The organism is Francisella opportunistica, from assembly GCF_003347135.1.
Classification (GTDB): domain Bacteria; phylum Pseudomonadota; class Gammaproteobacteria; order Francisellales; family Francisellaceae; genus Francisella; species Francisella opportunistica.
The window spans coordinates 461,372-692,057 of sequence record NZ_CP022377.1 but is presented as its reverse complement, the minus strand read 5'-3'; the positions used below and the strand labels follow the sequence as shown (position 1 = coordinate 692,057).

Sequence of the window (230,686 nt, the reverse complement as noted above, 5' to 3'; positions counted from 1 at the left end):
ACGAGCAAAATACTTGTACATACAAATCTAAAATTGCTGGCAAAGCACATATGTGTGGTCATGATGCTCACTGTGCTATGGTTATCGTAGCTGCTCAGCAATTTGTCGCAAATAAAGACAAACTTAATGTAAACATTAGATTTATATTTCAACCATCTGAAGAAGCTTTACCAGGTGGTGCTCCAGCGATGATTGCAGATGGTGCATTAGATGAAGTTAATGAAATATATGGCATCCATGTATTACCAGCAATTGATGAAGGTACTATGCAAATATCTACTCCTGTCGCTCTAGCTGGTGTAGATCAATTCCAAATAAACTTTCACGGTACAGGAGGACATGCTAGCACTCCCATGAAAGCTAATGATCCAATTATCATGGCTTGTCAATTTGTTAACCAAGTACAGACAATTGTATCTAGAAACGCTAATAGCTTTGACCCACTAGTTGTCTCTGTAACAGCTATAGAAGCTGGTTGTGCATTTAATGTAATCCCTGCACAGGCAAGCTTAAAAGGAGCTATTCGTTACCTAAGTTCCCAAGCCAAAGAAATTGCCAAAAAACGTCTACATGAAATCGCTAATGGTATAGCTGCTACATACCAAGCAAAAGTACAAGTCAATTATATCGATGGTTACCCAGAAACTAGAAATGACGCTATAGCTAGTGCTAGAGCAATCACTAGTGCAAAAAGGGCCTTAGGCAATAACAATGTTATCGAGTCTAACTATCCATGGATGGCCTCAGAAGACTTTTCTTATTTTGCCAAGAAAATACCTGCTTGTTATGCCTTTTTAGGAGTTAGAAATCAAACAAGAGGCTTCACAGCAATGGTACATGAACCTACTTTTGATTTAAGTAATGAGGCTATGCTAAATGGGGTTAAGTATTATGTTAGCCTTATCTCATCTTTTGAAAAAGAAAGCTAAAATAATTAGATTTTAATTAACTCCAGCAATTCAGATAAGTTTACTTTTATCCAGTTATATCAAAAACTTTAACATCTATAGATAAATTCTCGCTACCGCCACCACGATATATAGTCCCAGCAGTAGGTGTCGCATCGATATAGTGACGCCCACAAGCAATACGCACATGGTCACTATTAACCTCACAACCATTAGTTGGATCATACCCGATCCAACCAATCCAAGGAATATAAACTTCAACCCAAGCATGTGTAGCATCACTCATAACAGTATTGCTGTAATTACCACCATTAAATATATAGCCAGAACGGTAGCGAGCCGGTATACCTAAAAGTCGCGCTAGACAAATAAATAGGTTTGAAAAATCCTGACAAACTCCTTGCCTTGTGGCATATACATCATATGCTGTAGTTGCAAAGTTAGTTGAACCAGAAACATATTTATATTCATAAAATATCGTTTTGTTAATATCATCAAGAATAGCCATAACATTACTATCATTTCTTTTGACAAATGAAATAGCATAATCCATCAACTCTTCAAGTTGTGTTTGCGGCAGCTCAACTGATAGTAGGTATGGTGTCATCATCTGTCTTTGCCACGGCATCCATGTAATCGGCATTGTTGCACGATTATTTATCGACTTTTTACGAATATAATGGTTTGTACTGACAGCAACTTTTGCTTCCATCTTTATTGTAAATTCAGTGTATGGTTCTCTAGTTTTTAAAAACATCACGTCATTACCAAACACATCAACATACTCTTCCTTATCACATGCTACAGAAATATCTAAACTATGACTAAATAACTTTTGTTTAGCATCAATAACAGGCTTCATCTTGATAAGATGTTTACTAAGGTTTACAGTATTTTGATAAGTATATTTAGTTTCATGAACAATATGTAAAACCCGCTCTAAAAACTCAACACCCATTTTAATAACTGGTGCTGAAAAAGGTTTTTCTACAAACTTATGACCACCATAATTACTACTTTTTTTATCACTATTCCATACAACTCGACCATGAGAAGCTACTACCATTTTTCCAGCTTCTAGCCGACGCCAAGAATTACTGTTACCCTTGATATTAGAAAATATCATATATGTTCTAAGACTATCATCGTTTAAACCTGTAGTGACTTTAATATCACCAATAACTAGGTTACACAAATTGATTGGTGGAAAAAATCTTGAATAGTAAATAGAATTAAAATCATTAATATCCTGGTAAACTATAGTAATCTCACCATTTGAGATAATTAAATTTGCTTGCCCTACCTCATTAACTTTTTTCAACAACTCATGAACAATAAATAAATTATCATCATCTAAGTCGCGTATTTGTTTTCTTCTTAGTTGTGATAAAAACCAACATAAAATATACTCTGAGTCTGTTTTACCAACTGGCTCATAATCAGTGACTGTAAGTTTTAAAATATTTTCATAGCCATGATTTAAATCACCATTATGGACCAAAGTCCACTCTTTGCCAGCATACGGCTTTACAAATGGTTGTAAGTTTAGATTTGTTTTATCAAATAAACTATGACTATAAATATGACCGATGAAGCTACTTGAAATAAAATTTGAATTATCTTTAAACAAAGATCTTAACACATCTACACTTTCAACATGACTTTCTTTTAAGATTGTTGCGGCATTATGTTCTGAATGATACCAACCAATACCCCACATAAAGTCTCGAATGGTATCAGAAGTTACATTATCATTGATTAAACCAACTTGTGGAGAAATTGGACAATCTGAAGATATTGCTAAGATGTTACTAAACATTTAGAAAATTCCCTTTTTTAATTATGTTTTTCTAACATTGCTATGTAGAAATTAACATCAGAAATAAAGAACTCTTTTGAAATAAGTGTTGTAAGCTCAGCTAATGAGCCTATGATATAGGTTATAACTTGATGATTATTTTCTAACAATGATTCTGTAGGATTATTTTGTAAGTATTTTATAATTTGTGCTACTTTAGCTCTAGACTGCATCCCAATACCTGATGAGTGATAGGACATTTTCTTTAATATCGCTAAACAATCATTTAAGCAAAAAGCAACTGTTCTAGGATAATCATCGGCTTTTAATAAAAAATCAGCAACATCTTTTCTATTGACATCTAAATCAGCTTTTCGCATAAAAGCATCTTTTGACATCGTGTCTAACAACATTTCTTGCCAATATTGAGATTCATCCATACTTTCTCTATTCGTAGTAAGATTAATATGCCTATGATGATGAATATCTCCTAATCTAAGTGTAAAGTCAACTCTCTCAATCAGCATACCTAGTTTCATAAAATTATAGGTATCATTTCTCAAGATAAAATTGTGATAAAAACCAATCCATAGAAAACAAAATTTAATAATTTTTTTACAAAAAGCGTCTAAGTTGGTAATCGAGAACCTATGTGTTTCAGCTGCATTTATCCATAGCCATAGTTCATTTATCTCTTCCCACATATCTGCAGCAATTAGATCTCTAATTATCCTTGCATTTTCACGAGCTGATGACAGTGATGAATAAATTGATGATAGATTTTCTCTATCCCAGATTAAAAATTCTTGAATCTTTCTAGCGTTAGATTTTGCATTGTAGCCATATTTTTTGATAAATGCCTCTTCACAGCCTAATACCACGATTAATGGATACCAAATATCTTCGGCATTACCGTATATTTCAAGCTCAACATTATATGCCACGTCAATAGCATTTGTCAGCATTTGCACTCTTTCTATATTTCTACTTAGCCAAAAACAATTTTCTGCTGTACGAGATATCATTATTTTTCTCTCCCTAAAACCCAAGTGTCTTTTGAACCACCACCTTGACTAGAGTTAACAACATATGAACCATCTTTCAATGCTACTCTTGCAAGACCTCCTGGCAGTATCCAAGTATTTTTACCAGTAACTAAGAATGCTCTTAAATCTACTCTTCTAGGTACTATCCTACCATCTACAAATGTAGGGCTTGTTGATAGCTCCACCAATGGTTGTGCAATATACGCTCTTGGTTTAGCTTTTATTTTAGCTGCAAACTCCTGTATTTCATCTGCACTGGCTTGTGGCCCGATCAACATCCCATAACCACCTGAACCATTTGCCTCTTTAACAACTAATTTATCAAGATTATTTAGCACATAATTTCTATCATTTTCTTCACTGCAGAAATAGGTTTTTACCTGAGCTAATATTGGTTTTTCATTGAGATAATATTCTATCATCTTGTGAACATATGGATAGATCGCTTTATCATCTGCGATACCGTTACCTACTGCATTTGCTAGAACCACATTACCAGCTTTGTATGCTTGGATAATACCTGAAACACCGAGCATACTCTCTGGGTTAAAAAATTGTGGATCTAAGAACTTATCATCTATTCTTCTATAAACCACAGTAACAAGCTTAGGACCTTTTGTAGTTTTTAGATAAACATGTTTGTTATGTACAAACAAATCTGAACCTTGGACTAATTCACAGCCCATCTTACGCGCTAAATAACTATGTTCAAAATATGCTGAATTATACTGACCTGGTGTTAAGACTACACTTAGACCTTTTTTACCATCAACTGTTGGAGAAATACTTGACAAGGCCTTTCTTAATTCCGTAGAATAATCTACTACTTTTTTAATATTTGTATTAGTAAATGCTTCAGGAATCACTTTCATTAAAGAATTACGATTCTCTAATACATACGAAACTCCGGAAGGTGTCCTGACATTATCTTCTAACACCATAAAACCACTTTCATCTTTAATAAGGTCAAGTCCAGCAATATGACAATATACCCCATGTGGTGGCTTTATCCATCTCATTTGCGGTAGATATTCTTCTGATGACTCTATAAGCTCTTTAGGGATTATGCCATCTTGGAGTATTTTTTGCTCAGCATAAATGTCATTTAAAAAAGCATTTAATGCTTTCAATCTTTGTTTCAAGCCTCTTTCTAATTTATGCCATTCATCTTCTGAAATAATTCTTGGAATTAAATCAAAAGGAAATATCTTCTCAGTACCCTGGCTATCACTATAAACTGTAAATGTAATACCACTTTTTAGAAATGAGGCATCGACAAACTTCTGTTTCTCATACAATGTTTCTAAATTTAATTCATCTATAGCTTTGATAGCTTGGCGAACATCCTCTCGTACTTTGCCATCAGCTGTGAAGATTTCATCATAAACATTTGCATAAGGAACATAGCCATTAAAAACACTATTACGCGACATAAAAACACCTTGAAATAAAAATACTTTCACAAAAAATTATAGCACAACAACTATTTAGTTATAGTATTTAAAAATATTATGATTGCGTTTTTATAAGATAATGATAATTGCAAAAAAACCTAGAATTTTCGAGAGTGTAATCTAAAAGATAGATAAAGCCATTTCTTGAAATTTATCAAATATATTTTGCTCTCTCAAGTTCACCCAAAGCTTTAATGTTTTTTAATCAGTCTCTCACTTCTAGATACTACCTTTGTTCTTGTAGTCATTCTTGCTAAATTATGCCTAGTGTCACTATTATCTCTCTCAATAGCAACAGTATCAGATTTACCAATGATATGCCTTTTATTTGGTAATACTTTTGCAAAAGCATCCCAGTCATGAGTATAAAACAATCAATTCTTTAAATGCTGTACCTTTTATAAAGGCTTCTGAAAGTAGCAGTATCACGATTGCCTGTACCCCAAGCGATAGTCTTGCTTGTTCTTCTATCATATGCTTTGATAAGTCAACATTTGTTTTTTTGTTTTTTTGAGTTGATGAAATGTAGCATTTCATCAACTTTAATTCAAAGAGATCAGCTGAGTTTATATACAATTACTGATTATCACCGGTTAAAATTATTTCATAACTATCAGTGTTTCCCAAGCTTGAATTTTTTTCTATTGAATTATTTTTTATTTTTGCTGATTTGGTTAGTTTTTTTCTTTCTTTAATTATTTCTAATAAATTTTTTATTTTTTGAGCTATCTCACTTTCGCGTTTATTTTTCAAATCATCAAGCTGTTGTGTTAGGTGATTATTTTCGTTAATCCATATTGCCATTAACTGCACTCTTTCATTATCCAGTACCATTTGTAAAGCCATCATTTCATGTAAGTCTCTTTCAAAATTATTTAATATTTCCATCATTTTTATTTCAATAATGTCCCTTTCTTTCAGTATTTTTTCAGAACTTTCTTTTTCGTTTACTAGTTTTTCTTCTAAAACATTTTTTTCTTCTAGCTTATTTTTAAAACTATTTAATATTTCCATCAATTCTGTTTCTAACTTATTTCTTATCTCTAAGGCTTCTACCGAATTATATTTATCTAGTACTGTCTCAAACACACTTACTCTTTTGAATATTTTTAGCAAACTACTTCCAATTTCTATCAACTGTTCATCTAACTCATTCTTTTTTACTAATTGTTCTGGTGAATCTTTGAGTATTTCTACTAGCAAATCTCTTTCCTCTACCATCTTTTTTAAATTATCAATTTTTGTTTTTATTTCTGAATCAATATATACTGGTGGATTATTTATAGTTAATTTTATTTTTAGTTCTTTTTGGTCATTCTCGTTTGAAAGTATAGATAGTTCATCTAATATTTGACTATAATCACCTGATTGTTGTGCTTTTAGATGGAATTTATCTATTAGACTTATTATATCATCCGTTTCATTTTTATCAGTTGAACAACATAATATGTCATCTGTATAATATATCCCACTCAAATCCATAATTTCACTATTATTTGATTTAAAAGGCTCATGAAAAATAATTCTACTGTAATTTAGATCTAATGCGTCAATTGTTTTACTTTCACATAACGAACATGATAAGACGTCGTGAAAGCTTTCATCTTTATTTGTATGTGTGTTGTAGTTATTATAATCTGGGCCTTCTTGAATTATTATGCTTGTGCCATCTCCATAAGCAAAGATAAAAGAAAAAAATATAAATAAAGTAAAAGTTATTATTCCTTTCATTATTCTAATCTGTAGCTTTATTTTAATATATTTTATAATTTTATTATGCAGTGTACGAATATAAATTTTGGTAAATAAAAAAATAAACACAAGATATTCAAAAAAAAAGAAACAAAAAATCATCCAAGTCAAATAAAAGTGCTAGCTAGAGAAATAAATTTTAGAAAAGCAGCGCACATTTTATCAAACCTAGAAAAAACTTTTCTAAAATGTCTTTCTTTATATACGTGATATACGTGCCAGTCAATATTACAGTTATTTCTGTATAGCTAACTACATATAAAAATGTCATGCTGAATTTATTTCAGCATCTCACTATAAGTATTGATTTTATTGAGATCCTGAAACGAGTTCAGGATTGTAAGTCAGTATCTAAGACATAAGTCATAAGATCATTCCAGATACCTTTATCTGCCTAATCTTTATAACTATTATGAATAGCTCTGTCACATCCGTAGATATCTGGCATATAAAGCCATTGCATTCCTGTTTTTAAAAAATAGTAATTAACTTCTAAGTTTAGGCTCATCGCTTGTGTGTAATTTTTTATGAGCTTAAAAAGGAATAATGTAGTGGACCTGTTAGGCTAAGATATATAACATTCCTTACCACCTCATTTAAACATTTAGCCTCAGAAACTATATCATAATTTTGTTTGATGCCATATGTTAAGTTTTACTAATCCTTATCAAAAATTAAAGTATTCTACTCCAATTTAATTTTGACTTAAAGCTTAACTACCATCTCTTTATTAGTTCTATGATAACCACCTTTTCTAAGATAGATAAACATTCCTGACAAACCGACCACACCACAAATTATACCAACAAAAGCAGGACCTAAGAAATTATAAGCTGTCATTGTTATAATTGTTGTACTAGCCAAAGGAGCAACCCCACCAACTATTGCAAAAGCAAGATTATAGCTAAGTCCTACACCTGATAATCTAACATCTGTAGGAAAAAGATCACAAAGTAAAAATATAAATGTAGCGGCAACTAATGCATAGCAAAACATAATTACAATTGAAGTAATAATTATAGAAGAGACACTGCCAATACTACTCATCAAGTAAAATACTGGTAAAGCACAAACTACAATAAGTCCTGCTCCTAGGGTAAACATTTTTGCAATACCAACCTTATCCGATATAAAGCCAAATATAAAAGTAAAACAAGTAAGTGTTAAAACACTTGGCATTAGAATTAAAGAGATTTGTCCAGAGTTATAACCAGGTAAAATATCTTCAACAAACTTATGAATATAAAGAGTAAGCATTACCCCGCCAAACGCTACTATAATAGCCATACAAATTCCTGCAAATAAGTTTGCTCCGTAAGTTGACACTAAAGAACCAAAAGAATTTCTTTTTTGCTTATCAATATTCTCAAATTCTGGAGTTTCATGAAGGTTTCTACGCACATAATAGCCAACAAAACCTAAAAGCCCACCAATGATAAAACCAGCTCGCCAAGCAAAATCACCAAAAATATACTCAAGGATAAAACCAACAAAATCAGAAAATAGAAATCCTCCTGTTACAAATGTAAATAAAATTGCTGTAGCAAAACCTATTTTACCTTTGACAGATTCATAAACTATCACATACGCACCCGGTAATTCACCACCTAAAGCTATCCCTTGCATTATACGCAAAACCACAAATGTAAAGCTGGCAAACAATCCCCATTGAGCATAGCTAGGCATTAATCCCATACATAAAGAACAACCACCCATAAGTAGTATTGTAAATAACAAAAGTCGCCTACGCCCTATCAAATCACCAATAATACCAAGAATAGTTCCTGCAAATGGCCTAACAAGATAAGCTATTGAAAATATCAGAACTGTTAAAAAAGCTTTGATTGTTGGGTTAGTAATTTGTGCAAAAAATGTTGCTGAAATTTCTTTAGAAAAAATCATATATAAAACAAAGTCATAAAACTCAAGGATTGCACCAATTCCGGCAAGTAATATTACATTTCTACTATCTTTATCGTACATATCTATAACTGATGTTGTTAATTAACATTTAGCAAATCATACAGGGTTTTATTTTTGTTTAGAAGAAATATTTACAAAAGAATTATATTTTTTAATAGCTATCTAAACTAACTATCTCAAGGTGTTGCATTTGTGTTTGAAGAAACATTTCACCAACTGATCTAAATTTCAAGGGAATATCAGTTACATAAAATCTATATTGTGGATTAGAGTTAGCTCTATTTAAAAGCTTATTCTCAAAGAGTAACGAATAAAGCATTTTACTAGCTTGTAATGACGGATCTATAAGTTTTACATCTAAAATTTTTGCAATACTTTCTTTGATAATTGGATAATGCGTACAACCTAAAATTAAAGCTTGAATATCCTTATCGCTAAAATAATCAAGATACTCTTTAGCTACTAGCTCTACTATCTGACCATTAACAAAGCCTTCCTCTATCATTGAGACAAATAGACCACATGGATTACTATATACCTCAATATTAGGGTACTTTTTGTGAATCTGTAAAGCATAAGCGTTACTATTAATAGTTGCTGGTGTGGCAATTACACCAACTGCATTTAGATTATCTACCAAGCTTACCCCAGCAGTTATTACGTCTATTACAGGTATAGCTTTAGCAATCTCTTGGACAATATCCTTAGCAATAGCTGAAATTGTATTACAGGCGATAATAATTGCTTTGACTTCTTGCTCAATCAAAAACTTCGCCGTTTGAGCTGCAAATTTTTGGATTGTAGCTCGTGATTTCGTCCCGTATGGTATTCTAGCTATATCACCAAAATATATAATATCTTCATTTGGTAATATGCTCATAAGGTTTTTAACGACAGTCAAACCGCCAATACCTGAATCGAAAACACCTATAGGTCTATTATCAAGCATTATTTTTTCTCAAGTTTTCTAATAATTTTTCGGCGTGAACGAGTAGGCATCTTCTCTAGATATTCTTCTTTTGCTTTGATAAAAGGTATCAAATTTTCTAAAGAAAGAACTGCTTGATTAGCATCATCAGCAATAAAGTTTTCACTTAGTTGCGCATCTTCATTCGCAAAGATAACTATCGTAACTACAGGTACACCTTTTATATAAATCTTTTGTTTGTATAAGAATGTCTGTAAGACTTTTTTCTGCGCAAAAGTCTGTCTGATAGGGTTTTTAATTGTCTTGGCATAGATCTTGTTATTCTGTGAGGTTTTAGATACATTCCATCGCTCAGCCATATTTTCAACCTCAATATAGCCACGGTTATTTTTAACTTCGATAATATATATGCCTTTACGTGATATCGCGATAAAATCAATCTCTCTATTACCTATAGTTGATTTTTCATCAGGTAAAACAACCCTATTAAATAACACAAAGTTATTATCAAGTTTTTTTAACTCATCCAATACAGTAGTCTCGCCCTCTGCACCAGAAATAATAATATCTACAGGATTGTCATCTTTTGTTATTAAGAAAAAAAATATAAATAATATAAATGCTAGAGTAATACCAATCTCTAGCGATTGAGTAACAAATTCAACATTCCCTAAATATAAATCAACTCCTACTATCAAACCACAAAGTATGATAGAGGCATATAAGCTTTTTCTGGCTCTAATCAGGTAGTTTCGCAACCGTGCCCAAGTAAAGCGCAAAAAAAGTCTATCCTTTTTTAGTCTACTTTCTATTGCCATGATTAATAATACTTCTTTTTTAAAAAATCTAATAAAAATTACAAGTTAATAAACCTCTGCTTTATTTCAGCTATCTTGTCTCTAATAGTTGTAGCTTTTTCAAATTCAAGCTCTTTTGCATAAGCTCGCATACGCTTTTCGAGAGCTTTGATGACCTTCGAAGCTTCAGTCATACTTAGTATAGCCGAAACATCGACATCATCAACCTTTAAGCGCAAATTATTTTTATAAGCGCGTTTTTGCATCTCTGGTGAACTATCAAGCATATTATCAATATTCTTGATAATAGTTTTTGGGGTTATATTATGCTTTTGGTTATATTCATCTTGGAGTTTACGTCGGCGCAATGTCTCATCGATTGCCTTCTGCATTGACTTTGTGACAACATCTGCATATAAAATAGCACGGCCATTTTGGTTTCTTGCCACACGCCCGATAGTCTGAATAAGCGACTTCTCTGAACGCAAGAAGCCTTCTTTATCAGCATCAAATATTAACAACACGCCAACTTCTGGCATATCAAGGCCTTCTCTAAGAAGGTTAATCCCAACAAGCACATCAAACACACCATGACGAAGGTCATGAATTATCTGTACTCTTTCGACAGTATCAATATCTGAATGCAGATATCTAACATTAGCCCCATGTTCAGACAAATACTCGGTGAGATTTTCTGCCATTTTTTTAGTGAGTGTAGTTATTAGTACTCTCTCATCTTTAGCAATAGCATTATTAATCTCAGACAAAGCGTCTTCAACTTGTATCGTCACTGGACGGACAAAAACCTCAGGATCTAACAATCCTGTTGGACGAATCACTTGCTCAACTGTATTTTGAGATTTTTCTAATTCATAATTTGCTGGCGTTGCTGATACATAAATCGCCTGCGGTAGCAGTTTCTCAAACTCAGCAAATTTTAATGGCCGATTATCCAACGCTGATGGGAGCCTAAAACCATAGTTTACAAGATTAGCCTTACGCGAGAGATCCCCCTTATACATCCCACCAAACTGAGGCAGTGTTACATGTGATTCATCAACTATCACTAAAGCATTCTCTGGGAGGTAATCAATCAAAGTAGGTGGCGGATCACCTGAAGCTCTTCCAGAAAGCAATCTTGAATAATTCTCTATTCCTGTACAATATCCAAGTTCCTGAATCATCTCAATATCATATTTTGTGCGTTGCTCGATCCTTTGTGCTTCAAGAAGTTTTCCCTCTTCTTCAAAATACTTAACTCTTTCTTTGAGCTCTTTTTTAATCTCTTCTATTACTATTTCTTTACGCTCTTTTGAAGCGACATAGTGAGTGCTTGGAAAAATTGTAGCTCTATGAAGTGATTTAACCTTCCTAGAAGTTAGCGAATCAATTACGCTTATTGCTTCTATCTCATCATCAAAAAACTCTACCCGAATAGCATCTTTCTCAGAGTCTGCTGGGAAGATATCTAAAACCTCTCCGCGCACTCGAAAAATTCCGCGACTAAAATCCATATCATTACGCGAATATTGCATTTCAACAAGTTTGGCTTGTGCTTTCTTAAGTCCTAAATCTTCACCAACTTTGAGATGTAACAGCATTTGCATATATTGCTCAGGGTCACCTAGACCATAAATTGCTGAAACTGTTGCTACAATTATCACATCATTGCGCTCAAGTATCGCTTTGGTTGCAGACAAACGCATCTGCTCAATATGCTCATTTACTGATGAATCTTTTTCTATATAAGTATCCGATGCTGCTACATAAGCTTCTGGCTGATAGTAGTCATAGTATGAGACAAAATACTCAACGGCATTATCAGGAAAATACTGCTTAAATTCAGAATATAGCTGTGCTGCTAAGGTTTTATTATGTGCAAGTATCAAGCATGGCTTTTGTGTTTGTTGGATAACATTTGCCATGGTATAAGTTTTACCAGATCCTGTTACCCCAAGTAAAACTTGATGTTGTAAGCCATTATTCACACCTGTCACCAAAGATTCTATTGCTTTAGGCTGGTCACCTGCTGGAGCATATCTTGTTACTAGATTAAATTTATTTTCTGACATATTTCCCAAATTATTTATACACTCTAAAATTTTATCTAGAGGTCTCTATTTTCTAAAATTTTTGCTTAAATAAAAAGCTATAAATTGCTATTAAGAATAAAACTAAAAACAAAACAGTAAAATTCCATATAGCAAATCTTCTTAAAGTAAGGAGATAATAAACCAAAAGCAAAATTTAACAAAATAAAATGACTTGCATAAAGTGTATAACTGTATTTTTCTCCAAAATAACTAAAAATTTTAGGTATTAGGCAATTTTATACACTGTAGCAAATAAACAAATAACAATAAACAATAAACTATAAGCAATAGACATATAAACAGAAAAGACGGACAGCCATTATTTGTCAAACCTGGTTAACAGTTATCCCTTAGTATATGGTAGGAACTTTCTCGACAAATGATTTACTATTATCAAGGTTATAATATATTACTGTTCTATCTTCCATATTAACTATATAATTTCCTACTCCCGCTTTAGCCATTTCATACACCCACTCCGGATAACTTGTTTTACCTTCTTGATGAATTTTTAAAGCATGTTTGGCATTAAGTTCAGAGTATATAAGGTTGACCTCTAGTTCTTTAAACCATGTAGGAGTTTCCTCCATAATAATGTCGCCTGATTTCAATGTAAATCCAGATTTATAACCATTTGTCCAAGATACAGAGTAATTTTTGACACCAGCATCTTTTAAAGCATCAAATGTTTTAGGAAAAGGCCATTGCTCTTCTAAGGCACACTTTTTAATGCTATCAATTTTGTTATTTACATCCATTTATTTACTCCATTACTAATTGAATTTTTTTACATTAGACCTCTTGCGAAATATAATTTTAATGAATTTAAAATTTTTATTTATAAGTTTTTTAAATATGGTTTTTGCATTTCACAGAAAGCTATTCATAATTTTAATCAAAACTTACGCTATAGTTAATAATATTTGTTAAAATCTCAAGACAATTGCATTATTATTTCTTCTATCCATACAGATGAAATCGAAAAAATAGCCAAAGCTATTAGATCTCATTGGTCGATAGAAAATAAACTCCACTGGTCTTTAGATGTTAGCTTTGTTGAAGATTAGAGTAGAAAATAGTGCTACAAACCTCAGTGTTATAAGGCAAATAGCTCTTAATTTACTCAAAAAAGAAAAATCCTCTAAAGTAGGTATTGAAACCAAAAGAATGAAAGCTGGCTGGGGCAATAAATATCTATAAAAATTAGCGGAAATTTTAAATGCAAATGCCCTGCTTAAAAATATTACTTTTACTGAGAATGACCCCGTTAAGTCCACTGATTAAGTTGCTAATAGTTATAAGATATTATAATCTACACCTAATTTATGAAATATACATTAAAAAGTATTTCAATTTAAATAACAGGTAATATAATTTTATTTTAAATAAAAAAAGGGAAGTTTAAATAAATGAAAAAATTATTATTAGGAGTCACACTAATTACTGGGGTTGTTTTTGCTAATGATGAACTAAAGTTTAATATTAAATTGCCTGATAACACTCAAGAGCAAAATTTGTGTAAATCTAGGTATTATATTTCAGATAATATTAGTTGCCCTCAAAAAGGATCTTGGATAAAAAAAGTTGAAGGGTTGGGAGGAACAGCACGAGATCTTCAAAATGTCTTTACTGCAAATGTTCCTTTAATTTTGACATATAATACAATGCTTGGTGATTTAAAATGTCCTGCATTATCGCTGCATACAAGGGTAGGTGATACTAGTTTATATTTCGTAGTTCAGCAGAAAACGAATTTAAAACTACAAAATAAACAAGATGATAATGTCACAGTAAAATATCATCCACTAATTTCTAATGGTATTAAAACTAAAACTGGGGTTGGTGAGTCAAATAAGAAAGTATTAAAAGGTAAGTTTAACCTTAGGGACCCAAAAGGAAATAATTTAATAGGTGATTATAGAGATATGGTGGTATTGATAAATAAAAATGCTTCGTTTGAGGATACTGTTTTGCATTGGCCTGACCCTGAGAACGACGTTGTATTAAAAGAAATGTTCACTAGCCATACTTCTAAAGATAATTCAATAGTTATTTCTGAACTTTTAGTTAATGAGGATATTCAAAAAGGATTTTTTATAGATAAAATTAATTCGGGTATAAGAAAAATAGTAACTGTACATGTGCTTTTAATTGAAGAAGATTTTGATAGATTTATAAAAGAAATGGAAAACTATAAAATTACAAAAGATAAACTTTTTCTAGAAAATTATGTGATTAATCAAGATGGTATTCAAGCTATTCGTGATAGCTTAGAATTATATAGAAAAGAAATTATCAAGTTAAAAGACAGAATGGCTATAAACAATTTTGAATCGAAACTATCAGCTTCACAATCTGAGCTTGCAATTCAAGCATTGAAAAACTCCTATACATTTGATTTTCTGGATATTGAAGATGGAGCTCAAGAGGAAGAATTAGAAAAAGCATTATGCTTAAATATAGAAAAATTCTTAGCTGAGCTTGGGCCAGGATTTGCTTTTGTAGGTCGCCGACAACATCTAGAAATTGGAAAACAAGATTTTTATATAGATTTAATATTTTATAACTACAAGCTAAAATGTTTTGTTGTTATTCAATTGAAAGATAAAAAGTTTGAGTCTGAACATGCTGATAAAATAAATTTTTGTTTATCAGCTGTAGATGAATCTATAAAACAACCTGATGATAATCCATCAATAGGGCTAATTCTATGTAAAACAAAGGATAATGCAGTTGCAGAATATGCATTAAAAGGTGTAACTAAACCGATCGGAGTATCTGAATATAAATTAAGAAAATAGTTTGTCAGAAAATGTGAGCTACTACAAGTTAAGCTAAAAAAGATAATCCTCTAACTCATATAACAATGCTTGTTGCTCTTCAGTTAGCTCATGATTTGCCCTTAAATCTTCTATTTCCTGATAAATAGCTTCTAAAGTTTTACGAGTTTTACCTTTATGGTCAATCAAAAGCTCATCTGTATCGAGGCTGACAATTTTGTTTAAATAACCTTGAAATTCCATTTGTGCTTTTGCTGGTAATTTTGAGAAATCTAATCTACCAATTATACGCATAGCTCTGTCATAATAAGATTTTGGTAATTGGTTAAGCATTTGTGCCTTTTGCGCGATAGGTAAGCGATGAAATTTAACACAGACTTTCTCATCAGCTATACTCATAAAATCACTTTGATAAATACTTGCATCAATATCAATATTTTCAATTTCTGGATATTTATATTCTAAAACATATTCGACAAAATTAGTAAAAGTTTCAGAATTAAATTTGATAAATTCTTTATTAGCTTTTATTAAAGCTAACCTTTGTTGAGCTAGCTTACCAACAAAACGAGTTTTTGCTGGTAATATTAACGGGATATCGCCCCACTTTTTGTTTAAAGTTAGTCGCCAGTGCTCTGCTTCTAAACTACCAAATTCTTCTATAATCTCACTAAAAAGATAGCTATCTAACCGTAAAAATATTTCTTGATTTTTATAGTGTCGATGTTGCCCTAAGTCCAATACTGCCGACATAAAATTATTCTTCGAGCCAAATATACCACTTATAGCTATAGCTTGTTTATATTTACAATTACCAACTTCTAGACCAACATCGAGTTGTGCTAAGGTATTTTCATCATTTTGCTTATTAAATTTTGCTAACAAAAATTGCCACATCTTTGGATTTGCAACTCTTAGCTTTTTAGCTAATTCTACAGTGACAATCACATCTGTAATAGCATCATGCGCTCTACCTCCACTATAAAGATTATTTACCTCGTTTAAATTTTCCAGTTTCAAAGAAGTTTTTTCTTGTCCATCTTCATCAACAATCTTAGGCCAATTTAGTACTTGATTACAGAATAAATAATAACATGTAACTATCGGAAACAAATCAGCTCTAAAGCAACCATTTTTAAATTGATGATTGTATGGTGGTAGCATATTTTTATAAAATGCAAATCTCAAAAATTCATCATCAAAACCAAGAGTATTATAACCAATACTTATAGTTGCTGGTGTATTGATAATTTTATGAATTTTCCGAATTGCTTGATATTCTGCTATACCAGTATTTGCTTGAGCAATAGAAATATGATGAGTGATTGTTGCCGTAGGTGATGGCGTTGTATCAGGATTTAATTTTACAAAAAAATTAAATCTCTCAATCTCATTAAAGTCTAAATCTGTTCTAATCGCAGCAAACTGTAAAACTTGATCAAAAGAATTATTTATACCACTAGTCTCTAAATCATAAAATAACAAAGTCTGATTACTAAACATCTAAAATACGATTTTTTATTTAAATTATTAGTTTATAATTTTAACATACCTTTAAGTTGATTAATAATTTAGAATAATACAACTAATTATAGAATATCCTTGAAATGCACCGTTGCAACTAGCTATTGTTAAACCAATTATTAAACAGCTTTGACTGCGTTTAAGTCAATTTTTATAATTGACGAGTTTTGAAGATGCCTTTGAATTACAATAAGACGATAGTAGGTACTAGCATTTTTTCATACTTTTTATGCAATGAAAAAAGTATGTCGCTATAGCTTACTTAGTAAGCAGCGAAACCATTATTATAACTATGCAGGCTGTCTAGTTGCTGCAATTACAACCTCACGAATATTTATATTTTGCGGTTGGCTATACATAAATATCGCAGCACGTGCAATATCATCTGCAACTAGTACCCCACCCATAGATTTTTTCCAGCTTTGGTAATCTTCTTTTATTTTTTCAGAAGTAGTATGACTTAGAAGCTCAGTTTCAACTGCACCTGGGCAAATTGTCATGACTCTCACATTATCATCTGCGACCTCTTCACGTACATTCTCACTTATCGAAGAAACTGCAAATTTTGTCCCAACATACGCTGCATGATTTGGGAATGATTTTTTACCAGCAATTGAACTTATATTGATAATTGTTCCTGTTTTCCTAGATCTCATATCAGCTAGTACTGCCTGCATACCATTGAGCAAAGCTAATACGTTTACATCATACATTTTTTGCCACTCAGTTGGATCTTGCGTATCAATTTGGCCAAGTAGCATTAGACCTGCATTATTTACTATACAATCTACAGGTCCATATTGAGCTTCAGCTTGTTTTATTGCGGTTTTTAGTGCTTGTGCATTTGTTACATCAACTTTACGCAACATCGTATTTGGTAGATTTAATTCTTGTATTTTTTCTACTCTTCTACCAATTAGCAACAGTGAATGCCCAGCTTCAGAAAAACGTTTTGCAATTGCTGCACCAATCCCTGAACTTGCTCCTGTGATTACCACTAATGATTTAGGCATTTTGTATCTCCTTTGTTTTTACTTTAATGTGTTTTATTGATTGTAAATTGTAGAGAATACTATTAGACTGATAAATACTAATAATTATAAAACATTGTTATATAATAGTGAACAATATCTATTGGCGTGGTATCTACTCATTTATCCATGTAGCAGAACAACAAAGCTTTACTAAGGCTGCAGACATACTCGGCATTGCAAAATCTAACCTTAGCCAAAATATCAAAAACCTTGAAAACCATTTGAAAGTACAGCTATTATATAGAAGTACTAGACATGTCAGACTAACAGAGATAGGACAAGAGTATTATCAAAATTGCAAAAAAGCTCTCCAAGATTTAGATGTCGCTACCGAACTTACTAGCCAAGTAAGTAATCAGCTTAGTGGAATTATAAAAGTAAATAGCGTCGGTGGAATACTAGGTGAAGAAGTAGTCGCTCCAATCCTGCTACGCTTTCAACAACAAAACCCTAAAGTTAACATTCATTTAGATTTCTCAAGTCATAAAGTCAATCTTTTAGATAGTGATTATGACTTAGTAATACGCATGGGTAACCTTGCAGATTCTAATCTTATAGTTTCATCTTTACGCACTGTTGCTACCAAATATGTTGCTAGTAGTGATTTTATTCAAAAGCATGGACAAATAACTAATCCCAGACAACTCGAAAACCTACCACTAATTTATGGTAGTGTTAAACAATGGTCATTAGTTTCAACTGAAGATAAATATACTCTTCATATTCATAATAATAGTATTCATATCACCAGTGGTAGAGTTATGAAGCAAGCTGCATTAGCAGGGTTAGGAATTACTCGGCTTGTAGATGTTTATGTAGAGTCTGATATCAAAAATGGAAATTTAATCGAAGTCTTACCAGATTATGCCGAAACTACCCAATTATCTATTATTTCGCTACCAGTGAAATACCAACTTAAAAGAATAAGCTCATTGATAAAATACCTAAAACAACATTTTAACCAAATATATCTAGAAATGCTTTCAAACAAAAAATAATTAGCTTTGAAAAATTTACTTACTATAATAATATTGATAAAGCATCTTGTCATAGCGAATTGTTATTTTTTTAAAATTTCTTCTGACTTGCTGCTTAGTATGGTCAACTAACTGTTTATATAGATCATCTTTATGTTTTTTTTGTTGAATAAATAATGTTCTGTAAGTTTTTAGATTAATTAGCAACTCATCAATCAAGACAATTATCTTTTTGTATTCATAATATTTTTTTGTCGTTGGAAACTCATATTTGGCATTTACAAGTGTTTCGTTAAGCTTAATAGTTTGTTCAATTAGTGAAATAAGCTTACGATTTTTGACACTTTTATCAACATCATCTACAAGCTTTTTCAGCTCACCATATAAGCTATACATCTCCTTATTAAAGAGGATTCTATATTTCTGCCCTCGAGTTAAAAAAGTAATCAAAACAATACAAACAGCACCAATAGCTACACAAGTAATCCGTACCAGAAAGAGCTCTTTATCCCAACCAATAAATAAGCCAAAAAACATCACCAAATAAATATGAATAAAGAAAACACTAGTCGCATAATTAAGAAACAATGTATAAATATATAGCGCCAAAGCAATACCACATAATATTGCTACTATAGTGAAATTATTAGGTATATTCTTTTGTACTAACATCAATATTAACGAGCCTGTTGATGTGCCTAAGAGCGAGAATATTATAATCGCCTTTGCTCGAGTATATACAACACTTGTGCTGGTACTAGCTGCAACACTAACTACTGCTATAACAACCCAATATATTCTATCTCTAAATTCACTATCACCACTATAACTAAAAATAGAGTAACAAATAACTAACCCTAATGTCGAGGCGATCAAGACCCTGTAAGCTAGCAGTGTCGTATCGGATAGTTTATCTATAGCTCTATCTTTAAAAAAGATCATAATATGCCTCTTTAATATTCTCTAAACTAATAAACATATCATCTAGTAGCAATAAGAAGCTCTTTAATCTCATGATTATCTTCAAATCCTAAAAGCACATAATTTGAGCTCAGTCTTTTATAACTTAATATAAACTTTGAGGTTAATCTATTAAAGACTATCAAATTATGAGTTAAGTATCTCCAGCCATCTTGAGTACTCTTGCGTAAAAACATTAAACCATGATTTTTTAATGAATTTATATTTTGATACTTTAAATTACTCACACTTACTATATCTGTTTGTGTAAATTTTCCACTCTTTGCTTTATCAAAAGTATTTAGATAATTTCTTATGTATAGACGCATAAACTCACGAACTATTTTTTCGATATCTTCAGACTTCATAATCTTGTAGTTTCTGATAATCAAAATATAAAAAGCTAAGCCTATAAGTATCGCAGTAAATGTAAAACTTAGATGGTTATATTGTGCTAATGGAAATCTAATAAAACATATACAGGTCAGTACTAATACCATTATCGGAAATATTGTAAAGGCCTCGCCAAATCTTCTAACCCAAAACGCTATAAAAACCACAATTACAATTAGTATAAAATCTTTTTCAAAAATATTATGAACATACGGTGAAAGATTAATAACAAATATTGCTGAAATTAAATACATCGCAAAGGCTATATGCTTAGATTGTATACTTCCAAGTAAAATACTCCCACTTAAATTAGCAATAAATAAAATAGACATAATTATCAAATTTTTATCGATATTAAAAAATGAAGTTATCGCTAAAAAAGAAAAAAGTATAATAGCGCATTTTACAGCACCATCTTGAAAAATTTTCATTGGATCTTGATCGATGTATTTCGAATAAACTTCGCTAAAACTAAGCACAAAAAACCAACTTCAAGATATTTAAATCATAGCTAAATTATATTGTAAAACTTAGGTAATTAATATCATTTCAGTAGTTATTTTTTACGATAAAATGTAGTAAAATTTATATGCTAAAAATTACATATTACAGTTTTCTTATTATGATTTATGATTATACTTATGATGTTATAGTTGTCGGTGGAGGTCATGCAGGTGTTGAAGCCGCCTCAGCTGCGGCGCGTATCGGCGCAAAGACACTACTACTAACTCATAATATTGACACTATTGGACAAATGTCATGTAATCCAGCTATCGGAGGCATAGGTAAAGGGCATCTAGTCAAGGAAATAGACGCTATGGGTGGTATTATGGCAAAAGCTATTGACATGGCTGGTATCCAATTCAGAATACTCAACTCACGTAAAGGCCCTGCTGTACGTGCTACAAGAGCACAAGCAGATAGAGTATTGTACAAAAAAGCTATAAATTCTCTTATCAACGATCAACAAAACCTTGATATTTTTCAAGACTCTGTTGATGATTTGGTTGTTGAAAATAATACTGTTTATGGTGCTGTTACAAAGTCAGGTATTACATTTAGAGCTAAAAAGATAGTACTTACTGTTGGGACATTTTTAGGCGGCAAGATACATATTGGTAAAGTCTCTAATGCTGGTGGCAGAGCAGGTGATCAGCCATCAAATGCGCTAGCTGCACGCCTTAGATCGTTACCATTTAGAGTAGATAGACTTAAAACTGGTACGCCTCCGCGTATAGATAGACGCTCAGTAGATTTTAATGTTATGGAAGTACAGCATGGTGATAGCCCTACTCCTTACTTCTCATTTTTCTCAAAAGGTAAGATAGAGCATCCGCAACAAATACCTTGCTACATCACTTATACTAATTCTAAGACACATAAAATTATTACTGATAACCTTGATAAATCAGCTATGTACAGTGGTTTGATAGAGGGTATTGGCCCACGCTATTGCCCTTCTATTGAGGACAAAGTGGTTAGATTTGCAGATAAAGAAAGACATCAAATTTTCGTTGAGCCAGAGGGTTTAAATAGTATCGAGCTATATCCAAATGGTTTATCAACTAGCCTACCTTTTGAGGTTCAATGTAATTATATTTGCTCAATTAAAGGTTTTGAAAAAGCTTTTATAATGCGCCCAGGTTATGCGATTGAATATGATTTCTTTGATCCAAGAGATCTAAAACCAACATTAGAAACAAAGCATATTAAAAACCTTTATTTTGCCGGTCAAATTAATGGTACTACTGGTTATGAAGAAGCTGGTGCTCAAGGTTTAGTAGCTGGTATTAACGCTGCTATTAGCTTAGATACTGACAAATCATGGTACCCAACTCGTGCCGACAGTTATATCGGAGTGTTAATTGATGATCTGATTACTAAAGGTACAAAAGAACCATATAGAATGTTTACCTCTCGCGCAGAATATAGACTGATTCTGCGTGAAGATAATGCTGATTTACGCCTTTCTGATAAAGCTTGTGAACTAGGGCTTTTAAACAAAGAAGACCAACAATACTTCATCAACAAGAAAAATGCTATTGATGAAAATATAGCAATGATGAAAAACTCTTGGATAGGTCCTCAAACACAGAAAGCTCGTGATCTAGAGAAGTTCCTAGATAAAAAAATGACGCGTGAAAGTACTCTTTTTGATTTACTCAAAAGACCAGAAATAGATTACAGCAAATTACAACAAATATCTGAGCTAAATCTAAACTTAGAAGATGAAGCAGTAATTGAACAAATCGAGATTTCAGCAAAATACTCTGGCTACATTGAGCGTCAAAACAAAGATATTGCAAAATCAGCAACTCTTGAGCAGAAAGTTATCCCTGAAGATTTTAATTACTTTCAAGTCAAAGGCCTGTCTAACGAAGTTCTGCAGAAACTGACTGAACAAAAGCCTACTACATTGGGAGAAGCCTCGCGCATACCAGGTATAACACCTGCGGCTATATCATTATTGACTATATATATGAAAAAAACTGGTTTTATAAAATAGGAAAATAGTTATGAAAAGAGGTTCCTTCAAAATAATTATATTAACATGCTTAGTTGCTATGCTTTTTTCCTGTGCTACCAGACAAAAATATATAGATCAGCAAAAAGCATGGATTGGTAAAAGTATTGACGCTTATATGCAAGAGTTTGGTATGCCTCAAAATGTAATCCAAGTATCTCCAAATCCAAACATTGAGACATATGTCTACATCCACAAAGCAATTAATCCTGAGACTCAAGCTTATGCCGGCAACCCTATGAATAGCCTTATAATGGCAAATAGGGACCCTAATTTTGTCCAATTTGGTGCACTAATGTGTACAACTTGGGTATCTATCGATAAAAATACTAAGGTTATTAAAAATATAACTTTCCGCGGTAATTACTGTGCAACTAGTAACTAAATAGGAAAAACTAATGAATATCAAACAAACTTCAACACCTCTAGTTACAGGTCTTGTTTCTGCTTCAATTTGCTTTAGTTTTGGCTTTTTTACAAACGTTTTTAAATACAATGGACTTGAATTCTTTTATGCTTACATAGCTTTTCTAATATTGCTGTGTTATCCAATGAATATAGCTGCGATATATTTCCAAAAAGCTTTCCCTAACCTAAACTCTCACAGTAAGCTAGTCAATAAAATTACCGGTAGCTCTAAGTTTAGATCAGTCAGTGTTTTATTAACTGGCAGTATGGTAATTTTAGTAGCTTTGATAATATTTGATATATCTACTTATGTTTTAGATTTTTTCGACAATATCCCAGCTATTGATAGACTAAGTTACGAAGGCCTGAAGTTTAATAGCAACCTGCCTATATATGTCTCCCTACTTGTAGTATTTATTGCGATTCTTTTATTGTTTATCTTAGCTGATAAAAGAAAACTAAACTTAAATGAAGCTTTAAAAACTACAGCACATGTATCTTTATATTTAGTTACTATCTTAATGCTAATAGTAATATATTCACCGCAAGGAATGTTAGGGATTAAAGACTTTCTTTTAGACTTAAATTACCAAAAGATTATTCAATTGCGTCAAATGTTTGCTTTAGCACTAGTATATGCGATATTAAGTAATTTTATATCTATAGCGTTTTATAAAAATATAATTAATATTGGCGATGATAGTTATAATAAGCTTAAAACAAGTGCTTTTAAGAGTATTTTTTATAATATTATTTTCTCATTTATTATTTGTGTTATTATATATGCTATTTTAGGTAATTATAGAAGCTATTTACAACCGACTGAAGGAATACAAATAACAACTGTTTTCAAAATTATCAAATTCAACTCACCGATGTATTACTTACTCCTTGAAGTAATATTCACAACTCTTAATCTGATTGTTTTTATTGCCTCACTAAAATACATCTTTGAAATTAGTACTAAACTTTATACAAAACTCTTAGTTTTACTTATTCCATTTATCATGACTATTACATTTATAGAGTTTGATATTGCTAATACAGACTTCTCTAAAATGTTTGGACTGCATTTAGTGATTATTTTTATATTTTTATTTGATGTCTTTATAGTCGGTTGGATTTATGATGCTCAAAAACTTAGTTACGAAATACTCAAAAATACTAACACTAAACTTTCACCTCTGTTTAATATTATGCTGAGAATAATAATACCTTTTATTTGCATTCTTGTTACAATTGGTTATATATTCTTACCAATGCCAATAATATGGCAATTTATCGCTACTTTGGCATGTATGATTATCTATATTGTCAAGGGGAGTATTTTTAGCAACATGTTTAACAAGAGAAAGTTTTAAAATGTTTTTTAATAAAAAAATTAATCAAAATGAGCTAAAGAAAATTGCAGCTATTGAAGCTGCAAAAAGTATCGCCACAGAAATCACGCTAGGAGTCGGCACAGGAAGCACCGTAGCATTTTTAATTGAAGAGCTTATAAACTATAGAGATAAAATCAAAACTGTAGTATCAAGTTCAGAAGATTCAACTGGCAAACTTAAAACATTAGGTTTTGATGTAGTTGATCTTAATTACGCTGGCGAGATTGATTTATATATTGATGGTGCTGATGAATGTAATAATCATAAAGAACTTATCAAAGGTGGCGGTGCTGCTTTAACACGTGAGAAAATTTGTGTCGCTGCAGCTAAAAAGTTTATTTGTATAATAGATGAATCTAAAAAAGTTAATACCCTAGGTAACTTCCCTCTTCCAATAGAAGTTATCCCTATGGCACGAAGCTATGTGGCACGTCAAATAGTAAAACTTGGAGGTCAACCAGTATATAGAGAGCAAACACTCACAGATAATGGCAATGTTATCCTAGATGTCTATAATCTAAAAATTGATAACCCTCTAAAATTGGAAACTGAACTAAATCAAATCACTGGTGTTGTTACTAATGGCATCTTTGCTTTAAAACCAGCAGATACTGTAATTATGGCAAAGAAAAATGGTGAGATTGAAATATTTTAACAATCGGTTGCTAATTGCTAAATACTACTTTCCAGCATCAGCTTCATTCTTAGGCTTATAAACTCTGAAAATCAAAGGCATCAGCGCCATCACACCTAAAAAAGCTAAAGCTAAGATAAACTTACCATCAATAAAGTTTTCTTTATTTCCTTGAATTACAGCCTCTTTAAAGTGCACTCCAAACCACACGTAGATAAATGTCACAGGTATCATGCCAATTAAAGTAGTAAAAAAGAAAATACTATTTTTAACTTTTAAGATACCCGCTAATATATTTGGTATAAAAAAAGGTATTGGCAATAACCTTGAAACAAAAAGTATAGTTATAGGATGTTTCTCTACTAATGATTTAAATTTAAAGACAATTTTATACTTTGGATTAGTAGATGTTTCACCCCAATTATACTTTATAAATAAAAAAGCCAACATTGCCCCTATAGTCGCTGCAAATAGACAAACCATAAAACCTAATGACAATCCAAATAAAAGCCCTGCTAGTATCTTTAAAAATGGTTTGACAGGCACAGAAAAAAATACTGTTAAAATATAAATACAAGCATAGCTGAAACAAGCTAATATAATATGCTTATCGACATAAGCACTAGCCTTAATATATGCAAGGTTAAGCTTATCTAAATCAAAATATTTATAACCATTGAAAACTAAAAATAATAAAATCCCAAAACTTAAAAAGGATATTAAAAACAGTCTTTTAATAAGTAAGGGGTTTAGATTTTTCACTTAGATTTTAAAAAAAGAATTTATTTTAGATAATAATTAAGCTAAAGCAGCTTTTGCTTTTTCTACAACAGCAGCAAAAGCATCTTTGTTGTATACTGCTAATTCAGCTAGTGCTTTTCTATCTAACTCAACACCGGCTTTATTTAAACCATTGATTAGTTGACTATAGCTAATATCGTGTTGTCTAGCAGCAGCATTAATACGAACAATCCATAAAGATCTAAATGTTCTTTTCTTAACTTTACGGTCTCTATAAGCATATTGACCTGCTTTAATCACAGCTTGTTTAGCTACTCTATATACTCTAGAACGAGCTCCGTAGTAACCTTTAGCTTGATTTAAAACTTTCTTATGACGTGCGCGTGCTGTTACGCCTCTTTTTACTCTTGACATAATTTAATCTCCACTTTAAAAATTGATAAACAAACCTACGCGTAAGGCATTTGTTGAACTAAACTAGCAGTATCAACTTTAGCTACTTGGTTCATACCTCTTAAATGACGCTTTCTCTTAGTTGTCATTTTAGTGTTGATATGAGCACGGTTTGCACAACGGTGTTTGAAACCACCTTTACCAGTCTTTTTAAAGCGCTTAGCAGCACCACTTTTAGTTTTTAACTTTGGCATATCTAAATACTCCGCATTTTGTATTAATTGTTATATTTATTTACTACTTTTTCTTTGGTCCTAAAACCATGATCATTTGGCGACCTTCCAGTTTAGGTTGGTGTTCCACCACACCGTATTCAGCAGCATCATTTGCCATACGTTGAAGCATTTCCATGCCCAGCTCTTTGTGTGACATTTCTCTACCCCTGAATCTCAATGTGACTTTTACTTTATCGCCTTTTTCAAGGAATTTTATCAGGTTGCGTAGTTTTACCTGATAATCCCCTACATCAGTCACAGGCCTAAGCTTTACTTCTTTTACTTGTGTCTGTTTTTGGTTCTTTTTAGCTTGTGCTTTTTTCTTGCCTTGTTCAAACAAGTATTTACCATAGTCCATCAAACGACAAACAGGTGGGTTAGCGTTTGCTACCATTTCAACCAAATCAACATCGGCCTCTTCAGCCAATGCTAAAGCCTCATTGATAGTTACAACACCTATTTGTTGACCATCAACACCAACTAGACGCACCTCTTTTGCTTTAATTTGCTCATTAATAGGTGCTTTTTTATCCGTTTTAATAATCTTTTTCCTCCGCAGAAATTATTATTCTTTAGCTTGTATTTGCTTATCTAAAAAAGCACAAAAATCATCTACAGACATCTGTCCTAGATCTTCACCATTATGCTTTCTTATTGTAATAATCTTTTGCTCTTGCTCATTTTTACCAAGAATCACAAGGTATGGCACACGCAAAAGAGTATGCTCACGTATTTTAAACCCAATTTTCTCATTTCTCAAGTCTAATTTAGCTCGAACACCACTTTTTTCAAGTGTTGTAAATACTTCATGACAATAGTCATCTTGATTATTGCTGATTCCCATCACAGCTACTTGCACTGGCGCTAGCCATAATGGTAAATTTCCAGCATAGTGCTCAATAAGCATACCAATAAATCTCTCCAAGGAGCCAACAATTGCTCTGTGTAGCATAACTGGCACCTGTTTCTCACCACTTTTATCGATATATGTAGCGCCTAGTCTTTGTGGCATTGAGAAATCTAGTTGTATAGTACCGCATTGCCAACTTCTGCCAATTGCATCTTTTAAATGAAATTCAATCTTAGGACCATAAAATGCGCCTTCACCTGGAAGTAGTTCATAACTAACATTATTTGCATCAAGAGCATTTTTGAGCATCTGCTCAGATTTATCCCAAGTTTCATCATCTCCAATTCTGTTTTCAGGTCTAAGTGCAATCTTGACAGCAAAATCATTAAAACCAAAATCTTTGTATACTTCAAAACACTGCTGTACCATCAAAATCACTTCTTCTTCAATTTGCTCTGGCGTACAGAAAATATGCCCATCATCTTGAGTAAAACTCCTTACTCTTAGTAAACCATGCAACGATCCAGATGGTTCATTTCTGTGTACTATACCAAATTCAGCCATTCTTATAGGTAGATCTCTATAGCTATGCAGTTTTGTATTATATACCTGTACACAAGTAGGACAATTCATCGGTCTGATAGCAAAATCTCTGTTCTCAGATTTTGTTGCAAACATATTCTCAGCATACTTAGATGCATGACCCGACTTTTGCCATAAGCTAAAATCAGCGATAAGTGGCGTTCTAATCTCACTACAACCATATTTATTGTTAGAAGCACGCATATAATCTTCTACTTGACGCCAAATTCTTACACCATTATCATGCCAAAATGCTATTCCTGGAGAATCTTCTTGGAAATGAAATAAATCTAAAACCTTACCAATTTTTCTATGATCGCGCTTTTCAGCCTCTTCGAGCATATTCAAATATTGCTCTAAGTCTTCTTTAGTTGCCCAACATGTACCATAGATTCTAGTCAGCATTTCATTATCAGAATTACCTCTCCAATAAGCACCTGCCAACTTTGTCAATTTAAATGCTTTTAACGCCGATGTATTTGGAATATGAGGGCCTCTACACAAGTCACTAAAATCACCTTGGGTATATATTTTTACTTGTTCATCAGTGATACTATCAATAATTTCGACTTTATAGTTCTCACCTTGAGCCTTAAAAAACTCAATTGCTTCAGCTTTAGAAACTATTTTATAACTAACAGGTGTAGACTTTTTTGCTAGCTCTTTCATTTTCTTTTCTATAGCTGGCAATTCTGCTTCACCTATAGGCTCTTTAAAGGAAAAATCATAATAAAAGCCATTATCAACTACTGGACCTATTGTTACTTCAGTATTCGGATATAGTTCTTTGACAGCATGAGCTAAAAGATGGGCACAAGAATGCCTTAGAATTTCGAGACCTTCTGGATCTTTTGCTGTTATCAACCTTAATTCACAATCATTATTAATCGTATCTTTTGCATCTTTGAGCTGATTGTCAATATACGCAGCTAATGTAATCTTAGCTAAGCTTGGAGATATTGATTTAGCAACATCTAAAGAGTTAACACCCTTTTCAAATTCTCTTATCGAACCATCTGGAAATTTGATATTTATCATTTGTAGTATACTTAATTTTTATATCGTTAATGAAATTTACACACAGCGTATATTATATTGTATGGCTATAACTATGTAAATTATTTATCAAAAATGTTGAAATATTTTAAGCAAATAAATCCATCATTCTGTTTATTAAAAAAATTATATAAAGCTATCAAATAAATTCAATATAAGTGTTCTATAAAAGAATGTTATACGTACTAGTTTTATATGAATTTAGCTATATATCTTAATAATGACAATACCAAAAAAGACTTGATTAGTTGTTTGGTTTATCAAAATCATCATTATACAATACATGCATAGTAGCTAAGCCATTATTAGTATTATAAAGTCCCTGATAGCCATTCATTTTAGCAATACATTTATTATCATATTTTTTATTACATATTTCTAAATAATATTTACAGAAATCTAAAGTTGTCTTGGTATGTGTTTCATACTCTATACCTTTCTTTGGGTTATATATCTTACAGTAGTTAAGAAATTGCTCTACAGCAAAACTAGATAATGATAAAAAAATTAAACTACAAGTTAATAAAGCCCTAGCTAACATAACTTTGGTAGTCTTGAGGAGTTATTAAGCTCTTAAGCTCATCTAAATTAGCTATTTCGATTTCAAATATCCAACCCTTGTCATAACAAGACTGGTTTATAAGTTTTGGATTATCTAATAATTCTTGATTTACTTTTACAACTTTCCCAGATAATGGCGCGTAAATATCAGATGCAGTCTTTACTGATTCTATGACACAAATTTCATCTTCTTTGGCATATTCTTGACCAAACTTAGGTAGATCAACATAGACAATTTCACCAAATTCCTCTTGTGAGTAATCATCTATACCCACTCTTGCAATATAGCCTTTAACCTCAACCCACAGATTAGAATCTGTATATAAATAATTTTGATTTATTTCAGCCATAATTCCTCTTTGATAAAACTCTACCTTTATTTTAGCTAATAGATGATAATAACATAAAAATCCTTTAAAATTAATTTGTAAAACAAAAGTTCATGATGTAAGTATGAGTCTAGAAAACAAAAACATAGTTATAACAGCTGGTGGAACAGGTGGTCATATCTACCCTGCACTAGCTGTTGCTGAATTACTCAAGCAAAATAAAGCCACTGTAACTTGGGTTGGTACCCCTAATAGTATGGAGGCTACAATAGTTCCTGACTATTTTAATATCCAATATATTAAATCATCAGGTGTTAGGAGAAAAGGAATTATAAAAAAGATTACTTTTCCACTAAAGCTTGCTTACAATACCTTAAAATCGCGTAGTCTATTAAAAAAACTTAAGGCAGATCTAGTCATTGGTTTTGGTGGTTATATTTCTGGACCAATATGTCTAGCAGCTGCACACATAAATATCCCTGTGATCATTCATGAGCAAAATGCAAAAATTGGCTTAACAAATCGTATATTAGCTAAAATTGCAACAACGATATGTCTAGCTTTTGAGATCGAAAATCTCCACAAACAGTTTAGTGCTAAACAGTTGGCAAGAACAAAAATTGTTGGCAATCCAGTTCGTAAAGATATTATTGTGCTTAATGATAAAACAAAAAAATACACTGACTCATCAACATTAAAGTTATTGGTTCTAGGTGGTAGCCAAGGTGCCAAAGCAATAAATGAAATTATTCCCAAATTAATTCAAAAAGCGAGCGAGCAAAGCATCAATATAAAAGTCTGGCATCAAACTGGTAAACTATCATTCCAAACGACTAAAGATGCTTATAAAGATATACCTCAAGACCATATCAAAAATATTACTGCTTTTATTGACGATATGGTCGCAGCATACAGTTGGGCTGATTTGGTAATTTGTCGAGCTGGTGCGCTAACTGTATCAGAATCTGCTATTGCTGGGCTACCAGCTATATTTATCCCATTACCATCAGCGGTTGATGATCATCAGTTTTTTAATGCTCAAAATATAGTAAATAATAATGCTGGCTTTTGTTTAAGGCAACAACAGATGACTTTAGAAAATTTACTCGCTATAATAAAACCTCTTAATTACGATAAGTCTAAGCTTGAGCAAATGTCACAGATTGCAAAAAAAACATTGATAAAAAACTCAAGTGAACAAATATTAGATTGTGTAAAAGAAATTTTAAACAACAAGTAAGGATTTGAAATGAACTTTGATATGTCAAAGCTAATGCAACAAGCACAAAAAATGCAAGAACAGATGAAAAAAGCTCAACAAGAGCGTGAAAATATGGAAGTTATTGGCGAATCTGGTGCTGGTCTTGTTACGGTAACAATGACCGGTAAGTATGACGTCAAGTCTGTAAGTATCGATAAATCGCTTATGTCTGAAGATAAAGAGATACTTGAAGATTTAATTGCAGCCGCTGTTAATAGTGCTGTAAAAAAAGTAGAAGAAAACTCAGCAGCATCTACAGATATCCATAAAATGGCAAAAGACGCAGGTATTGATTTACCTAGTGGCATCAACTTTCCTTTTAAATAATGAATAGTAAAATTTTTTCTCCGAAAATTACTGCTGTAATAGAATCTTTACGTAAGCTTCCAACCATTGGTAAAAAATCATCTCAAAGGCTTGCTCTATATCTGCTAGACAAATCACCAGAAACAGCTGTTGCTATTGCTAATTCTCTTTTGGATGCTACTGCAAATATAACAAAATGTAAATATTGCCAAGCACTTAGTGAGAATGAGGTTTGCGATATATGTACTAGTACTAATCGAGATGGCACCAAACTATGCATAATTGAAAGTATGCTTGATATGATTGCTATTGAAGAAGCCGGAATCTACAGAGGTAAGTATTTTGTTCTAAACGGTAGAATTTCTCCATTAGATGGTATAGGCCCGAGTGAATTAAAGCTAGATATTTTAGAACAAATTATCGCCGATAGAGAAATTGATGAAGTAATTCTTGCAATTAGTCCTACTGTAGAAGGTGAAACAACAGCTTATTTTATTTCACAAATGTTAGCTAAAAATATAAAGATCTCACGCATAGGTTTTGGTGTACCATTTGGGGGTGAACTAGAATATTTAGACCAACAAACTTTACTACATGCTTTTAACGCTAGAACTAGAGTTTAATTCCCAACTAGTTAACTATAATTTTTCATTGCCTTTGAAGTAATTAACGAAGATAACAGACAGCTTATTAATATTAGAAGTATTGTACTATTAAGTATATATGTATTAAGAACTCCTATATTAAAACCTATCAATGCTACAGCTAATGCAGCTGCAGCATGGGAATTAGTTAAACCAAATATAATAATTTGATCTTCATTTTTAAAGTTAAATATATTTTTTACCACCTTCGCAACCAACCATTTACTAAATATTGCCACTATAATAAAAGAAAAAGTTAAGGTATAGCTGCCCATTTTAAAAAGAATTTTATAGTTAAAAATCATCCCTATACTTATTAAAAATACTGGAATAAAGAGCGTATTACCAATAAAATATATATCTTGTTTAACTATCTCAATTTTATTTGAGAAATTACTCAAAACTAAGCCAGCAAAGAATGCTCCAATAATAATATCCATCCCTATGCTCTCTGCAAAAATGGCAGACGCAAAAACTATTAATAAAATAAATATATAAATTAAGCTTTTATCATTTGAAAATTTATTTAAAAAAATTCTAAAACCGTAAGGAATAAAAATAAAAATTACTAATATAAATATTATAAAATAAAATGCTAAAGTAAAAAGAACTGACCATATAGCCAAGTCAATAAGTTGATGTTTTATGTTAGTAAAGAATGCTAAGATAAAAAGCACTATAGTGTCCGTGATTATCGTTCCACCCACAACTATTGAAATTATATTTTTTCTGGGAAAATTTGCTACTAGAGGATACGTTATTAATGTATGAGTTGAGAATATAATTGCTGTTAAAATTGCTGATTGAAAACTAAAGTTAAAAAAGTAACTAAATACTATAAATCCCAAAACAAAAGGAATTAAAAAAGTAAGTGCCCCAAAAGTAATAATTTTATTCTTATTAATTTTAAAATCTGTAATATTAAGCTCAAATCCAGCTAAAAACATAATATATATTAAGCCTGTTTTTGCAAATATAGTAACTGCTAAACTTTGATCAAGGATATTAAAACCATAAGGTCCAAATAAAACTCCAGCTATTATTAAACTAATTATATTAGGTAATCTCAAAAACTTAGATAAAATACTTGAAGCAAAAATTATAAATAGTATAACTCCAAAAATATCAACTGGAGATTTTAAAGGAAAAATATCTAATATCATTATCTAAACCTATAGCCCTTATAATATAAATTTATGAATATCAATTACCACAAATATGCTTAATATAAAAATTATTTATTATTAAGTATCCTTTCAATATTTAAACAAACATCTAATTTTCTTACTAAACGGATTAGTAAGTATAGTTCTCGCCTATTTCTAACTACCACTACACAGGCAAGTTTGGCTTGTTTATTATCTACAGACATCATATCAAAACTTCTAATATCGACACCTTCTCTTGCTAAAGTTGCCGTGATCTTTGCTATCGAACCAGGAATATTTTTGAGCGTAACTGCAAGTCTAGCTTTAAAACTAGGATCGTCATCACTATTTGTGAACCAATCAGCTTGGATCTCTTTAGTCTGACCGTCTTTAAGTTTTGTATATAACTCATTACAACTTTTTCTATGAACCTCAACATTGCCTTCCTCATTTACAATACCAACTATTTCATCATTTGGCAGTGGTAAACAACAATCAGCAATACGAGGATCATCACCATATCTAATTTGTAACTTTGATAATGATGATTTTTTATAAGCATTGCGCATGTCATCAAAATGCTTAACAATAAAATCAACAAAATTATTTGGATCAATAAGACCTAAACCCGTATCTAAATAAAAGCGATTTATCGTATCTATTCCTTCATAATTGAATAATGCCCCATCAATAATTTCACTTGGAACTTCTCTGAGTTCAACACCTAAAAGTCTAAGCTCACCTTCAACTATATCCTTACCTCGAATATAATCAATATTACGATATTGCTGTTTCAAAAAGTCTTTGATAGCTGATTTAGCTCTATTGGTCTCAACAAACTTCAACCATGCAGGATTAGGATCTGCAATCGCTGAGGTAATAATCTCAACATTATCGCCTTGCTTTAATCTATAGTTAAGCGGAACAACTTTTCGGTTTACTTTAGCTGAGATACATTTATTACCAATATCAGTATGTATATAATAAGCAAAATCAATACAAGTTGAATTTACAGGCAGTTCAACAATTTCTCCTTGAGGAGTAAATACGAATACATCGTTATTAAAAATATCTGTTTTGACATTTTCTAAAAACTCTACTGAACTAGCAGTATATACATTAATATCAGAAATCTTCTTAAGCCATCTTTGTAGTGCTTTATCAGTTTTCTCACCGATCTTATAGCTCCAATGAGCAGCAATACCATATTCAGCTTGACGATCCATTTGCTCTGTTTTTATTTGAATCTCTAAAGGTATATTGTATGGCCCTAAGACAACTGTATGTAATGAGCGATAGCCATTGGCTTTTGGAGTTGCAATATAATCTTTAAATTTTTGTGGTATTGGCTTATACAATTCATGGACTTTACCTAGAACAATATAGCAATCAATTCTATTAGGAACAATAATCTTATAAGCATACATATCCATGATTTCATCAAAAGTTATACCTTTTTTACGCATCTTGTTATATATACTATACAAAGTTTTCTTACGCGCTTTGATATCTTCTAATGAGACTAACTCAATAAGTTTATCGGCTAATGCCTCTTTTACCTGATAAAAAACCTTTTCTTTATTTTTTTCTACTTTTTTTACTTTTTCTTCTAAAATATGGTAGCGATAGGGATGCATACCCTCAAATGCTAGAGTCTCTAACTGCTCTTTAAGAGTATTGATACCGAGTCTATGAGCAAGCGGTGCAAATACATCTAAAGTTTCCTTAGAAATTCGACGCTTTTTCTCAGGTTTTAATGGTGCTAATGTACGCATATTATGAAGCCTATCAGCTAGCTTAATGAATATTACACGAACATCTTTTGTCACAGATAGTAGCATTTTACGGAAATTTTCTGCTTGTTGTTCTGCTATATTTTTATGCCTTATCTGAGTAAGTTTAGTCACACCTTCAACAAGTTCGGCAACTTTTTCACCAAAAAGATTTGTAATATCCTCAGCACTATATTCAGTATCCTCAACAACATCATGTAATAAAGCTGCGATAATTGTATCAACATCCATCCTAAGCTCAGCAAGTATGCAAGCTACGGCAACAGGATGAGTAAAATAAGGCTCTCCAGAACTTCTAACCTGAGTTTCGTGAGCATCCGCACCAAATATAAATGCTTGAGCAATTTTTAACCTTTCCAGATCAGGAAGGTATTTAGAAATCAATTGATTAAGGTCATAAAAACAAAACATATTTAGCTAAATAGTTTACGATAGGTTAACTAAATGATAAATTGAATCATAGGTCAAAGCAATTTATAACTACTTTGTTTTAAAAGAAATTAGATATTTTCTTGAAATAATTGCCATAAATACTACTAAACTAATATCAATAACAAGTAAGATAGCTGCTAATACAGTATTATATTTTTTCTGCGCAAAAACAGCACCATGACCTGGCTGAGTTAAACTCCCAGGATTATAAATCATACCATATTTTTTAATTATACTTGAGTTTATATCTCTAACGTTAATAACAGGAATCCCTTCTTTTAAGAAATCCACAGCTACAGAATTAACTGTTTTATATTCTGGCGGTAGACTCTTAGTCACTCCTGTAGGAAAACTAGGTAACTTTATAAAATTCTCCTCAGAACTACTAGTTGTAGATTTCTTATCCTTTTGAGATTTTTTATTATCTTTGAAATTATCCATATCTGAAAACTTAATTTGCGGCTGTTTTAGACCTATAGAAGCCATATTACCACCAACATTTATATAAGCTTTAATTTTATCATCACCACCTGCAGCCTCTTTATACATTTTCATACGAGTTGCAATAGAGGTATTTGTAGCATTATCATAAGGAATATTTATAACCTTATAGCCATTTCTCTTGATTGCATCATTAAGCTTTAAGATAGCTCCTGGAGTCATTCCATAACCATTGTCATGCGAACCGCCTAGAGTGATACCTAAGACATCATAATCAAATATATCCTTCTCGACAAGATTACGATATATATCAGGCCAAGTAAAGCCTGGTCTATTTGCACCAAACTGTGATGCCCCAGCAGAGAATATAATTAAAGGCTTAAGTTTTAAAGTTTTAATAGCTGCTAACATCGCTATGTCTAAAGCTGGATATGAACCAGTTGCTTGTATAGCCACTGTATCACCTTCTTTAAGGTCAAGTTCACTTAACCATTCAACAAATATTGCTGCCATATTTGGATTAACTGAAGATCTCTTTGCATAAAGATCTCCAGAATCTGTAGTTATCTCGGTCATTGATAAACCAATCAATCCAGTACAAGAAACATCACCAATTGTCTTACATAGATAACCTTTTGACATAAAATAACGCTGAGTTAATGCAAATGCATCATTAGCTAATTCCGCAGCTTCGAGTTTTTGCGTATAACCTTTTGTTTCAACAACTAAGTTCTTCTCAACTATATATAAAGATATAATCATAAATGCGCTTAAGAACAATATTATATAGCGCGATAAAAATTTACGGTGCCAGTACATCGTTTTCATATTATATTCCTACTATCTCAGGTCCAATTAAAACTATTAGTAACAAACGTATAATGATAGAAGCTATTAATAAAGATCCTATTGTTTCTATAAGCCCCTGCCTATCTATAGATAAAGTTATAAGTCCAGGAATAATATAACCAATTACCTGAACTTGGTTTGAATAAAAACTTGTAGTCAGATATTGAGAAAATAGCATATTACACACTGTACCTAATATAAATGATAAAAGTACTGTAATAGCAATCCTTCGTCTCCCATAGATAATCATAAATTTCGACATAAGTCTGACTATACAAAATATAATTATTGAGATAATAATAGTAACTACAACTCTATCAGGAGCTCCCATTTCTAAAGCAAAGTATCCTGGCACAACCATACCACCTGTAGATAATCCTAGCAATGATACAAAGACTAGACCAACTACAAGACCAATTCCTATCGAGAGCGTTAATGGATCCATATTTTCTCCTGTTTAATCTTAAAACTATAAATTATGCTTCTTTTTATGGCTAGTATCACAAAAATCAACTAATTCCATACCAATATCTTTAATATTACCAACACCAACGAGGATATAAGACTCCGCCGGATTTGTCTCAACTGTTTTCTCCAGTATTTGTATAGGTGTCATCTCTTCACAAACTATAACTTTAGTCATTGGCTTATTTAGTGATTTTGCATATTTTTTATAAAAGGAAGTAAAAACTTCTGTACCAGTGCCTATCAGGACGATTAAATCTTGTTTTTGCCAGCCTAAGGCTGCTTCTGCCATTTGTTTTGAGCGATCTTCTCTATCATCTCTACAATTTACAACTAGTACTTTTTTATCACAGCCTGAATATTTATCACAAAGCTTATCCCAAAGCATTTTTGTTGATACAGGATCATTAGCGGCAAAAGCATTAGCAAAATTTATCTCAGCATTTTTAACATTAAAGTTATACTCTGTCATCGCACCTGGGTCTGGAGTCGCTTCCCACATTCCCTTAAGAGCGATCTTCCTAGGTATTCCTAAATCATCTGTTACTTTTAGTGCTAGAGCAACATTTATCTTAAATTCTGAGTAAACAAATTTATTTATTTCTTCATCAGATATTTTTCCAGCATCTTGTGCTGTAGCTGCTATTAGCTCTGTACCACGGTCTTTACAAGCATATTTAAAAAAATCTAAATGAATATCTTCAGCAGTAAAATATTTAGCTCCGAGAGGAACCGTACCTGCTAATGCTTTTGCGACATCTCTCTCTGTAGGGCCCATAACATCCAAATGGTCAGGGCGAGCATTTGTCAAAACCCCATGTGTAGCTTTAACAAGCTTTAGCTCACATAACGACTGCAAAAGGGGTTGCAGAGCCATACACTCAATAACTATAGCATCAGCTTTAGCTCTTCTTGCCTTAAACATAATCTTAACTTGCTCAGCAATATTGCTAAAACCTATTCTAAATATAGGCACCTCTGAACCATCAACATTGATATATCTCGCTAGAGTTCCGGTAGTCTTAGCTACAGTTCTATAGCCTCCAGCTCTGACTCCAGCTGCAATAAGTCTAGCAACACTTGACTTACCTCGAGTTCCATTGACGTGAATTCTAATTGGAATACTTTTAATACTAATATTATGTACTATGTTTTCTATTATTAGATACACGCATAAAATAGCAAATACGCCTACAATTAACCAAAAATCCAAAGTAGCCACCTTTTACGTAACAAATTACACAATCAATTATATCATTGGGAATGTAATATACAAAGGCATTAAAATTTAATCTAATCAAATATCAGTAAATCTTGTCTCGGGCATATAATAAAGTACAGGTATCATAATAATAGATGCTACTATCAAAAGCCATGCTGGCGTTAGCATACTACCTGATGTAACTACTAATGAAGTAGCTATAAATGGTATAGTTCCACCAAAAAATGAGTTACCTATATTATAACTTAGCCCATTACCACTATAACGATATTTAGTATCAAATAGCTCAGGTGCGGCAGCTCCATAAGCTCCCCATATAGCCATCAATGGAACACTTAAGATAATCATAGCCAACACTAAGTAAAAGACCCCCATACCCATTAACATAAAGCTAGGATAGGCAAATATCAAATATACCCATATTGAAAATTTTATTAAAGGTTTTCTGCCTAGATAATCACTTAATAAGCCCCATAATGGTGCTGAAAAAGAAAAAATTAGACTAAATATCGTAACAACCGCTAAAGAGAAAAATTCTGAATAATGCAGTTCAACGAAATGATTACTTAAGTAAGAAAGTACCAAATAATACATAATATTGGCATAAGCTGATAACGCGACTGCTAGAAGTAGTGGCTTAGTCTGCTTTTTAAACATCTCTCTTACTGGTTTAACAGAGATATCTCCTTGTGCCTCTAACTCCTCGAAAGAATAACTCTCTGGTATAATTAAGCGCATTACCAAAGCCATTAATGCTAATACTAAACCAATAATATAACCTATTCGCCAACCCCATAAATCGAGAATCTCTCGGCTAAATAAACCAAATAGTAGCATTGCAACTAGTGAAGCCAAGAAAACTCCTGTTCCAGATGACATAGTAGCAAAACTAGCGATAAATCCACGGCGATTAGGTTTAGTTGATTCAATCATAAAAACCATCACCCCACCATAAGAGCCTCCGATAGAGAAACCCTGTAGGAGTCGCATTATCACTAATATGATTGGCGCTAAAACCCCAATACTATTGTAAGCTGGCAATATAGCTATCACCAGCATAGGCAGTATCATCATAACGATAGATATTACTAAGGCTTTTTTACGACCAAAACGATCTCCAAAACTTCCCATAACGACACTACCTATAGGCCCCATGAAAAAACCTGCAGCAAAAACCCCAAAAGTCATAAGAATTGCGGTATATTTACTAAAATCAGGGAAAAATATACTTGCTATTACAGGAGTTAAATATGCAAAAAGCATAAAATCATACCACTCAACAATAGTACTTGCTGAAGCAAAAAAAACATGTCTTTTGGAGAAGCGTTTCATTTATTCTAATAAATTAATTGTTCTAAGAACTATACTTTATATATAAACAATCGACTTTGCAAATAATAGATTAACAATTGAATCGGATAATCTATTATTTAATTTTTTAAATAAAACTACTAAATAATTTATTTATTCAAAATTGAAAATTTAAAAACTACAAGTGGTGCGGACGGGGAGACTCGAACTCCCACGGTTGCCCGCTGGAACCTAAATCCAGTGCGTCTACCAATTTCGCCACGTCCGCAATAACTGGGGTGATTGATGGGACTTGAACCCACGACAACCGGAATCACAATCCGGGGCTCTACCAACTGAGCTACAACCACCATTACAAATTGCTATGTCATTGTAATGGCACGTCCGGCAGGATTCGAACCTGCTACCCTCGGCTTAGAAGGCCGATGCTCTATCCAGATGAGCTACGGACGCATCAAAAATGGTCGGAGCAGAGGGATTTGAACCCCCGACCCTCTGGTCCCAAACCAGATGCGCTACCAAACTGCGCTATGCTCCGACAATTTCAAAATCAATGGTGGCCAGAGGCAGAATCGAACTGCCGACACGAGGATTTTCAGTCCTCTGCTCTACCGACTGAGCTATCTGGCCAATGACACGTATTATACCTACACAGATATATTCAAGTCAATACTTTTGTTAAGTATTTTATAACATTTTTTCTTGATAAAAAGTTTTTATCTGCTCACCATCAGCATAAGCATATAATGTTTGTGCTACAGAAGTTGAACCCGAACAGATATTTCCATGCCTATCAATAGCTATAAGTCCAACATAATCGCCCAAACTATCACTTTCTACTATAGATTTATCTACAGCAGTTGATAGAGACATTCCATCTTTAACTCGAGTAGCAACCTTTGCAGCAACTGCTTGATTGATTATATGTTCACCTATTCCTGTACAAGATATTCCCATATACTCATTAGCAAAATTACCTGCAACTGTAGGACTATCACCAACCCTACCAGGGTACTCAAACCCAGCTCCACCTGTTGAGGTTATTGCACAGATTTTTCCTTTTGAGTCTAAAGCCACTACACCTATAGTTCCTGTATATTCTTTTTTGAGCTGTAAATACTCTTGATACCTTTTTTCTGTCATTGGATTATAAGTTGGCAAACCCATCACATCATGAGCAAATGTTGTAGCTTGATCACCTGCAAGTATACTATGATGTTGTTGCATTAGTCTATTTGCCACTTCTATTGGGTTTTTGATATTTTGAATATTAATTACACCAGCAAACTTTTGTTTTTGACTATCTATGATAGATGCTGACATCCGAATTTGTCCATCTTGCTGAACACGTGAACCAGTACCCGCATTAAAAATCTCATTATCTTCTAAAAGTTTAGCTGCAAAAATTGCTGCCTCATTAGCATCATCTATTTCTTTTAGGTAGTTATATGCTTTTTCAACAATTGGTAAAAGTTGCTTATGATAATCCCCAAAAGGAGTATTTTTACCTTCTCTAGCGCCGCAACCACCGTGGATTATAATTTTTTGCATAATAACTCCATTTATGTGTTTAATTCTATCAGATAGATTATAGCCAAATTACTAATAAACTCATACAATTAAGCAACCAGATTAAATGGAAAATATAAACTAAACACTACTAGCATTTGGAATATTAATAATGACAATCAAAAAGAGCAATATAGCTTGAATATTAGAATTCTACTAGGCAAGTATTTAAATCAAACTTTTGACCTTCTAATAACATATGCATACGAATATCAACTAAGCTAATTGGTGCATTGTTACGTGCATTATGTAGTGATGAGTGCTTAAGATGAGAGAAATCTATAATTGTTACCATACCAGAGCCGACAACCTCTATAACATTTTCAGCATTTAATACAGCCGAAGTATCTTCATCAATACCTACACCAACCATATATGGATTGTACGAAAGTGCTGCTAAAAGCCTACCTAGCCTATCTCTTTGAGAGAAATGCTGATCTACTAGAAGTTTATTTGTCAAACCTAAACCAGGAGCTAGATTGACCATATTACATCTAGGCATAAGACCTGCTTGGCCACCAGCTATCATAAAACCAGATATAAACGCAGCACCTGCTGAAGTCCCTGCAACATTGACACCCTTTGCATTTAGTCTACGAATAAGCTGCGCTACTGGTGTTCCACCAAGAGTTGTTGAAAGTAAAAGTTGGTTACCTCCTGTCATAAAGATACCTGTACATTCAGAGAGTATATCTTGGTATTCCTTATTAGTAGTAGCATCAAAGCGAGTTTCTATTTTTAGATTATGTACTTCTTTAACTCCCATTTTTGTAAAGATATCAACATAAATATCCCCTGTATCTGGAAGTTTTGATGCTGTTGGAATAACAGCAATTTTTGCTTCATTGCCACCTGATAATTGGACAAATTTCTCTAGAACTGTAGGGCTTGCGAATTTATCTTCGCCACCTCCGATCGGCATTATATAGCCACGCTGGTCTTTTTTCACTGGCTTAGAAGGCATCTTAAAAATCTCCTTTATAATATTTGAATCATATATACTAATAGCATTTTGCTAAAATAATACTAATTAATTGAAATCATTTCTATAAAAAGGTTTATTTTTAGCATATAAATTGATATACATCTAATTTTATTTACGCTGTTGATAATTGATGGTATGCTATCGCATACATACTTATTTATTTACTTTAAGCTCGTTAAAAAATGAAAAATATCAAAGCTCTAACAATCGGTGGTGCAACACTTGATACAATTATCGAGTATGAAGAAATGTTTACCATGAATATGCAAAAGAAAGATACCACACAATCTTTTATGCTTCTTGAAGAAGGAGCTAAGATTGAGGTAACAGATCAAAAATTCTTTTCTGGTGGTGGTGCTACTAATGCTGCTGTTTCATTCAAAAAACAAGGTATAGATGTCAGCTTTTTTGGTAAAATTGGTAAGGATATAGCCGGTGAACGAGTTACACAAGAGCTAAGAAACCTTGGAATAGATATCTCTAATATAAGGTATTCTAACAAATATGGTACTGCCACATCTTATGTAGTGCCTACTCTAAGTGGTGATAGGACAATTTTTGCTTATCGCGGTGCTAACAAAGATATTCTAAAAGATGATTTACCATCACAAGCAATTATAGAAAGTGACTTTATATATATCACATCACTGAGTAAATCTTCTGCAGCAAGATTACCAGAGATAGTTAAACTAGCAGCAGATAATAATACAAAAGTTGCTATCAATCCTGGCTCTAGTCAGTTAAGTGTTGGTGAAAGTTTTATCAAAGATTCGATGTTTGGTATTGACATTCTTGTCTTAAACTTCCAAGAAGCTCAAAAATTGATGTTATCTCTATTATCTTTAGATGATAAAGTTATTTTAGAATCTAAAGACAGATTAGAAACTCTTCTTGATGAGGGAAAAAACGACTTTTTAAACTCTACTTTTAGACTCAAAGATTTCTTTACAATTTGCTTAGATTTAGGTGTGAGGATAATAGTAGTTACAGATGGTGCTAATGGTGTCTATGCTGCAACTAAGGATAAAATATACTATAGTGAATCGCTACGCATCAAAAATGTCATAAATACATTAGGTGCTGGTGATGCATTCAGTTCAACTTTCTGTGCAAATATTTATAAAGGAAATAATATCGAAGATTCTATAAAGTTTGCTCTAATCAATGCTAGTCATGTAATTCAATCCTCTGATGCAAAATCAGGATTACAAACATCAGAAAGTCTTGAGAAAATAAAATCAAAAATGAATTGTGGTTTAGATAAAAAAATATCTATTATTTCCTGGTAGCAATATATTTACCTTCAAAATACGACTCCACATTCGCAACATAATAATCTATTTCTTGATTATCATAGAAATTAGCTTCAGATTTATGATCATCTGCATGGACTAATACTGTTTGCATACCTAAATGCTTTGCTGGTACTAGATTATGTGATGAATCTTCAAAGAAAATAGCTTTTTCAAAATTAATATCGAATTTATCTCTACCTATTTCAAAATATTTGCTCTTTGGTTTAGAAACCAAGCCTGTATCTTGTATTGTTAAAATACCATCAAAACTTTTATCTAAACCTAGCTGTTTAATGACTCTATAGGTATGAAAATCAGAGGCATTAGTAAAAATATAAGTACGATTATTTTTTCTTAAATCGCTGATATATTTATTTAGCTTTTGGTTCGGTTTAAAATGACTAATCTCAATATTATCGACATAATTTAGAAACTCCCTATAGTCAATATTATGGTAGCGCATCATCCCAAGCATAGTTGAGCCAAACTCATAATACAGCTCATCACGGATTACATTTGCTTTTTCAATGTCTGCAATATTTAGTTTTAGTTTAATATAGTCACTCATTCTTGCCAGCTGGCTATCAAATAAACCATTTTTGTAAGAATAAAGTGTATTATCAAGATCAAAGATGTAGGTTTTCATTTCATTCCTTAAAACTTTCTATAATAAACTAAGCTTTTTAAGCTCATCTTCGACAATACTTGCTGTTTTATCCCAGCTAAATTGTTTTGCTCGTTGTAAGCTTTGTGCTACTTTTTGGCTATATAAAAATTTATCATCAACAATATTTTGCATATTCTCTAGTAGCTCAGCTGGTGAATAAGGATCAAAATACAATCCTGCCTGTGCTGCTATCTCCTGTAAAACTTCTATTTTAGAAGCTAACACAGGCGTACCACACGCCATAGACTCAACTAAAGGTAAACCAAACCCTTCTTCAAAAGAAGGTAGTATCGTCGCTGTTGCTGATTGATAATATTTAGCTAAAAGCTCATCATTAGAATCTAATCCTATAGTTTGTATCTTTGGAAGGCAAATATTATATTTCTGAGCATAATCTCGCAGATTATGATCCATTTCTCCCGAGAATACTAACTTATACTCATCATAATATTGAAAGTCTTTAAATGCCCTAAATATTATCTCAATATTCTTATGAGGACGTCTATTACCAATATATAAAAAATATTTTTGTTTAAGTGTAGTTGGCTTATAATCAAAAGCTAATGATATGCCATTATAAGCAACTGTAATTTTATTACTGTCGATGCCTGACCATGCTAGTATTTGATTTTTTGAAAAGTTTGAAACTGTGATAATTTTGACATTTTCTCTTTTAATGAGCGGCTTTAATATTTTTTCAAAATAGATTTTCTTTATAAAGCTACTCTCATATTTAGATGTAATAGGTATAAGATCATGGATAGTTATAAGTATTGGTTTATTTGCTCTTAAAAATATAGGCAATGGAACATTAGCAGCAAAAGTATAATAGCCTTGAATATCCTTCTTTCTAATCAAAAAACTTAGATAAAACAAATCTTTTAGAGAAAATGGTTTTATATGCTTGGAGGTAGCAATAAAATTCTGTGGTAAATATTTGATTATTTCACAAGCATATCTACCTATTCCATGTTTGCCTTGCCAGCGTGTATCTATTAATAATTTTAGCATAATTAACTTTTAGTAATTCTTTTTTTCTTTGAGTGAGAGTTTAATCTTTTTCGCTTTCAAATAACATTTTGCAACTAGATTAGGAAAGTAGAAAAATAACTTATATGGTAAACTAAGCTTAAATCCTCTACTTATACAATTTAGGTATAAAGTTTTATAAAGCGCTAAAATATCATTCGCTAAAATATTTTTTCGTGCTGCTGCTTCTGAAAAATTATCTACAAGATGTCTTAAAATATTCATATAAATTAAACCACCAAACTGCGAATATTTTTCAATAAAAAAACTTTCGTAATCTGTTATAACACTCTTCAACGCTTGCAAATGCTGTAAAGAGAAATTTAATCTGTTAGTTCCCATAATACCATCATCACGCTGATAATAAAAATAACGTACATTATTATCTTTGACTATGACTTGAGCCTGAGAGTAAATTTTGTAAAAAAAATCTAAATCCTCATATGCTATAAAATTTCTAAAACGATAATTATCTATGAGTTTACGACTAATCAAACTTCCGCATGCCATTGATGATAATTTTTTTGATAAGAAAGCCTTCATTATAGAATTATTGTTATCAAAAATACTTATAATATTAAGGATAATTTTAGCTGCCTTTATTTGCTTATTACATCCAACCGTTGCTGATATAGAGATATCTGCTGAATAGCTAAAAACATGATTATATAATGCTTGAATATAGTCTAAACTAACCCAATCATCACTATCTATAAATGCTATATAATCGCCTTTTGCCATATCTAAAGCACTATTTCTAGCTAATGCCTGCCCGGAATTTTGCTGGTTTAGCAATACAATCCGATTATCTTTAGATTTATATTTTTCACAAATTGATAGACTGCTATCTGTTGATCCATCATTTATAAGTATAATTTCTAAATTTTTATATGTTTGATTAATAACAGATTCTAAACATCTACTTAGATATTCTTGAGTATTGTATATTGGTATGATTATAGATATTAACTGACTCATACTTTACTCTTATATTTTATTTTCAAAAAATAGTTTTTAATCCGGTTATATATTTTAGTATTTCCTGCTAATTGATATAAATAAATTCTTAATAATTTATAACTAAAATGCAAATTAGCTAAAATATAATTTCTGCCATTACTTAAAGCTACTCTTCTATTTTCAAACTCTGACATTACTGAAGCTGAACTGATTCCGCCAGCTAAGAAATAGCAAACTTCCTTGTTTATGTATATATAATTATTATTAAGCTTAATTAGCCGATTAAAAAAATCTAAATCTGCAACGATTTTGTAATTAGTATCAAAGGCTAGCTGTTTTGCTATAGTTTTATCTACATATAAACTCTGATGACATAATGGCATATTTTGATAGACTTTATTAACTATCCTAGGTATCGCAAAATCAGATCTTATACAGTTATCACTAACAACAAAAACATTAGCATAAATATAGGAAATATTACTTTTATCTTTTAGAGCAGAAGCATAAATCTCAAAAATATCATTTGTATAATAATCATCAGAATTTAAGAAACCTATGTAATCTCCAGTTGCTAGTTTTATACCCTTATTCATAGCATCATAGATACCATTATCTGGTTCTGAGATTAATATATCTACTATATCTTTGTAATTCGAAATAATTTCTAGAGTCTTATCAGTTGAACCGCCATCAATAACAATATACTCAATATTTTTATAAGTTTGATCTTTGATACTTTGTAGAGTTCTTTGTATAGTTTTTTCTGAATTATAACAAACAGTAATTACACTAAATTTTATCTTTTGATCAATTTGTGACATTATCTAACCTTTACGCAGCATTGTTTAATTTCTAAAATTATTTTGGTTTTGTAAATACCAATTGTAAGTATTTCTAAGCCCTTGCTCTAAAGAAATAGAGGCTTGCCAACCTAGCTTATTAATTTTACTTACATCAAGTAATTTTCTTGGCGTACCATCAGGTTTTGTTTTATCAAAGATAATATCACCATTAAAACCGACGACCTTAGAGATAAGCTCTGCTAGCTCTTTTATACTACAGTCGATACCTGTGCCGATATTAATATGTGAGCACATTGGATCTGTAAATTTTGCATAAAAATCTCTATCAATACTCATAACATAAATACAGGCACTAGCCATATCATCAACATATAGAAATTCTCTCATCGGTTTACCTGAACCCCATACCTGAACTTGCTTATGGCTGTTTTGTTTAGCATCATGAAACTTTCTAATAAGCGCTGGTACAACATGAGCATTTTGTAAATTAAAATTATCATTAATTCCATACAAGTTAGTTGGCATTACTGAGCGATAATCTCTAGCATATTGTCTATTATAACTTTCACAAAGCTTGATTCCAGCTATTTTAGCAACTGCATATGGCTCATTAGTAGGCTCTAGAGTTCCTGTTAATAACGCATCCTCACTAATCGGTTGCTTAGCTAATTTGGGGTAAATACATGATGAGCCTAAAAACAAAAGTTTTTGAATATTTGCCATATGCGCAGAATGGATAACATTAGCTTCAATCATTAGATTTTCATAAATAAAATCAGCTGGATATTGATTATTAGCATGGATACCACCAACTTTAGCTGCTGCCAGATAAATCTCATCTATTTTTTCACGCTGAAAAAAATCATAAACCTGTTTCTGACTCAACAAATCTAATTCTTTTCTACCTTTTACTACAACTTTTATATTGTTATTATTCTGTAATTGCCGAACTATTGCAGAACCAACCATACCATTATGCCCTGCTACAAATATCTTTTTCATACTAACTCTCTAGAGAAAAACTTACGCTATGACCATTAGCCTGCAAAAACGCCTGTTTTCTTGCCTCTTTGAGATCCTCATCTATCATATCTTTACACATCTGTTGCAATGAGATTTCAGGCTCCCAACCTAGCTCTAACTTAGCTTTTGTAGCATCTCCTAAAAGCGTCTCCACTTCAGCTGGTCTGAAATATCTTGGATCAATTCTTAGTATAATATCTCCTACGCTTAACGCTGGTGCTTTATCACCTGTTATTGATACTACCTTAGCAATCTCATCTAAGCCCTTGCCACTAAATTCTAGCTCTATACCAATCTCTGTTGCACAAAGCTTGATAAACTCGCGCACACTAATTTGTTTACCTGTAGCTATTACAAAATCTCGCGGTTTATCCTGTTGGAGCATCATCCATTGCATACGCACATAGTCTCTAGCATGCCCCCAATCTCTAAGTGCATCGATATTACCCATATATAAACATTTTTCTAAGCCTTGAGCAATATTTGCTAATCCTCGAGTTATCTTACGCGTTACAAATGTTTCTCCTCTTCTTGGCGATTCATGATTAAATAAAATACCATTACAAGCATATATCCCATAAGCCTCACGATAATTAACTGTAATCCAATATGCATACAATTTTGCAACTGCATATGGTGAGCGAGGATGAAATGGAGTTTTTTCTGATTGTGGTATCTGATGTACTAATCCATATAACTCCGAAGTTGATGCTTGATAAAACTTAGTTTTTTTCTCTAGACCTAGCAATCGAATAGCTTCTAGTATCCTTAGTGTTCCTAAGCCATTGACATCTGCAGTATATTCAGGCAACTCAAAACTAACCGCAACATGAGATTGTGCCGCTAAGTTATAAACTTCATCTGGTTGTATTTCTTTTATAATTCTAATTATATTTGTACTATCAGTAAGATCACCATAATGTAATTTAAATCTACGATTTTCAGTATAAGGGTCCTGGTAAATATGATCTATTCTTTGAGTATTAAATAATGAAGATCTTCTTTTTATACCGTGAACTTCATAGCCTTTCTCAAGTAAAAACTCAGCCAAATAACTACCATCTTGGCCTGTGATACCTGTTATGAGTGCTTTTTTCATCTGCCTAAAGTTTCCTTATATAATTGTATATATTTCTTAGCAATAACTTTACTATCAAAATCTCTTAAAACTTTATATCTAGCATTTTTGCATAAAGATACATAGTTATCATTAGCTAAAATCCACTCTATACCATTAGCTAAATCTTGACTATCAAAAGGTTTTGCTAAATATCCATTTTTCTTATGGTCAATCATATCATTATTACCACCAATATCAAAAGCAACAACTGGAGTACCACAAGATAAGCTTTCCATTATCGTATTTGATAAATTTTCTTGTAAACTTGGTACTACCGTCACATCTACTGCACTATATAAGGTAACTAAACTTACGTCATCTGCCAAACTTCCTAAATAGTGTGTTTTAAACCCAAGATTAGGCGCATTTTGTGGTTTAGTACTTCCAAGCACTACCAACTCTATATCTTTAGATTGTTGCATTTTTGTCATACCTTCATTTAACTCTTTGAGGCCTTTTCGTGGATCACTTGTAGCACTCATTGCTCCAAAAAGAACTAACTTTTTACCTGTTGACAGATTCCATAACTCTCTAGCTTTGTCTTTATCAAATGGTTTAAATATATCCGTATCTATCGGATTTGGTAAATTTATATGAATTTTAGTCTTTAAAAGTGTACTGTTTTTAGAGCATTCATTGAGCCAACTACTTAAGCCTATTATTGTGATATCTTTTTTGATATTAAAAGTTTTTTGTTTTCGTTTAAACACCTTTTTGCTAAGATCATTTTGACTACTGCTTCTCAGAACTTTACAGTTACCACATCCTTTTAAAAAACCTTGACACTCTTCATCATAATGACACCCACCTGTAAAAGCCCACATATCATGAAGCGACCAAACTATGGGAGCTTTTATGCGAGCTATATCTTCTATTTTTAACATTCCTCCATTAACCCAGTGCAAATGGATAATATCAGGATTTATTTTGTTTATCTTTGTAGCAATATTATTAAACCCAAACCATGATGAGCTAAATAATGTCTTTGTTCTATTTTTATATTTTCTAACAGGCAAACCATCTATGATAGGACGAAGCTTATTTATATACTTTCTTAATCTACTATTTTCTGTAATAACAGTATAGTCATCACTAGCTTTACTTTGAACTAACATCTGACTATCAATATTAGCATCCAGTAGTGATCTGTGTAATCTATACGCAGCTCTTGCTGCACCACCTTGAATATCTGAGGTATTAACTATTAGGATTTTCATTTCTTAGCTTCTATGTATAGAGAACCCATGCCTTTATATGGTAAACCATCTTTTTTTATATCTAAAAAATAGTTATTAAAATTAACTATACTACTCTCATTGTAGCTTTTAATCTCTATATTTTTAAATCCCAAATCAAATAGTTTTTTACTTAAGGAGTATTTATCATACATCCATTGATGTCTTTCACCTATTGATGTATTTACAAATACTAAATCTCTTAAGTCCTTTGGTACAAGTAAGCGTACTAATTTCAAATAAGAATACAGTAACTTATTTTTTATTTTGTCATATGTAATTTTTCTTCTACTAGGTTTACTCTCTTTTAGAAGATCATCACCTGTTCTTTCTAGAATATAATTTGCAATATACTTATCTTTTGTTTGAGATACTTTTGAAAACATATTGCCCATTCTACCACCACGTTTATTTCTAACAAGTTGATCTAGTAGTTCCACCGTAATCCATTCATAATTTTTCTCATATTTCTTATCTTGAGTTACTAAGTTTAAAATTCTTAAATACTCTTGACAAACATTTTCCAAATCTGGAACAACAAGCCTTATAATTCCATTTTCTTTTAGAACTCTAAAACTTTCTTTTAAAACGAAATCAGCTTGATCTTGATTTAAATGCTCTAAGAAATGGCTGATATATATGACATTGATATAATTAGTTTCAAATGGTAATCCATTTAAGATATTTACCTTCTTAACTCCTTTTGACCTTGCATCAAAATCAATATTTATCCAGTCTTTATGATACTTACTACCACATGCTATATTCAACATTTTCATAATTCTAAACCTTTTTCAAAACTACTAAAACAGATAGACCATTTGGTAACATTTCATTTTTTAATCCTCTACTCAAAAATCTTCCAATCAAACCAGCAAATTTATTTTTAAACTTGTAAAAAAATGAAGTATTGATTATTTTGTTAGCAGATATTGAATTAGCTATTAAAGTAGTTAAATACCAAGACTTATGCACATCTTGAACTTTTTCATGATAGATTGTTTCAATCGTTAGATTATAAATATCTGCTATATATTTAAATGTGGTATCACTCCATCTTGTAACATGATGAGGAGGCATATTAAGGATTACATTTGTAGCATACTTTAAAAAAGAATCTTCGCTTGGGACAGCTATTATTAACCTACCACCCTTTTTTAGAGTTTTAATCTTCGATTCAATAAACTGTTTAGGATTAGATACATGCTCTAGAACTTGAAAACTAACAACTACATCAAACTCATGTGGATGTTTCTCAGCATAATCTTCTATTAATTCATTCTCAACTACTATACCATTCTGCTGAGCCATATTTTTAGCTTGCCTACTAAAATCTAATCCTACATAGTCTTTTGTATCAATATGCTTTGCGAAAGCACCTTTGCCACTACCTACCTCAAGAACCCTATCTGTAGAACTAATGTAATCTTTTGCATAAACATACTCTTCTTTATCGTCCAAATAGTACCATTCAAACTTCTGAAGAGAGTTATAAAACTTTTCATCTCCTGTTGTTAACGGATCATAAAACCTGAGCTTACAGTTATTACATTCGCAAAAGTCTATATCTTGTGAAATTAAATAGCTAAAATCTTCGCCAGTAGCTTTCTTATATAGACCTATTAGACTTTTCTTATCTATTTTTTCTAGCTTTTTAATATTTTCAGTATCACATAATGGGCAGTTCATTTTTTATTACCTATTTTCATTATCTTACGTATCACTCTTACAAAAATATTTCTTTTAAGAAAAATTACTTTAGATGTGTAAATATCAGCCTTTTTATCTGACCTTATATCAGTTGGATGTTTATTTATAATAAGCTCATATCTATGCATGTTACTAAGTCTATTTTCTTGACTTGTATGAGTAGCATCTGCTCCAAAACCTATATTTGATATAAGATTGACTCTTGGTAAAATTGTTAACCTTTGTTTTCTCCAATTTATAAAAGTCCATTGATAGTCCCAACAAGTATTTAACTTTTTAGACTTAACTAGATTAAATATATTTTCCCAGTATTTTCTAATTCTTGAATCATCAAATATATTTTTAATAAAACAAACATTATCAAAATTAGTTAATTCTCTATCATAATCAATCCAACGATCAGCCCAACTAGCCCAACCCCATATATGATTATAGATTGAAAAATAATAGTCTCCATTTCCACGTTGTTTACCATTTTGAAAGTTATTACCACTAATTTGAGCTATTTTTTTATTATCCTTATATCTATCCAACAACTCTTCACAAAACCAAAAAAAGCTCTGACTTGGCAAGCAGTCATCTTCTAAGATAATACCCATTTCTTCATTCTTAAAAAACCAAGTTATTGCATCACTAGGCGCTATTTTGCAGCCCAAGTTTTCATCTCGGAAGAGAGTTTTAACTTCACAATCCCAGTCAATGCTACTCATAATGTAATCACGAACTTTTTGAACTTTTTCTGCTTCTCCACCTTTAGACTTTCTTGCGCCATCTGACGCTACATAAAGTTTTGGTGGTTTTGCTTGTCGGGTAGCTTCAAATACTTGCTTTGTATTATCAAGCCGATTAAATACTAAAAACAATACTGGTGTATTAAGCGGATATGGTGGAATGAATTTTTCTACTATACTCATTTTATTTCCAATTATTTTTTCTGCATTCTTCTATATAATCTCTGAGTTTTCTTTTTGGCTGCCATCCAAGTGATTTTGTTTTGTCACTTATTACTCTAGCACTCATACGATTCCCGAGCCTTTCTGGTAAAATTTCAATATGACTTCCAAACATTTTAGCAACTTCTAAAACACTAAAAGCTTCATCACTACCTATACCATACTCATCTCATAGCCTAATTCACCTACTAATAATAGAGCATCGATAATATCATCAATATGAGTAAAATTTCTTTTTTGAGTTCCAGGTGATACGACAGTAAGAGGCTCACATTTTCTCATTTTCTCTTTTAATAAAGCTACCAATGTTGCATATTTACCAGTGCTTATCTCTCTTGAACCATATACATTATAGAAATAAGTGATTGCATAATTAATGTCAAACCATTTTGCATAATTTTCAACAAGTAATGTATTTGATGATTTACTCCAAGCATATGGACTAGCATTAGAATTATTGCCATCATCACCAAATTTAGTACTACTACCAGCATATATTAGTTTAGAATTATTTTTCCTAACAAATTCTAAAACTGAAAAAGTTCCCAACTTATTAAAATCAATCACTTTTTCGATATCATCAAAGCTTTGCTCTACTCTTGAATATTCACCAAGATGATAAATAATATCCGGTTTGAAGCTGATTAATTTGTCTATATCTTTAGTATTACCTCTGATATAAGTCACATTTTTAATATGGTTTGGTTTACTACCTGTAAAATAGTTATCTAAGCTATAAACTTCGATATTTGTCTTTTCACTAAGCCTTTGACAAAGATGACTACCAATAAAACCTGCTCCACCAGTTACTAATACTTTCTTCATGATTAGAATTAATTATCTCTCCTAAAAATACATCTAGTATAGACCTTATCTATCACATCTGAAAGTACATCATCGAATCTATTGGTAATTATAAGATCTGAGGTTAATTTAAATTCATCAATATTGTGGATATAACACTAAGTCTATAGTGGTGAATTTTTTCGGACAGTATTTAGTCAAAAAATAGATGTCAAATTATCAAAAATATTTTCTATTTTAACTTTACTAAAATACACATCAGCAGGAGTCTTATATTCTAAACTTTGATGATATCTATCAGTATTATAATATTCAAAGTAATCAGTCAGAGCTTCCCTAACTTCAGCTACTGACTCAAATTCTTTTAGGTATATACATTCGTATTTAACACTTCTCCATAGACGCTCAATAAATATATTATCAAAACATCTACCTTTAGCATCCATACTAATTGAGATACCTTTATTTAGCAAGGTATTTATCCAAGCGTTTGAAGTATACTGTGCTCCTTGATCTGTATTGAAAATACCACAGCTACTACTAGCTAAAGCTCTCTTAAGAGTATCAATACAAAATTCTGCTTCTAAACTAATGCTCAACTGCCAATCAATTACATACCTACTATACCAGTCCATTATTGCTACAAGATATATATGCCCATGTTTCATACGAATATATGTTATATCTGAGCACCATACTTGGTTAGGGTAGTAAACACAAATATCATTTAGTAGATATGGATATATAATATGTTCTTGTCTAGATTTTGCGCTTGTGATTGGCTTTGGGTATATAGCTTGTAAACCCATTTTATCCATCAAGTATTTTACTTGATTTCGAGTAACATCGTATCCAAGGTTATTTAGGTATACCATAATCTTTCTAGAGCCTTCATGTGGCCTTGCTGTATAACGCTCATCTATTAGACGCATTAAGTTTTCAGTATGCTCATCTATACCTTTATACTGATAATAATATACTGATCTATTTAAGCCCAAAAGTTGACACTGTCTGACTATTGAGATATCTGGATTATTTGGTTCTATTAACATTTTCTTATCCCTACAACTCAAAATTAGATTTTTTTTTCATCCAGTCAAGCTCCACTTTGAGCCTACCAATTTCTTCGTATAGCTTTGATTTTTCTTTTTCGTCTAATAAATCTTGCTTACCTGGCGGAAGTTTACCTGAAAATAGTTGTTTTATGCTCTCTAAAGCCTGCTTCTTCCAGCTTGTAATCTGGCTAGAGTGAATTTCGTATTTACTACTGATTTGAGCTTGGGTTAATTCACCTTTTATGGCTACAACTGATACCTCATATTTAAATGCAGCACTATGAGATTTTTTCTTCTTCATTTATGTCTCCTTTTCTTATCGAAGACACCTATTTTACCTTCTTAGCTACCTGTCCGAAAAAACCGTACCACTATAGCTATAATGTCCCTAGAAAAAAATACTGGTTTAAAAAGGATTTTTATTCCTAGATGTTAAACTTTAATTAGAAAGACTAGGAAATAGAAAAATGAGTAAAAAGAGAGTAACGTATACAGCTGATTTTAAAGCTAAAGTAATTATAGAATTACTAGAAGGTGATAAGACAGTTAATGAGATAGCGAGTAAATATGACTTACTCCCTAAAAACGTACACAATTGGAAGCAACAATTTTTATCTAATGCTTGTATGGCATTTGATAAAAGCTCTGTAGTTAAAGAATATAAGCAAGAAATAGATGAGCTTAAAAAAGAAAAAGATGCTACGAGTAAAAAACTTGGAGAAGTTATAGTTGAGAGAGATTTTTTGATGGGAAAGCTAAAAAGCTTGGTATCATCAAATGATAGAGTAAAGTCTATAGATACTAAGCTAGATTTATCCTTAAACAATCAGCTTAAACTATTATCCGTATCAAAGACTTTGTACTACTATACTCCAATAGCAAGATTTAGTAGTGCTGCTAATATTAAACTATTGAATACAATAGATTTGATACATACCAAGCATCCGTATTATGGTACAAGAAGATTAGTGAAATTATTAAATAGATTGGGCTTTTTAGTTGGTAGAAAATTAATCAAAAGTGCAATGGAGTTTATGGGTATTAAGGCTTTGTATCCTAATAAGAAAAAGACAACCACTATTAATAAGCAACATAATAAATATCCATATTTACTTAATGCATTTAAGAATGGCTTAAATCAAGTGGTCATAGACAAAGCTAATAAAGTTTGGAGCGCTGACATCACCTATATTAGGTTAGAGAATGGTTATGCATATTTAGCTGCTATAATAGATTGGTATAGTAAGAAGATATTAGCTTGGAAGCTTTCTAATACTATGGATACATTGCTAACAACGAGTGTGTTAAATGAAGCATTATTAAAATATGAAAAACCTGATATTTTTAACTCTGATCAAGGAGTCCAATATACTGCTAAAGAACATATTAAAATACTATCTGATAGAAATATACAGATCTCTATGGATGCTAAAGGAAGATCTATAGATAACATTGTAATTGAAAGATTTTGGAGAACATTAAAATATGAAAACGTTTATCCATCATCTTATAGAACAATGAATGAGGCAAAGCTAGGTATTAAAGAATATATTGAGATTTATAACAACGAAAGAATGCATTCAAGTATTGGATATATGACGCCTGATGAAGCATATTCTGGTATTTTGAAAGTTGCATAATAAGGAAGGAATAAAAATATCTTATAAATTGGTATTGACTAACAGGGACAGTTTATCTTGTTTTAACTTAACTAAATCAAGTTTGGTATTAGGCTTATTTCTTGTACCTTTAGGTAAATTACCTTTTAACCACTCTTGGATACTTCTAACGCTAATATTAAATCTATTTGATAATTTTAAAAAGCTAACACCTTCTGATTTTAGCTTTAATACCTTTTTTATAAAGTGATGTGAATATGCCATAAGAGTAAATAAAAAATAGTATACTACTTTTATACGTGGTTAGCTATATGAGATTTTTTCTTCTTCATTTATGTCTCCTTTTCTTATCGAAGACACCTATTTTACCTTCTTAGCTACCTGTCCGAAAAAACCGTACCACTATATCTTTTGTATGCAATCCTTTTTGAGCTGTTAGAAAAGTTAAAATAGTTGACCAATTTGTTTCTGATATGTAATATTCCATATATGTTAAGTATGTTTTTTTGTTTCACAAAACTATTTAAATATACTTAACTGCTTTATTCAATTTTTTTGTTCATGGAACCTAAGCCAACTATTGTTATTTTCATAATATTATATAATTATTTTCTCGCTTCAACGTATAAAGTTTCCCAAGCTCTATCTTTTAAATCCAAATTGAGCTTCTCATCTTGCGTAGTACCATATTTCATCTTCTTTATATCCCTAAAACCAACATCTTCTAAATATTTTTTTATTTCTTCAAAATCCCACACTGAAAAGTGAAAATAATTCTGTGTCATATTTCTTATCCCACAACATCCAGTCTTATACCTTTTTTGAAATTCTCTCACATCAATATCATTATATTCTTTATTATAGAAATCAACATACTTTTCTAGGTCAGGTACAGTTATGCGAATAATCGAGCTTGGCTTTAATATTCTATAAATTTCTTTTAAAAGTCGTTTAGCATCATCTGGATAAAGGTGTTCTATAGTATGCTCTGTAAAGACACCATCAAATGTATTATCACTACACTTAAGTGGGTATCTAAGATCTAACTTCCATTCTCTTTTCAAACTATTTTTTTTCCAGAATTTAAATCCGTAGAAAAAGTCTGCATTTATATATCCGTCAATATAATTTTCACCAGCACCAAGATTTAAGTAGTTAATGCCATCGTTTAATCGTGGACTATTATTCATAAACTTTCTTCCTAGAAAACTTTTAAATTCAAATAGAAACATGTCTTTCAAATTTACTTTATATTGCATTTTTTACATCCTTGTGTATTGCTATAAAATTTTGATATCCAAAAATTTCATTATCTGATGGATTGTATTCTTTAATTTCTAATAAAGAATTGGGTAAAAGCCTATAAATTCTATACTTCTTAGAAAGTATTTCCCAGAAATCTTTAAAGAACACCCTTGTACTAGTATTAAGCTGTGTAAACTCAAATTGGATAAATTTTACTAGATCGCTTTGAATCATTCTCTTCGAACCTCTTAACACATCTAGTTCATATCCCTCTACATCTATCTTTAATAAGTCTATTCTTTTGATATTATTTTCTTCACAAATTAAATCTACAGTTGTAACATCTACTTGATGAGATATCGTTTTTGAACCATGTACATCGGTAAATACTTTTGAACTTAAACTAGCATGTGAGGAACCGTCTTTGGACTTATAATCATATAACTTTAATATACTTTTTTCAGCAGCTAATGCACAATTAAATAATATTATATCGTTCAAACATGAACATTTTTTAGATAATACTTTAAAAGTTAAGGGGTGAGGCTCAAATGCAAAAATACTGGAGTTGCTTATATTCTCAGCTAAAAATTTTGTGTATTCTCCTTTGTTAGCTCCTATATCAAATACAACAAATTTTTTTTTCCCTATCGCATTTTTTTTTATTATTTTTTGAATAAAACTATTCTCTCCAGATACATTCATATTTTCATAATTATAAATACCTAACCCTCTTATTGAACAATAATATAGAAATTTATTAAGCTTTATAAAGCATCTCCTTGCAAATAATTTTCTATATATAGAATATATTAACCCTAACATCTTCAACTCCTATGTTAAATTTCAACTCTATTGTTAAACATTTTTAATTTTATAGATCCCAAAATCCTCGAAGATCCAATTATTTTTTATAGTCAAATAAATCGTTTTAAGAAACTTTCTAGCAGTCGCAATAATTGCCTTTCCAGCTGATTTCTTTTGCTTTATCTTCTTATAAAAACTTCCCAAATAACTACTATATCTAATAGCTATCAATGTACACTGAACTAACGTAGTCCTCGCAAGCTTATTTCCTCTCTTAGTTATCCTACCTGTTTTCTCTGTCTCATTTGAGTTAGAAACTCTAGGTACTATTCCAAAATAGGAAGCTAATTTATCAGCATTAGCAAAATCATTTACATTGCCAATATGCGATAAAAGTATACTCGCTGATTTATCGCCAATACCTTTTAAACTGTCCCTGTTAGTCAATACCAATTTATAAGATATTTTTATTCCTTCCTTATTATGCAACTTTCAAAATACCAGAATATGCTTCATCAGGCGTCATATATCCAATACTTGAATGCATTCTTTCGTTGTTATAAATCTCAATATATTCTTTAATACCTAGCTTTGCCTCATTCATTGTTCTATAAGATGATGGATAAACGTTTTCATATTTTAATGTTCTCCAAAATCTTTCAATTACAATGTTATCTATAGATCTTCCTTTAGCATCCATAGAGATCTGTATATTTCTATCAGATAGTATTTTAATATGTTCTTTAGCAGTATATTGGACTCCTTGATCAGAGTTAAAAATATCAGGTTTTTCATATTTTAATAATGCTTCATTTAACACACTCGTTGTTAGCAATGTATCCATAGTATTAGAAAGCTTCCAAGCTAATATCTTCTTACTATACCAATCTATTATAGCAGCTAAATATGCATAACCATTCTCTAACCTAATATAGGTGATGTCAGCGCTCCAAACTTTATTAGCTTTGTCTATGACCACTTGATTTAAGCCATTCTTAAATGCATTAAGTAAATATGGATATTTATTATGTTGCTTATTAATAGTGGTTGTCTTTTTCTTATTAGGATACAAAGCCTTAATACCCATAAACTCCATTGCACTTTTGATTAATTTTCTACCAACTAAAAAGCCCAATCTATTTAATAATTTCACTAATCTTCTTGTACCATAATACGGATGCTTGGTATGTATCAAATCTATTGTATTCAATAGTTTAATATTAGCAGCACTACTAAATCTTGCTATTGGAGTATAGTAGTACAAAGTCTTTGATACGGATAATAGTTTAAGCTGATTGTTTAAGGATAAATCTAGCTTAGTATCTATAGACTTTACTCTATCATTTGATGATACCAAGCTTTTTAGCTTTCCCATCAAAAAATCTCTCTCAACTATAACTTCTCCAAGTTTTTTACTCGTAGCATCTTTTTCTTTTTTAAGCTCATCTATTTCTTGCTTATATTCTTTAACTACAGAGCTTTTATCAAATGCCATACAAGCATTAGATAAAAATTGTTGCTTCCAATTGTGTACGTTTTTAGGGAGTAAGTCATATTTACTCGCTATCTCATTAACTGTCTTATCACCTTCTAGTAATTCTATAATTACTTTAGCTTTAAAATCAGCTGTATACGTTACTCTCTTTTTACTCATTTTTCTATTTCCTAGTCTTTCTAATTAAAGTTTAACATCTAGGAATAAAAATCCTTTTTAAACCAGTATTTTTTTCTAGGGACATTATACGGCTTAACCATTCTCCTATACGATGTCATATGCATCATGATGAGGTTCGATGCTAGATCCAAATTAATCTCCTTTACAGAGTCAATATGCTCTAAGTTTAAAATACAATCTAACATCTACCTGCTCCAACAAACTTCATTATAACTATTTATTGGAACTTAAACCGGTGGTTACAAGATTTATCATCTCATCTCCTTTTGATTAAAATAAAAGCTTTTAGTTTCATAAAAAAAACTTTTCTTGTTTTCTCATTAAAGAGATCAAAGAAAAAAGCAGCCAAAAAGTTAGCACCTAAAGTTGCTACCGCTGCACCTTGAATACCATATCTTGGTATTAAAATAACGTTCAAAATAATATTCGCTAAGCATCCATAAGCTGTTCTATAAAAAGATATTTTTTGCATACTTTCAGTTAAAAGCCATCTGTTACTAGCAACTCCAAGAGATACAAATATCCCAGCCCAAATATGAATCATAAGCACACTACCTGCTTGATTATACTCTTGTCCATAGAGCAAATTAACTACCCAATCGCTTAGAAATGTCATAGGAAGTGCAATAGCTATAGCCATCCACACCATCAAATCATAAAGCCTTTGAAGCCTTGTATAGTATAGTTGCTCACTTACCTTTTTTGCATTGATAATAGCAGGGAAAAGTGATGATGATATAACTACTGGTATAAAATACCAAACCGTACTAATCCTTACAGCCGCAGCAAATTGCCCCACCTCTTGTGGTCCAAGCATATGATTTATCATAACCTGATCTATATTCATATATATAGATACTGCTAAACCACTCAAGATCAAAGGCCAACTATCTCTTAATAATGACTTTGCAACAGCAAACTTAAAGCGCCAATTTTTAATATTACCAAACTTTTTAGATTGATAAAAATATATAAATCCTAACGATAAAGTAAAGCTATCTAAGACAACAACTGCAGCAAAATAAATTAGCTCAGCACCACATAAAATAAGTATTATTTTTGTAATTGATGATATTACAAGAGAGATTAAGTTCGCCAACGCTACAAATTTACTCTTTACTTGACTCTGAAAATAAAAATCAAGGATGTTAAAACTCTGCATCATAGTAGATAGTGCCACTACAAAAATTATACTCTTTGTATATAAGCTCTCTTCTGCAAAATAAAGAGCTCCAGATAGTATTATCAGCAAAACAAAAAAGCCTAATAATTTCAAACCAAAAGCGGTTCCCAGAATATTATTTGATTTACTTGAATCCTTCACTAATTCTCTGACAACTATACCATCTAGTCCCAAAGTTGTTAGCACACTAAAAAGTGCGACAAAACTACTAGCATAATTCAAAGCACCAAACTCTTTTGGTCCTAGATATCTAGCAACCCATATCCCTACTAGTAGAGATGCTAACATTCTTGATATATTACCGATAAATAACCATCCAGTATTCAAGAAGTATCTTTTAAATCCTTCTGATAGTTTCAAATTAATGGTCATTTTGTACCACTTCATCATAAACCGACTTATAACTGACAACCATCTTATCTAGACTAAAGATATCATCAAATCTAGCTTTAGCATTAGCTCCATACTCTTGAGCTTTTTGTTCATCTTGCCAAAGCTCTTTGAGCTTTTTAGTTAAATCTTGACTATCATTTGGCTTAGCTACTAATCCTGTTTGCTTATCAATATTTACAAAGGTTGTACCTGTGCCAATCTCACAAGTTATCATTGGTTTTGAATATATACTTGCCTCAAGCAAAACTAATCCAAATGCTTCTGTCCTTATATTTGAAGGTAACACCAAAGCATAACTTAATTTTAGCAATGATAATTTATCCTTGTCGTCTAATGCTCCTAAAAACTTAACATTTTGTAGATTATTTTGCTTAACTTTTTGCTCAAGCAACTCCTTTTGATCGCCATCACCAACTATAACAAGTGGATAATCTTGCTCTTGCATTGCATCAATCAAGACATCTAAACCCTTGTAATATCTCAGGCCACCTATATAAATAAAGAATTTTTCAAAGCCTATATTATTTTCCCAATAGAGATAATTTTCTTTAGCGGATAGAGGTTCAGGATCGGAGCCCGGAATGACAGTGGTGGCTGACTTTAAATCGCGTTCGGGAATGACGGAGGAGGTTGTTGATTCTAGACCAGTATTTGGAGTGACAGCCACACTACTGTCATGCTGAACTTGATTCAGCATCTCACAACTATTACTGACTATCTTATCATGCTTTTGAGATTCTGGATCGCACTTCGACAAGCTCATTGAACTTTCCGTAGGGTTTTTTTCTTCTGTATAAATTCCATAATCCTCTTGATTCAAGCTCATTGGAATAACTTTTTTAGGAGTTTGTATTTCTTTTAGAGTTTCACTAGTCTCAAGGTAGTTTGGTGATGTTGGTAATATATACTTTGCGCCCTTAAGGAATTTTCTCATTAAAGGCTTATATAACATCATCAACCTTTTTTGTTTAATAATATCTGAATGATAAGTGACTATGTAAGATTTATTTGGTCTACAGATAATATGTAACAAATCAGCATACGGATATGGAAAATGATAGTGGATAATATCAACTTGCTTAGTTAATTCTTTGAATTTCTTAATCGCTGAAAATGAGAAAGTTGTCGAAGCAATATTTAAATTTGTTTTAGCAAAATGTAGTGTATACAAACCTTTATGGGGCTGTTGAAAGCTTACCCAATTTGTGTGTTTAAAGCTTAATTCTTTAACGCTGTGCATCTTAGGCCACTATTCTAAAGTTTTTCTTTATGTTTTATTAATATTTCTGATATTTGGATACACGTATCCTAGTTCAAGCACAAATTGAGTGGGTCAAGCACTACAAGTCGCTTAAGATTGAAGCAAATAGATTTCATCAGTTCAGCAAAGTGATTTTTTGAAACTCCTCTATATCTAACACGTTTATCCTGATGAGCAAACACTCTTTCATAAGGTGAACGTATAGCACTAAACCAACTGTCTTGATCATGATTTTTACCAAGCATATTATTCTTCTTTATAGCTTTAAGGTCACAACAGTTATCCCTGGCAGTTTTGTTAGCATATTTTGTACAGTATCCCTTATCAGCATAAATCGCACCACCATCAGGGCAAACATATTTTATACCCTTTGCGTCTGTAACATTGGCAGGTGTCACAGCTACTTTATTAATCAGTCCACTCTGCATATCTACACTAGTATGTTTCTTATAACCATACCAAAATTTATCTTTACCTTTACAGCCTATACGTGCTTGCTTATCTATAGCTACTTTAGGAAGTATTTCATTATTTAACTTTTCATATTTCTCTTTGATAGCTTTATCTCTTTCTTTCCAAAGATTAGCTTTAGCTATTAAGTGACTAGCATCAACAAAACTAAAGACTTCATTGATAAATCCTTGTTGTTTTAATTGCTTTCTTAAATCATTAAAAATTTCCGATATAAAACGAGTACCTATATTCTTTCTAAATTTACAAAATACACTATGATCGGGAGTTTTTTCTAATAATGTAAATTCACAAAACCATTTTGCTGCGTTATTCTCTTGTAGATATTTCTCTAATTCTCTATCGCTAAGATCTTCCATAAATTGTAATAGTAAACATTTAAATAAACGTAGCATTCCATAACCTTTATAAGGGTTATCTTTTTCAAACTTCTTTAATTTCTTAGCAACATTTTTAAAATTCCAAATCGATACAAACTTACGATATATATGATTTCTCGGTACTAAGTCATTAAGACTTATCATCTCTAGTTGATTCATCAGATAAGCATATGAAAATTAATATAACTATATTTTAACAAATATTATTCTATATATGGCTAGTTTTCAACACGCCCTTTATATATAGTTTGATTTTTTTTACCCATAGCGAGTATGTGTATCTCAACCTCGTACTTTTTAGCAATAGCATTCGATAGCTCATGTATAAATTTCTCTATACCGCCATAAGTATATGGATAAAAAGATTTAAAAACATGTAAGATTTTCATTTTCTAGATATTATTCTCTTTTGCATAATTTTGCCATTTAAGCATATCATGACAAATATCATCTATATTTTTTTGCGTCTTAAAGCCTAATTCTCTTTTAGCCTTGGCAACATCTGCAAAACTCGCTGCAATATCACCTGCTCTTCTAGCTACTATCTGGTATGGAATCTCTTTACCTAGCGCTTTTTCATAAGCTTTGACAATCTCTAATACAGAATAGCCATTTCCAGAACCAAGATTATAAGCTCGCCAACCAGGTTTATCTTGTGGGAGCTTTTCTAATGCTAGTATATGACCTATTGCTAAATCTACCACATGAATATAGTCTCTAATACCAGTACCATCTTTAGTTTCATAATCACCACCGAATATGCTTAGTTTAGCTAACTTACCAGCACCTACTTGCGCGACATAAGGCATGAGATTATTAGGGATACCTTGTGGATCCTCACCTATCATACCGCTGCTATGAGCTCCTACCGGATTGAAATATCTAAGACAAGTGATATTGAAATTATTATTAGCATTTTGCAAATCTCGCAAAATATCTTCTAACATCAACTTAGTTGCACCATAAGGATTAGTTGTACTTAGAGGCATATCCTCTGTAAATGGTGGTTTATTGTTCATCCCATATACAGTAGCTGATGAGCTAAACACAAAGTTATAAACTTTATACTCTTGCATTAGCTCAAGTAAATTTAAAGTGCCTTGGATATTATTATGATAATACTCGAGCGGCTTCTCGACACTCTCACCTACAGCTTTAAAGCCGGCAAAATGAATCACTGCATCAATATCATCCTCCTGAAAAACTTTTGCTAGCTTAGTTTTATCTAAAAGATCTATTTGATAAAAACCAAAATCTTTGTTTGTGATTCTTTTAAGTCTATCTACTACAGATAATTTACTATTTGAAAGATTATCAACCACCACAACTTGATAATCTCTATCAAGAAGTTCTACCACTGTATGACTACCTATATAACCTGTACCACCTGTTACTAAGATTTTTTTATTCATAAATATACTCTATATAGTTTTTATCTTTTTTCTCTACAAAATTTAATTGAGACTGTTGTTTAGTTTTTATAAACAACCGCAAAATTTTCATAGCAATAACTCTGATAGTCTCTATAATTATTAATATATCAAATATAAAGCTCCAGCGCCTAATATATACTAGATCTAACTTTAACTTATTTTCTGGTAGAGTTGTATAACTTGTCAAAACTTGCGCATAGCCTGTGATACCTGCCTTCACTTTTGTCCTGTAGAAAAACTCTGGAATTTCTTGGCTAAACTTATCTATCAACTCCTGTCGCTCTGGTCGTGGCCCTACTATCGACATATCGCCTTTTAAGACATTAAAAAACTGCGGTAGCTCGTCTAGCCATATAGGACGAATTATTTTACCGACTTTTGTGATTCTAATATCATTATCAACAGCCCAAATTGCTCCAGTTTGTGATTCAGCGTTTACTTTCATACTGCGGAATTTTATTAAATTAAATCTTTTTCCATTTCTAGTAACTCGCTCTTGAATAAAAAATGGTGAATTTCTGTCTTCTAAATAAATCACCACAGCAGTTAGTAGCATGATCGGCAATGTTAAGATAATAACTACTAAACTAAAAAAGATATCAAAAATTCTTTTGATAATTTTTGCTTCATACGATAAACCAAAATTTTTTACACTCATAGCTAAGCTATCGCCAAGAGGCACTAGTACCGCTCCCCAAATTGATATTTCATATTTTCTTGGGATAAGAACCACTTCAAGGTTATATTTGCTTAGAATTGATAAATCATTATCATCTAATAGCTGCAATGCTTTATCTTAGATAAATGCCTTTTTATAGCTATATGCCACATCAGCTAGGCTCAAACCCTCGTTATCTATACTTAAGTATCCAGCAATTATTTCTCTAGGTAGCTTAACAGCCTCCGCCTTAGCAAAAAGCCACTCTTGCTCTTGTTCTAAACCAATAATTAAGATTTTGCTATAGATAGTATTTCTTATCAACCACCTAAAAATATTACGTGATACAGATAACATCACCAGTTGCAGCAAAAAACCTAAAATAATTAAGCTACGCGGAAATGAGAATCCTCTTAAAAAAAACGCTAGTGATGTTATAATAATTGCAATAGCTAATCCACACAATAAAACTTTTAGAACATTTCTTGATTTAGATACCTTTTCACCATTAGTGTATTCTGCTATAAGAAAAATTAATAAAGATGTTACTGCTATAAAAACCGCCATAAAATTAAAACTACTAAAATTACTAGTATCGTAATTTAATAGATGTAAAGGTATAGAGTAACTTAGTAATACAACTATTACAGATATCCCTAGCTCTATTGTTCTGAGAATGATCGCTAAATTAAATTTTATTGAGTTCATCTCTCATCTTATCAATAGTTTGCTTATAGCTATCAGCATTAAAAATAGCTGAACCGGCAACAAAGGCATTTACCCCGCATGCTGCTATTTCAGCGATATTGTACGGATTTACCCCACCATCTATCTCTAACAAAATATCTCTAGCTGTAGATTTAATCCATTGCGAAACTTCTTTGGCTTTATCAAGCATAGCTGGAATAAACTTTTGCCCACCAAAACCAGGGTTTACTGACATTATTAATACTCTATCAATATGACTCTCAACATACTTCAAACAATCTATACCTGTAGCAGGATTTAAGGCAAGCCCAGCCTGAATACCAAAAGATTTAATCAGCTGTAAACTTCTATCAATATGTTCGCTTGCTTCAGGGTGAAAAACGATACTAGTTGCTCCAACTTTGGCAAAACTCTCAATCAAAGTATCTACTGGTTTAACCATAAGATGAACATCCATACCAGCAGTTATACCATAGTCTCTCAGAGCTTTAAGTACCATAGGTCCGAATGTCAGATTAGGTACATAGTGGTTATCCATAACATCAAAATGAATATTATCAGCGCCAGCTGCTAAAACTGCTTTAACATCATCGCCTAATCTAGCAAGATCTGCAGAGAGTATAGAAGGATTTATTTGAATATGTTTCATAATAACTAGTTTAAATAACTTAATACACTTGAAAATTCTATCATATTGAAAGTAAAATTTGGTTATATAAAATATAAAATTTATGCCGATAGATATTAGCTAAAAAGATTTATTAGCAAGTTTAGCAAGCTTTATTACTTATTATTTTTTGGAGATTAGCGTGACTGGCCATATTAAAAATGCTGTAGAGACATTTCGTTTAGAGATAGAAACATTAGAAAAATTAAAAAATTCTATTGATGGGAGTTTTGAAAAAGCCTGTGAGATTATTCTAAAAAATAGTCGTGATAAAGGCCGCGTAATAATAACAGGTATGGGAAAATCAGGTCATATAGGTAAAAAAATGGCTGCAACACTCGCTAGTACTGGCACGCCTGCCTTCTTCGTACATCCAGGTGAGGCTGGGCATGGTGATTTTGGTATGATTACCAAAAGTGATGTATTAATAGCTATTTCAAACTCTGGAACCTCCTCAGAAATCATGGGATTAATGCCAATGCTAAAATATCTTGATATCCCAATAATTGCTATGACTAGTAATCCAAAATCTATACTTGCTAAAAACAGTGATATTACTCTTAATCTAAATGTTGACAAAGAGGCATGCCCACTTAATCTTGCTCCTACATCAAGCACTACAGCAACTTTAGTATTAGGTGATGCTTTAGCTATTGCATTACTTAAGGCAAAAAACTTCTCAGCAAAAGACTTTGCCTTCTCACATCCTAATGGTGCCTTAGGTAGAAAATTAATTTTAAAAGTTGAGAATATTATGCGTAAAGGTAGTGAGATACCAATAGTTAAACCAACAGATAATATTCGTAAAGCAATATTAGAAATCAGTGATAAAGGAGTTGGGAGTACTTTAATTATCGAAAATAACAAACTTTTAGGTATTTTCACCGATGGTGACTTAAGAAGAATGTTTGAAGCAGAGAGTTTCAATTCTCAGCGAGCTATCTGTGAAGTCATGACAAAAAACCCTAAAACAGTCTCTAAAGAAGAGATGGCGATAACTGCACTCGAAAAAATGGAGAAATTTGAAATTACAAGTTTAGCCGTAATCAATGAAGATCATAATATACTAGGCATAATAACGATGCATGATCTTGTCAAACTTGGACTTAGATAAAAAACACCTAGTAGTTTAAATCATTAGTTGAAAAAAGCTTCGCTGGGCGTAAATCTTTAAGTACTTTTATATTATCTAATAATTATTAGTTTAAATTATACTTATAAGATCTACATCTATTTAGATTAATTAAGAAGTTTTTCCAATAAAGTAAATTTATTAAGGTGATAAATTTTGCTTAGAGAACATTACCCATAGACACACAATGATAACCAGCATCCACATGAACGACTTCTCCTGTTATACCTGTTGCCATATCTGAACATAAAAACGCTACAGTATTACCAACTTCCATAATATCAACATTTTTCTTAAGTGGAGAAACCATAGCATTATAATCAAGCATCTTCTTAAAGTTTGAGATACCAGAAGCTGCAAGAGTTTTGATAGGACCAGCTGATACAGCATTTACTTTGATACCATCTTCACCTAAAGCTAAAGCTGTATATCTAACTGTAGCTTCTAGAGATGCTTTAGCAATACCCATAGTGTTATAACTTGGCATAGCTTTTTCTGCACCGATATAAGTAAGAGCTACCATAGAAGCATTACGGTTCTTCATCATGCTGCGACCTTCTTTAGCTAATGCTGCAAAAGAATACGCACTGATATCGTGAGCAATACTAAAGCCTTCACGAGTTACACAATCAATAAAATTGCCTTCTAACTGGTCACGAGGCGCAAAAGCTATAGAATGAACAATACCATCTAGACCATCCCACACTTTACCAAGCTCTACAAATAAATCTTTGATTTCTTGATCCGAAGTTACATCACAAGGCAAAACTGCTGCAGGATTAAATTCTACACATAATTTTTCTACTCTATCTTTAAACTGACCAACGTAAGTAAAAGCAAGCTCTGCACCTTCTCTATGCATAGCTTTTGCGATACCGTAAGCTATCGACTTATTACTTAAAAGCCCTGTAATTAATATTTTTTTTCCTGCTAGAAAACCCATTTAAACTCTCCTTTATGAATGTTTTATTTTAAATTTAAATCTAAGCAATAGAATTCACTCAACTTGATTATACAGTACAAATATTTCAAAGTAATATATATAATTATAATTAATCATAAAATTAAACACTAGCCTAATTTGGTGAGAGAAATACTCCATGAATTATAAAAATAAAAAAATAGTTCCTATACATAATGGTGAAGTAACCTTTGATCGCGCTAAAGAAACCTGGAATATTATGAAAATAACATCTGAGCTTGTAGAAGGTTATGAGCGTCTAGATAAACTTACTCCAGCTATAAGTATATTTGGATCAGCAAGGTTAAAAGAGAATAACAAATATTACTTAGAAGCAGTTAAAATAGCAGAGAAACTATCTAATCATGGTTTTACAATAATTACAGGTGGCGGGCCTGGTATAATGGAAGCAGGTAATAAAGGAGCATCTTTGGGTAGCTCTTATAGTGTAGGCTTAAATATAACTTTACCACATGAACAAACTCCTAACAAATATCAAGATATTAGCTTACTTTATAGATATTTTTTTACTCGAAAAGCAATGTTTATTAAGCATTCTATGGCTTATATAGTAATGCCCGGAGGTTTTGGTACTATGGATGAACTTTTTGATACTGCAACTCTCGTTCAAACTAAGAAAAAAGCATATATGCCAATTATCCTTTTTGGTAAAGATTTCTGGGAAGGGTTAGTAGACTGGATAAAAACAACAATGTTAGAAAATGATGTCATAGATAAAAATGATCTTAAAATTTTACATCTTGTTGATACTATTGATGAAGTTGTTGAAATTATTCGAGACTACTACCAAAATTCTTATCATGCTAAAGAACACGCAAAAATAGTTTTTTAAAGGTTTTATATATGGATATTAACACTATATCAGCAACTTTGATAAATAATTCTCTACCAATAATTACAGCTTTTAATATTTTAATTCACATTTTCTGTGGTCTAGGAATCGCTAAAGATATTCCTAAAGTTTTAGATAGAAGGCTTACAACTATATTACTACCTAAAAATATATGGATTTTAGTTGGTTTAATATTTGGCATATGGGGACTATTAATATATTGGCTCTTTCACCATTCAACTTTTTCACGAGGGTAAAGCTAAGTCACCAAAAACTTCTTTTCTTAGATTACTAATATCTTTTCTAATGATATCTTCAACAATTTCTTTAGTAAGAGTATGATCAATGTTTTTAATACAGCTTACATTACTCCATTTACTCTCAAAAAATTTATTATCAACAATTTGATCATTCTCTGCCAAGGTAACACGGATAGCCTCATGAAACTTACCTAATTTACCATTCATCAATAATAAAAAATATGCTCCAAGCATTTTTCTAAACTTCACTTTACTAAGCACACGCATAGTTTTATGATGAATAAAAAATGGCGTAATCAAGTGAAGTTTCTCATATAGCTCCTCATCTATTAATGATGAAATACCAGCAGACATTGATACCGCGTAAATTAGATCATAATTACCGGCACTAACCTTGTATTTATTAATAATCCGTTTTAATTTTCTTCTAACAAAAATAGGTCGTCCTAAAGCAACTGTTGTTACCTTAACTTTTATACCATCAACATCAACATTCTCAACGCTATCACCTTTACTATAATAGCCTCTTATAACTAATATATTTAATCTATCTTTATTCATTAAGCTTTTTCAATAAGTTCTATTTGATAACCATCTGGATCTTTTATAAATGCAATAATCTGCGCACCACCTTTTACAGGGCCTGCCTCACGAGTTACAACGCCACCTTTTGCTTTGACATCATCACAAGCCTTATAAACATCCTCTACTTGCATGCACAAATGCCCAAAAGCATTACCATGATCATACTCATGCTTACCCCAGTTATATGTCAGCTCTAGAACTGTATGATTAGAGATATCTCCATAACCTAGAAATGCTAAAGTATATTTATATTCAGTATTATCAATTTTTTTCTGTACCGTCATTCCTAGTACATTCGTATAAAAATCCACAGACTTCTCTAAGTCTTTTACTCGTAACATTACATGAGCAAAGCGCATCTGAACTCCTTGTCAAAAATTTATTTGTTATTGATGAACTATTTTGCTATATTATAGCAGATTTTTAATCCCCTGTTCGCAACTATCCAGGGTTAACAAAACTATAGGAAAATAAATGACTAATTTTCAAATTTTAATATTATCCACACTTATTGATTTTTCAATTTTATTTTTATCTTTCAAGCTTTTTGGTAAAAAAGGAGTTCATGTATTTATAGTCATAAGTGTAATTGCTGCAAATATCCAAGTTAATAAAGGTGTTGCTTATGATATCGCTGGATTTCATATTATTGCAACACTTGGTAATGTTATGTTTGGAGGCATTTTTACCGCTAACGATTTACTTAATGAGAAATATGGTCGACAAGAAGCACGCAAAGCTGTATTAAAGTCAATATTTTTCGGGATATCATTTATGTTTTTTATGTTTATCTCAACATTATCTACTAGTTTGAATGATCCTTTTTACAATGATGCTAATAAAGCACTTAACCTATTTTTCTCTATCGATGGTGGAGCCTTAAAAGCTGTGATTATTGGTAATATGGTATATCTAATATCGCAACTTTTTGATGTACTTATTTACTCAAAAATAAAAAGCTATAGTTCTGATATAAAATGGCTATGGCTGAGAAACACTGGCTCAACTCTAATATCACAAATACTTGATACAACTCTTATTACTTATGGGTTTGCATTTGCTGGGGTTTTACCAATGAATTATGCTTTTGACATAATAATATCAACATTAGTAATAAAATATATTATTGCCTTAATAAATGCACCTTTATTTTACATTTTAGCATTTACAAAGCCTCGAGAAGCATAGCTTAAAGCAACCAATATTTAACTAACTCTTTATTAGCCCTAATTCAACTAAACTATAATAAACACCATCATTATAATTTGTTTTAGTGATTAAATCGGCTTTTTCCTTTAATTGTGGTGAGGCATTTTCCATTGCAACTGCAACATCAACCCTATCAAACATTTCTAGGTCATTATTACCATCACCGAAAGCATAAGTCTCATAGTTTTCCAGACCTAAATACTCAACTACTTTATCAATACCATTAGCTTTTGTATGGCCAGCCAGATAACAATCAACGTAACCATGCTCATTATGTGGTGCGGTGACATAATCATCACCAAGTGTATGCTGCAACGCAACTACATCGACATTTCTACCTAAAACCAAAGCATTATAGATTGTTACATTATATAGGTTATGTGCCGTAATAATTTTGTCTTTATTGACAATAACATTATCATAAAAATAGCTAAGATCATCTGATTCAAGGTTATTTACATAGGCGAACTCACCTTCAAAGAGCCAGTCATGATTATGTTTCTCACAGAATTTTAAAACACTATCTATAGCACTTTGCGGGAAAAGTTTCTCATAGACAAGTTTATCGTCGACTCTTACAACTGAGCCATTAGCAGTAATAAAACCATCCATAGGTAGCTCAAGAACTGCTGATGGAATAAAGCCCTGTGTCCTACCAGTAGCTATGAAAGTTTTATAACCTTGTTTTCTGAGATTTTTTATTGCATGGATATTTTTTTCTGAAACACAAAGTTTGCCTTTGTTTTCATATACTAAAGTACCATCAATATCAAAAAAGAACGCTTTATTTTTCATTTTTCTCCTTAATAATCCAAAATTATTTGCTATTACCTTACAAGTGGAAATCTATTAGTTTAAGTTAATATTCCAAAGTTAAGCGTAACTATAGAACATTATATTTTTAATAAATAAACATCGCATCGCCGTAACTGAAAAATCTATATTTTTGAGCTATGGCATGATGATATGCTTGCATAATTTTGTGTTTATCGGCAAAAGCACTTACAAGCATAATCAAAGTAGACTTTGGTAAATGAAAGTTTGTAATCATTGCATCTACAACATTAAACTTCTTACCAGGATATAAAAAGATATCCGTCTCACCTTGATAAGGTTCAATCTGACCGCTTTGCCCTGCTGTTTCAATTGAACGCACCGAAGTTGTACCTATAGCTATAACTCTACCACCATTTGCTTTTGTTTGCCTGATTTTTTGACAAACATCTATTGGTACAGTTATTACTTCAGCATGCATTTTATGACTCTCGACATTATCAACTTGTACTGGTTTAAAAGTTCCAGAGCCGACATGCAAAGTTATATAAGCAATACCAACACCTTTATCTTTTATTTGTTGCATTAGCTGTTGTGAAAAATGTAAACCAGCTGTAGGCGCTGCAACTGAACCAAGATCTTTAGCATATACAGTTTGGTATCTCTGGGCATCAAATTCTTCATCTTCACGCTTCATATATGGTGGTAATGGAATATGACCAAATTCTTCCATCAGCTGATAAATATCTTTGTCGCCTTGTAATTCAAGTAAATACATTCCACCATCTTTGCCTAAAACTTTTGCTGTCGTATCCTCAACATATATTTCGCTACCAATAGCCGGTGAGCGATTAGCTTTGATATGCGTTTCAAAAACTTTTGGTGTTTTGATCCTTTCTATAAGGTATTCAAGCTTTGCTCCGGTAGTTTTGTTACCATACAAACGCGCTAACATTACTTTACTATTATTAAAAACAAGTAAATCTTTTGGCGTTATAAAATCAATAAAATCAGTAAATCTATAATCTGCTATCTCACCTGTTTGCTTATTTAACTTTAGTAGCCTACTAGCATCGCGATTTTCTAATGGATAGCTAGCAATCAGCTCTTCTGGTAATTTATAATCAAAATCATCCGTTTTCATTTTTTACCTACATTTATACTAAACCATAAAAATCTAGTAGTTCTTGTTTCATGTCTCTCTCAAAATCTTCCATATTATCACCATATTCCAAATACCTATATGGTTTGATATTAAAACCTACCAACTCAGTTTTCTTATGTTTTATAAGTTTTATTCTTTTAGTTTTATCTTCACTTTGCTCAAGTCCCATAGCATAACCAATTTCATGATAAACATTACCATTGATATTTTGCTGCTCATCATCACTTAAATTTGCTATGAGTAGCCCACATTCTTTAATTCCATCTAAAACATCTTTAGGAATATTATTTGCATTTACTTTAGGCTTTCTATCTATCCTTAAAAGTTTTAAATTTATATCATACTCACTATTTATCTTACCTACGACGTTTTGCAAAGAATTATAAGGATTTTCAATCCTACTTTCATAATTAAAAGGCATAGATACAAAAATAGTATGTGTTAGAGTTTTTAAATATTCTGAAAAAATTTTATATATTTCTTTTCCTTTAACATAAATATTTAAAAGATTTTGCTTTAAAACCCAATTTTTATATACCTCTAGTCTTTGGGGTGAACAATTACTTTCTAAAAAAGTCCTAATACCAGCAACTAACACTCCTTTGTTAAGTAGATTATCGTCTTTACAAAAATCAAAACATGAAATAACTCTATCAATAGCGTTTTTAATTTTTTTATCGCTTAGTTTATGTAATTGACTATTTTTATAAGCTTCTTCAAGAATATCATGAGTAGTTTCATAAGGCTCTTTTTGAACCTTTTCATCAATCCAATCTTTATTAAAATCTATTCTCCCTAATTTTCTAATCATTGGATAATAATCTTCAAATTCTCTTATCAGATCTTCATCATTATAAATATAGTGATTTTTATATTTACCTTCGATAATCCTTTTTATATTTTGCTCCTTTGATATAGGAAGCTGCTTATAATTTATATTATTAAAAATAATTGGGGCTGTTTTTTCATAATTCTCATTATTAAATATAATAATAGTAAAACTAACAACCATAGACCCTATTTCTTCTCTTGCTGCTTCCAGCCTGTGATTTCCATCTATTCTGAACAGTGGAGTATGATTATCCCTAATATATAATGTAAAAAACTCAAACTCTTCCGAAGCTCTTGTTGCTTTTACTGATTTGACCTTTTTTATAAATATAGAAACGCTTTCAGAAATATCTAGTTTTGAAGACTTGCTATCTATTAGCTTGGCGTTAAATAGTTCAAAATCTGCTATTTTTAAGGCAAAAGTTAACTCAGGAAAATATCTATTTTCAACCTCTTTTTGTATATACAATTTTAGTTTTTCTAAATGTTGACTATCAGCTTCTCTCTGATATGATTTATCAGGTTCTGAAACTTTTATAAGGTCTTTTATTCTTGCCTCTCCTCTTAGACAAATATTTCCAAGCTTAGAGTTTATTATTCCTTTTAGTTTTATAGCCATATACTACTTCCTAAATCATTTTCTTTTTTAATATTCTCCTCTCGGTCACTGAGCGAAGTCGTAGTGTGAGAGGAGTACTCTGCTACACAGAGGGAGGTGTGTTATTAGCACCCAACTTTTTACAATAATCTTTCAAATATCTCATTACACCATCTAGATTCTTCTTAACATCTATATTTTGTATATATAAAACTTAAAATCTCCTTTTAGCCCAAAGACCCCTGAGTGCTTCGACTACGCTCAGCATATACTACTCAAAGGGTTAATCTTTATTTTTACAATGTGTTTCATTCATACATTCTGCTAGAGCTTGTAAATTTTCAGGGAACTCATTTATAAGAGCCTCCTTTTTAGCTCTGCTCCATTTTTGTATCTGCTTCTCCCTACCAAATGCTTCGTCTATTCTGCTATATTCTTCAAAATAAACTAACTCTACTGGTAGCCGTTTAGCTGTATGTTTTGCGCCCTCTCCATTCATATGCTGATAAAGTCTATATTCAAGGTTATTAGTGCTTCCTGTATAGTAGGAATTATCACTACCTTTTAGAATATACATATAACCTTTCACTTTATTCACTCCAAATGATTTATCTATAAAAAAACAAGTTGGCTGAGCGGAGTCGAAGTCTTGTTTTTTATAATTTAATAAACTACTTTTATATTCGACCCTTCGACTCCGCTCAGGGGTCTTTAATAAAGTTATCTTAGCTTAACGTGGGGTGTGTTCTAAAAGCATACTTTATCACTTAGGTTTACTATCATCTGCCACACCTCCCCTTGCTATGCAAGGTACTCCTCTCACACTACGACTTCGCTCAGTGACCGAGAGGAGAATCATCCCAAAATCATCTTTTCTATCTCTGCTTTTGTAGCTTCTAAATCGGCTATAGCCTCTTGTTGTAACTGCTTTGCCTCTGCTCGTATAGCTGAGATATGTTCTACTATCTCCTGCTGAGATATTTCACCCGCCTTTGCTTGTGCTGGTGTAAGTGGTGGTAGTGGTATTTTCACTTTCATCAAATCACTTGCATAAACATGTGGTTGCCCAGCGCCCTGTTGCAAACTATAAATATCATCTTGCTTTAATTTTAAAATTTCAAAAATATACTTATTAGAAACTAGTTGCTCATCTTTTGACCATAACACAGAGCAGTCAGAGGCAAAAATAGGATAATCGTGATACCAAACATACCCAGAATATGCCCCGCTTGCACTAATTGTTATAACTTCTTGATTATAGTTAAAGTATTTATGATTATATGGACTTGTTTTACCTCCAGCAATAACAGGATATTTTCCATCTTCTATATTACTAGATGTAATACTTTGACCCTTTTTAATGCTACATAAGTCTTTTAAACATACATTATTAAAAATACCACCTTCGACTTTTAAAAAACTATTTTTCATATCTTGCACATCACATCTACCACCACTAACTTCACTAAAATTTGTGGTAAAAATTCTAGCTTGTAGTGAATTATCTTTTTCTGGTAACTCTATACCAAGCTTATCTAGTAAATAACTATCTATACTAGCTAGTAATTCTTTTGCTTTTTGTTCTTTTTGCTGCTTTTGTTGATAGGCTTGTTCATATTTTTGAACTATTTGCTTTTGAATTTCTGGGCTTGGTAATGGGATTAGTATATTTTTTATATCTTCTGTTTGTAATCTTGGTAAGGTATTACCTGTCATTAAATGTTTAGTCTGAGAAACCACTAGGTTAGATTGCAAATAGATATATAGGTATTTATTATTTAGGGAGTCTAAAGCACTTTCTAAAACATGAAACTCTGTTGAACAAAGTCCATCAAAAGTAGCTAAATAAACCTTATTCAAGTAAGGTCTTAATTTAGGAAACAGTATCTGATTTTTTTTAAAAATATTAGCACTACTTATACTTTCCTTTGCTTCTGTTTTAATATAACTCCCTGTATTACTTTCTATATTTTCCAAACCTATATAGATATCACCATCCGAAACTTTATTTGTTATTCTCTTAGAGAATTTTGCAACTCTTTTTAATGACTTACATTCTATTTTTTCTAAAGCATAAATAACATCAAATCTATCTCTATGATAAGAGTGTGGATCAATCCTATTTTGTAATTCAGAATAATCCACCAAAAAAATTCTATTACTATCTACAGAACTATCAAGTTTATATTCTGCCATCTTCAATATCCTTGATAAATTTTGTTAGATGCTGCTGTATTTCATCTAGCTCATTATTACCAGTTTCTTTACCTGTTGCATCATAGCCAATATTTTCAGCTATCGCCATAAATATCGGATAATCAAGATTTTGAGATTTTATTTGCTCTTTTCTCTGCTCCTGATATAGATCTGTTAGCTTTTCTTTGAAATCTGCTAACTTTTGATTATATTCTGCTGAGATTTCTGTTTTCCAATCTTTAAACTCTGATGTTTTTTCTATAGCTTTTTTATCAGTCTCTGCTGTAGTATTTATAAAGCCTGTATGATTTTTTATAACCTCTTTTTTCTCAGCTTCTATAGCTTTACAAGTATTTTCATAATTTTGCGAATCTTTAATATTATTTTGTAAATCTACTTTTAACTGCTTATAAGCTTGGCTTTTTTCTATTGGCCATTTTCTTAAAAAAAGTACCGAACTTTTCACACCTGCGCCATTTGCAGCAAATGCTGTTTGTGGCATAGACACTACAGCTACTAACCTAAACCAGTCTTCTATCTGATCTCTTACATATTGTAATGAGCTATTTGTAAGTATTCCATCAGGTATAACTATCGCGACAAAGCCATTTTCTTTTAAAAACTTATAACACTGCTCTATAAATAGAACCTCTGTGCTTTGTGAGTCCTTTTCTTTGCTTTTTTTAGTTTTTAGATCAAGCCAATCTATTTCTGTATTACCAAAGTCAAAAGTTTTTAGATAATTTTTTTCAGATTTTTTGACCTTACTCCCAAACGGTGGATTTGTAATAATAAAATCCATAGAATTAGCTTTAAATTCTTTGTTTGTCTTTTGCATCTCATCAAAACTAACTAAACCATCACTAGCTATTACATTTGTATGACCATCATCATGGATAATCATATTCATTTTAGCAGTTCTAGCTATTTGCTCATTTATTTCTATACCAAAGAGATTCTTTTCTGCAAAATCATGCCAATAATTATGGTGATATTTTGCATCATTTATATCAGTTTCAAAATCAGGATACTCTTGATCTGCCTGTTTTCTAACTTTATCCAAAGCATGCAGTAAAAATCCACCACTACCACAAGACGTATCTAACACTCTATCAGTATTTTTGATATTTAAGACATCTACAACAAACTTAACTATAGGTCGTGGCGTAAAGTATTGACCAAAATCTCCTCTAAAAAAACTTCCCATAAAAGTTTCAAAAGCTCGACCTTTACTGTCCAAATCAGTTTTATTAAGATTTACACCCTGTAGATAATTTACGATTGTTCTAATTCTAGAATCTGATAGCCTAATGTCATCTTTAAAGACTTCTTTATCAAACTCTTTACCACGATTGTAGATATATCTTACTCGTTCAGCTAAAGCCTTATTTGTACGATAATCCTCAGCTCTCCCTTTTTCTATATCTTCTTTAAGAAGATCTTCTTGTATTACTTGAAAATGATACACCTCCCCTTTTTTACGAGCTTTTTTATTATTGCCCTCAAGGTTATATCTTTCATCCCAAATTTTACAAAATATTAGCTTATCTAACTCATCAAACGCCTCAGAAGGATTTAGCTGACCTCCTGCCCAAAGTGCATTATGCGCTTGCTTAAAGATTCTGGTTAATTCGCCTTCAGAGACGGTTTGAATATCTTTAAACTTTTTATCTTTATAAGCTTTGTATTTGGCGTCTTTACAAACCTCACCTTTTGCATACTTAAATGGTGGTACTCTATCTTCACCAAACTTAGGAATATCTGGTAATGTTTCTTTTAGATTTTTATCTTTATCAAACCTAAAATAATCATTCAAAATACCAGATGTAACCCAAATATATTTAATAGTTCGAGAAATAAATCTTGCATAACTAAAAGCTTGATTTACTGCTTGGCGATATTCTGATTCTGAAACCTCTTGTTTTTTACACTCTACTATTAATTTAGGCTTTTCGTGTGCCTTATCATCATAAACAACCATGTCTACTTCTTTCTTAGTAGAGCCATCCGTTATAACTTCAAATTGATTTATATATTCTGGGCTATAATCATAGTCATACACTAATTTTAAAAAAGTATCTGCCTGTATTCTTTCTTCCGGATTATCTATATTTCTTGATCTATCTTGGAATACATAAGTTATTCTTCTATATTCATCATCCAATCTAATATGATTATCTTCTATACCTTGCTGTAAATACTTTATTTCTTCTTTTAAAATATCAAATTTAGTTTTCTGGTGTTTAACTTCTAAATCATTACTCATATTTATATTTTCTCTTTATGATTATAGATTTACATCATTTAAATAGATCCCAGAGCGGAGTCGAAGGGTCTTTTTTTATAGTGCCTGCTTTACAACTATGCTTTTAACAATACTATTTTTATCAACAAACTTAAATCCTGCTCTACGCGCTTTTTTGAGATATTGATTATCGCTAGCAAAGACTTCTTTAAATGCTTTCATCAAAGCTATCATCTTAGTATTATCAAGCTTACGCTCACGCTGATACTTGTCTAAAGTTGAAATATGACCAATCAGACGACCCTTTGCAAAAGCCTCACTCAAAACTCTAGTCAGTGCAATAGCATCCTTAAAACCTATATTTACCCCTTGTCCTGCTAATGGATGAATTGTATGTGCTGCATCACCTACTAATACCACATTGTTTTGCATATAACTCTTAACGTGACGCTCTATTAACTCAAAACTAAATCTTTTTGATAGCAGACTAATATTACCAAAGCTATTATCAATTGCCTTAGTCAGTTCTATCTCAAATTTCTCAGCTGGTAAACTCATAAGAAAGTTAGCATAATCAGTCTTTACAGACCAAACTATCGAAGCTTTATGTGAATCTGCCAAGGGTAAAAAAGCTAATACGCCTTTATCATAAAAGCGCTGATATGCTGTTTGCTGATGGTCTTTTTCAAGCTCAAGCGTTGCAACTATTGCAGTATGTTTATATGGTTTAACTTTAGTTTCAAAATTAAAATAATCACGAATAAAAGAGTTAGCTCCATCTGCACCAATTATTAGACTAGTTTCGATTGACAAATCCTTGTCATCCTGAACTTGATTCAGGATCTCGCCATTATGCTGATTAGAACCATAGGAGTAAGATTCAGGATCAGGGTCCGGAATGACTGTCTGTAGTAAGAGCTTTTCAGTATTACCATTTCTTTGGATTTTATGGATTTTTTGATTAGCAAAAATCTCAATGCCCGTATCAGCAATTTTCTCTATCAAAGCTGCAACGATTATATCATTTTCAACAATACAGCCTAAGCTATGCTCGGCTATTTCTTCGGCGGTAATATTGATACTCTCATTAGCAACATCATCCCACACGCGCATTTGATAATATGGTGATATACGCTTATTTTTGATACTATGCCAGACGCCTAAGTCTTGCAAAAATCTCTTTGAAGTATGATTTATAGCACTAACTCTTGTTTCAACTCTATCCGCGCTTAAAGGCTTATGATTAATCTCTTTTGCTTCAATAAGTGCTACCTGCAAACCATTTTGGTGCAATGCTAAAGCAAGGCTCAAGCCTACCATACCGCCACCGACAATTACAGCATCTTTTTGAATATTTCTAACCTTCATCTTCAACCACCTTTCTCATTAGAGTTGAGCCTTTGCTAAGTTTACCCATCATAACTCTTGATAAAACTTTTTTAGCCAACTTGCTTCTTTGTAACAGGTGTAAACCAGCATTTCTACTTGCAACTAACTTAGTATCATTAGATACAAACCATTTTATAAAACCATGAGTAACAAAAATTGTCCTATCATGATCTGGTTTTCTAACTTTGGCAAATTCTACTAAAACAGCGGCAATTGAATTCTGTGAAAAATCACTCTTTGCAAGCAAATCATACAAAAAGCCGATATCTCGTATACTTAAATTCATTCCCTGACCAGATACTGGATGCAAAAAATGTAATGCATTACCAAAAAAAAGTACATTGTCTTTATAGATTTGCTCAGATTGGACAAGATATAAGGGAAAGACTGCAGGTTTTGAAATAAGTCTAATCTCTCCTAATCTGTAGCCAAAGCGATCTTGGACTAGCTGTTCAAACTCTTTACTACCTAAAGCTAACTTTGCTTTTGAATTATCTCTATTAATAGTCCAAACACAGCCCATAGTAGTTTTTGCCTTAGGTAACATTGCTAAAACTCCATCAGTCATAAACCTTTCAAAAGCTGTATTATCATTTTCAAGTTCTGTCTGAATATCAAAAACAAGCGCATCTTGTTGATAATCAGTTGTCTTAGCTCTGACATCTAACATTTTTCTCAAACTTGAGTTTGCGCCATCACAAGCGATTATTAGCTGTGCCTTTATAGTTTTAGTCTGTCCCTGCTGTTTGACTACTAGAAAGTACTTACCATCGTGTTTATCTAAATCAACGACATTTGTTTCAAAAGATTTGATAATATTTGGATTATCAGCAACACTTTGCAAAGCAACTGCTAAAAGCTCTTGCATCGGTGCAATAGCACCTAGAAATGGCAAATTTTCATCTTTAGCAAATATCTCAGCTCGACCATATCTACCTTTATCTGAAACATGAACTTTTTTAATAGCTTGAGTTTTACTCGCAACCTTAACCCACAAGCCAAGAGTATTTAAAAAAGCTATTGATGAATAAGACACCGCGATACTTCTATTATCATTTTTAACTTGTAGCTGATCTTTTTCGATATGGATAATTTTGCATCCAGTCTTTGCTAGAGCTAGAGAAGTAAATAAACCAACTATTCCACCCCCAACAATTGCCACATCATATTTAGTATTCATGTTGATACCTAAATTTTTTCACTATCAATAAGTAAAACTGCTACTTTTGTATACTCAAGCAACTCGATAAAATCTTCTTCACAACCTTCATCTTCACCTAAAGCTTCATAGTCCATATATGAAATTTTCATCAGATCACTAATTGCTTCCTTGATTTCTTTATCTTTTGTATTTTCAAAATCTAAACCAAACAAACCTACTCCTGATAAAAATCCTCTTATCCAATATGTAAGAGCTTCCGCTCGATAAATTAATGGCTCGTTATCCTCTGGAATAAACAAATCAAAACTTAGGCCCTTTTCATCAAATTGAGATTTGGTGTAATCATAAAGTTTTTTCATAGTTTTTAAAGCTGAAGCAGCGACCAAATCACCATCCTCAATCGGCTTAGTCATAAGAGAATCTGACCAAGCTGTAAATTTAACTTCAGCACCAAAACTAAACAAGGCACAAAGTAAGCCATGGGCTTCAGAAGCTGAGCTTAAAGCCTGCATTACTTTTAACGCCTCTGCTACATCTTCAAAATTAGGTTTTTCATTTTTCATAGAGATTAATTTTATTTTATATATATTAGTTAAATATTTTACTGTATCTAGATAATTAGTTATAGGTATTTTTTTTCAAAGTTTCTATTGAAGGCTAGACACCAAACTAGCTATTAATTAACCATGCTCAAATATTTAGGTAACAAAAAACAAGAACTTAAATTAAAAGTCAAGAAATATATCTACCAACTTTTTAGTATAAATTATTTAAAGAGTATTTAGAGTGATTTATAATAAGCATGTAATCAAGAGTTTAGTTGTCTGGGTTATTGGTGGTTTAGTTACAATCTTGTACCGATACTACTTAGAAAAGGGAGCCTTGGTGTTTTGACTAGAGAGCAAGCTTTGATGCTTTAAGCATTGACAAAGAAGCCCAATGTTGAAACTATGGCACCCACCTTGATACAATAGGGATCAAGAATATTGAACTAAAACGGTAATCTGGACAACTAATTTTTACACTTGTAGTCATGGATAAAAATCAAATACGCAAGCAGCTTTTAGAGATTAGAAACACTCTTACAAACAAAACATATCTTAGCGAGCAAATCAGCTTTAAACTAATAGACTATATACAAGCAAATTTTACTAACCCCAAGATAGCCAGTTTTATATCTCTAGAAAATGAGATAGATACCCGTATAATTAACAATCACTTTAAAAATATATATTTACCTATAATCCATCCTTTTATAAAGCATGGGCTCTGGTTTGCCAAAGACTGTAAAAATTATTGCCTAAATAAATATAAAATCAAAGAACCACTCTACTCTCCCAAAGATATTGTTACAGCTTGGGAGCTTGATGTTATTATCGTACCAATTGTTGGATTTACTAGTGATAAATTTAGAATGGGTATGGGTGGCGGCTTTTATGACTATAGCTTAAGCTTTAAAAAAACTCATAAATACCCTTTAACTATAGGTATAGCCTTTGACGAACAGCAAAATAATGCTATTATCATAGATATACATGATATTAAGCTTGATTTAATTATTACACCTACGAGGATATTATAACTATGGATAGTACTACTGTAGCAAAGCAAATCAAAAATCAAATATTATCCAAAGTTGAACCTCAAGCCATAATCGAAGTAATTGATGAAACACACAAACATGTAAAACATAGTGGTTATACACAAGGTAAGTATCATTTCATACTTAATATAACTTCACAAAAACTTAACACCATAACAAAAATCAAGGCGCACACCGAAATATTCAAAGCTGTTGAAGAATTAATGCCATATATTCATGCCTTATCAATAAAAATCAAACCGGAGTGAGTTAATGTTTGATTTTATTATGCATTTCAATGCTCATATTTCCGATTTTGTAAACTCTTTAGGAGTATGGTTTTATATAGTACTATTTTTTATCATCTTCTGTGAAACAGGTTCTGTGTTAGGAATATTTTTCCCTGGAGATTCATTATTATTTGCCGTTGGGATTACTGCAGCTGCTACTGATTTAAATATACACTTTGCTGTGCTTGCAATCTTTTTAGGTGCTGTTACTGGAGATACTTTCAACTACTTGACAGGCAAATTTATTGGCGAGAAACTTTTTGGCACTCATGCTAGGTTTTTTAAAACTGCTTACTTGATAAAAACCAAAATCTTCTTAAATAAATACGGTAGCAAGGCTATTATATTCTCACGATTTATTGCTTTTGTTAGAACTATAACCCCATTTGTTGCCGGTGTAAGCAAAATGAACTATATTAAATTTGTAGTTTTTGGAGTAATTTCTGCAATTATTTGGTCATTCTCCATTACATACACAGTATATTTTTTTAGTGATAATGACTTTGTTAAACACAACCTCAGCCTTATTATATCTTTGATCGTTGTCGTAGTTATTTTCCAAATGGTTTTTAAAGCCCTTATTAATAAAATAAAAGTAAAAAAATCTTAACCTTTGAGTATTATTTTCTTATAATCTAACGACAAAACATTCAAAAACGTAACTCATGGATACAATCTCAGCATTATTAAATATTGTCTTGCATCTAGATCAATTTATTAGCACTTATATAAATATATTAGGTAACTGGACTTATTTATTGCTTTTTTTAGTGGTTTTTTGTGAAACTGGGCTTGTGATAACTCCTTTCTTGCCAGGTGATTCATTACTTTTCGCTATAGGTCTTACTGGTGCTGCGACAACACTTAATGTACACCTTGTAGCACCAATACTAGTAGCAGCTGCAGTTTGTGGTGATTCTTGTAACTATTTCTTAGGCCGTATGATTGGTAAAAGAATCTTTAAAGATAATGCAAAAATTCTCAAGACCGCACATCTTTTAAAAGCACAAAAATTCTTTAACAAGTACGGTCCAGTAGCTATTATACTTGCTAGATTTACACCACTTGTGCGAACGTTTATGCCTTTTACAGCAGGGATGGCACGCATGAAATATACTAAGTTTGTAGCAATGGGTATTATTGGTGCGCTTATCTGGGTTTATTCTATTGTATATTTAGCTTTTTTCTTTAGTAATAATGCTTTTGTTAAAAAATATTTTGGCTTGTTCATTATTTTAATTGTTGTTGTTTCTTTGATACCACCAACAATATCTTTTATCAAAGCTTTCAAAAACAAATTACTTGATCGTCAATAAAATTAGTTATTATTAGTGGTATTTAATTTGTTACTTAACTTAAGGTATTTACAGATTTTGAATGTTTCTTAAATTTAGAAATTACTTCTTAAGGTTTAAATAATCTATAAGAAACTTCCTACTTTTTAATTGCTTATCAGCTAAAACATAATTAATACATACCCGAGTAACTCTAGCAATTGCTTTTAAATCATCTTTTGACCATGAACTTAGCGGTTGATTTATTTTCTTAAGGCTTTTGCCAGAGATACTATTTGCAGCAGAGTTGAGATTTTTTCTAAAACCATTAGGAAGTATAATATAACTAGAATCATTTTGTATTAGCATCCCATCAATATCACTATCAACATAGATGCCCTGACCAAGACTATTTAATAACTCAAGCTCAAACATTCTTAATAAATACATATAATTAGCCTCATCTATATTTCTTAAAATAAAATCATATTTACCAAAGAGAATATCTTCTTCATGTGAATAATTTAAAAGTAAATATATAAGTTCATTAATATACTGCAGCGACAATAAATTGATATATGATTTTTGATAAAATGACTCAACAAACTCAATATTATAAATTTTAGCTAGACCATCAGCTTTTTTAGCCACACTTATTTGCCCTTTAAGTTTAACTAATGGTTGATATAAATTAGGGGGTTTTTTATTGATTTTTATTAGTGCTGAGAGCTTGCCAAACTCACGCGTAAATATATTAACAAGTAGTGAACTTTCTCTATATTTGCGCTGATGTAATATATAAAAATCATATAGCTGCTGCATTTATTTTCTCTATAAGCTGAATTATTTGTAGCGCATTTCTAAACTTAATTTCCGGTAAATCAAAATCAGCTATTAGCTTTTCTATAGATATTTGACTTAGATCTTGTTTGTTTTGCAAGCTAAGTTGAAGCCACTTAAGCATAGCTAAGATATACGCATCACCATAAACTCTATATGATACTTTTTTATCACAAATATAAACCTCTACAGTTGAAAAACTATCACTAACGACATATTTAGTTTGTTGTGTTAAGATAACAGCATCTTCGACTTTTACTTTGGCCAAAAGGTTTTTTACTAAATCATTATACATGCACTTCTCCTTGTGGAAATAAAGCTCGCAAAAGTTGTACTTTTTCTTTTAGCAAATTAGCTGCTTGAATAACTTGTGCTTGAGATGTTTGAAGTCCAAAAGATATCCTAAGCGTTGATTCTGCTTGAACTGCTGTCAAACCTATAGCACTTAAAACATGTGAAGGCTCAACCGCTTGAGAATTACACGCTGAGCCCATTGACATACAAACCCCGTCAACTAGAGCTAATAATGTTTCACCCTTTACTCCTAAAAATGTAACACTTAAAATACCCGGATAACTATTTTGAAGGTCTGTATTAATTTTTATATCATCCAATCTCTTAATAATCTCTAAAAAAACTTGACGCATTTTTGCTACATATTCAAAGTTTTGCTCTTTTTTAGCAAACATCTCTTTAGCAGCTGTAGCTAATGCAAATATCTGATAAGTTGCCAGTGTCCCTGCGCGTAAATTAAACTCTTGGGCGCCACCATGTATTTGCTTTATAAGCTTAACTTTTGGCTGTTTTGAGCGTAGATACAAAAAACCAACACCTTTTGGTGCATACAACTTATGTCCAGACACTGATAACAAATCAATATTCATCGCTTTGATATCTATATCAACTTTGCCATAGCCTTGGGCTGCATCAACATGCAATAATATGCCATTTTGCTTTGCCATTTTACCAATTTCTATGAGGTTATTTTTTGTCCCAAGCTCGTTATTTACAGCCATTAAGCTTACAAGTATTGTCTGTTTTGTAATAGATTTTTCAAGTTGCTCCAAATCAACTTCACCAAACTCATTAACATCAATGTATGTAACGACAAATCCCTGTGTCTCTAGAAATTTACAAACATCCAATACTGCTTTATGCTCAGCTTTTGAGGTTATTATATGCCTACCTTTATTTTTATAAGCGTATGCCACTCCTTTTATCGCCAGATTATTTGACTCAGTCGCTCCTGAGGTAAAAATAATCTCTCTTGGTAACACAGCTAGACTGTGGGCAATTTCAGCCCTGGCATGTTTAATTTTATTGCTAACGATTTCTGCTTGCTGGTATGTTGATGAACCAGCATTAAAAAAATCATCGTCACTACTAATTAAATTTAACAGCAAATTTTTGACACTTTGACTAAGCGGAGTTGTCGCAGCATAATCTAAGTAAATAAGACTCATTAGAAATTAATAGTTCTTTTATTTAATAGCTAATATTGCTATTATATCAAATAATTATGTACATAGTACTTTAACAAAATCGCAATAAATTTAAGCACGTGGTTAGAGATGGTAAATCTAGCCAATTTCTTGTGAAAAACTAGCTTAAAAAAATCTCGCGATTTATTAAGAAAGACCACAGCGGTCGCAAAGCGAGCTGACTCGTTAAACAGTTAGCTATGAGTTACATTTATTGAAGGAATTAATAAAAAATGAAAAGAATACTAATAAACAGTAAAAATGGCGAAGAAACAAGGATTGCCACCTTAGATAACGGCAAACTAATAGATTTAGATATCGAAAGTTTTGATAGAGAACAAAAAAAAGCAAATATCTATAAAGGCTATATTTCAAGGATTGAACCAAGTTTAAATGCCATCTTTGTTAACTATGGTGAAGAAAAAAATGGTTTTTTACCATTTAAAGAAGTTTCAGAATATTATCTAAAAGATGTTCCAGATGGCGATAATATTGCACCCTTACTTTCAGAAGGACAAGAGCTGATCGTACAAATAGATAAAGAAGAGCGTGGCGATAAAGGTGCCGCGTTAACTACATTTATTACCCTGGCTGGCTCTTATATGGTATTACTACCAAATAATCCTGATGGCGGCGGTATTTCTCGTCGTGTAGAAGGTGAAGATAGAGAAAGATTAAAAAAATATCTCAAAGAATTGAATATCCCCAAAAATATGAGTGTAATTGCAAGGACAGCTTGTGTTGAATGCTCTTTTGAAGAATTAAAACATGATTTTGATACTTTAGTTGAGTTATGGGAGTCTATTTCTCAAGCTTATCATAGAATCAAAAAACCAGCACTATTACATAAAGAGAGTGACATTATTGTTAGAACAATAAGAGATCATTTAAAAGAAGACGTCAAAGAAATTATCGTTGATTCTAAAGAGTGCTTCGAAGATGTCAAAAGGCAATTAAACTTGCTAAGACAAAGTTTTGATGTAAACAAAGTCAAACTATACAACGAAGAGTTACCATTATTTGCCCAATTTGGAATTGATCAGCAAATAGAAAATGCCTACAAAAGAGAAATTCGCTTACCATCTGGCGGTTCTATAATAATAGATACCGCAGAGGCACTTGTGGCAATAGATGTAAACTCATCTCGTGCTACCAAAGCTGAAGATGTAGAAACTACAGCATTTAAAACCAACTTAGAGGCTGCAGAAGAGGTAGCTCGTCAGCTTAGAATCAGAGACTTAGGTGGTCTTGTAATAGTTGATTTTATCGATATGTCTTTCTATCCAAATAGGAAACAAGTCGAAGAAAAGCTAATGGAAGCGCTACAGCAAGATAGAGCGCGTATTCAAATGTCACGCATTTCTAAACTTGGACTTGTTGAGATATCAAGACAACGCTTAAGTTCTTCAATTAATGAAAGCGTAATGCAGAAATGCCCACGTTGTGAGGGGCATGGTTTTATCAAAACTACTCAAGCTACGGCTCTTACCATCCTGCGTAAAATTAGAGCAGAAGCTATCAAAGAAGATACTAACGAGATTCGTGTTCAAGTTCCCGTAGATATCGCTGCGTATATACTAAATGAGAAAAGAGACAGTATCGTTGAGATTGAGAGAATTTCTCAAGTTAAGGTTATGATTATCCCTAACTTTAATATGGAGTCACCAAAGTTTCAAATGCAGAGAATCTGGGGCACTAGCTATAAATCAAATCGTACTAGCTCAGAGTTAATAGAAGATGTTTATAACGTTGAAATTCCTAAGGCTGGTAAGAAAAAAGTTGCTGCTGTAGATTTAAACAAGGCTATAGAAAATCAAACTACTAGCGATACTCAAGAGCAAAAGCCACAAACTAACAACCAAGTAAATACAGCTATGCAAAATGATAAAAAACAAGCTGCTATAACTCAACACCCTAAGAAAAAAGGCTTTTTTGCTAAGCTAATTAGTATCATGTTTGCAAGTGAATCTAGCGCTGCTGAAATAGAGCTTAATAAGCAAACCCAAAAACAACAAAACAAAGGACAAAAATTTCAAAAGCAGCAACAGAATAAGCCGCAAAAAGATAATGATCAACGCAATGAGCGTAACAATAATGATAACAAAAACGAGCGTAACAAAAATAGAATCAATAAAGGGGCAAAACCTCAAAAACCACAAGAAAACAAGCCGCAAAAAGATAGTAACCAGCGTAATGATAATAACGGTAATAATGCCTTTAACAATATTAATGGTAATGATAAAAACGAACGTAATAAAAATAAGTCAAACAATGATAAATTTGATAAAAAATCAAATAACCGCAATAGCAGAAGTAATAATCTAAATCTAAATAATGCTGAAGAAGTTGTTGATATTATGCAACTTAAGTATCAAAATCAAACAGCTGTTGCAAAGACTGATAATGTAAAAAAAGTGATTTCTAAGAATCCTGAGGAGTTCATCTCTGTAATGGTTAAAGATGTCTTAGAAAACTATGATAGTCTAAAAGATGATGGTGCTACAAAGGTAGCTACTCAAGAGAAAATTAAAACAAACAAATACTTAAAATTTGATACTGTATCTGTAGATACGCAAATAGCTCTACTTGATGAAACAGCTAAATTAAATGAAACTGTTGAAGCTGAGCAAACTTCACCTGTAACAGAAGAATCTTTAAGTATTGATAAAATTGATGATGTAACAATACAACAAGCTGTAGCAGAGCAGGAAAAGCCGATAAAAGTAGCAAAAGAAACTAAACAAGCTAGTGAAACTAAGCCTAAAAAAGAAAAGCAAACTGCTGTAAAAAATAATAAAAAAGAAAAAACAATAGATAAAGAAGCTAATCAAATTCAAGCTAGACCTGAGTATATAAACTACTCGCCCGCAATTGATTTTGAAGCTCAAGCACTAATATAGAATAAGGTTTTTATAATGCTACAATATCCTCATATCGACCCAGTTGCATTGCAGTTTGGTCCTATAAAGATTCATTGGTATGGTTTGATGTACCTATTTGGTATTTTTGCTGGCTGGTATTTAATTAGGTATAGAGCAAAAGTCAAATCATGGGCCCCTATCAAGCCTGAGCAAGCAGGTGATCTAACATTTTATGTTGCCCTAGGTGTCATTCTTGGTGGTAGGATTGGTTATATCATCTTCTATAATCTACCTTATTACTTCCACAATCCATCACAAATGTTTTTCTTATGGGATGGCGGTATGTCATTCCATGGTGGATTTATTGGTGTACTTATAGCATTTGCACTGTTTGCACGCAAGATTGGTGCAAACTTCTTTGATTTAGGAGAGTTTGTTGCACCAGTTGTACCCATTGGTTTAGGTGCTGGTAGAATAGGTAACTTTATCAATGGTGAACTTTGGGGCAAAGTTACAGACTCGCCAATAGGTATGGTTTTTCCAACTGGTGGTCCACTACCAAGATATCCTTCTCAGCTATTTGAGCTTTTCTTTGAAGGAGTTGTACTATTTACTGTCCTATGGCTTGTTACTATCAAGCAAAGACCGCGTTATCTTGTGCTGGGACTTTTTATGTTTTTGTATGGTTGCGCTAGATTTACCTGTGAATTTTTTAGACAGCCAGACCCGCAGTATGGCTATATATTCTTCAACTGGATGACTATGGGGCAAATATTGTCAATACCTATGATATTACTAGGAGCTGTAATTCTAATCGCGGTATTTATCAAAACAAGGAAAAATAAATGCGAGAATATCTAAATTTTCTTAAGTATATTAAAGAAAAAGGTGTTTTAAAGGGTGATAGAACTGGCACTGGCACAACAAGTATTTTTGGCTATCAGATGCGTTTTGATCTTCAAAAAGGCTTCCCGCTAGTAACTACAAAAAAAATTCATATTCCTAGTGTTGTTCATGAGCTATTATGGTTTTTAAGTGGTAGTACAAATATCAAATATCTTAATGATAACAACGTTAGAATTTGGAATGAGTGGGCAACAGCAGATGGTGAACTTGGTCCGATTTATGGCAAACAATGGCGTGATTTTAATGGTCAGGGCATAGATCAAATTGTCGAAGTAATTGAGATGCTAAAAACAAATCCAAACTCACGTAGGATTCTAGTTTCAGCTTGGAACCCATGTGTTGTACCATCAGAAAAGCTCTCTCCACAAGAAAACGTTGCAAAAGGTAATTCAGCTCTTCCACCTTGTCATGCAATGTTCCAATTTTATGTCGCAAATAATAAACTATCATGTATGCTTACGCAAAGAAGCGCTGATGCTTTTCTTGGGGTTCCATTTAATATTGCCAGCTATTCACTACTAACGCATATGGTTGCACAGCAATGTGATTTTGATGTTGGTGAGTTTATTTGGTCAGGTGGTGATTGCCATATTTACAACAATCACATTGAGCAAGTTAATGAGCAGCTTAGTCGCAAACCTCTCGACCTGCCAACGTTAAAGATTCTAAGAAAACCAAACTCTATCTTTGATTATAAATACAAAGACTTTGAATTTGAGGACTATAACCACCACCCTACCATCAAAGCAAAAATATCTGTATAAGGATGCAAAATGAGCCAGCTATCTCTTAATAAAAAGAAAATCCCAATTCTTCTCTTAGAAGGTATCCACTCAAATGCTGTTGAATCATTCAAAGCTGCAGGATATGAAAATATCGAATTACTAAATACAGCGCTTGAAGGACAAGAACTAATAGATAAACTTAAAGATTTTAAAATCGTCGGCTTACGTTCTCGTACACAACTGACAAAACAAGTCCTAGAGCAATCTGAGCATCTTATAGCTATTGGTTGCTTTTGTATCGGCACTAACCAAGTAGATCTTAAAACTGCGCAGAACTTAGGTATACCAGTTTTTAATGCACCATTTTCAAATACGCGTAGTGTTGCTGAACTTGTCTTGGCAGAAGCTATTTTGCTAATTCGTAATGTAATCGATAAGAATGCTAAAGCCCATAGAGGAGAGTGGCTTAAATCAGCTGATAATGCTAATGAAGTAAGAGGTAAGACTTTAGGAATTATCGGCTATGGTCATATTGGAATGCAACTTGGTGTTTTAGCAGAGAATATTGGTTTAAATGTAATATTTTATGATATTGAAGAGAAACTACCTTTAGGTAATGCTTATCAAGTTGACAGCTTAGCAACACTACTACAACAATCAGATGTTGTTTCTTTACACGTACCTCAATTGTCAACTACTGCAAATATGATATCAACCAAAGAATTCGCGCTTATGAAGCAAAATGCAGTGCTTATAAATGCTTCAAGAGGTAATGTAATAGATATTGATGCTTTGGTTAATGCCCTAAAAAGCACCAAGCTAAAAGGCGCAGCAATTGATGTTTTTCCTAAAGAGCCATCAGCAAAAGGTGAAATTTTTGAAAGTCCTTTGAGAAGCCTTGATAATGTCTTTCTGACACCACATATAGGTGGTAGCACTATAGAAGCACAGGAAAATATCGCTACTGAAGTTAGTGCTAAACTAATCAAGTATTCAGACAATGGCTCAACATTAAATGCAGTAAACTTTCCTGAGTTATCTTTACCGAGTCATAGAGAAACTCATCGGATCTTACATATTCATCAAAATATCCCTGGTATCATCAATGAGCTAAATAGAATTTTAGCGTCTAAAAATATCAATGTTGAAGGTCAATATCTAAGAACATTAGAAAATATTGGTTATGTTGTTATGGATATTAAATCAAGCTCAGATCAGACCAAAGATCTTATCGACGAATTTAAAAAAGTTAAAGCTACAATAAAAGCTCGCTATTTAGTATAAATGTCTATAAGTAAAACTCTTGTTTTAAATGAAATAAAAAAACTCTTTCCATCTCATATCATTATTGGTTATAGTGGCGGTGTTGACTCAAGTGTTTTACTAAATATCAGCAAAAACTTAGATATTCCACTGATTGCAATTTATATTAATCATAATCTTCATCGTGACTCATTAAAATGGCAAATTCATTGTCAAAAAACTTGTCAAAGATATAATCTACAATTTATTAGCCACTCATTAGATAAAGCTCCTAAAGACGAAAGTTTTGAGGCTTGGGCAAGTAAACAAAGAATGGCTTTTTTTGAAAAAATAATGCAACGATACCCTAAGCCAATACTTTTACTAGGACATCACCAAAATGATCAAGCTGAGACATTCTTAATTCAAGCAATACGCGGCTCAGGATTAGCAGGTTTAGCTGGTATACCTTATTATAAAAAATTACACCATGGTAGTGTCTTACGCCCATTACTAAACTATAATAAGATTGAAATTGAAGAGTTTGCTAAACTAAATAATATCACGCATATATATGATGATAGTAATGAAGATACAAAATACCGCAGAAACCTAATTCGCAATAAAATAATCCCAATACTACAACAAGTAAATCCAAATATTAGTGAAACTCTTTCTCGTAGTGCAAGTATTTGTGCTGAAAGTAATAATATCTTACAGAAATTACTCGCAGAAAAATTACAATCAATATCTCAAAATACTACGATAATAATTAGTGAGTTAATAAAATTAGATGATGATATCCAAAAAAGCCTTCTACATCTTTGGTTTAAACAAAACACACAGCAAAGTCTTAAAAGCAAGCAAATAAAAGATTTACATCTAGCTGTCAATAATGCCTCAACAGCTTGGAAAATTGACATAAATAACAACTGTCAAATTCATATACAATATAATCAGCTTATGATAAGGTATACAGCACCTGCTACTGACGTAAGCAAAGAAGCTATCATAAGTTGGCTTATCGAAAATCTTAATAAAAAAATCGATCTAACTAAAATAGTAATTCGTGATAGAAAACCTGATGATAAGTGCAGATATCATGGTAGAAACAAAGCTAATAAACTTAAGATACTCTTTCAAGAATTGCAAATTCCTGCCACTGACAGATCAAAAGCAAAAATAATTTTAAATGATCAGCGAATAATTGCCGTGTATCCTTTTTTTGTTTGTGAGTAAGTTTTTTAATTACTTTAATTTCTTTATGACCAAAGCAACAATATACCATAGTATAATTGTCACTGCTAAGATAGCCATAATATTGGTAAATAAACCTTCGAATAATTGTGCCTGCTTGACTAGATCAAGATTACTAGGAGTACCCTGGAAAGCTGCCAAATCAGCAACCTTAGCGCCAATAAATCCAGCAACACTTCCTGTAAAAAGCATATATGATGCTGCTAAGAAGCCTGTATCTTTTTTATCTTTTACAGATGTAATCTCTGAAAGTGCAATAGGATCTATAAATAATTCTGACACACCTAAGAAAGCTAAAGCAATGATGACAAGTAAAGCTGAGGTTGTCCCATCTATACTTGCGTTTTTAGCTGCTATAAAGAATAAAACAAAACATAGTAACTGAAATATAAAACCAAACGAGAACTTTATCATTCTACCAAAATCATCATCAAGTGATTTTACTCTCCTCCAAATCCATGCAAGAATTAGACCGCCGAACAAGATGGAAAGTGAATTCATTGAAGTAAAAGCACTCGCAGGAATATCAATTCCCCATAAGTATGTATCGACATTTCTATGTATAAAAATTTCTACTGAAGTGTATAACTGCTCATCAAACACCCAAAAAACTATACCAAAAATATAAAAAGGCAATAGTGCAATTAATGATTTACGTGTAATAGCATCTGTTTTGATAAAAATGACCACAAAAGCTATTGCAGTAATACATGTAACTACTGCTAATAGATAACCATCAAAAAGATATTCTAAAGCCAAGTAACTTAGAGTCAGTATTAACAATATGCTAAAAACTACAACTAAGTTTTGTAGCTGTTGAGGTAAAGTTTTTTGTGGAAGAATATCCGGAATATATTTAGAACCTAGCATAAATACAGCTAAACCAAATATCATACCAATACCAGCAATACCAAAGCCATAATGCCAACCGTAATAATGTGCTACTAAACCACATAGCATAGGTGCAAATATACCACCAAAATTTCCGCCTAAGTATAGTAATGTGAAAGCTGAATCTTTGTTTGGGTCATCAGAATTATATTGCTGTCCTAACAAACAAGATACGTTACTTTTGAAAAAACCATAACCACAAACTATAAATGCCATACCAAGATATAACTTACTATCGCCACCAAAGCCAAGGATAATATGACCAACAGACATAAGTACTGCACCATAAATCACCGCTTTTTTATAACCTAATACTCTATCTGCAACAACTCCACCAACTATAGGTGACAGATATACCAAAGTTATATAAGCTCCTGCTATAGCATACGATGTAGTATCACCGAGCTTAAGTTGATCTACCAAATATAATATCAAAAGAGCTCTCATACCATAGAAGCTAAAATACTCCCACATATATATCGCAATAATGTACCATAAAGCTTTAGGATGTTTTTTTGATTGATAATTTTGTTGCATTGATTAACTAGTAAAATTAACGATAAATAGATTATAGATAATTAAGCATATTAGTAAAAGTTATATGTAGCTTTTTAAAACAATTTTTAATCCTAGCTATTAAATATTCTCTAATTTTATTAAAATATCAATAGTATCTAGTTATTCAAACTATGTTATAGCTAAAACAACGTAAGAGCTTGGTACATTCGCAAAATAGTCATTACTTCACTTAAAGGTAGGTTTGACTTATTAACTACTTTTCTCTTTCTGTAATAAATTGGCTTGCTTTGTAACTTATTATCATAAATAATACAAAAAGCGTCTATACGGCAAAAGGTTGAAATAAGTTAATCTATTATTGTAGTTTTTTAACAGTTTTTCACTTATTTATAACCTAAAAGTACTCTCAAAAACTTATCTTATAAGGCTTTTAAGCTCGAAATGAGGTTAGTATAGAAGTAGCTGATATTAATAATTCCAAAGGATAGAACTATGAAACTTGTAGCTAAAAAGATTTTTGTGTGTTGTACTGCTTTGTTTATGCTATTTTCACAGTCACTAGCATGTACCGCTCTGACTTTAGTCAAAAATGGCAATACCGTTTCCGGTAGAACTATGGAGTGGGGATTTAAATGGAATTGGCAAGTCATCTATATGCCTAAAGGATCAAAGCACTATCTAACTGCACCAAGTAATTTAAGTCTAACTAAGCTAAGCTATTCTTCTAAATATTCGATAATTGGCACTGGTCTTGTCAATACAAATCAAGAATTTTTAGTTGATGGACAAAATGACCAAGGTCTTAGCATTAGTGCAAACTATATGCCAGGTTTTACCGAATATCAAAAAGTAACAAATACAGACAAAAAATATGCTTTTGTGACTGAAATTAGTATATTACTCTTAAGCGAGTATGCAAATGTAGACCAAGTTAAACAAGCTTTAGAGCAGTATAAAGTCTGGTCAGATAAAAGTACTATGTTTAATGGTGTTGCACCACAGTTACACTTCCTAATTACTGATAAAAATGGCAAAGGACTAGTCGTTGAATATATTAATGGAAAAGTGAAATTATATGATGTTAACTCAAATGTCAAAGTAATGACAAATGCTCCTACTTATGATTGGCATCTTATAAACCTAAGAAACTATCTAAATCTAAATAACCAATCAATAACAAAAGTAAAAATAAGTGATGCAGTTGATACTTCAAAAGGCAAAGATACCCAAGATATAAATTCACTAGGTCAAGGTAATGGGTTCTTAGGTTTACCTGGAGACTACTCGCCACCATCAAGATTTATCAAAACAGCCATACTTGGTTATTATGCTAACAACAAGGGTGATAATAATGAAAACCTTGTCACTAAAGTTACTCACATACTTAATAATGTTGATATAGCTAAGGGAACAGTTGTTGATAATCTTGGTAATCAAACAATGTTTGACCATACTATATTTACAGTGATAAAAGATCTTAACAACAATAAACTTTATATCAAAAGCTATAATTCACCCAATAATGCTGTAGAAATTGATTTAAATACACTAGATCAGAATAATTCTAAGGGGTTTGCTATTGATATAGACAAGTTACCTTATCCAAATAATAATATAACAGCTAATCTTATCAAGTAGCTAAGCTCTGTTTTTAGCTAAGAGGCTGTCATAAACTTGCTGAATTCCTTCAGCTTCATTTTGAATCTTATATTTAGTAGTTACCAAATCATAGCCATTTTGAGCTATTTTGTCCCTTAACTGACTATCAGCAATTAGAATATCTAATTTATCAGCTAACTGCTGACTTGATTTAGGCTCAACTAAATAAGCATTTTCACTATCTGCGATAATCTCTGGCCAAGCGCCTGCTTTAGTTGCTATCACAGCACATTTTGAAGCCATTGCCTCAAGAGCAGGTAATCCAAATCCTTCTTTATGACTAGCACAAACTACAATATCTAAGGCTCTATACCAGTTGGGTATTTCGCAGCTATCAGTGATAAAACCAGTAAAAATTATGCGATTATGCAAATTAGCCTGCTTAACCTTTTGCTCTAGCTCTTTCTTAAAATCTAGGTCTCTTGGAGTTGCCTCACCAATAACTATAGCTGCCCAATCAGGATATTTCTTCAGAGTTGCTATTGCTGCTTCAATAAACTCTTGAGTCCCTTTAGATTTTCTAATTCTACCGAATATCCCTATACCATGTTTTCCAGGAATTTTTTTGTTTTGCCACTGTTGTTGTCTATTTTCAGCTGGATAAAAAATTTGTGTATTTACTCCATGAGGTACTATATATGGCTTTTTCTCTAAGTACCTTGCAGATATCTCAGATGGGCATATAACTGCTGCCATTCTATTTATATAAAATTTTGTAAGTTTCTTATGATGACGTTGTGCCACAGATGTGAAAACTAGTATTATCTTATATCTAAAAATATATTTTAATATTATGCCGATAAGCATATCTATATTTCTACGCGCATGCCAAATACGCCACTTATCACGCCAGCATTTAAATAAAAAATCTCTAAATCTGATTTTGCTAATATCTTTAGATTCTATATTAAATCCCATGCCAACAATATTTACTAATTTAGCTTGTGCTGGCATAACAGCTAACATACTTGCATTAATCCCAGAAAATCTACGCCCTAGTGATAATGCTATAACTTCAACATCTTTGATATTTTTAGTTTCCATGCTTTATCTATATTAGAAGATTTTATTACACTCATACTAAAACAAACTTATAATATTTACAAGCTAATCAAAACTTCTAGCTAAAATCACAATAATCAAACAAAATAGTTATATAAAAATTCTCCATTTTAAATGTTATAATACTTAGCATCTCACTTACTATAGTTATACTAATTATTTATGGTATCTTTTAAAAAACTTAAAAATTTGTTTAGTTACAAAAAACCGATAATCAAAGAGAATACCTTTTTACTTTGGGAACCATGTTCTCATAGTCATGCAGAAATTGTCCCAGGTTTTACAAAATATTTGCTTGATTTAGGCTACCATGTTTCAATACTTATCAATCCTAAAAGATTTGAAGAGGGTCTTTTTTGTAGATTTGACAACCAAAATATTTCTTATAATAAACTATCTAAAAAACAGATTTATAAATACTTTAAAAGAGACTCTCTTGAAAATGTCGAAGGTGTTTTGATAACAACTATTGGCAAGCTATATGATGGTAAAAATTTAAACCAAGCATATGATTTTTTTGATAAGCAAGTTAATAAACATAAACTTTTTTTCGTTGAACATGAGATTGATAGTTATATTAATAACAATTCTAACCCTCGCAAAGATATTATTACCTTAAGAAATATGGATTATAAAAATGCTATAACAGTTCCAGTTAATCCTCATTATTTTGGAAAAGTTAATTTAAGTGGTAAAAATAAGCTTACAAAATTTATTACTATTGGAGCCTTATCAGAAAAGAGAAAAAGTACCAAATTACTTATAAATGTTGCAAAACAACTTTTAGATAAAGGCATTACAAACTTTAAAATCACAGTCATTGGTAAAGGAAATATAAAAGATTTGCCGCCTCAGTTACAAAGTTTTTTTGATATCAAGGGTCGCTTAGACTTTGATCAAATGTATAATGAAATTGAGAATGCTGACTTTATTCTCTCTGCTTATGAAGATAATCCTGAGCATAGAAAATACATTACATCTAAAACTAGTGGTACTTTTCAGCTTGTCTATGGTTTTTTAAAACCAATCATTATTAGGGAAGATTTTGCGCCGATAAATGGTTTTAATTCGACTAATGCTATTTTATATTCTCAAGATTCTCAATACAGTGATGCGATGATAAAGGCCATAAATATGCCAGCCCAAGAATATAGACAAACTCAACTAAATCTAGAAAAGTATATTAATGAATTATATCTAAATTCAAAAATCAACTTACAAAAATTAATCAAGGGATATACTACCAATGAATAAAATACCTATAGTTTTTACTTTTGATAAAAATATTATTTTAGGTGGCGCAGTTACAATTAAGAGCTTGATAGATAATGCTAACTCAGATACTTGTTATGATATTTATGTGTATCATCCTAATATTAGCAAAAAGTCTATTAGTGCTTTTAACAGAATGGTGGAAAATACCAAACATACCATTTCTTTTGACGTGATAGATGAATCAATTTTTAAAGGTGTACCTATTGATACTCGTAGAGGATGGGTAATAACTTTCTATCGATTATTAATACCAAAACTTTTACCTCAATATGATAAAGTCATATACTCTGATGTAGATGTACTTTTCCAGTCAGATATGAGTGAAGTCTATAATACTGATTTAACCAACTATGAGTGGGCTGGCGTTATTGCAGAAAAGCATCACCAAAATATAATTCAACATAAATATTTTGAGGAAAATAATAATTCTTATATATACTGGCCAGGTTTTATGGTTATTAATACAAAACTAATGAGAGAAAATAATTTTATAAGTCGTTGTTTTGATACTATGCATGAGTTTAATACAAGGCTAAAGTTTCGAGACTTAGATGTTCTAAACCTAACTTGTAATAAAATTAAATCATTACCTTTTAAATATGTAACACTACAAAGTATATATTATCTAAATACTATACAAGAGGCTCCTGAATATATTTTTTTAAAAGAAATTTATTCTGATGATGAGTTGTTAGAGGCTAAAAATAATCCAGCTATAATACATTATGCTGGTAGTCCTGGTAAACCATGGAGAATGAAAAGACCATATAAAAATTATCTAGAGTATATTTCAAAAATACCTAAAGAACTTAGAAAATATACTTTTAGAGATATAAAAAAGAAATTACTTAATAAGTACTAAATAATCGATCTCGCTTAGTAATCCCTATCCTTGTTTGATCTTCAATTTTGCAAAAAATATAGCTAAAAGAGTTGAAAATAATATAACTAGAATTTGAACAGTAAAAAAGTAATCAAACAAACAGCCTATAAACATAGCTATAATTAAAACTCGAAAATAAACTTTATCATTATAATCTAATTCTCTTGCTTCAAATAACAACATTATGAAAAAAATTAATAATGAAAGTCCAGCTAGTATACCTCCTTTGAAAGTATAATTTATAAATTCATTATGAGGCATAATACCATCTTTAGTAATATGAGGATTATTCTTCAACTCGTCATTTTTATTGATTAAAAACTTTGTACATTCAGCAACATCTGAGATATTTGTAATAGGAGAACACCCTAAAAATAGTAATTTTGGATACTTGTCAAATACTCTAATAGAAGAATCATAATACATCAATCTTAATCCAGTAGATGTTAAGGCTAGCTCTTCTGCCGTTTTATTATCAAAATCTTTAGAAAAATATAATTGTGATTCTTTTATAGAATCTCTTACTCTATCATGAAAAATATTTGAAGCTCTATAAACAATCACAAATATAATACAAAGAGTAACTATAGAAACTAAGATAATAGTTAAAAATTTAGTTATATTTAGTTTTTTATCATTTAAACTATAGCGCTTTATTATGACAAAAAAATAATAAATTAATACAACAAACTCAATAATATATCCTGCTTTACTACGGTTAACAAAAAGATCTATAAATACTATTAATATTCCTACGAATATCATAACTAGTTTTAGTAGTTTACTTTCTTTACGTATTGCTTTTCCAACAATAAATACTGCAGCAAATGGAAAAGTTAATGCAACAATAGACTGTATAGTAGAGCCTCCATCAATCTCAGTATAGAAATCACTTATTATAAAATAATTTCCCATAAAGTATTTGTAGCTAAATCTGACTAATGCTATGAAAGAAATAAACACTACAATATAGACAAATATATTTAGCAGATAGTCTGGATATTTTTTATTTTTAGATAAAAAATAACTAGCTGAAAGTATGTATAACACTATTAGTAAAGGATTTGAAAAGCTAAAAAATTGATTAATAATTTGATCATTACTAAAAAATAATGCATATATCAACCCTAGGTTGATCAAAAATGCAGCAAAAAGTAAAAACTTCAGAGATATATTTTGTTTTAATATTTTTAAAACATTCTTATCAAAAAAACATAATAAGATAATCATAATGAAACTTATTGAAATAATAGCTCTAGCGAATAAAAAAATACTAATAAATACTGCTATAGCTGCTACTAAAACTATTTTAGGAAATATATCTTGTTTCATTATTAAACCTACTTTAATTTCATAACTTTATAATGTTTGTTAATAGTTACATTTTGTTTAAGTATTCTATTATATTATAAATGATTTTATAATTCTCTATAAAAGATATATCTTAGTAGGAATTGCACAGGCTAATAATAACAATAGAATATATTTTTACGATGGTAAACTAATTTCTGTTGGTATAGAATTTTTAATAATTATAAAAAACTCTGTAATTGATACATGAAATTTACTTTTCGCAGAACAATCTTCATATTATCAATATTTTTATTTTTTCTATATTTAAATATTTTTCAACCAATGAGTGGTGATGATCTACTTAGGTTCAATATGGATGTTTTATATAATCAAACAATGCTGCATCAGCTTCAATTAGACTATAATTCTCTGACAGGAAGAATTTCTGCTCAAATACTAGTTTATATATTCCTAAATAAAGGTTTCCCGTTCCTAGTTTATCTTTTTAATTTTATTAATTCTTTAATTATGACTTTTTTTATAATCATTTTATATAAAATAATTACTATTGAAAAAGGCGAAATACTTTCAAAAAAATTTATTGTATTTTTTAGTATTTTTATAATCCTTTTTGCTTTGAATAACTCAATTTCACAAATATTATATAAAACTATAGCGCTACAATATTTTTGGGGAATAGCTTTACTTAGTTACTTTTACTATAAGTGCTTTACTAAAGAGAAATTTGCTCCTCTATTAAGCTTTATAACAGGACTAATAATAGGCTTGTATAATGAAGCAATATTTTTAGTATGCTTTAGTGTCATTTTTTCTTACATAATATATCAGGTTATACAGCACCGAACAATAAATAAAAATGTTTACTTCTTTCTTATCCCTTTTATCTTAGGTGGAATAGCAATGTTTAGTGCGCCTGGCAGTTATCATATAACAGAAACACGCCTTGATGATACTCCTTTCCAACTCTTGATAAAGAATTTCTGGAAATATATTTTTATGGTTTTCACAGAATTTGAACTATCTCCTTTATTTATTTTAGCTATATTAAGTGTTATAAAATTCGAAAATAATAAATTAAAAAAAATAATGACTATTCTTTGTCTATTTTTAGTCTGGTTAACTATTTACCCAATATGCTTTCAATTTACAAGAAGAGTAGCTCTAATCTATATGTTTTTTTACTTCTCTATAATCTCATATTACATCTATAATTATCCTAGTAAAATTAATGATTTTTTGACTAAGAACTACAAAATATTTTGTTTTGCTGGTTTAGTAATAGTAGGATTATTTTTATATATTTTCGGTAAATATCATTATTATGAAATAGCAAGATTCAATAAAATGCAATATTATAGAAACATAGGACAAGAAAATATATCTCTTGAACCTATTAAATTCGCAGGAATACAATTAATTAAAGTAGAAGGTATTCATAAAGACCCTAATGAATATGCCAATACAGTATTTGCTGAGGCATATGGTTTTAAAAAAGTTACTGCATCAAAAAGCTAAGTTTTCTAAGAGTTTTGTACATATAAGCCTCGTAATAACTTAAAAATCTCTCTAAATGACTTATTTGTAGTATTTTTTTCTACTTCCTTATGATGATTTCTAATTAGTTGCCTTAACTTTTGAATATCCAAATCTGGAAATTCTTGTATCAACCTATCTAATGTATCATTGATTTTAAGTGGATCTAAAAGATTATTACGAATATTTTCTAAACGTTGAAACATTAGATTTGCTTGTTTGTCTTTATTGACAATAACATCATAAGCCTTATGAATCTCATCAAGATTATCTGCTTTACGTAGAAGTTTACCAATAAATTGTGTTTGTCTTTTAAAAGCTATTTTTTGTAAACTTTTAGCAGTGATAATATTATTTTTAAGATTATCATCAATTGGTATTTTTCCTAATTGCTCTTTACTTAATTCAGTCAAAGATCTACCAAAATCTGTTATCTCTAATGCATCTTTTTTTACAGATGTTTTACTCTTTACCGCCTTATAATGAGAATTTTCTTCTTCTCTTTCTAAACGATCTATTTCATCAAGATCAATAACTTTACCCATAGCTTTTAATTTTTAATTTGTTTCTATATATATATAATATAAGTTATAATTTTAAACGTTTAATTTATTTTATCCACCTAAAAAAACTATTAGGAGACTACTAAATATGTTTAGCTTTGAAAAAAATAGCCTAAAAAATACTGATAAAGAGATTTTTGACGCTATACAACTTGAAGTTAAAAGACAGCATGAGCATGTTGAACTTATAGCATCAGAAAACTATGCAAGTCTTGCGGTAATGGAGGCACAAGGATCACAACTTACAAACAAATATGCCGAAGGCTACCATGGTAAAAGGTATTATGGTGGTTGTGAATTTGTTGATATCGCTGAAAAACTTGCTATAGAGAGAGCACAAAAACTATTTGGCGTTGATTACGCTAATGTACAGCCACACTCAGGCTCTCAAGCAAATGCTGCTGTCTATAATGCTGTTTTAAAACCAGGTGATACTGTTCTTGGTATGGATTTAGGTGCAGGTGGGCACCTAACACATGGTAGTAAAGTTAATTTCTCTGGGAAAATTTATAACTCTATTCAATACGGTTTGGATGAAAATGGTGATATAGACTACGAGCAAGTAGCACAATTAGCTAAAGATCATAAACCGAAAATGATAATCGCAGGCTTCTCAGCATTCTCTGGCATAATTAACTGGCAAAAGTTTAGAGAAATAGCGGATTCTGTAGGGGCTGTACTTATGGCAGATATAGCCCATGTAGCAGGACTAGTAGCAGCTGGATTATACCCTAACCCATTTCCTTATGTTGATGTAGCAACAACTACTACTCATAAAACATTAAGAGGCCCTAGAGGTGGCTTAATACTTTGTAATAACAATCCAGAACTTGCAAAAAAATTCCAATCAGCTATTTTCCCTGGTATTCAAGGTGGCCCTTTGATGCATGTAATTGCTGCTAAAGCAGTTGCTTTTAAAGAAGCATTAGAACCTAGTTTCGTTGACTATCAAAAACAAGTATTAAAAAATGCTAAGGCTATGGAGAAAGTTTTAAAACAACGTGGTATTAATATAATCTCTGGTGGAACTAGTAATCATCTACTTTTACTTGATATTACAAATACCGGTTTCTCCGGTAAAGAAGCTGAAACAGCTCTAGGTAGAGCAAATATCACTGTTAATAAAAACTCTATACCTAATGATCCACGTTCTCCTTTTGTGACTAGTGGTCTAAGAATTGGAAGCCCAGCTATAACGACAAGAGGATTTAAAGAGAAAGAATGTGAATTAGTCGCTAACCTATTAGCAGATGTGGTGTTTAACTGTGGCAATGAACAAATAGAAAAACAGACAGCCACTAAGATTTTAGATCTTTGTAACAAATTCCCTGTTTACAATTAAAAAAATTCAATTCCTATAAATTTATTAATTTAATTCCTAGATTGTATTCTAAATATTTATTTTGATTCATTCAAGTCTACCTGCAACTTTCTAAATTATTGATGAGATATATTTATAAAATTGGTACCTTTAGGTATGATATGTAGCTAATATTTTAAACACCATTTTCCAATTGGCTCTATTAAATTTATTAATTTAGAAAAAATATTAATTGAGCGGATAAATTTTAAGCTTTGTACTATATGTTTAGAGCCAACCAAACCACCTTTGATACCAGCTTGGCTCTTCTGTCCCATCTGGACGAAGGTTTTTAATAAAATTATTTTTAGGATAGTTTTTCTTAAGTACACGAATATTTGCTTTAGCCTGATCATACAAACCAAGTTTATTATATGCTCTGATAGTTAAAACTAAAGCGTCCTCTGTTGATGTACTTTGTGGGTAACTTCTTATCACCTGAGAAGCTCTATCAATAGCGGCATTATAAGCGCCTCTTTTAAAATAAAAATGAGCTATATCATCATAGTGCCTTGCGATAGTATTATTTATAAATACCATTCTACGCTTAGCATCTGGAACAAAACTACCATTAGGATCTAATTGAAGGGCTTTTTCAAAATTAGTATATGCATCTTGATATCCTGTAGGGTCATGATAGTTCATGTCATATGGCGCATAAGTCTGTAATATACCTCTACCATCTTCAAAGCCTACAACACCTATCATGTAATAAACATAACCTTTATATGAACTATATGGATACATCTTAATAAACTGTTGCCCTAATGCAAGTGCCATAGTTGATTCATCATCCATATAATAAACATATATCAAATCAACCATACCCTTCTCTGCTAATGGCGTAAATGGATACTGTGCAACCAAAGACTTATACGATCTAATCGCATCAAAATACTTTTCATTCTGCATTTGCTCATGAGCCTTAGCATAAATAAAGCTAGCAGTATAGCCTGTATAGACTTGCGGTAACTCACTATCCTTCTTAGGCCCGCATGATGTCAGTAACAGCAACATAAATGTAGTTATTATTAAATATAAAAACCTTTTCATTTGATTAACTATCCTTAGAATTTTCTTATATAATTCTATGTAAAATAATATTTTCTATATAAAAATACTTATATTAAGCATATAACATGGCACATAATACACTATCTGATAGATTTCATCAAAATATTATAATGCATCCCAAAGATGCTGGAAAAAGAATTGATATTGCAATAAACGAGCAACTTGAACAGTTTTCTCGCACTCAACTACAAAAATGGCTAAAAGAAGGTTCGATCACAGTTAATGGCCAAGCTATTAAACCAAAATATATCGTTTTAGGTGATGAAGAAGTTGAGATTAATGTCGAACTGCTGTCAACTAATGAATGGGTTGCCCAAGATATTAAACTTAATGTCATTTATGAGGATGATGATATTGTTGTAATTGATAAGCCAGTTGATATGGTAGTACATCCTGGTGCTGGTAACGCCATCGGGACAGTATCAAACGCGTTACTCCATCACTATAAAAATCAGGATAAACTCCCAAGAGCTGGTATAGTTCATCGTCTTGATAAAGACACCTCAGGCTTAATGGTTGCTGCTAAAAGTAGTATCGCTTATCACAATCTTGTCCAGCAACTCGCTGAGAGGAAAGTCTCGCGTAAATATCTTGCAATAGTTGAAGGTGAAATATATGAACAAGGCACTATCAATCAACCAATTGGCAGAGATCCTAATAACCGCACAAAAATGGCTATCAACCACAAAGGTAAAGAAGCTATTACACACTATACTCCTATCGAAGTCTATGATGGCTTTACACTTATTGAATGTCAACTTGAAACAGGAAGAACTCATCAAATTAGAGTTCATATGAAAAGTATCAAGCATCCACTAGTTGGCGACCAAACATATAACAAGTCTTCAACAAAACTAGAAAAACTAGCAATAACAGGGCTAACAAGACAAGCTTTGCATGCACATAGACTCTCTTTTATCCATCCAACAACTACAAAAATGGTTAAATTTAAAAGCAAACTTCCTGAAGATATGTTAAATTTAAAAATACAGCTAGAGCAAACTGTAGATATGTTTGAGGAGTTTGAAGAAAATTATTATGACTACTATGAGCACGACTAATAAGAAATTATTGTTAAAATATTTTTTTGTCCTACTAGTATTATTTATATCAGCCGCTATTCTATCTTCAAATGAAGGTGTAAAACATAGTAACACAAATTATTTTTTAGAATCTAGAGCTTCTAGAATCATAAAAAAACCTGATTTTTCTGAAATTAAAAATTTCAAAGAAAGAAAAGATGTTTTTATAAAATATATGTTAGCAGCGATTGAGTTAGCTAATAAAGAGATATGCTTACAACAGCAACAAATCCAAAAACTTAAAAATGACTTAGGTAAAAAAGGTTTATTAAGTGCTAGACAAAATAAAAAACTTAGTTCTTATCTAGAGTACTATAAAATTAAAACAAACCATAGCATAGCTGATGATTTAGATTATCTAAGTGTAAAAGTAGGTATGATTCCGACAAGCTTTGTACTCGCTCAGGCTGCACTAGAAAGTGGCTGGGGAACTTCAAGATTTGCCAAAGACTATAATAATTATTTTGGACTACACTGTTTTTATGAAGGATGTGGTGTTAAAGCACAAGCTTCTGATATTTACCTTGAAATATTTAATAATGTCCCTGAAAGTGTTCTAGGCTATTATCATAGACTCAATACAGGGTCAAAGTTTGTAGATTTTAGAATAACTAGAGAAAAGATAATTAATCATCAATTACCGCAAAAAGCTCTACTTGACACTCTAGAGAATTATTCTGAACTTGATGGTGGTGAATATAAAGATAGAATTATCTCGGTAATTCAACATAACAACCTAAGGCAATATGATTCAATTAAATATTGCTAATAATTAAACTACAAGTTGGTATTAAAACTGTTTTTCTAGTATATTAATTATTAGGGTAATAGTTATGTAAAAAAATAAATGGAAATAAATATCGATCAAAATACTATTTATTTTGCAGGTCTGCTAACTCTCAAACAAATTAACCCCAAACTTGTTGAGAATAAAATTTCTCGCTCAAAAATTAAGGTAAAACAAATTGACGTCACAAAGATTGAAGCTTTCGATACTGCTGGAGCTTACTTCATTCTTAAAGTTCTTAAGGATCTAGAGCTTACTAGAGAGGATTTAATTTTTGATAATGAGAAAGATAAGAAGCTTATTGAGCTTGTTGCAAATAACTTTCCAACCAAAATTGATAAGAGCTACTCACACAAATCTAATATAGTCTTTACCAGTATTTATACACTTGGTAAAAATACTAATAATCTTCTTCTAGAGGTCAAAACAAGCATTGGCTTTTTAGGAGCTATTTTTTTAGGTTATCTAATCCTTATTCGTAAACCATACAAGTCTTTCTTTTCAATAGTGCTAAATATTGCTTATGACTCGACGATTAAAGCTTTAAGTATAATAATATTACTATCATTAATTATTGGACTTGTTTTAACATACTTGCCGCTTAACTTAATGATGCAGTACGGTACGCAAATATTTGTTGTAGATATGTTAGGCATATCTTCATTTAGAGAGTTTGCACCACTATTTACTGCAATTATCATTGCTGGTAGAAGTGGTTCAGCATTTACTTCAGAAATTGGTATTATGAAAGTCAATGAGGAAATAGATGCTTTACAAACTATTGGTGAAGACCCAATACAGCGCCTAGTTCTACCAAGGATAACTGCTTTGATAATCAGCTTACCAGTACTAACTGTAATTGCTATGATTGCTAATATTACTGGTGGCATTATTATTGCAGATATAATTGCAGGAATCACACCTTTACAATTTATTGAAAGACTATTTTCAAATGTAAACGTTAACCATTTTTATATTGGCCTACTTAAAACACCTTTTTTTGCTTTAGTTATAGCTGGAATAGGTTGTCACCAGGGCTTAGCAGTTAGAAGAGATTCGCAAAGTGTTGGTAAAGCAACAACTACTAGTGTAGTTTACTCGATCTTTTTAATAATTGTTGTTGATGCTATTTTTGCAGTAGCATTAAATGGAGTTGCTTAGGGAGAGGTCAGATTATGAGTGGGAGTTTAATTCAAGTAAGAGACCTAAGTACAAAGTTTGATAAAGAATGGATTCATAAAGATCTAAACCTTGATATACCTTTTGAGAGAATAAGTTGTATCATCGGTGCTAGTGGTTGTGGCAAAACCACGTTAATGCGTGAAATCCTTATGTTACAACCAATTTATTCTGGTAAAATCTTCTTGCTTGGACAAGAGATATCAAAACTAGCTGATAACCCAGTCAAGCGTAAAGAAATATCAAGTAAAATGAGTATGATGTTTCAACATTGTGCGCTTTTTTCTTCTTTAACCAACTTACAAAATGTCATCTTTCCTCTTAAGCAACATACGAAACTGCCTGTAGATATACTTACTGACATAGCGATTATAAAATTAAAAATGGTTGGACTTAAAGAAGAAGCATTTAATAAGCACCCTTCTGAGATAAGTGGCGGTATGCTAAAGAGAGTAGCTTTAGCAAGAACAATAGCATTAGATCCTAAAGTTGTTTTTTTAGATGAGCCTAATGCTGGCTTAGATCCATATTCTGCCAGAGCTATGGATGACCTTATTTTATATCTAAAAGAAGAGCTTAAAATGTCGGTAGTAATGATTACCCATGATCTTAGTACCATTTGGCATATTGTTGACGATATAATATACATGGATGAAAAGAGAATAATGCTTCATGATACAGTTGAGTTTGTATCACAGCAAACACAGTATGAAAGTATAAGAAAATTTTTTGACTCACATAAAGATGGTAAGTATTAGGAGCTTATAATGAACGAAAATAGTATAAAAAATCTAATCGCGGGATTATTCGTGGTTTTTATGGTATTTGTAATGATATTTATAGGCTTCTTCTTATCTGGAGGTTTTAAAGACCAAGGTACTATTACATTTGTGACAAATTTTAAAAGTATCTCAGGACTTAATGTTGGTTCAGATGTATCTTACAAAGGCTTTAGTATTGGTAAAGTATCTAATATATCTATAAATAAAAACAATCCTAAACTTGTAAGTGTTTATATGAAAATAAATAGTCAAATACCGATATATAAACAAACCGTAGCAACACTACAAAGTATGGGGATCACAGGTCAATCAAAAGTTGAGCTTTCTTTAGATATCAATGAAAAAAATACCAGCTTAGATCTACTACCTATCAAAAAAGGACAAATTCCTATGATTAAATCAAAACCTTCACAGCTTGAAAGCATTTTGAATAAAGTTAGTGCAATAGCTAGTTCGCTTGAGGAGATTTCTGACAAATTTAACAAAATGATGTCTCCTGAAAATTTAGAGAGATTTAATGAGTTTACTGATAGTGTCAACATACTTTTATACAACCTAAGTAACTCATCAATTTACTTTAATAAAACCCTGATGAATTTAAATGAAACAATGACTGAAAGTCAAGAAACTATCACAAGGCTTAACAATGTTATTAGAATATTAGAATATGATCCTTCAACTATTGTCAGAGGCATAAACCATGAGGAATAAAACCATGAAAAAATATTTATTATTAAGTATATTTTTTTTACCTTTGCAATCATTTGCTTTTTCATTTTTTGGTTCCCCAGTAAAAGTACCAGAACAAAAAGAATATGTTATCTACAGTAAACAAATAGAATCAAAACCATTACCAGACACTGAAAATGCTATTATCAGCACAACCTTACTAGTGTATAACATCCAAACTCAAGCATCTATATCAACACAGATGTTTTATCTTAAAGGAAATCAACTCTATACATTTAAAAATAGCTCATGGGCGATGCCAGTATCAAAAATGCTTACAGTAGCGGCATTTGAATACATTTTAGATCATAATATAGTTAATAATCTTGCTTTCCAAGATATTAATATTCGGCAAGATTTTACTCTGTCAGGAACAACTACTTATGGGCCAATATTAGATTTAGATAATAAACAGTTTTACTTCTACATAACCTTTTACCTAAAAAATGAAAAGACAGGTTTTACAAAAATAACAACGATCAAATATCATCAAAATGTTGCTGATGATAAATTAAATGCAAACACATATGCTGAGATGACTAATACTGCTTTGACAAATATATTCTCGCAATTAAAGCCTTGGCTCATTGAAAATCTAAAAATCCAAAAACATAGAAATAAAGAAATTCAAGCCAAAAATGCAAATACTCATAATTTTCTCAAGCCGTTATTAGCTAAGCAATAAAGCTAGCTGCTAAACCTATCAGTCCACCAAATACCCCGCCCCATACGACTAACCAGCCTAGGTGCTCACGGATAATTCTTTGAATTATTTCTTTAACCATTTGTGGGGTTAGCTCACCTAAACGACTATCTATAAGTCTCTCAATCTTTTCTGCAGCTTTTTGAGAAATACTATTTGTATTGACATCTATTGACGACAATAGTTCCATTACCTTTGAATCTAATTTTTTGTTAAAAGGCTCTCTTAACCCTTCTAAAGCGCCTCTACCACCAAGAAACATTTCAATCATTGAGCCATACTTACTACTCATAAGCATATCAATAAAACTATCAAAGATTTTATTATAATCAATTTTAGCTGCAAGATTATCAGCTAAGTACCTTTTGATATCATCACCATTAAGAAACTTATTTAAGTTCTGCTCTGAAAAAAATTGCTCCATAATCATTTTCTTTATTGCTCTCTTAAAGCTCTCAAATTTGTTAGGAATAATTCCAGAACCATACAAAAATGGAATTTTTTCAAATAGCATATATATTGCTATCCAGTTAGTTAATGCTCCTGATAAAGCATAAAAACCAATATTTTTGATATGTTCTTCAGCAAAATACCAGCCAATTATTGCTAGTATTGCAGCAACCAAGTTAGTGACTAAACTTTTATTAAAAATACCCATAAATTTTTCCTACTTTTTAAATAATTAAGAATTTATAATAAGAGACAAGTATTTTAACAAATTTTAGCTTTATGAGAACTATTCGAGGTTTTTTTGCTGATATTTCGACAAATTCTAGAAAATTAAATATTTCAGGAGAATATTATAATTATTTCAAGAATGTATTGCGATTAAAAAAATCAGATGTCATTGAATTATTCAATAACTGTGATGGTTTAGAATATAAGTCTGAAATTGTCGATATCAATAACAATAATATAATTCTTGAAGTAATCGATAATAAACAGATCAATAATGAAAACAACTATATCACAAATATTTATCAAGCTATTATTAAAAATGAAAATTTTGAACTTGTAATCCAAAAGTCTACGGAACTAGGTGTAAATAATATATATCCTGTTATTACTGAATTCACGAACCATAAGTTTGATAAAAAAAGCTTTGATAAAAAGTTAGAACGCTGGCATAAAATTGCCATAGCAGCCAGTGAGCAATGTGGGCGTGTTTTTATCCCTAAAATTCATACTCCTATCGATATTAATGACATACAAACCTCTCAAAATGATTTCAATCTAATTTTGTGCCCTTATGCTAAAACAAAAGAGGATTTTGAGCAACGAGTTAAATCCAATTCAAATTTTAATATTTTCATTGGTCCTGAAGGTGGCTTTAGTGATAAAGAGATAGTTAAATTTCATAACAACAATTTTTATACAATTAATTTAGGCAAAAGAATTCTCAAAGCTGAAACTGCTCCAATAAACATATTATCAATTATAAACTTTCTCAAATAGCCAAGTTATTTTAGTAAATAATTATTGCAAAAGATTGTTCTCAGTGCTTTAATGATTTTTTTATTATTCTTAATATTAGGAGAAAATGCCTATGCAAAAAAATTATAATACTCTATCTGCACCTTTCTGGATTGTCTGGGGTATAGAGTTCTGGGAAAGATTTGGCTTTTATGGCTTTCAAGCGATTATTGCGCTGTATTTTACACAAAAGCTTGGGCTAAGTGAAAAAGAAACTATTTATCTGATGGGATCTTTTTTTGCTTTTACATACGGTTTTATCTGGGTTGGTGGACTAATAGGTGATAAAATTCTCGGTACTAAACGCACAATTTTAGTTGGTGCAGTAATACTGGGTTTATCTTATTTAGGTTTTATCTTTGCAAATAAACAAACAATTTACTATATTTTTGCAGGGATTATTATAGGTAATGCTATATTTAAGGCTAACCCTTCGTCTTTAATATCAAAGATGTTTGATAAGGGTGATGGACGCTTAAATAGCGCTATGACTTTATACTATCTTGCTATTAATATTGGTGGGTTAATCTGTATGGCCTTGACGCCAGTGATATCACAAGTTTATGGATATACTCATGCTTTTATACTCTGCGGTATTGGTTTATTTGTTGGTATAGCAGGATTTATATTATTTTATAAAAAACTAGAAGGTCTAGACACAGAAGCTGGTAAACATCCTGTAAATAAAACTCATGCAACATATATCCTCGCAGGAGGAATTGCTGTTTTTTTGATAATAGCAAACATTCTTCCTAATACAACTTTGTGTATAGAATTAACAGCAGTTGTGGTAACTATTGCTACACTATATTTCTTATATGTAGCTTTTAACCTTGAGTCATATGAAAGAAATAGAATGCTAGTGGCTTTTGTACTTATTATTGAGGCGATAATTTTCTACTCTTTATACTTCCAAATGCCGACTACACTAACTTTCTTTGCTCAGCATAATATCGAGCTTTCTGTATTTGGCTGGCATGTTCCTGCTGCACAATATCAATTTTTAAATCCTCTATGGATTTTAATATTTTCACCTATTCTTGCAATATTATACAAAAAGAGTAAATTAACACACGCTACTAAATTCTGTATCGGAACAGCATTAATGTTTGTCTCATATGCAACTTTATACTCTACGAAATATTTCGCAACAGATGCTGTAGTTTCAGGTAACTGGCTAATTCTATCTTACGCAAGCTCTTCTTTAGGTGAGCTACTAATATCAGGACTTGGGCTAGCAATGGTTGCTGAACTTTGTCCAGCATTTATATCTGGATTTGTGATGGGATTTTGGTTTCTAGCTACAATGATTGCTTCATATATTGCTTCTTATATAGGATCATTTATAGCATTACCTCAAAATGGTGATGTAATCTCTAAACAGCAAAGCTTAGAAACATATACAGCAGTATTTGGCTATGTTGCTATTGGTATTTTAGTTACAACAATTATTATGGTCATTTTGGCACCTATGTTAAATAAATACATAAATAGAATACAAGTTATCGATGATCATAAAGCAGATATTGATAATGTCACATATCATCCTGAGAATTAAAAAACATAATTTTATACTTTCTAACATATATATTTTGCAAATTTATTTCAATAGTTTGTTTTTTTGCTAGAATTACTTCTAGTAATTAACAACATTATTTAGCATGAGTACATTTTCTAACCAAACATGGATAGCTAATTATCCTGACTATACTCCTAAGAATATTGCAGAAAACCACGATACAATTTTAGATTTATATGAAAGAACAATTATACAGTTTCCTTATAGAGAGGCTGTATCATGTCATGATGTAAATCTAACATTCCTTGAACTTGATAGGCTAGCTACCAAAATGGCTAGCTTTCTACAAAATAAACTAGGTATTAACAAAGGCGATAGAGTAGCAATTGTACTGCCTAACTGCTTACAATTTACTGTTAGCTTATTTGCCTGTGTTAAACTTGGTGCTGTATTTGTCAATACCAATCCTCTTTATACTGCAGATGAAATTGAGGCGATATTCAATAACTGTAATGTCAAAGCTGCAATTGTAATGGATATGTTTGCTCATCATATGCAAAAAGCCCGTATAAATATTGACTCTTTAGAGAATGTAATTGTTACAAATATTGCTGATTTATATCCATTCCCTAAAAAACAGATTATTGGTTTTGTCTCTAAATATCTAATTGAAAATAAACCAAAATATGCAAAAAGTAATTTTATTCCGTTTAGTAAAGCCATCAAAGCTGATGCAAATTTATATAAAAAACCTGTGTTAACAAAACAAGACACCTTATGCTTACAGTATTCAAGTGGGACAACAGGTAAACCTAAAGGAGCAATACTAACGCATAATAATCTTGCATCAAATATCCAGCAAGTTTGGGCATGGATCAAGCATGATATGGATATGTCTGATCAAGTAATCATAACCGCCTTACCTCTATATCATATATTTTCACTTAGTGCTAATTTACTTTGCTTTTTTTTTGCTGGTGCGAAAAATGTCCTAATTCCAAACGCTAGAGATATTAAGAATCTCATTAAGACTATGTCAAAAAATGAGTTCACTATTTTTAATGGCCTTAATACTCTTTATATGGCAATGCTTGAACATACTGATTTTGAAAAAATTAACAAAACAAGATATCAGTATTCTTTAAGTGGTGGCATGCCAATTTCGCGTAAAATATATTTACAATGGTTAGATAGAACAGGAGTAGAGCTCAAAGAAGGATATGGAATGACTGAAATGTCTCCTGCAATTGCCCTAAATAAGTTCAATGAGTCTGAGGATGATTATTTTGGTACTTGTGGCTACCCTATTCCAAGTACACAGCTTAGTATTCGCGATATTCACACTCATCAAGAGATAAATGAATGCTTCAAAGAAGGTGAAATCTGGCTTAAAGGTCCACAGAAATGTCAAGGTTTCTGGAATGATAAAGAAAATAATGAACTTCACTTCACTGCAGATGGTTGGCTAAAAACTGGTGATATCGGCTATATAGACAAAAAAGGCCGCCTAACTATATCCGATAGAATTAAAAATATGATTATTGTCTCTGGTTTTAATGTTTATCCAAGAGAGATTGAGATATGTATCCTTAAACTAGATTATGTAAAAGAGGTTGCTGTCAGCGGAGTTAAGTCAAAAACATCTGGTGAAAGAGCTATAGCTTTTATTTCATTAGAAAAAGGCTCTAATGCAACTGAAAATGATATTATCAAATATTGCAAAGATAAATTAGCAAGTTATAAAGTTCCTAAATCGTGCATATTTGTAGAAAGTTTACCAAAAAATAATACCGGTAAAATAGACATTAAAAAACTAAAAAAACAATTCCTTTAGATATTCTTTAGAAGTGCCCTTTCACTAGAAAAATACTGCTTTGGTGTCTTACCAAATGCTTTACGAAACATTGCTATAAAATTACTCGGTGACGCATATCCTAACGAATCTGAAACTTCCGTAACCGAAATATCTTTTGCTAACATATCTAAACCACGCGCAAGTTGTGCCTGTTGGCGCCAACGAGAAAAGCCAAGTCCTGTTTCAGATAAAAAAGCCCTTCGCAATGTCCGTGGCGACATAGCTGCAAATGATGCCCACTCTTCTAAACTTTTGTTTATCGAAGGATTATCAATAATTGCATTAGCAACTTTAGTAACTCTATCAGTTTTTGGCATCGGCAAATGTAGCGCTTCTTCGGGAGCAAGCCTAATCTCATTACAAATAATCTTGGCGATATGCTCTTGCTCTAATGTTAGGCTATGCTGCTTGTCCCATTCTGTTGCTCTTAGAGCAAGTGCTCTTAACACTTCACTCATTGGTATGACCCTTGAGCTCTTGGGTAAATCTTGACACATATTTGGGAGTATGAAAATAACCCAACCTTCTACAATGCCACTTATACGGATTTTATGTGATGTATTTGGTGGGATCCACCCAGCCCTATTTGATGGCAGTACCCATGATCCATTAGGAGTGCTCACATGGACAAGACCTGATTCGATACAAAATATTTTACCACGACGATGATGATGCCAATCTGACTCTTGGTTATTTATTTTATTTTCACTATTAGGTGCATTTCCACCTTTGATCGCAATTATTGCTGGTCCATCAAGTCGATCACTAAGATATGCAATCTCTTCTTCAGTGATTTTTTGTCCACTTTTCACTATTTATTGTCCATATAATGCTATAATACATGGCTAAAATTGTGTAATAATTTTACGCAAAAATAAACTCTTAAAGTAATTTTCTTATTTAATATACTAATAATGTATTATTTTAATGATATTTTAACCATAAAAAGTTTAAATTTATGCAAGCTAGTAACACACCCACCATTGGCTTTTGGAGCCAAAAAAGAACAATCGTAGCATTAGCAATAAGCTTACTGGCACTTGCTGAGATTGTTGATTTGACAATTGTAGCTGTTGCAATACCACAAATTATGGGTGCTATCGGTGCTAATGTTGAAACTATTGCTGATATAACTACAGTATATATTGTCACCGCGGCAATCTTTATACTACTCTCGGGATTGATTATTGAGAAATATGGTATAAAAAGAGTTGCTCTCGTTTCATCAGTAATTTTTGGTATTTCATCAATAATGTGTGGCCTTTCAACATCTTTAGCTGAGATGATTGTTTTTAGGGCTTTTCAGGGTATGGGAGGAGCTTTTTTACCATCCGTAGCACAGACATACATATCTACTAGTTTCAAAAATGAAGAATATAATAAGATGATGACTATCTATAGTATGGTCATCGTTATGGGGCCAATTATTGGGCCAGTACTTGGTGGTGCTATTTGTGAGAATATGTCTTGGGAATGGATTTTTTATGTCAATGTGCCTCTTTGTATTGTAGCATTTATAATTATTTCTTTTATGATGGAAGCAACACACATAAAAAAAATAAAAATTGATTATATAAGTTTTGGCTTTATGGCTATTGGTGTTGGTTGTTTAGAGCTTTTCATCGATAACGGTAATACTAATGGCTGGTTCTCATCGATTAAAATGATAATACTTTTAGCAATATCATTAATTTCACTTGGATTCTTTATTTGGAGAGGTTTAGTTTATTCTTCAGTAGTTAAATTTAAAATATTTAGAAATTTTAATTTTGTACTAGCTTGCTTTTTATGTTTTATGTTTGTGCTATTGTTTTCCGCTGCTATGGCTTATTTACCAACAATGTTGCAGCAAGTATATGGCTATCCTGTTGATCTAGCAGGATATATAACTGCTCCTAGAGGTGTTGCTGCTATTATTGGTGCGGTGCTAACACAATCTATTTTAGTAAAAAAACTAGGCGTAAGAAAAACTATTAGCCTTGGGATGATTACTTTTGGTGCATCTTGTTTAATGCAGGCAAGCTTCTCTCCTACTGCTAGCGAATTTGATATCATACTTACAACGGCTATTCAGGGATTAGGGATGATGATGTTTTTTGTTCCATTTATGAGCGTACTAGTAGTTGGTATGGCTGATGAAGATATGGGTGATATGTCTGGATCATTTAACTTCTTTAGAAACTTTGGTAGCTCCGTTGGTACTGCTTTTGTAGCAACATTTATCTCAAGAAATCAACAGATTACTTACTTGGAATTATCACAAAATATATCATCACTAAATAACAACTTTCAAAGTTGGAGTTATAGTTTGCCAACGCCTGATTTGGCTGCAATTGCTATTGCAAAACAACAAGTGTTACACCAAAGTAGCCTATTAAGCTATATTAACTCTTTTTATGTAGTTGGCATACTTAGCCTAATCTTGGCCATAGTACCATTTTTATTAAAAGAACCACCTAAAGATGCTCATGTTGCAGCGATGCATTAAATTTTATAAGGTAATTAAAATGTCAGAAGAAAAAATACAACAACCTCAACAACTAGAAGAAGTAAAAAAAGGATCAAGATTTTCGCCTAAGAAAATCATTATTGGCTGTAGTATTATCACAATAACAGCAATAGGGATTTATAGTTATTATAAATATAACAAAATTTTTCCTAGTACTGATAACGCTTATGTTAATGCTGATGTAATTAGTATTTCACCTAAGGTTGGTGGCTATATAGAAAAAGTCTATATTCAAAATAACCAGTTTGTACATAAAGGTGATAAACTCGTACAGATTGAGCCTAAAGATTACCAACTACAAGTAGCTCAAGCAAATTCAAAAGTTATCCAAGCCAAGGGGCAATTAGCGATAGCACAAGAGCAGGTAAATGTAACTAAATCGAATCTTACTAAAGCTCAGTCATCTTTAGCTACTGCTACAACTATGGCAGATAGATACATCAAACTTTATAAGGATGATGCTGGTTCTCTACAAGATGCGCAAAAATACATAAATCAAAAAGTTCAAGCCCAAAAAGCAAAAGATGAGGCCTATTCATCACTTAAACAAGCTTTATTACAAGTTGAAATAGCTAAAGCACAAATTGGCGCAGCTAAGTTAAGTTATGATAATGCTAACCTAAATCTAGGTTATACTACATTGACAGCCCCTGATGATGGTTATGTATCAAATCTAAAGCTTTATAAAGGACAATTAGTATCTCCAGGACAAGCATTGTTTGGTTTTATTGATAATAAAAAATGGTGGATAGATGCTAACTTTAAAGAGACAGATCTTGATAGAATCAAACCAGGACAACAAGTTAAAATTGAGCTAGATATGTATAGTCATACTTACACTGGGAAAGTTGATAGTATCAGTTATGCTACTGGATCAGTTTTTTCATTACTACCGCCGGAAAATGCTACCGGAAACTGGGTAAAAGTAACCCAACGCTTCCCAGTGAAAATAATCCTAAACAATAATCCTAAATACCCACTCAGAGTCGGAGCAAGTGCAACAGTAAAAGTAGATACATTATAGGTCACAACAATGATACGAAATAAAATACTCCCTTTAGCGTTAATAACTACAATGTTGGTAACATCTAGCTGTAGCTTCTTTAGTCCTGAGTATGAAAGACCTAAAGTCAAAGCTCCAGCTTTATGGAATAACCAAGATAAAAATATTGAAGTCACCAAAAACTGGGATCTTACAAAAGTTGCTTGGTGGAGAGAGTTTAATGATCCGGTATTAAATAATCTAATAACTACAGCATTAAAAGATAATAATAAACTACAAGTTTCTATTGGTAATATCTTGCAAGCTAATGCTGAGATAAATAAAGCTAACTATGGCTGGTTACCTACTGCAAGCGTTGGTGGTGGCGGTTTTGTAGCTCAAGCTTTTGATATAAATTCTAGCTCAAATATTCCTCAATTAAATAATGTCCCAACTCAAACTGCCGCGGGATCCTTGGTTGGGATTATACCTAGCTATACAATCAACATTGCTAGGCAGTTTAAACTAGGTGAGATTTCACGCCTTAGTAAAAAAATGCAAACTAATCTTAAAGATACCACAAGACTATCAATCATAAGCCAAGTTAGTGCTGCATATTTCTCACTAATTACAGCAAAAGAACAATTAAAGCTGCAAATCCAAATGGTCAAACAAATGCAGCTACTGATGTATTATGCTCAAAATCAGCATAAACTTGGGGCAACATCACCAATGCTTGAAGAAGTTATTCGTCAGCAACTTGAAGCGCAAAAAGGTAAAATAGCTATGATCAAAAATGACATAGTTCATTTCCAAAACACCATTAAAATCTTGATGGGAAGAAACCCTGGTAAAATTATCACAAGCAGAACTCTGAATGAAATTAATGCTAATATTAAAGTCCCAGTAAATATGCCTTCTCAAGTTTTAGAGAACCGACCAGATATTGCTATTGCTGAATATAAACTAGAAACAGCAAATGCTAATATTGGTTTAGCTAGATCACAATTTTTCCCAAGTATTGACCTTACTGGAACCTTTGGAAATGCCACACTTGCACTTGGAGAGCTTGCTACGATGAATGCTTGGGCATGGGCTGCTGAAGCTGTTGCTGCTGTACCAGTATTTAATCTAAGCATTTTAGCTGATAGTGACAAGGCTAAGGCACAGTTTTACCAAGCATATTATGATTATATTAATACCCTACAACAAGCCTTCCAAGATGTTGATGATAGCCTTTCTGAAAGAGCTGCTAATGCAAAGAACCTAAAAAAACAAACTATATCTTTAGAATCAACACAAAGACAAGAGAAGATATTCTTTAAACAGTATAGTTCAGGAGCTATAAGTAAAGCTCAATATACAGGCATTACCTTAAATGTACTGTACCAACAAATACAAGTTAATCAAGCTAAACTGAAATCTTTGATTAGTGTGGTTAATTTATACCAAGCTCTTGGTAGTGGTTATAATGTTGATAACTATGTTGATCCTCACTATGATAACCCAGCTTTTGATAAATAATTTTAGGATTAACCCTCTTTACTAGTAAAAGCGCTAATAAAATTATTCTAAATAAGCTATATGATTGTGATAAAATCAGCCCATAAGATTGATTTAATCTCATAATAGCTTTATTGATAAGGTTCAAAAATGAAAATGATTAAAGATTTTAGTACTAAAGAATATTCACAAAAGTTAGTTGATTGGCTAAAAGATGCTTGTATAAATTATCCTGCTGAAGGATTTGTCATTGGCCTTAGCGGCGGTATAGATTCAGCAGTTGCAGCTTCTCTAGCTGCCAGAACTGGATTACCAACTACAGCTTTAATGCTACCATCAAAAAACAATCAACACCAAGATATGCAAGATGCTCTAGAACTTGCTGAAAAACTTAACATTGAGCATCATACTATTGCTATCCAACCCACATATGAAACTTTTCTGCAGTCAACACAGAGCTTTACAAATACCCAAAATGATAGGCAACTTGTGATTAAAGGTAATGCTCAAGCCCGATTGAGAATGATGTACTTATATACTTATGCTCAACAATATAATAGAGTGGTTATTGGTACTGATAATGCTTGTGAATGGTATATGGGATATTTTACAAAGTTTGGTGATGGAGCTGCTGATATTCTTCCACTAGTTAATCTCAAAAAATCTCAAGTTTTTGAATTAGGTAAATACTTAGATGTTCCTAAAAATATACTTGATAAAGCTCCATCTGCTGGGCTATGGCAAGGACAAACTGATGAAGAAGAAATGGGCGTAACTTATCAAGAAATTGATGATTTCCTAGATGGTAAGCAAGTCTCAGCAAAAGCTCTAGAAAGAATAAATTTCTGGCATAATCGTAGCCATCATAAAAGAAAACCAGCTTTAACTCCTAAAATTTAAACATATTTAACTAATTTTCTTCTCCAAAATAAAATATAGATGTTGATTAACTCTTATTTTTTGCATTAAAATAATCAAAAAATAACCAATTATTAGAATCTAAAAATGAAAAAATTACTGCTAATTCTACCTATATTTTCAACACTTACTTCTTGTGCTTATATCAAAGGTTATAATAAGCCACAAGAAGAGCTATATATCAATATAACATCTCCTCATATCAAAGATGTAAACTTTAGCGAGAAAGGAGAATTACCTAAAGATATAAAAAACCAGAACTATTACAATGTCGAAGTTTCTGGATCGGCATTAACAAACTGTGATGTCATTGACTATGGTGGTGTTAAAATCAAACATTCTGGTAAGAATAAAATATTCATTGGCAACGCTCACGATTGGGATATTGTTAGAATAGACTGTCGTCAAGATATCAGTAATGGAAAAAATGGTGAAAAACATGATTTAGAAATTAAATTATTTTCAGATAAGAAAATTTATCATACAAAAACAGTTGTCGAACATGGATAATTAATATATGAAAGGCTGTCTGTGAATCCCACAATTAAGAGAATTTATTGTTTTTCCCAAACATCACTTTGTGAAGGGATATCTCCCTGAGTCCACCACTTAGCTTTGTACTTAGCACCTTGGTATGTAACTACTTGTCCGCCAGTGTAAGCCTGACCTTGACTCCACGCTTCACCTGAAACAAAAGGCTTCTTCCATGCGCCACCATCAGCTGGGTTATTACCTTGTGTCCACCACTGAGCTACATATTTTTGACCGTTATAAGTCACTTCATCACCCTTAGTATATACAGTTTGAGGGTTCCATGTGCTCACTGTTGAAGAATTATTGCCATCTTGGTCATTGTTACCTTGGTCATTGTTACCTTGGTCATTGTTACCTTGGTCATTGTTACCTTGGTCATTGTTTTGACCACTAGTTACACGCCATACTCCCCACTGCCCTGACTGTGTAGGGTTTTCACCTTGTGTCCACCATTGAGCCTCATAAGCCACACCATTGACAATAACTTTATCACCTTTATTGTAGACTGTTTCAGCATTCCAGTTACCAGTAGTTCCAGCATCATTATTTTGATCATTATTTTGATCATTATTTTGATCATTATTTTGATCATTATTTTGATCATTATTTTGATCATTATTTTGATCATTATTTTGATCATTATTTTGATCATTATTTTGATCATCTGCTCCAATAGTTTCAAAAGTTAAACTATCTTCTCTAGAAACATTTGATGTACTAGCAATGACTTCTATAGTATATCTAGTACCTTTCTCTAAGTTTGTAAGCACATAGCTTTGACTAGTGATATTTTCTGCTATAGTTTCACCATTAAGTAATACTCTATACTTGATAGAACCATCTAATTCTGGTTTATTCCAAGATATAGTAGCAGAATTTTCTGTAACATCGCTAACAGAAACATTAATAGTATCAGAGGCATAAACCTTAGCTACAGCATTAATTAGTGATTTGTTAGCATCTGTTGAGTCACCATCTGCTTGCCAGAACATTGTACCCCCAAGATTTTTACTCTTAGCATACTTAGTTTTCTCACTTACAGACCAGACATCATCAAAAGTTACAAAAGTCTTCGTTGATGGACTATATGCCCATGGTTGCATTGCTGTTTTACCATACTTATTAAAGATATCGACATTTGAACTGATATCATAATATACTAGATCAGATAAACCAGTTAGAGGTTTTGCTGTACCACAACCATTTACTGGATTATTTACAGGATTAATTAGACATTTATAATCAAATACTCCTGCCTCATAGTCTCCAAATCCAGGGGCTGTAATAGTCTGTAATAAACCTCCATCAGTACCATTAGCTACAGTCATTGATCTAGCATATAATGGCAAGCCAACTATTAGCTTATTAGCTGGAACACCAGCTTTGATATAAGCATCTACTGAGCCTTGTACTGACCAACCACCTTCTTTACCGATTGATTTAGCAATCTCTGGAGAGAAGTTAATATTCGGGAATGCTGCTGATGCTTGGAACCAAGCTGGTGCACCAGTACCCCATCCACCTTGATAGTCATAGTTCATGACGTTAATTTCATCCATAAGCTCGCCAGTTTGCTTCCAGAAATCTGCCACACTATTAGGATTACTAGGATTTTCCATTGCTTCGATACGACTTCTCGCACCATTAACAGCTATTGCAAGATAGTATTTTTTACCATCTGCTTTACTAGCTTTGTCTAACTCAGCACGCAGAACCTTATAGAAAGCTAACATTTTTTTAGCAGGAGCAACATTATCACCATAATCTGACCACCACTCCCAGTCTATATCAATACCATTAAAGCCAAGCTTACGCATTAACTCTACAGATTGCTTAGCAAAATTTTCCATGCTTTGCTGGTTTGAAGCTAACTGTTCAAACATTGGTGCAGTTGTTACACCATTATTAGTCCAACCACCAAATGACAAGAATGATTTCAAATAAGGATATTTTTTAGCTGCTCTTGCTGCTGCTGATAGTCCCCATGAGTCAGCTGAGGCATCTAGAGTTTTAATATTACCAGTGTTTTTATCAAAACCTATAAATGCATAAATTATCGTATTTAATTTATCATATTTGAAATCATATGGATTGTACTTACGTCCCCAAACTGCCCACTGTGCATAATATGCAGCATTAGTATAACCTGGGGTTGGATCTTCACAGACATTATCTGCACATGGTCTTTCAATTTCTAGCTCTTTACCATCAACTTTTAAGCCACTAACAATAGGAACAACCACACCTGGCAATACTATCGCATTACCAGAGTCAGTACCCATAATGTCACATGTTTGAGTTAAATCTAACGAACTCTCACCATCTTTAAGAGATATTTTTGTTAGATATTCTCCATTACTTAGTTGTGTTGTTTCAAAATTAACAAGATCTGCCCGAGTACCAAAACAGCTTCCCCAACCAGTTTTTGGCTTAAAGTTACTAGTAAATTCAACTACTTTTGCTGATGGTACATTATTGATACTTAGGACTATTTTGTTGTTATAGTCCTTAAATGGTGCTTTAAAATCATATGTTTTAGTATCATTCACAGGTGCTGCTTCTAGCATTGTATATGATCCTAAACCCATTAATGCACATACTACCGAGACTAATTTTGTTTTGTTCATAAGTATTTCTCCTTATTACAACTTATTAATAAATGTAAGCACAATGCTTACACTTTGATTATATGACCATAATTAAAAGCAACGCAAAAGAAAAATACTAATATGCTTCAATATTATGATAAATATAAATAAAACTTAATTTTTCTTTAAGAAAATTTGTTTTACATATTTGTGAATCAATATATCACATATAAATTATTAATAAATTATCAAAAAATAACAAGCCTTAGTAAAAATTAATAACCAATAAATAAACCTATTTATAATTATAAATATTAGTTATATTTAAGAGCTAACTAAGAATAATTTTAAATGAATTATTCTTTTTGTAGATTTGATATCAAATAGTTTCAAAAACTAACTATATTAGATAATATCTATATTTGGTCAAGTTAATAATTTAAAATTTAAATATTTAAAGGAGCTCAAACATGAATAAAAGTTTCTATGCAGATGTAAATACTAAAATACAAGAAATCAAACAAGCTGGTACTTATAAGAGTGAAAGAATTATAGCAACGCCTCAAGAGCCTATAATTATTCTAGAAAATGGTGAAACTTTAATTAATTTCTGTGCTAATAACTATCTTGGTTTTGCAAACAACCATGAAATAGTCGCTTATGCTAAAGAGCATATTGAAGAATGTGGTTATGGTATGGCCTCAGTAAGGTTTATTTGTGGTACTAACAGCGTCCATAAACAACTAGAAAGAGAATTAAGTAATTTTTTTGAGTTTGAAGATACAATTTTATACCCCTCATGTTTTGATGCGAATACCGGTCTTTTTGAAACACTACTTACAAAAGAGGATGCTATTATCAGTGACTCTCTTAACCATGCGAGTATTATTGATGGTGTTAGGCTTTGCAAAGCAATGAGATTTAGATACAACAATAATGATATGCAAGATCTTGAAGCAAAACTAATCGAAGCTGATAAAGCTGGAGCAAGATTCAAGATGATTGCTACAGATGGTGTATTTTCTATGGATGGTATTATTGCTGATCTTAAGTCAATCTGCGATTTAGCTGACAAATATAACGCTATTGTCATGGTTGATGATTCTCATGCTGCTGGTTTTGTTGGTAAGCATGGAAAAGGCTCAATAGAGCACTGTGATGTAATAGGTAGAGTAGACATTTTGACAGGTACTTTAGGTAAAGGTTTAGGTGGCGCTTCTGGTGGCTACGTTTGTGCTAAAAAAGAAGTAGTTGAACTACTTAAAAACCTTTCTAGACCATATCTTTTCTCAAATTCACTTGCACCAATAATTGCTAAGACTTCAATTAAAGCTTTAGAAATTACTAAAAGCTCGAATGAACTAAGAGAGCAATTACAAGCCAATCAACAAAGGTTTAGATCAAAAATGACAGCTGCTGGATTTGATTTAATCCCAGGTGAACACCCTATTATCCCTGTAATGATCTATGATGAGAAAAAAGCCGCTGAATTTGCTGAAAAACTTTTAGACTATGGAATATATGTAATTGCCTTCTCATACCCTGTTGTACCTAAGGGTAAAGCAAGGATTAGAACACAGATGTCAGCTGCTCATACATTTGAGCAAATTGATAAGGCGGTTATTGGCTTTACAAAAGCTGCCAAAGAATTAGGTATTATTCAATAATATTCATCACAGGAATCTAAAAATAATGAAAGCATTAGCTAAATTAAAAAAACAACCAGGCATATGGATGATTAACGATGCACCAATACCTGAATATGGTCATAATGATGTTCTTATTAAAATCAAAAAAACTGCAATCTGCGGTACAGATCTGCATATTTACAACTGGGATACATGGTCACAACAAACTATTCCTGTACCAATGATTACAGGACATGAGTTTGTTGGTGAAGTTGTCGCTATAGGTAATGGTGTCACCGGTATAGCTATCGGTGATAGGGTATCAGGTGAAGGACACATCGTATGTGGTCAGTGTCGTAATTGTAGAGCTGGTAAACGTCATCTTTGTAGAAAAACTATTGGTATTGGCGTAAACATCCAAGGAGCTTTTGCTGAATATTTAGCTATGCCAGCGGTGAATGTATTTAAAGTGCCAGACGCGATTAGTGATGAAATTGCTAGTATTTTTGATCCTCTTGGTAATGCTATTCATACAGCTCTATCTTTTAATCTAACTGGTGAAGATATATTGATAACCGGAGCTGGACCTATTGGCCTTATGGCTGTTAAGATAGCAAGATTCTGTGGTGCGCGTAGAATAGTTATCACAGATATTAATCAATATCGCTTACAAATGGCCAAAGATTTTGGTGCAACTGTAGCTTTAAATGTTGCGCCATTTAAGAATCAACAAGACTTAGTCAAAGAAATGCGTAAAGTAATGTCTGATATAGGCATGACAGAGGGATTTGATGTTGGTCTGGAAATGTCTGGTATTAATTCTGCTATTTCGATGATGCTTGATGTCATGAATCATGGTGGCAAGTTATCTTTATTAGGTATAGCTGCAGGCGATGTTGCTGTTGATTGGGGAGCAATATTGTTTAAAGGTCTAACTCTCAAGGGTATCTATGGTAGAGAAATGTTTGAAACTTGGTACTTAATGTCGAGTATGCTTCAGGCTGGTATGGATATGAATCCAATTATAACCCATAGACTTAATATTGATGAGTATCACAAAGGCTTTGAAATAATGAAAAGTGGTAAATGTGGTAAAGTAATACTTGATTGGAGTAGCTAGGATGAAAAAACTAAATTATCCCAATACTACAAAAATTGATATTCAATGGGTATTTACATTGTTTGGTACAGCAATAGGTGCAGGATTACTTTATCTGCCTGTTCAAGCTGGAGATAGCGGCCTCTGGGCTCTGATAACAGTACTTATTTTTGCTTTACCTTTGACATATTACTCACATAAAAATATGTCAAATATCGTACTTTGCACGGATAATGGCGGTATTACAGATGTATTTACCCATAACCTTGGTAAGTTCTTTGGTTTAACTTGTGTAGTGCTATATTTCTTTGCAATATTTCTAAATATGCCGATGTACTCTATTGGTTTAAATAGTGAACTAAGTAATTTTCTTTTAAACTACAATATTGCAAAAACTAATTTATCTACGCATATATGGTTTAGCTTTAGCATTCTAGCTGTTTTATTGATAATAGTTTCTTTAGGTATCAATATAATCCTAAAATTTATGCAACTTATAGTTATATTTTTAATTATACTAGTAGTAACGCTATCGATATATATAATACCTTATTGGAACTTTGAGTTTATAACTGATAGTCATTTTGATACTCTTGGCTACATCACAGGTGTATTAATGGTATTACCAATTTTGATATTATCGATGAATCATTCGCCTGTTATTTCTAGTCTAGTAATTTTTTATCGTAACTATGTAAAAATTGAGCGCTCACAAGAAAAATATAAAGTCTATAAGATACTTAAGATTAATGCGCTAATCCTTTTTATCTTTGTATTACTGTTTGTGACATCTTGCTTACTTAGCACTACGATACCAGACCTTGATAGAGCTAATGCAAATAATCTATCAATAGTAACGCTGATACAAGAACAACATTCTGGTACTTTATTGAATATTTTAGCCCCAATGATAGTTTTTACAGCTATTATTAGCTCATTTATAGGCTGTTATATAGGTTCAAAAGAGGCTTTGAAATATCTATTTAAATATTTCTTTAGGAATATCTATAAAATCGAAGTTTCTGATTCAATAATAAATAAAATTTGTGTTGGACTAATATTTATAGTTTTATGGATATGTACAATATGTAATTTCAAAATACTTAATATTATAGGTATATTAGTTGCACCTACGGTGGCTTTTTTACTATATGTCTTACCTGTAATAATAATTTATAAAAATATTCGATGCAAAGACTATAGGCGCGTAGTATTAGACTCTATCTTATTTATAATGGGCTTAGTAATTATATTTGGCTATGTAATAGGTTTACTTTTAAAGTAAATTCTTAGCTTAAGTGCCAATTAGCATACTCTAAATCATCTTTAGTTGTAATCTTGATATTTTTCTTTGAACATTCAACAACTATTGGATTTATACCAAATATTTCTAAAGCTGAAGCTTCGTCAGTTACTTTATCAACAAGGTTATTTGAGTAGCAAAAATCAAAAGCTTTCTCTAACTGTCCAAGCCTTGATAATTGTGGTGTTTGAGCCAGCCAAATATTATTACGATCAAGCGTTTTGACAATTATACTCTTTGTAGCAACTTGCTTGACTGTCTCAAATGCTCTTACTGCTAAGATTCCCGCCTGAGAATGCGATATTTTAGTCTGCTGATATAAATTGATAATGCTATCAAAATCAATACAAGGTCTAGCAGCATCATGCACAAAAACCCAATCATCACTATTACGCTCATCGATAGTCTTAAGTGCATTATAAACACTATCAAATCTAGTCTCACCGCCACTACAAACTACTATTTTATTATGATTATAATATAACGAATCACTCCAAAAATTATCATCAGTATTAATTGCGATGAAGATTTTATCAAACAAAGAATTCTCAACAAACTTTGCTAGAGTATTATCAAGAATAGTCTTGCCATTACTAAGTTTATAGTATTGTTTAGGAATATCTAACTGCATTCTAGTACCTACTCCAGCAGCTGGAATAATTACATATTTATTTGACACTGTAAAAAACTTCTCCTTGCTTGATTAGTCCCATATTCTCACGAGCTAAGCTTTCAAGTACCTCACTATTTTGACGTAATGAGACTACCTCAGAATATAATTGTGCATTAGTTTGAGATTTATGCTTAACTTCTTTTAGTTGACTAGCTACAGCTTTTTTTAGCGCTTGATATTTGATAAGGCCTGTATTACTAAACCAAAGATCATATTGCAGTATAGCTATTAGTAACAAGACTACAGAGATAAAAATGTAAAAAAAAGAATTAGCCTTGATATCCATGAAACAATTATTCTTCTACTTGAACTACAACTTTCTCAGTTTCACTATCTTCTACAATGATTTCTTGAACATCATCTTCAGCATTTTCATCTGAATTAAATACAAATGCTTTTATACCAGGGTAAATTGCATTTTCACCTAATTCTTCTTCTATTCTAAGTAACTGGTTATACTTAGCTACACGATCAGATCTAGATAATGATCCTGTTTTGATTTGTCCAGAACATGTTGCTACAGCTAAATCTGCGATAATAGTGTCAGAAGTTTCACCGGAACGATGTGACACTACACATGTGTATCCTGCTTGGCCAGCCATTGCCATAGCTTCAAAAGTCTCTGTCAAAGTACCAATTTGATTTAGCTTAATCAAAATTGAGTTTGCAATACCTTTTTCGATACCCTTAGCAAGAATACTTGGGTTAGTCACAAATAAATCATCACCAACTAGTTGCACCTTATTACCAAGTTTTTCAGTTAACAGTTTCCAACCTTTCCAATCCTCTTCTGCTAAACCATCCTCAATAGATACGATCGGATACTTTTCAACCCATGCTGCATAGTAATCGATCATTTCTTGACTTGTTAAGGACTTATTCTCTGACTTAAGCTCATACTTGCCGTCTTTATAGAACTCACTACTTGCTGGATCTAGTGCTATAAATACATGCTTACCAGGCTCGTAACCTGCTTCTTTAACTGCTTTTAATATTGCTTCTATAGCTGCTTCGTTTGATGGTAGATCAGGAGCGTAACCACCCTCATCACCAACACCAGCTACTCTATAACCATCAGCAATTAGTACTTTTTTAAGTGTATGGAAAACCTCTGTGCCACATCTTAGAGCCTCAGAGAATGTATCAAAACCAGCTGGAACTATCATAAACTCTTGCATATCAACATTATTATCAGCATGTGAACCGCCATTAATGACATTCATCATCGGTACTGGCATTAGATATTCTTTGACATCCATTAGATAACGATAAAAAGGTTTTCTAAGTTGTGATGCTGCAGCTCTAGCAGTAGCCAGTGAAACACCTAAAATTGCATTTGCACCTAAGTTTTTCTTATTCTCAGAACCATCTAGTTCAATTATAGTTTTATCAATCAATCTTTGGTCTAATGCGTCTAAACCTTTAACTGCTTGAGCTATTTTAGTATTAACATTCTCAACAGCTTTATATACACTCTTACCTAGAAAAAGAGCTTTATTACCATCTCTTAACTCTAGAGCTTCTCTAATACCTGTAGAAGCTCCTGAAGGTACAGCAGCACGACCAAAAGCACCACTTTCCAAAACCACATCTACTTCAACTGTAGGATTACCACGCGAATCTAATATCTGTCTAGCAAAAACTTGTTTTATTTGTGATGACATAATTACAAACTCCTTTAGATAAATTAAGTCTTTTATCAATTTTTTAAAACTTTATCAATTATAAGCTAGCTATGTATGCTTTGCAATTTAATATACTTATTTGAAGATTATTTGTTATTGCTCGCAATCATAAATGCCAATGCTCATTCTCATTTTTACTTTTTTTGTTCTGAAAAAGTGAGAATATAATTCTCGATGCTCGTAAAAGGTGAGAATAAGAAGGTGTTTTATGTTGGCGTTGCCTTCTTAACTAGTTCATAGTATCCACCTTTATCTGTATAAAAATTAGGCAATATTTTATTTATATCATATGGGGCAGTAAACTCGGCTATTTTAGTTAAAAGAATATTATATTTACCCCTATCATTAAAATTACGAGCATTTCTTACCCATTTTAAGTCAAGTTTCGGTATTTCTTCAAATGCATATTTTTCCTGCGGTGTGACTGCTAGATTAAAAAGTCCTTTAGCTGACTTTGTCATATCGATAGTATTTATAGATAGGTTTCTTGGTGCAGTATTAGACGACCTTACAATTGGCAATATTCTGAGAATACATTCAAATAAATCTATTAGCTTAGCCTCACTAGGATAATAATAATTGTTAATGCAAGTATTTAAATAAGTAATAACATTACTTATATAAAATCCTTTATTATCCCTATGTCCAAAATGACCGTACCAATAAGATGATTGGTTTTTTAAACTTGTAAAAAAATCTCTTAAACTAGTTAGTTGCTGTTGCTGTTGCTGTTGCTGTTGAATATTATATTCTAGACTTCTTCGTACACTGCTATATCTGCGACCTCTAGCAAATGAATCTCCTTTATTTAGTAATTTTTGTTTTTGTTCTTTATAGTATGTGTAAAAATTATTTAGAATATTATAGTATTTATTTGTATGACTATCATCCTTAGATAAGGATGAAATAGATGATTTATATCCAAAATAATTAAATTCAATACTTTTTGTATTGATATAGTAACCTGAAACGTTATAGTTCTTTGCAGTTTCTAATAAATTATCTAAATCCTCTAATTTATGGGCACAATATATCCATGGATCTACCAAAATAGCATTATTTAAAGAATCTATATTTTTAATTTCATCAATTTTGGCACATATTTCATAGTTATCACTTTTTCTGTGTAGCTCCTCTGACTGGTGTAATATTAAAAAACCATGATTTATGTATTTAGATGTATTTAAGCAAATAGTACTAGTATATATTGTTTCCTCGATATCAACTTTTATCATATCTGCTACATATAAAGCAACCTTTACTAGTTCGCCACATAAGCCAGCTCGTAACTCTATAGCTTTTTGAGCCTTTTTTATATAAGTTGTTAATGTCCGGTCATTCCTCTGTATATCGAATTTTAAATCTAAATCTGTATACATTCTTGTATCTTTTAGCCCATCAAATAACTGACCTTTGTCGTTCATATTATATGAGTATTTAATCTGGGATCTAACAGTCTGAACCAAAGCAGCACCAATAGCTAATAACTCATCGGAATCTATCATCTTCTTAACTCCTTATCTTAAAAGACTCTAATTTCTGTCTGATATTTAAGCTTGATTCCTTTGGAAGCTTATTATCAAAAAACAGCTTAATTTCTTTCCTTGTTGTACTTAATAATTTACATAAGGTATCTTCATAATAACCCTTACTTGCGAAATTAGATTGAATTGATTTTATATCTACATATAAAGCATCTTTTGCTATATCTAAACTTATATTAGGTTCACCTATCTCATAAACCGATAAAATAGCTTTCTTTAAATAAAATTCAATCTGTAGTGGTATTAAAAGATCTTTAACTAAATAGCTTATAGCTTCCTTATCAATAACCTGTTCTATTTTTATGTTATTTTTTAACCTCATAGTTATCCAATTTCTTATTATAATTTCATTATCATCTACTTTTGTTCTAGTATTGTACTTTTAATTCGAACATGTGTGCTCTATTCTCATTCTCACTTTTCGTAGCAAAAAATGGCTAGTGAGAATGAGCATTAGCATTTATGATTGCAAGCAACTACAATTATTCTTCAGATGATTTCTCTGAGATGATTTCCTGTGCCTCAGTGAAGTTAAGACTTTCAGGAGTTACTATTGTAAATGTAGCTGTATCTGTAGCAGATTTTCGTGCTGATATTCTATATACTGAGTACAAGCATAAACTAATACTTAGCAATGCTGTAATTATAAAAAAGCCAAATGGTCCAAAAATAGACATCACGCTAGATATTACCACAGGGCTGATTACCGAACCTAAACCATATGCAATTGTTAAAACACCAATTGCTCCTAAAATCTCATTTTCATCAAGAAAATCACTTGCATGAGATATAGATAATGGATATATCACAAAAGCACAACCACCGAAAATAAACATAATTACAGCAAATATAAAATACGATGTATGAAAAGCAAATATAAACATTGAGGTAATAAAAATACCTGCCCCTGCTAGAAATATCACTTTACGCCTATCAGTAAGATCTGATAATTTACCTATAGGCACTTGTAATAACATCCCTCCTAGAATTGTAGTCATCATTAATACTGATATCATGTCATGATCACTTCCAACTCTTACAAGAAAGATAGGCAGCAAAGTATAAATAGAACCTAACAATGAGCCACCAATCACACTAGCTGCCATTGCTAGAGGAACTTTTTTGATGATTTTAGCAGGGGAGCATATTTCTTCGGAGTTTGGCACGGGTGCAACTGTTTTTGTAAAAGCCATCAATACTATCGCAACACTACACAAAGAAGATATAAAACAATAAGCTAATATCCCCTCACTAAAGTGAACATTTATCATCAACTGTGATAATGCTTGTGTACCATAGTATACAAACAGATATATTGAAAAAATCAAACCTCTATTTCTCTTATCTGATGATAATATACACCAGCTTTCGATAATGATAAATAAAGCTGCTAATGAGTAACCACAAACAAACCTAAATAATACCCAAACAGCGACACTTTTATTTACACCAACTATTAGTGTACTGATAGCCATAAGAGATGCAAACAGTACAAAAGCTCTTATATAACCTACTCTAATTATAGTAAACTGTGAAAAATAAGATCCTGCTGTCATACCAAAGAAATATGCTGCAGAAATTATACCAATCATTAAACTAGAGCGACCAAGATTATCTAGCTCAATAGATGAATAAGTTGTAAAAAAGCCATTGCCAAATGATAATACGCACATTGCGATTATTGGTGTAATAATAAGAAATAAAGTCTGTCTAACGGTCATCGCTCTAACCTCCAAAGAAAGATATAATCAATACTGCAAATTATATAGAAAGCTATTAATTAAGTTAAGCTAGTTATAGGAAAGTTTCGCAAAGAAATTTTAATCAATGTTTTTTTAATTTTATCCAGTTTATATAGCCATATAGAGCATTTAATAGATAAATAAGCCACATAGCTAAAAATGCTATACCTTCACCTGTACCAGAGAAATATTGTTGTAACCAAATAATTGTCGAAAGAGTATTTATAATAATCCATAAAACCCATTGTTCAATATATGCTTTGACCATTAAAATAATAGCCACAACCGATACTATGCCAGTCAAAGAGTCCGCAACCAAACCAACCTGCTGGTTAAAATAACCCTTCAAGATAAAAGCCCCATAAATATACGCTGCGATGATTATAGCTATGACAAGATAGGCTCTTTGTTTTGCTGACAAAGTTTTTGTAATGATATTATTATTCTCACTAGTATTTTGTGGTTTTGTCCAATTATATAAACCATAAAACTGCATAGGGAAAAAGAAAAAAGCAAAAAGTAAAAACTGCCCATAAATACCTTGACTATAACAAACATAGGCATAAGTAAGATTATTAATAAATGCAAAAAGATAATTAAGAATCTTACCTTTAGCTACTAGTAAAATATTTAGCATGCCCGTAACTGTAGCTATGGTAGTAACAACTAAATAATCCTCTGTCGTTAAAATACTTATAATACCTAGGCTAGCTACAGAAATCACCAGCCATAGTATTTCAAAAATATTCCAATCATTAAAAATACTCGAAAGCTTTATATTTTTAAATCCCTTGAAATAGTTTGCTAGTTGTGAAAAAAAATCATTAATAACTTGAATAATCATATAAGCATATTCCTAACTAGATTAACTTGCCACAAGCTCCATAGCTCCGTAGATTCCTGCCTGGTCTCCTAGCTTAGCTAGTTTAAAGTCACATTCTGCATAAATATCAGCAAATGAATTTTTGATTGCTGCTTTTTTAACCTGACTAAGATATTTTTCACCGATAGCTTCCATAACACCCCCACCTAATATAACCATTGATGGGTTTATCATATTTAAAGCGCTTCCTAGCCCTGTACCTAAATACTCCATAGCTTCGTTAAGTATATCCATGGCAATTTCATCATGCTCATCTAATGCTTTTTTGATATGACTACTTTTTAGTTTACCGCTATTCTCAATCACCAGATCAATTAAAGTGCTATGAACTTTTTTCTTAGCTAAATTCTCTATTTTCTTCTCTATACCAACTTTACCAGCATAAGCTTCCAAACATCCTTGTGAGCCACAACCTGGACAATATGCTCCACCTTGTTTGATGATAGTATGACCTAGCTCTGCTGCCAAACCACTGTTTCCTGTATACAACTTGCCATTTAGTACCAAGCCACCACCAATACCAGTACCTACAAAAGCACCAATTATATCATCACAGCCAACACCTGCACCATACTTAGCTTCACCTAAAATTCCAACATTTACATCGTTATCTATCACAGATTTAACAACATATTTATCTTGGATAAGCTGCTTTAAATTAACACCGTTAAGATTGATATTGACACTTCTACGCACAACTGATGTTTTCTTATCTATAAGGCCAGCAACTCCTATACCAATACCTTGTAGCTTTTTATCGGTTGGTATTTCTGTTATTAGCTTATCGATAACTTTAAATAATTGCCCAACAACTACTTCAGTTTCTTCTTTAGCTTTTGATTTAACTTTTGCAGTTGTAATTAGTTTTTTATTTTCATCAAATAAGCCTGCAACCATATTTGAGCCACCAATATCAACACCTATAAACATTACCAATTTCCCTCTAATCGATTGACTGCTATATCCATAGCACCATACACACCTGAATTATCACCTAAAGTTGCAATCTTTAGCTGACATGCATCTAACATTGTTTTAAAAGCATATTTTGAGCATGACTGATAGATAGTATCTAAGTACTGCTGTCCAACTGCTTCGATAACCCCACCACCAAATAAAACCATTGATGGATTTAAAAGATTTATATAATTTGCTACAGCAATCCCTAACTGAGACATTGCATTAGTTATTATATCTTCTGCAACTTTATCTTTAGCTGCTAATGCTTTTTTGAGATGAGAGCCTTTGAGCTTACCTTTATTCTCTAAGACAAAATCTATTAAAATACTTTTTATACCTTTTTTATGTAGATTCATAAGTCTGTTTTCAATCCCAACTTTACCAGCATAAGTTTCTAAACACCCCTGTGAACCACAGCTCTGGCAATAAGTGCCTTGGCTATTAATAGTTACATGACCAACAGCACCAGCACCACCTGTGACCCCATACAAAAACTGGTTATTTATCACAAGACCACCACCGATACCAGTACCGGCAAATATACCAACAATATTCTCATGACCCTGGCCAACACCGTATTTCCACTCACCAATAACGCCAACATTAACATCATTCTCAAGAAATACTGGTACATCTGCAAACTTTTGGCTGACTTCTTGAGCGATATTTATACCATTAAGATTGATATTAGCACTGAAATTTAAAATACCATTTTTTGAGTCGACAAACCCAGCTATACCAATACCTATAGCTTTTATCTTATCTTTAGTTGAATCATCAAGTAATTTATTAATCACTTTAAAAATCTGACCCAAAATTATATCAGACTCACTCTTACCCTTTGATTTGACTTTTGCAGTTTTAATTAGATTTTTTTTCTCATCAAAAATACCAGCAGAGATATTACTACCCCCGATATCTAAACCTATGTACATAGCTATACCTTCTCAAAAACAGCTATTGACTCTACATGCATTGTATGAGGGAACATATCCATAACACCTGCGCTAACTAATCTATAACCCTTCTCATTTACCAAAATGCCAGCATCACGTGCTAAAGTAGCAGTATCACATGAAACATACACTATGCGCTCAACATTAAATTTTTCAATATTGCTACAAACTTGTTGTGCACCTGCCCGAGGCGGATCTAAAAGCATTTTGTTGTATTCAAAATTATTAAACCACTCTTTATCCTCAAAGCTCTCAAAAAGATTTGCTGCATAAAACTTAGCATTTGTGATGTTATTATTAGCTGCAGTTTCTTTAGCTCTTTGAACCATCATAGTATCACCCTCAACTCCAATTACAGCTTTAGCATATTGAGAAATTGGTAGTGTGAAATTCCCTAAGCCACAAAATAAATCGATAATAGAATCTTGCTTTGCTATATCAAGAAGTTCTATAGCTCTTTTGATCATTTTTCTATTAATATCATTATTTACCTGGGTAAAATCATTTGGCTCAAAACCAATATTAATCCCATCAATAGGTTGATAACTTAACTTGACTGGAACTACATCTTTTTGAGGATATAATCTAAAAATAGTATTAGGTCCTTTTGATTGTAAATACACCCAGTAATCATTATCTTGGGCAAATAATCTTAGCTTATCAAGATCCTCATTTGCAAACGGTTCTAAATGACGCACAATAATTGCTGGGCGCGTATCATCTATTGCTATTTCTAACTGTGCAATATGCTGATATATTGAAAGTGTTTTTATAAAAGTAGCTATTATTGCTATTTTTTCGCCCACCGCTGGGTTTAATACTATACAATTATCTACCTCAGCTAAAAATCTACCATTGCGTTCTCTAAAACCTACGAGTACTTTGCCTTTTTTTGTAACATAGCGTACACCAAGACGTGCCTTATTCCGGTAACCCTCGGTATTATCTGTGCGTAGCGGTTGTAAAATACTTTGTGGCTCAACACCGTTACCAATGTATTTTAATTGATTAAGTAAAGTTTGTTGCTTATGCTCAAGTTGTGCTGCTGTAGACATATGCTGTAAGCTACAACCACCACAAATTTCAAAATAACCACATGGTGGCGCAACTCTGCTAGGAGATTTTTTTATATACTCGACTACTTTTGCCTCATCAAATTTTGCTTTTGTAAAGGTGTATTCAAATTTGACTATCTCTCCAGGTAATGTAAAAGGTATAAAAGTAGTTTTACCATCAATTTTTGCGATACCTCTACCATCATGACTTAATGCTATAATTTCTGCCTCAAAGACTCCCTCTTTTGGCTTATTATCACGTCTAGATCTTCCCATAAATAATTCAACAAAAAAATATTACGACAATTGTATTTAATTCAAATCACAAATACAACTTAATCACAAAAGTTCATATTGGCTTTTAATTATTTCAGATTGATAGCTTTACCATCATATGCTCCGCCAATATTAGCAAAAACATCATAGCGTATATCTTGAGATTGGGATTTTTGCGGCACAAATATGATCTTTATATTGTGCCTATTTAAAAGACATATCTTTCATGCCAATAGTTTTATATTTCAATTCAATTGGGCATATTGAAGCATTCTTAGCAGTATCTGCATAGGATACCGAGCAAACGCCTAATGATAAAAATAATGAGCTTAACAAAACTTTTTTCATATAATCTCTTTAGCTAGGCTTCTAAAGAAATTCTACCGCATCTTAAGCAGCTATTATTTAGTACAAAAAACAACCAAAATTAAAATTTAGAAATAAAAAAAGCGACAAAAAGCCGCTTTATCATATCGTGGTGGGTGCTGAGGGGTTCGAACCCCCGACCCTCGCCTTGTAAGGGCGATGCTCTCCCAGCTGAGCTAAGCACCCGATAGCAACTTATTATATAGAGCTTTTGATACAAGTCAAGATATTTGTTAGAAGTTTGATAAAATTATCCTTCTATCTCATTTCTTAGTATTTGCTCTGGGGTAATTTCTGATTCAGCTATTTCTCTTAAAGCTACAACTGTGGCTTTTTCTTTTTTCTCATTGTCTATAGATTCAGAGTAGCCATTTTTTAGTATCTTATTTGCTCGCATAGAAGCTAAAACTACTAAATCAAACCTTGTTTCTACTTTATCTAAGCAATCTTCTACTGTTACTCTAGCCATTTTTCACTCCATTTTTTTTCAATAATTGTCTTACTTTATTATATATTATATCAATCACGGTTTTATTTTGCGCACCGTCAGGAATTATAATATCTGCTTTTCTCTTTGATGGTTCAATAAACTTGATATGCATTGGTCGCACTGTTTCTAGATACTGGTTTATAACACTCTCAACACTCCTGCCTCTTTCATTTTGATCACGCATCAAACGTCTGATAAAACATAAATCAGCAGGCGTATCCATGTATACCTTAAAATCCATCATTTTTAATAATTTACGATCATTAAACAGCATAATCCCTTCAAGTATAATCACACTTACACCACCAGCAATTTTCTCTGCTTTTTCTTCAATCCTTGAGTGAGTAGTATAATCATAATGAGGAATATAGATATCATTTCCTTGGACTAGATTATTTAAATCTTTTCTTAGCAATTTATGATCAAAAGCATCTGGATGATCATAGTTGATTTTGCAAGCCTCTTCAAAGCCAACCATTTCACCCCAGTTTTTATAATATCTATCCTCAGAAATTAACGCAATCTTGTTTAAATGTTTTGATTTTAATTTTTTAATGATAGCATTTGAAATTAATGTTTTACCAGAGCCTGAGCCACCAACTATACCTATTATAAAAGCATCGCCTTTACCAGCCATTATTTATACCCTATAGTTCTAACTTTGGTTGACTTTTTACTAAATGATCAAGCTCTTTTAGTAAACTTAGAAACTCTTTTATTTTATACATTGGGAACGAATTAGGGCCATCACTTTTAGCTTCATCAGGTTTTGGATGTGTCTCCATGAAGAGTCCATCTATACCAACTGCCATAGCTGCTTTTGATAAAACTGGTACAAATTCTCTTTGACCACCAGAAGAGCTACCTTGACCTCCTGGTAATTGCACTGAATGCGTAGCATCAAATACTACAGGACACCCTGTAGCTTTCATAATCTCAAGTGAACGCATATCTGATACTAGATTATTATAACCAAAGCTGACACCTCTTTCACAAACCATAATCTGCTCGTTACCAGTAGATTTAGCTTTTGTTACTACATGCTGCATATCCCAAGGTGCCAGAAACTGACCTTTTTTGATATTTACTGGTTTTCCTTGCTTACAAACCTCAACGATAAAATTTGTTTGACGGCATAAAAAGGCTGGCGTTTGTAATACATCAATAACTTCAGCAACCTCAGCAAATGGTGTATCTTCATGAACATCTGTAACAATAGGTATATTATAAGTTTTTTTGACCTTTGCTAAAATTTCAAGACCTTTATCTACACCTAATCCTCTAAAACTATTTATAGATGAACGATTAGCTTTGTCAAAAGATGATTTATAAACAAAGTTTATACCAAGATCCTTAGTTACTTCAGTAAGGTATCCGGCAGTATCCATTGCCATTTGCTCAGATTCAATAACACAAGGGCCAGACATTAAGAAAAATGGCTTACCATTCCCTACTTCAAAGTTAGCAATTTTCATAAGATTTTTATTTACAAATATTTAAATACACTTACCAGTATTATACAGAAAAAGATGAACCACAACCACAAGTAGTTTTGGCATTTGGATTTCTAATTACAAAATACGCCCCTTCAATATCGTCCTTATAATCAACATCAGCACCAACTAGATACTGAAAGCTCATCGAATCAACAACAAGGCGAACACCATTCTTAGTAATAACCATATCATCTTCTTTTACTTCATTATCAAAAGCAAAAGCATATTGAAATCCAGAACAACCTCCACCTGTGATATATACTCTAAGGTTAAGAGAATTGTCGCCTTCTTCTTCAATCAACTCTTTGACTTTCAAAGAAGCAGCCTCTGTAAAGTTTATTGGCTCAACACTTTGAACTTCTGCACTCATAAAATTACCTCATTACAAGAGAAAGTTTAACTCTACCCCCTCTATCAATATTCTGTACCAAGACTTCTAGACCTTGACCTTCGATTAGAGAGTTAGTTTTCATACCAGCCTGTTCAATTTCAGAGAAAGGTAAGTAACCATCTTGATTACCAAGCAAGTTTACAAAAGCTCCAGAATCTAAAAGCTTAACTATTTTGCCTTTATAAATTTGTCCTTCCTCAACTTCTGCGACGATTTCTTCTATCATTGCTATAGCCATATCCATAGATTTTTTGTCTTTAGCAAATATCTTAACTTCACCTGAGTCACTAGTATCGATTTGTGCACCAGTCTTTTCGATTATACCTTTTACAGTAGAACCACCACGGCCAACAACATCTTTAATCTTAGCAGGATTAATGTTCATCACATGAATTTGTGGAGCAACATCAGATACAGCTTCTTTATGTTCTTTTATTATCTCATTCATGATTCCTAGAATGTGTAATCTACCAACCCTTGCCTGCTCTAGTGCTTGCTCAAGAATTTCTCTCGAGATACCTTTAATCTTGATATCCATCTGTAATGCTGTAACACCATATCTAGTACCAGCAACCTTAAAATCCATATCACCTAGGTGATCTTCATCACCTAAAATATCTGATAATACTGCGTATTTAGCGCCATCTTTGATAAGTCCCATAGCAATACCTGCTACTGGCTCAGCAATTGGCACACCAGCATCCATCATTGATAAAGAAGAACCACATACCGTCGCCATAGAGCTTGAACCATTTGACTCTAAAATTTCAGAGACAACCCTAACAACATAAGGGTATGCTTCTTCGTTAGGAAATACTGCCTGAGTTGCACGCTTAGCTAAGTTAGCATGACCAATCTCACGACGCTTTGGAGCCATACCAACCATACCACATTCTCCTACAGAATATGGCGGAAAGTTATAATGCAACATATAACGACATTTCTCTATACCATCCAAAGATTCTACAAGCTGTGCATCTCTATCACTACCTAGAGTGGTTACAACTAAAGCTTGTGTTTCACCACGCGTAAACAAAGCAGAGCCATGTACGCCGGGTAAAACACCTATTTTGACATTAATAGGTCGAATAGTCTCAGTACATCTACCATCTATTCTTGGCTTACCTTCAAGGATATCTGATCTCACAAGGTCTTTTTCAATATCATGGAAAGTCTCTAGAATTTCTTTGTCACTATATTCATTACCATCAACATCACTAGAGAAAATATACTCTAGAACATTCTTTCTAATTGCGTTAAGTTTTAGATTTCTTTCTTGCTTTGATGCTATAGTATAAGCGTTCTTAATTTCACCAAAAAATTGTGACTTAATTTGTGATTTAAGAAACTTGTTAATTTGATATATAGAGTATTCCATACGAGGCTTAGATGCTACTTTGGCAAGTCTACTAATAGAGTTAATAATAGTTTTTAGATGCTTGTGAGCATATAAAATTCCACCAAGCATAACAGACTCTGGCAGACTATTAGCCTCAGACTCAACCATCAAAATAGCATCATCAGTTCCAGACACGACTAGATCCAAGTCTGAATCTTTCAAATCCTGCTTATTTGGGTTAAGAATGTATTTACCATTTGTATAACCTACCCTTACACCAGCAATAACATCATCGTAAGGTGCTCCAGATATTGCTAAAGAGGCCGAAGCACCTATCAAAGCTAACATATCAGGTGAAAAGGCACCATCATAAGATAAAACTGTGGCAACGATTTGAATCTCATTAAAAAATCCATCTGGGAATGATGGTCTTATAGATCTATCTATTAACCTAGAAATAAGAATCTGTTCTTCGGAAGGTCTACCTTCTCTTCTTAAGAAACCGCCAGGTATTTTGCCAGCAGCGTAAGTTTTCTCTAAATAATGTACCGATAAAGGAAAAAAATCAGCACCATCAGCTACTGATTTTTTAACCACTGTAGTTACTAATACAATATTATTCCCACAACTTACAGTCACTGACCCATCTGCTTGACGTGCCATACCACCTGTTTCAAGAACTATTTCTTTGTTACCTAGTTCAAAGACTTCTCTATATATTTTCACAGTTTAACCTTATTTTTTGAATTTAATGACGTAAGAACGATTAAGATGAAATTTATTATCTACGTATATTTAATTTCTTGATTAGACTACGGTATCTTTCAACATCTTTATCATGTAAATAGTCTAACAACTTACGGCGTTGACTTACTAATCTTAAAAGTCCTCTTCTTGAATGATTGTCTTTTTTGTGAGTCTCAAAATGACCTTGTAAATCATTAATTCTAGCAGTTAAAAGAGCTACTTGCACTTCTGGTGACCCAGTATCACCCTCTGCTAATTGATTTTCTTTAATTATTTTTTGTTTGTCTTGAGTTGTTAACATAAATTTACTCCATTTGTCTTGATTAAATTAACACCGAGCAAACCGCACAAAGGAACAGTTTACCAATAGATAATTATATACTATAACAATAAAAAAACAAACAGTTTAGTTGGCAATCTTATCTGGCTTGACACCTAATATTTGCAAGCTATTTAATGCAACATCTGCAAAAATTGGCGCAGCTACAGAACCACCACCATACTGGTCGCCTTTAGGATCTTTGATTGTCACAACTATAGCTAGTTTAGGATCAGTTGCCGGAACAATACCAACGAAACTTGCTAAATATTTAGCTCCATAACTACCCCCAGAAAGCATTCTAGCTGTACCTGTTTTGCCGGCAACATGATAAAGTGGAATTTGTGCTTTAGAACCAGTTCCACCAAGGTCTTCAACAACAGACTGCATCATACTTATCATTTCTTTTGAATTCTTTTCAGATATGATAGGTCTTGTTTCAATCTCTTCTCCAGCTCTTCTTTTTAGAATAGTTGGTTTAATATACTGGCCATTATTAGCAATTGCAGAGACACCAGCTATTAGCTGTAAGTCAGTAGCGTTCATACCATAACCAAAAGATAGTGTCGCTAGTTGGAAATCACCCCATTTATCTTTAGTTGGAACATAACCATCTCTTTCACCAGGTAGTTTTATCCCAGCCTTACTACCAAAACCAAAATTTCTTAATGAAGACTCTAATATGCTTGGCTCTGTCAAACCTAAAATCATCTTCGAGATACCAACGTTACTAGATTTCATTAAGATATGTCTTAAATCAATATCACCATAATCTCGTTCATCTCTGACAGTATTTTTACCGATACGATAGAATCCTGGATGAGTATCAATTACTGGCTCTTCTGGATTTACATTATCACCATAGGTTAGAACTGTTGCTGCTGCAAAAGTTTTCATTACCGATCCTAACTCATAGACATCAGTAATGGCTCTATTTCTTCTCCTATCAGGGTAAGCATCCGCCATACTGTTAGGGTTATATGAAGGATAATTTGCCATTGCTAATATCTCGCCAGTATGAACATCCTCAACTATCACAGAACCTGCTTCGGAGTTAGTTCTAATCACCCCTTCTTTAAGATATTTATATGCGATATATTGCAACCTAGAGTCAATACTTATCTGCAGGTTATGACCATTCTTAGGTTCGACATATTTATCTTCAACCTTAGAAGCCACACCACCATGCAGATCTTTTTTGTATTCAAAATAGCCATCTTGCCCGCTTAAAAACTTATTAAACTCAAGCTCTAAGCCCTCTTGTCCCTTACCATCAACATTAGTAAAACCTACAATATGCGCTGCTACCTCCGCCATTGGATAATAGCGTTTAAACTCTCGTATTACATGGATTCCCGTAATATCAAGGTCTTTAACCTTTTGCGATAAATATGGTTGCACCTTTCTTTCAATGTAAACAAAGCCACTTCTTCCCTCTCTAACCTTAACTTGCTTTCTTATTTTTTCTCTGGTTTTCTTAGTTAAATTTAAAATATCCATGACTTTATTTAGCTCGGGGCTATCAGCACTAATATAAAAAGGGTCCACCCAAATTGTATCAACAGGTGTACTTATTGCCAAAGGATTACCATTTCTATCAAGAATTATTCCTCTGTATGCCTTTATATTTATACTTCTATCACTGCGATTATCGCCTTCTTGCTTAAGCTTAGAATATTGGACAGTTTCCATATAGATAAGCTTTATAAATAAAACAATAAAACTTAGCAGCAGTAAAATAATTACAACAAGATGACGCAGTTTTGGTCGATAACTACTCATCACTTAACTCCTCTTTTTGCTCATTCAAAAAACCAATAGTCTTACGTGTTGGTAACATCATTTTTTCTTTTTGAGCAAACTTTTCTACAGCAGTTGGCGTAGCTAAAGAGCTGTATTCTAATACAATCTGACTCCATTGTTCATTTAAACGAATATCTTCAAGGATTAGATTTTTTTGCTCATTTAGCTGCAACTTATACTCAAAACGCACAACTATAAGGCTAAATGCGGTAATAAGCAATACGAATAATAATGCAAAAGAAATACCAACAGTTCTTTTAAAGAAACTATTTTTAAGTGACTCAAATAATCTTATCCTTATTTGACGGTTTGTTAACATCATAGCTTCTCGACCACCCTTAAGATAGCACTTCTTGAACGAACATTTTGTTTAAGCTCATCATCATTAGCTTTGGCTTTTTTTGTAATCCATTTTAGTTTTATCTGGCTATTATCTTGCGGTAACATCTTTGTAATTCTGTTAAGCTCTTGTTTGGGATTTATAAGTGTGCTAAATTTTTGTTTCACAATCCTATCTTCTAATGAGTGAAAAGATATAGCAGCTATCCTACCACCGACTTTAATAATTGCTAAAATATTTTCTAGCAGCGCTTCTAAATCTTTAAGCTCATTATTAACATAAATCCTCAAAGCTTGAAAACAGCGTGTTGCTGGATTTTTCTTTTCTTTTTTACCGATAGTTACGCGAATAAGCTCAGCTAGTTCTAATGTTGTTTTAATATTACCATTTTGTTGGATATAATCTTTTATGCGCAGTGCAATTTTTCTTGCAAAACGCTCCTCACCATAAACTTTAAATATATAACTTAGATCATCTACTGATAACTCTTCTAAAGCTTGGCTAGCTGTAATTCCTTTAGAAACGTCCATGCGCATATCTAGTGGACCATTGTGCATAAAGCTAAAGCCTCTAGCAGCATTATCTAACTGTGGTGAAGAAACCCCAAGATCCATAATTATGCCGTCAATTTGACCAAGAAGATTATTTTGCTGACAATATTGATAAATGCTTGCAAAACTTGCGTGAACTATCTCAAAATTACTAAACTGAAAATTAAGCTTAGCGTAGCTGATAGCATCAAGATCTTTATCAAAAGCTATTAAACGTCCTGTAGTAAGCCTATCTAAAATAGCCTTTGAATGTCCTCCTCTACCAAAGGTTGCATCGATATAAATACCCTGAGGATTAATATTCAAATCATTGATAGACTCTTGCAGCAATACTGAAAAATGCATGTTAAATTATGCCTTGACTAATTCATTAGTTAACTTTTTGGCTTTTGAAAAATCAGTTTTACCAGAACCAAGTTTAGGTATAGATATAACCTTAAAATAGTTTGTTGGTTTATATAAATTTTCTATACCCGAGTGCCTTACAATTTCTTTAAGATCAGATGGTTCAAGTTCTTCTAGAGTATAAAGTAAGCTAATTATCTCACCTCTTTTTGTATCTGAAGTAGCTACTGCTAAAACCTCAAAATCTATCTTTTGTGAATCATAACCTTTCTCTCTTAAAGCATCATAAACTTTTTGCTCAAGCAAGCCTAAACTTACCATCTCACCAGCAACTTTAGCAAATCTAGAATACCTATCAACAACTGTCAAATAGCCTTCTCCATCAATCTTACCTTTATCACCAGTTATATACCATGTATAACCATACTTTTGTATCATCACCTCGTTTGTCTTTTTAGGGTCATTAAGATAGTAATCCATCTTATTAACTCCTCTATATATAATCATACCCTCAACCCCAGCTGGTAGCTCTTCGTGTGACTCAGGATGGATGATTTTAAACTGTCCTCCTGGTACGGTTAGTCCAACAGTACCTATTTTGTTTGGAGATTTAGTAGGTCTATTAACTGCTGCCACAGGTGAAAGCTCAGTAGTCCCATAACCTTCATTAATCATTTTATCAAATTTATCTTCAAACATTGTACGGACTTCTCTTGAAAGTTTTTCAGCACCTGTAATAATCAGTCTAAGTGTAGCAAAATCTTCTTTCTTAACTGATTTATTCTTGGTGTAGATGCGCAAAAATGTTGGCGTGGCACACAGTACTGTGTTTTTATTCTTTTTAATTAAATTTGCAATACCCTTTGCATCTGTTGGATCCGTGTGACAAGCTATGTAACCACCTTGAAATAAAGATACTAGCGAGATTGTAAGTCCAAACGCATGAAAAATAGGCAATATTCCTGCTACAGAGTCATTCTCTCTACACTCAATAACATTTGTACTTTGGTAAACATTTGCCAAAAGATTTTTATGCTTTATAACAATACCCTTAGGTACACCCTCGCTACCACTACTAAATATTATAAACGAAACATCATCTAACTTAGTTGGCTTAAGATACTTCTTGACTAACCATGAAGCAGGCAAAATCTTAATTTCTAAAAATGTTTTTATAGCTTCTGACTTAGTAATCTTTGCTTTAATGTCCTCAAGATAAACAATCTTACACATTGAAAAAACTTCTTCAACATAGAAACCTTTATGTGTTAGCTTCTCAACAAATGCTTTAGAGGTAATAATAGTTTTGATTCCAGCATTATTAATAGAATGCCTTAATGCTTCCTCAGAAGCTGTGTAGTTTAGATTAACTATTGCTTTAGCACTCATCATCAATGCCAAAATTGCCAAATAGCCGCCACCGCTTGTCGGTAAGCAAACGCCTACATTATCTTCTTGCTGAGTAATTTCTTCAAGCTTTTTAGACATCAATACTGCACCAGTAGCAAACTTATAACCATCTAATGCCACCCCAGTCGTATCAGTCAATACTAGATTATTTTTAGCATTAAGCATCTGCCTAAACCATATCTCTGCAGGTGCTTTGAGTTGATTTAGATATCCTTCCCATGTTTTGACAGAAAGATCCTCCATCTCATCATTTAAGCATCTAAGATTTTCTAGCTTAGCAATATCAAAATAAATTTGTCTATCTAAATTTTTTCGTTGTGAAAAGTATGGCATTTCTGGACCACAGATAAATAATATAAATCTATTTTCACTTTGCTCAACTTGAGAAGTTAAATTTTTATTGACTAGTAACACACTTTGATGATCCCAAAAACTAATATGATCGATATATTTAATACCGATTTTATCCATACTTTTTTCAAGACCTTTAGCTCTATTATCAAAAGCTCCTAAAACTGTAATGCGCTTATCTTCAAAGTAAGTTCTCAATGCCAGTATTGTAACTATAGTGGTATCATTAGCAACAATTATTGAACCATTTTTAAAGTTTTTAAAATCGATATTTTTATTACAATCATATATGTACCACTGATTTAGTCTTTTATGTATTGAAGATTTAAGCTGTTTTAAATGCATTTCTCTACCAGTATCAAATCATAAATAGTAAACTTATAGATAAGTTACTATGTTATCATATAGTCACTTTAATTTTTATAATAATATTAAATTTATGCCTGAACTTCCTGAAGTAGAAACAGTAAAAAGAGGCTTAACCAAAACTATTATCAATAAAACGATAATTGATATTGAAATTAATACCGATAAACTTCGCTATGCTGTTGATAAAAATCAGTTACTAAAAATTAAAAATAAAGCATTCAAACAAATTCAGCGCAGAGGTAAGCATCTAATAGTCTTTATCAAGAAAGACTTACAATTAATCATCCACTTAGGCATGTCTGGAGTCATTAGGGTTATAGACTCAGCAAACTATAGCAAAATAAAACATGATCATATCATCGTAAGACTATCAGACAATCTAACTTTAGTATACAATGATCCACGCAAATTTGGTTACTGGCTAGTAAATACTAATCAGACACCTCTTGAGCATAGAGTTTTAGTTTCACATGGTGTTGAACCATTAACAGCCGATTTTAACAGTGATTATCTACTTTCTAAACTCAAGCAGACATCGAGAAAAATCAAACAAACCATTATGGACAATAATATTGTCGTTGGCGTTGGTAATATTTATGCCAGTGAAGCACTATTTGATAGTAATATCTTACCATCAAGAGCTTCTAACACTATTACAACCCAAGAAGCAAATAAGCTTGTAACCTCAATCAAGAAGATACTAGAAAAAGCTATTATTCAAGGTGGTACTACACTTAAAGATTATAAAAATACTGAAGGTAAGCCTGGGTATTTTACTCAACAACTAAATGTCTATGGCAGAACAGATCAACAATGCTACCTATGTAACACAAAAATCGAAAGTTTAGTTATAGCTCAAAGGAATACTTTCTTTTGTAAAAAGTGCCAAAAATAAACTTACATCGCAAGGAAATACCCATGTATAGTAGGATCTTGAGTTAATTCAGGATGAAAATTACTTACAAGAATATTTGCTTATCTAAGTAGTACCGGTGATTTTTCATTTGTGAAAATTTCTCAAAATCACAATTAATACCAGTCATTGGCTCGCCAAGGTCAGTAGAAACCTCCAGCTATTCTTTTCAAAGGTTTGTACAACCACAAACAAATGGTACTTTGAAACTATCTTTATCAATATGATTTAACTCATCAGCTGGAGTTAAAACCTCACTCTCATCAATAAAATTAACCCCTAATGACTCTAAAATTTGCGCTTCGGCAAAATGGCCAATTCGCGCTTTCGCCATTACTGGTATTGAAACTGCTAACATTATCTCTTTAATAAGTTTAGGATCAGACATTCTAGCTATACCACCATCCTTTCTGATATCTGCAGGCACTCTCTTAAGAGCCATCACAGCCACTGCCCCAGCTTGTTGTGTATTGACAGCATCCATTATGACACCACCTTTAAACATCTCTGCTAAACCTATCTTTATGTTAATACCTGATATTATTGATTCTCTTAATTTTGTTCATACTAACTAACTCAAAGGGTTATAATTTTTTTAGATGCTATAGATAAGTTAATTTTTGTTAAGATTTATAAACAATATTAAGATAATTTTTGAAGGCTAGATGTGACTAAACGTCTAAATTAACAACGTTTAAAGCGTTAGATTCAATAAAGTTTCTGCGTGGCTCAACTTCATCACCCATAAGAGTAGTAAATAAAGCATCTGCTTCAACCGCATCTTTTATTGATACTTGTAAAAGAACTCTATTATCAGGATCCATAGTGGTCTCCCAAAGCTGACCAGGGTTCATCTCACCTAGACCTTTATAACGCTGCACATCATTACCTCGTCTTGCTTCTTTAAGCAGCCAATCAATCGCTGATTCAAAATCATCAACATATTCTTTTTTAGCGCCTCTTTCTACATAAGCACCTTCAAAAGAAATATCTGATAAAACATCCCCGTATGTAACTAGATCTTCATAATCTTTAGTGCTAAAAAAACCACTCTTAACAATATAGTCAGTATCATAACCATTGATATAGTGATTAACTCCATACGATATAATTTCTTTACCATCCTCATCTACATCTTTTGTTTCGATAAGCTTAAAGCGCTCATAAGACAAAGCTTTTTGATTACATTTCTCAACGATTTTTTGCCACCATTCATAAATATCAGCACTTTCATCAACATACTTAGTTCCATATGCCATGACTCTAAGAAGTTTCTCAGGATATGTTTTTGTATACTTCTTGATTACTTTCTGTGATTTTTGATAAAGCTCATAATAGTTAGCCAAAACTTGACCAGAAATAACATTACCGTTATTTAGATAGATGCAAGCGCCTTCTAAGCCTATATTACCAAGGTATTCTGCTAGAGCATCCTCATCTTTTAAATACGTTTCTTGCTTACCTTTTTTTACTTTATATAAAGGGGGTTGAGCAATATATAGATAGCCTCTCTCAACTAACTCAGGCGTTTGTCTGTAGAAAAATGTCAATAGTAGAGTGCGAATATGCGACCCATCAACATCGGCATCTGTCATTAGAATAATTTTATGATATCTAGTTTTATCAGGGTTATATTCTTCAGCACCAATACCGCAACCTAAAGCTTTAATAAGCGTAGCAACCTCCTGAGAGCCAAGCATTTTATCAAAACGAGCTTTTTCAACATTCAAAATTTTACCCTTTAATGGCAAGATTGCTTGCGTCTTACGATCACGAGCCTGCTTTGCTGATCCTCCAGCAGAGTCTCCCTCAACAAGATAAATTTCAGATAATGCTGGATTTTTTTCTTGACAGTCAGCTAATTTACCAGGCAACCCTGCGATATCTAAAGCACCTTTACGACGAGTCATATCGCGGGCTTTACGCGCAGCTTCACGAGCTTTTGCTGAGTCTAAAATTTTCTCACATATAATTTTAGCTTCTTTAGGATTTTCTAAAAGAAACTCTTGTAATTTTTCATTAACTAATGACTCCACAGCTGACTTAACATCAGATGATACTAACTTATCTTTAGTTTGTGATGAAAACTTTGGATCAGGAACTTTCACAGATAATACCGCAGCTAAGCCTTCGCGCGTATCTTCACCTGTCAAAGTAACTTTTAACTTTTTATTTAAGCCTTCTGACTCAATGTAATTATTCATAGTTCGCGTGACAGCTGCTTTAAGACCAGATAAATGCGTACCACCATCTCTTTGCGGAATATTGTTTGTAAAGCAAAATATTGATTCTTTATATGAGTCATTCCACTGTAAAGCAAGCTCTACTTGGATATCATCCTTAATACCATTTACCGCTATAACATTTTCATGAATAGGTTTTTTGCTATTGTTTAAATACTTAACAAAAGCAACAATACCACCATCATATTTAAATATTTCTGATCTATTGTTAATTTTATCAATAAGCTCAATTTTGACCCCGGAGTTTAAGAAAGATAACTCACGGATTCTCTTCATCAAGATATCATAATCAAAGTCTACAAATGAGAATGTTTCTTTACTTGGTTTAAAAGTAATTAGTGTTCCAGTTTTATCTGTTGAGCCAACTTCTTTTAATGGAAATTGTGGTACACCGTGAACATACTCTTGATAATGCTCTATACCATTTCTATAAATTGTTAGCTTTAATTGTTCAGATAGAGCATTTACAACTGATACACCAACACCATGTAGCCCACCTGACACTTTATAAGAGTTATCATCAAATTTACCACCAGCATGCAGTACAGTCAAAATAACCTCTGCAGCAGAGCGCCCTTCTTCTTTATGAATATCTGTAGGAATACCTCTACCATTATCTGATACAGATACAGAGCCGTCTTTATTTATAATAACTTTAATATCATCACAATAACCAGCTAAGGCTTCATCGATAGCATTATCAACAACCTCAAATACCATATGATGTAAGCCACTACCATCATCGGTATCACCAATATACATCCCAGGTCTTTTTCTAACAGCATCTAAACCTTTAAGTACCTTAATACTCGATGAGTCATAAGCTTTATTCTCAGACATTAACAAGCTCCAAATTTATCGTTATATTTAAAATTCAATCAAGAAGTATTATAGCACAAATAAAAATTGATATTAATTTTGATAACAATGTAGTTAATAAACATTGAGGGTTTTCATTTTATCTAAAAATGCTAATATTAACTCTAACAATTTTGCAGATAGGTTTATTTTAAAATTTTGAAAAAGAAAAATATATTAATAATAATAGTAATAATTGCTGTCATAACAACAAGTTTTTTGCTAGGAAAAAAGTCAGGATTTAATAAAGCTGAGTCAATTCATCAAAGTGAGCTTAGGATACTTGAGCAAAGTAAACTATCTCAAACACCTGAGAATAGTATCAACTGTCGTCCTGAAGTTAATCCAAACAAAGGTAATTATGTTATTGGTTATGGTAGTCTTATGAATAAAGACTCAAGACAAATAACGGTTCCAGATGCAACATATGCTGCACCAATATTAGTCAGTGGCTTTGAAAGATTATGGGCATCACGCGGTGAAAAATCCCGTGCCACATTCTTGCTTGCAGTACCTAACAAAGGTTATGTAATGAATGCCATATACTATAAAGCTGATGCTAAAGATATCTCAGCAACAGATTTACGAGAAGCATCATATTGTCGCGTAAAAATACCGCGCAAAGATATCGTACCTCTAGGTATCAAAAGTTTACCAAAAGGTGATTTTTGGATGTATGTTAAAGATTTTAAGGATGCTGAATTTCCTAATAAAAACTATCCTATTTTACAAACATATGCTGATGTTTTTATGACCGGGTGTCTACAAACCCAAGCAGAATTTAACCTAACTGAGTTTGGCAAACTTTGCTTTGATACAACATACAACTGGGACCTAGCAAACTGGTTGTATGATCGCTCAAACCCTCGCTATAGTAGGTATTCACAAGATACTGAAAAATATCGTCCTCAAATTGATAAAATCATTCGTCGCTTAACTTTTGATGATGATCCTCTATAAACTGTAACAAACTAAATTTTCGTAGCTTCTAAGATGAAAATAACAACTAGAAAAATATGTATAGCGCCAATGCTTGATTGGTCTGATAGACATTATCGCTACATGATGCGTCTGATCACCAAACATACGATGTTATATACCGAAATGATTACTTTAAATGCGATCTTACATGGTAATAAAGAATTTTTGCTTAAATATAATCCTGAAGAAAACCCTGTGACACTACAGCTAGGTGGTTGTGTACCAAAAGACTTTATCAGCTGTGGCAAGCTTGCCCAAGAGCTTAGCTATGATGAAATTAATATAAATGTTGGTTGCCCTAGTGAACGAGTTAAAAAAGGTAATTTCGGTTTATCATTAATGGCAGAACCAGAGCTTGTAGCAGACTGTGTCAAAGCGATGAAAGATAACTTAGATATCCCAATTTCTGTTAAATGTCGTATTGGCTATGACCATAATGATAGTTATGAGCAACTATATAATTTCGTTGATAAGCAAGTTCAAGCCGGTGTAGATTATCTTTGTATTCATGCTCGCAAAGGTTGGCTTAGTGGCCTATCACCAAAAGAAAATCGTACCATACCTGAGCTTAAATATGACGTTGTTTATAATATCAAAAAAGATTTTCCAAATCTTGAGCTAGGTATCAATGGCAGTATTACAACAATTGAAGAAACCAATCAACACCTAAACCATGTAGATAGTGTTATGATAGGTAGAGAAGCATATCACAATCCAATGTTATTTAAAGACTTTGATAATATTTTCTATAATCAGCCTAATACCGATATCTCAGTGCTAGAAATTGCTTATAAAATGGCTGAATATATAAAAGTTCAAATGGATAATGATCCATACATAAAGCTTAGTAATATAACTAAGCACACCTTAAACTTATTTAATGGTTTAGCTAACGCAAAAATATATCGTCGTTATCTAAGTGAAAATGCCACAAAAAAAGAAGCTAATGTTGATACTTTCTTAAAAGCTTTAGAAGTTTTTGAGAATAAGCTATAGCCTAAACTACTTAATATGCTAATAATACTAATGTTACTGGTTCAATAACAAAATCAAATAGTTCTAATACATAAGCACTACTAGCAATAACAGTTGTACATACAAATAATGTGGTTTTCTTGTGTAAAAGTAATAGCTTTTTGAATTTAAAGAGTCTAAATATCAACTTATCTTGCTGCATTTCTAATAAATCAAATCTTTTGGATATGAATGAATAATTATATTTAGGCCAATTTTCTATAATATTTGATATTAAAGATAAGTGATCGACTTTAAAATATAAAACATTAAAGTTGTTAGCATAAAAGTTTAGATTATTATTTTTAATAAAATATCCGGGTTGATTCGTTGCTTTGAATAAAGCTATTTTTGTATTCTTTAACTTGCCTGTTGGTTGAGTTTTACCTAAAACAATATCGAAATCTTTGCTATCTAAAACTCTTTGTGCATAATTTTTATCTAACTTACTTGTAAACTCATATATATATTCTTCAATATTTCTTCCTCCCTTATCTGGGTTAAAGTGAGCATGGTGTTTTTCTTTCTTACCTTTTGGTATATGTGGGTCTAATAATATTAACTGGATATTATTAAATCCTTGTCTTTCTAACCAATAAGCCATTTCAAAAGCAATTAGTCCACCTAATGACCATCCTAATAATATAATTTGCTTATTTTTATCATTGAGATCTAATCTTTCTAAGTAAAGCTTGGCTAAAAATGAGAGTGAATTAATTTTATTTTTTGCATATAAATTATAATTTTCAACCCCTATGCAATTATAATAAGGCGATAGTTTTTCTATCAGAGCGCGGTATACTTCACATCCAGCAAAAGCAGGGTGAACAAAAAATAAATCTTCTTTATTATCGTCCTTTTGATTAAAATAACTAATTAATTGAAATTCATTTGTAACATTTTTCAATATATTAGCTATTGTTTTATACCTAAATATATCAGCTATAGATATTTCAGTATTAAATAACTGTGTCATTTTATATGCTGCTTGAATAGATAAAATAGAATTACCACCAATATTAAAGAAATTATCAGTAATACCTACTTTATCTATTTTAAGAACCTGTTGCCATATTTGACACATTTGCTGTTGTAATTCAGTAGTAGGGGCGAGATATTGTTTTTTGGTTAATTCAATTTTAGGCAAAGCTTTTCTATCTAATTTACCATTAATAGTTAGAGGGAATGATTCTAATTTCATATAAAAACTAGGGATCATATATTCAGGTAGCTTTTTAGCTAAATGATCTTTAATTACAGATTCATTTATTGATTTATCAGCTACATAATAAGCCACTAGTGTTTCATCCTTAACTAAAACACAGCTTTGTTTAATATTATCAATTGCTGATATTACATTTTCAATTTCTCCAAGCTCAATCCTAAAGCCTCTTAATTTAACTTGGAAATCATTTCTACCTATATATTCAATTTCTCCATTAGCTAACCATTTACAGATATCACCTGTTTTGTATAAACGTGTATAACCTTTGGCAATATCATCTGGTGTGGCAAAAGGATTATTGATAAATCTTTCTTTAGTTAATTGTGGTAAATTTAAATAGCCTCTAGCTAAACCAGCACCACCTATATATAACTCCCCTGGTACACCTATTGGTGAAGGGAATAAATTATTATCTAGGACATATAGTTTTTCATTAAACAAAGGAGTTCCTATTACAGAAGATTTTGTACTGGAATCAACTTCTTTTATTGAACTCCATATAGTTGTCTCTGCTGGTCCATATACATTGTAAACATACTTAAACTCTTCTAAAAAAACTTTGACCTCATTATTTGCTGCTTTTTCACCCCCAAATAATAAAGTTTTATCATGAAATTTGCCTTTGTGTATTTGACATAAATTACTAATAACTTTTGGTGTTTGTTGTATTATATTACTTTGTACAATTTGCTCATCGGTAATTTTATCAGCTGAGGATAAAATTAGCTTATAACCATTTAACAGTGGTAGGGCATACTCAAGACCAAATATATCAAAAACAATGTTTGTCAAACTTAATAGGTTTAATCCATTATTAGTTTTTATTTTTTCACTAAATAGTTTAATGAAAGAAACAAAGCTATAATGTTCAATCATTACACCTTTAGGTTTACCAGTAGTTCCAGAAGTGTAAATTACATAAGCTAGATTATTAGGTTGTACATTAGTATTTAAATTATCTTTAGCATAGTTTTGAAACTGTTGTGAATCTGTAGCAATAATCTCTACATCTTGAGCTACTTCTTTAAGCTTATTAATTAAATGTGTTTGAGATAGTAAAATAGTTGCATTAGTATCTTCTAAAATATATTTTGTTCTATCACTAGGAAAGTCAGGTGATATAGGCACATATGCAGCTGCTGCTTTGAGTACTGCTAATATTGATATAATCATCTCTAAGCTTCTATCTAAGTATAAAGCTATTAAGGTATCTTGTTGTAGTTGCTGATTAGTTATAGATCTATATTTATCTTTGATATATCTAGCAAGTTGGTTACTTCTTTGGTTTAATTCTTTATAAGTTAGTTGTTTATCTTCAAAGACTAAAGCTATATTATCTGGAGTTTTAGCTACTTGCTCTTCAAAAAGTTGATGGATTGTTGTCTGAGGATATCCTCGATATTCACCCTTTGAAATAGCTAATATTTGTTTATATTGATCATCATCTATTATGCTTATTTCTGAAATCTTTTTATTTAAGATAATATCTAATTTAGATAATAAAGTTTTATATCCATTAATAAGCGTGCATATAAAATCTTTTTCATACTGATTATTAAATTCAACTCTACATAATATCTCATCATTTTTTAAGTCTACCTCAAAATATAATCCCTGCTTAACATAACCTGAATGAGAATATATTTGGGTTTGGTTATATGGAAGACTATGAGTTTCCTCTGTTTCAAAATTAAATTGAATATCTGATAATAGTCTAATATGGTCTCTATCTAAATTATCTAATAAGCTTTCATAAGCAATAGCATTATTAATATTAGATATTATTTCTCTGCCAGCCTGATATATAAAATAACTCAAATCATTATTATTAGCAAAATCTGATACTAAAAACATATTGTTTATTAAACAGCCTATAGTATCTTTATGTTTAGGAGTATATAAACGTTCATCTATATTTGTAATAATTGCAAACTTATTTTGATTTGATATTTTATGTAAAACTAATGTAAATAGAGTATACAATATAGAGAATTCACTAATATTAAGATTTTTAGACACTTGTAGTAATTGTGTTCTTGTCTTTTTATCACAATTAAATGAAATCTGTTTTCCTTTATTAGTAAACTCTTGATTATTTTTTGGCAAATCTAAAGGAGACAAGCTTTCTAATTTATTTTTCCAGAAGCTAAGCTTTTCTTCAAAATTATTTTTGTAATGCTTATTAATATAGTAAGATGCCTCATTAAAATCATTTATACCTGATTTTCTATTATCTTTTTCATTTAAAAATAAATATGAATATAAATCAGGTAAAATAATATTGATTAATGATGTAGCATCAAGTATCAGATGGTGACAAGAAATAAATAAATATTGTTTTTTAATATCTAAAACATCAATTAGATAAAATCTAATTAGTTTATCATTATATAAATCAAAACTAATTCTCTCGATCTCATTGAGAACTTGATGTAATTCAGTTTGTGTTTTTACTATTTTTTGTTCACAAATGCAGGAATTATCATAATTTAGTATTCGTTTAAGGCAACCATCATTATTATAAATATAGTTACTATGTAATAACGTATATTTATCTAGTAGATATTTAACTCCTGATTTTAAATTATTTAAATCGATATATTTTTTGTAATCAATAAGGAAACTCTCATTATATATTAAGTTATCACCTGATGATAATTGATGATTAAATATAACTTTTTCAAAATGATGTAATTTTTTCGATGTTAAATTTAAACTTTCGTTAGAAATATCATTTGAATTAACTTCTAAATTAGATAATTGTTGAATAGTTTGTGATTTAAATAAATCTATTACTTGGTAGGATTTATTAGTTATTTTATTAATTCTCATGATAGTAGTAATTGCTAAAATAGAATTACCGCCAATATTAAAGAAATTATCAGTGATACCTACTTTATCTATCTTTAGAACCTCTTGCCATATTTGACACATTTGCTGTTGTAAATCAGTAGTAGGGGCTAGATATGGTTGCTTAATATTAGAAATATCAAAATCAGGCAAAGCTCTTCTATCTAATTTACCGTTAATAGTTAGAGGAAATGATTCTAATCTCATATAAAAACTAGGGATCATATATTCAGGTAATTTTTTAGCTAGATGATCTTTAATAGCTGTTTCATCTATTTCTATATCTGATACATAGTAAGCTACTAATACCTCATCCTTAACTAAAACACAGCTTTGTTTAATATTATCAATTGCTGATATTACATTTTCAATCTCTCCAAGCTCAATCCTAAAGCCTCTTAATTTAACTTGAAAATCATTTCTACCTATATATTCAATTTCTCTATTAGCTAACCATTTACAGATATCACCTGTTTTGTATAAACGAGTATAACCTTTAGCAATATCATCTGGTGTGGCAAAAGGATTATCTATAAATCTTTCTTTAGTTAATTGTGGTAAATTTAAATAGCCTCTTGCTAAACCAGCACCTCCTATATACAACTCTCCTGGTACACCTATCGGTGATGGGAGTAAATTATTATCTAAGATATAAAGCTTTGTATTGAATAGGGGTTTGCCGATATTATTAACTTTTTTATCATTAATTTGTTTGCCAGCGGCATATATAGCTGTTTCTGTTGGACCATAATAATTATATAAGTTAACTTTATCTTTCCAAAATAAAGCTGTTTTATGATTACAAGGTTCTCCAGCTACAATTATACCTTTTAGTGATGGATAAACTTTATCCATTGGTAATATTGATAAAACAACTGGTGGTAAAAAAGTATAATGTATACTGTTATCAATTAAATAATTACTGAGTATATTACTATCTAACCTAGTTGATTCATTATAAATATGCAAAATGTTTCCATATAAAATGGTTGAAAATATTTCAGAAACTGAAACATCAAAAATATAAGATGCATAAAAACCAATATTAATTTTACTTTCATTACTATCATATATATCAAATATATTTGAAACTGTATTTATAACAGAAATATGCTCAATCATAACCCCTTTAGGTTTACCAGTAGTTCCAGAAGTATAAATTACATAAGCTAGATTATTAGGTTGTACATTAGTATTTAAATTATCTTTAGCATAGTTTTGAAATTCTTGTGAATCTGTAGCAATAATCTCTATATCTTGAGCTACTTCTTTAAGCTTATTAATTAAATGTGTTTGAGATAGTAAAAGAGTTGCATTAGTATCTTCTAAAATATATTTTGTTCTATCACTAGGAAAGTCAGGTGATATAGGCACATATGCAGCTCCTGATTTAAGTACTGCTAATATTGATATAATCATCTCTAAGCTTCTATCTAAGTACAAAGCTATTAAGGTATCTGGTTGTAGTTGCTGATTAGTTATAGATCTATATTTATCTTTGATATATCTAGCAAGTTGGTTACTTCTTTGGTTTAATTCTTTATAAGTTAGTTGTTTATCCTCAAAAACTACAGCTATATTATCTGGGGTTTTAGCTACTTGCTCTTCAAAAAGTTGATCGATGGTTTTATCTTGAGGAAAAGCTCGTTGTGTTTGATTTACTGCTTGGATAAGGTCAGTAATATTGGAATACATTTTTAATACCTAGCAATATTAAATTACGAAATTGTATTACAAATATAACTTTAAATAAAGCTTATAATAAGGCATTTATAATGAAATTAAATTACATTTGTTAATATTTTAAAATTAGAAATTATGTTATTCTTTATTTATTTCTATACTTTAATGCTAATATTAATACTGAAGAGCAAGTTATAAGAGCAAGTAGATAACCGATAGCTAAAATCCAATCATTTTTAATTATTCCATATAATATACTTACTGATTGAATAAATATAAAAATTGCAAAAGTTATTAATGAAATAGACTTGGATGATTTCGTTTTATAAATATTTATAGCTTGTGGAATAAACGCCAGGGCATTTAGCACTAATGCGAAACTAAATAAAAAAGCAATTACATCGAAAAAATATAACATTTAGGCTAGCCCTAATAATTTAAGAAATTCTAAATCTTGCTTAAAACATCAAATACAGCTTCTGCTGCCTCAGATCTTTTTTTGTCTTTTTCTTTGAGTTCTTTATTTTTCTGCTCTAGTTGTTTTTGTAATTGTTTTTGCTTAGTAATATCGACTGATACACCTACAAGTCCAATAACATTACCTTTTTCATCTTTTAAACAAGCTTTTTTAGATAAATAAATTCCAATCTCATTATTCTTAGTTGGATAATTTTCTTCATATGAAATATTAGAACCACTATGAATAACTTTTAAATCATTCATTAATATGTTTTTAGCTAATAAATTCTTATTACCAAGAAGTTCAAGTTCATTTTTATAAAGAGCATCTTTAATATTAGTAATTTTTAATGTTTCTGCGTTAGACTGATTCATTCCTATATATTGGCCTTGAGTATTTTTCCAATATATATTTGCGTCTATAGTATTTATTATTTGTTGGAATGTAACATCTAAATTTTCAATCATAAAATAATTATCCATATTAGTATCTTTGAATTGATTGATATCAATTGAAATAACGATAATTTTTTCAACGTTGTTATTCTCATTTTTAATCATTTTTCTTTGAGTAAGGAAAATCCCATTTTTAGTGTTTTTATCTATATATTTTTCACGGAGAAAAATATCAGTATTTACATGCTGCGCTACTGTTTCATTACCTGAAATTTCTTCTGGGTTATCAGTAACAACAAGCTCTCTTTCTGGTTTTCCGATGATATCTTTTTCATTTATCTTTAAAGTATTAACAAAATGTTTATTAGCACCTAGTAATTTTCCATTGCTATCTTTCCAATAAATATCAATATTTAATGAATCTACTATATCTTTATAAACTTTATACGATTCAATCTGTTGTTCTAATTCTTTGATTCTTTTTTCTGACATGTCTGACATGAAAAGTTCTCCCAAGTATCTTTCTATTAATTAATTTAACTTATAATATAACTGTAAAACAAGTAAAAAATGGCTCTGATTTTAATTTTTATTTTTCTGAGGCTGTTGATTTAATGTACAACTTATTTTACAAATTTTGTAAAATATGAATATTGAAAATATTTACCTATTGTATGATTATAAATATTAACAAATAAAAAATAGACATAGAATATTTTTTTTTTAAAAAAAAAAGAAATACCCCCCTCTAAATCCATTACGACTTGATAGAATTATTGATTAACATAAGGAAATAATTAAGAAGAGTTGGCATGAGTTAGCTAGAGAAATTTTTATAGCGCCTAATATTAAGAGATAAAATATTTGGTATAATTAGAAATTTAAATTTTTCAAAAAGTTTTTTCAAGCTTAGCAGTACAAGGTGAAAGATTAATGCCAGATTATAGAGTTAAAAATTTTTTCCCCAAGCTAAATAAAAAAGAGCTAGAATATTTATATAAAGCTATTGATAACGAGCTACAAAGGTGGAGTGATATAATTAACTTGAATAATTCTGAAAATGGAAACCATGCTCTTGCGGCAGATTACGAAAATGACTCACTTAGGCTAGATAATTTGCTAGGCGCGGTTGATCAATATGTAAGAACTAGCGCAAAACCTGAAGGAATTTCATTTTCTCAAAGAGATACTGCATATGTAATAGAAGCTTTAGAACATGAATGCGAATTATGGAAAAAAGGAAAATCCTCTTTTAATGCAGAAGAGTTTAGTATTATCGAAAAAGCAAGGTCGAAAATAAAAGAGCTTGCTATCAAAGAATATGGACCTAAAATTTTAGAACTTGTGAATCTCAATATTACTCAAAGAATTTCTTAGCGTAATCCTTAACATTATCAAACCATGTTTTACTTTTTGGAGCATGTTTGCTTTGATAATCTTCGCCTAAACTATCAGCAAATTTTTCTAATAGTTCCTTTTGCTCAGCACTTAAATTTACCGGTGTTTCTACTACAACCTTACATAATAAGTCACCTCTTTTGTGCCCTCTCAAAGATTTCATACCTTTTTCGCGCAGACGGAAAACTTTGCCTGTTTGAGTTTCAGGAACAACTTTTAAGACAACTTCACCATCAAGTGTCGGAACTTTGATATCACCACCTAAACAAGCTTTAGTAAAGCTAATTGGCATTTCACAATACAGGTTCATATCTCTTCTTTCGAAAATCTTATGCTCTTTAATTATGATTTGAACATACAGATCACCATTCATAGCACCATTTGAACCAGAATCGCCTTCACCTTGAAGCCTGATTCTATCGCCACTGTCAACACCTTCTGGTATTTTAACTTTAAGAGTCTTTTGTTTCTTAACTTTACCATTGCCATAACAAGCATCACAAGGATCAGCAATACTATAGCCAGTACCATTACATACTGGACAAGTTTGTTCAAAAGCGAAGAAACCTTGTTGTCTACGGATATTTCCCTGGCCATGACAAGCATGGCAAGTAGCTTTGGTTCTAGATTTAGAACCTGTACCATCACAACTATCACAAGATTCCATTCGAGGTATAGTTATCTCTTTTTCAACACCAAAGAAAGCTTCTTCTAAAGTTATTTCTAAAGTGTACTCTAAATCGCTACCTCGAGATGCTCTAGATCTAGCAGAACCACGCGAAGTTCCTCCACCAAAGAAAGTATCAAAGATATCTTCAAAACCACCAAACCCTCCAGCACCTGCCTGTTGATTTACCCCAGCATGGCCGAACTGATCATATCGAGCTCTTTTACTACCATCACTTAGGATTTCATAAGCTTCAGATATTTCTTTAAATTTAATTTCTGCCTCTTTATCACCAGGATTGCGATCTGGATGATATTTCATTGCAAGCTTTCTATAAGCCCTTTTAATTTCAACATCTGAAGCAGTTTTTGATATATTTAGAATTTCATAGTAGCATTTCTGTTGCATTTTACTTAACCTAAAAATTTTGGACAGATAATTATAACAAAAAGAAAAGTGTGGATAAACCACACTTTATTGATTACTAAAAGATTATTTATTTTTGTCTTCTTCAACATCTTCAAAGTCAGCTTCAACGACATCATCTTCTTTCTTAGACTCTTCAGCCTTAGTTCCACCTTGAGCGCTAGCTGCTTGAGTTTGCTCAGCATAAGCTTTTTGAGCTATAGGAGCAAATGCTTCTTCTAAAGCTTTAGTTTTAGCTTCAATTGCTTGTTTATCATCACTTTTAGCTGCCGCCTCAAGTTCTTTACAAGCTTCTTCAATCTTATCTTTTTCTTCTGCTGTTACTTTATCGCCCAACTCTTGGACCGCTTTTCTTGAGCTATGAATCAAATTATCAGCAGCATTTCTAACAGTTACAAGATCATGGAATTTCTTATCTGCTTCAGCATTAGCCTCAGCATCTTGTACCATTTTCTCGATATCTTCTTCAGATAGACCGCTAGAAGATTTAATTACGATATTTTGCTCTTTACCAGTAGCTTTATCCTTAGCTGATACATTTAATATACCATTAGCATCGATATCAAAAGTTACTTCAATTTGCGGCATGCCACGTGGTGCTGGTGGAATATCTGCTAAGTCAAATCTACCTAGAGATTTGTTTGCAGATGCCATCTCACGCTCACCTTGAAGTACATGAATTGTCACCGCAGGCTGATTATCTTCAGCTGTAGAGAAAACTTGTGACTTCTTAGTAGGGATAGTCGTATTTCTCTCAATAAGCTTAGTCATAACGCCACCCATAGTCTCAATACCTAGAGAAAGTGGAGTTACATCAAGTAAAAGTACATCTTTTACATCACCGGCTAGTACACCACCTTGAATAGCAGCACCAACAGCAACTGCCTCATCAGGGTTTACATCTTTACGTGGCTCTTTACCAAAAAACTCTTTTACTCTCTCTTGTACTAGAGGCATACGAGTTTGTCCACCAACTAGTAGTACTTCTGTTATATCAGATTTACTTAAACCAGCATCTTCAAGAGCTTTTTTACAAGGCTCTAAAGATCTCATTACAAGATCAGAAACTAAAGACTCAAATTTAGCTCTAGTTACTTTAATATTTAAGTGCTTAGGTCCAGTAGCATCTGCTGTGATGTAAGGTAAGTTAACATCAGTTTGTTGAGCTGAAGATAATTCCACCTTAGCTTTTTCAGCAGCTTCTCTAACTCTTTGTAAAGCAAGCTTATCATTATGAAGATCTATACCTTGCTCTTTTTTAAACTCATCAATTAAGTAGTTCATTAAGGCAACGTCAAAGTCTTCACCACCCAAGAAAGTATCACCATTTGTTGATAATACTTCGATTTGATTATCACCATCGACATCAGCAATCTCAATAATTGAAATATCGAATGTACCACCACCTAGGTCATATACCGCTACAGTTTGCTCACCTTTTTTAGAGTCTACACCATACGCTAGTGCAGCAGCTGTAGGCTCGTTGATGATTCTTTTCACTTCAAGACCAGCTATTTTACCAGCATCTTTTGTAGCCTGTCTTTGACTATCGTTGAAGTATGCTGGCACTGTAATTACAGCTTCTGTAACTGGTTCACCTAGATAATCTTCTGCAGTTTTCTTCATTTTTCTTAGAACTTCTGCAGAAACTTGTGGTGGAGCCATCTTCTTACCATCTCTAGTAGCAACCCAAGCATCACCGTTATCTGCTTTGACTACTGCATAAGGCACTTTCTTTTTAATGTCATCTTGAACAGCTTTGTCATCATACTTACGACCTATAAGTCTCTTGATAGCAAAGAATGTGTTATCAGGGTTAGTTACAGCCTGTCTTTTAGCTGCCTGACCTACTAATATTTCACCGCTATCAGTATACGCAACAACTGAAGGTGTAGTTCTATGACCTTCAGCATTTTCTATAACTTTAGCAGTCTTGCCATCCATAATAGCAAGACAAGAGTTAGTGGTTCCTAAATCTATTCCTATAATTTTTCCCATGAAAATTCTCCTGTATTATTTTAATTTTATTTTTTAAACTTTTTTTCAATCTCGACTTATAGATGGGTATATCTATTAGCTTTTCAAGTATTTTTTTAATTTTTAACTACAACGACTTTCGCAGCTCGAATAACACGCCCATTTAACATATATCCTTTTTGGAATACATCAAAGATAGTATTATCATCAAACTCTGGATTAGGAATCATTGCCATAGCTTCATGTAAATTAGGATCAAATTTTTCGCCCTTTGGATCTAGCTCTTCTAAACCATTTTTCTTGAGTATATCAGCTAGCATTTTTGCCGTTAGCTCAATACCTTCTTTCATAGCAACAGCTTCTTCAAGCTTAACCTCATGCTTTAGCGCTTGTTCAATACTATCTAGCACAGGTAATAGTTCTTTGGCAAAATTTTCTATGCCAAATTTACGTGCATTAGATATATCTCTTTCTGCTCTTTTACGAATGTTATCCATTTCAGCTTTTGCTCTTAAAGCTTCATCTTTAAATGCATCACAACTCTCTTCGAGCTCTTTTATTGTATCTCTTGCTCTTTCTAATTGCTCTTCTACGGATAATTCTTCTACAGCTTTACTGGTAGACTCTTGATCCATCTCTTGCTCATTGTCTAAAGCCTTATCTTCTATATTATTTTTTTCTTCTTTACCCATAAAACAACCTTTTATTTTGATCCTGTTAGTACTACAATTTGTTAGATGTTTTATACATAGTGGTTATTTTTGTATTTTCAAGAAATTATTGGCATTTTTTTATATGAATATTAGAAAAATAAAAAAGAATTTAAAAAAAATAAGCTTTATAGCACTTTTAATTCTTATAAGTAGCTGCTCAAATGTAACTGCTCAACGTTATTTATCAAAGAAATATTCAGATAAAGTTGACTACAAAAAAGCTGATTTCAAAGATCTTAATAACTGGGATATGAGTGATCAACTTATATCTTTTGATACGTTTAAAAAATCGTGTGCAAAAATAGTTGATGAAAATAAGCCCGAATATACTAATTGGACAAATATTTGCCATAAAGTGATAGCTGCTAAAATAGAAACAAAAGATCAAGCAAAGACTTTTTTTGAGCAGAATTTCACTCCATACCAGGTAATATATAAGAATAAGGATACAGGAACATTCACGGGATACTATGAACCTACCATAAAAGGCAGTCTAGTCAAAACTCTACAATATACTGTACCTATTTATAGAACTCCCAACGACTTAGTCAAACAACCTAAGGGCGATGATAATTTTTCTTTTGGGAGATATAAGGATGGTAAATTTGTCCCCTACTATACGCGTGCAGAAATATCCAACGGTAATCTACTAACAAAAAAAGATGTACTAGTTTGGGTGAAATCAAAAGTTGATAGAACATTCTTGCAAATACAAGGCTCAGGAAGGATAGAAACTGATAGTGGTGATATATTGGTTGGATACGATAGTCAAAATGGACATGAGTATAAACCTATAGGAAGATACCTACTTGATAATGGCTATATGACTAGAGATGAAATGTCAATGCAAGCAATCAAAGCTTGGTTAGACAAAAATAAAGACAAAATAGATGATGTCCTAAATTATGATCCCTCTTTTGTATTTTTTAGATATATTGATCGTAAAAATGCTGTAGGCGCACAGGGAGTTGAGCTGACACCTGGATACTCTCTTGCTGTTGATAATAAATACTACCTATATGGTGTACCTTTATGGTTAGAGACAGATTACTTTGCGGATAATCACCATGATACTAAACCTCTTAATAGACTAATGATAGCACAAGATACTGGCGGAGCTATTAAAGGCGCGATCAGAGGTGACGTATTTTGGGGGCATGGTAAACAAGCAGAATTTAACGCCGGTCACATGAATAATCGCGGCAAACTATGGATACTCTTACCAAATGGCTGAAATAAAATATTTTAACACAATCATAATTGGTGCAGGAATCTCCGGTATCTCTTTAGCCAAACGCTTAACTAATGCAACAATAGAAAATTGTATATTTGAAGCTAATAAAGTTGGTGGTTGTATTGACTCAATTTCATACAATGATTTTTGGTTTGAAATGGGCGCACATACTATATATAACTCTTATGCCGATACCATAGCTTATATGTGTGATAATTCTCTTGAGCAAAATATTCAGCCAAGAAAAAAATTACCGTTTTTATTTGTGCAACCAAACAATAAAATCCAAAGTATTATTACAAATCTTAATCCTTTTTCACTGTTATTTAGTTTCCTAAAAAATAGCAAAATAACAAAACAGGATAAAACTGTCAATGAATATGCTATAAAAGTTTTTGGCAAGGGTAATTATACTAAGACCTTAAAATACTGTTTTGATGCAGTACTATCTCAAAATAGTAAAAACTTCCCAATGGAATATTTATTTAAAAAGTATGATAGAGATACAACATTACCGCGAAGTTTTACTCTAAAAAAAGGGTTAGCTGAGCTTTTTAAAAAACATAACCAAAATGTTATAAAAGAGACCGTCATAAGTGTAACAAAACAACAAAAATGGCACATACACACAAGCCTTGCCGAATATACTTGTGAAAATCTCTGTTTTGCAACACCATGGGATGTGACCGAATCTTTATTAGAAAAGATATTACCAAACTTAGCAGCACATCAATACAGACCTACAATGTCGAAATTGATAAGTGTAGGAATTGTTTCAAGTAAAACAAGTTTAAAACATATTAAAAAATTAGCCGGCTTAATTGGTAAAGAACAATTCTTTTATTCTGCAGTTTCACGAGATGTTGTCGATAATCCAGACTATAGAGCAATTGTTTTTCATTGCCTTAATGATTTTTCTGAAAATGAGTTAATAGACAAAGTAACCAAACTCTTGAAGATAACTAAAGAAGATATTTTACATATACACATCAAAAATAACACCCTACCGTGCTATCACCGCCATCATAGCCAATTTCTACAAGATCTAGACAAAGAGTTACAAAAACACCCCAATCTTTTCATAAGTGGTAACTTTTTTGACAGATTAGCAATTGAGAACTGCATTCGAAGGTCAAATAACCAGGCAGATAAAATTATTCAAAATAAAACATCTTAATGATTTGATTATTTTGCGCGAAAAATGTATCATATAGTCTGCTTAAAATCTTAAAGTCCAGCAAGCTAAATCTAGCTTGTGAAATCAAGAATTTTTTGCAAAAACTGAGTAATTGACAACAATAAATAAAGGAAAAAAGATGAAAACGTTTACTGCAAAACCATCAAATATCAAAAGAGAATGGCTTTTGATTGATGCTACAGATAAAACTTTAGGTCGTCTAGCTACTGAAGTAGCAATGATCCTAAGAGGAAAAAACAAACCAGAATATACTCCTCACATGGATACTGGTGATTATGTTGTTATCGTAAATGCTGAAAAAGTAGCTGTAACTGGTAACAAAAGAAAAGCAAAAACTTATTACCATCATACTGGTTATATTGGCGGTATCAAATCAGTATCTTTCGAGAAGCTAATCGCAACTCATCCAGAAAGAGCTATTGAAAAAGCTGTTAGAGGGATGCTTCCTAGAACTCCACTAGGTCGCACTATGTTTAAAAAGTTAAAAGTTTATGCAGGTGAAACTCACCCACATACAGCTCAACAACCTAAAGCTCACAATATTTAAATAAAGGATGGTAAAAATGTCAGAATATAATTATGGTACAGGTCGTCGTAAAAGTTCTGTAGCTCGTGTATTTATGCAAAAAGGTACTGGTCAGTTTATTGTTAATGGTCTTCCATTAGAGCAATACCTATGTCGTGAAACAGACTGCATGGTTGTAAAGCAACCTTTAGAACTAACTAATAACACTGATAAATTTGACTTCAAAGTAACAGTTAAAGGTGGTGGAACTACTGGTCAAGCTGGTGCTATCCGTCTTGGTGTTACTAGAGCTCTAATTGAGTATGATGAGACTCTTAAACCAGCTCTTCGTGAAGCAGGTTTTGTTACTCGTGACCCACGTAAAGTTGAGCGTAAAAAATTCGGTCTTAGAAAAGCTCGTAGAAGAAGACAGTTCTCTAAGCGTTAATATATTATATATTACCTTTCTATTATTCTTTTATTTTTCTAGGAGGATACAACCTTGCTTTTATATACAAAAAAGGATGATATTTATAGCGATATAGTCCGCATGGTCCTTCTTATCAAAGGAGCTAATGCGAAAATTATAGATGTTTCTAAAGAAGAAAACTCGAAATATCTAGAAGAACTAAATATCATTACACCTAATGGCAATATCCCTACGCTTAGTACCGATGATTTTGCTGTATATAGACTTAGTGTAATTATAGAAGCTATAGAAGATCTATATCCATTTCCTCCGATGTTTCCGGTGTTTCCAAAACAGCGTGCTAATGCAAGAATATTGTTAGAATATGTCAATAAAACATTTCTACAAAACATTATCAAGTTGCAAAACCCTGACTTGGATGAAAAACAAGCCACCGAAATTAAAAAGATGATGCAAAAGGATATAATTAGTACTTATAAAACAATAGTTAGTGAAAGAGAAGTAAACGCAGAAAGTAATCCTGATGCGCAAAATATAAACGTCTTAACTCTGATAATAACTTTTGTTTTTTATTATTTCATTAAGCTAAAGATCTCAATACCTACAAAAGATAAGAATATTATCAAAGAGATTAAAGAGTTACTTAGTGAACCTAACTTTATAAGAACTATCAAAGCAAAAGGAGCTTAATATGGCTATGCTTAGAGCATATGTAGTTAAAGCTACATACAACTGGCTAGTTGATCATGGATTTACACCTTATATTTTAGTTGATACTGAGTATGAAGATGTTGTAGTACCTGTAAATTATATTGATGAGGATAAAAAAATACTCTTAGATTTATCTCCTCAAGCAATACAAAATTTAACTATCGATGATAACCAAATTAGTTTTGATGCAACATTTGATGGTGAGCCAATATCTATAAATATTCCTATCAAAGCAGTTTTAGAAGTATTTTCTAAAGAAACAGAACAAGGAATGTATGCTCGTGAATTTGGTTACGGCATCAATATTAATGAAGGTGAAGATGACGAAACTGCTAACCCTAAGAAACTAGGACAATCAAATACAGGTAATGTTCTTTCATTAGATTAGTTTTTAATCTCAATATTCTTTTCTTTAAAGTAATTTATAATTACAGGTAAGTACCCTGCTACAAAGCTTAAAGGAATAGATATAGTTGCCCAATAAAAAACAAAATCATTTTGTTTAAAAAACAAATAAAAATATAAGGCGCTGCTTATCCCTACTACTACACTCAAAATTGCTCCTGATAAATTAAATTTATTACCGTAAAAACCATATAATAAACTAAATGCCAAAGCTGCTATAGGGATATTAAAAAGTAGCATCTTATCAAGGACACGATCAATGAAAGTATTTGCAATCATATAACTTAAAATAGCTATCGCTGCTACAGTGATGATATTATTTTTGTTAGTTTTATACTTTTGAAAATGAATAAAATATATTGAAGCCATAGTGTTCCATAGTGCTGCTATAGTTGTCAACGCTATTAAAAATACCACTATATAAAATATTACTAATAATGGTTTAGTCAGAAGACTTGCTATTATATATGTTAATGCTTTATCAGGATTTTTTATATCAAACAAACCAGTATACTTAGCTGTAATATAAACTGCTATTAAGTAAATTAAACTCACAATAAATGCCGCAAATATTACTGCATAAAAAGCGACTTTTTTGTTTTTTGCAGCGAATATTTTCTGACCATACCATGGTGAAAGGATATATGTAAAAGCAGTAAGAACTGTTAAAGAGACTGAAAAAGAGATTGGTAAGCTTTGTATATGACTGCTATTAATACTTTTTAATGATGAAGTATCAGTTTGATAAACCAAATATGCTAAGTATATAAATAACAACAATGATAAAATAAAGCTTAATTTATCAATTTTAACTATTATTGAAAGACCATCTTTTATAGTGAATAATAGCATTAAACCACACGCTACAGCACTTATTAGCCAATGATTATAGCTAGGGAAAATTTGCTCCAAGTAAATCGTAGTAGAATATATAAAATTAGCACCAAAACCACCCATTGCTGTTAGCAAACATAACGCTACTAATAGGCCAAATGCATGGTTATAGCGCTGAGAAAAAAATTCTGATACACAAATTGCATCAAAGTTTTTCCATTTTTTTGCAACAACAAAAGAGTAAAACAATAGACCAATTAGAAAAATCATCCCTAAAGATAATGCCGAAAAACCATAAAGATAACCTAAGCTTGAAAAACCTATCAAAGTAGATAAATTTAATTCTGTCATTACTAGCGTCGCCGTCAGAGCGAAGATTCCTAAGCTTTTGCCAGCAGTATAATAATCTTCTAATTTACTCATTTCAAAGTAGTAGCTGTATTGGCCTATAGCTTTTTCTATGAATATCTAATACGCCATATTTTTCTATATTTTCTAAATGCTCTTTTGTTGGATAGCCCTTATGTTTAGCAAAGCCATACTCTGGATATAACTTATCATGCTCAAGACATATTCTATCTCTATGTACCTTTGCTAATATCGAAGCTGCTGATATTTCTATAACTTTTGAGTCACCTTTTACTATAGCTTCAGAATTATACTGCCAATTTGGTAATTTATTACCATCAACTAGTACTTTATCAAACTGCCCTTTTAAGTTATCTGCAACTTGACGCATTGCTTTTAATGTTGCTTGAAGAATATTTAACTCATCAATTTGTTGTGGGCTAATTTCTACTATTGTATACGCCTTTGCCTGAATGATTATTTGCTGATATAAAGATTGACGTTTTTTCTCAGTCAGCTTTTTCGAGTCATTAAGCCCTTGTATAACGTTATCATCGTTTAGAATAACACCCGCAGCCACTACAGGACCAGATAGTGGCCCACGTCCTGCCTCATCTATACCTAATATAATCATCTTAATCCCTCTGTTTATCAATAGATGCTAAAAAACCTCTAAGAATATTTACTTCTTGCGTTTCTAACTCAGATCTTTGAAAAAGCCTTCTTATTTTATCCATCACATGCCCTGGTTTATTTTTATCCAAAAAACCCGACTTTAACATACTATCTTCAAAGTGCTGGTATAGTCCTTGTAGCTCTTTGACAGAAGCTTTTTTGTGCAAATGATTATATTCAGGAACTTCTTTTAGATTGCTAATCTCAACTGCTTGCTTATAAATTTCATAGGCTACTAATTGTACCGCTTGAGCTAGGTTTAACGAAGTATAGCCTTCATTTGAGGGTATGTATGCATGGACATTACTCATCAAAAGTTCTTCATTTAGCAAGCCTGTTCTCTCGCGCCCAAATAGTATCGCAATCTTTTGATTAGATTTTTGAATTTTAGCAAGGATATTTGTCGCAACTCTAGCTATAGGCTCTATAGTTAAAGAGACTCTACGCACTCTTGCACTTGTACCAACGACATAGTCAATACCCTCAAGAGCATCTTCTAGGCTAGCTACTATTGTTGCATTTTTTACTACCTCAGTAGCATGACAAGATAGCGCTATTGCTTCGCCATCGATACCTTTCTTAGGATTTACAAGCCATAGATTTGTCAAACCCATATTTAACATTGCTCTAGCAGTAGAGCCGACATTACCACTATGAGATGGCTCAACTATAACTATACGTATATTATTAAATAAATTATTCATTACTAGTATTGGTAATTAAATTATACAATTCTTCGGAATTTTCTGCTTGCTGAAAATATTGCTGTGTTTTATCTTCTTTTAGATACAAAGCTAGCTTTTTTAGCAGCTCCATATGAATTGCAGATATATTATCAGGAAAAAAAACACCTACTGCCATTTTTATATCATCACTGACAGAATCATCATAGTAGCTATTTTTTAATGTGACAATAATCAACCTAGTAGTCATAAGATTCTCAACGCGACAATGAGGAATATAAATATTTTTACCAATATAAGTATTACCTATTCTTTCGCGTTTATAAATATTTTTAAGCACAAGATCTTCACTTACATCAGGGTAATTATCTGCTATCCTATTTGCAAAAAACTCAATTAAGCGTTTCTTAGACTCAATATTCAAATTTAAGATAATATTTTTCTTATCAATAAGTGCTTTTAAATTCATAGGTAAAAATCGGATAGATTCGCGTAAAGAAGAATAATTATTCGCCGTGATTACATCTCATTTTATCTTTGTGTTTTTTTAGCTGACGCGCTAATTTATTTTCAAGCATATCTATAGCTGCATATAAATCTTTGTCTTCTGCTTTTGCAACAAACTCACTACCAGGAACTGTAACTATAGCCTCCGCTACTTGTTGTTCTTTCTCAACATCTAATATAACTTTAGTTGAAGTAATATTATCAAAATAGTGTCCAACTTTACCTACTTTTTCATTAACATAACTTTTAATTGAATCAGTAACTTCTACGTGCCTACCAGTAATTTGAATATTCATATAAACCTCCGGTTTGAATATCGAGCTCACAGAATTTTATAGAGCTCTATGTTAATAACCACCTAAGTGGTATACTTGTAATCATATTATACAAGCTAAATATTATAAAGCAAAGTAATGAACAATAATGTAAAACAAATTTTAACCTCACTGAGTCTTATTGCAATTGCTATATTATCATTCATCCTTTTTGCACCTTTATTTGTTTTTTTAATAATTTTTTTGACGATTTTTTCATTTTTTATACGCAAAAAAATAATTAAAGAAAATCCAGAATTTTTCAGACAATATAAAAGCAAAAAAGGTAGAATTATTGACCAAGAAGATGATGATAATTTTGATAGCTCAAATCAGAAGTTAAGATAAATATGTATACAAAAGATACTATAGTTGCAGTAGCAACTCCCCAAGGTAATGGTGGTATAGGTATAGTTCGCATATCAGGAATAGATGCTCTAGCAATAGCTGAAAAACTTACCAAAAAACAACTAAAACCTCGTTATGCAACATTCTGCAATGTTTATGATGATAGCGAAGCAATAGATCATGGTATCGCAATATTTTTTAATGCGCCTTTTTCATATACAGGTGAAGATGTGGTAGAGATACAGGCCCATGGTAATCCATTTATATTGAATTTGATTATCAAAGCAGCTCTTAACTGCGGCGCTAGGATGGCAAAGGCGGGTGAATTTACCGAGAGAGCGTTTCTCAATAATAAACTTGATTTAGCTCAAGCAGAAGCTGTTGCTGATATTATTAATGCCTCATCAGAAATAGCAGCTAAATCTGCAGCTAAGTCACTACAAGGAAATTTTTCTAAAGAAATAAACAACCTTTTAGAAAAACTTATTTACCTAAGGATGTATGTAGAGGCATCTATTGATTTTCCTGAGGAAGAAATAAACTTTTTAGAAGATCAGAAAATTCACACTAGTTTAGAAGAAATATACAAGGTTATTTTAGCTGTAAAAAATAGCTGTAAACAAGGTGTTATTCTTGCCGAAGGAATTACATTGATATTAGTTGGAAAACCAAATGCTGGTAAGTCAAGCCTATTGAATGCTCTAGCAGGTAAAGAATCAGCAATTGTAACCTCAATTGCAGGTACAACTAGGGATATTGTCAAAGAACATATTCAAATAAATGGTGTCCCTATGCATATAATTGATACTGCAGGACTACGCAATAGTGATGACATTATTGAAAGTGAAGGGATTAAAAGAGCTATCAAGAAAATTCAAGAAGCTGATCAAGTACTGTTTGTAACTGATGACTATACGAATAACCAAGTTAAATTTAGTGATATAAAACAAATAATTCCTGAATTTTATGATCAAATTCCTAAAGACATTGATATTACATATGTACATAATAAGATAGATCTTCTCAAAGAAGTTCCACAAAACCATGATAACCATATATACATATCAGCTGAAAATAATATTGGTATTGATAAATTAAAACAACATATTCTCAATAAGGTTGGCTATACAAATCAAAATGAAAGTATTTATACCGCGCGCGAAAGGCATGTTACAGCGATAAATAATGCTTTTGAACATATTAAACTTGCTAAAGGACAATTAGAGCTTGGTAATGGTGAGCTTTTAGCTGAAGAGTTGTTAATTGTTCAACAATATCTCAATTCGATTACTGGTGAGTTTAGTTCAGACGATTTATTAGGTGAAATATTCTCAAGCTTTTGTATTGGTAAATAACTTATCTATTACGATATTTACTAGCAATAGCTTTTCTTTCCTCTAATTGTTGAACTCTAGATGGTTCTTGTTGCTGGATGTCTTTACCATTAACTACTGAGTTGTTATTAACAAACTTATTTTCTCTAGTATTAAATGAATACTCAGCATAGGAATTTATATAGATAATTATAGCCTACTAGGCATAAAAGTAGTATATTCTTTCATCCTGAACTCGTTTCAGGATCTCAATAAAATCAATACTTATAGTGAGATGCTGAAATAAATTCAGCATGACATTTTTATATGTAGTTAGCTGTATAATAACTAAAAATTATTAATACCTTTCTCATAGTAGTTAGTTACTTATTGTTATTTAGCTTTTTATTGTTGTATTAAATTTAATTGGTTAAAAGAATATTTCCTTAGTAACGATTTTTTGAAAACTATAGTTAGTCTGACTATATTTTCTAGACTTTAGAAAAAACACCTATTGGTCATCCTATGGCTTGACCATAGGATACACCTATTTTGCTTAGGTATATGACATAATCCTTTCAGATTAGCTATATTGTAAATATTACAAATTATTTAAAACAATTTATCTTGTAAGCATACATCGATAAACTTAACAAACTCTCGTTCTAAATTACTACGCACACCAGTAGCACGTATCAAGTAGAAACTTGTTTTACCAAAATAATATTCACTTAAAACTGGTTCTATATTTGCTTTACTATCAGCAAAAACATCTAAAACATTAATAATTCTGTTACATTTAGTTGCTAAGTTAATATCATAAATAGCATTATTAAGAAATAAATCAGCATTAATATTAACTTCTTGACTAGAATTATCTTGTTCTGAGAAACCCACCAAAATATTCTGACACTTATCTTTATCTATAAAGCCCACAATACGATGGTTTTCCAATTCTTTTATCGTCTGAGGAATTCCCTTTTCTTGAATATATTTTTTAGAGGCATAAAGCTTATTTTTAGCTCTAATCAGAGTTTTTATAGTACAATTATGAGCTGTCGGTTTTCTTGTCGTAATTGCTATATCTATGTTATCTTTTACTAAATCAACAGCTACTGCTGTATAACTAAATATTAGCTGCACATGAGGATAGCGTGCATAGAATGTATCAAGCTTAGGAGCAAGAATATTATCAAAAAATAGTTTTGGTATCCCCACTTTTAAAATACCATTAACTTGTTTAGAATTATTAACCCATTTTTGAAGTGCCATAACAGCTTGTCCTTCAATATAACTAAAGTTGTTATATAGTGACTCACCTTCTGCTGTCATTTCGATAACACCTCTTGAATTCCTCTTTAGTAGCTTAGTATTAATAGATTCCTCTAAACTTTGAACTCTACGCGAAACTGTACTCTGAGAAACATTTAACTGTTTTGCTAACTCAGTAAATGTTCCTATATTAATAAGCTTAACGAAAAGAAAAATATCATCAAAATTCATAGATCCCCTCCATTTACGCATAATAGTTATGCATTTTTTGCTACAGACAAATTAATACTACTACAAATATACTAATAGCGTAAATTAAACGATTAAATTAAAATTATTTAATTTATTAGATAAGGAAGGAATATGAAAAAAATAATCTCAAGTATTTTATTAACTAGCAGTATTTTTACTATAGTGTCTTCTACTTTTGCTTGCTCAGAATTTAACCATAACTTTGGTGGTGATTTAGGTGTTTACACTACTAGAACCATGGATCTATTTATAGATTTAAAACCAAGCTTAACTATATATCCAAGAGGTACAAAAGAAACAGGTGGTTTAAAAAATAACCCTTTAAAATGGACCAATAAATATGGTTATGTATCTATCGATGAGACAAATTTAGCAAATCTAACTGGTGAAGGCCTTAATGAAAAAGGTTTAACTGCACATTTACTTTATCTTGGTGACACTATTCAACCAAAGAGAGACATAACTAAGCCTGGCGTAAATGGACTATATTGGGTCAGATATGTATTAGGTAATTTTGCTACTGTTGAGGAAGTTCTTAATAACCTTGATAATTATCAAATATACAGTCCTACGCTAAAAATTAATGGTGAAGAGAGTAACATTCCTGTTCATTATATGGTTGAAGATAAAACAGGAGATAGCGCACTAATAGAGTATATAAATGGTAAATTAACTGTACATCGCAATGTTAAAGCAATTAGTAATGAGCCAAGTTACGATCAACAACAAAAAATTCTTAAACAAGCTAAAGAACTTGGTTTTTATAATGTTGATAAACTACCCGGTGGAGCAAATTCTGCCTATAGATTTATCAGAACAACATTTATAAGTGAAAACCTTCCAGAGGCAAAATCTATGAATCAAGCTGTTAATTACATGTTTGCCGGTGCTGACTCAGTTTCCGTACCATTTATAAAAGGCTATAGAAATGAAAGTCTAAATAATCCAAGCTTAGAAGATAAATGGCCAACACAATGGAAATCAGTAACATCATTATCACAAAATAAATTATATGTAGTAGATACTCTAATAGGTAATAGAGTATATGTAGACTTAAATAAAGCAAAACTAGACAAAGGTCAAGCTATTAGGACGATCTCGCTAATGAATGATAGCTTAACGGGAGATATCACTAATGATATGATCCCTACAAAAGGTACAGAGTAAATTAAAACTTAAAACTAGGAAAAATCCAGTCAAAAAAATAATATTAATATCATACACTACGGTAATTGCTTCCCAAGCAGCAATAGTATATCAATTTTATCTTACTCGATGGCTGTTTATAAATCTATTAATAAAACACTTAAATTAATTTTTATAGCAAACATTTTGTTAAAATATTCTAAGTTTTAAAAGTCATCAATTAGAATAATGCTATCTCTAATAGGAAAAACTCCTATAATAAAACTTAAAAATACAATAAATAATCATAATCTTTATGCCAAATGTGAATGGTTAAATCCAACGTGTAGTATCAAAGATCGTGTTGCAAAATATATTTTAGAAGATTTAATTATCAATAAAAAAATCCACTCTGAACAAGCTATTGTCGAGGCTAGTTCTGGCAACATGGGTACTTCCCTTGCTATGATCGGTAAATTATATGGTTATCCAGTATATATAACTTGCCCTGAAAAAACTGGGAAAATTAAAAGAAGTATGATTGAAAATTTCGGTGCTAATCTAACTATTTGTAAAAATACTGCTGATCATAAAGATAAAGATTTTTATGTCAATAAAGCTCAACAAATAGCTAAAGATATAGATGGCATATTAATCAACCAATATGATAATCAACTAAATACTGAATGTCATTACAAAACTACAGGACAAGAAATAGTTAATTATTTTCTAACACAGCTACTTAATATTGACTACTTTATAACTGTTGGAGGATCAGGTGGTACAATCACAGGATGTGCAAAGAGGATAAAAGAGATCTATCCTCAAACTAAAGTTATTATGCCAGACCCTAAAGGCTCAGTTTATTATGATATTTTCTATCATGGAGCGCCAATTCAAGAAAATATATACAGCTATAAAGTAGAAGGACCAGGTAATCCTGTTTTTTGTAAATCAATGGATCTATCATTTATTGATGAGATAATACAATTTACCGATAACCAAGCAATACAAGGGTGCTATGATTTAGCTCATGAGCAAGGTATTTATGCTGGACACAGCAGTGGTGCTAACTATTTCATTGCCAAAAAACTAATCGAAAAATTACCGCAAAACCAAAGCTATAATATTCTCATAATGATATTGGACAGTGGTATGAAGTATACTTTTGAGTAGCATAATATACAAATTCTATATGCAATATTTTATATTTACTGCTATTATTTAATTGTAATTATTAAATGTAGGAGAGTAATCATGCCTGGTATATTAATAAGTTTCACATTACTTTTCGTTGCAGTATTAACTGCTTGGTTTAATAGGCGTTGGGGAATCATCACATTTAGCATTTTCTTGGTTGTAGCTGGACTTGTATTTTTCCATCATGCGACAAACCATTTATCTATTTATTTATAATTACAAAGGAGCTGCTGATGAAAACATTTATGAAAAATGATCTAATTAAAGCTCTAAATGCTATAGAACTAATGGGAGTAACTGTGATTATAGTTGCAGCATTTTATTTCCAGTTTGTAATAGATGAGATCCCTTGTCCTTTATGCCTGCTACAGCGATTAGGACTATTAGGTATTGGATTTGGTTTCTTACTTAACATGCGTTTTAACATACGTCCAAGCCATTATGCGTTATCATTACTAGCTGCCGTGTTTACATCATTTGTATCTCTTAGACAGATTGCCTTACATATTACAGATCCAGCTGGGTTTGGTTCAAGAGTTTTAGGTATGCACATGTATAGCTGGGTATTTGTAATCTCAATGATTGCTATAATTTATATCGCTATAGTGATGTCATATCCTCAGCAATATGAACTTAGCCAACGACCTCAAGAAATCACTCAAGCAAGTAATAAGATATTACGCACCTTTACCCACTTTATGTTTATAATTTTTATTCTAATCATTTTTGCTAATATGATTTCAACATTCTTTGAATGTGGTTTACATGAATGTCCAGATAACCCTACTACTTACCTTTATAGATAACTAATACACTCTTTCTTTTTTAAAGATTTTACTACTACCTATTAGCTGCAACTACTTATAGCGTATTGAATCCATTTTTTATGGCGTTTTTCGTCTTCTAACCCTTTTTTCAAAGGCTCAATTGCATCAATCCATTTATCTTTATATTTATTTATTCTCTCATAAGCTGTATTAGTATCTTGTTCATTTGTATTCATGGCCTTAAGTACATTAATATCATTTCCTACTATATCAGATATAACCACTTTACCTTTGGTTAGCCATTGTTTCATACTAGGTTTCTCTACTTTTTTCTCTCCATGTGCATCCAAGACAGCGTTTAATTCATTTATATGTCTTTCGTGATCTTTTTTAAATTGCTGTAAACGATTTCTGTAATTTATATTTTCTAACCTATTAATAGCTGCCTTGTATGCTTCTACCGCATCAAAATCCAACTCTACCAACTCACGAACTGCCTTAGCAAATTCTGCTTGAGTACCAACTAAAGTAGCCATATTTTTTTCTCCTATATTTTTAAAAAATGTGTTTACTTTGGTAGTAATTATACTAGTGATCTATATGCATATAGTCAATAAATTTAACAGCAAATATTAAATATTATTTAAAATAAAAATTAATTTATATCACGTTTTTATTAAAATTAATTATTACATAAATTAAAATAGTCAATAAATAAACTATTAATTATATAGCTGAGAAAAAGGCTTTCATTAGAAACCTTATACCAATCCAAATACATGATTAGGTAAACATCCATTTTCTAGAGCAGATAGATTTCACCAATTCAGCATTAGATGAAAAATGATTCCATGCAATAGTTAATTTTTCAAGAATGTCATTGTAACTGTCAAAGCAAATATTTGATAGATAGTTATTTTTCATCCATTCCCATACCTGCTCCATAGGGTTAAGTTCAGGAGAGTATGGAGGTAATGGTATCAAAGTAATATTTTTTGGTATATCTAATTGCTTTGAGGTGTGCCAGCCTGCATTATCTACAACCAAAGCTATATGTCGACCAGCAGCAATATGATTTGATAATTGATTTAAGTAGGTTTGCATAGCAATTGTATTTGCAGTTGGAAGTATCAATCCAAAACTATCTCTAGACTTTGCACATGCTGCACCATAGATATATGTAGAGATAAACTGTCCCTGCTTAACCTTGCGTGGTCTTGTTCCCGTTGGAGCCCATATTCTTGTTAAGCTACCTTGCTGACCAACTCTTGACTCATCTTGAACCCATATATCTACAGTAGATATATCAACATTCTCTGGGATTAATTTTCTGACATAACTTTCAAAGTTTTTTTATATAATTCTTGAACTTCTATGTCTGATCTTGGATGCTTAGATCTACAGCTTATCCAGCTAAGATTTAAGCTATGTAGGGTGTTGTATATAGTTTGCAAACAACATTCTATAGCAAAATGCTGTTTTACTAAACATAATAATTGTTTACCTGTAATACTACCTCCAACCTGATTACTATATAAGGTTTTCATGAAATTAGAAATCCAAACCTTAACTTCCTCCGTTATTTTAGGTGGTTTATATTTTGTGGTTTTCACATATAAGCTAGATATGCCATATTTTCTAAAGTTCTGTAGCCATGTTTGTATAGTTTTCCAGGGTGTTTTTAAAACTTTACCAGTATCTTGCAAACTCATTCCATCTTTTATATTTGACATTGCTAACAGTCTTATCTTGTTTTTATGGTTTGACTCTTTTTTTGATAGGCCAGCATAATCGTACTTGTCAAAATCTACTGGTAACTTAATAGGTCTAGGCATGGGTATTATTAAATAGTTATCTTAATTACATTATAACATAAGTATGAGAATGTTTTTTGTTTGGTATTAAACGCTCTGTAGCAGAATGTTGTATCTACTATTTTTATAGATTAGTTAACTATAATTATATTGATTAAAATATATCTATTTTGTTGAGCCATAAATACAAAAGCCCCTAATAAAGGAGCTTTAGATTGCTTATCACGATAAGTCTTCTGTTATTTGAAAAGAATGGCGACTACCTACTTTCACCTGGGCAATGCCAGACTATCATCAGCGTTTTGTAGTTTCACTTCTGAGTTCGGAATGGATTCAGGTGGTTCCTACAAGCTATCATCGCCAAAACTGTGTTTGGACATAAAAATATTTAACAATTCAGCATAGAAATAGACTTAAGTCTCTCGGATCATTAGTACTGGTAAGCTTCATACATTACTGCACTTACACACCCAGCCTATCAACGTCGTAGTCTCCAACGTTCCTTACCGATTTACATCAGAGAGATCTAATCTTGAAGGAGGCTTCACGCTTAGATGCTTTCAGCGTTTATCCCGTCCGAACGTAGCTACCCGGCAATGCTTCTGGCGAAACAACCGGAACACCAGTGGTTCGTTCACTCCGGTCCTCTCGTACTAGGAGCAACTCTTCTCAAATCTCTAACGCCCACGGCAGATAGGGACCGAACTGTCTCACGACGTTCTGAACCCAGCTCGCGTACCACTTTAAATGGCGAACAGCCATACCCTTGGGACCTGCTTCAGCCCCAGGATGTGATGAGCCGACATCGAGGTGCCAAACTCCTCCGTCGATATGAACTCTTGGGAGGAATCAGCCTGTTATCCCCGGAGTACCTTTTATCCGTTGAGCGATGGCCCTTCCATTCGGAACCACCGGATCACTAAGACCTACTTTCGTACCTGCTCGAGCCGTCACTCTCGCAGTCAAGCGCACTTTTGCCTTTATACTCTTGGCACGATTTCCGACCGTACCGAGTGCACCTTCGTACTCCTCCGTTACTCTTTAGGAGGAGACCGCCCCAGTCAAACTACCCACCATACACTGTCCTCGAATCTCTCCTGAGTTAGAACTTCAAATATTCAAGGGTGGTATTTCAAGGTCAACTCCACAACTACTGGCGTAGCTGCTTCTTAGTCTCCCACCTATCCTACACATAAATATTCAAAGTCCAGTGCAAAGCTATAGTAAAGGTTCACGGGGTCTTTCCGTCTAACCGCGGGTACACTGCATCTTCACAGCGATTTCAATTTCACTGAGCCTCTGGTGGAGACAGTGTGGCCATCGTTACGCCATTCGTGCAGGTCGGAACTTACCCGACAAGGAATTTCGCTACCTTAGGACCGTTATAGTTACGGCCGCCGTTTACTGGGGCTTCGATCCAGAGCTTCGCCTAAGCTAACCCCTTCAATTAACCTTCCAGCACCGGGCAGGCGTCACACCCTATACTTCATCTTACGATTTCGCAGAGTGCTGTGTTTTTGATAAACAGTCGCAGCCACCTGGTATTTGCAACCCCCAACAGCTCAAAGAGCAAGTCTCATCACCATCAAGGGCACACCTTCTTCCAAAGTTACGGTGTCATTTTGCCTAGTTCCTTCACCAGAGTTATCTCATAGCCTTAGTATTCTCTACCTACCCACCAGTGTCGGTTTACAGTACGGTCGCTTATACAATATACTTAGAAGCTTTTCCTGGAAGCATGGTATCAATAGCTTCGTCAAACAAGTTTGACTTCGTCTCGTATCTCAGATCAACAAGATGCCGGGTTTGCCTAACACCTCTACCTACATACTTTCACCTGGACAACCATGCGCCAGGCCTACCTAACCTTCTCCGTCCCTCCTTCGTTCATATAAGCGGCACAGGAATATTAACCTGTTTCCCATCGACTTCACTCTTCAGCTACGCCTTAGGGGCCGGCTTACCCTACGTTGATTAACATTGCGTAGGAATCCTTGGGTTTTCGGCCAATAAGAATCTCACTTATTTTACGTTACTCATGTCAGCATTCGCACTTCTGATACCTCCAGCAAACTTCTCAATTCACCTTCATCGGCTTACAGAACGCTCCCCTACCAATATACTAAATATATTCCGCAACTTCGGTGCATAGCTTAGCCCCGTTAAATCTTACGTGCAGGCCGACTCGACCAGTGAGCTATTACGCTTTCTTTAAAGGGTGGCTGCTTCTAAGCCAACCTCCTGGCTGTCTGGGCCTTCCCACTTCGTTTCCCACTTAGCTATGACTTAGGGACCTTAGTTGGCGGTCTGGGCTGTTTCCCTTTCCACTACGGACCTTAGCACCCGCAGTGTGTCTCCCGTGATTAAACTTCATCGTATTCTGAGTTTGCATCGAGTCAGTAAAGTCGTAAAACCCCCATCGTCGAAACAGTGCTTTACCCCAATGAGTTATACACGAGGCACTACCTAAATAGTTTTCGGGGAGAACCAGCTATCTCCGTGCTTGATTAGCCTTTCACTCCGATCCACAGCTCATCCCATACTTTTGCAACAGTATTGGGTTCGGTCCTCCAGTTAGTACTACCTAACCTTCAACCTGGCCATGGATAGATCGCGCCGGTTTCAGGTCTACTCCTAGCGACTAGTCGCCCTATTAAAACTCGCTTTCGCTACGGATCCCTTATTCAGTTATCCTCGCCACTAAAAGTAACTCGCTGACCCATTATACAAAAGGTACGCAGTCACATGTCTAAATCATGCTCCTACTGCTTGTATGCAAGCGGTTTCAGATTCTATTTCACTCCCTTTATAAGGGTTCTTTTCACCTTTCCCTCACGGTACTAGTTCACTATCGGTCATTCAGGAGTATTTAGCCTTGGAGGATGGTCCCCCCATATTCAGACAAGGTTCCACGTGCCCCGTCCTACTTGTTCGTATGCTTAGTTCCATCTCGATTATTTCGTATACGGGACTATCACCCTCTATCGTCAAGCTTCCCAACTTGTTCTACTATAATTAAGACTATATCATACCAGGCTCTTCCCACTTCGCTCGCCACTACTACGGGAATCTCAATTGATTTCTCTTCCTAAGGGTACTTAGATGTTTCAGTTCCCCTCGTTCGCCCTACACCCTATATCGAGTGAGTGACTAGGTTATCCTAGCCGGGTTCCCCCATTCGGAAATCTCCGGGTCATAGCTCATTTACCAGCTAACCGAAGCTTATCGCAGATTATCACGTCCTTCATCGCCTCTGAATGCCAAGGCATCCACCGCTTGCACTTATTTTCTTAAGTCTATTTCTATACTAAATTGTTAAATATCTCTATCTTCATGTAAATAAAATATTGGTGGAGCCAAGCGGGATCGAACCGCTGACCCCCTGCGTGCAAAGCAGGTGCTCTCCCAGCTGAGCTATGGCCCCGTGTCCGGAGAACAGAAGACGGAGGACTGATGACAGAAACGTCTCATATCCTTCGAACAACTACTCTCCTAAAACTTAAATAATTTCTTCCAACTTAAAACGTCAAAACTTAAAACTCTAGCTAATCTTTAAACACAATCGCTTTAACGCATAATATGTTTAATAAATCAACTTCCGTCTTCTGTCATCCGTCATCAGTCTTCTGAAATGGTGGGTCTGAGTAGACTTGAACTACCGACCTCACCCTTATCAGGGGTGCGCTCTAACCAACTGAGCTACAGACCCGTATCTTATTCACACTAAAATATATTATCTACAAACACCATGCTAAATCACTTGATCAGCAATTAAAGCTTTTTTTCTTATTCTTCGTATTTCCGTTAAGGAGGTGATCCAGCCGCAGGTTCCCCTACGGCTACCTTGTTACGACTTCACCCCAGTCATGAATCACTCCGTGGTAAACGCCCTTTCGTTAAGCTATCTACTTCTGGAGCAACCCACTCCCATGGTGTGACGGGCGGTGTGTACAAGACCCGGGAACGTATTCACCGCAGTATTCTGACCTGCGATTACTAGCGATTCCGACTTCATGCAGTCGAGTTGCAGACTGCAATCCGGACTAAGAGTACCTTTTTGAGTTTCGCTCCAGATCGCTCCTTCGCAGCCCTCTGTAATACCCATTGTAGCACGTGTGTAGCCCTGGTCGTAAGGGCCATGATGACTTGACGTCGTCCCCACCTTCCTCCGCCTTGTCAGCGGCAGTCTCAATAGAGTACCCAACTTAATGATGGTAACTATCAATAGGGGTTGCGCTCGTTGCGGGACTTAACCCAACATTTCACAACACGAGCTGACGACAGCCGTGCAGCACCTGTCACACAGTTCCCGAAGGCACCAATTCATCTCTGAAAAGTTCTGTGGATGTCAAGACCAGGTAAGGTTCTTCGCGTTGCATCGAATTAAACCACATGCTCCACCGCTTGTGCGGGTCCCCGTCAATTCCTTTGAGTTTTAGCCTTGCGGCCGTAGTCCCCAGGCGGAGTACTTATCGCGTTAGCTGCGCCACTAGAGCCTTTACACCGACTCCAACAGCTAGTACTCATCGTTTACAGCGTGGACTACCAGGGTATCTAATCCTGTTTGATCCCCACGCTTTCGTCCCTCAGTGTCAGTATCAGTCCAGAATGTTGCCTTCGCCATCGGTGTTCCTTCTGATCTCTACGCATTTCACCGCTACACCAGAAATTCCCCATTCCTCTACCATACTCTAGTTTGCCAGTATCAAATGCAGTTCCAAGGTTGAGCCCTGGGCTTTCACATCTGACTTAACAAACCACCTACAGACCCTTTACGCCCAGTAATTCCGATTAACGCTTGCACCCCCCGTATTACCGCGGCTGCTGGCACGGAGTTAGCCGGTGCTTATTCTTTGGGTAACGTCCTCCCCACAGGCTATTAACCCATAGGCTTTCCTCCCCAACTAAAGTGCTTTACAACCCTAGAGCCTTCTTCACACACATGGCATTGCTGGATCAGGGTTGCCCCCATTGTCCAATATTCCCCACTGCTGCCTCCCGTAGGAGTTTGGGCCGTGTCTCAGTCCCAATGTGGCTGATCATCCTCTCAAATCAGCTATGGATCGTAGCCTTGGTAGGCCCTTACCCTACCAACTAGCTAATCCAACGCAGGCTCATCCATCTGCGACAGCACAAAGGCCACCTTTAATCCACAGATATTATGCGGTATTAACAGTCGTTTCCAACTGGTATCCCCCTCAAATGGGTAGATTCCTACGCGTTACTCACCCGTCCGCCACTCGTCAGCAACTAGCAAGCTAGTCCTGCTACCGTTCGACTTGCATGTGTTAAGCATGCCACCAGCGTTCAATCTGAGCCAGGATCAAACTCTTCAGTTTAAATCAATTTCTGACTCTAACTACTGTTACTCAAATTCTTTAACAAAGTGTTTGTATATAATATATCTCTTAAATATCAACTAGAAACTCTCGCCTCTCAACAACTAACATCATCCGTCAGCCGGTGAAGACATATAATACACATCACCTATCAACAACGCAAGTACTTTTTCGAAAAAAATTGAAGTTTTTTGAACTTTTTTACGCGTTTTTCGCAATCATCTTCACAACCATATCAATAACAAGTAAAAATAAATAAAAAATTAAGTCTCTCTACAAGCTTCCAATCTAAAATTAACTAATTAATCATCTTCACAATGATGGCTGTATAACTTATTATTTAAGGTATTTATAGCTATAAATATCTAGCTAATAAAAAAGCTCTTCTGTAAAATGTTTAATACTAAGGATTTGTTTAGAAGTGTATGAAAAGACTAGCTAATATATCGGAATTAAATATACATAATTTAGTATATGAACTAGCTGATGAAATAAGAGCTGGTGAAAGCACTCAGTCTCTAGCTGAGATAGCTGCACAAGTTAATGACTATCTTATAAGTACTAACCATACAAATTTTAAGCTGTTAACTACCCAATTATCAAATGTAAAAGCTTTATGTAAAGATAGCGTATTGACAGAACTAGACTATAAAAAATACCAGAAATTTTACAAGATCGCTCAGCTAAAGCAAAATATCGATGATTATATATCTTATTTCTCTACTAACTATAAAGACAACATAAAGCTTACCGTTGCTCTTAATCAAATTAAAAAGTCGTGCTCAACTCAAACTATTTTAGAATTATCATCTGGGTATATCAAGAAAATAGATATACTCATGAATATCCTTAACAATGCTATACAAAGATCTCCTGAATTAGACAAGAGAATATTAAAACAATTTAACAAACTAGAAAATACACTCGCCAAAACAATTGCCTATAATGGTTTACTACAAAAACAAGAGCTTACAATAAATATAAAACCAATAGACTCAGACTTTAAACTTCAAGATTTAAATTTTGTTTCCTCAAAAAACAAACAATCATTTAAAGAAAAATCTCTCAAGCTAAATAACTTACATATAGAGTGCTTAGAAATTCAAAATTATATGTATGGCTTAGAAGGAAAACTAACTTTTCAGCTAGCATACATTAATAATCACAAAGATTTTGATTTCTTACTAATTCCAAATCAACCATTATTAATAGATATCCAAATAAATGACACCTTTAATTTCTTTAAGAAGGAGTCTAAGAAAGATCAGCATAGACGATCCACTCGCTTTGTAGCAATAGCTTTCACACCTAACCAAATTAATATTAAAGAAGATTATCAATATAGTATATATTCATACTCCAAAAATGTTTCCTCAGGTATTAAAGAATTCAGCTTAAATTTTTATGACCCTTTAAAAGCACTCTGGATGAAACATAAACCATCATATGTAGATATCAACAAAAGCTTAGATGATATAATTAAAGATAACTTCTTTTTTGATAGTTTATTAACATTAGATAACAATAAAAGCAATAGTTTAAAATCACGTATGCCTCAGGTGTTTATATCAACTATAAATAGAAGCTTTTATGACTTTTTTATCGAGCAACTACAACTTAATAAGTGTTTCTTAAATTACTTTTGTGACAAAAAAACCGGTAAAGTAACTTACTATGCTGTAGATGAGATTGATGCATCATTACAAAAAAACATTGCCAACTCAGATGAAAACTTAAAAACTAAATTATCACCATATGATATAAGCTGCTTAAAAAAGCAAACACTAGTTTCAAAAAAACCACAATTTTATATAAAAGAGAATAATATTAATCCTGATATAGTTACAAGCTCATCTAGAAAAGAAGAAAAATCCATTTCAGATGCTGGAGTAAAAGCTTTTTCTAAAATATACCAAGACAATATACAATCTATATCATATTATTCGCAGAATGCTGATAATAACAAAGAAGTAGAGTTACCACAACTTGAGCTTGAACTTATATCCAAGAATACTCTACCATTTATTGACAATGATATCTCACTGGCGAAGTTAGAAAATGATGGTAGCTATTTATTAGGTTCAAGTGATACAAATGGTTTTTTTATTGCCAGAAAAACCTTGTCATTTAAAAGGACCAAGTATACTACTAAAGAGCTATATAGAAATGTATCTAATTTTCATTACCAAAGTGATTCAGAATCAGATATCTATGAAAAAATAGCATATAATAAATACCCTAATCTTACTCATAAAAATACCATAAAATATATTATAAAAGACTATAAGCAACTAAATCCAGAATATCCAACTCACATTAAATTCAATAGTTTTTATATTACTGGTAAAATAACAATAGGAGAAAATGTAAATAAAGACTCCAAAAAGGCTTATAAATTCTTTAAAAATTATAAACCAGAAGAAAGTTCTTTTGCAGAATTTCAAGAATCAGGTGAAAAAGGTTCTACTTTAATACTAAATAGTAAAGTAGGGCTTTTATATGCTATCGAAATAGCAAAAGAGATGCTCTACCCTAATTCATCTGAGAAGCCTATTATATACCTTCCATCAAAAATAAATATAAATTCTGCCAACAACCAGTTTATGCCTCTAAGAAATCATGATATTATCATGATTGAGGTACAGTCAATAAGTGAAGGTGAGATTATAGAACTAATTTCAAATTCGGCAATCTCAACTGAGAAAGCACAAAAAGAACTCTTACAAAGGCAACTATTAGGCGCTAAAGAAAATTGTGAAATTGCATACAGTCAAACAAGTGACGGAGAGACCTTCTCATTAACGCAACTAAATAGCGCTAATGAGAACTCTTTTTTAATAAATAATAAGAAAGGAATTTTTCTAAGATACAAATCAAAAGGAAATTAGGATATGAGTTTTATAAAAAATCATCAAATAATAGTAATTTCTATATTAATAATAACACTCATCTTATTAGTTTTCGGTGCTTTTGTTATAAAAAAATGGCGCAATTCACCAAGAACACCAAATAAAAAATCCCTATCTAATATTATAAAACAAGCGAAAACACTAATTAAAAGCCATAAAATAAAAAATAAATTAAGTGAGCTATATATATTCTATGGTGACTATTCTGCAGTGAGAGATTATATAACTAAATTAAAACCTGAAACTAAAGTTATTGATAATGATGATTTGCCATTAATAGCTATTGATAGTAATAATACTTCAATAATATTTGCTAATGATAATACTCTAAACCTAAAAAAAATTAAGAAAAAGCTTCATCTTCATTTCTACAAGTTAAATTTCTGTTTTGATATATCAAACCCGCATTTTTATGAAGATAGTAAAATTAAGGAAACATACAAAGATCTAGCAAAACTGAGACTTAAAACTTTAATAGTCTCATTTTATAGTAACTCTAACGCCGAAAATATTGAAATCTTTAATAAATCAATTGGTAAAAAATCAATATTTAAGCTTACTAAAGATGAGGATGCTAACAAGAAAGTTGATGAAATAATTTTATCTAAAATTCTTCACTCAAAAAATAGTATTAGCAATAAATATTTCAATATTAGAACTCTCAATCAAATTAGAAAATGCTTAAAGGTAATTTATCCTGAGTTTAGTAATATTGATAAAGAGATATTTTTTAACTTTAGCGTAAATAAACCTGATAATATAACAGCAAAAACAGAAGCTATCTTTTTTAGCACTTCTCCAAAAGGAATCGCTATAAATTTCATTTCTTTATTATTTAGCTTAATATTTATAATAAATATTTTCCAACAAATTAATTTAAAACAAAAAATCTCACTTAAAAATCTAAAAGAGCTACCGAATAATAGTAGACATAAAATACTTCAAGAGTTTAAAAATAAAATCAATGATGCATTATTACTAGAAAGCATTTATCCTAACAATATAAAATACCGTTATATTTATAAGCAGTATGCTAGTAACCTTTTAAAGAATGTAATCCTACCAAAATATAGTGAAACTGATGAGTTATCATTGATCACATCATTCCTAATATTTTTTGAGTATATGAATAATGGCTCTGCTACACCTGAAGCAGATAATGTGCTCAAAATAATAAGTAGCCTAACAAATTTATCTGAAAGTCAGTTACAAATAGTATTAAAATACACTAGTTCGAGTGTAAAAGCAGAGACTATGCAACAAGTTCTTAGCAGAGCTAATAAACTATATACTAATAATCTTATCGTAGTAGGAAATGATTCTGAGAGTTATTTAAGTACTCAAGGATTTAACGCTGAATACTTAGGAATATCTGACACACAAAGAGCAAAAACGATAAGTGATATTTATATAAGATATTTATATAAATGTACTATCGATAACACAGTATCTGCTCTAAAAAATAATTATATAATACCTATCGAGGTAAGTAATATTTTCTTAATGTATGAAGAAGAATTTGATACTTCCTCAAAAAAATTATGTAACTCATCGTATATTAATTCAATCACAAAGAATGTTTCATTAATATTTAATCAGGAAGAAACAAATAAAAAGTTTGAAAGTTTCAGCGAGATGTTAGATCATATTGCTTACTTAATAAAATCTCTCGAGAAAAATGCTAAAGATGTCTCTGATGAAAACAAAGAGCAATCTCAATCGATAACAATCTCGCTAATAAATTACGTATTAAACAGCCTTATTAATTCTACTTACAATAACAAAGAATTACCTTTAACAACTCCAGTAGATAAAAAATTTTATATGGAATTTGCTCCTAACTTCTATAGTAAAAAAATCTTTATATCACCTATATATTCGAAAGATTATATAAAAGATAATATAGACCCTATCAATAAGAAGTTTAATAGACTTATTGAAAACCTAAAAAGTAATTACAATATAGAACCTGACTTTATGTTAGCAATTTATAAAAGTTCTATAAACAATTATAACTCTCAATATATTAAAGCTTATACTCAGATGATTGATGAACTTAATAGCGACCCTGAATTTAATAAGAATATAACAAGTAAAAATTCTCTTAATCTTTACCTATTAGCAATGTCATCAAAGGACTCATCTTTCAATAGCTTAATTGATTTTTATGCTGCAAATACTAATCTAGCAATAAATGAAAAAGTAGATAACGAAACAAATCAAATAACTAAGGTTCAACAATTCTATAAAAAGATATCTAATAATGTAATTAAACAAGATAATAAACAGCAGTATGATGTTTCTCTATGGTCACCTATAGATAGCTATTTTAAAGAAAATGATGACTATCTTGAGTCAAAAAGCTACTCAGACTATAAAAATATCTTTAAACAGCTTAATAACCTAATAAGGGAAGAAGGTTATACAAATACTTACAAAGATATAAAACAAGGTTTCAAGCCTCTACAAAAAGTCTATTCTGATTTATCAGCAATAAATGATCCAAATAATAATAATAACTTATATATTCTGCTTAAGAAGCATCTTGATATTGCCGTTGATGCTATCAGAACAATTACAATACAAGATGCAATAACTAATCTTGACAATACTGTCAACCTAGAATATGAGCTAATAAATAACCAATTTCCTTTTAACAAAAATAGCGATAAAGTCGTTTCAAATGAACTAATAACAAAAGATTTTGATAATAACGGTTATATATACTCTAACTTTGTAGAATACCTAAAGCCTTTACTTACTTATAACAATGCGAATGACAAATGGGAAAGCCAGGATTTAACAACTCCAGAACAACAAGATTATCTTATCAAATTTAATAAAGTATATGCTTTAAATAAGCTACTATGGGACGATAAGAGAAACCCTAAATCTATTGAGTTTGATCTGACTCCAATTGCAAATAAAGATAATGACTATATATTCTTTAGCATTATTTTAGATAAAGAAAACTTTGTCAATTCACTAAATATAGAATACTCAGAAAGTATGAAAATCTTATACAACTGGAATTCTATCGAGCCAACAACGTTAACTATAAAATTTGATGATGGAAGTACAGATCAAATAAGTTATCAAGGTAAATGGTCTATTCTAAAAGCAATCAAAGCTGCAGACTGTAACCAAGATAACATTTGCACATGGAAAATAAAACATAAAGGAAAAGTATATCCTGTAAGCTTTAAAGTAGAGTCAAAAATTTTAGAAATACTAGGATGGGAAAAAGAAGGAGACACTAATGTACAATAACTTTTTAAAGACCTTTTTTTTAATAATAGTTATAGTACTAGGACTTACTAGTTGTGCAAGTGATGGTCTATATATCAAAAATAATGTTCCCAAGACAAAAATAGTTCTAGAGTCTCAACCGAACAAAAACATTTTCTACTCTGATACATATCAGTCTGTTACTCAGAGGATTTATAATGATAATGTCAAAGTATTTAATCTCAAAATAGGTAAAAATGAGTTCCCCTTAGATAAAGATAATAAGAACTATGCCGTGTACTTTATATTACCAAATAAAAAGATTGATAATTGGAAATACCTAATAAATTCTGATAGTGTAAACGAGTTTATTATAAATAATGATAATATAGAAAAAAATTAAAGGATATTACTATGTCAAAAGCAGACCATATTTTCAACTTAGAGGAAAAAGGGTTATTTATAGATATTAAAGATGAATCTAAAGGCTGCTCAACGAAACTACAATCCTCTGGTAAGATTACTACTAATGCAACTGAGTCTATAGAATCAAGCGCAGATAAACAAATCATTGAAAATGTTAAGGACTCAAAGATCTCAATAGCTGAGAAAGAAATAATCCTAGGGACAAAAAAATCGAGCATTATGCTAAGTGATGATAAAATCGTTATAAAAATAGGCAGTTCGACAATAGTTCTTGATAATTCTAGTATTTCTATTGAATCTAATACGATTAATCTAAAAAGCTCCGCAAGCACAAATATTCAAGCATCTCAAAATGTCAGTGTAAAAAGCCTGAACACCAGCATTAAAGCTGATGTTAGTTTCAATGCTGAAGGGGTTGATGTTAATATAAAAGGAAGTGCCACTGCAAGTATAAAAGGCTCTGCAACTACTATGGTAGGATAGTCATGAATAATATAGATAAGAGTTTTGAAACTCTAGTTATAAATATTTCTCTATACTATCAGCAAGAATATCAATTCATCATTTCTAAGCTAGATACTTGTCTAAGTATTATAAAAGAATTTATCTACAATCCAATTTCTAGAAGAACTGATATTTATAATCTTACATTTGTTATTGAAGAGATAAAGTATTCAACAAATTATATTCTCTCAGACAAAACAGCATATTTGAGTGAGACAATAACATTAATATTAGAAAATATATCAAATACAAACAACTACGAGGAAATCAAAAGTTATTTAAAGAGTCTAAAATCTCTTATAGAAAAATACAAAGTAACTTTAGGCAAAGATTTTTCTGAGAAAATTGAGGTTATCAAAACCAAGAATCTCTCTGATCTAGTAGCCAAATTATTTAATAAATTAACTGAAAAAGACCTAATCACCCTAGACAAAGATGAACTTGCGCAAATATATACCAGAACTATAAATAGTCCAAAACAAGTTATAATTGATCAATATACAGAATTTTTTAATCGCCTCAAAACATTTTTAGAACGATTATATGCTATAGATAATTTTATACCATTAAAAGAAAATCCTATCTTAAGTCTACTAAAACTAGCATACCTAATCAAAAATGGCTCTTGTAAGAAAAATAGGCTGTGTAATAGCGATATCTTGCTTTTAAAAGCTTTCTACTCATCAAAAAAAGATATAAAAAAATTAGATATAATAAATATCCAGATAGAAAAAGATAGTAATATTGAAACTTTATATAACACGCCCTCTAAAGTTTTCCAATCACTTATAGAATTTGTAGAATTGCAAATCTTTCGTGTATCTAAATTTTTTTCTGACTTCTGTATAAATGATATTTTTTTTCCGCCTCAACATCAACAAATAGATATATCAAATCCTGAATCTCTAGAACAATTAATTAACTGTTTAAAAGATCTACCAAATATTCTTTTTGATGAACATACCCTTTATAAGAAAATAAATACCAAAGATGAACCATATAAAAAATTTTTTATTAATAATAGTGATAAAAGACCTCTAGAAGTAATTATAGAGAACTCTCCTGCAACTTTGTTAACAAAAATAGCTAATAAATACTTTCAAATGTTACTCGAAGTAGCAACAATAATAAATATTCAACTATCAAAAAATGACTTAGAACTACTCTCGCCTTTTTTAGATTTTGAAAAATATTTTAATCAATTAGCTACACAGATATCTAGAAATTCTGAGCTAGATCTGCAGATTTTGAATAAAGAAATTTCAAATATTGTCAAAACAAGCTATTCATTAATAGAAGCTTATAATACACTTAAAACTAAAGAACTTGATATAATTAATAATCAAAATTTCATAAATTCAGTAGATGTAGATAAACTTAACTTTTTTATAAATACACAAGAATTTTTAAATTTTAAACAAATTAAAATTACAACGACTATGAACCATATAGATATTAACATTGACAAAGTATTAACCAAAATAAATAAAAGTATTGCTAATGCCAAATTTCAAAATGCTTCATTAACCGCAAAAGACTTAACTATGCAGCTTTTATGCAAAATATACTACTCATGTCCTAAATTAATAGGAGTATATAATCTCCCGCCAGTTTCACATAACTTGTATTTAGCGATTAAAGAGGTTACAAATAGACCAGCTCTTGATAATATAAAAAATAAGCAAGAAATCTACTGGAGGGTTTAGATGTTAGCTACTATAGATGATTCATTAAAACGCTTAGAGCAAATAAAAGCTAATGATGAAAGTATTAAAAACTCGATAGATGATTTAGTTTCAGAATTGAATAATATAAAAACGCTACTATCCCCTACACAGCTAAATATATCAAGTAACGCATCAAATTTAGTACCTTCAATGGGTGCTCAAATTAAATGCTCTTTTAGCTTAGCTCCAGGTGCTTATCTCAGTACTAGGGTAAAGACGTTGGCAGGCAACCTACCCGCTTCAAATATTACAGACTCTAAACTTGGAACGAATATACTGCCTTTTGCTGGATGTACAAACCCTGCTAACCCTACTATGAACCCATTTAGCTTTCCCTGGGTATGTATTCCAAATCTTTCTCCTTTCATACCTACTAACCCAACAACATTGCTAGAGAATGCTCCTATAACTACAATGAATAGTAAAGCAATGTGTATGTTTGCTCCTGGAGGAATGATTAATTTTATTAGCAGTGGACAAATAAATGCAAAAACATCTTAATAAGGCTTTTTATATGGATGATTTAAAAAAAGAATTAACTATAAATGAAGCCACTATTCTTAAAAGAACTTTTGAGAAAATAGGCAATGATATAAAAAATGATTTTGATAAAAGAATTTCTGATTATAGTAATAGCTTATTATTTAAGTATTATAGCGGTCTTTATTACTTTCTACCCAAGTCATGTTTGCTGGAGGTAAAAGATAAAAGCCACAATGGCTACTATATTCGCCCTAAGGAATATTTTTTCATAGAAGACAAAAGAACTAATAAAACCCTAATATATACAACACGCTCAGAAAATATTATAGTTCCTATTCAAGAAATCACGACTATAAAACAGAGTGATACATCTATAAATATTTCTTTAACTTTTGAAAATAACTTTGAATATGATCACCTTACTATCTGGCTAGATCCAAGATTATGTGAAGAAGATCCTTTCTTTGCTACATATATTTTTAATCAGGTGCTGCAGAACAATGGCTCAGCTAAAGTTGAATTTTCAAACCATACTTATGTGACAAAAGATATATGTATAGAGCCAGTTAACTTACAGTTAAAGCCAACAGAAAAATTAGTGCTTAATCTTCATTCACCTAGCCTTTTGTATGGTTTTAATATAAAAATCAAAGACTTATTTAAATATAAGCATAATAACCTTGAAAAAATTGACTTCTTCTTGAAAGTTAAAACTGAACATTTCAATGAGGAGAAATTATCTGCTTTATTTAAAGTCAATTTAGTGCCTATATTCAATAGTTTTGATGATTACTCTACCGCTACTTTTACTATGATGAACTTATCAGATAGTAAGTTAAAGCATCATCAAAGAGATGATGCGCAGGCAATCGAAGTACTATCAGTCTATGAAAACAATAAATCATGTATTTTTAATAGCTTTCTTTTTACTGGCCAAAATGAATACTACTTTAATCGCAACTTACAATCTTTAAGTTATAATGTATTTTTTCCTAAACTTGGTAATAAAATACTAGAAACAAAAATTCACACCTATACTACTTGGACACAAATAACAGAAATTTCTGACCTTATCGAAATTAACTCAAATGTAATTACATCTATAAACTGCAATATTTCAGCAATAGTCGTCAATAAAGCGATAGATAACTATAATACTAATACTAACGCGATGTTTAATATAGTAGATATGGTTATTTCTAAGAATATATATTCAAAAACAACATTTCTAGCTATAGCAAAGCTTTTAAAGGTTGATAGTAATCATATATCATTATTATCAGAATTATTGCAAAATGTAGAAATAGATTCTATTACAAATGAACTAGTTTTGATTGCAAGTGATAAGTATAATAAAAAGTATAAACATTTTTTAGATTTTTTTGTAAATATTATATGCAAATTTATAAATCAAAACACTTTTAGTTTTATTAAGAAAACGGTTTTGATCAACTCTAGATAAAGGATTATAAAATGGCAGATTTTGTAGAAATAGAAATTATTCTAGATATCATAAAAAATACTAGAGAAATTACTAAAGAGTATAATGTTGACAATGAACAAATAGCTTATTATCGAAATAATATAAGAAAAAGTGTCTTTTTCCTTCAAGAAGAACTTTTAGAAAAATATAGTGAAACTATATGTAAGTATGTAGTTTTTCCGATACTTGCATATGTTGATGAAAAACTAATGTTGCTCAGAGAAGAATCAGGAAGTAGTATTTCTTGGAGCTTACTACAATTAGAGTATTATGATAGAGAAAATGGCGGAGAATATGTATTTGAAATAATAGATAATCTTTTATCTGATAACATCTATCCTCAAATTTGCTACCAAACAATATCTCTTATTCTAAATAATGATTTCTATGGTAAATACTATCAAAACATCTATAATCACAGCTTTCTTACTTATAAGAAAGAAGTCGATAAATATTTAGATAAACTCTCTGAAACAGATTCAATCAATTTTATCGACACTTCAGTTAATAGTAGTCTACCATTGCGAAGATATCGCAAAATCATAAAAATGTTGTTAAGAATTGGTGTTCCAGTAGGTCTATTTATTATGAGTTTATTGATTTTTTTAAGCTGGTAACGAAAGGAGATATTCATGAGTGAGCTGATGTCTGCATTACAAAATATTGAGTTAATAGCATTAGATAGAATAAATCTTATTAGCAATATGCAAATTCAAGCAAAATATGAAAATGCTGAATACAGATTTTTTATTGATAAATTACTAAATAACCTTAATGATACAAAAAGCATCGATATATACAATTTATTTTTAGCCTTAAATTCTGAAATATGTCTTAACTTAGCTGAAATTGAAAAAATTCCAGAAATTATTAGCTCTTATTACTCTTTTTTAAGCACTAAGTTTACAGAAATTAGTCCTACAGATACAAAACAAAAAAGTGAATTAACTGAAAAAGGTATAAATAAATTTTTATTTATGCTTGAAACTAACTTCGCAGAAATAAAAGACTATAATAAACTATCATCTAAAGACATACAATCAATTATAGATTTAGTACAAAACTTAATAAGTTTTTTTGAGGAAAATGATCTAGGTTATGATAACGATACAAAACTACAATTAAATAAAACTCTCAACAAAATCAAAGACTCACTGCTATTAGAAGAGAAAAAACACCAAGAGAGTGATGTTAGTTCTTATAAAGAAACCACAAATGAATCTCCTAGTCAGGATAAACAAACTTACTTACCAGAAAATATTAATAATGTTACTACAGGTTCTACAAAGTGGACAACTCTTATTGAAAAAATAGAAGTTTTAAAATCATTAGTCGATAGCGGAAGAATATTTGAAACATCTGTTGTTTATAACGATATCCAGAATCTACTAGCAAATTTTGATCCTAAAGAGTACTTTCCTGAAGCTTTTTTTCCTCTATACAAAAAAATTGCTCCTTTTATCGGTGATATCCATAAAAACATAGATTACTATTCATCAAGTATCCAATGGAGTATCGCCAACAAGATGTATCAAATTGATTATAATCAATTTTTAGAAAACCTTGAAAAAATGCCTGAAAATAATTTTCTAGATCCTGGATTAACCTTAGCAAAGGAGCATTTTTATGAGACCTCATCCGAGGCTAAAGGTTATGCTAAGGAAAGTAACAAGCTATTAGAAAATGAAGATGCCTACAAACAAAATATAAATCTGACTGCAAAAAATACTAATAGGTCTAAAGATAATAATAACCAACTTAGAAATATAAAGGATGTTGATCTAAGCAACACTGAAACACAAAGCTCAGATTCAGAGGAAGATGATTTAAATAAACTGTTTGATTTCTAGTTATGTATGAAAAAGAAAAAATCCAAAATATAGAAGATATAAATAAGTTTAGTGATAAACTTTCATTGAATAATCTTCTTAAAATTCTTGCAAACTATAATGTTCAAGCAAGAAATATAAGGTTTATTCCTGTTCTAGTCAATAGTGTCTCAATACCTACTATACTTGGTGTCTCAAAAAATCATGATAATATCCAAGTAAAAATAAATGTCTTTAAACTCAAGCCATTTGCTAGTCTCGAGAATATGTACCAAGAGTACCTTCGTAATGATAATAACTTAGCAATAGAAGTACTTGAATATGGTATAAAAACCTTATTATACAGATATATTATCATGACTAAAGAGTTGTATGAGCTAACTCAAAATAACTCTTATATTCAAGCTGCACCGCAATACAGTATAGATAATATAATAAATAAATTATATAAACTATTCTCTGAAGACTATTACACTATTATAAGCTATGAAAAAGAACTTATCAAAATTAGAAGAACCCCTACTTTAGTAGGCAAGAATAATATAGGTAATATATTTTTGGGAGGCTATATCCCTGCTTTGATATACATAATAAAAGTTAATATTATTCTTACTAATAAGTGTGACACTATTGTAAACAAAATTAGGTTACAACTTAAACAGTTTGAAAACAGCATACAAAATAAACTAATCAAAATAGAATTACAAATCACTTCAGAAAATCACATAGAGACTAATAGATATATAGGAGACTTTTATATATAGAAGCGTTTTATGTAAATGCTATAAAAAAGTCGAAGTTTTCACTCCCATCAAAAGCAGTAAATACTGCACTGCTATCTGCTAAAATAAAATCCCATTCAGAGCCTTTTTGAATTTCATATATTGCATCAATACTATCAATACTTGTAGTAAAGTTTATTATCGAATGCTCAACATCTAAAAGCTTAACACCAGACAAAGATAACGTTACAATGTTCTTATTCCTACTTATACTTGTAATTCTTAAAGCATTCTTATTATCAAACTTAATACCAGCTGGTGCCATTGGTCTTTTCTTAACAAAAAGATAATATCTAGTTGCAACAAAAAATTCTTCAGGAAAATTCTCACAAATATACTTCTGCCCGTGCAGCTCAAATCTAATAAAGTTATTAATCTTTCGATGCTCACATAGGCTTAAAACCTTATCAGTTAAAAGATTTAGCTTAATAAAAGGTTTTTGAAAGTCATATATGATATTTTCGACTTTTTCAGTTTTATCTAGATTTAGCTGAATTAAACTGTAAATATCATGAAGAAAATTAAAAATTTGTATAGGAGAATTATTCAACCTATATGATTCTGCAAATTCTAACTCTCTTTCTAACTTATTTATTAAAAAAACCAATAGAATGGCAGCATACGATCTAGAAGTCGAGAAAACAAATCGGTTAAAAGCTTTCAGTTCGGATACTATTCTATTTAGTTTGACAAAAACACCATTCATCAAGTAATGATTCAAAGTTAATAATGGGAAGTCATAATCTTTAGTGACCAACCTACCTCTATCTAATCTAAACAAAGCTATTTGCGTACTATACTTCATACTATAATCATGTTCTACTGAGAGTGATAATTGATTATAAATATATTTATGCCCTTCTTTCTCTACTACTTTCTCCCTAACATTTAAAAATAACGGTATTTCTTCAGCAAAGTCATCAGTGGAAACCTGTAAGGATAGAGGGTAAGTACGATCATAAAAAATCAAATTTTTATCATCTAAATATAGCTTAAGATCTTTTACCAAGATAAGTCCCGAATTTAGACTCTCAATATCAATATCAAAACTGACTATTCCTCTATTAAGATTAGATGGTAAATGGTTTGTGATAGACATCCTTTCTACAAGAGCTAAGCTTGCTTTTTCTAGAACAGCACTATCTAGTCTCAAACCATCTTCCCAATATATTCTTTCTAGAAACATTATAGTACCTCTTTGCTATGAAGCAGCAATATAACCTATTTTAGCTACTCCTTTATCTGTGCTTGCTGCACCGCATACAGGTAAACTTCCTTGAGATGTTGTTAGACCATCAATCGAGATTATGTGATATCTCATACCATCTTTTGAAACACCCATAAGCTCTGTTGGCTCTATATTTATACTAAATGCTTCAGCACCTATTGGATATAACTCTAAATTAGATAAATCTATCATTATACCCCAAGCATCATCAGTTTTATATTCTTGTTTTTTATTAGAATTACCCAACTTGATCGTCATATCAGTTCCGCTTGCTTGTAATATGTTTGAAATTTTTTCCTCAAGAGTAGTTCTAATGCTAGATTTGATCAAAGCACCAAAAACAATACTTATAGTTGGATTTATAGAACCTGGAGTAATAGATAAACGTATTACACTAGCTGCAGCAGTAGCAGAATCAGCCTTTGTAACATCATCTCCACCCTCTATAGCAACAATATTTTTATCAAGGGATTCACCAGCTATAGTTAATGAATCTATAAATAATCTACGTCCTGGGTGAGAGCCTATACATGCTGTAGGATCTGTTCTAACATTAATAGTCTCTCCACTTGTCACCTGTTGTCTTGTTATCATTTCACTCATAGTCATTCTCCTTTTTCCTAATTAAATAGTTCTGGTTCAAGTCTTGTATCTATTGTCATTGTAGTATCCATACCTTCAAACTGAATATGAGGTATTACATTTATCTTACACGAATACCATCCTGGTTTACCTGGTATAGTCTTAACTTCAATAGAAACATTTCTAAATGGATATCTTGCCATTTCTAAAGGTGTAGGCTGATATACTGTAGTTACAAACTCAGATATCCAATCAGAAAGGATAGTCTGAATTTGTTCAGCTCCAACCACACTACCTATCTTGTCTCTAATTACACATTTTATGTAATGAGATATTCTCGATATACACATAGTGTAAGAAAGATTTGCTATTAACATTGAATTTGCTGAATCAAAGTTATCAACGAACTCCTCTACTTTCTTAGTAGAATTGACGCTAAAGAAACAAGCATTACTTGTACCTTTTTCACCAACAAATGGAATCAAGCCAATATTTGCTAATGAGAGCTCCATGTAGTCAGCAAATAAAACATTTAGCGGTGGTTTTGTTTCTAAAACACCCTTGTTATCATAAACACAAGATACTAAATTTCTAACATATCCCCCACTTTCGACACCTCTAATATACTGAAACCACCTAGTCTTATCATAAGATCTCATCATATTTTTGACTAATTGAATAGACGAAGGCCCCCATAAATAACTGTTATTATCTTCATAATTAACAAATTCATTGAAGCCTTCCATGAGTTTATACTGTACAGGATTATTTTCAGGATTATATGGTTGACGTAACATAAAATCACCAACTGTTAGACCAATATATGCAGCAACATCAAGGTTCCTAAAGTCATTCCACTCCTTATACCTTGGATGCTCTAATAAAGCTTCAAAACTTTTTATATGAGTTATCTCAGAAAGATCTTTAACTCCAAAGAATGATTTATCAATTGATCCGATAAAAGGTGCATGTGAATTTTTAGCTACCATACCCATTCCTGTCAACCAAATTATATCATTAGTACTGTTTTCAAAATTATAAAGTCCTAATATAGCACCATATGGTTCACCACCATATTGATCAAACTCTGAAACATATACCTTCTTAAAAAAATCACTACTTGATATATCATATAGATTTCTTTCAAAATCATATTGTAACTCATCTTTCTTAACATCAAGAATGCTTACTTCAACATTATCATAATCTTCTTGACAAACTTCTTGAATTTTTAACCATTCTTGCTCTAGAGTTCTAAATTCATCATTTGATATAATTGCATTAACTTGCAAATCTATTAGTTTATCAATAATTGTAATAACCTTTTGAATATATTTTTGATTATAATTATTTATACCTTGATTATTTGCTAACACTAAAGACAAAGCCATTAGATTCCTAGCATTATAGTCATTAGATAATGATAATACTTTAGAAGTATCCTCAGAAACATCAAAATCTATACTCTTAAGTACGTTTTCTGCTTCTACTGATCCACCAAAATTATTTAAAAGCTCTTCTGTAAGACTCAATTTAATCTCTGACATGTATCCTCCTTACTTATTATTTATTTCTTCTGAGCTATTAGACTCTTGAGAATCAATATTAACAGAGTCACTAGAATCTTTTATAGCATAGTTAGTTAATGCCGGAATTTTCTTTTTCAAAGCTTCTAACTCATTATTATCTGAGAAGATCATATCAATAACTTTTTTTAGATTTCTATTATTCTCAATATCCTTACCAAAAGAAGCTAATATTTCTTTCATTTCTAACAATGCTCTGATCTCTGGAACCTTTTTTGCAACTGCATCAGGTTTAAAATCTTTCATACTTTGTATTCTATAATTAACTTTTAGGTTACTAGGATCTTTAGAAACAAAATTTGGAGCTTCAAAGTCAAAAGATATGTTCATATCTTCAAGTGCTCTATCAACACCATTTTTTACTCTTCTTACTTCTCTATCAACAAATTCTTTCTTTGCATCTACTGATCTTCCTTTTGACAAATCTCCTACGACTAAAACTCTATATGGCAATTCTTTTTTCTTTAGAACATCATCAACCTTAGTCTCATAATTTATCATCAATCTCGAATTTGGAATTTTATTCTTTGACATTCTATCTCCTTTTTTAACACCCTTATAAGCAACATACCTTAACAAAGCTAATAAAACAATATTATATAGCTAAATTAAACCCAAATCATTGGTCTATACTTTCTATTTAAATCATCAATAGAGTATCCTCTAGCTGGTACAGTCGCTAACACACTGAATCCTTGTGAACTTCTAATTTCTTCATGTTCAAAACCAAGGTTCAAAGCAACTTTAGCTTCAACTATGTTTTTAATTTTTTTAACATATTCTTCTTTACTTAGATTACTGTATGAGTATAAACTTTCTTGATCTTTATTAACTTCAACAGAAACATCATTACTTATTGGATCATACGTTAAACCAATATTAAAACCAGTTTTATCAGTATTTGTCGAATTTTCTTGTTTCAAGATTCTAAAACCTCTAAACAATCTCTCTAAATCTTGCTCATCAAGTGCAATTATATTATCATAAATACGTTGTAAGACAGCTTCAGTATTAGCTTCCCTGTCAATGCTAGTAAATTCATTAACCTTACCATCGCCAGCTCTAACTGGTGTGCTCTTGATGTTAAGTTTCATCTCTTGTTGACTTTCTTTAAAAAGTTCTGATGAATAGCTAAATGTCGACTCAAACACTATTCCAGTAACACCGCTTTTTTCAACTGTATAGCAAATATCCTTCAATAAATCTTTGTTAGCGTTTACTAGAGTAAAGAAAGCGTCATTTGGAATACAAATTGATGCACACAACCTCTGTACTTCAACAAAACTATCCATAAAATTCAACATATTAACTAAGGCAGATAGCAATTCAGCATCCTCACCAACTTTCTGAGTAAAAACTCTATATGGTTCGCATAATGATGCTAAAACCTGCTTAACCATATTAAGGTGACTCTCAGAGACATCGTGAGAACCTACTCTTGCATTTCTATTCTTCGCCATTCTTCTTAGCAGCAAATAAAAACCTCTCACAAGTCTATCTAAAGATTTTATAATTTTGCACAATTTAATTACAGTTTCAGAAGAAGAATTATCTTCTTCAATTGAGAAATTTATTACTAGGCCAGTAAAGTAAGCATACTCTTGAGACAGCTCAAAATCAAAACCAGGAAGTCTTTCTTTTAGCCAACCAGTAAAACTAAAGCTACTACTACTTGAGAAAGCACTCTTAAAAGATGAACTACTTTTCCATTTAGCATCTTTATTTAGAATAACCAAATTGTCTAATAATTTCTTCTGACATTCCATCATTGGCGATACAAATGATTTTATAAAGTCAGCTTCATCATCTATCATAATGACTTCCATATACCTTTGAATCGCTAACTTAGTAAAATATTCTTCAAATGTAATTTTATATTTATTTTTTTTCGCTGAAAAGCTTGATAATTCTTCTAAAGGAGATACTCCAACCATAGAAACTCTTGAGTCAAGCGAATACATCCTATTAAATCCAGCTAAACTAACTGTTGAACCTAAAGATACAGAAGATGCTTTGTTATTTTCATTAATAACTCCCCCTACACCTTTATTACAAAGGACGTTAATAGATGTATAACTGATATTTGATTCTGGGCTTATTACAGTAGTGGTATTTTCTAAAGCATCAATAAACTCTTTTGTTTTATTGATATTTTCTTTTTGACTTAGAAAATCTTTAGCCTCATTTTTTCCTGACTCACTAGTCATCATTTTACAAAGATTAAATAGTATAGGTAAATCACTGTCACTACCAAACTCAATAATATTTATTGTTGACATCTGATCTCTAAACTCTTCTTTTTTTAGAGTTTGTGAATAGTTAATTAAAGTATCTTGAACATAGAAAGAATCCGGATTATTAAATATTTTTGCCTTATTAAAACTAGGATTATATTGCTGTTGACTCGTCGATAATATAGCTTCAGATGCTTTTTTCTTTATATCTATAGATGCGATATCCTTAAACTTAGATTTTAGTTCATTGAGATCAGCTCCAACATTACCAGACAGCCCGGCTAAGGAAGAATTCTGCGATAAAACATTAAGGATGTCATTAGAGTCAATACTTGTCAGACCTCCACCTTTAAGTTTATAAATCTCACTTAAGGAACCTATTACTGAGTCAAAAGTACTTCCTTTATCATATATACTTGATAAAGTATCTTGCACAACCCCAAGAGCACTATTTCCAGTTGATTTGACCAAATCAAAATCCTGCTGGGCAGCATTTGAAACACTCTCCATCAAAGAGCCAGCCTTATCTTTTGCATAATTACCAAAATCGACATAATCTTTTGTCAAATCTGTAGCTGTAGAGCTCAATTGTTTTTTTAAATCTAAGCTTTCGCCACTAAACAGTTTTTGAGCAGAATTTTCTAGAAGACCTTGTTTATAAGCTATTGCTCCTTTTAACTCATTTCGCTGAGCCATTGAATAACCCATGCCTGATTTTATGTTATATGATCCAGATGTTTGATTAAGATCTAACATTTTAGTAGTCATAGGAATAGAGATTCTTATAGTTCTCAACTTAGATGCTGATTGTTTAGAATATAAGCCAAACCTTGCCTTGATCTCCATATCACTAAATTCAGATAGATTTGGTATCTTAAAAGGAGACTCAAAACTCTCACCAATATTATTCTTAATAATCGTATCAACTTGGTTTCTGAACTTATTAACTGAACCTTTAGCATCTGAAAAACCAATTAAGTCATCTGCTAAGATCTTACCTTTTATTTCTCCAGATAAAAGATCAAAACTAGCCGTATTAATTGAAGTTTTGACCTGAATTAGTGGGTTTTCGTAATCTTTAGAGCTTACTCCAAGAATCATTAAACCATCACCATTTTTATCAATACCTAAACTTTGCTTTTGATAATTACTTTTTGAATAACCTGATAATGCACTTCTACCAAAGTATATTTGCTCTATCTCAGGATAGGTATATTCTCTAATTAGATCAAGCCCATCCCTAGTTTTAGGAACCAAATATCTATATGAACCATCTGGGGTATTTAGAATAAAACCTAAATCATTTAAAAGCTTACTATCTTCTTTAAATTTTGGAGTATAAATAAAGCTTTTTGCCTCTTTAGAGCCTTTCGCAGTTACCAACTTGAGATTAATATTTCCTTTAAAATTATCTAATAACTCTAAAGACTTAGAATCAGTAAAGTTTAATTTATTTGTGCTCGCACTTATATCGACATTATAGCTAAACAATGCAGATGAAGCCTTACCACTCATCTTTAAATAAATTGGAATAAATGACTTAACTTCTCCACCTTCACTATCATAAACAGGCAAGTTAGACCAAATATTTATACATGAACTTCCAAGAAAACTTTTTTCTCCAGCAGCTGCAAGACTAGCTGCTGCAGATATGTTTTCACTATTAACCGATGCTGTAAGTTTTGCATTAAACTTAAACTTTGGTAGTGATGTCAATTGGGCTATATTACCACCACCAAGCATCTGGTTAACACTTGATTTTATAAAAAAACTATAGACCTCGGTATCAGTAATACTACTCCATAGTTTAACTCTAGTAGGGTCTTTATAAAAAGCAAAATCCCTATCTTTTATTCTTGTAAGAAGACCTTTTTGCTTATGAGAATCTTTGAGAAATTTTTCAAAATACTTTTTTCTCTCTATAGCGTATGTATTAGCCATGATATCTATTGTTTTGAGTTTCTGAGCCACAATAATCTCATCCTCAAAAAACATATGTCTTTCAACATCGTTATAAAACCAAGCTTTTATAAAATCAAAAAAGCCTCCATTTACTTTTTCTTTTTTTAAATCATCAGTATCATATAATAAATCGTTGATATCTTCAGCCATACACACTACTCCCTACAAGCAACCCATAACATAATTTCATTCTTACATGAACTCTATATTTATTTAAACCTATTTTACAGCGTTTTTCCATTAAAAATGATTCTTATTTAATAAAAATTTATCTGGCCTAATATAACTCTACTTTTTGCTCCGGTTGCAGATGGTATATTATTATAGTTTTTATGAAGAGTTTCATTACCTAATACAGCAAAGGCTATAGCCTCTTTTGCATTACTACTCTCACCAATATCTTCAAATGTTAAAACCTCAACATTAACTAAATCTGAAATAGCTTTTATTAAGAACTTATTATATGCTCCGCCACCTGCGAATATAATTTGATCTAGTTTATATTTGCCAAAAACAAACTTTTTATATGAGATAGCAATACTCTCGGCAGTAAAGATTGTTAAAGTATGAACAATGTCCTCAGGCCTATTACTTTTATATTTATTTATAATAATATCTGTATACTCAGTTCCAAACAGCTCCCTACCAGTAGTTTTTGGAGGTTTTAGCTCTAAATATTGATTTTCTAGAAGCTCTTGTAACATATCAGGAATAACTCTACCTTTTGCAGCAATGTCACCATCTTTATCATAGTCTTTATTAAACAAGATCTCTACTGCTCTATTTATCATCATATTTCCAGGTCCAGTATCAAAAGCATATATGTCATCAATATTTGCATTTTTTGGAATGATAGTCATGTTAGCTATTCCACCTATATTATGCAAAGCTCGTGATTTGTTGTTATTTCTATATAATAGGTAGTCAACGTAAGGAACAAGTGGTGCACCATCACCTCCAGCAGCTATGTCGCCAGCGCGAAAATTTGACACTACTGTTGTTTGACATTCGTAAGCAATAGTTGCAGCATCACCTAACTGTAACGAAGATTTAATAAAGTTCCCATTATTCTTTGCCTGATGATAAATAGTCTGTCCATGGCTAGCTATAAACGCGATATCTTTTAAGCTCATACGATTAGCTTCTACTATTTTTTTTACTGCACTAGCGTATTCAATACCGAGTTTAAAATTAAGACTACATAACAACTGAGAATTACTACTCTCTAAATTGATTGCTTTTTTAATGTCTTTAAGAACATCATCAGGATATGGATATGTTTTAAAATTCACTAATTTAATATCAGTTTCTAAGCTACAACCTTTTATTTTACATAGTGCTACATCTATACCATCTAACGATGTCCCAGACATGACACCAACACAATACTTATAATCTTCCACTTGGTAAACTCCTCCTATAAAATATAATCTAATTAAGTGTATGATATATTTTACAAGTCATAAAAACTAGCTGGAGTTTTACTTGTTTATACACATTGATATCCCTAAAATAATAACTTAATATTATATTGTTTTTTTAAACATGAATTATTTTCAATTAAATTTTTCTCTATTTCTTATTTTGTTTATCAATGCTATTTTGCTCAATAATGTTGGCGTAGCTGTATTGCATTTTGTTATTTATTATCAAGTTACAGAAATCAGTATTAGCATTTTGGAAGCTTCTAAGTATCTGGCTACTGCAGGAGTGTCTTTTTTTGTATATGTTCTTTCACATATAAGATTAGCTGTAATTACTATAGGCTGCATTATCATGGCTGTTTTAAATAGTTTTTTAACTGGTGAGATATCGTCTATTCTAATTGATGCAGTTTTTACTCTAATCAAAATTTCTGCATACCCTAGTATTTTTAGTAATAAATCGGAAAATTTGCAATTTGCCTTTAATTTCCTAATCATTATATTTTCCGCCTTAGGCAGCAGTACTATTAGATCTAAAATAATTGCTTTTTTAACATTGTTATTACCTCGAGCTAAACTACAATGAAAACAAAAAAAATGTCTAATAATCAAAAACCATTAATACAATTATCAGGTGAACTTTTTGAAGCAGTACAACTTCAGCCATGTTTTGAAGATTCAAAATATTTTGTTGATATGACTCCAAAAAAATGTCCTAATGAAATTCTCGATAATTATAAAAAAATAAAAAAAGCAAGAAATTTTAATCTTAAGTCTTTCATTGAAAAAAACTTTGACCCTCCTGTTTTAGAAAGAACGTTTGATAATACAAATAAAAGATATTTGCAACAGCATATAAAACAAATGTGGCGTTTTTTATACCAATCATCTGATAAACAAAATTCTTTAAGCTCTCTTATATATTTACCTAAATCCTATATAGTTCCCGGAGGCAGGTTTAGAGAGGTTTACTATTGGGACTGCTACTTTACTTGTGAAGGTCTACAAGCTGATAGTGAAATTCAAATAATCCAAGATATAGCTGATAACTTTGCTTACCTTATAAATAAATTAGGATTTGTACCAAATGCTAATAGAAAATATTATCTAACCCGTTCGCAACCACCTTTATTCTATCTAATTGTTAATATTTTATATAAAGAATTAGGAATATCTGCTATCAAAAAGTATTTACCAATTCTAGAAAAAGAGTATTCATTTTGGATGAATACCAAAAGAAATATAAATGGACTAAATAGATACTGGGACGAATCAGATACACCAAGACCTGAATCTTACAGAGAAGATATTGAGCATGCTAAAGATATAGAAAATAAATCTAAATTCTACCGTAATATTCGTGCAGCTTGCGAATCAGGATGGGATTTTTCTAGTAGGTGGTTTGCCCAGAAAGATGATTTTAGTACAATTCAAACAATAGATATTCTACCTGTTGATTTAAATTGTTATTTATACGGTTTAGAAAATTCACTTGGAAAATGGCTAACTGAAATCTCAAAGCAACAAAAAGCTGAGAAATATTTAACTCTAGCAGAGCATCGAAAAAATTTAATCCAAACTAAGTTTTGGTGTTATAAAAAAGAATTTTTCTACGATATAAATCATATAACTAATAAATTATCTAAAACCATAAGCTTAGCAGGAATAACACCTTTATTTCTAAATATTGCAACAAATCAACAAGCTGAGAAAGTTGCTAAGCTAATAAAAAGTGACTTTCTAACCGAATATGGACTTATTACGACTCTTACAAATACAGCACAACAATGGGATTCTCCAAACGGCTGGGCACCCTTACATTTTGAAGCTGTCATAGGTTTAAGAAACTATGGCTTTGATAGACTTGCAAAGACTATTGCAAAAAGGTTTATAAATACTGTTAATGCAAAGTTTAAACAAACTGGAAAAATCCGTGAAAAATATGATGTAATAAACCCAGAAAAAAAAGCAGGTGGTGGAGAGTATATAGTCCAGGATGGTTTTGGCTGGACTAATGGAGTAATCGCAAGCTTTATTAAAATGTATAACTTATAAAAATGGTTGTTAAGAAAACTCTCAACAACAGGTTCTAGCTATTCCTCATTCCTTTAATTATCATAAGATTTTAAAAGCTTAATCAGTTGTTAAATAGCAACAGTGCAAAAAAAGTAGCTAAACTCTGTTATTTAAATTTTTGAAAGGTTGCTTATTTAACAACTGGGTCTAGTTCACCACTCTCATAGCGCTGGAACATTGCCTCAAGTGAAATAGGCTTGATCTTACTAGCCATACCAGCACTACCAAATGCTTCATATCTAGCTTTGCAAATTTCTGACATTGCTGTTTTAGCTACTGCATTATATTTACGCGGATCAAATTCAGCCGGGTTCTCAGCTAAAAATCTTCTCACAGCACCAGTTGCAGCCATACGTAGGTCTGTATCAATATTTACCTTACGTACACCATACTTAATAGCCTCAACGATTTCTTCTACGGGCACACCATAAGTCTCTCCCATAGCACCGCCATAAGTGTTAATAACTTCTAGCCAGTCTTGTGGCACAGAAGATGAGCCGTGCATTACTAAATGAGTATGAGGAATTCGCGCATGAATTTCTTTTACTCTTTTTATAGATAATACATCACCTGTAGGTGGCTTAGTGAATTTGTAAGCACCATGAGAAGTACCAATAGCTATAGCTAAAGCATCGACTTTAGTTTTTCTAACAAAGTCACTTGCTTCTTCCGGATCTGTAAGTAACTGATCCATGGTTAAAGTACCTTCAGCACCAACTCCGTCTTCTTCACCAGCTTGACCTGTTTCTAATGAACCAAGACAACCTAGCTCACCCTCAACTGATACACCACAAGCATGAGCCATTTCAGATACAGTTTTTGTAACATTGACATTATACTCGTAATCCGATGGAGTTTTGCCATCTGATTTTAAAGAACCATCCATCATTACTGATGAAAAGCCTAGTTGTATAGATCTTTGGCAAACTGATGGAGATGTACCATGATCTTGGTGCATACACACTGGTATATGCGGATATTCTTCTATCGCAGCTAAAACCAAATGTCTAATAAAAGACGCACCTGCATACTTTCTTGCACCAGCAGAACCTTGTAAAATAACCGGTGAATTAACCTTATCTGCAGCTTCCATAACAGCCCTAACCTGCTCAAGATTATTGACATTAAAAGCTGGTAATCCATAACCATGCTCAGCAGCATGATCCAATAGTTGACGTAATGAAACTAAAGCCATTATATTATCTCCTTATCTTACCTGACCTGCAATTATTACTTTAATCTTATTAGTGCTCCCATGAACACCCATACTATCGCCACTAGTAAGAACAAAAATATCACCATTTTTAGCTAGCTTCCTGTCTTCTAGTTCCATAGAAGCTGATCTATTTACATATAGTTTAGACATCCTAGTTGAATCAAAATATATTGGTACCACCCCTCTAAATAAAGTCATAGCACCTAAAGTTGTAGCATTTCGCGATAATGCAAAAATAGGTAAATCAGTATTGATACGTGACATCCAGCGTGAAGTATTACCACCTTCAGTCAAAACAATTAATCCTTTTGCACCAATATCATTAGCGATTTTAACTGCTGCAACAGATACCGCGTGATCAATCCTATCACAATCAGCTATCTTTTGCTTTTTAGAAATATGTGTATACTTACTTCTCTCAGCTGACTCACATATTCTTGACATCGCAGAAATTGTCTCAACAGGATATTTACCCACTGCTGTTTCAGCTGACAACATCACAGCATCTGTACCATCGAATACAGCATTGGCAACATCAGAGGCTTCAGCACGAGTTGGTGATGAGTTTTCTATCATCGATTCCATCATTTGTGTTGCTGTAATAGAGCCTTTTTCATTTCTTCTAGCTGTACTAATGATAAGCTTCTGTACAGTTGGCACATTCTCATCACCAATTTCAACAGCCAAATCACCACGCGCCACCATTACAAGATCAGAAGCATCAATGATACTCTTAAGATTATCTTCTAATACAGCTTCTGCTCGCTCAATTTTAGCCACCATAGCAGGCTTCCAACCAGCTTCATGGACAAGCTGACGCGCATACTCCATATCCTTACCATCTCTGACAAATGATACTGCCAAGAAATCCACTTGCAGCATTGCTGCTATTTTTATATCTTCTTTGTCTTTCTCAGTAAGAGCAGGTGCTGTAAGTCCACCACCTTTCTTATTGATACCTTTATTGTTAGAAACTTTACCACCAACCACAACTTTAGTGACTGCTTTGTTTCCTTTTACAGAGTCAACTTCTAAGACAATTTTGCCATCATCTACAAGTAGTATATCGCCTTTTTTTACATCCTGAATGAGCTCCTTATAGTCAATACCTACATTATTCTCATCACCATCACCAACTCCAAGATCAGCATCAAGTGTAAACTTTTGACCTTTTTTAATCGCTACAGAACCATTTTTAAATTTTGATAATCTAATTTTTGGTCCCTGTAGATCAGCTAATATACCAACATAAGTATCTTGCTCTTTAGCAATCTGACGAATCAGCTCAACTCGCTTACGATGATCTTCAGCAGAGCCGTGTGAGAAATTACATCTGACTGCGTTAACTCCAGCTCTAATCATTTCTGTTAAAGCTTCTCTTGACTCACTTGCAGGACCAAGAGTAGCTAAAATTTTCGTTCTTCTCATATAATTTATCCTAAATTACCTAGCTGCTTTTTCTTTAAGTACCTCTACAGCTGGTAATTTTTTACCCTCAAGAAACTCTAGGAATGCTCCACCAGCTGTTGATATATAAGAAACTTGATCTTTGATGCCAAATTTTTCTATCGCAGCAATAGTATCACCACCACCAGCTACTGAAAAAGCACCCGACTGTGCTATAGCCAAAGATAAAGCCTTTGTTCCTGCGGCAAAATTATCAAACTCAAATACTCCAACAGGACCATTCCATAAGATAGTATTTGCTGATTTTAGCAGTTCAGCAATATTCTTTTCAGTTATTGGACCTATATCTAAAATTATCTCATCAGCAGCAACATCAGAGACTTTTTTAGTGACAGCCGCTGCATTTTCACTAAATTCCTTAGCTACTCTTACATCAACTGGTACAGGAATATTAACTCCTAGATTTTTAGCTTTGGCTAAAATATCTCTTGCTTCAGCGACAAGATCTTGTTCATATAATGAATTACCAACATTATACCCTTCTGCTTTTATGAAAGTATTGGCAATACCACCACCAACAATAAGAATCTCAACCTTATCAAGAAGGTTATGCAACACTGATAGCTTAGTTGAAACCTTAGATCCCCCAACTATTGCCGCCATTGGTTTTTTAGGCGATTTCAAAGCTTTTTCTAGCGCTCGGATTTCATTAGTTAGTAGTATTCCGGCACAGGCAACTGGTATATATTTAGCCACACCGTAAGTAGAAGCTTGTGCCCTATGTGCTGTAGCAAAGGCATCCATTACAAAGACATCGCCTAAGCTTGCAATCTTTTTAGATAAATCTTCAGCTGATTTTTTCTCACCGTTGTTAAAGCGTACATTTTCACACATAACAATTTCACCAGCTTTAACATCAACACCATCTAACCAGTCTTTAGCAAACTTAACCGGCTTATTGATAATTTGAGACAAAGCTTCTGCTACTGGCTCTAGAGAAAACTGTGGATCGCACTCACCTTCAACAGGACGCCCAAGGTGAGACATTAAGATGACTGCACCACCTTGATCTAAAATATATTGAATAGTCGGAATAGCCGCCTCAATTCTAACCTTACTTGTAACCTTACCATCTTTAACAGGTACATTAAAATCAACACGAACAAGAACTTTCTTAGCTTTTAAATCAACATCTTTTAATGTTAGAAAACTCATTTATATCACCTATAGTGTTTATAGAGCTCCGAAGTACTCTACTACTCTAACCATTTGATTTGTATAAGACATCTCATTATCATACCAAGATATCACTTTAACTAGAGACTTATCACCTAGTGAAGTAACTTTAGTTTGAGTTGCATCGAATAATGAACCTTCAGAGATCCCTATGATATCACTAGACACTAGCTCTTCTTCTGTATAACCAAATGATTCATTTGCAGCAGCCTTCATAGCAGCATTAACTTCTTCTGCTGTGACATTTTTAGATACTACTGCTACCAATTCTGTTAGCGAACCAGTAGCCACAGGTACTCTTTGTGCCGCTCCATCTAATTTACCAGCTAGTTCAGGAATTACCAGTCCAATAGCTTTAGCAGCACCAGTTGAGTTTGGTACGATATTCACAGCAGCAGCACGAGCACGGCGCAGGTCATCTTTTCTATGTGGACCATCTAGGGTATTTTGATCACCAGTGTAAGCATGAATAGTTGTCATAAACCCTTTCTCAATGTTTGCTAATTGATGAAGAGTTTTTGCCATCGGTGCTAAACAATTTGTCGTGCATGAGGCTGCAGAAATTACTTTGTCTTCTGCTTTTAAAATATCATGGTTAACATTATAAACAACGGTTGGAAGATCATTTCCAGCTGGAGCAGAAATCACTACTTTTTTAGCACCAGCATCTATATGAGCTTGTGATTTAGCTTTTGTAGCATAAAAACCAGTACACTCTAATACAACATCAACACCTAATTCACCCCAAGGTAATTTAGTAGCATCTGCTTCAGCATATATTTTTATTTCTTTACCACCTACAACTATAGAGTTTTCTTTTGCTGTTGTTACAGCTGCTTTTGAGAATCTACCTTGAGCAGAATCATATTTCAATAAGTGTGCTAACATCTTTGGATTTGTTAAATCATTAATCGCTACAATCTCAATGTTATCTTTACCAAACATTTGACGAAATGCTAAACGACCAATTCTACCGAAACCATTAATTGCAACTCTCATTTTAATCTCCTTAAGATATTATCTTGCGAAAGTTATTACACATATTTAGCAACAATATTGCTAATATTTTCTACAGTAAATCCAAAATGCTTAAATAAATCTTCAGCTGGTGCCGATTCACCAAAGCTATAGATTCCTTTTACTTCTCCTCCAGCTTTTGGCATATACTTATACCATGTATCAGGTTGTGCCATTTCTACAAAAACTGCGGGAATATCAGCTTTTATTACTGATTTTTTATACTCTTGAGTTTGAGTAGCAAAAACTTCTACACACGGTATAGAAGCAATATTTATCTTTATACCTTTCTTTTCAAATTCACTAACTGTATTGACAGCAAGCTCAACTTCAGATCCTGTCGCAACAATAGTTAACTTAGCGTCAGCATGCTCTTTAACTAGATAGCCACCTTTAGCAATATTTGCAACTTGATGCTGTGACTGTACTATTGGCATTAAGTTTTGACGCGTTAATACCATTACGCTTGGAGTATCTTTTGATTTTACCGCTTGATGCCATGCTATCATTGTCTCCACCGCATCAGCAGGTCGCCACACATTAAGATTAGGTATAAGTCTTAAGCTTGGAATATGCTCTATAGGTTGGTGTGTTGGTCCATCCTCACCTAAACCGATAGAGTCGTGTGACATCACATGTACCACAGGCTGCTTCATCAATGCTGACATTCTTATAGCATTTCTCGAGTAATCACTAAATACTAAGAATGTGCCGCCATAAGGTTTGATACCACCATAAAGACTTAGACCGTTCATTATTGCAGCCATACCAAATTCTCTAACACCATAAGAAAGATAATTTGCGCCTTCTTGAGTATTATTCAACCAAACTGAACCACTCCAATTAGTGTTATTTGAGCCTGTCAAATCCGCTGATCCACCAAACATCTCTGGCATATTCTTACACAAGACTTCAAGTGCCATTTGTGAAGCTTTACGTGTTGCTACTTTAACAGGATTACTCAATTGCGAAGCTATATAGTTATTAATAGTATCTTCTAATTCGATAGGTAACTCTTTGTTTAAAATTCTTTCAAACTCTTTAAACTTAGGATTATCTGCAAATAAATTCCATTGCTTTTGCCAATTTGCCTCTAAAGCTCGTCCCTTTTCCTGAGCATCCCAGTATTTGTAAACATCTTGAGGTATTTCAAAAGCTTGATAATTCCAGTTAAGCTCTTTAGCAGCTGAAGCCCTTTCTTGCTCACTTAAAGGTGAGCCATGCACAGAAGCAGTCCCAGCTTTCTCAGGTGAGCCAAAACCAATTACAGTTTTACAACAAATTAATGTCGGTTTTTGCTGCTGTGCATGAGCTTCATTTATAGCTTTTTCTATCGCAGCAAAATCATGACCATCTACATTTTCTATAACATGCCAACCATACGCCCTAAATCTTTCAGGCGTATTATCACTAAACCAACCTCTAGTATCACCATCTATTGAAATATTATTATCATCCCAAAATGCTACTAATTTGTTTAGTCCTAAAGTTCCCGCTAATGAACATGCCTCATGCGAAACTCCTTCCATTAAACAACCATCACCTAAAAATACATAAGTATGATGATCTATAACTTTTAAATCTGTTGTATTATATCTTTGTGATAACAATTTTTCACCTAAAGCCATACCAACAGCATTTGCCACTCCTTGACCTAGCGGGCCAGTTGTTGTCTCAACTCCTGGTGTGTAGCCATACTCAGGGTGTCCCGGAGTTTTTGAATGCAACTGCCTAAAATTTTTAATATCTTCAATAGTCACTTTATATCCAGTTAGATGTAATAAAGAATATAAAAGCATTGAGCCGTGTCCATTTGAAAGAACAAATCTATCTCTATTTACCCAATGTGGATTGTTAGGATTGTGTTTAAGAAACTTTGTCCACAGCACTGTGGCAATATCAGCCATACCCATAGGCATTCCAGGATGTCCTGATTTAGCCTTAAGTGTCGCATCAATAGATAAAAACCTTATAGCGTTTGAAAACTCGCGCGGAATAGATAAAGACATTAGTATTTAACCCTTAGTTATGTGATTGTCAATTTTTATAAAAATTATAACTAGTATGATGATACCGTAGAGGCTTTCATAAAACAAGAAATGTATATACAATAATATTACTAACAAAATCTGTCAGCAACATCAAAGATGAAAGGTAAGCACAGCCAGGTAAATTACTCAATATATGCTAAGCAAAAAAGAGAATTAGAAAATGTCGAGGTAACTATTGAGCATCTTGATAAAATTTCTGATTTCATCACAGCTACTCCTCACACATTTGTATGTTCATTCTCTTTTTTTGAAGAAAAAAATCATGCCTGTATTAAATACTCCCTAAAAAGCACATTACAACTTATTTGCCAAGATTCTTTAGAAATATTTGATCTTGATTTTGATATATCAAACACTATAATAATTACTGAAGATGACAGACTAGTAGAAGATAGTCTTTATGAGCCATTTATATGTAAAAGCGTCATCATTGATTTAAAAGATATAATTAAAGAAGAGGTACTTTTAAACCTACCTTTAATACCAAAAAAAGACACAAGCACTTGTAAAAATACAAAAAAACATTCATACTATAGCGAGCAAGAAAATGTTATACAAGAGAAAAAGAATCCTTTTGAAATTCTTAAAACACTCAAGTAACATACTGATTTAGACTTATTTAAAACACTAAGAGGTTATCTAAAATGGCTGTACAACAAACCAAAAAAAGCAGATCAAAGAGAGACATGAGAAGATCTCACGACTCTTTAACAACTCCTACACTATCTACTGATAAATCAACAGGTGAACTACACTTAAGACATCATGTATCACCTAATGGTTTCTATAAGGGTAGAAAAGTAGTAGAGACTAAATCAGAAGACTAATATTTCCCATCAACTCTTTTAATCAGCTTATCAAAATGATAGTGAAACTATTAATGATGAGCAATAGACAATGTATATAGGAAGTTTTATCTATTATGGGTTACAAAATATCTATAGATGCGATGGGTGGAGATCATGGTTTAAATACTACTATCCCAGCAGCTCTTGAAGCAGTAAAAAAAGACTCTAATTTACAAATAGTACTAGTTGGAGATCATCATAAAGTTAAAAGAGCTTTAGACAGGTATTCAAAAGTTAAGAAAATAAAACTACCAGTTTTACAAAGAATAGCTATTCATCATGCTAGTGAGACAGTTGGTATGGATGAATCACCATCTATTGCTGTCAGAAAGAAAAAAGATTCTTCTATGCGCGTAGCTATTAACCTTGTCAAAGATGGCACTGTTGATGCCTGTGTTAGTGCTGGTAACACTGGTGCGCTAATGGCTACATCAAAATTTGTATTAAAAACTATTAATGGTGTTGATCGCCCTGCTATTGTTTATGCGTTACCTGCATTCAATAGAGAAACTAAACAGCTTAGTAAAACTTATATGCTTGACCTTGGTGCAAATGTGGTTTGTACATCAGAACAACTTTTTCAGTTTGCAATCATGGGATCAATACTAGCAGCAAGTTCAAAAGGTATTGCTGAACCTAGAGTTTCATTATTAAACATCGGTGAAGAAGAAATGAAAGGTCTAGATAATATCAAAAATGCGGCAAAGTTATTACAAGGTTGCGATTTTATTAATTATAATGGCTATATTGAAGGTAAATATATTTTTGATGATACCACTGATGTAATAGTCTGTGATGGCTTTGTTGGCAATGTTTCTCTAAAAACAATGGAAGGAAGCCTAAGACTTATAGAATCTCTTATTAAAAAGACAATACAAGAAAGCTCTTGGCTAATGAAAATTCCTATAATAATGGCATTACCAATATTCAAAAAAATGAAAAAAGGTATGAATCTTGATAGCTTCAATGGTGCATCATTATTAGGCTTAACTGGTATAGTGGTTAAAAGTCACGGTGGTGCAAGTGCTAATGCTTTTGAGACTGCTATCTATGAAGCTATCAAAGAAATTAAGTATAATATTCCTAAAACAATTCAAGAATCTTTAGAAAAAGTTCTTTAATCTTTTTTATTCATGCTACAATAAATATCAAGCCATAGGCGAAAGCTTATGGTTTTTTGTTGTTAATCATAATTTAAAGTAGGTATAGCTATATAATGTTTGCACAAATACTAGGTACAGGAAGTTACTTGCCTGAAAAAATCTTAACTAATGAAGATATAAGTAAATTTGTTGATACTTCAGATGAGTGGATCAAACAAAGAGTTGGTATAGAAAGACGTCATTGCGCTAATGAAACAGAGACAACAAGCTATATGGCTACACAAGCAGCTAAAAGAGCTCTTGAAGCCGCACAACTAACCGCTAATGATATTGACACAATAATTGTCGCAACAAGTACCCCTGATTTCATAATGCCCTCTACCGCCTCGATGATTCATCAGAACCTGGAATTAGATAATTTCAAAGTGCGCTGTTTTGATGTTTCAGCTGCTTGTAGTGGTTTTGTTTATGCTCTAGATATCGCTAAACAATACATAGAAACCGAAATTTCAAAGAATATTCTTGTAATCGGCGCTGAAAAAATGACGCGCGTCTTAGATTGGAATGATCGCTCAACATGCGTACTTTTCGGTGATGGTGCTGGTGCTGTTGTAATCTCAACCAGCCAAGAGAAAAAGATATTATCATCTTTACTTTTCACAGATGGCTCATGTTTGGATATGCTTAATATTCCAAATAATTTACCAACTTCAAGAGGGCAAAGTATAAATATTGATCCTTACTTAATAATGGAAGGTAATAAGGTTTTCAAATTTGCTGTTTCAAGACTGTCTTCATTAGCTGATGAGCTGATACAAGAGGCAGGAATAAAAGCTAGTGATATTGATTGGCTTGTACCTCACCAAGCAAACTATAGGATACTAAACTCAACTGCCAAAAAAATTGATATGCCAATGTCTAAGGTAGTCACAACATTACAAGATCATGGCAACACATCAGCAGCCTCTATCCCATTAGCTTTAGATCATGCTGTAAAAACAAATCAAATCAAGCCTGGCGATACAATAATCTCTGAAGCATTCGGAGCTGGATTTGTCTGGGGTGGTTTTATCGCAAAGATATAATCTTTTATAAAATTATTATTTTTAAATATCATAAAAGGAGGATTATTATGTCAAAAATAGCTGTGGTTTTCCCTGGTCAGGGTTCACAAAAACTAGGGATGCTTCAAGATTATTATGAAAATTTTGAAACTTTTAAAAACATAATCGATGAAGCTAAACAACATCTTGGTTATGACTTGTGGAATATTATTCAAAATGATGAAGAAACTCTAAATAAAACGGAGTTTACTCAGCCAGCATTACTTGCAACTAGTTATGCCATATATGAAGTCTTAAAAAAGCAAAAACCAGACTTAAAAGTAGCGTACTTTGCTGGACATAGCTTAGGTGAATACACTGCACTTCTTGCAGCTGGGTGCATTTCATACAAAGACGCTTTACAACTTGTTTCTACACGCGGCAAATTAATGCAAAATGCTGTTACTGATAAAGAATGTGCTATGAGTGCTATTCTAGGTTTATCTAATGAGGATGTAATTAAGTGTTGTCAACAAGCAGCTGATGCTGGTATTGTTGAAGCTGCAAACTTTAACTCAACAGGGCAAGTTGTTATCTCTGGTGAAAAAGCAGCTGTTGAGAAAGCTAATACAATAGCTAAAGAAAAAGGTGCAAAACGTGCTCAGATACTTGCTGTTAGTGTACCTTCACACTGCTCTTTAATGAAAGATGCTGCAGATAAGTTTGAAGCCGAGTTAAATAAGGTAGAGTTCAAAGAGCCTATTACTGCTGTTGTACAAAATTTTGATGCTAAATCACATGCAAATCCAATAGAAATAAAAACAGCAGTTATTAAACAACTATACAAGCCAGTACTTTGGACACAATCTGTCGAAGAGCTTGTCAAACTTGGAGTCACAGAAGTTATTGAATGTGGTCCTAACAAGGTTTTATCTGGACTAATCAAAAGAATAGATAAATCACTAGTTATAAAAGATACAAACAGTGTTGATAGTTTAGAAAATATTTAAAAGGAGATAATAAATGTCTTTGAATGAAAAAGTTGCTCTGGTCACGGGTGCAAGTAGAGGTATAGGTTTTGAAGTTGCTCATGCATTAGCAAGCAAAGGCGCTACTATAATAGGTACTGCAACTAGCCAAGCTTCTGCGGCAAAATTTGAAAACTCAATGAAAGAAAAAGGTTTTAAGGCAAAAGGATTAGTCTTAAATATTTCAGATATTGAAAGTATTCAAAACTTCTTTGCTGAAATAAAAACTGAGAACCTAGCAATAGACATCCTAGTTAATAACGCTGGTATCACTCGTGATAACTTAATGATGAGAATGTCAGAAGATGAATGGCAATCAGTTATAAATACTAATCTAAGCTCAATATTTCGTATGTCAAAAGAGTGCGTACGCGGTATGATGAAGAAAAGATGGGGAAGGATCATATCTATAGGTTCTGTAGTTGGATCAGCTGGTAACCCAGGTCAAACTAACTACTGTGCAGCTAAAGCAGGTGTAATAGGTTTCTCAAAATCTCTTGCTTATGAAGTTGCTAGCCGTAACATCACAGTGAACGTTGTAGCGCCTGGATTTATAGCTACAGATATGACTGATAAACTAACTGATGAGCAGAAATCTTTTATCGCTACTAAGATACCTTCAGGACAGATGGGGGAGCCAAAAGATATTGCTGCAGCTGTAGCTTTCTTAGCTTCTGAAGAGGCGAAATATATCACAGGTCAAACACTTCATGTTAATGGTGGTATGTATATGGTTTAAATTTTGCAAAATTATTGCAAAAACGATTAAAAAATAATATTATTGGACATGAATAAGGTTTTTAATTTTTCAAAACAAAATAAGAAGGAAAAAAACATGAGCGCAAATGAAGTATATGCTAAAGTAAACTCTATCATAGTTGAGCAACTAGGTGTTAAAGAAGAAGATCTAAAACCAGAAGCTTCTTTCATTGATGATTTAGGTGCTGACTCTCTAGATACAGTTGAACTTGTAATGGCTCTAGAAGAAGAATTTGATACTGAGATTCCAGATGAAGATGGTGAGAAAATCAGAACTGTTAAAGATGTTTACGACTATATCGACTCTAAAGTAAACTAATCAAAATTAATCTCAAAGTCAGTATGAAGAGCATTTTCATACTTTTTTCTACAATGAATATAAACAGGTTAATTTAAATTATGAAATCTAATCGTAGAGTAGTTGTTACTGGCTTAGGTATGGTAACACCTTTAGGAAATGATGTCCCTACGACTTGGGCTAATATCCTAGCTGGTAAAAGTGGTGTAGAAACTATAACTGGTTTTGATACACCTGCTCCTGATATTAGCGAGTTTAAAGTTAGATTTGCAGCAAGAATTAAAAATTTTGATGTAGATGCACTTGTAGGTAAAAAAGACGCAAAGAGAGTGGATCCTTTCTGCTATTATGGTATTGCCGCTGCTAATGAAGCTCTTAAAGATGCTGGAATTGGTAAAGTAACTGAAGAAGATTCTTATAAGTTCGGGGTCTGTGTTAGTTCTGGTATCGGCGGTATCGAGACTTTAGAAACTACTAAAGCTGTAATAGATACAAAAGGGCCTTCAAAAATTTCACCGTTTTGTATTCCCTCTTCAATCGTGAATATGCTCTCTGGTATCATTTCAATAAACCATGGTTTACGTGGTCCGAATGTACCAATTGTTACGGCTTGTACTACAGGTACACATAATATTGGTATGGCTGCCAGATTAATCGCTAGTGGTGATGCTGATGCTATGCTTGCTGGTGGGTCTGAAAAAGCAAGTAATGCTATTGGTATGGGTGGGTTTGCTGCTGCTAGAGCATTATCGACACGTAATGATGATCCACAAGGTGCCTCACGCCCTTGGGATAAAGACAGAGATGGCTTTGTGCTTGGTGATGGAGCTGGTGTTGTTGTCCTAGAGGAATATGAAAGAGCAAAAGCTCGTGGCGCTAAGATCTATGCAGAAGTTGTAGGTTTTGGTATGTCTGCTGATGGATATCATATGACTATGCCTTATGCTCCAGGACAAGAAAGATGTATTCAAAATGCTTTAGCTGATGCTGGACTTGAAAATAACCCTGATGCAATAGATTATGTCAATGCACATGGTACTTCAACTCCATTAGGAGATGTTCAAGAGTCACAAGTTGTTGAAAAAGTAATTGGTCAATATAAAAAAGACCTAGTTATGAGTTCAACAAAGTCAATGACTGGGCACTTACTTGGTGCAGCTGGAGCTATTGAATCAATATTCAGTGTACTGGCAATAAGAGACCAAGTAGCTCCGCCTACAATCAATCTGCATAATTTAGATGATGGTTGTAACTTAGACTATGCTGCAAATGCTGCTAAAAAGATGAAAATTGATTATGTGCTTAATAACTCTTTTGGTTTTGGTGGCACAAATGGATCTGTAATTTTCAAAAAAATCTAAGTATCAACAGCTACTACATTTAGCTAATCTTTGATAAGCCACCAAGTTTGGCTTTTTTTGTATAAAAATTAAGGAGAAAATATGCAAATTCATATTATTGACCTACACTATTTGGTTGATCAAGAAGAAGTAGCCAAAATTAGACCTTCACATAGAGATTTCTTGGATATTGGTTATACTAAAGGAATATTTGTAGCATCTGGACCTAAAACATCAAAAACAGGTGGAATTATTATTGCACGCGGAGATCTACAAGAGATCAAAGGATTTATCAAAGAAGATCCATTTTATATTAATAAAATTGCCGAATACCATTTTACTAGTTTTGATGCTGTCAAACATATCCCAGAACTTGCTAAGCTCTAAATACTCCATACATCATTTCTCTTTTGTTACCGAAGCCTTTATCTTTTTTTATCTCAAAACCCTGATTGTGTAATGCTTTTCTTACTTTGGAACTAGCCGTAAAAGTTGCAAAGCTACTGCCATTGTGACAAAGTTTTGAAATATTTTCAAAAAGGTTATCACTCCACATACAACTATTTTTATTTGGCGCAAAACCATCAAGGAACCATGCATCTATAAATGGAAGGTTATAGTGATTAATATTATTAACATCATCGATTATTAGCTTAAGGTTAATATTATCAAACTTATAAATATTTAAACCCTCTATAGGGTTATATTGCTCGAGAAAATTTTGATAACCATCTAACTCATCAAAACTCTTGAGTATTTCTCCAAGGTCATTTAGTGCTATAGGAAACTTCTCAAATGAGATAAATTCAAGTTGAGAATCCTTGCAAGCATATTTATGCCAAAGATTCATTGTCAGGATAAAATTAAGGCCGCTACCAAAACCTGTTTCACAAATTCTAAAGTATTGATTTTTTTGTAACTGAGAAAATCTCTGTTGTAGGCTATTATGTACTAAAAAATTGTAAATACTCTCCTGTATACCAGATTGCGTCGAAAAATAAAAATCATCAAAAGATACCGACTTAGGTGTATTTTTCTCCCAAATTATTTTAGCAAATTCCATAATTATATAACTTTTCTGATTAGGTATTATTTACATAAAGAATAGCAAATTAGGAGCTTGCTAAAAATAGCTGTATATGCAAAAATAATGCTTTGACATCCTCATTATCTAAAACTTAAACATGGAAATTACAATATACAATTCACCATCACTAAAAAATAAGCTTCTTATAACATTTATCTGCTACTTTTGTTATTTTTATACTGCAAATGTAGTGCTAGTCACAGGTGCAGTAATGCAACCCTTATCAGAATATTTTCATAATAGTAATATTGGCTTTGCTTTCACATTTATTAATGTTGCAATGTGGTTTGCAATATTAGTCATAGGTATTTTGATGAATAGATTCTCTATAAAATTATTACTAATTGCTGCGGTAGTAATAGGAATTATACCATCATTAATTACTAGTATAATTCCATCAATGTTTACTCTTAAAATACTACTTACTGGTGTTGGTATCACTGGGGGTCTTTTTATGGCTATTGCTAGCTATATGATTGTACATATCTACAATGACCATAAAATAAGAGCAATGAACGTGATTTTTACCGATTTTTTCTTTAGCTTTGGTGGTGCATTAATTCCGATATTTGCTGCTTATCTAATCACGCAAAGCTTTGAATGGTACACTATTTATTTAATATTACAAATAACTGCTGTAATTATCTTAGTCTTAGTAATATTCTCAGATTTCACAATCCTTAATCGTCACAACAATGTCAAAGAGATAAGGCCAAATTTGAATTTCTCTTCCTGGAATCTTAGCTTATATTGTGTCGCTTTTGCAGCTTTCTTATTCTTATTAGCTCAATTAACTATGACTAGCTATGCTCAATCATATTTCCAAGAAATACTCGGCTGGGGTACTATCGATGCAAATAAGCCATTATCATACTTCTGGACAGCGCAATGCGTTGGCTTATTTATTAGCCCATTAATAACTAGGTTTATCCCACTACGATACATCCTACCAACATTTATGCTTGTGGGGCTAGTTGCATTATCATGTATCTTGTATATACCAAATATAGATACCGTATTTAAGGCTGCGATTATATTTGGGTTGTTTAACTGCTATATTTATGCTGGGCTATTAGCTTATGGAACATTCCAAATGGAAAATGCTCCACCAACTTTAATTACAACTATACTTCTATTTGGTACAACTGGTACAGCTCTTTCTACTACTACTGGTGCTTTTATAAACCAATATTTTGGCTTAACTAGTGTGATTCACGCTGTAGTAATCTTTTATATAATATCTTTCCTACTTGTTATATTAGCAGTTATTTTCTCAAAAGAGCAAAAAAACGCTTAATCATTTTTATTAGTTTTTCTAATAAAACATATAAATTCTTTTTGTTATAAAATCGCTTATCCATAATGTATAGTTACACAAAATTTATTTAAATAAACTTGTAAATAAATATGAAAAAACACTTAACTCAATCAATGATTTTCGGAGTGCTACTAGTAGCTATTTTTGCTGGTATTGCATATTTTATCGCAAAAATCCCTGCTATTAAGAATCTTGGTATTAGTCCTTTAATTATAGGAATAGTTCTAGGTATGGCTTTGACTCATACTCCAGTAAGTAAAATTATCCATAAATGGAAAGAAGGTATTGTTTTTAGTGCTAAAAAAATTCTTAGATTTGCAATAATTTTTTATGGTTTTAATTTAACATTTCAGTTAATAGCATCCGTCGGGTTAGCTGGACTTTCTGTATCGATAATCATGCTTATATCTACTTTAATAATAGATATTGTCTTAGGCACAAAAATATTTGGTCTAGATCGAGATAGCTCGATTTTAGTAGCTGCTGGAAGTGCAG

General features: G+C 32.1%; 206 protein-coding genes, 8 tRNA genes, 3 rRNA genes, 1 other RNA gene and 12 pseudogenes (2 of these 230 cut by a window edge). 88 read left to right on the top strand and 142 right to left on the bottom strand.

Annotated features, from left to right (window positions below; genetic code table 11):
- Positions 1-929 carry the 3' portion of a M20 metallopeptidase family protein gene (locus tag CGC45_RS03405; RefSeq protein WP_071628962.1) on the top strand. Its footprint begins 241 nt before the window's first position, so only the last 929 of its 1,170 coding nucleotides appear in the window; its start codon lies beyond the left edge, outside the window; its stop codon occupies positions 927-929.
- Positions 930-975: 46 nt separating this feature from the next.
- Here the strand turns inward: CGC45_RS03405 and CGC45_RS03400 are convergent, their stop codons facing one another.
- From CGC45_RS03400 to CGC45_RS03350, 12 genes and pseudogenes are all read right to left on the bottom strand, one after another.
- On the bottom strand, positions 976-2,727 hold the full coding sequence (locus tag CGC45_RS03400; protein WP_071628961.1) for a class II glutamine amidotransferase: 1,752 nt from the start codon (positions 2,725-2,727) through the stop codon (positions 976-978).
- A gap of 17 nt (positions 2,728-2,744) precedes the next feature.
- On the bottom strand, positions 2,745-3,671 hold the full coding sequence (locus tag CGC45_RS03395) for an alpha-E domain-containing protein (protein WP_232310116.1): 927 nt from the start codon (positions 3,669-3,671) through the stop codon (positions 2,745-2,747).
- 59 nt (positions 3,672-3,730) lie between these two features.
- On the bottom strand, positions 3,731-5,185 hold the full coding sequence (locus tag CGC45_RS03390) for a circularly permuted type 2 ATP-grasp protein (protein WP_071628960.1): 1,455 nt from the start codon (positions 5,183-5,185) through the stop codon (positions 3,731-3,733).
- Positions 5,186-5,397: 212 nt separating this feature from the next.
- On the bottom strand, positions 5,398-5,580 hold the full coding sequence (locus tag CGC45_RS03385) for an IS1 family transposase (protein ID WP_114702046.1): 183 nt from the start codon (positions 5,578-5,580) through the stop codon (positions 5,398-5,400).
- Complete coding sequence (locus CGC45_RS03380) at positions 5,564-5,743, bottom strand: hypothetical protein (protein WP_114702045.1); 180 nt, start codon at positions 5,741-5,743, stop codon at positions 5,564-5,566. Before CGC45_RS03380 ends, CGC45_RS03385 begins: the two co-directional genes overlap by 17 nt.
- A gap of 39 nt (positions 5,744-5,782) precedes the next feature.
- Positions 5,783-6,937 (bottom strand): coiled-coil domain-containing protein, encoded by a 1,155-nt coding sequence (locus CGC45_RS03375; RefSeq protein ID WP_157092985.1) that lies wholly within the window; start codon positions 6,935-6,937, stop codon positions 5,783-5,785.
- A 128-nt stretch (positions 6,938-7,065) separates the two neighbouring features.
- A pseudogene (locus tag CGC45_RS09510) lies at positions 7,066-7,167 on the bottom strand (IS5/IS1182 family transposase); the annotation flags it as partial.
- A gap of 496 nt (positions 7,168-7,663) precedes the next feature.
- Positions 7,664-8,941, bottom strand: coding sequence for an MFS transporter (locus CGC45_RS03370; RefSeq protein WP_071628958.1), 1,278 nt, complete (start codon positions 8,939-8,941; stop codon positions 7,664-7,666).
- A 91-nt stretch (positions 8,942-9,032) separates the two neighbouring features.
- Positions 9,033-9,830, bottom strand: a complete 798-nt coding sequence (gene murI, locus CGC45_RS03365; RefSeq protein ID WP_071628957.1) for a glutamate racemase — start codon at positions 9,828-9,830, stop codon at positions 9,033-9,035.
- Entirely contained in the window at positions 9,830-10,627 is a 798-nt protein-coding gene (locus CGC45_RS03360) for a nuclease-related domain-containing protein (protein WP_071628956.1), read from the bottom strand. Before CGC45_RS03360 ends, murI begins: the two co-directional genes overlap by 1 nt.
- Positions 10,628-10,665: 38 nt before the next feature.
- Positions 10,666-12,678, bottom strand: a complete 2,013-nt coding sequence (uvrB, locus tag CGC45_RS03355) for an excinuclease ABC subunit UvrB (RefSeq protein ID WP_071628955.1) — start codon at positions 12,676-12,678, stop codon at positions 10,666-10,668.
- Between the two features lie 371 nt (positions 12,679-13,049).
- The gene (locus tag CGC45_RS03350) at positions 13,050-13,457 is read right to left on the bottom strand and encodes a DUF1398 family protein (RefSeq protein WP_071628954.1); all 408 of its coding nucleotides are present in this window, start codon (positions 13,455-13,457) and stop codon (positions 13,050-13,052) included.
- Positions 13,458-13,652: 195 nt separating this feature from the next.
- Between CGC45_RS03350 and CGC45_RS09010 the strand changes: the two are divergent.
- From CGC45_RS09010 to CGC45_RS09440, 3 genes and pseudogenes are all read left to right on the top strand, one after another.
- Positions 13,653-13,899, top strand: a pseudogene (locus tag CGC45_RS09010) (transposase); the annotation flags it as partial.
- Between the two features lie 209 nt (positions 13,900-14,108).
- Positions 14,109-14,993 (top strand): annotated as a pseudogene (locus CGC45_RS09445) (hypothetical protein); the annotation flags it as partial.
- A gap of 18 nt (positions 14,994-15,011) precedes the next feature.
- Positions 15,012-15,500, top strand: coding sequence for a PDDEXK nuclease domain-containing protein (locus tag CGC45_RS09440; protein WP_162790180.1), 489 nt, complete (start codon positions 15,012-15,014; stop codon positions 15,498-15,500).
- 33 nt (positions 15,501-15,533) lie between these two features.
- On the opposite strand, the gene CGC45_RS03340 is transcribed toward CGC45_RS09440, so the two are convergent.
- Complete coding sequence (locus tag CGC45_RS03340) at positions 15,534-16,982, bottom strand: exodeoxyribonuclease I (protein WP_071628952.1); 1,449 nt, start codon at positions 16,980-16,982, stop codon at positions 15,534-15,536.
- 311 nt (positions 16,983-17,293) lie between these two features.
- Complete coding sequence (locus CGC45_RS03335; protein WP_071628951.1) at positions 17,294-18,016, bottom strand: SDR family oxidoreductase; 723 nt, start codon at positions 18,014-18,016, stop codon at positions 17,294-17,296.
- Positions 18,017-18,123: 107 nt separating this feature from the next.
- Between CGC45_RS03335 and CGC45_RS03330 the strand changes: the two genes are divergently transcribed.
- Positions 18,124-19,035, top strand: a complete 912-nt coding sequence (locus CGC45_RS03330; protein WP_071628950.1) for a LysR family transcriptional regulator — start codon at positions 18,124-18,126, stop codon at positions 19,033-19,035.
- Between the two features lie 15 nt (positions 19,036-19,050).
- On the opposite strand, the gene CGC45_RS03325 is transcribed toward CGC45_RS03330, so the two are convergent.
- Positions 19,051-19,956, bottom strand: coding sequence for an FUSC family protein (locus CGC45_RS03325; protein WP_114702044.1), 906 nt, complete (start codon positions 19,954-19,956; stop codon positions 19,051-19,053).
- Positions 19,943-20,846, bottom strand: a pseudogene (locus tag CGC45_RS03320) (hypothetical protein). Before CGC45_RS03320 ends, CGC45_RS03325 begins: the two are co-directional and overlap by 14 nt.
- Positions 20,847-20,989: 143 nt before the next feature.
- Here CGC45_RS03320 and mnmG point away from each other — a divergent pair.
- From mnmG to rpiA, 4 genes are read left to right on the top strand one after another with little or no spacing between them, the layout of a single operon-like run.
- Entirely contained in the window at positions 20,990-22,873 is a 1,884-nt protein-coding gene (mnmG, locus tag CGC45_RS03315; RefSeq protein WP_071628947.1) for a tRNA uridine-5-carboxymethylaminomethyl(34) synthesis enzyme MnmG, read from the top strand.
- Positions 22,874-22,883: 10 nt separating this feature from the next.
- The gene (locus CGC45_RS03310) at positions 22,884-23,276 is read left to right on the top strand and encodes a hypothetical protein (RefSeq protein WP_071628946.1); all 393 of its coding nucleotides are present in this window, start codon (positions 22,884-22,886) and stop codon (positions 23,274-23,276) included.
- Positions 23,277-23,289: 13 nt separating this feature from the next.
- The gene (locus tag CGC45_RS03305) at positions 23,290-24,660 is read left to right on the top strand and encodes a hypothetical protein (protein WP_071628945.1); all 1,371 of its coding nucleotides are present in this window, start codon (positions 23,290-23,292) and stop codon (positions 24,658-24,660) included.
- A gap of 1 nt (position 24,661) precedes the next feature.
- Positions 24,662-25,336, top strand: a complete 675-nt coding sequence (gene rpiA / locus CGC45_RS03300) for a ribose-5-phosphate isomerase RpiA (RefSeq protein ID WP_071628944.1) — start codon at positions 24,662-24,664, stop codon at positions 25,334-25,336.
- A gap of 24 nt (positions 25,337-25,360) precedes the next feature.
- On the opposite strand, the gene CGC45_RS03295 is transcribed toward rpiA, so the two are convergent.
- The 7 genes from CGC45_RS03295 to gcvH form a co-directional block, all read right to left on the bottom strand.
- Positions 25,361-26,077, bottom strand: a complete 717-nt coding sequence (locus CGC45_RS03295; RefSeq protein ID WP_084387437.1) for a TVP38/TMEM64 family protein — start codon at positions 26,075-26,077, stop codon at positions 25,361-25,363.
- A 36-nt stretch (positions 26,078-26,113) separates the two neighbouring features.
- Complete coding sequence (gene rplT / locus CGC45_RS03290) at positions 26,114-26,470, bottom strand: 50S ribosomal protein L20 (RefSeq protein WP_003025545.1); 357 nt, start codon at positions 26,468-26,470, stop codon at positions 26,114-26,116.
- 35 nt (positions 26,471-26,505) lie between these two features.
- On the bottom strand, positions 26,506-26,703 hold the full coding sequence (gene rpmI / locus CGC45_RS03285) for a 50S ribosomal protein L35 (protein WP_003034330.1): 198 nt from the start codon (positions 26,701-26,703) through the stop codon (positions 26,506-26,508).
- A 43-nt stretch (positions 26,704-26,746) separates the two neighbouring features.
- Positions 26,747-27,283 (bottom strand): translation initiation factor IF-3, encoded by a 537-nt coding sequence (gene infC / locus CGC45_RS03280; protein WP_071628943.1) that lies wholly within the window; start codon positions 27,281-27,283, stop codon positions 26,747-26,749.
- 6 nt (positions 27,284-27,289) lie between these two features.
- Entirely contained in the window at positions 27,290-29,194 is a 1,905-nt protein-coding gene (gene thrS / locus CGC45_RS03275) for a threonine--tRNA ligase (RefSeq protein WP_071628942.1), read from the bottom strand.
- Between the two features lie 262 nt (positions 29,195-29,456).
- The gene (locus CGC45_RS03270) at positions 29,457-29,753 is read right to left on the bottom strand and encodes a hypothetical protein (protein WP_071628941.1); all 297 of its coding nucleotides are present in this window, start codon (positions 29,751-29,753) and stop codon (positions 29,457-29,459) included.
- On the bottom strand, positions 29,743-30,123 hold the full coding sequence (gene gcvH, locus CGC45_RS03265; protein WP_071628940.1) for a glycine cleavage system protein GcvH: 381 nt from the start codon (positions 30,121-30,123) through the stop codon (positions 29,743-29,745). The genes CGC45_RS03270 and gcvH overlap by 11 nt, the downstream gene beginning before the upstream one ends.
- 103 nt (positions 30,124-30,226) lie before the next feature.
- Between gcvH and murG the strand changes: the two genes are divergently transcribed.
- Genes murG through recR form a run of 3 tightly spaced genes read left to right on the top strand, consistent with a single transcriptional unit; the run spans position 30,227 to position 32,292 of the window.
- Complete coding sequence (gene murG / locus CGC45_RS03260) at positions 30,227-31,342, top strand: undecaprenyldiphospho-muramoylpentapeptide beta-N-acetylglucosaminyltransferase (RefSeq protein WP_071628939.1); 1,116 nt, start codon at positions 30,227-30,229, stop codon at positions 31,340-31,342.
- Between the two features lie 9 nt (positions 31,343-31,351).
- Complete coding sequence (locus tag CGC45_RS03255) at positions 31,352-31,690, top strand: YbaB/EbfC family nucleoid-associated protein (protein ID WP_071628938.1); 339 nt, start codon at positions 31,352-31,354, stop codon at positions 31,688-31,690.
- Complete coding sequence (gene recR, locus CGC45_RS03250; RefSeq protein WP_071628937.1) at positions 31,690-32,292, top strand: recombination mediator RecR; 603 nt, start codon at positions 31,690-31,692, stop codon at positions 32,290-32,292. Before CGC45_RS03255 ends, recR begins: the two co-directional genes overlap by 1 nt.
- Before the next feature lie 11 nt (positions 32,293-32,303).
- On the opposite strand, the gene CGC45_RS03245 is transcribed toward recR, so the two are convergent.
- The 13 genes from CGC45_RS03245 to CGC45_RS03185 all read right to left on the bottom strand — a co-directional run bounded on the left by CGC45_RS03245 (position 32,304) and on the right by CGC45_RS03185 (position 42,507).
- Positions 32,304-33,476: a cation:proton antiporter gene (locus tag CGC45_RS03245; RefSeq protein WP_071628936.1), complete on the bottom strand. Its 1,173-nt coding sequence runs from the start codon at positions 33,474-33,476 to the stop codon at positions 32,304-32,306.
- Between the two features lie 71 nt (positions 33,477-33,547).
- Complete coding sequence (locus CGC45_RS03240; RefSeq protein ID WP_071628935.1) at positions 33,548-35,665, bottom strand: RelA/SpoT family protein; 2,118 nt, start codon at positions 35,663-35,665, stop codon at positions 33,548-33,550.
- 69 nt (positions 35,666-35,734) lie between these two features.
- Positions 35,735-36,955: a poly-gamma-glutamate system protein gene (gene pgsW, locus CGC45_RS03235; protein WP_071628934.1), complete on the bottom strand. Its 1,221-nt coding sequence runs from the start codon at positions 36,953-36,955 to the stop codon at positions 35,735-35,737.
- A 1-nt stretch (position 36,956) separates the two neighbouring features.
- Complete coding sequence (gene pgsC / locus CGC45_RS03230; protein WP_071628933.1) at positions 36,957-37,421, bottom strand: poly-gamma-glutamate biosynthesis protein PgsC; 465 nt, start codon at positions 37,419-37,421, stop codon at positions 36,957-36,959.
- Positions 37,422-37,445: 24 nt separating this feature from the next.
- Positions 37,446-38,663 carry a poly-gamma-glutamate synthase PgsB gene (gene pgsB, locus CGC45_RS03225; protein ID WP_114702043.1) on the bottom strand — a complete coding sequence of 406 codons (1,218 nt, stop codon included), beginning with the start codon at positions 38,661-38,663 and terminating at the stop codon, positions 37,446-37,448.
- A 75-nt stretch (positions 38,664-38,738) separates the two neighbouring features.
- Positions 38,739-39,995, bottom strand: coding sequence for an MFS transporter (locus CGC45_RS03220; RefSeq protein ID WP_071628931.1), 1,257 nt, complete (start codon positions 39,993-39,995; stop codon positions 38,739-38,741).
- 164 nt (positions 39,996-40,159) lie between these two features.
- A tRNA-Leu gene (locus CGC45_RS03215) sits at positions 40,160-40,242 on the bottom strand.
- A gap of 6 nt (positions 40,243-40,248) precedes the next feature.
- Positions 40,249-40,324 (bottom strand) — tRNA-His (locus CGC45_RS03210).
- Between the two features lie 26 nt (positions 40,325-40,350).
- Positions 40,351-40,427: transfer RNA gene (locus CGC45_RS03205), tRNA-Arg, on the bottom strand.
- A gap of 8 nt (positions 40,428-40,435) precedes the next feature.
- A tRNA-Pro gene (locus CGC45_RS03200) sits at positions 40,436-40,512 on the bottom strand.
- Positions 40,513-40,528: 16 nt separating this feature from the next.
- A tRNA-Phe gene (locus CGC45_RS03195) sits at positions 40,529-40,604 on the bottom strand.
- A 57-nt stretch (positions 40,605-40,661) separates the two neighbouring features.
- Positions 40,662-41,525 carry an isoaspartyl peptidase/L-asparaginase gene (locus CGC45_RS03190; RefSeq protein ID WP_071628930.1) on the bottom strand — a complete coding sequence of 288 codons (864 nt, stop codon included), beginning with the start codon at positions 41,523-41,525 and terminating at the stop codon, positions 40,662-40,664.
- A 163-nt stretch (positions 41,526-41,688) separates the two neighbouring features.
- Positions 41,689-42,507: a cyanophycinase gene (locus tag CGC45_RS03185; protein ID WP_071628929.1), complete on the bottom strand. Its 819-nt coding sequence runs from the start codon at positions 42,505-42,507 to the stop codon at positions 41,689-41,691.
- 203 nt (positions 42,508-42,710) lie between these two features.
- Between CGC45_RS03185 and CGC45_RS03180 the strand changes: the two genes are divergently transcribed.
- Positions 42,711-43,817, top strand: coding sequence for a carbohydrate kinase family protein (locus CGC45_RS03180; protein WP_071628928.1), 1,107 nt, complete (start codon positions 42,711-42,713; stop codon positions 43,815-43,817).
- Here the strand turns inward: CGC45_RS03180 and CGC45_RS03175 are convergent.
- From CGC45_RS03175 to CGC45_RS03115, 12 genes and pseudogenes are all read right to left on the bottom strand, one after another.
- Positions 43,804-44,469 (bottom strand): pyrimidine 5'-nucleotidase, encoded by a 666-nt coding sequence (locus CGC45_RS03175; RefSeq protein ID WP_071628927.1) that lies wholly within the window; start codon positions 44,467-44,469, stop codon positions 43,804-43,806. The genes CGC45_RS03180 and CGC45_RS03175 overlap by 14 nt on opposite strands.
- Before the next feature lie 18 nt (positions 44,470-44,487).
- Positions 44,488-45,501: a glycosyltransferase family 4 protein gene (locus CGC45_RS03170; protein ID WP_071628926.1), complete on the bottom strand. Its 1,014-nt coding sequence runs from the start codon at positions 45,499-45,501 to the stop codon at positions 44,488-44,490.
- Positions 45,502-45,503: 2 nt separating this feature from the next.
- A pseudogene (locus CGC45_RS03165) lies at positions 45,504-46,497 on the bottom strand (glycosyltransferase family 2 protein).
- Positions 46,494-47,303 carry a glycosyltransferase family 2 protein gene (locus CGC45_RS03160; RefSeq protein ID WP_071628924.1) on the bottom strand — a complete coding sequence of 270 codons (810 nt, stop codon included), beginning with the start codon at positions 47,301-47,303 and terminating at the stop codon, positions 46,494-46,496. Before CGC45_RS03160 ends, CGC45_RS03165 begins: the two are co-directional and overlap by 4 nt.
- 24 nt (positions 47,304-47,327) lie before the next feature.
- On the bottom strand, positions 47,328-48,287 hold the full coding sequence (gene fcl, locus CGC45_RS03155) for a GDP-L-fucose synthase (RefSeq protein ID WP_071628923.1): 960 nt from the start codon (positions 48,285-48,287) through the stop codon (positions 47,328-47,330).
- Position 48,288: 1 nt separating this feature from the next.
- Positions 48,289-49,407, bottom strand: coding sequence for a GDP-mannose 4,6-dehydratase (gmd, locus tag CGC45_RS03150; protein WP_071628922.1), 1,119 nt, complete (start codon positions 49,405-49,407; stop codon positions 48,289-48,291).
- Positions 49,404-50,645 carry a glycosyltransferase family 4 protein gene (locus CGC45_RS03145; protein WP_071628921.1) on the bottom strand — a complete coding sequence of 414 codons (1,242 nt, stop codon included), beginning with the start codon at positions 50,643-50,645 and terminating at the stop codon, positions 49,404-49,406. The genes gmd and CGC45_RS03145 overlap by 4 nt, the downstream gene beginning before the upstream one ends.
- On the bottom strand, positions 50,642-51,442 hold the full coding sequence (locus tag CGC45_RS03140; protein ID WP_071628920.1) for a class I SAM-dependent methyltransferase: 801 nt from the start codon (positions 51,440-51,442) through the stop codon (positions 50,642-50,644). Before CGC45_RS03140 ends, CGC45_RS03145 begins: the two co-directional genes overlap by 4 nt.
- Before the next feature lie 4 nt (positions 51,443-51,446).
- The gene (locus CGC45_RS03135; protein ID WP_071628919.1) at positions 51,447-52,352 is read right to left on the bottom strand and encodes a class I SAM-dependent methyltransferase; all 906 of its coding nucleotides are present in this window, start codon (positions 52,350-52,352) and stop codon (positions 51,447-51,449) included.
- Positions 52,349-53,287: a nucleotide-diphospho-sugar transferase gene (locus CGC45_RS03130; protein WP_114702042.1), complete on the bottom strand. Its 939-nt coding sequence runs from the start codon at positions 53,285-53,287 to the stop codon at positions 52,349-52,351. The genes CGC45_RS03135 and CGC45_RS03130 overlap by 4 nt, the downstream gene beginning before the upstream one ends.
- A 192-nt stretch (positions 53,288-53,479) precedes the next feature.
- The gene (locus CGC45_RS03125; protein ID WP_198150412.1) at positions 53,480-54,151 is read right to left on the bottom strand and encodes an NAD-dependent epimerase/dehydratase family protein; all 672 of its coding nucleotides are present in this window, start codon (positions 54,149-54,151) and stop codon (positions 53,480-53,482) included.
- A 176-nt stretch (positions 54,152-54,327) separates the two neighbouring features.
- Positions 54,328-55,486, bottom strand: a protein-coding gene (locus tag CGC45_RS03115; protein WP_114702041.1) for an IS3 family transposase whose coding sequence is annotated in 2 segments (ribosomal slippage) — positions 54,328-55,209 and positions 55,211-55,486 — 1,158 coding nt in all. Because the reading frame shifts where the segments join, the coding sequence is not laid out codon by codon here.
- Positions 55,487-55,652: 166 nt separating this feature from the next.
- On the opposite strand from CGC45_RS03115, the gene CGC45_RS03110 reads away from it, so the two are divergent.
- The gene (locus tag CGC45_RS03110; RefSeq protein WP_071628911.1) at positions 55,653-56,825 is read left to right on the top strand and encodes an IS3 family transposase; all 1,173 of its coding nucleotides are present in this window, start codon (positions 55,653-55,655) and stop codon (positions 56,823-56,825) included.
- Positions 56,826-56,846: 21 nt separating this feature from the next.
- Here the strand turns inward: CGC45_RS03110 and CGC45_RS03105 are convergent, their stop codons facing one another.
- The 12 genes and pseudogenes from CGC45_RS03105 to rpe form a co-directional block, all read right to left on the bottom strand.
- On the bottom strand, positions 56,847-57,068 hold the full coding sequence (locus CGC45_RS03105; protein WP_071628915.1) for an IS630 transposase-related protein: 222 nt from the start codon (positions 57,066-57,068) through the stop codon (positions 56,847-56,849).
- A gap of 341 nt (positions 57,069-57,409) precedes the next feature.
- Positions 57,410-57,994 (bottom strand): class I SAM-dependent methyltransferase, encoded by a 585-nt coding sequence (locus CGC45_RS03100; protein WP_162790172.1) that lies wholly within the window; start codon positions 57,992-57,994, stop codon positions 57,410-57,412.
- A 58-nt stretch (positions 57,995-58,052) separates the two neighbouring features.
- Positions 58,053-58,874: an FkbM family methyltransferase gene (locus tag CGC45_RS03095; protein WP_071628913.1), complete on the bottom strand. Its 822-nt coding sequence runs from the start codon at positions 58,872-58,874 to the stop codon at positions 58,053-58,055.
- Positions 58,875-58,907: 33 nt separating this feature from the next.
- Positions 58,908-59,297, bottom strand: a pseudogene (locus CGC45_RS08995) (transposase); the annotation flags it as partial.
- Between the two features lie 40 nt (positions 59,298-59,337).
- Positions 59,338-60,510 (bottom strand): IS3 family transposase, encoded by a 1,173-nt coding sequence (locus CGC45_RS03085; RefSeq protein WP_071628911.1) that lies wholly within the window; start codon positions 60,508-60,510, stop codon positions 59,338-59,340.
- Between the two features lie 277 nt (positions 60,511-60,787).
- Positions 60,788-62,086: a flippase gene (locus CGC45_RS03080; protein WP_071628910.1), complete on the bottom strand. Its 1,299-nt coding sequence runs from the start codon at positions 62,084-62,086 to the stop codon at positions 60,788-60,790.
- A complete protein-coding gene (locus CGC45_RS09140; protein ID WP_371665000.1) occupies positions 62,076-63,347 on the bottom strand; it encodes a glycosyltransferase in 1,272 nt (423 codons plus the stop codon). Before CGC45_RS09140 ends, CGC45_RS03080 begins: the two co-directional genes overlap by 11 nt.
- Positions 63,348-63,415: 68 nt before the next feature.
- Entirely contained in the window at positions 63,416-64,378 is a 963-nt protein-coding gene (locus CGC45_RS03065; RefSeq protein ID WP_071628504.1) for a transposase, read from the bottom strand.
- A 77-nt stretch (positions 64,379-64,455) separates the two neighbouring features.
- Positions 64,456-64,608 (bottom strand): annotated as a pseudogene (locus CGC45_RS03060) (glycosyltransferase family 4 protein); the annotation flags it as partial.
- A 3-nt stretch (positions 64,609-64,611) separates the two neighbouring features.
- Complete coding sequence (gene galE / locus CGC45_RS03055; RefSeq protein WP_071628908.1) at positions 64,612-65,631, bottom strand: UDP-glucose 4-epimerase GalE; 1,020 nt, start codon at positions 65,629-65,631, stop codon at positions 64,612-64,614.
- Positions 65,624-67,018: pseudogene (locus CGC45_RS03050) on the bottom strand (sugar transferase). Before CGC45_RS03050 ends, galE begins: the two are co-directional and overlap by 8 nt.
- Positions 66,999-67,667 carry a ribulose-phosphate 3-epimerase gene (gene rpe / locus CGC45_RS03045; protein ID WP_071628906.1) on the bottom strand — a complete coding sequence of 223 codons (669 nt, stop codon included), beginning with the start codon at positions 67,665-67,667 and terminating at the stop codon, positions 66,999-67,001. The pseudogene CGC45_RS03050 and the gene rpe overlap by 20 nt, the downstream one beginning before the upstream one ends.
- Before the next feature lie 160 nt (positions 67,668-67,827).
- Between rpe and CGC45_RS03040 the strand changes: the two genes are divergently transcribed.
- On the top strand, positions 67,828-68,799 hold the full coding sequence (locus CGC45_RS03040; protein ID WP_071628905.1) for a KpsF/GutQ family sugar-phosphate isomerase: 972 nt from the start codon (positions 67,828-67,830) through the stop codon (positions 68,797-68,799).
- A 178-nt stretch (positions 68,800-68,977) separates the two neighbouring features.
- On the opposite strand, the gene CGC45_RS03035 is transcribed toward CGC45_RS03040, so the two are convergent.
- Positions 68,978-69,760, bottom strand: a complete 783-nt coding sequence (locus CGC45_RS03035) for an enoyl-ACP reductase FabI (RefSeq protein WP_071628904.1) — start codon at positions 69,758-69,760, stop codon at positions 68,978-68,980.
- Between the two features lie 157 nt (positions 69,761-69,917).
- Between CGC45_RS03035 and CGC45_RS03030 the strand changes: the two genes are divergently transcribed.
- Positions 69,918-70,631: an LOG family protein gene (locus tag CGC45_RS03030; protein ID WP_071628903.1), complete on the top strand. Its 714-nt coding sequence runs from the start codon at positions 69,918-69,920 to the stop codon at positions 70,629-70,631.
- Between the two features lie 11 nt (positions 70,632-70,642).
- Positions 70,643-70,888 (top strand): hypothetical protein, encoded by a 246-nt coding sequence (locus CGC45_RS03025; RefSeq protein WP_071628902.1) that lies wholly within the window; start codon positions 70,643-70,645, stop codon positions 70,886-70,888.
- Here CGC45_RS03025 and CGC45_RS03020 read toward each other — a convergent pair.
- A complete protein-coding gene (locus CGC45_RS03020) occupies positions 70,877-71,452 on the bottom strand; it encodes a hypothetical protein (protein ID WP_071628901.1) in 576 nt (191 codons plus the stop codon). The genes CGC45_RS03025 and CGC45_RS03020 overlap by 12 nt on opposite strands.
- A complete protein-coding gene (gene gloA, locus CGC45_RS03015) occupies positions 71,452-71,835 on the bottom strand; it encodes a lactoylglutathione lyase (RefSeq protein WP_071628900.1) in 384 nt (127 codons plus the stop codon). Before gloA ends, CGC45_RS03020 begins: the two co-directional genes overlap by 1 nt.
- A gap of 115 nt (positions 71,836-71,950) precedes the next feature.
- On the opposite strand from gloA, the gene CGC45_RS03010 reads away from it, so the two are divergent.
- Entirely contained in the window at positions 71,951-72,664 is a 714-nt protein-coding gene (locus tag CGC45_RS03010; RefSeq protein ID WP_071628899.1) for a queuosine precursor transporter, read from the top strand.
- 21 nt (positions 72,665-72,685) lie between these two features.
- Here the strand turns inward: CGC45_RS03010 and CGC45_RS03005 are convergent, their stop codons facing one another.
- The 10 genes and pseudogenes from CGC45_RS03005 to CGC45_RS02960 all read right to left on the bottom strand — a co-directional run bounded on the left by CGC45_RS03005 (position 72,686) and on the right by CGC45_RS02960 (position 83,608).
- Positions 72,686-73,480: a Cof-type HAD-IIB family hydrolase gene (locus CGC45_RS03005; protein WP_071628898.1), complete on the bottom strand. Its 795-nt coding sequence runs from the start codon at positions 73,478-73,480 to the stop codon at positions 72,686-72,688.
- 106 nt (positions 73,481-73,586) lie between these two features.
- Entirely contained in the window at positions 73,587-74,603 is a 1,017-nt protein-coding gene (queA, locus tag CGC45_RS03000) for a tRNA preQ1(34) S-adenosylmethionine ribosyltransferase-isomerase QueA (RefSeq protein WP_071628897.1), read from the bottom strand.
- Positions 74,604-74,616: 13 nt separating this feature from the next.
- On the bottom strand, positions 74,617-76,074 hold the full coding sequence (locus tag CGC45_RS02995; RefSeq protein WP_071628896.1) for a ParB N-terminal domain-containing protein: 1,458 nt from the start codon (positions 76,072-76,074) through the stop codon (positions 74,617-74,619).
- An 82-nt stretch (positions 76,075-76,156) separates the two neighbouring features.
- A pseudogene (locus tag CGC45_RS09285) lies at positions 76,157-76,267 on the bottom strand (endonuclease domain-containing protein); the annotation flags it as partial.
- A 69-nt stretch (positions 76,268-76,336) separates the two neighbouring features.
- Positions 76,337-76,630, bottom strand: coding sequence for a GIY-YIG nuclease family protein (locus tag CGC45_RS02985; protein ID WP_071628895.1), 294 nt, complete (start codon positions 76,628-76,630; stop codon positions 76,337-76,339).
- A 278-nt stretch (positions 76,631-76,908) separates the two neighbouring features.
- Positions 76,909-78,249, bottom strand: coding sequence for a restriction endonuclease subunit S (locus CGC45_RS02980; protein WP_071628894.1), 1,341 nt, complete (start codon positions 78,247-78,249; stop codon positions 76,909-76,911).
- Positions 78,236-80,515 (bottom strand): type I restriction-modification system subunit M, encoded by a 2,280-nt coding sequence (locus CGC45_RS02975; protein ID WP_084387436.1) that lies wholly within the window; start codon positions 80,513-80,515, stop codon positions 78,236-78,238. The genes CGC45_RS02980 and CGC45_RS02975 overlap by 14 nt, the downstream gene beginning before the upstream one ends.
- Positions 80,516-80,590: 75 nt before the next feature.
- Positions 80,591-81,862, bottom strand: coding sequence for a UbiH/UbiF/VisC/COQ6 family ubiquinone biosynthesis hydroxylase (locus CGC45_RS02970; RefSeq protein WP_071628893.1), 1,272 nt, complete (start codon positions 81,860-81,862; stop codon positions 80,591-80,593).
- Positions 81,852-83,063: an FAD-dependent monooxygenase gene (locus tag CGC45_RS02965; protein ID WP_071628892.1), complete on the bottom strand. Its 1,212-nt coding sequence runs from the start codon at positions 83,061-83,063 to the stop codon at positions 81,852-81,854. The genes CGC45_RS02970 and CGC45_RS02965 overlap by 11 nt, the downstream gene beginning before the upstream one ends.
- A gap of 8 nt (positions 83,064-83,071) precedes the next feature.
- Positions 83,072-83,608, bottom strand: coding sequence for a UPF0149 family protein (locus tag CGC45_RS02960; RefSeq protein ID WP_071628891.1), 537 nt, complete (start codon positions 83,606-83,608; stop codon positions 83,072-83,074).
- 255 nt (positions 83,609-83,863) lie between these two features.
- On the opposite strand from CGC45_RS02960, the gene ssrS reads away from it, so the two are divergent.
- From ssrS to CGC45_RS02935, 5 genes are all read left to right on the top strand, one after another.
- A non-coding RNA gene (ssrS, locus tag CGC45_RS02955) (6S RNA) lies at positions 83,864-84,060 on the top strand.
- 18 nt (positions 84,061-84,078) lie between these two features.
- Positions 84,079-84,627 carry a 5-formyltetrahydrofolate cyclo-ligase gene (locus tag CGC45_RS02950; protein WP_071628890.1) on the top strand — a complete coding sequence of 183 codons (549 nt, stop codon included), beginning with the start codon at positions 84,079-84,081 and terminating at the stop codon, positions 84,625-84,627.
- Between the two features lie 2 nt (positions 84,628-84,629).
- Positions 84,630-84,896: a BolA family protein gene (locus CGC45_RS02945; protein WP_071628889.1), complete on the top strand. Its 267-nt coding sequence runs from the start codon at positions 84,630-84,632 to the stop codon at positions 84,894-84,896.
- Positions 84,897-84,900: 4 nt separating this feature from the next.
- Positions 84,901-85,527, top strand: a complete 627-nt coding sequence (locus CGC45_RS02940; RefSeq protein ID WP_071628888.1) for a VTT domain-containing protein — start codon at positions 84,901-84,903, stop codon at positions 85,525-85,527.
- Positions 85,528-85,582: 55 nt separating this feature from the next.
- Entirely contained in the window at positions 85,583-86,233 is a 651-nt protein-coding gene (locus CGC45_RS02935) for a VTT domain-containing protein (RefSeq protein ID WP_071628887.1), read from the top strand.
- An 81-nt stretch (positions 86,234-86,314) separates the two neighbouring features.
- On the opposite strand, the gene recO is transcribed toward CGC45_RS02935, so the two are convergent.
- The 3 genes from recO to CGC45_RS02920 are packed head-to-tail and all read right to left on the bottom strand — an operon-like array spanning position 86,315 to position 88,494.
- Positions 86,315-87,013 (bottom strand): DNA repair protein RecO, encoded by a 699-nt coding sequence (recO, locus tag CGC45_RS02930; RefSeq protein ID WP_071628886.1) that lies wholly within the window; start codon positions 87,011-87,013, stop codon positions 86,315-86,317.
- Entirely contained in the window at positions 86,997-87,326 is a 330-nt protein-coding gene (locus CGC45_RS02925) for a hypothetical protein (protein ID WP_071628885.1), read from the bottom strand. The genes recO and CGC45_RS02925 overlap by 17 nt, the downstream gene beginning before the upstream one ends.
- Positions 87,319-88,494 carry a cysteine desulfurase family protein gene (locus CGC45_RS02920; RefSeq protein ID WP_071628884.1) on the bottom strand — a complete coding sequence of 392 codons (1,176 nt, stop codon included), beginning with the start codon at positions 88,492-88,494 and terminating at the stop codon, positions 87,319-87,321. The genes CGC45_RS02925 and CGC45_RS02920 overlap by 8 nt, the downstream gene beginning before the upstream one ends.
- Before the next feature lie 251 nt (positions 88,495-88,745).
- Here CGC45_RS02920 and CGC45_RS02915 point away from each other — a divergent pair, with 251 nt between their 5' ends.
- The 5 genes from CGC45_RS02915 to tilS are packed head-to-tail and all read left to right on the top strand — an operon-like array spanning position 88,746 to position 95,485.
- A complete protein-coding gene (locus CGC45_RS02915; protein ID WP_071628883.1) occupies positions 88,746-91,412 on the top strand; it encodes an Rne/Rng family ribonuclease in 2,667 nt (888 codons plus the stop codon).
- Between the two features lie 15 nt (positions 91,413-91,427).
- On the top strand, positions 91,428-92,234 hold the full coding sequence (lgt, locus tag CGC45_RS02910; RefSeq protein ID WP_071628882.1) for a prolipoprotein diacylglyceryl transferase: 807 nt from the start codon (positions 91,428-91,430) through the stop codon (positions 92,232-92,234).
- On the top strand, positions 92,219-93,043 hold the full coding sequence (locus CGC45_RS02905; protein ID WP_071628881.1) for a thymidylate synthase: 825 nt from the start codon (positions 92,219-92,221) through the stop codon (positions 93,041-93,043). The genes lgt and CGC45_RS02905 overlap by 16 nt, the downstream gene beginning before the upstream one ends.
- A gap of 9 nt (positions 93,044-93,052) precedes the next feature.
- Positions 93,053-94,288, top strand: coding sequence for a phosphoglycerate dehydrogenase (serA, locus tag CGC45_RS02900; RefSeq protein ID WP_071628880.1), 1,236 nt, complete (start codon positions 93,053-93,055; stop codon positions 94,286-94,288).
- Complete coding sequence (gene tilS, locus CGC45_RS02895; protein ID WP_071628879.1) at positions 94,289-95,485, top strand: tRNA lysidine(34) synthetase TilS; 1,197 nt, start codon at positions 94,289-94,291, stop codon at positions 95,483-95,485.
- 9 nt (positions 95,486-95,494) lie between these two features.
- Here tilS and CGC45_RS02890 read toward each other — a convergent pair whose 3' ends face one another.
- Positions 95,495-96,931, bottom strand: coding sequence for a peptide MFS transporter (locus tag CGC45_RS02890; RefSeq protein ID WP_071628878.1), 1,437 nt, complete (start codon positions 96,929-96,931; stop codon positions 95,495-95,497).
- Positions 96,932-97,405: 474 nt separating this feature from the next.
- Here CGC45_RS02890 and CGC45_RS02885 point away from each other — a divergent pair, with 474 nt between their 5' ends.
- On the top strand, positions 97,406-98,551 hold the full coding sequence (locus CGC45_RS02885; RefSeq protein WP_071628877.1) for a choloylglycine hydrolase family protein: 1,146 nt from the start codon (positions 97,406-97,408) through the stop codon (positions 98,549-98,551).
- Here CGC45_RS02885 and CGC45_RS02880 read toward each other — a convergent pair whose 3' ends face one another.
- Positions 98,552-99,616, bottom strand: coding sequence for a glycosyltransferase family 4 protein (locus CGC45_RS02880; protein ID WP_071628876.1), 1,065 nt, complete (start codon positions 99,614-99,616; stop codon positions 98,552-98,554).
- A gap of 180 nt (positions 99,617-99,796) precedes the next feature.
- Here CGC45_RS02880 and CGC45_RS02875 point away from each other — a divergent pair, with 180 nt between their 5' ends.
- Together CGC45_RS02875 and CGC45_RS02870 are read left to right on the top strand one after the other, a co-directional pair.
- A complete protein-coding gene (locus tag CGC45_RS02875) occupies positions 99,797-100,888 on the top strand; it encodes a glycosyltransferase family protein (protein ID WP_071628875.1) in 1,092 nt (363 codons plus the stop codon).
- Positions 100,881-101,771 carry a glycosyltransferase family 8 protein gene (locus CGC45_RS02870; protein WP_071628874.1) on the top strand — a complete coding sequence of 297 codons (891 nt, stop codon included), beginning with the start codon at positions 100,881-100,883 and terminating at the stop codon, positions 101,769-101,771. Before CGC45_RS02875 ends, CGC45_RS02870 begins: the two co-directional genes overlap by 8 nt.
- A gap of 24 nt (positions 101,772-101,795) precedes the next feature.
- Here the strand turns inward: CGC45_RS02870 and CGC45_RS02865 are convergent, their stop codons facing one another.
- Entirely contained in the window at positions 101,796-103,124 is a 1,329-nt protein-coding gene (locus tag CGC45_RS02865) for an O-antigen ligase family protein (RefSeq protein WP_071628873.1), read from the bottom strand.
- Positions 103,125-103,349: 225 nt separating this feature from the next.
- Here CGC45_RS02865 and CGC45_RS02860 point away from each other — a divergent pair, with 225 nt between their 5' ends.
- Positions 103,350-104,621 (top strand): DUF6056 family protein, encoded by a 1,272-nt coding sequence (locus CGC45_RS02860; protein ID WP_071628872.1) that lies wholly within the window; start codon positions 103,350-103,352, stop codon positions 104,619-104,621.
- A 5-nt stretch (positions 104,622-104,626) separates the two neighbouring features.
- Here the strand turns inward: CGC45_RS02860 and yjgA are convergent, their stop codons facing one another.
- Positions 104,627-105,184 (bottom strand): ribosome biogenesis factor YjgA, encoded by a 558-nt coding sequence (gene yjgA / locus CGC45_RS02855; RefSeq protein WP_071628871.1) that lies wholly within the window; start codon positions 105,182-105,184, stop codon positions 104,627-104,629.
- A 106-nt stretch (positions 105,185-105,290) separates the two neighbouring features.
- Here yjgA and glyA point away from each other — a divergent pair, with 106 nt between their 5' ends.
- Entirely contained in the window at positions 105,291-106,544 is a 1,254-nt protein-coding gene (gene glyA / locus CGC45_RS02850) for a serine hydroxymethyltransferase (RefSeq protein ID WP_071628870.1), read from the top strand.
- 246 nt (positions 106,545-106,790) lie between these two features.
- Here the strand turns inward: glyA and CGC45_RS02845 are convergent, their stop codons facing one another.
- On the bottom strand, positions 106,791-107,615 hold the full coding sequence (locus tag CGC45_RS02845) for an outer membrane protein assembly factor BamD (RefSeq protein ID WP_071628869.1): 825 nt from the start codon (positions 107,613-107,615) through the stop codon (positions 106,791-106,793).
- A gap of 86 nt (positions 107,616-107,701) precedes the next feature.
- Here CGC45_RS02845 and CGC45_RS02840 point away from each other — a divergent pair, with 86 nt between their 5' ends.
- The 6 genes from CGC45_RS02840 to CGC45_RS02815 all read left to right on the top strand — a co-directional run bounded on the left by CGC45_RS02840 (position 107,702) and on the right by CGC45_RS02815 (position 112,880).
- A complete protein-coding gene (locus tag CGC45_RS02840) occupies positions 107,702-108,697 on the top strand; it encodes an RluA family pseudouridine synthase (protein ID WP_071628868.1) in 996 nt (331 codons plus the stop codon).
- On the top strand, positions 108,675-109,487 hold the full coding sequence (locus CGC45_RS02835) for a glucosaminidase domain-containing protein (protein ID WP_071628867.1): 813 nt from the start codon (positions 108,675-108,677) through the stop codon (positions 109,485-109,487). Before CGC45_RS02840 ends, CGC45_RS02835 begins: the two co-directional genes overlap by 23 nt.
- 78 nt (positions 109,488-109,565) lie before the next feature.
- Positions 109,566-110,666, top strand: coding sequence for an MlaE family ABC transporter permease (locus CGC45_RS02830; RefSeq protein WP_071628866.1), 1,101 nt, complete (start codon positions 109,566-109,568; stop codon positions 110,664-110,666).
- 14 nt (positions 110,667-110,680) lie between these two features.
- Complete coding sequence (locus tag CGC45_RS02825) at positions 110,681-111,442, top strand: ABC transporter ATP-binding protein (RefSeq protein ID WP_071628865.1); 762 nt, start codon at positions 110,681-110,683, stop codon at positions 111,440-111,442.
- 9 nt (positions 111,443-111,451) lie between these two features.
- A complete protein-coding gene (locus CGC45_RS02820; protein WP_071628864.1) occupies positions 111,452-112,177 on the top strand; it encodes an MlaD family protein in 726 nt (241 codons plus the stop codon).
- Positions 112,178-112,181: 4 nt separating this feature from the next.
- Positions 112,182-112,880: a hypothetical protein gene (locus CGC45_RS02815; RefSeq protein ID WP_071628863.1), complete on the top strand. Its 699-nt coding sequence runs from the start codon at positions 112,182-112,184 to the stop codon at positions 112,878-112,880.
- Here the strand turns inward: CGC45_RS02815 and CGC45_RS02810 are convergent.
- Positions 112,870-113,556: a DUF445 family protein gene (locus CGC45_RS02810; protein ID WP_071628862.1), complete on the bottom strand. Its 687-nt coding sequence runs from the start codon at positions 113,554-113,556 to the stop codon at positions 112,870-112,872. The genes CGC45_RS02815 and CGC45_RS02810 overlap by 11 nt on opposite strands.
- A gap of 71 nt (positions 113,557-113,627) precedes the next feature.
- Between CGC45_RS02810 and CGC45_RS02805 the strand changes: the two genes are divergently transcribed.
- The 3 genes from CGC45_RS02805 to CGC45_RS02795 all read left to right on the top strand — a co-directional run bounded on the left by CGC45_RS02805 (position 113,628) and on the right by CGC45_RS02795 (position 117,724).
- Positions 113,628-114,353, top strand: coding sequence for a 16S rRNA (uracil(1498)-N(3))-methyltransferase (locus CGC45_RS02805; protein ID WP_071628861.1), 726 nt, complete (start codon positions 113,628-113,630; stop codon positions 114,351-114,353).
- 85 nt (positions 114,354-114,438) lie between these two features.
- Positions 114,439-115,929, top strand: coding sequence for an oligopeptide:H+ symporter (locus CGC45_RS02800; protein WP_084387435.1), 1,491 nt, complete (start codon positions 114,439-114,441; stop codon positions 115,927-115,929).
- A gap of 103 nt (positions 115,930-116,032) precedes the next feature.
- Positions 116,033-117,724 carry a long-chain-fatty-acid--CoA ligase gene (locus CGC45_RS02795; RefSeq protein ID WP_071628860.1) on the top strand — a complete coding sequence of 564 codons (1,692 nt, stop codon included), beginning with the start codon at positions 116,033-116,035 and terminating at the stop codon, positions 117,722-117,724.
- Here the strand turns inward: CGC45_RS02795 and CGC45_RS02790 are convergent.
- Complete coding sequence (locus CGC45_RS02790; RefSeq protein WP_071628859.1) at positions 117,721-118,557, bottom strand: AraC family transcriptional regulator; 837 nt, start codon at positions 118,555-118,557, stop codon at positions 117,721-117,723. The genes CGC45_RS02795 and CGC45_RS02790 overlap by 4 nt on opposite strands.
- Before the next feature lie 146 nt (positions 118,558-118,703).
- On the opposite strand from CGC45_RS02790, the gene CGC45_RS02785 reads away from it, so the two are divergent.
- The 5 genes from CGC45_RS02785 (at position 118,704) to CGC45_RS02765 (ending at position 124,167) form a co-directional block, all read left to right on the top strand.
- Positions 118,704-120,233, top strand: coding sequence for an MDR family MFS transporter (locus CGC45_RS02785; RefSeq protein WP_071628858.1), 1,530 nt, complete (start codon positions 118,704-118,706; stop codon positions 120,231-120,233).
- 19 nt (positions 120,234-120,252) lie between these two features.
- Complete coding sequence (locus tag CGC45_RS02780) at positions 120,253-121,278, top strand: HlyD family secretion protein (protein WP_071628857.1); 1,026 nt, start codon at positions 120,253-120,255, stop codon at positions 121,276-121,278.
- A gap of 9 nt (positions 121,279-121,287) precedes the next feature.
- A complete protein-coding gene (gene silC, locus CGC45_RS02775; RefSeq protein WP_071628856.1) occupies positions 121,288-122,760 on the top strand; it encodes a TolC family protein SilC in 1,473 nt (490 codons plus the stop codon).
- Positions 122,761-122,889: 129 nt separating this feature from the next.
- A complete protein-coding gene (gene nadE / locus CGC45_RS02770) occupies positions 122,890-123,639 on the top strand; it encodes an NAD(+) synthase (RefSeq protein WP_071628855.1) in 750 nt (249 codons plus the stop codon).
- 105 nt (positions 123,640-123,744) lie between these two features.
- Positions 123,745-124,167, top strand: a complete 423-nt coding sequence (locus tag CGC45_RS02765) for a hypothetical protein (protein WP_071628854.1) — start codon at positions 123,745-123,747, stop codon at positions 124,165-124,167.
- A gap of 44 nt (positions 124,168-124,211) precedes the next feature.
- Here the strand turns inward: CGC45_RS02765 and CGC45_RS02760 are convergent, their stop codons facing one another.
- Positions 124,212-126,818 (bottom strand): glycosyl hydrolase family 18 protein, encoded by a 2,607-nt coding sequence (locus CGC45_RS02760; protein WP_071628853.1) that lies wholly within the window; start codon positions 126,816-126,818, stop codon positions 124,212-124,214.
- A 431-nt stretch (positions 126,819-127,249) separates the two neighbouring features.
- Here CGC45_RS02760 and CGC45_RS02755 point away from each other — a divergent pair, with 431 nt between their 5' ends.
- The 3 genes from CGC45_RS02755 to CGC45_RS02745 are packed head-to-tail and all read left to right on the top strand — an operon-like array spanning position 127,250 to position 130,791.
- Positions 127,250-128,446, top strand: a complete 1,197-nt coding sequence (locus CGC45_RS02755) for a glycine C-acetyltransferase (RefSeq protein WP_071628852.1) — start codon at positions 127,250-127,252, stop codon at positions 128,444-128,446.
- A gap of 25 nt (positions 128,447-128,471) precedes the next feature.
- Positions 128,472-129,527, top strand: coding sequence for an L-threonine 3-dehydrogenase (gene tdh, locus CGC45_RS02750; RefSeq protein WP_071628851.1), 1,056 nt, complete (start codon positions 128,472-128,474; stop codon positions 129,525-129,527).
- 1 nt (position 129,528) lies between these two features.
- Positions 129,529-130,791, top strand: a complete 1,263-nt coding sequence (locus CGC45_RS02745; protein ID WP_071628850.1) for an amino acid permease — start codon at positions 129,529-129,531, stop codon at positions 130,789-130,791.
- A 4-nt stretch (positions 130,792-130,795) separates the two neighbouring features.
- Here the strand turns inward: CGC45_RS02745 and ispD are convergent, their stop codons facing one another.
- The 22 genes and pseudogenes from ispD to migR form a co-directional block, all read right to left on the bottom strand.
- The gene (gene ispD / locus CGC45_RS02740) at positions 130,796-131,488 is read right to left on the bottom strand and encodes a 2-C-methyl-D-erythritol 4-phosphate cytidylyltransferase (protein WP_071628849.1); all 693 of its coding nucleotides are present in this window, start codon (positions 131,486-131,488) and stop codon (positions 130,796-130,798) included.
- Positions 131,478-131,768, bottom strand: a complete 291-nt coding sequence (locus CGC45_RS02735; protein WP_071628848.1) for an FtsB family cell division protein — start codon at positions 131,766-131,768, stop codon at positions 131,478-131,480. The genes ispD and CGC45_RS02735 overlap by 11 nt, the downstream gene beginning before the upstream one ends.
- A 7-nt stretch (positions 131,769-131,775) precedes the next feature.
- Positions 131,776-133,146 carry a phosphopyruvate hydratase gene (gene eno / locus CGC45_RS02730; RefSeq protein WP_071628847.1) on the bottom strand — a complete coding sequence of 457 codons (1,371 nt, stop codon included), beginning with the start codon at positions 133,144-133,146 and terminating at the stop codon, positions 131,776-131,778.
- A gap of 227 nt (positions 133,147-133,373) precedes the next feature.
- Entirely contained in the window at positions 133,374-134,672 is a 1,299-nt protein-coding gene (locus CGC45_RS02725) for a hypothetical protein (RefSeq protein ID WP_071628846.1), read from the bottom strand.
- A gap of 4 nt (positions 134,673-134,676) precedes the next feature.
- Positions 134,677-135,033 (bottom strand): hypothetical protein, encoded by a 357-nt coding sequence (locus CGC45_RS02720; protein ID WP_071628845.1) that lies wholly within the window; start codon positions 135,031-135,033, stop codon positions 134,677-134,679.
- A 160-nt stretch (positions 135,034-135,193) separates the two neighbouring features.
- Positions 135,194-136,447, bottom strand: a complete 1,254-nt coding sequence (locus CGC45_RS02715) for an MFS transporter (protein WP_114702038.1) — start codon at positions 136,445-136,447, stop codon at positions 135,194-135,196.
- 88 nt (positions 136,448-136,535) lie between these two features.
- Positions 136,536-137,297 carry a nicotinamide riboside transporter PnuC gene (gene pnuC / locus CGC45_RS02710; protein ID WP_084387434.1) on the bottom strand — a complete coding sequence of 254 codons (762 nt, stop codon included), beginning with the start codon at positions 137,295-137,297 and terminating at the stop codon, positions 136,536-136,538.
- A 21-nt stretch (positions 137,298-137,318) separates the two neighbouring features.
- On the bottom strand, positions 137,319-138,266 hold the full coding sequence (locus CGC45_RS02705) for an ROK family protein (protein ID WP_071628843.1): 948 nt from the start codon (positions 138,264-138,266) through the stop codon (positions 137,319-137,321).
- On the bottom strand, positions 138,266-139,231 hold the full coding sequence (locus tag CGC45_RS02700) for an ROK family protein (RefSeq protein WP_071628842.1): 966 nt from the start codon (positions 139,229-139,231) through the stop codon (positions 138,266-138,268). The genes CGC45_RS02705 and CGC45_RS02700 overlap by 1 nt, the downstream gene beginning before the upstream one ends.
- Positions 139,232-139,233: 2 nt before the next feature.
- Positions 139,234-140,583, bottom strand: coding sequence for a 23S rRNA (uracil(1939)-C(5))-methyltransferase RlmD (gene rlmD, locus CGC45_RS02695; RefSeq protein ID WP_071628841.1), 1,350 nt, complete (start codon positions 140,581-140,583; stop codon positions 139,234-139,236).
- Between the two features lie 116 nt (positions 140,584-140,699).
- Positions 140,700-140,931, bottom strand: a pseudogene (locus tag CGC45_RS02690) (hypothetical protein); the annotation flags it as partial.
- Positions 140,932-141,059: 128 nt separating this feature from the next.
- A tRNA-Val gene (locus CGC45_RS02685) sits at positions 141,060-141,135 on the bottom strand.
- Positions 141,136-141,199: 64 nt separating this feature from the next.
- Positions 141,200-141,418 carry a DNA-directed RNA polymerase subunit omega gene (gene rpoZ, locus CGC45_RS02680; protein WP_071628840.1) on the bottom strand — a complete coding sequence of 73 codons (219 nt, stop codon included), beginning with the start codon at positions 141,416-141,418 and terminating at the stop codon, positions 141,200-141,202.
- Entirely contained in the window at positions 141,411-142,076 is a 666-nt protein-coding gene (gene udk / locus CGC45_RS02675) for a uridine kinase (protein WP_071628839.1), read from the bottom strand. The genes rpoZ and udk overlap by 8 nt, the downstream gene beginning before the upstream one ends.
- A 10-nt stretch (positions 142,077-142,086) precedes the next feature.
- Positions 142,087-142,914, bottom strand: coding sequence for a 3-deoxy-8-phosphooctulonate synthase (kdsA, locus tag CGC45_RS02670; protein ID WP_071628838.1), 828 nt, complete (start codon positions 142,912-142,914; stop codon positions 142,087-142,089).
- A gap of 40 nt (positions 142,915-142,954) precedes the next feature.
- The gene (gene erpA / locus CGC45_RS02665; RefSeq protein WP_071628837.1) at positions 142,955-143,305 is read right to left on the bottom strand and encodes an iron-sulfur cluster insertion protein ErpA; all 351 of its coding nucleotides are present in this window, start codon (positions 143,303-143,305) and stop codon (positions 142,955-142,957) included.
- Positions 143,306-143,309: 4 nt separating this feature from the next.
- Positions 143,310-145,391 carry a polyribonucleotide nucleotidyltransferase gene (pnp, locus tag CGC45_RS02660; RefSeq protein WP_071628836.1) on the bottom strand — a complete coding sequence of 694 codons (2,082 nt, stop codon included), beginning with the start codon at positions 145,389-145,391 and terminating at the stop codon, positions 143,310-143,312.
- A gap of 55 nt (positions 145,392-145,446) precedes the next feature.
- The gene (gene rpsO / locus CGC45_RS02655; protein WP_014547865.1) at positions 145,447-145,713 is read right to left on the bottom strand and encodes a 30S ribosomal protein S15; all 267 of its coding nucleotides are present in this window, start codon (positions 145,711-145,713) and stop codon (positions 145,447-145,449) included.
- Between the two features lie 105 nt (positions 145,714-145,818).
- Positions 145,819-147,513 (bottom strand): peptidoglycan D,D-transpeptidase FtsI family protein, encoded by a 1,695-nt coding sequence (locus CGC45_RS02650; protein ID WP_071628835.1) that lies wholly within the window; start codon positions 147,511-147,513, stop codon positions 145,819-145,821.
- Entirely contained in the window at positions 147,506-147,856 is a 351-nt protein-coding gene (ftsL, locus tag CGC45_RS02645) for a cell division protein FtsL (RefSeq protein ID WP_071628834.1), read from the bottom strand. The genes CGC45_RS02650 and ftsL overlap by 8 nt, the downstream gene beginning before the upstream one ends.
- Positions 147,853-148,770, bottom strand: a complete 918-nt coding sequence (rsmH, locus tag CGC45_RS02640) for a 16S rRNA (cytosine(1402)-N(4))-methyltransferase RsmH (protein WP_071628833.1) — start codon at positions 148,768-148,770, stop codon at positions 147,853-147,855. The genes ftsL and rsmH overlap by 4 nt, the downstream gene beginning before the upstream one ends.
- A gap of 6 nt (positions 148,771-148,776) precedes the next feature.
- Positions 148,777-150,876: an iglABCD operon regulator MigR gene (migR, locus tag CGC45_RS02635; protein ID WP_071628832.1), complete on the bottom strand. Its 2,100-nt coding sequence runs from the start codon at positions 150,874-150,876 to the stop codon at positions 148,777-148,779.
- Between the two features lie 94 nt (positions 150,877-150,970).
- Here migR and mutM point away from each other — a divergent pair, with 94 nt between their 5' ends.
- Entirely contained in the window at positions 150,971-151,795 is an 825-nt protein-coding gene (gene mutM, locus CGC45_RS02630; RefSeq protein ID WP_114702141.1) for a bifunctional DNA-formamidopyrimidine glycosylase/DNA-(apurinic or apyrimidinic site) lyase, read from the top strand.
- Between the two features lie 2 nt (positions 151,796-151,797).
- Here the strand turns inward: mutM and CGC45_RS09505 are convergent.
- The 3 genes and pseudogenes from CGC45_RS09505 to gyrB form a co-directional block, all read right to left on the bottom strand.
- Positions 151,798-151,902, bottom strand: a pseudogene (locus tag CGC45_RS09505) (pyridoxal 5'-phosphate synthase glutaminase subunit PdxT); the annotation flags it as partial.
- Between the two features lie 83 nt (positions 151,903-151,985).
- Positions 151,986-152,354, bottom strand: a pseudogene (locus CGC45_RS02620) (pyridoxal 5'-phosphate synthase lyase subunit PdxS); the annotation flags it as partial.
- A 130-nt stretch (positions 152,355-152,484) separates the two neighbouring features.
- The gene (gene gyrB, locus CGC45_RS02615) at positions 152,485-154,896 is read right to left on the bottom strand and encodes a DNA topoisomerase (ATP-hydrolyzing) subunit B (protein ID WP_071628830.1); all 2,412 of its coding nucleotides are present in this window, start codon (positions 154,894-154,896) and stop codon (positions 152,485-152,487) included.
- Positions 154,897-155,073: 177 nt separating this feature from the next.
- On the opposite strand from gyrB, the gene chaC reads away from it, so the two are divergent.
- Both chaC and dusA read left to right on the top strand, forming a co-directional pair.
- A complete protein-coding gene (chaC, locus tag CGC45_RS02610) occupies positions 155,074-155,874 on the top strand; it encodes a gamma-glutamylcyclotransferase ChaC (protein WP_071628829.1) in 801 nt (266 codons plus the stop codon).
- Positions 155,875-155,907: 33 nt separating this feature from the next.
- Positions 155,908-156,891, top strand: a complete 984-nt coding sequence (dusA, locus tag CGC45_RS02605; protein ID WP_071628828.1) for a tRNA dihydrouridine(20/20a) synthase DusA — start codon at positions 155,908-155,910, stop codon at positions 156,889-156,891.
- A gap of 10 nt (positions 156,892-156,901) precedes the next feature.
- Here dusA and CGC45_RS02600 read toward each other — a convergent pair whose 3' ends face one another.
- From CGC45_RS02600 to CGC45_RS02590, 3 genes are all read right to left on the bottom strand, one after another.
- Positions 156,902-162,679 carry a non-ribosomal peptide synthetase gene (locus CGC45_RS02600; protein WP_114702037.1) on the bottom strand — a complete coding sequence of 1,926 codons (5,778 nt, stop codon included), beginning with the start codon at positions 162,677-162,679 and terminating at the stop codon, positions 156,902-156,904.
- Positions 162,680-162,812: 133 nt separating this feature from the next.
- Positions 162,813-163,085 (bottom strand): SemiSWEET family sugar transporter, encoded by a 273-nt coding sequence (locus CGC45_RS02595; RefSeq protein WP_071628826.1) that lies wholly within the window; start codon positions 163,083-163,085, stop codon positions 162,813-162,815.
- 29 nt (positions 163,086-163,114) lie between these two features.
- Positions 163,115-164,023 carry a PAS domain-containing protein gene (locus CGC45_RS02590; protein ID WP_071628825.1) on the bottom strand — a complete coding sequence of 303 codons (909 nt, stop codon included), beginning with the start codon at positions 164,021-164,023 and terminating at the stop codon, positions 163,115-163,117.
- Between the two features lie 432 nt (positions 164,024-164,455).
- On the opposite strand from CGC45_RS02590, the gene CGC45_RS02585 reads away from it, so the two are divergent.
- Positions 164,456-164,899 carry a hypothetical protein gene (locus CGC45_RS02585; protein WP_071628824.1) on the top strand — a complete coding sequence of 148 codons (444 nt, stop codon included), beginning with the start codon at positions 164,456-164,458 and terminating at the stop codon, positions 164,897-164,899.
- On the opposite strand, the gene dnaJ is transcribed toward CGC45_RS02585, so the two are convergent.
- The 3 genes from dnaJ to grpE form a co-directional block, all read right to left on the bottom strand.
- Positions 164,880-165,995, bottom strand: a complete 1,116-nt coding sequence (gene dnaJ / locus CGC45_RS02580) for a molecular chaperone DnaJ (RefSeq protein WP_071628823.1) — start codon at positions 165,993-165,995, stop codon at positions 164,880-164,882. The two genes, CGC45_RS02585 and dnaJ, sit on opposite strands and share 20 nt — an antisense overlap.
- Positions 165,996-166,079: 84 nt before the next feature.
- Positions 166,080-168,011, bottom strand: coding sequence for a molecular chaperone DnaK (dnaK, locus tag CGC45_RS02575; RefSeq protein WP_071628822.1), 1,932 nt, complete (start codon positions 168,009-168,011; stop codon positions 166,080-166,082).
- 95 nt (positions 168,012-168,106) lie between these two features.
- The gene (gene grpE, locus CGC45_RS02570) at positions 168,107-168,682 is read right to left on the bottom strand and encodes a nucleotide exchange factor GrpE (protein WP_071628821.1); all 576 of its coding nucleotides are present in this window, start codon (positions 168,680-168,682) and stop codon (positions 168,107-168,109) included.
- Between the two features lie 103 nt (positions 168,683-168,785).
- Between grpE and mltA the strand changes: the two genes are divergently transcribed.
- From mltA to mglB, 6 genes are all read left to right on the top strand, one after another.
- Positions 168,786-169,937: a murein transglycosylase A gene (gene mltA, locus CGC45_RS02565; protein ID WP_071628820.1), complete on the top strand. Its 1,152-nt coding sequence runs from the start codon at positions 168,786-168,788 to the stop codon at positions 169,935-169,937.
- Positions 169,930-171,114, top strand: coding sequence for an NAD(P)-binding protein (locus tag CGC45_RS02560; protein WP_071628819.1), 1,185 nt, complete (start codon positions 169,930-169,932; stop codon positions 171,112-171,114). The genes mltA and CGC45_RS02560 overlap by 8 nt, the downstream gene beginning before the upstream one ends.
- Before the next feature lie 139 nt (positions 171,115-171,253).
- Entirely contained in the window at positions 171,254-171,682 is a 429-nt protein-coding gene (rplM, locus tag CGC45_RS02555) for a 50S ribosomal protein L13 (protein WP_071628818.1), read from the top strand.
- Between the two features lie 16 nt (positions 171,683-171,698).
- Positions 171,699-172,088 carry a 30S ribosomal protein S9 gene (gene rpsI, locus CGC45_RS02550; RefSeq protein ID WP_071628817.1) on the top strand — a complete coding sequence of 130 codons (390 nt, stop codon included), beginning with the start codon at positions 171,699-171,701 and terminating at the stop codon, positions 172,086-172,088.
- A gap of 54 nt (positions 172,089-172,142) precedes the next feature.
- Positions 172,143-172,760 carry a transcriptional regulator MglA gene (mglA, locus tag CGC45_RS02545; RefSeq protein WP_071628816.1) on the top strand — a complete coding sequence of 206 codons (618 nt, stop codon included), beginning with the start codon at positions 172,143-172,145 and terminating at the stop codon, positions 172,758-172,760.
- 1 nt (position 172,761) lies between these two features.
- Entirely contained in the window at positions 172,762-173,169 is a 408-nt protein-coding gene (mglB, locus tag CGC45_RS02540; RefSeq protein WP_071628815.1) for a transcriptional regulator MglB, read from the top strand.
- On the opposite strand, the gene CGC45_RS02535 is transcribed toward mglB, so the two are convergent.
- The 5 genes from CGC45_RS02535 to hpf are packed head-to-tail and all read right to left on the bottom strand — an operon-like array spanning position 173,166 to position 176,529.
- Positions 173,166-174,443: a sodium:solute symporter family transporter gene (locus tag CGC45_RS02535; protein WP_071628814.1), complete on the bottom strand. Its 1,278-nt coding sequence runs from the start codon at positions 174,441-174,443 to the stop codon at positions 173,166-173,168. The genes mglB and CGC45_RS02535 overlap by 4 nt on opposite strands.
- A gap of 1 nt (position 174,444) precedes the next feature.
- On the bottom strand, positions 174,445-175,002 hold the full coding sequence (gene rnhB, locus CGC45_RS02530; RefSeq protein ID WP_071628813.1) for a ribonuclease HII: 558 nt from the start codon (positions 175,000-175,002) through the stop codon (positions 174,445-174,447).
- 1 nt (position 175,003) lies between these two features.
- Positions 175,004-175,747 carry an RNA methyltransferase gene (locus CGC45_RS02525; protein WP_071628812.1) on the bottom strand — a complete coding sequence of 248 codons (744 nt, stop codon included), beginning with the start codon at positions 175,745-175,747 and terminating at the stop codon, positions 175,004-175,006.
- Positions 175,740-176,195 (bottom strand): PTS sugar transporter subunit IIA, encoded by a 456-nt coding sequence (locus CGC45_RS02520; protein WP_071628811.1) that lies wholly within the window; start codon positions 176,193-176,195, stop codon positions 175,740-175,742. The genes CGC45_RS02525 and CGC45_RS02520 overlap by 8 nt, the downstream gene beginning before the upstream one ends.
- A gap of 37 nt (positions 176,196-176,232) precedes the next feature.
- Entirely contained in the window at positions 176,233-176,529 is a 297-nt protein-coding gene (hpf, locus tag CGC45_RS02515; protein ID WP_071628810.1) for a ribosome hibernation-promoting factor, HPF/YfiA family, read from the bottom strand.
- A 117-nt stretch (positions 176,530-176,646) separates the two neighbouring features.
- Here hpf and CGC45_RS02510 point away from each other — a divergent pair, with 117 nt between their 5' ends.
- Positions 176,647-176,895, top strand: a complete 249-nt coding sequence (locus tag CGC45_RS02510; protein ID WP_071628809.1) for a hypothetical protein — start codon at positions 176,647-176,649, stop codon at positions 176,893-176,895.
- 2 nt (positions 176,896-176,897) lie between these two features.
- Entirely contained in the window at positions 176,898-178,250 is a 1,353-nt protein-coding gene (gene mnmE / locus CGC45_RS02505; protein ID WP_071628808.1) for a tRNA uridine-5-carboxymethylaminomethyl(34) synthesis GTPase MnmE, read from the top strand.
- 570 nt (positions 178,251-178,820) lie between these two features.
- On the opposite strand, the gene CGC45_RS02500 is transcribed toward mnmE, so the two are convergent.
- Positions 178,821-179,711, bottom strand: coding sequence for a LysR family transcriptional regulator (locus CGC45_RS02500; RefSeq protein WP_071628807.1), 891 nt, complete (start codon positions 179,709-179,711; stop codon positions 178,821-178,823).
- Positions 179,712-179,843: 132 nt separating this feature from the next.
- Between CGC45_RS02500 and CGC45_RS02495 the strand changes: the two genes are divergently transcribed.
- From CGC45_RS02495 to CGC45_RS02485, 4 genes are all read left to right on the top strand, one after another.
- On the top strand, positions 179,844-180,899 hold the full coding sequence (locus CGC45_RS02495) for a linear amide C-N hydrolase (protein ID WP_071628806.1): 1,056 nt from the start codon (positions 179,844-179,846) through the stop codon (positions 180,897-180,899).
- Positions 180,900-181,106: 207 nt separating this feature from the next.
- The gene (locus CGC45_RS02490) at positions 181,107-182,033 is read left to right on the top strand and encodes a PLP-dependent cysteine synthase family protein (RefSeq protein WP_071628805.1); all 927 of its coding nucleotides are present in this window, start codon (positions 181,107-181,109) and stop codon (positions 182,031-182,033) included.
- 81 nt (positions 182,034-182,114) lie between these two features.
- Positions 182,115-182,273, top strand: coding sequence for a DUF5993 family protein (locus CGC45_RS09080; RefSeq protein WP_165437519.1), 159 nt, complete (start codon positions 182,115-182,117; stop codon positions 182,271-182,273).
- 17 nt (positions 182,274-182,290) lie between these two features.
- Entirely contained in the window at positions 182,291-182,863 is a 573-nt protein-coding gene (locus tag CGC45_RS02485) for a disulfide bond formation protein B (protein ID WP_114702036.1), read from the top strand.
- A gap of 41 nt (positions 182,864-182,904) precedes the next feature.
- Here the strand turns inward: CGC45_RS02485 and CGC45_RS02480 are convergent, their stop codons facing one another.
- From CGC45_RS02480 to CGC45_RS02445, 8 genes are all read right to left on the bottom strand, one after another.
- Positions 182,905-183,360, bottom strand: coding sequence for a DUF892 family protein (locus tag CGC45_RS02480; protein WP_114702035.1), 456 nt, complete (start codon positions 183,358-183,360; stop codon positions 182,905-182,907).
- Between the two features lie 247 nt (positions 183,361-183,607).
- On the bottom strand, positions 183,608-184,114 hold the full coding sequence (locus CGC45_RS02475) for an IS630 family transposase (RefSeq protein WP_232310110.1): 507 nt from the start codon (positions 184,112-184,114) through the stop codon (positions 183,608-183,610).
- Positions 184,115-184,146: 32 nt separating this feature from the next.
- A complete protein-coding gene (locus tag CGC45_RS02470) occupies positions 184,147-184,659 on the bottom strand; it encodes a helix-turn-helix domain-containing protein (RefSeq protein ID WP_114702034.1) in 513 nt (170 codons plus the stop codon).
- Between the two features lie 229 nt (positions 184,660-184,888).
- A 5S ribosomal RNA gene (rrf, locus tag CGC45_RS02465) occupies positions 184,889-185,003 on the bottom strand.
- Positions 185,004-185,047: 44 nt separating this feature from the next.
- Positions 185,048-187,934: ribosomal RNA gene (locus CGC45_RS02460) — 23S ribosomal RNA — on the bottom strand.
- A gap of 52 nt (positions 187,935-187,986) precedes the next feature.
- Positions 187,987-188,062 (bottom strand) — tRNA-Ala (locus tag CGC45_RS02455).
- Positions 188,063-188,270: 208 nt separating this feature from the next.
- A tRNA-Ile gene (locus tag CGC45_RS02450) sits at positions 188,271-188,347 on the bottom strand.
- Between the two features lie 96 nt (positions 188,348-188,443).
- A 16S ribosomal RNA gene (locus tag CGC45_RS02445) occupies positions 188,444-189,977 on the bottom strand.
- Together the 16S, 23S and 5S rRNA genes with 2 tRNA genes alongside form the textbook arrangement of a ribosomal RNA operon.
- A gap of 425 nt (positions 189,978-190,402) precedes the next feature.
- On the opposite strand from CGC45_RS02445, the gene CGC45_RS02440 reads away from it, so the two are divergent.
- From CGC45_RS02440 to iglJ, 10 genes are read left to right on the top strand one after another with little or no spacing between them, the layout of a single operon-like run.
- Positions 190,403-192,865, top strand: coding sequence for a pathogenicity determinant protein PdpA1 (locus CGC45_RS02440; protein ID WP_114702033.1), 2,463 nt, complete (start codon positions 190,403-190,405; stop codon positions 192,863-192,865).
- Positions 192,866-192,868: 3 nt separating this feature from the next.
- A complete protein-coding gene (locus CGC45_RS02435; protein WP_114702032.1) occupies positions 192,869-196,156 on the top strand; it encodes a hypothetical protein in 3,288 nt (1,095 codons plus the stop codon).
- On the top strand, positions 196,146-196,517 hold the full coding sequence (gene iglE / locus CGC45_RS02430; RefSeq protein WP_114702031.1) for a type VI secretion system lipoprotein IglE: 372 nt from the start codon (positions 196,146-196,148) through the stop codon (positions 196,515-196,517). The genes CGC45_RS02435 and iglE overlap by 11 nt, the downstream gene beginning before the upstream one ends.
- Positions 196,518-196,528: 11 nt before the next feature.
- Entirely contained in the window at positions 196,529-197,023 is a 495-nt protein-coding gene (gene tssI, locus CGC45_RS02425) for a type VI secretion system tip protein TssI/VgrG (protein ID WP_114702030.1), read from the top strand.
- 2 nt (positions 197,024-197,025) lie between these two features.
- Positions 197,026-198,750, top strand: a complete 1,725-nt coding sequence (locus tag CGC45_RS02420; protein WP_114702029.1) for a hypothetical protein — start codon at positions 197,026-197,028, stop codon at positions 198,748-198,750.
- A complete protein-coding gene (gene iglG, locus CGC45_RS02415) occupies positions 198,751-199,272 on the top strand; it encodes a type VI secretion system PAAR-like protein IglG (RefSeq protein WP_114702028.1) in 522 nt (173 codons plus the stop codon).
- A gap of 13 nt (positions 199,273-199,285) precedes the next feature.
- Positions 199,286-200,716 (top strand): type VI secretion system baseplate subunit TssF/IglH, encoded by a 1,431-nt coding sequence (iglH, locus tag CGC45_RS02410; RefSeq protein ID WP_114702140.1) that lies wholly within the window; start codon positions 199,286-199,288, stop codon positions 200,714-200,716.
- An 11-nt stretch (positions 200,717-200,727) separates the two neighbouring features.
- A complete protein-coding gene (locus tag CGC45_RS02405; RefSeq protein WP_114702027.1) occupies positions 200,728-201,354 on the top strand; it encodes a DotU family type IV/VI secretion system protein in 627 nt (208 codons plus the stop codon).
- A 15-nt stretch (positions 201,355-201,369) separates the two neighbouring features.
- On the top strand, positions 201,370-202,587 hold the full coding sequence (locus tag CGC45_RS02400; RefSeq protein ID WP_114702026.1) for a type VI secretion system protein IglI family protein: 1,218 nt from the start codon (positions 201,370-201,372) through the stop codon (positions 202,585-202,587).
- Positions 202,588-202,589: 2 nt separating this feature from the next.
- Positions 202,590-203,330, top strand: coding sequence for a type VI secretion system baseplate protein IglJ (iglJ, locus tag CGC45_RS02395; protein ID WP_114702025.1), 741 nt, complete (start codon positions 202,590-202,592; stop codon positions 203,328-203,330).
- Between the two features lie 7 nt (positions 203,331-203,337).
- On the opposite strand, the gene tssK is transcribed toward iglJ, so the two are convergent.
- The 7 genes from tssK to CGC45_RS08990 all read right to left on the bottom strand — a co-directional run bounded on the left by tssK (position 203,338) and on the right by CGC45_RS08990 (position 212,862).
- Positions 203,338-204,534: a type VI secretion system baseplate subunit TssK gene (gene tssK, locus CGC45_RS02390; protein ID WP_114702024.1), complete on the bottom strand. Its 1,197-nt coding sequence runs from the start codon at positions 204,532-204,534 to the stop codon at positions 203,338-203,340.
- Between the two features lie 15 nt (positions 204,535-204,549).
- On the bottom strand, positions 204,550-205,179 hold the full coding sequence (gene iglC, locus CGC45_RS02385; RefSeq protein WP_162790234.1) for a type VI secretion system tube protein IglC: 630 nt from the start codon (positions 205,177-205,179) through the stop codon (positions 204,550-204,552).
- A gap of 17 nt (positions 205,180-205,196) precedes the next feature.
- Positions 205,197-206,705, bottom strand: coding sequence for a type VI secretion system contractile sheath large subunit (gene tssC / locus CGC45_RS02380; protein WP_071628791.1), 1,509 nt, complete (start codon positions 206,703-206,705; stop codon positions 205,197-205,199).
- Positions 206,706-206,714: 9 nt separating this feature from the next.
- Positions 206,715-207,278: a type VI secretion system contractile sheath small subunit gene (gene tssB, locus CGC45_RS02375; protein WP_114702022.1), complete on the bottom strand. Its 564-nt coding sequence runs from the start codon at positions 207,276-207,278 to the stop codon at positions 206,715-206,717.
- Positions 207,279-207,352: 74 nt separating this feature from the next.
- Positions 207,353-211,090: a Pathogenicity determinant protein D gene (locus CGC45_RS02370; protein WP_114702021.1), complete on the bottom strand. Its 3,738-nt coding sequence runs from the start codon at positions 211,088-211,090 to the stop codon at positions 207,353-207,355.
- Between the two features lie 107 nt (positions 211,091-211,197).
- Complete coding sequence (gene anmK / locus CGC45_RS02365; protein WP_232310114.1) at positions 211,198-212,313, bottom strand: anhydro-N-acetylmuramic acid kinase AnmK; 1,116 nt, start codon at positions 212,311-212,313, stop codon at positions 211,198-211,200.
- Positions 212,314-212,589: 276 nt separating this feature from the next.
- Positions 212,590-212,862: a hypothetical protein gene (locus CGC45_RS08990; RefSeq protein ID WP_162790233.1), complete on the bottom strand. Its 273-nt coding sequence runs from the start codon at positions 212,860-212,862 to the stop codon at positions 212,590-212,592.
- 99 nt (positions 212,863-212,961) lie between these two features.
- Here CGC45_RS08990 and CGC45_RS02355 point away from each other — a divergent pair, with 99 nt between their 5' ends.
- Positions 212,962-214,419, top strand: coding sequence for a trehalase family glycosidase (locus CGC45_RS02355; RefSeq protein ID WP_071629951.1), 1,458 nt, complete (start codon positions 212,962-212,964; stop codon positions 214,417-214,419).
- A 151-nt stretch (positions 214,420-214,570) separates the two neighbouring features.
- On the opposite strand, the gene fba is transcribed toward CGC45_RS02355, so the two are convergent.
- The 5 genes from fba to tkt are packed head-to-tail and all read right to left on the bottom strand — an operon-like array spanning position 214,571 to position 221,325.
- A complete protein-coding gene (fba, locus tag CGC45_RS02350) occupies positions 214,571-215,635 on the bottom strand; it encodes a class II fructose-bisphosphate aldolase (protein WP_071628786.1) in 1,065 nt (354 codons plus the stop codon).
- Positions 215,636-215,647: 12 nt separating this feature from the next.
- Positions 215,648-217,084, bottom strand: coding sequence for a pyruvate kinase (gene pyk, locus CGC45_RS02345; RefSeq protein WP_071628785.1), 1,437 nt, complete (start codon positions 217,082-217,084; stop codon positions 215,648-215,650).
- A gap of 15 nt (positions 217,085-217,099) precedes the next feature.
- A complete protein-coding gene (locus CGC45_RS02340; protein WP_071628784.1) occupies positions 217,100-218,278 on the bottom strand; it encodes a phosphoglycerate kinase in 1,179 nt (392 codons plus the stop codon).
- A gap of 18 nt (positions 218,279-218,296) precedes the next feature.
- Complete coding sequence (gene gap, locus CGC45_RS02335; protein WP_071628783.1) at positions 218,297-219,298, bottom strand: type I glyceraldehyde-3-phosphate dehydrogenase; 1,002 nt, start codon at positions 219,296-219,298, stop codon at positions 218,297-218,299.
- 35 nt (positions 219,299-219,333) lie between these two features.
- A complete protein-coding gene (gene tkt, locus CGC45_RS02330) occupies positions 219,334-221,325 on the bottom strand; it encodes a transketolase (protein WP_071628782.1) in 1,992 nt (663 codons plus the stop codon).
- A 138-nt stretch (positions 221,326-221,463) separates the two neighbouring features.
- Between tkt and CGC45_RS02325 the strand changes: the two genes are divergently transcribed.
- The 9 genes from CGC45_RS02325 (at position 221,464) to CGC45_RS02285 (ending at position 228,173) form a co-directional block, all read left to right on the top strand.
- Positions 221,464-221,967 carry a YceD family protein gene (locus CGC45_RS02325; protein ID WP_071628781.1) on the top strand — a complete coding sequence of 168 codons (504 nt, stop codon included), beginning with the start codon at positions 221,464-221,466 and terminating at the stop codon, positions 221,965-221,967.
- A gap of 44 nt (positions 221,968-222,011) precedes the next feature.
- Complete coding sequence (gene rpmF, locus CGC45_RS02320) at positions 222,012-222,194, top strand: 50S ribosomal protein L32 (protein WP_071628780.1); 183 nt, start codon at positions 222,012-222,014, stop codon at positions 222,192-222,194.
- A 95-nt stretch (positions 222,195-222,289) separates the two neighbouring features.
- Complete coding sequence (gene plsX / locus CGC45_RS02315; protein ID WP_071628779.1) at positions 222,290-223,336, top strand: phosphate acyltransferase PlsX; 1,047 nt, start codon at positions 222,290-222,292, stop codon at positions 223,334-223,336.
- Positions 223,337-223,431: 95 nt separating this feature from the next.
- Positions 223,432-224,403 (top strand): beta-ketoacyl-ACP synthase III, encoded by a 972-nt coding sequence (locus CGC45_RS02310; protein WP_071628778.1) that lies wholly within the window; start codon positions 223,432-223,434, stop codon positions 224,401-224,403.
- Between the two features lie 47 nt (positions 224,404-224,450).
- Positions 224,451-225,371: an ACP S-malonyltransferase gene (gene fabD / locus CGC45_RS02305; protein WP_071628777.1), complete on the top strand. Its 921-nt coding sequence runs from the start codon at positions 224,451-224,453 to the stop codon at positions 225,369-225,371.
- Between the two features lie 13 nt (positions 225,372-225,384).
- Positions 225,385-226,128, top strand: a complete 744-nt coding sequence (gene fabG, locus CGC45_RS02300; protein ID WP_071628776.1) for a 3-oxoacyl-ACP reductase FabG — start codon at positions 225,385-225,387, stop codon at positions 226,126-226,128.
- A 96-nt stretch (positions 226,129-226,224) separates the two neighbouring features.
- Complete coding sequence (acpP, locus tag CGC45_RS02295) at positions 226,225-226,467, top strand: acyl carrier protein (RefSeq protein WP_114702020.1); 243 nt, start codon at positions 226,225-226,227, stop codon at positions 226,465-226,467.
- 80 nt (positions 226,468-226,547) lie between these two features.
- Entirely contained in the window at positions 226,548-227,807 is a 1,260-nt protein-coding gene (gene fabF / locus CGC45_RS02290; RefSeq protein ID WP_071628775.1) for a beta-ketoacyl-ACP synthase II, read from the top strand.
- 81 nt (positions 227,808-227,888) lie between these two features.
- Positions 227,889-228,173 (top strand): YciI family protein, encoded by a 285-nt coding sequence (locus CGC45_RS02285; protein ID WP_071628774.1) that lies wholly within the window; start codon positions 227,889-227,891, stop codon positions 228,171-228,173.
- On the opposite strand, the gene mnmC2 is transcribed toward CGC45_RS02285, so the two are convergent.
- Positions 228,163-228,849, bottom strand: a complete 687-nt coding sequence (mnmC2, locus tag CGC45_RS02280; RefSeq protein WP_071628773.1) for a tRNA (5-methylaminomethyl-2-thiouridine)(34)-methyltransferase MnmC2 — start codon at positions 228,847-228,849, stop codon at positions 228,163-228,165. The genes CGC45_RS02285 and mnmC2 overlap by 11 nt on opposite strands.
- A 121-nt stretch (positions 228,850-228,970) precedes the next feature.
- Here mnmC2 and tsgA point away from each other — a divergent pair, with 121 nt between their 5' ends.
- Together tsgA and CGC45_RS02270 are read left to right on the top strand one after the other, a co-directional pair.
- Entirely contained in the window at positions 228,971-230,170 is a 1,200-nt protein-coding gene (gene tsgA, locus CGC45_RS02275) for an MFS transporter TsgA (protein ID WP_071628772.1), read from the top strand.
- A 110-nt stretch (positions 230,171-230,280) separates the two neighbouring features.
- Positions 230,281-230,686: the start of a YeiH family protein gene (locus CGC45_RS02270; RefSeq protein ID WP_114702019.1), read on the top strand. The gene runs 647 nt beyond the window's last position; 406 of the gene's 1,053 nt are visible here — the first part of the coding sequence; the start codon lies at positions 230,281-230,283; its stop codon lies off the right edge, out of view.

What these genes read in the sequence shown, in the direction of transcription:
- CGC45_RS03360 (WP_071628956.1), bottom strand. Translation starts at nt 10,627, where the DNA reads ATGGCAATAGAAAGTAGACTAAAAAAGGATAGACTTTTTTTGCGCTTT.
- dnaK (WP_071628822.1), bottom strand. Translation starts at nt 168,011, where the DNA reads ATGGGAAAAATTATAGGAATAGATTTAGGAACCACTAACTCTTGTCTT.
- CGC45_RS03245 (WP_071628936.1), bottom strand. Translation starts at nt 33,476, where the DNA reads ATGATATTAGATATTTTTCCTTTAAAATCTCCAGTTGATATTTTTGGA.
- CGC45_RS02405 (WP_114702027.1), top strand. Translation starts at nt 200,728, where the DNA reads ATGGCAGATTTTGTAGAAATAGAAATTATTCTAGATATCATAAAAAAT.
- CGC45_RS02720 (WP_071628845.1), bottom strand. Translation starts at nt 135,033, where the DNA reads ATGAGGTTAAAAAATAACATAAAAATAGAACAGGTTATTGATAAGGAA.
- CGC45_RS02880 (WP_071628876.1), bottom strand. Translation starts at nt 99,616, where the DNA reads ATGGAAACTAAAAATATCAAAGATGTTGAAGTTATAGCATTATCACTA.
- CGC45_RS02725 (WP_071628846.1), bottom strand. Translation starts at nt 134,672, where the DNA reads ATGATAGATTCCGATGAGTTATTAGCTATTGGTGCTGCTTTGGTTCAG.
- murG (WP_071628939.1), top strand. Translation starts at nt 30,227, where the DNA reads ATGAGTCTAGAAAACAAAAACATAGTTATAACAGCTGGTGGAACAGGT.
- pgsW (WP_071628934.1), bottom strand. Translation starts at nt 36,955, where the DNA reads ATGAAAACGATGTACTGGCACCGTAAATTTTTATCGCGCTATATAATA.
- CGC45_RS02965 (WP_071628892.1), bottom strand. Translation starts at nt 83,063, where the DNA reads ATGAATACTAAATATGATGTGGCAATTGTTGGGGGTGGAATAGTTGGT.
- hpf (WP_071628810.1), bottom strand. Translation starts at nt 176,529, where the DNA reads ATGAATATTCAAATTACTGGTAGGCACGTAGAAGTTACTGATTCAATT.
- rpoZ (WP_071628840.1), bottom strand. Translation starts at nt 141,418, where the DNA reads ATGGCTAGAGTAACAGTAGAAGATTGCTTAGATAAAGTAGAAACAAGG.
- CGC45_RS02500 (WP_071628807.1), bottom strand. Translation starts at nt 179,711, where the DNA reads ATGAATTTTGATGATATTTTTCTTTTCGTTAAGCTTATTAATATAGGA.
- rpsI (WP_071628817.1), top strand. Translation starts at nt 171,699, where the DNA reads ATGTCAGAATATAATTATGGTACAGGTCGTCGTAAAAGTTCTGTAGCT.
- CGC45_RS02285 (WP_071628774.1), top strand. Translation starts at nt 227,889, where the DNA reads ATGCAAATTCATATTATTGACCTACACTATTTGGTTGATCAAGAAGAA.
- CGC45_RS02860 (WP_071628872.1), top strand. Translation starts at nt 103,350, where the DNA reads ATGAAATTTACTTTTCGCAGAACAATCTTCATATTATCAATATTTTTA.
- queA (WP_071628897.1), bottom strand. Translation starts at nt 74,603, where the DNA reads ATGAAAACGGATGATTTTGATTATAAATTACCAGAAGAGCTGATTGCT.
- CGC45_RS03375 (WP_157092985.1), bottom strand. Translation starts at nt 6,937, where the DNA reads ATGAAAGGAATAATAACTTTTACTTTATTTATATTTTTTTCTTTTATC.
- fba (WP_071628786.1), bottom strand. Translation starts at nt 215,635, where the DNA reads ATGGCTTTAGTTTCATTACGTCAACTATTGGATCATGCTGCTGAGCAT.
- CGC45_RS03010 (WP_071628899.1), top strand. Translation starts at nt 71,951, where the DNA reads ATGACTAATTTTCAAATTTTAATATTATCCACACTTATTGATTTTTCA.
- CGC45_RS03395 (WP_232310116.1), bottom strand. Translation starts at nt 3,671, where the DNA reads ATGCTGACAAATGCTATTGACGTGGCATATAATGTTGAGCTTGAAATA.
- rpe (WP_071628906.1), bottom strand. Translation starts at nt 67,667, where the DNA reads ATGAAACATATTCAAATAAATCCTTCTATACTCTCTGCAGATCTTGCT.
- CGC45_RS02510 (WP_071628809.1), top strand. Translation starts at nt 176,647, where the DNA reads ATGAACAATAATGTAAAACAAATTTTAACCTCACTGAGTCTTATTGCA.
- anmK (WP_232310114.1), bottom strand. Translation starts at nt 212,313, where the DNA reads ATGTCTGGGACATCGTTAGATGGTATAGATGTAGCACTATGTAAAATA.
- CGC45_RS02705 (WP_071628843.1), bottom strand. Translation starts at nt 138,266, where the DNA reads ATGTTTATAGGTGTTGATATTGGTGGCTCAAATATGGTTGCAGGCTTA.
- CGC45_RS09440 (WP_162790180.1), top strand. Translation starts at nt 15,012, where the DNA reads ATGGCTATAAACAATTTTGAATCGAAACTATCAGCTTCACAATCTGAG.
- CGC45_RS02560 (WP_071628819.1), top strand. Translation starts at nt 169,930, where the DNA reads ATGGCTGAAATAAAATATTTTAACACAATCATAATTGGTGCAGGAATC.
- tkt (WP_071628782.1), bottom strand. Translation starts at nt 221,325, where the DNA reads ATGTCTTTATCTATTCCGCGCGAGTTTTCAAACGCTATAAGGTTTTTA.
- iglE (WP_114702031.1), top strand. Translation starts at nt 196,146, where the DNA reads ATGTACAATAACTTTTTAAAGACCTTTTTTTTAATAATAGTTATAGTA.
- iglC (WP_162790234.1), bottom strand. Translation starts at nt 205,179, where the DNA reads ATGAGTGAAATGATAACAAGACAACAGGTGACAAGTGGAGAGACTATT.
- lgt (WP_071628882.1), top strand. Translation starts at nt 91,428, where the DNA reads ATGCTACAATATCCTCATATCGACCCAGTTGCATTGCAGTTTGGTCCT.
- CGC45_RS03025 (WP_071628902.1), top strand. Translation starts at nt 70,643, where the DNA reads ATGGATATTAACACTATATCAGCAACTTTGATAAATAATTCTCTACCA.
- pyk (WP_071628785.1), bottom strand. Translation starts at nt 217,084, where the DNA reads ATGAGAAGAACGAAAATTTTAGCTACTCTTGGTCCTGCAAGTGAGTCA.
- fcl (WP_071628923.1), bottom strand. Translation starts at nt 48,287, where the DNA reads ATGAAAAAGATATTTGTAGCAGGGCATAATGGTATGGTTGGTTCTGCA.
- CGC45_RS02325 (WP_071628781.1), top strand. Translation starts at nt 221,464, where the DNA reads ATGAAAGGTAAGCACAGCCAGGTAAATTACTCAATATATGCTAAGCAA.
- plsX (WP_071628779.1), top strand. Translation starts at nt 222,290, where the DNA reads ATGGGTTACAAAATATCTATAGATGCGATGGGTGGAGATCATGGTTTA.
- pgsC (WP_071628933.1), bottom strand. Translation starts at nt 37,421, where the DNA reads ATGGATCCATTAACGCTCTCGATAGGAATTGGTCTTGTAGTTGGTCTA.
- galE (WP_071628908.1), bottom strand. Translation starts at nt 65,631, where the DNA reads ATGAATAAAAAAATCTTAGTAACAGGTGGTACAGGTTATATAGGTAGT.
- tdh (WP_071628851.1), top strand. Translation starts at nt 128,472, where the DNA reads ATGAAAGCATTAGCTAAATTAAAAAAACAACCAGGCATATGGATGATT.
- CGC45_RS02835 (WP_071628867.1), top strand. Translation starts at nt 108,675, where the DNA reads ATGACTACTATGAGCACGACTAATAAGAAATTATTGTTAAAATATTTT.
- CGC45_RS02885 (WP_071628877.1), top strand. Translation starts at nt 97,406, where the DNA reads ATGAAACTTGTAGCTAAAAAGATTTTTGTGTGTTGTACTGCTTTGTTT.
- CGC45_RS02400 (WP_114702026.1), top strand. Translation starts at nt 201,370, where the DNA reads ATGAGTGAGCTGATGTCTGCATTACAAAATATTGAGTTAATAGCATTA.
- CGC45_RS03340 (WP_071628952.1), bottom strand. Translation starts at nt 16,982, where the DNA reads ATGTTTAGTAATCAGACTTTGTTATTTTATGATTTAGAGACTAGTGGT.
- CGC45_RS02600 (WP_114702037.1), bottom strand. Translation starts at nt 162,679, where the DNA reads ATGTATTCCAATATTACTGACCTTATCCAAGCAGTAAATCAAACACAA.
- CGC45_RS02985 (WP_071628895.1), bottom strand. Translation starts at nt 76,630, where the DNA reads ATGTATATTCTAAAAGGTAGTGATAATTCCTACTATACAGGAAGCACT.
- CGC45_RS03390 (WP_071628960.1), bottom strand. Translation starts at nt 5,185, where the DNA reads ATGTCGCGTAATAGTGTTTTTAATGGCTATGTTCCTTATGCAAATGTT.
- CGC45_RS03370 (WP_071628958.1), bottom strand. Translation starts at nt 8,941, where the DNA reads ATGTACGATAAAGATAGTAGAAATGTAATATTACTTGCCGGAATTGGT.
- iglG (WP_114702028.1), top strand. Translation starts at nt 198,751, where the DNA reads ATGTTAGCTACTATAGATGATTCATTAAAACGCTTAGAGCAAATAAAA.
- mnmC2 (WP_071628773.1), bottom strand. Translation starts at nt 228,849, where the DNA reads ATGGAATTTGCTAAAATAATTTGGGAGAAAAATACACCTAAGTCGGTA.
- CGC45_RS03130 (WP_114702042.1), bottom strand. Translation starts at nt 53,287, where the DNA reads ATGAGTATAGTAGAAAAATTCATTCCACCATATCCGCTTAATACACCA.
- kdsA (WP_071628838.1), bottom strand. Translation starts at nt 142,914, where the DNA reads ATGAAAATTGCTAACTTTGAAGTAGGGAATGGTAAGCCATTTTTCTTA.
- CGC45_RS03380 (WP_114702045.1), bottom strand. Translation starts at nt 5,743, where the DNA reads ATGAAATGCTACATTTCATCAACTCAAAAAAACAAAAAAACAAATGTT.
- CGC45_RS02795 (WP_071628860.1), top strand. Translation starts at nt 116,033, where the DNA reads ATGAGTACATTTTCTAACCAAACATGGATAGCTAATTATCCTGACTAT.
- CGC45_RS03310 (WP_071628946.1), top strand. Translation starts at nt 22,884, where the DNA reads ATGAAAAGAGGTTCCTTCAAAATAATTATATTAACATGCTTAGTTGCT.
- migR (WP_071628832.1), bottom strand. Translation starts at nt 150,876, where the DNA reads ATGCATTTAAAACAGCTTAAATCTTCAATACATAAAAGACTAAATCAG.
- CGC45_RS02980 (WP_071628894.1), bottom strand. Translation starts at nt 78,249, where the DNA reads ATGGCAGAATATAAACTTGATAGTTCTGTAGATAGTAATAGAATTTTT.
- dusA (WP_071628828.1), top strand. Translation starts at nt 155,908, where the DNA reads ATGAAAATAACAACTAGAAAAATATGTATAGCGCCAATGCTTGATTGG.
- CGC45_RS03180 (WP_071628928.1), top strand. Translation starts at nt 42,711, where the DNA reads ATGAAAAATATCAAAGCTCTAACAATCGGTGGTGCAACACTTGATACA.
- rlmD (WP_071628841.1), bottom strand. Translation starts at nt 140,583, where the DNA reads ATGGGAAGATCTAGACGTGATAATAAGCCAAAAGAGGGAGTCTTTGAG.
- CGC45_RS02495 (WP_071628806.1), top strand. Translation starts at nt 179,844, where the DNA reads ATGAAAAAAATAATCTCAAGTATTTTATTAACTAGCAGTATTTTTACT.
- tilS (WP_071628879.1), top strand. Translation starts at nt 94,289, where the DNA reads ATGTCTATAAGTAAAACTCTTGTTTTAAATGAAATAAAAAAACTCTTT.
- CGC45_RS03400 (WP_071628961.1), bottom strand. Translation starts at nt 2,727, where the DNA reads ATGTTTAGTAACATCTTAGCAATATCTTCAGATTGTCCAATTTCTCCA.
- CGC45_RS02935 (WP_071628887.1), top strand. Translation starts at nt 85,583, where the DNA reads ATGGATACAATCTCAGCATTATTAAATATTGTCTTGCATCTAGATCAA.
- CGC45_RS02700 (WP_071628842.1), bottom strand. Translation starts at nt 139,231, where the DNA reads ATGTACATAGGTTTAGATATCGGGGGTAGTAATATCTCTGCTGGTATT.
- tssC (WP_071628791.1), bottom strand. Translation starts at nt 206,705, where the DNA reads ATGTCAGAGATTAAATTGAGTCTTACAGAAGAGCTTTTAAATAATTTT.
- CGC45_RS02480 (WP_114702035.1), bottom strand. Translation starts at nt 183,360, where the DNA reads ATGGCTACTTTAGTTGGTACTCAAGCAGAATTTGCTAAGGCAGTTCGT.
- CGC45_RS02890 (WP_071628878.1), bottom strand. Translation starts at nt 96,931, where the DNA reads ATGCAACAAAATTATCAATCAAAAAAACATCCTAAAGCTTTATGGTAC.
- CGC45_RS02800 (WP_084387435.1), top strand. Translation starts at nt 114,439, where the DNA reads ATGCCTATGCAAAAAAATTATAATACTCTATCTGCACCTTTCTGGATT.
- CGC45_RS02975 (WP_084387436.1), bottom strand. Translation starts at nt 80,515, where the DNA reads ATGAGTAATGATTTAGAAGTTAAACACCAGAAAACTAAATTTGATATT.
- CGC45_RS02940 (WP_071628888.1), top strand. Translation starts at nt 84,901, where the DNA reads ATGTTTGATTTTATTATGCATTTCAATGCTCATATTTCCGATTTTGTA.
- CGC45_RS02950 (WP_071628890.1), top strand. Translation starts at nt 84,079, where the DNA reads ATGGATAAAAATCAAATACGCAAGCAGCTTTTAGAGATTAGAAACACT.
- CGC45_RS02535 (WP_071628814.1), bottom strand. Translation starts at nt 174,443, where the DNA reads ATGAGTAAATTAGAAGATTATTATACTGCTGGCAAAAGCTTAGGAATC.
- erpA (WP_071628837.1), bottom strand. Translation starts at nt 143,305, where the DNA reads ATGAGTGCAGAAGTTCAAAGTGTTGAGCCAATAAACTTTACAGAGGCT.
- CGC45_RS02970 (WP_071628893.1), bottom strand. Translation starts at nt 81,862, where the DNA reads ATGAAGGTTAGAAATATTCAAAAAGATGCTGTAATTGTCGGTGGCGGT.
- rsmH (WP_071628833.1), bottom strand. Translation starts at nt 148,770, where the DNA reads ATGCATTTTTCAGTATTGCTGCAAGAGTCTATCAATGATTTGAATATT.
- CGC45_RS03125 (WP_198150412.1), bottom strand. Translation starts at nt 54,151, where the DNA reads ATGAAGAAAGTATTAGTAACTGGTGGAGCAGGTTTTATTGGTAGTCAT.
- CGC45_RS02805 (WP_071628861.1), top strand. Translation starts at nt 113,628, where the DNA reads ATGAGAACTATTCGAGGTTTTTTTGCTGATATTTCGACAAATTCTAGA.
- CGC45_RS03325 (WP_114702044.1), bottom strand. Translation starts at nt 19,956, where the DNA reads ATGATCTTTTTTAAAGATAGAGCTATAGATAAACTATCCGATACGACA.
- CGC45_RS03140 (WP_071628920.1), bottom strand. Translation starts at nt 51,442, where the DNA reads ATGAAAATGTTGAATATAGCATGTGGTAGTAAGTATCATAAAGACTGG.
- CGC45_RS02440 (WP_114702033.1), top strand. Translation starts at nt 190,403, where the DNA reads ATGAAAAGACTAGCTAATATATCGGAATTAAATATACATAATTTAGTA.
- gyrB (WP_071628830.1), bottom strand. Translation starts at nt 154,896, where the DNA reads ATGTCTGAGAATAAAGCTTATGACTCATCGAGTATTAAGGTACTTAAA.
- CGC45_RS02420 (WP_114702029.1), top strand. Translation starts at nt 197,026, where the DNA reads ATGAATAATATAGATAAGAGTTTTGAAACTCTAGTTATAAATATTTCT.
- CGC45_RS02810 (WP_071628862.1), bottom strand. Translation starts at nt 113,556, where the DNA reads ATGGGTATTTTTAATAAAAGTTTAGTCACTAACTTGGTTGCTGCAATA.
- CGC45_RS03110 (WP_071628911.1), top strand. Translation starts at nt 55,653, where the DNA reads ATGAGTAAAAAGAGAGTAACGTATACAGCTGATTTTAAAGCTAAAGTA.
- tssK (WP_114702024.1), bottom strand. Translation starts at nt 204,534, where the DNA reads ATGTTTCTAGAAAGAATATATTGGGAAGATGGTTTGAGACTAGATAGT.
- CGC45_RS02525 (WP_071628812.1), bottom strand. Translation starts at nt 175,747, where the DNA reads ATGAATAATTTATTTAATAATATACGTATAGTTATAGTTGAGCCATCT.
- CGC45_RS02735 (WP_071628848.1), bottom strand. Translation starts at nt 131,768, where the DNA reads ATGGATATCAAGGCTAATTCTTTTTTTTACATTTTTATCTCTGTAGTC.
- mnmE (WP_071628808.1), top strand. Translation starts at nt 176,898, where the DNA reads ATGTATACAAAAGATACTATAGTTGCAGTAGCAACTCCCCAAGGTAAT.
- CGC45_RS02870 (WP_071628874.1), top strand. Translation starts at nt 100,881, where the DNA reads ATGAATAAAATACCTATAGTTTTTACTTTTGATAAAAATATTATTTTA.
- CGC45_RS02905 (WP_071628881.1), top strand. Translation starts at nt 92,219, where the DNA reads ATGCGAGAATATCTAAATTTTCTTAAGTATATTAAAGAAAAAGGTGTT.
- CGC45_RS02785 (WP_071628858.1), top strand. Translation starts at nt 118,704, where the DNA reads ATGCAAGCTAGTAACACACCCACCATTGGCTTTTGGAGCCAAAAAAGA.
- CGC45_RS03255 (WP_071628938.1), top strand. Translation starts at nt 31,352, where the DNA reads ATGAACTTTGATATGTCAAAGCTAATGCAACAAGCACAAAAAATGCAA.
- CGC45_RS02845 (WP_071628869.1), bottom strand. Translation starts at nt 107,615, where the DNA reads ATGAAAAGGTTTTTATATTTAATAATAACTACATTTATGTTGCTGTTA.
- mnmG (WP_071628947.1), top strand. Translation starts at nt 20,990, where the DNA reads ATGATTTATGATTATACTTATGATGTTATAGTTGTCGGTGGAGGTCAT.
- pnuC (WP_084387434.1), bottom strand. Translation starts at nt 137,297, where the DNA reads ATGATTATTCAAGTTATTAATGATTTTTTTTCACAACTAGCAAACTAT.
- rpiA (WP_071628944.1), top strand. Translation starts at nt 24,662, where the DNA reads ATGTTTTTTAATAAAAAAATTAATCAAAATGAGCTAAAGAAAATTGCA.
- mglB (WP_071628815.1), top strand. Translation starts at nt 172,762, where the DNA reads ATGGCTATGCTTAGAGCATATGTAGTTAAAGCTACATACAACTGGCTA.
- CGC45_RS02820 (WP_071628864.1), top strand. Translation starts at nt 111,452, where the DNA reads ATGAACGAAAATAGTATAAAAAATCTAATCGCGGGATTATTCGTGGTT.
- CGC45_RS03135 (WP_071628919.1), bottom strand. Translation starts at nt 52,352, where the DNA reads ATGAACTGCCCATTATGTGATACTGAAAATATTAAAAAGCTAGAAAAA.
- CGC45_RS03095 (WP_071628913.1), bottom strand. Translation starts at nt 58,874, where the DNA reads ATGTTAGGGTTAATATATTCTATATATAGAAAATTATTTGCAAGGAGA.
- CGC45_RS02755 (WP_071628852.1), top strand. Translation starts at nt 127,250, where the DNA reads ATGAATAAAAGTTTCTATGCAGATGTAAATACTAAAATACAAGAAATC.
- uvrB (WP_071628955.1), bottom strand. Translation starts at nt 12,678, where the DNA reads ATGTCAGAAAATAAATTTAATCTAGTAACAAGATATGCTCCAGCAGGT.
- CGC45_RS02830 (WP_071628866.1), top strand. Translation starts at nt 109,566, where the DNA reads ATGGAAATAAATATCGATCAAAATACTATTTATTTTGCAGGTCTGCTA.
- CGC45_RS02435 (WP_114702032.1), top strand. Translation starts at nt 192,869, where the DNA reads ATGAGTTTTATAAAAAATCATCAAATAATAGTAATTTCTATATTAATA.
- rpsO (WP_014547865.1), bottom strand. Translation starts at nt 145,713, where the DNA reads ATGTTAACAACTCAAGACAAACAAAAAATAATTAAAGAAAATCAATTA.
- CGC45_RS02745 (WP_071628850.1), top strand. Translation starts at nt 129,529, where the DNA reads ATGAAAAAACTAAATTATCCCAATACTACAAAAATTGATATTCAATGG.
- CGC45_RS02825 (WP_071628865.1), top strand. Translation starts at nt 110,681, where the DNA reads ATGAGTGGGAGTTTAATTCAAGTAAGAGACCTAAGTACAAAGTTTGAT.
- CGC45_RS02485 (WP_114702036.1), top strand. Translation starts at nt 182,291, where the DNA reads ATGAAAACATTTATGAAAAATGATCTAATTAAAGCTCTAAATGCTATA.
- fabF (WP_071628775.1), top strand. Translation starts at nt 226,548, where the DNA reads ATGAAATCTAATCGTAGAGTAGTTGTTACTGGCTTAGGTATGGTAACA.
- CGC45_RS02840 (WP_071628868.1), top strand. Translation starts at nt 107,702, where the DNA reads ATGGCACATAATACACTATCTGATAGATTTCATCAAAATATTATAATG.
- CGC45_RS02865 (WP_071628873.1), bottom strand. Translation starts at nt 103,124, where the DNA reads ATGAAACAAGATATATTTCCTAAAATAGTTTTAGTAGCAGCTATAGCA.
- CGC45_RS02915 (WP_071628883.1), top strand. Translation starts at nt 88,746, where the DNA reads ATGAAAAGAATACTAATAAACAGTAAAAATGGCGAAGAAACAAGGATT.
- CGC45_RS03065 (WP_071628504.1), bottom strand. Translation starts at nt 64,378, where the DNA reads ATGAATCAACTAGAGATGATAAGTCTTAATGACTTAGTACCGAGAAAT.
- murI (WP_071628957.1), bottom strand. Translation starts at nt 9,830, where the DNA reads ATGCTTGATAATAGACCTATAGGTGTTTTCGATTCAGGTATTGGCGGT.
- CGC45_RS02595 (WP_071628826.1), bottom strand. Translation starts at nt 163,085, where the DNA reads ATGTTATATTTTTTCGATGTAATTGCTTTTTTATTTAGTTTCGCATTA.
- CGC45_RS02925 (WP_071628885.1), bottom strand. Translation starts at nt 87,326, where the DNA reads ATGTATAATGATTTAGTAAAAAACCTTTTGGCCAAAGTAAAAGTCGAA.
- CGC45_RS03160 (WP_071628924.1), bottom strand. Translation starts at nt 47,303, where the DNA reads ATGTCACAAATTGATCAAAAGATAAAATTTAGTGTAATTACTGTTTGT.
- CGC45_RS03005 (WP_071628898.1), bottom strand. Translation starts at nt 73,480, where the DNA reads ATGAAAAATAAAGCGTTCTTTTTTGATATTGATGGTACTTTAGTATAT.
- CGC45_RS03175 (WP_071628927.1), bottom strand. Translation starts at nt 44,469, where the DNA reads ATGAAAACCTACATCTTTGATCTTGATAATACACTTTATTCTTACAAA.
- CGC45_RS03305 (WP_071628945.1), top strand. Translation starts at nt 23,290, where the DNA reads ATGAATATCAAACAAACTTCAACACCTCTAGTTACAGGTCTTGTTTCT.
- CGC45_RS03270 (WP_071628941.1), bottom strand. Translation starts at nt 29,753, where the DNA reads ATGTTAGCTAGGGCTTTATTAACTTGTAGTTTAATTTTTTTATCATTA.
- CGC45_RS09080 (WP_165437519.1), top strand. Translation starts at nt 182,115, where the DNA reads ATGCCTGGTATATTAATAAGTTTCACATTACTTTTCGTTGCAGTATTA.
- CGC45_RS03170 (WP_071628926.1), bottom strand. Translation starts at nt 45,501, where the DNA reads ATGCTAAAATTATTAATAGATACACGCTGGCAAGGCAAACATGGAATA.
- CGC45_RS03240 (WP_071628935.1), bottom strand. Translation starts at nt 35,665, where the DNA reads ATGTTTTGTTTTTATGACCTTAATCAATTGATTTCTAAATACCTTCCT.
- serA (WP_071628880.1), top strand. Translation starts at nt 93,053, where the DNA reads ATGAGCCAGCTATCTCTTAATAAAAAGAAAATCCCAATTCTTCTCTTA.
- rpmF (WP_071628780.1), top strand. Translation starts at nt 222,012, where the DNA reads ATGGCTGTACAACAAACCAAAAAAAGCAGATCAAAGAGAGACATGAGA.
- grpE (WP_071628821.1), bottom strand. Translation starts at nt 168,682, where the DNA reads ATGGGTAAAGAAGAAAAAAATAATATAGAAGATAAGGCTTTAGACAAT.
- rnhB (WP_071628813.1), bottom strand. Translation starts at nt 175,002, where the DNA reads ATGATTATATTAGGTATAGATGAGGCAGGACGTGGGCCACTATCTGGT.
- CGC45_RS02945 (WP_071628889.1), top strand. Translation starts at nt 84,630, where the DNA reads ATGGATAGTACTACTGTAGCAAAGCAAATCAAAAATCAAATATTATCC.
- CGC45_RS02520 (WP_071628811.1), bottom strand. Translation starts at nt 176,195, where the DNA reads ATGAATTTAAAAGCACTTATTGATAAGAAAAATATTATCTTAAATTTG.
- CGC45_RS02310 (WP_071628778.1), top strand. Translation starts at nt 223,432, where the DNA reads ATGTTTGCACAAATACTAGGTACAGGAAGTTACTTGCCTGAAAAAATC.
- iglJ (WP_114702025.1), top strand. Translation starts at nt 202,590, where the DNA reads ATGTATGAAAAAGAAAAAATCCAAAATATAGAAGATATAAATAAGTTT.
- fabD (WP_071628777.1), top strand. Translation starts at nt 224,451, where the DNA reads ATGTCAAAAATAGCTGTGGTTTTCCCTGGTCAGGGTTCACAAAAACTA.
- CGC45_RS02340 (WP_071628784.1), bottom strand. Translation starts at nt 218,278, where the DNA reads ATGAGTTTTCTAACATTAAAAGATGTTGATTTAAAAGCTAAGAAAGTT.
- CGC45_RS02590 (WP_071628825.1), bottom strand. Translation starts at nt 164,023, where the DNA reads ATGTCAGACATGTCAGAAAAAAGAATCAAAGAATTAGAACAACAGATT.
- CGC45_RS03030 (WP_071628903.1), top strand. Translation starts at nt 69,918, where the DNA reads ATGAATTATAAAAATAAAAAAATAGTTCCTATACATAATGGTGAAGTA.
- CGC45_RS09140 (WP_371665000.1), bottom strand. Translation starts at nt 63,347, where the DNA reads ATGCACAGCGTTAAAGAATTAAGCTTTAAACACACAAATTGGGTAAGC.
- CGC45_RS02815 (WP_071628863.1), top strand. Translation starts at nt 112,182, where the DNA reads ATGAAAAAATATTTATTATTAAGTATATTTTTTTTACCTTTGCAATCA.
- CGC45_RS03350 (WP_071628954.1), bottom strand. Translation starts at nt 13,457, where the DNA reads ATGGATGTAAATAACAAAATTGATAGCATTAAAAAGTGTGCCTTAGAA.
- CGC45_RS02585 (WP_071628824.1), top strand. Translation starts at nt 164,456, where the DNA reads ATGCCAGATTATAGAGTTAAAAATTTTTTCCCCAAGCTAAATAAAAAA.
- CGC45_RS02920 (WP_071628884.1), bottom strand. Translation starts at nt 88,494, where the DNA reads ATGAGTCTTATTTACTTAGATTATGCTGCGACAACTCCGCTTAGTCAA.
- CGC45_RS03080 (WP_071628910.1), bottom strand. Translation starts at nt 62,086, where the DNA reads ATGACCATTAATTTGAAACTATCAGAAGGATTTAAAAGATACTTCTTG.
- CGC45_RS03220 (WP_071628931.1), bottom strand. Translation starts at nt 39,995, where the DNA reads ATGAAACGCTTCTCCAAAAGACATGTTTTTTTTGCTTCAGCAAGTACT.
- acpP (WP_114702020.1), top strand. Translation starts at nt 226,225, where the DNA reads ATGAGCGCAAATGAAGTATATGCTAAAGTAAACTCTATCATAGTTGAG.
- gmd (WP_071628922.1), bottom strand. Translation starts at nt 49,407, where the DNA reads ATGAAAAAAGCACTCATAACAGGTATCACAGGCCAAGATGGTAGTTAT.
- CGC45_RS03035 (WP_071628904.1), bottom strand. Translation starts at nt 69,760, where the DNA reads ATGGGTTTTCTAGCAGGAAAAAAAATATTAATTACAGGGCTTTTAAGT.
- CGC45_RS03105 (WP_071628915.1), bottom strand. Translation starts at nt 57,068, where the DNA reads ATGGCATATTCACATCACTTTATAAAAAAGGTATTAAAGCTAAAATCA.
- CGC45_RS02760 (WP_071628853.1), bottom strand. Translation starts at nt 126,818, where the DNA reads ATGAACAAAACAAAATTAGTCTCGGTAGTATGTGCATTAATGGGTTTA.
- CGC45_RS03185 (WP_071628929.1), bottom strand. Translation starts at nt 42,507, where the DNA reads ATGCCTTCTAAGCCAGTGAAAAAAGACCAGCGTGGCTATATAATGCCG.
- tssI (WP_114702030.1), top strand. Translation starts at nt 196,529, where the DNA reads ATGTCAAAAGCAGACCATATTTTCAACTTAGAGGAAAAAGGGTTATTT.
- CGC45_RS02995 (WP_071628896.1), bottom strand. Translation starts at nt 76,074, where the DNA reads ATGGCTATAAAACTAAAAGGAATAATAAACTCTAAGCTTGGAAATATT.
- tsgA (WP_071628772.1), top strand. Translation starts at nt 228,971, where the DNA reads ATGGAAATTACAATATACAATTCACCATCACTAAAAAATAAGCTTCTT.
- iglH (WP_114702140.1), top strand. Translation starts at nt 199,286, where the DNA reads ATGGATGATTTAAAAAAAGAATTAACTATAAATGAAGCCACTATTCTT.
- dnaJ (WP_071628823.1), bottom strand. Translation starts at nt 165,995, where the DNA reads ATGCAACAGAAATGCTACTATGAAATTCTAAATATATCAAAAACTGCT.
- CGC45_RS03020 (WP_071628901.1), bottom strand. Translation starts at nt 71,452, where the DNA reads ATGAATAAAGATAGATTAAATATATTAGTTATAAGAGGCTATTATAGT.
- CGC45_RS02650 (WP_071628835.1), bottom strand. Translation starts at nt 147,513, where the DNA reads ATGAGTAGTTATCGACCAAAACTGCGTCATCTTGTTGTAATTATTTTA.
- CGC45_RS02765 (WP_071628854.1), top strand. Translation starts at nt 123,745, where the DNA reads ATGAAAAAATTACTGCTAATTCTACCTATATTTTCAACACTTACTTCT.
- mutM (WP_114702141.1), top strand. Translation starts at nt 150,971, where the DNA reads ATGCCTGAACTTCCTGAAGTAGAAACAGTAAAAAGAGGCTTAACCAAA.
- gap (WP_071628783.1), bottom strand. Translation starts at nt 219,298, where the DNA reads ATGAGAGTTGCAATTAATGGTTTCGGTAGAATTGGTCGTTTAGCATTT.
- udk (WP_071628839.1), bottom strand. Translation starts at nt 142,076, where the DNA reads ATGGCTGGTAAAGGCGATGCTTTTATAATAGGTATAGTTGGTGGCTCA.
- CGC45_RS02370 (WP_114702021.1), bottom strand. Translation starts at nt 211,090, where the DNA reads ATGGCTGAAGATATCAACGATTTATTATATGATACTGATGATTTAAAA.
- mltA (WP_071628820.1), top strand. Translation starts at nt 168,786, where the DNA reads ATGAATATTAGAAAAATAAAAAAGAATTTAAAAAAAATAAGCTTTATA.
- recR (WP_071628937.1), top strand. Translation starts at nt 31,690, where the DNA reads ATGAATAGTAAAATTTTTTCTCCGAAAATTACTGCTGTAATAGAATCT.
- ftsL (WP_071628834.1), bottom strand. Translation starts at nt 147,856, where the DNA reads ATGATGTTAACAAACCGTCAAATAAGGATAAGATTATTTGAGTCACTT.
- nadE (WP_071628855.1), top strand. Translation starts at nt 122,890, where the DNA reads ATGAAAATGATTAAAGATTTTAGTACTAAAGAATATTCACAAAAGTTA.
- fabG (WP_071628776.1), top strand. Translation starts at nt 225,385, where the DNA reads ATGTCTTTGAATGAAAAAGTTGCTCTGGTCACGGGTGCAAGTAGAGGT.
- CGC45_RS03100 (WP_162790172.1), bottom strand. Translation starts at nt 57,994, where the DNA reads ATGAATAATAGTCCACGATTAAACGATGGCATTAACTACTTAAATCTT.
- gcvH (WP_071628940.1), bottom strand. Translation starts at nt 30,123, where the DNA reads ATGGCTGAAATAAATCAAAATTATTTATATACAGATTCTAATCTGTGG.
- silC (WP_071628856.1), top strand. Translation starts at nt 121,288, where the DNA reads ATGATACGAAATAAAATACTCCCTTTAGCGTTAATAACTACAATGTTG.
- yjgA (WP_071628871.1), bottom strand. Translation starts at nt 105,184, where the DNA reads ATGGGTAAAGTTATTGATCTTGATGAAATAGATCGTTTAGAAAGAGAA.
- tssB (WP_114702022.1), bottom strand. Translation starts at nt 207,278, where the DNA reads ATGTCAAAGAATAAAATTCCAAATTCGAGATTGATGATAAATTATGAG.
- CGC45_RS02470 (WP_114702034.1), bottom strand. Translation starts at nt 184,659, where the DNA reads ATGCCTAGACCTATTAAGTTACCAGTAGATTTTGACAAGTACGATTAT.
- rplT (WP_003025545.1), bottom strand. Translation starts at nt 26,470, where the DNA reads ATGTCAAGAGTAAAAAGAGGCGTAACAGCACGCGCACGTCATAAGAAA.
- gloA (WP_071628900.1), bottom strand. Translation starts at nt 71,835, where the DNA reads ATGCGCTTTGCTCATGTAATGTTACGAGTAAAAGACTTAGAGAAGTCT.
- CGC45_RS02875 (WP_071628875.1), top strand. Translation starts at nt 99,797, where the DNA reads ATGGTATCTTTTAAAAAACTTAAAAATTTGTTTAGTTACAAAAAACCG.
- eno (WP_071628847.1), bottom strand. Translation starts at nt 133,146, where the DNA reads ATGTCATCACAAATAAAACAAGTTTTTGCTAGACAGATATTAGATTCG.
- thrS (WP_071628942.1), bottom strand. Translation starts at nt 29,194, where the DNA reads ATGATAAATATCAAATTTCCAGATGGTTCGATAAGAGAATTTGAAAAG.
- CGC45_RS02780 (WP_071628857.1), top strand. Translation starts at nt 120,253, where the DNA reads ATGTCAGAAGAAAAAATACAACAACCTCAACAACTAGAAGAAGTAAAA.
- CGC45_RS02490 (WP_071628805.1), top strand. Translation starts at nt 181,107, where the DNA reads ATGCTATCTCTAATAGGAAAAACTCCTATAATAAAACTTAAAAATACA.
- CGC45_RS02355 (WP_071629951.1), top strand. Translation starts at nt 212,962, where the DNA reads ATGTCTAATAATCAAAAACCATTAATACAATTATCAGGTGAACTTTTT.
- CGC45_RS02960 (WP_071628891.1), bottom strand. Translation starts at nt 83,608, where the DNA reads ATGAAAAATGAAAAACCTAATTTTGAAGATGTAGCAGAGGCGTTAAAA.
- rplM (WP_071628818.1), top strand. Translation starts at nt 171,254, where the DNA reads ATGAAAACGTTTACTGCAAAACCATCAAATATCAAAAGAGAATGGCTT.
- CGC45_RS08990 (WP_162790233.1), bottom strand. Translation starts at nt 212,862, where the DNA reads ATGATTAGGAAATTAAAGGCAAATTGCAAATTTTCCGATTTATTACTA.
- CGC45_RS03145 (WP_071628921.1), bottom strand. Translation starts at nt 50,645, where the DNA reads ATGAAAATCCTAATAGTTAATACCTCAGATATTCAAGGTGGTGCAGCA.
- glyA (WP_071628870.1), top strand. Translation starts at nt 105,291, where the DNA reads ATGTTTAGCTTTGAAAAAAATAGCCTAAAAAATACTGATAAAGAGATT.
- CGC45_RS03335 (WP_071628951.1), bottom strand. Translation starts at nt 18,016, where the DNA reads ATGCCTAAATCATTAGTGGTAATCACAGGAGCAAGTTCAGGGATTGGT.
- rpmI (WP_003034330.1), bottom strand. Translation starts at nt 26,703, where the DNA reads ATGCCAAAGTTAAAAACTAAAAGTGGTGCTGCTAAGCGCTTTAAAAAG.
- recO (WP_071628886.1), bottom strand. Translation starts at nt 87,013, where the DNA reads ATGCAGCAGCTATATGATTTTTATATATTACATCAGCGCAAATATAGA.
- CGC45_RS03085 (WP_071628911.1), bottom strand. Translation starts at nt 60,510, where the DNA reads ATGAGTAAAAAGAGAGTAACGTATACAGCTGATTTTAAAGCTAAAGTA.
- CGC45_RS03190 (WP_071628930.1), bottom strand. Translation starts at nt 41,525, where the DNA reads ATGCAAAAAATTATAATCCACGGTGGTTGCGGCGCTAGAGAAGGTAAA.